This is a genomic window from Pseudomonas sp. KUIN-1 (assembly GCF_009176725.1).
Classification (GTDB): Bacteria; Pseudomonadota; Gammaproteobacteria; order Pseudomonadales; family Pseudomonadaceae; genus Aquipseudomonas; species Aquipseudomonas fragariae.
The window spans coordinates 913,560-1,143,010 of record NZ_AP020337.1; the positions used below are offsets into that span (position 1 = coordinate 913,560).

Sequence of the window (229,451 nt, forward strand, 5' to 3'; positions counted from 1 at the left end):
CGGGAAGCTCCAGCCGGTGTCTTCGTTGCGATAGACCACGACTTTCTTGCTGTCCGGGTCTTCGGTGTTGATGAAGTACACGTCGCGGGTCGGGCCGTCTGCCGGGTTTTCGGCGTTGATGACGCCGTCGGCGTCCATTCTTTTGACTTCCACGCCGGTGATCATCACGACATCATGGCGCGGCAGGACGTAGTAGAGGCTTAATGCGCCGATCCCCAGTGCAACGAATACCACAAGCCAAATCGACCTTCTCAGCCACTTCATACCAGCGTCCTCTGTTTAAAATTGCGTGACTTTGCCCTAATCCGAACATTTCGAAGCAAAACAGTTATTACAAAATTCGACAAGGCCGTTGCTGACGGCGTTGTCTCCCGGAGATTGACATGATTTGGTTCCTTGAAGGGCAATCCAGCCAGCGTGAAGTGATCATGGGCGCGCGCGATGCGCTGCCTGCGTCGGTGCAGATCATCGCTTCGCATCGCCAGCAACGTTCTGAAATCACCGGGCAGGCCGATGTGGCGCTGCAAGAGCTGGTCGATAACGACGAGCGTATCGACTGGGTGCTGCACACCGCTCGCTCGCTGGGCGTCAAGATTATTGTCGCCGGGCGTATAGGCAGCTTCTACGAAGCGCAGCGTGACCGTTTTGTCGCTGAGGGGTTGGACCTCGTTACCGGCGGAACGTCCCTGCAGACCTTCATGGATGTCGATGACAAGAGTCGTTTCACGGCGGCGGCCGAGGCGGCGGGGCTGGCGTGTATTCCGGGGATTGCCGTCAGCAATGCCGAGGAGTTGCAGGCGGCTTACGATGCGTTGGCGGTGTCTGGCGAGGTGTGCATCAAGCCGGTGGTCGGGATTTACGGCCGCGGCTTTTGGCGCTTCAAGACCGACGTTGACGACTTTCGTTGTTTCGCCAACCCGGATGCGCGTGAGACGACCTTTCAGGCGTACCTTAATGCTTATCGTCAGGCTGATGATGTTCCCGCCATGCTGCTCATGCCGTACATGCCGGGCAGTGAGTGTTCGGTAGACATGGTTTGCGAGCACGGCAAGGCGGTTGCTTTCGTCGGGCGGCGCAAGGTGGGGCTCAATCAGACTTTCGAGCGTGACAGCGAAGCTGTACAACTCGCGGTACGTGCGGCGGAGCATTTTGCCTGCGACGGGCTGATCAATGTGCAGACCCGCGACGACGCGGATGGCAAGCCGCGCTTGCTGGAGATCAACCCGCGTTATTCAGGGGGCATTGGCTACACCCGTGAAACCGGCATCAACCTGCCGGGTATTTTCGCGGCACGGCGTCTCGGCTTGAAAGAACCGGAAACACATTGGCTCGAAGATATCCGCGTCAAGGCCATCACGGTCGCTGTACGGGCCTCGGTTTGATCGTGATAATAGATTTTTGCTATCACTAATCGCTCTTATCAGGGAGGATCGGGCATGAAGCTTCTTGCGCCAGGTGCAAACACTGCTTTAGCTAACGCCCTCTGCACCTGGAACCTGGAGAGCGGTAAGTCTTCGGTTTTTGGTGAGTACGCAGCGGTCGCCTTGCTGGCGGTCAACGACAAGCGCCAGCCGATGGGCGATCCGGCGCTGCTGCATCAGGAACAAGGCTGGATGGAGTGGAGCGGCGGCCCTCAGGATGTTGGCTGCACGTTAAGGCTGGACAGGTTGCCGACAGGCAGTGATCGCGTGCTGCTGATGGTCTATGTCTATGCGGCCATGGGGCCGATCCGTGATATCGGCAGCCTGCACCTCAAAGTGGATGGCGACATCGAGCACCGCCTGGACCTGCGCGATAACGGCGAAGCGGCGATCATCATCGGCGAGTTTTACCAGCGCAATGAGCAATGGAAATTCCGCGCGCTGAGCGAAGGCTCGGCGTATGGACTGTCGGCATTCGGGCGCAACATCGGACTGGACGTGGATGATCGCCATCCTCGTCGTCCGTCTGGCGGATCCTCGGGTGGTCCTCGGCATGAGTCGGCGACCGGCACGGCGTTCGTGGTCGGCCCGGCGCACGTCATGACCTGTGCGCATGTTATCGAAGACATGGGCGTGTTCTACATCACTTCACTGGAAGGCCGTTACAAGGCCGAGCCAGTGGTCATCGACCGTCGCAATGACATCGCGCTGCTGCGCGTGCAGGGTGCGCCGCCGTTGTCTCCGGTTACATTCCGGGACGGGCAGGGCTGTGAGCCGGGTGATACCGTAGCGGTTTTGGGCTATCCACTGGCGTCCATTTCAGGTGGCGGGTTGCAGGTGACTCAGGGCGGAATCTCCGGTCTGTTCGGCCTGCACAACGATGCCAGCCTGTTTCAGTTCACGGCACCGATACAGCCGGGGTCCAGTGGCAGCCCGTTACTCGACAACGGTGGCGCGGTGATTGGCATGGTGACCTCAACCGTACCGGACGGGCAAAACATGAACTTCGCCGTGAAGTCCGCACTGTTGCTGGCCTTCCTGCAGGCGTGCCGCATCGACGCTGCGCATGCCCGCCCGGAAAGGTCGTACACCACCACAGAAATCTCGCGCACCGCTCAGTCGTCGTTATGGCTCGTTGAAGCCTCTCGCCAGTGAAGTCGGTGTTGCCTGCCTGATCCGCAGGCGTCAGGGGCTGCGGCCCCGTTAATCAGGAATTTATCGATGGACAGCAGCGCAGCTTTTTCCAACCCTACAAAGCTTCGTGCTGATCTGCTTCGTGGTCGCCTCGATGTCAGCGTCGATTCGTCGACCATCGCTCCGGATTCACTGTTCGGCTTCGCCGAGCGGCGTAATCCCAAGCGCGCGTTTCTCTTCGTGTCCCGAGTGTTGGGACGCCACATCCCTGCGCGCCCGAGCGTGATGCTGAAGAGTTTTCAGGACCTGGCGCACAAGATCCCCGCAGATCTGCCCGGCCCGGTGCTGGTCATCGGCATGGCCGAAACGGCTGTCGGACTCGGCGCCGGCGTACACCGTGCCTATAGCGCAACGCGCGCGGATGCCCTGTACATGGTCAGCACGCGCCATCCGACCGGCAGCGCACTGTTCGCCCGCTTTGAAGAAGAGCACAGCCATGCCAGCGCACACCTGATCCACCTGCCCGTTGATCCGGCGTTACGCGAGATGATGCTCGGCGCGCGTTCGCTGGTGCTGGTCGATGACGAGGCGTCGACGGGCAAGACCTTCATCAATCTGCATCAGGCGCTGGTCGATGCCGGGTTGAGCAAGCTCGAGCGGGTGGTGACCTGCGTGCTCACCGACTGGTCGGCGGGCGCGGTCAGTACCTCGATGGGCGCAGTGGCAGAACAGGTCTCGCTGCTGCAAGGCTCGTACTCCTTTGATGAAGACCTAAGCGCGCCGCTGCCGGAGATGCCGGAAGTCGGCACCGTTGCCATGGGTGACTGGCCGCTGGTCACTGCCAATGACTGGGGGCGCATGGGTGTGCTGTCGGTGGCCGATACGCTGGCACCGGGTATTACCGTCAAAAAGGGCGAACGCATTCTGGTGGTTGGCACCAGCGAATTCGTCTGGCGTCCGTTCCTGCTCGCCGAGCGTCTGGAGAAGGCCGGAGCCGACGTGCATTTCAGTTCCACCAGCCGTTCACCGATTGCACTCGGCCACGCCATCGACCATGCGCTGTCGTTCTCCGACAACTATGGCCTGGGCATCCCTAATTTCCTCTACAACGTGCGGCCGGGGCAGTTCGACCGGGTGCTGATCTGTACCGAAATGCCAAGGCAGGCCGTGCCTGCCGAGCTGATCGAAGCACTGAACGCCGAGGTCATCTGCGATGAGTAACGACCGCCCGCTGATCTTCGTCGATCTGGACGACACGCTTTTCCAGACTGCCCGCAAAACGCCGACTGACATTGAAAAACACGTTGCGACGCTGGACATCACTGGCAATGCCAACGGCTACATGACCAACGTGCAGAAGTCGTTCGCGCACTGGCTGCTGGCGCATTCCGAAGTGGTGCCGGTGACGGCGCGCAGTGTCGAGGCTTACAGCCGGGTCAAACTGCCGTTCACCTCAGGCGCGATCTGCTCCCATGGTGGCGTGATGCTTGATGTCATGGGGCGGCTGGATCATGACTGGAACGAGCAGATGAAACGGACCCTGGCCAGCTACCAGTCGCGCCTGCATGAGCTGTCGGCGACGACACTGGCGATCGGTCAGGAGCTGGGGTTTTCACTGCGCGGCTGGGTGGTCGAAGAGGCGCAGCTGTTCCATTACGTGGTGACCAAGCACAACGAGAGCGATGACCGCATCCTCGGCAAAGTGCTGGCCGAAGTGCAGGCGCGGGGCTTGCTCGACGGCATGCATATCCACGGCAACGGCAACAATCTGGCCTTCCTGCCCGAGGGGCTGGCCAAGCGTTACGCAGTCCAGGAGTGGCTGCGGCGCGACAAGGCGATCAATGGCGAACGCCCGGTGCTCGGTTTTGGCGACAGCATCACCGATCTGGGTTTCATGGACGAGTGCCACTGGTGGGCGACACCTGCCCGCAGTCAGTTGGCGAAAATGTTTGTCGGAGCAGCGCATGAGTGATCCCGTTCACGGGCTCGATACGGTCGGCAGCGGCAGTTACCTGCACGATGATGTGCATTTTCTGTTGCGCGGCGTGGCGCTGCAGACCACCAGCGTCGAGGAGAAGGAACGCCTGATTCAGACGCGACAGAAGCACTATTCGGAAATGATCAGCGAAGAGTCGGCCCCCAGCGCAGCTCACAAGGCGCTGTATGAGCGGGCGCTCGAGCAGAACGGTGCGCGCATGGCCGACGATGTACAGGCCCTGGCCCAGGCGCTCGCCCGCGAGTGCGCAGGCGCTGAAATCATTCTGGTGTCGTTCGTGCGCGCCGGTCTGCCGCTGGGTGTGCTGTTGCGGCGGGCGCTGATCGATCTGGGTCGCGAAGCGCACCACTACGGCATCAGTATCGTCCGTGATCGCGGCATTGATACGGTGGCGCTTGAAGCCATCATTCAGGCCCACGGTGCGCAGAACATCGTGTTCGTCGACGGCTGGACCGGCAAGGGCGCGATATCGGGTGAGATCCGTCGCAGTCTGGCGGGCGATACGCGCTTTCCGGATCAGCCACGGCTGGTGGTGCTGGCCGATCCGTGTGGCAGCGCCTGGCTGGCAGCGTCGGCAGAGGACTGGGTGATTCCGTCCGGCATTCTCGGCGCCACGGTGTCGGGTCTGGTGTCGCGCTCTATCTGGCCGACGGACGGCGGGCTGCACGGTTGCGTGGTGTACGAGCAGTTGCTGGACCACGACGTCACGCAGTCTTTTATTGAACAGATCGACAGCCAGCGTCGTCAAAACAGTTCTACGCTCACACTGACACCCTGGACGCTGCCTCAGCGAACCGAACTCAAGGCCGCCGCATCACAGGTGGTCGACCGTCTGGCCGAGCGCTTCAGGATCAATAACTTCAATCGCATCAAGCCGGGCATTGCCGAAGCCACCAGAGCGGTCATGCGCCGCGTGCCGGATCATGTACTGGTGCGCAACCTGGCTGACAGCGACGTGCAATTGCTGTTGCACCTGACCGAAAAAGCGGGGATTCCCGTCGAAGAAGTGGGCGATCTCCTGGGGCCCTATCGGGCCGTGACCATCATTCGGAGTCTGAGCTAATGGCCTTATTCTCGCCTTATGCGCTGGGGGCAACGCTGTACATGCCCGCGACCCGGGACGACATCGTCGATGTGGTGTTCGGTGAAAAGATTCCCGAGCTGCGTTCGCTGGTTGTCTGTCTGGAAGACGCCGTGGCACTGACCGATGTCGACACGGCACTGATCAATCTTCGTCAGGTACTCACCCGTATCCGCGATCATGGCGGTCGTCCGGCCAACGGTCCGCTGCTGTTCGTGCGTCCCAGAGACGCGGCGATGGCGCGAATTCTCAACGACTGGCCGCTGACGGCGCACGTCGACGGTTTCGTTGTTCCCAAGCTCTCGCTGAAAAGTCTGACGAGCTGGGAGCAGGCCGTCACCAACCCGGCGCTGGCGTTGATGCCTACACTGGAAACTCCGGAGGTGTTCAATCCGGCAGCAATGGTCGAGCTGGGGGAAGCCTTGAAGGCCAGCCTGTACGAGCGGATCATTGCGCTGCGCATCGGAGGCAATGACCTGATGGGCTGTCTGGGGCTGCGCCGCAATCCGGCCATGACCCTGTATTCGACGCCAATGGGGTATGTCATCCCCATGCTGGCAGGCGTCATGGGGGCGCAGGGCTTTGCGCTCACCGCACCGGTCTTCGAGCAACTGGCCACTCCGGACATTCTGCAGCATGAGCTGGCGCTGGATATTACCAATGGATTGGTCGGCAAAACGGCAATTCACCCCTCGCAGGTCAATATCATTCAGAATGCGCTACGCGTCAGTCTGGAGGACATGAACTCCGCCCGGATGATTTTGAACTCTGTGGCGCCCGCAGTGTTCAAGTACAACGATGCGATGTGTGAACCGGCTACCCACTATAAATGGGCAACCCACATCATGGAGCGCGCCAAATGGCATGGAGTGTTATCCGCACCCGCTTCGATCATGGATGCCAGCATTCGACTCGCTGAGGCAGTTAGCTAGATGATAGAACCTGACCTTCAAAACGCAGGACCCGATCTTGAGCCTGTAGGGCCCGACCTTGAAATCGAAGTGGAACAGCGCCTGCTGGCGGTCTTCGATTTCGACGGGACCATTACCCGCCATGACAGCTTTGTCCCGTTTCTCAAATTCGCCTTCGGGCAACGTGCCTTTTCGGTGCGCATGGCGCGGCTGGTGCTGCCCAGCATCGGCTACCTGGCCAAGCGCCTGACCCGTGATGAACTTAAGGGCCGTCTGATCAAGGCTTTTCTGAGCGGTGTTGAAGTGCAATGGCTGCAACAAAAGGCCGAAGCTTTCTGCCAATCGCACTGGAAGCGCCTGATGCGCCCCGCAGCGCTGGAGTCCATCGCCGCTGAAATCGAGAAGGGCGCCATTGTCACGCTTTGTTCAGCATCGCCTGCTATGGTCCTGCGACCCTTCGCTGATCGTCTGAAAGTAGAGCTGATCGGTACCAACCTGGAAGTGATCGACGGCAGGTTGACCGGTTTGATCGAAGGCAGCAACTGCCGTTGCGACTCGAAAGTTGCACGCCTGGAGAGTGTCTACGGGCCACTGACCCAGTTCCGGGTTCGCGCCTGGGGCGACACCCGGGGTGACCACGAATTGCTCGCCGCTGCTCAGGATGCGCACTGGCGTTTGTTCCATCCGACGTGGCGTCGAGGCCGCTATAAAGGCCCCGTTAACGCCAAGTTACACAATCCTGATGGCAAAGACGGGCCAACACGGTAAGGCTGTAACACTTTTATCCGAAATCCAACGTCACATGGAGCGAAAAATGGCACTCACTTTGGCAAAGAACCAGACGATCTCACTCGAGAAAACTGCTGGTACAGGCCTCAAGAAAGTCAGCATGGGACTTGGATGGGACCCTGAAAAAGCCAGTGGTTTCTTCGGAAAATTGCTCGGTGGTGGCGGTGGCGACATCGACCTTGATGCCTCGTGCATCATGCTTGACGCCGCCAAAGGGCGCCTCGATCTGGTCTGGTTTCGCCAGCTGCAATCGCTTGACGGTGCCATTCAGCATTCGGGTGACAACCGGACCGGCGAAGGCGCGGGCGACGATGAAACCATCAGCGTCGATCTGGAAAAACTGCCTGCCAACGTCAAATACCTGGTGTTCACCGTCAATTCGTTCACCGGTCAGAATTTCGAAAAAGTCGCCAATGCCTACTGCCGTATTGTCGATCTGGGCAGCCGTAATGAACTGGGCCGCTTTGATCTGTCCGAAAAAGGCCAGCACACCGGCGTTGTGATGTCCTACCTGACGCGCACGCCATCGGGCTGGAATTTCACCGCAGTAGGCCAGGTCACCAACGGTCGCACTGCTGATGATCTGGTCGAGCTGGCGATCGGGGCTATACGCGTATGACCCAACTTGTCCCGGGCGCCAACGCGCCGGTCGCTGCCGGTCCGCTGACGGTGGAAATTATTTACTCTCCGCTCGCGGACGCGGATATCGATGTGTCTGCGTTCCTGCTGACCAGTTCGGGCAAGGTCCGTGGCGATCAGGACATGTGTTTCTACGGCCAGAAAAGCGTGAACGGCGGTGCGTTGCAGCAGACGGAAGCCTCAGCCGGACGCGCGGTATTCAGTCTTGACCCGAGCCGTCTGGATTCGGTCATCGAGAAGGTTGCCCTGACGGCGACCATCTATGAGAACAAGGCCAGTTTCGGCAGCGTGTCACGCCTGGCATTGAGCATCACCGGCGGTATCGAAGCCGATATCCCGACCAGCGGCATGAAAGAAACCGCGCTGATTCTGGGCGAGTTCTACCTGCGTCAGGGTGCCTGGAAATTCCGTTGCGTGGCCCAGGGTTTTGCCGGCGGCCTTGAGCCGTTGGCGAAAAACTTCGGTGTTGAAGTCGCTGCGCCGCAGGATCAGCCTGCACCTGCACCTGCACCTGCACCTGCACCTGCACCTGCACCTGCACCTGCACCTGCACCTGCACCTGTTCCCGCGCCTGCACCGAAGTCGACCGTCAGTCTGAGCAAGATCACGCTCGACAAGACCCGTGCGTCGATCAGCCTGGAAAAATCCAGTGCCGGTTTCGGTGAGATTCGGGTCAACCTGAACTGGAACCGTCGTAACGACAGCAAGGGCGGCGGCTTCTTCTCTATGAAGAAGAGTAATGCCATCGACCTTGATGTAGGCTGCCTCTTCGAAATGCAGGACGGTCTCAAAGGCGCTGTTCAGGCGCTGGGCAACTCGTTCGGTTCGCTCAACACCGAGCCTTTCATCAAGTTGATGGGCGATGACCGTACCGGCTCGATCAGCGACGGTGAGTGGCTGCATATCAATGGCGCGCACTGGAGCAAGATCCGTCGCATTCTGGTCTACGCGTTCATCTATGAAGGTGCGCCGAACTGGAAGGAAACCGACGGGGTGGTCACCATTCACGCGCCGGGCCAGCCGCCCATCGAGGTTCGCCTCAATGAAGAGGGCGGTCGTCAGGGCATGTGTGCCATTGCCCTGCTGGAAAATGACAACGGTGCGGTCAAGGTGACGCGTCGCGTGGATTTCCACAACGGCCACAGCAACATGGATAAAGCCTACGGCTGGGGCATGCGCTGGGCTGCCGGTTCCAAGTAAACAATACCGTGGTATTTCTGGGCTGGCTGTGCCGCCTCATGGGAGATAGACATGCTGGACTGGTTGAAAACAAACGCAACAGCTGCTCGCGACAAGCTGGCTTCGGAAGTCTCGAAGTTCAAGAATCGCGAATTCATGGAGGCTGTGGTTTCCGGCTGTGCTCTGGTATCGGCCGCAGACGGTGATATCAGCTCCAGTGAAAAGCAGAAAATGGCCGGCTTCATTCAGAACTCTCAGGAACTGAAAGTTTTCGACATGAAGGACGTCATCCAGGGCTTCCAGGAAGCCTGCTCCAAGTTCGAGTTCGATTTTGAAATTGGTCGCGCCGAGGCCTTGAAAACCATCGGCAAGATCAAAAAGAAAGAAGATGCTGCCCGTTTGCTGGTGCGCGTCTGCTGTGCTATCGGTGGCGCCGATGGCAGCTTCGATGAGAAAGAGCGGGAAGTCTGCCGCACGATCTGTCGAGAGCTTGGCCTCAACCCGTCCGATTTCGACCTGTAATTTTTACCCTAAGGAACGCAGTTAAATGGAAAGCACCTCTCTAGGCTTCCCTCCACTCACGATGGCGGTTTTCGTCGGTCTGGCCGTTACGGCCATGGCTATCGACATGTTTTCCCACCGGGGAAACAAGCCAATCACCCTCGCGCAAGCCTCGGCGTGGTCGATTTTCTGGGTCGCCATTTCGCTGGCGTTTGCCGGTTTCCTGTATGTCCAGCACGGCTCTGAAGTCGCCACGCTGTTCGTGACCGGTTATGCGCTGGAAAAAGTGTTGAGCGTCGACAACCTGTTCGTGTTCATGGCCTTGTTCTCCTGGTTCAAGATTCCGGATGGCCTGCGCCACCGCGTTCTGTACTGGGGCATCATCGGCGCCATCGTCTTCCGCGGCATTTTCGTCGCCATCGGTACCGGCTTGCTGGCGCTGGGTCCATGGGTCGAAGTGGTGTTTGCGGTCATCGTTGCCTGGACAGCCATCATGATGCTCAGGGCGGGCGATGACGACGACGAAGAAGTCGACTACTCGCAACACATGGCTTATCGCTTCGCCAAGAAGCTGTTCCCGGTGTGGCCAAAACTGCACGGCAGCAACTTCTTCGTCAGTCGCTCGGTGCTGGAGCAGGAAGTCAAAAAGCCTGAAAACGCCGGTATCACGCTGGCGGCCAAAGGCGCTCTGTTCGCGACCCCGCTGTTCCTGTGTCTGGTTGTGGCGGAAATCTCCGACGTGCTGTTCGCGTTCGACTCCGTGCCTGCAATCATCGCCGTAAGCCGCGAGCCGCTGATCGTATTCTCGGCCATGCTCTTCGCGATTCTTGGTCTGCGTACCTTGTATTTCGTACTTGAAGCCCTCAAACGTTACCTGGTGCATCTGGAGAAAGCGGTTATCGCCTTGCTGTTCTTCATCGCCGTCAAACTGGGCCTGAACGCAACCAACCACCTGTTCCATCACGGTTACGAGATCAGCGCCAACACCAGCCTGCTGGTGGTAGTCGTCGTATTGATCATCGGTATCGTTGCAAGCCTGCTCTTCCCGGGCAAAGACGAATCCGCGGAAGAAAAAGCGTAAACACTGGATAAAGGAGATAAACGAATCATGGCTTTGACTCTGCAAAAAGGTGGCAACCTTTCGCTGTCGAAAACCGACCCGACCCTGACCAACGTATTGATCGGTCTGGGCTGGGATCCGCGAGCCACTGACGGACAGGATTTCGACCTGGACGCCAGCGCATTCCTGTTGGACGCCAATGGCAAGGTCCGCAGTGAAGCTGACTTCATTTTCTACAACCAGCTCAAGAGCGCCGACGGTTCTGTCGAGCACACCGGTGACAACCGTACCGGTGAAGGTGATGGTGATGACGAAGTGGTCAAGGTCGATCTGACCCGTGTGCCTGCTGACGTCGACAAGATCGCATTCGTGGTGACCATTCATGACGCAGAAAGTCGTGGCCAGAATTTTGGCCAGGTGAGCCGCTCTTTCATTCGCGTAGTGAATGAAAAGTCGGGCGCGGAAGTCGTCCGTTACGATCTTGCTGAAGATGCCTCTACCGAAACCGCAATGATCTTCGCTGAGTTGTACCGCAATAACGGCGAGTGGAAATTCCGCGCCGTTGGTAGCGGTTTCAAGGGGGCCTAAAAGCATTGGCCAACTCTTTCGGCATGAATTTCTGATTCACGCCCAACCACTTTTCTGGAAAGGATCAAGAACATGGCAGTAAGTCTGAGTAAAGGCGGCAACGTTTCCCTGTCCAAAGAGGCTCCGGGCCTGACAGAAATCACCGTAGGCCTGGGCTGGGATCCGCGTGTGACCGATGGCACCGAGTTTGACCTGGATGCTTCGATCTTCATCGTTGGCGAAAATGGCAAAGTGCTGGACGACAACAGCTTCATTTTCTACAACAACAAGAAGTCGGCTGATGGTTCGGTCGAGCACCTGGGCGATAACCGTTCCGGTGCTGGCGAAGGCGATGACGAGTCGGTAACGGTCAAGCTCACTGGCCTGGCAGCCGCAGTGAAGAAGCTGGTTTTCGCGGTCACCATCCACTCCGCCGAAGAGCGCAAGCAAAGCTTCGGCCAGGTTTCCAACGCTTACATCCGCGTTGTGAACAAGGCTGACGGCAAGGAAATCGCTCGTTACGACCTGTCGGAAGATGCATCGACCGAAACTGCGATGATCTTCGGCGAGCTGTATCGCAATGGCGAAGAGTTCAAGTTCAAAGCCATTGGCCAGGGCTTTGCCGGCGGTCTGAAGCCGTTGGCAGAAGCTCACGGCGTGGCAATCGGCTAAACCCGAGCAGCGCCCAACAAAAACCCCCGCCAGCGATGGCGGGGGTTTTTTATTGGGTGTTAGAGCGTCTCGTTCCTCAAGCTCCAGCGTGGGAGTTCAGTTCCCGACGCTCTGCGTCGCAAGAGGACGCGGAGCGTCCGGAAATGCATGCGAAGCAGAGCGCCGCACGATAGTCGGGATTTCTCCAGTCTAATAACGTAATGCTGAAGTTAACGTTCGCTTCTGCCTACGCCTGCCGGCCCTGCGGCCAGCATGCGCCCGGCCAGTCGAGAGAAGGGCAGGCTTTGCAGCCATACCGTGCCGGGGCCGGTCAGTCTGGCGAAGAATACCCCTTCACCGCCGAACAGCATCGACTTGATGCCGCCACCGACCATGCGGATATCGTAATCGACCGTCTGGGTCATGGCTGCCAGGCAGCCGGTGTCGACATCCAGCGCTTCGCCTGCCGCCAGTTCGATCTTGCGCACCGTGCCACCCATGTGCACGAACACCCAGCCGTCGCCTTCCAGCTTTTGCAGGATGAAACCTTCGCCCCCGAACAGGCCGGTGAGGATTTTCTTCTGGAACTGGATACCGATGGAGACGCCTTTGGCGCCGGCCAGGAAACTGTCTTTCTGACAGATCAGCTTGCCGCCGAAATCGCGCAGGTTGAGCGGCAGGATCGTGCCGGGGTAGGGCGCTGCAAATGCCACGCGGCCCTTGCCCGAACCCTGTTGCGAAAACACCGTGGTGAACAGGCTCTCGCCGGTCAGCATGCGTTTGCCAGCACCGAACAGCGAACCCAGCAGCCCGGACGATTGATTGCTGCCGTCGCCGAAGATGGTTTCCATCTGCACGTCGCAGGTCTTGTACATCATCGCCCCGGCTTCGGCGACGGCGCTTTCGCCTGGGTCAAGTTCCAGTTCGATGAACTGGGTTTCCGTGCCGTACAGTTTGAAGTCCACGCCATCGGTGGTCTGCGCCAGGCCATAGCCGCCCGAGGCGTTCGGATCAGGCGTAAACGAAGGGCGTCTGGCGGGTACAGAGGCCGGCGCGGGTGTCGAGGCTGTCTGCGCGGGCAGCCCCGACGGTTTGGGCTGGATCATGTCCGGCGTCGGCTCAGGGAAAGGCGTCACACCGTCCTTCTTCATGGCGCGCACCTGCGGCACCTGATAGATCGGCTGCCAGTCCGGCATGCCTTGCTTCCAGCACCACGCACCGGGCGACTCACGGGCAATCAGCCGTGCAGCATCCGCGTCCATCGGGCCGAGTTGCTTGCCCGCGTTCATTACAAACCATTGTTCCAAAGCGTCTACTCCCGAGCGAATAGTGACAGTTGGCTGTGCGCGATGGGTCAGAGGCTCAGGCGCATGGACAGGTCCACGGCTTTCACATCCTTGGTCATCGCACCGATGGAAATGTAATCGACACCCGTTTCGGCAATCACCCGCAGGGTATCGTCGTTGATGCCGCCGCTGGCTTCCAGACTGGCACGGCCCGCGGTGAGGCGCACGGCCTCGCGCATGTCATCAAGGCTCAATTCATCGAGCATGATGATGTCGGCGCCTGCGTCCAGCGCCTGCTTGAGTTCACCCAGGCTCTCCACCTCGACTTCCACAGGCTTGCCGGGTGCAATCCGGTGCGCCGCTTCCACTGCCTGGGCGATGCCGCCACAGGCTGCGATGTGGTTTTCCTTGATCAGAAACGCGTCGTACAGCCCGATGCGGTGGTTGTGACAGCCGCCGCAGGTGACTGCGTATTTCTGCGCCATGCGCAGGCCGGGCAGGGTCTTGCGGGTATCCAGCAGTTTGACCTGAGTGCCTGCGACCATGTCCGCGAAGTACTGCGCCCGCGTGGCCACTCCCGAGAGCATCTGCAGGAAATTGAGCGCGCTGCGTTCGCCGGTCAACAGCGAGCGGGCCGGGCCTTCAAGATGAAACAGGGCCTGATTCGGGCTGACTCGATCGCCATCGGTCACTTGCCAGTGCACGGCGACGCGCGGGTCCAGTTGCCGAAAGACCGCATCGACCCAGGCAGTACCGGCGATCACCGCTGCATCGCGGGAAATGATGGTGGCCTTGGCCAGTCGCTCTGCCGGAATCAATTGAGCAGTGATATCGCCGCTGCCGACATCCTCCAGCAACGCGCGACGCACATTGGCCTCGATCTCGGCGGTCAGGTCGGCAATTCGTAAATTCGGCATAGCGGGCTCCAGTAGCAAAGTCGTTCGAGTATAAGGCACCGCATCCCGCTTACCCACCTGCGCCAATGCCAGGGTGTTACCTCCGGGAACGTGCAGTTGGTCGGTTTGGCAAATTCGTTTGCGATGGAACGCGAATATCGCGGTCTATCGCTGCACATGAATGTCTTGCCGCTTCCTTTGCGAAAGTGAAAGAAAAGTCTGACTGGCGCTGATGACAAGTTTTGAAAGATAATCCGACTTGTAATTGACGCCATGGGTTTGACGTTGCGCAAGGCCAAGGGGGTCGCTTCACAGTGCGAGGGTAGCAAGCCACGTTTGTGATGGGGTTCAGGTTGTTTCCTGTCAGGGGGTGTAATGCCGAACGACGAAAAAGTAGTGCCGTTGAGCAAATCGTTCCCTTTACAGGGGGCGGGTACTCCTTTGGCCCGATTACCTGTTGTGTTGTTGCAGGTTCGCGACAAGGCTGCCCAGCAGCTCAAGGATGCATTGCAGGCGTTGTTCGATAACGCCGACGACACGCTGTTCGAAATGGCTGACCGCGCCCGCAGCAACACTGAGCAGAACATCTTTTTTGAAGCCATGCGTGACCTGCGCCTCAAGCGCAAAAGCATAGAACGGGGTTTCCTCGACAAGTTCTACGAGTCCTTCCTGGTCCTGGGTCAGTATCAGATTCAGGAACCCGTGCTTCCGGCCGCTGTGTCTTTCGACAAGCTGTCGCTGGTGCACAACGATGATCTCGAGAAGACCGTGGCCGTGGATGCCATGGTCAGCAAGGTCATGAGCCGTGACGCCCTCGCCCTGGGCCAGCTCACTGCCCGCCTGAACGTCCTCATTCCTCAAGCCATTGCCGAAGACTCCAACCCGCTGGGGCCGGCGATGCTCTGCAGATTCTTTCTGGAGGCCGGGCGCAGCCTTGGCGTCGAGATCAAGGTCAAGCTGATCATTCTCAAGCTGTTCGAGAAGTACGTCCTGGCCAATACGGACGATCTGTACAGCGAAGCCAATCAGTTGCTGATTGCCACCGGTGTATTGCCGGACATGAAAGCGTTGCCGGCCCGGCGCTCATCCGACCGGGCAGCGCCGAGAAGTCGCGTCGCCGAGATGTCCGACCCTGTCCTGAACGAAGCCGCCGACAAGCTCGACAAGGGTGTGCAGGAGGTTTTCTCGGCCTTGCAGGAACTGCTGCTGCACGTTCGCGGCAACCTCGCGCCGCGCCATGAACCCAACGCCGAAGTGCGTCCGATTTCCAGCCGGGACTTGCTGCGCCTGCTGTCTCACCTGCAGCAATATGTACCGTCGCAGGACACTGCAGACGATTTCGACCTGCGCAACCAGCTTGAACAGCTGCTGACGCGAGTCAACGTTAAAACCGGAAAATCCAGAATCGTCGGTGTCGGTGATGAGGATGTCATCAACCTGATCGCTATGCTGTTCGAGTTCATTCTCGATGACCGCAACCTGACGCCGTCATTGCGCGCTCTGATCGGGCGCCTGCAGATTCCGATGCTCAAAGTGGCGGTCATCGACAAAAGCTTCTTCAGCCGCGGCAGTCATCCTGCCCGCCGCCTGCTCAACGAAATTGCCACTGCCGCGCTGGGCTGGGGTGGTCGTGACGACTATCAGCGCGACTCGCTGTATCAGCGCGTCGAGCAGATCGTGCAGCGCCTGCTCAATGACTTTGTCGATGACCCGGCAATCTTCTCCGAATTGCTGGCGGATTTTCTGGCCTTCACCAGTGACGAACGTCGCCGCAGCGAGTTGCTCGAGCAGCGCACCCGTGATGCCGAAGAAGGCCGCGCGCGTGCCGAACTGGCCCGACAGCAGGTACAACACGAACTGAATCAGCGCCTGCTGGGCAAAACCTTGCCTGAGGTTGTTGTGCGGCTGTTGCAGGAGGCCTGGAGCAAGGTCCTGCTGCTGACCTGCCTCAAGCATGGCGAGGAGTCCAGCGAGTGGCAGGCCGGGCTGGAGACCATGGACGAGTTGATCTGGAGCGTCGAGCTGCATGATGACCCGCACGCCCTGCAGCGCCTGCTGGATCTGGTGCCGGGACTGCTCAAGTCGCTGCGTGACGGTTTGACCAGTGCCGCGTTCGACCCGTTTGCCACCAGCGATTTTTTCAGCCAGCTGGAGTCGCTGCACGTCCAGGCGTTCCAGCACTTCTCGCGCTTGCAGGAAGGCGAGGGTGGCACCGCGCAAGGCGATACTGCGCAGGCAGACGGCCAGGCCGTCGAAGGCCCGCCGATGATGGCGGTGGTTGAAGAAATCGTCCTCATCACCCCTGAAGAGCAGATGCTCAATGAGCCGGTGGTCCAGTTACCTGACGATGACGCAGGCCTGCAGATGGTCGACAAGCTGCGGGTCGGTTGCTGGGTCGAGATTCAGGAAGATGAAGAGCACAAGCTGCGTTGTAAATTGACCGCGATTGTCGAGCCGACCGGGCGTTATGTGTTCGTCAATCGTACCGGCATGAAGGTTCTGGAAAAGACCCGCACCGGCCTTGCCGTCGAATTTCGTCGCGGCGCGGTACGTATTCTCGACGACGCGCTGCTCTTCGACCGGGCCCTGGAGTCTGTCATCAGCAATCTGCGCAAGCTCAAGGGCGCCTGATCGGCGGCTGTGCCTGTCGCCAGGCACCTGTTTGACTAAGGTGCCGACGCCCCGCGTCGGCTTGCAGTCCACGCCGCTGAGCCAAGGTTCCTTGCTGTCTACAGTGTGTTTCCTACATTGCGGATCCGTACCCAAGCCCCCACATCGGCTCCTGCCACGGGCATAATCAGCGCTACTTATTTTCCCCCGTTCAAGGAGCATTCATGCAACTGGACTCCGCAAGCGGCTGGTGCGACGGCGTGCAGCATTGCCCCTCGCCCAACTTCAATGCGCGACCCGAAGGCGAGATCTCGCTGCTGGTTATCCACAACATCAGCCTGCCGCCAGCGCAGTTCAAGACCGGCAAGGTGCAGGCTTTCTTTCAAAACCAGCTCGACATCGACGAGCATCCCTACTTTGTGGGGATTGCCGATCTGCGTGTTTCAGCGCATTTTCTGATCGAACGTGATGGCGAGGTCATTCAGTTCGTCTCTTGTCTTGATCGTGCGTGGCACGCCGGTGTTTCCAGTTTTCAGGGCCGGGAGGGGTGTAATGACTTTTCTGTCGGCATCGAACTGGAGGGGACGGATGACCAGCCTTTCACCGATGCACAATACGACGCGCTGATCGACCTGACGCGACAGTTGCGTCAGGCGTTCGAGGCGATCACCCCCCAGCGTATCTGTGGTCACAGTGACGTGGCGCCGGGACGCAAGACTGATCCTGGGCCCTGTTTTGACTGGGCCAGGTTTCGAGCGGCTTTGCTGGATTGATGTGAGGGACGAACAATGAGTTTTCTGGTGCTACTGCTGGCCGTTCTTATCGAAAAGTTTTCTGCGCTGCGTCAGCGCGTTCAGCGTGACGGACCGTGGCTGAAAGAACTGGCAAAACTCGAGGCCAGCCCGCGGACCTCGACACGTCCGTGGGTAATGCTGGCGCTGCTGGTGCTTGTGCCCGTGCTGATCCTGCAACTGGCGCTGACCATCATCGGCTCGGTGGCCTATGGCTGGCTGCTTCTGCCCATTCACCTGCTGGTGTTGATCTACAGCCTTGGCCGGGTTGACCTGATTGCGGTGCTCGGGCCGTTTCGCGATGCCTGCCGACGTGGCGATGTGCAGGCGGCGGTGCATGTGGCCGAGCGCGACATGGGCGTGCAGGCGGACAACAGCGAGCAATTGCTGCAGGGTGTGCAGGGCTACCTGCTCTGGCAGGCGTTTCAGAGTTTCTTCGCCGTGATTTTCTGGTACTTCGTACTCGGCCCGGTGGCTGCGCTGGCCTACAGGCTGTTGGCACTTGCTGTCGAGCACGGCAAGACACCCGCACTGGTGGAACGCGCAGGGCAGTTGCGCCATGCGTTCGACTGGGTACCGGTCAGGTTGCTCGCCGCCAGCTTCGCATTGGTCGGCAATTTTGTGGCGGTCACCCGGGTGATGCTGCATGAGCTGCTGAACTGGAACATCAGTGCTGCACAACTGATCACGCGCGTCGGCTGCGCCGCCAGCGAGGTTCCGCCGCCGATGATGGGCGCGCAGGGCGTTACCGGCCTCGACATGCTCTGGGAGCTGCTGGTACGTGCTGCGGTGGTCTGGTACGCGGGGTTCGCCCTGTGGACCCTTCTGCTCTGATTCGATACTGGCCGCGCAGGCTCAGGCATGTGACATCAGGTGTGTGACAGGCGAGGCCAGTCGAACAGTTCGCAGGCATTGTCCGTGCTCGCCTGGGCCAGGCGCTCGGGGCTGATCTTCATCAGCCCCGCGAGGGCCTCGCAAATGTCGGGCAAATGCTGCGGGCTGTTGCGCTGATAGGGGTGCATGGCGGGCGCCATGTCCGGTGAGTCGGTTTCCAGCACCACGCTGTCCAGCGGCAGTTCGGCGATGACCCGATGCATGCGCAAAGCCTGCGGCCAGGTCGCGGCTCCGCCCAGACCCAGTTTGAACCCCAGCCTGATGTATTCGCGCGCTTCTTCGCGGCTTCCGGCAAACGCATGAATGATGCCGCTGCGCTGTGGCTTGTGGCGCTTGAGCGTCGCGATCACATCGGCATGGCTGCGTCGCACGTGCAGCAAGGCGGGCAGGTTGAAGTCGTTCGCCAGCTGCAATTGCGCGTCAAAGAGCGCCTGCTGACGCACCTTGTCCGGCTGCTCGACGTAATAATCCAGACCGATCTCACCTACCGCACACAGCTGCGGATGGCCTTGCAGGCGCGTCAGCCAGTCGCCCAGCTCGGTCAGGTGTGCAGTGCGGTGCTCATCGATGTACACCGGATGCATGCCGAACGCTGCGTGCAGGGCGGGGTTGGCCTCGGTCAGTTCCCAAAGCCGCTGCCAGTTACGCTGATACACCCCGAGCACCACCATGCGCTGCACGCCGAGCGCCAGACAGTTGTCCAGCACTTGAGCGCGGTCGGCATCGAAATCCGGAAAATCCAGGTGGGTGTGGGTATCGATCAGCGTCACCTTCACGCCTCGTGAATACGTTGCTTGAAGGCCCTGGCAATTGCATGCACGCCTGGCTGGTAGTCATCCTTCTCGATAGCCGTCAGCGCCAGTTGCAGGGCTTTGTCGGCGATCAACTGGTGTTGCTGGGCCATGGCGTTGACGGGCAGCGGCAGGAAATCCAGCAATTGAGTATCGCCGAAAGTGCCCAGATGCAATTGGGTTGATTGCAGTGCCTGGCTTTGCAGTACATCGAACACGCCTTGCAGCAGCACGTAGGACGTGGTGATCAACGCGTCCGGAAGATGTCCCTGGCGCTGTAGCATCTCGGTCATCAAACGCTGACCACACTGGCGGCTGAACGCTTCGCCGTGCTCGATGATGGTGGCTCCGGTAAACCCGTCGAGTGCGTGTTCGAAGCCGGCGGCACGCGCGCGACTGATGCTCAGTTCAGGACGTGCGCTGATCAGGGCGATGTGTCGCGGTCGGGTTTGCAGGAGGCTGTGGGTCAGTTGCTGACAGGCGTCGTGGTCGTCGCTGACCACCGAGCAGAAAAACTCGGGATTCATTTCCCGGTCGATGGCGATGATCGGCGTGCCCTTGAGCTGCAATTCGCGGTAGCTGTCGTCACCGGTCGGCAGGCAACTGGCGACCAGCAGTGCATCACAACGGCGTGCACGGAACAGCTGCAGAAGCTGCAGCTCGCTGGCGGGGTCGTCATCGGAACTGGCGATAAGGAGTTGATAACCGAGTCTACGCGCGCCTTGCTCGAGCAATTTGGCGATACGCGCATAGCTGGGGTTTTCCAGGTCGGGCAGGATAAAGCCCAGTGTCTTGCTATGACGGCTGCGCAGGCCCGCCGCTTGCGGGTTGGGCCGGAAGTCGTGCTGCTCGACCACGGCTTTGACACGCTCGACCGTTGCCGGGCTGATACGCTGTTTTTCGGCCTTGCCATTGATGACGTAACTGGCCGTAGTGACAGAAACACCTGCCAGACGTGCGATATCGCTCAGTTTCACCCCGGAATTTCCTTTTATTAGGTACGCGGCTCAGGACAATCGAGTTATTTTTTTCATGGCGCTGATCTTTACACCAGACCGTAGGAAATTCCCAAGTACTTCACGTATTTTAGGAATTGTCCCACAGTGATCGCACCGTCCGGGCTTCAATGAATCCCCAGAATCGAGTAACGTGCCGGGCAATTCTAGATTAAACGATTCAGCACGCCTGTTGTCTGCTGCAATCGAGATGAAAGTGATGTCCGATACGATGCTCGGACAGATATCACCTTCATCCCCCCTACGCTGTCGATCACATGATCGCCATTAAAACAAGAATCAGGTGGCGCCTTGGCGCTGCACAGGAGTCAAGGCAATGCTCGAACTCACTCTGGAGCAAATATCCATGGCCCAGTCGGCTGTGGATAAAACTGCCGCACTTAAGCTGATTGCCGACCACCTGGTCGCTGATGGTCTGGTTGCCGAGGGCTACCTCACCGGGCTGATGAACCGTGAGCAGCAAGGCTCGACCTTCCTCGGTCAGGGCATCGCCATCCCACACGGTACACCCGAAACCCGCGACCTGGTGTTTACCACCGGTGTGCGTCTGATGCAGTTCCCCGAAGGGGTGGACTGGGGCGACGGACAAATGGTTTACCTGGCGATTGGTATCGCTGCCAAATCCGACGAGCACTTGCGCCTGCTGCAACTGCTGACGCGCGCATTGGGTGAAGAGGATCTTGGCCAGGCACTGCGCGAAGCGAAGACCCCGGAAGACCTGCTCAAACTATTGCAGGGCGCTCCGCAGGAACTGGCGCTCGACGCACAGATGATCAGCCTCGGCGTATCGGCCGACGATTTTGAAGAACTGGTCTGGCGCGGCGCACGCCTGTTGCGCAAGGCCGACTGCGTGAGTAACGGTTTTGCCGCCGTGCTCCAGCAAGTGGAAGCCTTGTCGCTGGGTGATGGCCTTTGGTGGCTGCACAGCGAGCAAACCGTCAAGCGTCCCGGTCTGGCGTTCGTCACCCCCGACAAACCCATGCGTTATCTGGGCCAGCCGCTGACCGGACTGTTCTGCCTGGCCAGCCTCGGTGAGGCGCATCAGGCGCTGCTCGAGCGTCTGTGCCTGTTGCTGATCGAAGGCCGCGGCCACGAGTTGGGTCATGCCACCAACAGCCGCGCCGTGCTCGAAGCGCTGGGCGGCGAACTGCCAGCCGAGTGGCCGACCCGGCAGATTCAACTGGCCAACGCCCATGGCTTGCACGCTCGCCCGGCGAAGATACTGGCGCAGCTGGCCAAGGAGTTTGACGGCGAGATCCGCATGCGCGTGCTGGAAACCGGCGAGGCCGCCGTGTCGGCCAAGAGCCTGAGCAAGCTGCTCAGCCTCGGCGCCCGCCGTGGTCAGACGCTGGAATTCATTGCCGAGCCGACCATCGCCGACGACGCACTGCCAGCCCTGATCGCCGCCGTTGAGCAAGGTCTGGGCGAGGAAGTCGAACCCTTGCCCGCCGTCTCGCAGACCGAGGCTGCGCCAGCGCCTGCCACGGCTGCTGCCAAACCGCTCAGCGCTCCGCCAGCAGGCAGCGTGTTGCAGGCTGTGTCTGCTTCACCGGGGATTGCCATGGGGCCGGCCCACGTTCAAGTGCTGCAAAGCTTCGATTATCCCCAGCGGGGCGAGTCGGTGGCTGCCGAGCGCGAGCGCCTGCACAAGGCGATCGGCGAGGTGCGCAGCGATATCGAGAATCTTATTCAGCGCAGCAAGTCCAAGGCCATCCGGGAAATCTTCATCACCCACCAGGAGATGCTTGAAGACCCGGAACTGACCAGCGAAGTCGAAGCGCGCCTCAACAACGACGAAAGCGCGGCCGCGGCCTGGGCCACGGTTATCGAGACCGCTGCGGTTCAGCAGGAACAACTGCAGGACGCACTGCTGGCCGAGCGCGCCGCAGACCTGCGTGACGTCGGTCGCCGCGTGCTGGCGCAGATCTGTGGCGTCGAAACCGTTGCAGCTCCGGACGAACCCTACATTCTGGTAATGGATGAAGTCGGCCCGTCCGACGTTGCCCGTCTCGACCCGGCGCAGGTCGCCGGCATTCTTACCGCACGCGGCGGTGCCACCGCGCACAGTGCCATCGTGGCGCGTGCGCTGGGCATTCCCGCGCTGGTCGGGGCCGGTGATGAAGTGCTGCTGCTCAAGCCGGGCACCGTACTGCTGCTCGACAGCCAGCGCGGACGGCTGACCGTCGCGCCTGACGAGGCGACCCTGCAGCGCGCAGTACAGGACCGTGACGCGCGTGAGCAACGTCTCAAGGCGGCCGCCGCAGCGCGCATGGAGCCCGCTGTGACGCGCGATGGTCATGCCGTCGAAGTCTTCGCCAATATCGGCGACAGCACCGGCACACCGGCTGCCGTGGAGCAGGGCGCGGAAGGCGTCGGTCTGCTGCGCACCGAGCTGCTGTTCATGGCGCATTCCCAGGCGCCGGATGAAGCCACGCAGGAAGCTGAATACCGCCGCGTGCTGACCGATCTGGGCGGGCGTCCGCTGGTGGTGCGTACCCTGGACGTCGGTGGCGACAAGCCGCTGCCTTACTGGCCGATCGCCAAAGAGGAAAACCCGTTCCTCGGCGTCCGCGGTATCCGTCTTACCCTGCAGCGTCCTGATGTCATGGAAAGCCAGCTTCGCGCCCTGTTGCGTTCGGCAGACAGCGGCCCGCTGCGCATCATGTTCCCAATGATCGGCACGCTCGAAGAGTGGCGTCAGGCGCGGGACATGACCCAGCGCCTGCGCGAGGAAATTCCGGTCAGCGACCTGCAACTGGGGATCATGATCGAAGTGCCATCGGCTGCGCTGATCGCCCCGGTGCTGGCGAAGGAGGTGGACTTCTTCAGCATCGGCACCAATGACCTGACGCAATACACCATGGCCATCGACCGCGGCCACCCGACACTGTCGGCCCAGGCTGACGGGCTGCACCCGTCGGTGCTGCAACTGATCGACATGACCGTACGCGCAGCGCATGCCAACGGCAAATGGGTGGGCGTGTGCGGCGAACTCGCTGCAGACCCGCTGGCGGTGCCGATTCTGGTCGGCCTGGGCGTGGATGAATTGAGTGTCTCGGCGCGCAGCATTGGCGAGGTCAAGGCTTGCGTGCGTGAACTGACCCTGAGCAGCGCTCGGGAACTGGCGCAAAATGCGCTGACGGCGGGCAGCGCCGCCGAAGTCCGCGCGCTTGTGGAGGCTGTGTAATGGCGAAGATTCTTACCCTGACCATGAACCCGGCGCTGGACCTGACTGTGCAGTTGGGGCAGTTGGAGCTGGGCCAGGTCAACCGCAGCACGGCGATGCTCACTCACGCCGCGGGCAAAGGCCTGAATGTGGCGCAGGTGCTGGCTGACCTGGGCCATGACCTGACCGTTGCCGGCTTTCTCGGCGTCGACAATCAGCAAGCGTTCGAAGCGTTATTCGAGCGTCGTCAGTTCGTCGACGAGTTTGTCCGGGTGCCGGGCGAAACGCGCAGCAATATCAAGCTGGCCGAAGGCAGTGGCCGTATCACCGACCTGAACGGCCCGGGGCCGCAGGTCAGTGAAGAGGCGCAGCAGGCGCTGTTTACCCGCGTCGAACAGATCGCACAGGGTTTCGACGTGGTGGTCGTGGCGGGCAGTCTGCCGCGCGGCGTCACCCCGGAGTGGCTGCAAAAACTGCTGCTGATGCTCAAGGACCTCGGTCTGAAAGTGGCGCTGGACAGCAGTGGTCTGGCCTTGCGCGCGGGTCTGAAGGCCGGGCCCTGGCTGATCAAACCCAATACTGAAGAGCTGGCTGATGCGCTCGACGCTCCGATCATCTCCATCGCGGCGCAAGCCGAGGCGGCTGCGCGTTTGCAGGCGCAGGGCATCGAGCATGTGGTGATCTCTCAAGGCTCCGAAGGCGTGCACTGGTTCAGCCCGAGCGTGGCGCTGCATTCGCTGCCGCCCAAGGTCACCGTGGCCAGTACGGTCGGTGCGGGCGACTCGCTTTTGGCGGGCATGGTGCACGGCTTGATCAGTGGCCAAGAGCCGCACAAGACCTTGCGCACTGCCACAGCGATTGCCGCCATGGCGGTGACCCAGATCGGTTTCGGTATTACCGATGCCGCGCAACTCAAACGGCTTGAAGGCGGCGTCACTGTACGCAGCCTTTCAGAACAATAAGAGAGGATCGTCATGAAGTTAGCCATAGTTACGGCCTGCCCGAACGGCAAGGTCAGCAGCGTACTCAGCGCACGATTGCTCGAAGCGGCGGCCCTGCGCCAAGGCTGGGAAACCAGCGTCGAAATCATCGATCCCAACAAGGCCGATCAGCAGTTGTCCGCCGAGGACATCGAAGCTGCCGATCTTGTCCTGGTGGTCAATACCGGTCCTGTGGACTTGAGCCGCTTTGTCGGCAAGCGCCTGTTTCAGGATTCACCTGCGCATGCGTTGCAGGATGTCGACAGCTTTCTGCAGCGCGCCGAGCGAGAAGCGCAGGTGCATGCAGCGTCCGAAGCAGCGGCGCCTCAGGCAAGCGGTGGCAGCGGCGGGCAACCGCGCATCGTTGCAATCACGGCTTGTCCGACCGGTGTAGCCCACACGTTCATGGCGGCCGAAGCGATCCAGCAGGCTGCCAAGCGTCTGAATTACGACCTGCAAGTCGAAACCCAGGGCTCGGTAGGCGCGCGTAACCCGCTCAGCGCCAAGGCCATCGCCGATGCCGATGTGGTGCTGCTGGCGGCGGATATCGAAGTCAACACCGACCGCTTTGCCGGCAAGAAGATCTACCGTTGCGGCACCGGGATCGCGCTCAAGCAGTCCGAAGCGACTCTGAAAAAAGCCCTGGCGGAAGGGCAGGTGGAGTCCGATGAGGCCGCCGCCAAGTCACCTGCCAGACAAGAGAAGGCGGGCGTCTACAAACACCTGCTGACCGGCGTGTCGTTCATGCTGCCGATGGTCGTGGCGGGCGGGCTGTTGATCGCTCTTTCCTTCGTATTCGGTATCACCGCGTTCAAGGAGCCGGGTACGCTGGCTGCGGCACTGATGCAGATTGGCGGGGAAGCAGCGTTCAAACTGATGGTGCCGTTGCTGGCCGGGTACATCGCCTATTCGATTGCTGACCGTCCGGGGCTGGCCCCCGGCATGATCGGTGGCCTGTTGGCGAGTACGCTGGGGGCCGGGTTCATCGGCGGTATCGTCGCGGGCTTTCTGGCTGGTTACAGCGCTGCGGCGATCAACCGCTACGCACGTCTGCCGGCCAGCGTCGAGGCGCTCAAGCCGATTCTGATCATCCCGTTGCTGTCGAGCCTGTTCACCGGTCTGGTGATGATCTACGTGGTCGGCAAGCCGGTTGCTGGCATGCTCGAAGCGTTGACGCACTTCCTCGACAGCATGGGCACCACCAATGCGATCCTGTTGGGTGTGGTGCTGGGCGCAATGATGTGCGTCGACCTCGGTGGGCCGATCAACAAGGCGTCCTACGCGTTCTCGGTCGGTTTGCTGGCGTCCCAGAGCTACGCGCCGATGGCCACCGCCATGGCTGCGGGTATGGTGCCACCCATCGGTATGGGCATCGCTACGATCCTGGCTCGCCGCAAGTTCGCCCAGAGCGAGCGTGAGGCCGGCAAGGCGGCGTTCGTGCTGGGGCTGTGCTTCATTTCGGAAGGTGCCATTCCCTTTGCCGCCAAGGACCCGTTGCGGGTGATTCCGGCCAGTGTCGTGGGTGGCGCGCTGACCGGTGCGCTGTCGATGTACTTCGGCTGCAAGCTGATGGCACCGCATGGCGGCCTGTTCGTGATGCTGATCCCCAACGCCATCAACCATGCGCTGCTTTATCTGGTGGCGATCATCGCCGGTAGTGTGCTGACCGGCGTGATCTACGCGCTGATCAAGCGCCCGGAGCCCGCTGACATGGAAGTGGCGCCCGCAGCTGCCTGATGATGCAAGGCGCGGGCTGCCCCGCGCCTTCTTCCTGCTCTAGCGTTCGAGTGCCAGAGCAACCCCCTGACCACCACCGATGCACAGCGTGGCCAGGCCCTTCTTCACATCGCGCCTGATCATCTCGTGCAGCAGTGTCACCAGCACGCGGCAGCCCGACGCGCCAATCGGGTGACCAAGAGCGATAGCGCCACCGTTCACGTTGAGCTTTTGCGGATCCAGCCCCAGCTCCTTGCCGACCGACAGGGACTGTGCAGCGAAGGCTTCGTTGGCTTCGATCAGGTCCAGCTCGGCCAGCGACCAGCCAGCCTTGTCCAGGCAGCGACGTGTGGCACTGACCGGCCCGATGCCCATGATGGCCGGGTCGACACCGGCGTTGGCATACCCGGCAATGCGCGCCAGCACCGGCAGGCCCAGTTGCTCGGCTTTAGCGGCACTCATCAGCATCACGGCGGCCGCTCCGTCGTTCAGCGAAGAGGCATTGCCGGCGGTGACCGTACCGTCCTTTTTGAACGCGGGCTTGAGCTTGGCCAGCGTCTCGGCAGTGGTGCCGGCGCGGGGCTGCTCGTCTGTTGCGAAGGACAGCGGATCACCCTTGCGCTGCGGGATCAGGATCGGGGTGATCTCATCGACGAAGCGTCCGGCTTCAATCGCAGCCATCGCCTTCTGCTGAGACAAAGCGGCGAACTCATCCTGGGCTTCACGGCTGATGTCGTACTGCTGCGCGAGGTTCTCGGCAGTGATGCCCATGTGGTAATCATTGAATGCATCCCACAGGCCGTCAGTGATCATCGTATCGACCATGCTGGCGTGGCCCATGCGCAATCCGGTGCGCGCGCCCGGCAGCACGTAGTTGGACAGGCTCATGTTTTCCTGGCCACCGGCGATGATGATCTCGGCGTCGCCGCAACGAATCGCCTGGGTCGCCAGGTGCAGGGCCTTGAGGCCGGAGCCGCAGACCTTGTTCAGGGTCATGGCCGGCACCGAGAAGGGCAGGCCGGCCTTGATGGCTGCCTGCCGCGCGGGGTTCTGACCAGCGCCTGCGGTCAGCACCTGACCCATGATGACCTCATCGACCTGCGCGCCGTCCACGCCGGTGCGGGCAAGCAGTTGACGAATGACCGCTGCGCCGAGGTCGACTGCGGCGACAGAGGCCAGTGAGCCCTGAAAACTGCCCACAGCGGTACGCGTGGCGGCGACGATAACGACGTCGTGCATGGTGCTGATCCTCATTGTTATTGAGTACTCATGGTGGCACAGATAGGCAGGCAGGTTCCAACCGTGAACCGCCCGGTCACGGTTTGCCGAAAACCTTCATGTCACGTTCAAACGCCCATGCGGCGTCTGGCTCGTTGCGCCGATCCGTCGCGCACGGCCCAGCGCAGAATGGGCGCAGTATTGTTGACGCCCAGGCGGATCATCCGGCGCTTGAAGGGGCTTTGCGTGACGTCGAGCATGTCGCTGGCCCAGTCCGGCAGCAGCTCGATACCGGCGCGCATCATCAACACGCCAAAAGGCTTGGCCAGCCAGTTGGGTGCGGGCGCATCGAGCAGCAGGCGCAGCACTTCGCGGCTGCGCGCGTCACAGACCAGTTGGCCGCGTATGTCGGCCAGATAGTCAGCAATGGCCTGACGGGAGCGCGGAACGTTGCGCGCGCCGAGTCGCTCGGCGACCAGCGCCGTTTCCGCGTAGTACGCGTCCTGATCGGCGAGCGACATGTCCGGGTTGAGATAGCGCACATGCGCTGCGAGGAAGCTGCTGACTTCGGCCACATGCACCCAGGTCAGCAAATCCGGGTCGCTGGCGGCATACGGCCGGCCATCGGGCGCGGTGCCGACAATGTTCAGGTGAATGTTGCGGACCTTGTCGATCAGCCAGTTGGCATCCCGCGTAGAGCCGTAGGTGGTGCCGGACAGAAACTGCCCGGTGCGCCGCAGGCGGCCGAGCATGTCCTGACGAAAGTTGGAGTGGTCCCAGATGCCCGCCAGTGCCAGCGGGTGCAACGCCTGCAGCATCAATGCGCTGATGCCGCCGACCAGCATGCTGGTGAAATCGCCATGCACCTTCCAGCACACCGCCTGAGGGCCAAACAGACCCGGGTCGCCCTTGGGGGTCTCCAGATCCAGTTGACCCAGGGCCAGGCCGGTAAGGCTGATGACCTGGGTTTCGATGCGGGTGCGGATGAATTCCATGTCGGGCTCGGGCATCTGGGAGGGAAGTACGGCAAAGAGACTTTTGTGGTAACGGACCGTGCGACCCTTCGCTTGCTTGCGAAAGGGCCGGTACATCCGCTAAAGATGTATCACTCGAAATAAAGCTTTCGCGAACAAGTTCGCTCCTACAAGGAGAGCGTACATCCGCTGATGATGTACAGGGCTTCTGCCCGCAGGGCGTGGGAGCGAACTTGTTCGCGAAAGGGCCCTGTGCAGCCGCAGAAGTTTCTGCGTCTGACATAACGCCTTCGCGAACAAGGCGGATCGCCGCCCCGGTCGCTCCTACAAAAGCCCCGTTTCCCCTACTCATCAAGACTTCTGCGTAACGCTGAGCGCAGAGCGTGGGAACGAGAGGGAAACAATCAGCCGCGGTGACGGCCGCGGAAGTAGTTGATCAGGCCTTGGGTCGATGCATCGTCAGCCGGCTCTTCGGTGCCGCCGGTCAGACGCTGGTACACCGCCTTGCCCATTTCCTTGCCCAGCTCCACACCCCATTGGTCAAAGGCGTTGGTGCCCCAGATCACGCTCTGCACGAACACCTTGTGTTCATACATGGCCACCAGCGCGCCAAGACGACGCGGGCTGATGCGCTCGACCACCAGCGTGTTGCTCGGACGGTTGCCGGGGATGACCTTGTGCGGTGCCAGCTTCTGCACCTCTTGCTCGTCCATACCCTTCTCGCGCAGTTCTGCTTCGGCTTCTGCGCGGGTCTTGCCCATCATCAGTGCCTGGCTCTGCGACAGACAGTTGGCGTACAGCCACTGGTGATGGTCAGCAACCGGGTTGAAGCTGACGATCGGCACAATGAAGTCGGCCGGAATCATCTGCGTGCCCTGGTGCAGCAACTGGTGGTAAGCGTGCTGACCGTTGGCACCCACGCCGCCCCAGATCACCGGCCCGGTGTCGGTCGAGGTCGGCGTACCGTCCTGACGGACGCTCTTGCCGTTGGATTCCATGTCCAGTTGTTGCAAGTGCTTGGTGATGTTGCGCAGGTAGTGGTCGTACGGCAGGATCGCGTGGCTTTGTGCGCCCCAGAAATTGCCGTACCAGACGCCCAGCAAGCCCAGCAACACCGGCATGTTCTGCTCGAAAGGCGCGCTCTGGAAATGCTGGTCCATGGTGTAGGCACCGGACAGCAATTCCTTGAAGTTGGACATGCCGATGGCCAGCGCGATAGGCAGACCGATGGCCGACCACAGCGAATAGCGACCGCCGACCCAGTCCCACATCGGGAAAATGTTTTCTTCACGGATGCCGAAGGCCACGGCCGCCGCGTTGTTGCTGGACACCGCGATGAAGTGGCGATGCAGTTCGACTTCCGAGCCGCCCTGCGCCAGGTACCAGGCGCGTGCAGCCTGCGCGTTTTTCAGGGTTTCCAGCGTATTGAAGGATTTCGACGAGACGATGAACAGCGTGGTCTCGGCACGAATCTTCATCGACAGCTCATGGAACTCGCTGCCGTCGATGTTGGCCAGGTAATGGCAGCGGACACCTTTGTGCGCGTAGGCCACCAGCGCTTCGGAGACCAGCTCCGGGCCGAGGAACGAGCCGCCGATGCCGATGTTCACCACGTCGGTGATCGGTTTTTCGGTATAACCGCGCCACAGGCCGTCATGGATGCGGCCGACCAGTTCGGTCATCTGATTGAGTACGCGGTGTACGTCCGGCATCACATCGACGCCATTGACTTTCAACTTGTCGCCGACCGGGCGGCGCAGAGCGGTGTGCAGGGCAGGGCGGCCTTCGGATGAGTTGACCAGCTCGCCATCATACTGAGCCTTGATCGCGTCCTTGAGGCCCACTTCACCCGCCAGACTGACCAACAGGTCGCGGGTCTCGGTGGTGATCAGGTTTTTGGAATAATCGAGAAACAGACCGGCGCTGCTGAGGGTGAATTGGCTGAAGCGCTGCGGGTCGGTGTTGAACGCTTCGCGCATGCTGAAGTTCTGCATGGCCTGGCGGTGTTTGTTCAACGCTTGCCAGGCGGGCAGAGCGGTCACATCGGAAGGAGTGCGGTAGTACGCCATCGCTGCGGGTTTCCTTTAACTGGTTCTGTCTTTGGATATTCTTGGAGCGAGGTCGCAAGCTTTCTCACGGGCTACACATCGCAGACTACCCTTCGCGTACCTGTTTGTCTGCGCCTCGCCTTACATGACCCCGGTACTTTTTCGCACACAGGCAACCGGGGTTTTGTCTCGAACACTGCCGGTTGTGGTTCAGGCAACCTGTACCGGTATGGCATTGCCGGTGTGCCTTAGTTCATTGCCGGTGCACATCCTGTCAGCTTCTGGTCAGGTGCAGGTTGTCGATCAAGCGGGTTTTGCCCAGGAATGCCGCTGCGAGGATGACCACGTCGCGATTGTCGGCAGTCGCCGGACGCAGGCTGGTGGCATCGCGTATCTCCAGATAGTCGATGCGAAAACCGGCAGCCTCTAGTTGCTGCTTCTTGCTCGCCAGCAATGCGTCGAAATCCTGTTCGCCGGCACTGATCACGTCGGCGGTCTGGCGGATCGCCTGATACAGCGCGGGTGCCGCGGCGCGCTGAGCGTCGCTCAGATACCCGTTGCGCGAGGACAGCGCCAGGCCATCGTCGGCACGTACTGTCGGTTCGCCGATGATCTGGATCGGCATGTTCAGATCACGCACCATGGCCCGAATCACGGCCAGTTGCTGGAAGTCTTTTTCACCAAAAATCGCCAGGTCAGGCTGCACCATGTTGAACAGCTTGCTGACCACGGTCGCGACACCTTCGAAATGGCCGGGACGGCTGGCGCCACACAGGCCTTGCGACAGGTGCGGCACGCTGACCAGTGTCTGGTCGGCCATGCCGTGCGGGTACATTTCTTCCACGCTGGGCGTGAACAGCAGATTGCAGCCGGCCTGCAGGAGTTTTTCCTGATCGGCAGCCAGCGTGCGAGGGTAGGTGGCGAGGTCTTCGTTGGGGCCGAACTGCAGCGGATTGACGAAAATAGTGGCGACCACGAAATCGGCACGCTGCGCCGCCTTGGTGACCAGCGCGGCGTGGCCGCTGTGCAGGTTGCCCATCGTCGGGGTCAGCGCGATTCGCTTGCCTTCGCTGCGTGCCCGCGCAACGGCGGCGCGCAGGTCCTGTACGGTTTTTACTGTGTTCATGCCGAGAATCCGTGTTCAGTGGCCGGAAAGCTGAGGTCTTTGACGGCGGCCACGTAGGCCCGGATAGCCGACTGGATATCGGCCTGACCGGTCATGAAATTTTTCACGAACTTGGGCACGCGCCCGGTGATGGACAGGCCGAGCATGTCGTGCAGCACCAGGACCTGGCCGTCGGTGGCGCTGCCGGCACCAATGCCGATGACCGGGATCTTCACCGCCTGGGTGATTTCCTCGGCCAGTTCGCTGGGCACGCACTCCAGCAGGATCATCGCTGCGCCTGCCTGTTCCAGTGCGATGGCATCGGCGCGCATCTGCCGCGCCTGCGCCTCCAGCCGGCCCTGAACCTTGTAGCCGCCCAGCACGTTGACTGCCTGTGGGGTCAGGCCCATGTGCGCGCACACCGGAATGCCGCGCTCGGCCAGCAAACGGATCGACTCGGCCAGCCAGGCAGCGCCTTCGACCTTGATCATGTGTGCGCCCGCCTGCATCAGCGTCGCGCTGTTGATCAGGGTCTGCTCCAGCGTTGCGTTGGCCATGAACGGCAGGTCGGCAAGAATCATCGCGCCCTGGTTGCCGCGTTTCACACAGGCAACGTGGTACGCCGTTTCAGCGGTGGTAACAGGCAGGGTGCTGTCGTGACCCTGCAGGACCATGCCCAGCGAGTCGCCTATCAGCAGCACTTCGACACCCGCCTGGGAGGCCGTGTGGGCGAAGGTTGCGTCGTAGCAGGTCAGCATGGTGATCTTCTCACCCTTCTGCTTCATGGCCAGCAGCGACGTAACGGTTATGTTCGGCATGTAAAGTCCTCCATCAGGCGCTGTGAAGACGGGTGTTCAGCGCGTGAGAGTCATCCTGGAAAAGCAGGCACACCGTCGTGTCGCGGTGTTTTGCAAAGGCCTGTTTCGCGCCCGTTCGCCTGTGGTGTGGCGGCGGGAGGCCTATCTTCGTGAGGAGGGGGCGTGAAGTCAATTGAAGGTGTTACCTGTGCGTCGGAGCGGTTACACCGGCGCGGTGACAGACAGGCTTCATGCCTCGGCGGGCAGACGCTCAAGACCTGTGAACGGGCATTCATCGAGCAGACGATTCAGTGGGCGCCCGTCGGCCAGTGTCAGCCCCGGAGCCAGCTCTGCCAGCGGGTACAGCACGAATGCCCTGGCCTGCATGTGGTAATGCGGCACCTTGAGGCGTGGCTCATCGATAAGATGGTCGCCGAACAGCAGAATATCGAGGTCCAGCGTGCGTGGCCCCCAGCGTTCGTGGCGTTCACGGCCCTGGTCCAGCTCGATGGCCTGTAGCGCATCAAGCAGTGTCAGGGGCGCCAGAGCGGTGTCGACAGCCGCGACGGCATTGGTGAAGCGCGGTTGGCCGGGCAGCAGCGAGTCGCTGATATAGAAGGACGACACGCCGCTCAACTGACAATCGGGTAACTGCGCAATGGCCTTGAGGGCGCTGCGCAATTGCTCGGCAGGGTCAGCCAGATTGCTGCCCAGACCGATGTACACGCGTTCAGTGGCCAACAGCGGTTTATTCACCGCTTTGCGCCTCGCCCGTGCTGCGCTTGCGTTTGGCGCCGCTGTTACGACGCCGCTTGCGCGGGGCTGTGCCGGCCGCCTCGGGCTTGTTGCTCAGGTCGCGAATCATGTCGCGGCGTTCGCTGTCGTTGCAGTCCTGATAATCGGTCCACCACTGGCCCAGACCATCGGTCTGCTCGCCCGCTGTTTCACGCAACAGCAGGAAATCGTAGCCGGCGCGGAACCGCGAGTTGTCGAGCAGCAGGTCGGCACGCTTGCCCGAACGGCGCGGCAGGCGCTCCTGCATGTCCCAGATCTCGCGGATCGGCAGCGTGAAGCGCTTGGGGATAGCGATGCGCTGGCACTGTTCGATGATCAGTTCGTGAGCGGCTTCCTGCATGGCTGCGATCGGCGGCATGCCACGTTCCTGGGCACGCAGCACCTTGGCCGGCAGCGCAGGCCAGAGCAGGGCAGCGAACAGGAACGCCGGCGTGACCGGCTTGTTCTGCTTGATGCGCAGGTCGGTATTGATCAGCGCATTGCTGATCAGCGTATGGGTGTAGGTCGGGTTGTATTCCAGGGCCTTGGAGCTGGCCGGGAACAACGGTTCGAACAGTTCCAGGTCCACCAGCATTTCAAAGGTGGGGGCGGCATGCCCGGAGAGGAACAGTTTGAGCACTTCCTCGAACAGGCGTGCCGACGGAATGTCACGCAGCATCGGCGCCAGTGCACGGATCGGCTGAGCGCTGTGCTTCTCGATACCGAAGTCCAGCTTGGCAGCGAAACGCACGGCACGCAGCATGCGCACCGGGTCTTCCTTATAACGCTGCTCCGGATCGCCGATCAGGCGGATCAGGCGATTGCGGATGTCGTGCACGCCATTGGCGTAATCCAGGACGCGTTCGCTGACCGGGTCGTAGTAAAGCGCGTTGATCGTGAAGTCGCGACGCTGGGCGTCTTCTTCAAGCGTGCCGTATACGTTGTCACGCAGGATGCGTCCGCTTTCGTTGCGCGAGGACTGGTTGCTGTCCTCTTCTTCGTCATCCTGGGGATGATTGGCGCGGAACGTCGCCACTTCGATGATCTCGCGACCGAAGTGGATGTGCACCAGCTTGAACCGGCGGCCGATGATCCGCGCGTTGCGGAATTCGGCACGCACCTGTTCGGGCGTGGCGCTGGTGGCGACGTCGAAATCCTTGGGCGTGATGTTGAGCATCATGTCGCGTACGCAGCCACCGACCAGATAGGCCTGGTAGCCGGCGTTCTGCAGGCGCTCGACGATATTCACGGCATAGCGGCTGAACTGACTGCGTTGCAGCGAATGTTGGCTGCTGTTGAGCACTTCAGGCGTGGTGCGCGTATGTTGCTGCGGTTTGCGCAGTGGGGAACGAAATGACTGGAACAACTTCTTCAGCATGGGATGCACTGTTTGAAGGAATATTCGGCCAAAAACGTGGAATGACCGCATGATGGGCGGGGATTCTAGCATTTAGTCGAGGGATGGTGTAGGAAGCTGTCGCGGAAGGGTAAACGATGGCGCGGATCAAGGCGGGGAAGCTACTGGGGGAGCCGAAGCTCCCCCAAAGTGTGTGCTCTTTATTATTGTTTTCTGCCTGGGCTTCTTGTTTTTGTTGAGTGCCCATTCACGAGACCTGCGTCTGTGAAACCTCCCAGTCGGGAGTCAAGAGCAAACGGATTGCTTTGGTCGCTGCGTTGCAATGATCATTCGATCCAACCAGTTCAGGCGCTACCTAAGGGTAGTTTTTGTTGTTCTCGGCCTGGTTGCGGGGCAAGCCCCAAATACAACTCCTCTCCAAAAGAATCAGTTAGCTGCGCCTCCGCCGTGTTGTTCTTGTTATGCGTGAGTCGATTCGTATTGTTTTTATTGTGGGTGTCGTACTGCTTGTTGTTCTTCTTGTACTAAACATATAGCAGAAGCTGTGCCAACTTTTGCCAGGCCCCGTAAACCGGGGCTTTTCGGGCAGCAGGGCGTTTTTGCGCACACAAAAAAGCCGGGCCTGCGTTACCGTAAGACCCGGCTTTTGTTACGTGAAACGCTTGAGGTAACAGTTTGTCCCCGCCCTGCGCACCGCGTGCCAGAGCCCTGGGCCGGTTTTATGTCTCGCTGGCGACGCCCTTGCGCCGCGGGATGCCCAGACGCTGACGGCGTTCCCACAGACATTTGCGACTGACGCCCAGCTTGCGCGCCAGCTCGGTTTCAGTCATGTGATCCTGATGCTCCAGAACGAAGTGCTGAAAATAGTCTTCGAGTGACAGGTCTTCGGCGGGCTCGTTGCCCGACGAGCCGGAAGAGCCCGGTAACGGCGCCATGCCCATGTACTCGTCGTCATCCAGACCGTCGAGCTCGATGTCGATGCCCAGCAGGTCAGCGGTGATTTCCGGGTTCTCGCACAGAATCACCGAGCGTTCCACAGCGTTTTCCAGCTCGCGTACGTTACCCGGCCAGCTGTAATGGCGGATCGCTTGTTCGGCGTCGTGTGCAAATTTGAGGTCGTCGCGCCCGACCTTGCCGCTCTGGCGAACCAGGAACGCATGGGCGATTTCCAGGATGTCGTTGCCACGTTCGCGCAGCGCCGGGAGCTTCAGGGCGATGACGTGCAGACGATAGAACAGGTCTTCACGAAACTCGCCATTTTTGGCCAGCGTTTTCAGGTCCCGGTGGGTCGCGGCAATCAGGCGTACGTCGACCTTTTGCGATTGCACCGAACCGACCCGGCGAATCTCGCCTTCCTGCAATACGCGCAGCAGGCGAGCCTGGGCTTCCAGCGGCAGCTCGCCGATTTCATCGAGAAACAGCGTGCCACCGTCAGCAGCCTCGACCAGACCTGCGCGGCCTGCGCTGGCCCCGGTGAACGCGCCTTTTTCATGACCGAACAGTTCGGACTCGATCAGCGATTCGGGAATGGCCGCACAGTTGACGGAGATCATCGGCGCCTTGGCGCGGCGTGAGAGGTTGTGCAGGGCGCGGGCGACCAGTTCCTTACCGGTGCCCGATTCCCCTTGAATCAGGACGTTGGAATCAGTCGGGGCGACTTTGCGGATCTTGCTGTAAAGATCCAGCATGGGCGGGCATGAGCCGATGATGCCGATCTCGCCATTGTGGTTCTGTGCCGGGCCTTTTTCAGCGCTGCTGGTCCGGGCGGTGGCGCCGCGTTCGTCCTGAAGGTGCTTGACCGTCTGCCGATCACGCAGGATCCGCGAGACGGCCTGGAGCATTTCATCGTGATCGAAGGGTTTGGCGATGTAGTCCACCGCGCCCATCTTCATCGAATCGACTGCCGAGCGCAGGCTCGCGTAACTGGTCATGATCAGCACCGGTTTGCCCTCGCCGAGCTTGATCAGCTCGGTGCCGGGTGCGCCGGGCAAGCGCAGGTCGCTGACGATCAGATCGAACGACGGGATGCTGAAGCGTTCCTGAGCCTCTTGAACGGAGCCGGCTTCACTGACTTCATACTGGTTGCGTTCAAGCAGGCGACGCAGGGCTGAGCGGATAATCGTTTCGTCTTCGACGATCAAAATATGCGGCATTGATTCAGTTCTCTCGACGGTCTCAGTTCGCGGTGGACGTCGCGTCGACATGGCGTGGCAAGGTCACCCTGATTCGGGTTCCACGCTGCTGCTCGGGATCGGCCGGGCTGTCGATGGTGATTTGTCCATAATGCTCTTCAACGATGGAATAGACCAGCGCCAGGCCAAGTCCGGTTCCCTCGCCAGGATCCTTGGTGGTGAAGAACGGCTCGAACAATCGGTCCATGATTGCCTTTGAAATCCCACTGCCTTCGTCTTCGACGATCAAGTCCACAGTGTGCTCGGATACTTCGCTTCTGACCCTGACTGCGCTGCCTGCCGGGGAGGCGTCGCGGGCGTTGGAGAGCAGGTTGATCAACACCTGCGCCAGCCGTTGCGGATCGCCAACCGCCCAGTGCTCGGGGTTACACAGGTTGTAGAAGTGTACTTCGAAATTGCGCCGGTTCAGTGCCAGCAGACCAATAGCATCCTGAGCCACCACGGCCAGACAAACGGCTTCGTCGCTATGCTGATGAGCGCCCGCGTGAGCAAAGCTCATCAATGACTGGACGATGCGCGATACGCGTTTGGTCTGTTCGAGGATCTGGCTGCTGATTTCCTTGAGCTCGCCGTCTTCTTCACGTTCTTCGCGCAGGTTCTGGGCGAGGCAGGCAATGCCGGTGATCGGATTACCGATTTCGTGCGCCACACCGGCGGCCAGGCGGCCGATGCTTGCCAGGCGTTCCGAGTGCACCAGCTTGTCTTCGAGCATCTGCGTGTCGGTCAGGTCCTCGACCAGCACCACCAGGCCGCTGTTGCCCGGCGCCAGAGGCTCGTTGATGGCTACCTTGTGCAGATTGAGCCAGCGTGTCTGGCCGTCCAGACCGAGCTTCTGCTTGTGCAAATGCTCATCGGGCAGGCTGGTAAAACCGGTCAGCAGGCTCTTCCACGGCTCGGCAATGGTTTCCAGTCGCGAGCCGACCACACGCTGCGCGACGATGCCGGTCAATTCTTCCATGGCCCTGTTCCACATCAGGATCTCCTGATCTTCGGCCAGCGAGCAGACGCCCATCGGCAGCTCCTGTAGGGTCTGGCGGTGGTAGCGACGCAGGGCATCGAGTTCGGCGGCAAGGCCGGTGAGGCGCGAGTGGTAGTCCTCAAGCCGGCTTTCAATGAAATGTATGTCTTCGGTGACGTATTTTTCGCTGCCTGATTTGTACGGCAGAAAGGTTTCCACCATGTCCTGGGCAACGCTCGGCCCCATCAGCCCGGACAGGTTGGCCTCGATGCGGTCGCGCAGGCGACGCAGGGCATAAGGGCGGCGCTCGTCGAAGGGCAGGTAGAGATCGCGCAGCGCTTGCTCGACCTCCTTCTGCGCGGCTTTCGCGCCCAGCGGCTTGGCCAGTTGGGTGGCGAACTCCTGCGGCGACACCGCGTGCAGTTCCCGGCGTTGCGGGCGGCGCACGTTGTCGACTGCGCAGGCCTCGGCGGCCCCGGCTTCTTCAGGGCTGGCATTGGTGAACAGCGAGATCAGGGTGAACAGCAACACGTTGGCGGCGAGCGAGGCGATGGCTGCCATGTGCCAACTGGTGTCGTCCAGCACATAGATCATGTTCAGCCAGGGAATGTAGAAGCCCTGCAGGTTGCCGATCAGCGGCAACAGCATGCTGACCGCCCAGACTGAAATGCCGGCCAGCAGCCCGGCGATGAAGCCGCGTCGGTTGGCGGTCGGCCAGTACAGCACCGACAGCACGCCCGGCAGAAATTGCAGGGTTGCAACGAAGGCGACGATGCCCAGGTTGGCCAGATCCTGCTGCGCGCCGAGCATCAGGTAGAAGCCGTAACCCAGCGCGATGATCGCCACGATCAGTCCGCGTCGTGTCCACTTCAGCCAGCGGTAGATATTGCCCTCGGCGGGTGGCTGATACAGCGGCAGCACCAGGTGATTGAGTGCCATGCCGGACAACGCCAGCGTGGTGACGATGATCAGCCCGCTGGCCGCCGACAGCCCGCCGATGTAAGCGAGCAGGGCCAGGGACTTGCTGTTGGCGGCGATACCGATGCCGAGCGTGAAGTATTCCGGGCTGGTGGTGGCGCCAAGTTTCAGCCCGGCCCAGAGGATCAACGGCACTGCCAGGCTGATCAACAGCAGAAACAGCGGCAGACCCCAACTGGCGCTGACCAGCGAGCGCGGATTGAGGTTTTCCGTGAAGGTCATGTGATACATGTGCGGCATGACGATGGCCGAGGCGAAGAACACCAGCAGCAGCGTGCGCCACGGGCCTTCCTGCAAAGGCGTGTGCAGCGAGGCGAGGGCGGTCTGGTTCTGCAGCAGCCACAGTTCCAGTTGTTGCGGGCCGTCGAACACACCATACAAGGCATACAGCCCGACGCCGCCCAGGGCAATCAGCTTGATCAGCGATTCAAAGGCGATGGCGAACACCAGGCCCTCGTGTTTCTCGCGGGTCGCGATGTGCCGTGAGCCGAAGAAAATCGTGAACAGGGTGATCAGTGCGCAGAACGCCACGGCGACCCTGTCCTGCACGGGCTCGCGGGTCAGAATGCCGATGGAGTCGGCGACCGCCTGAATCTGCAAGGCCAGCAGCGGCAGCACGCCGATCAGCATAAATACGGTGGTCAGTGCACCGGCCCAAGTGCTGCGAAAACGGAACGCGAACAGATCGGCCAGTGATGACAGCTGGTAGGTGCGGGTAATTCTGAGGATCGGGTAAAGCAGCACCGGCGCGAGGAGGAAGGCCCCGGATACCCCCAGATAACTGGACAGAAAGCCGTAGCCATACTGATAGGCCAGACCGACCGTGCCATAAAACGCCCAGGCGCTGGCGTAGACGCCCAGTGACAGGGTGTAAGTCAGCGGATGACGAATGATCCAGCGCGGAATCAGGCCGTGTTCGCTGACCCAGGCTACACCGAACAGCACCAGCAGGTAGGCGGCGCTGACCAGCAGCATCTGCGTCAGACTAAAGCTCATCGGCATCTCGCTGGCTCTGCAGAATGAACGTCACCACAATCAGGATCAGCCACAACATGTAGGGCCGATACCAGGCACCGGTGGCATCGATCCACCAGTCCATGATGGCTGGAGAGAACAGATAAATGCCGACCACCAGAAGCAAAACCAACCGGTATATGTACATCTGGTCTCCCTGCGCTGGTAGATGAGGAGCGGCATGTTAACGGATGCCGGGCAACCTGCAAGTATCCTTGCGTCGCAGTTTGTGGCGACCGCTCTGGATCAGTCTATCCGGGCTTCTTCAATATTGCGCAGTCGGGGTATCAGGTCAGCGTTCCAGTGACGGATGCCCCAGGCAAGCACTTCCTGTGCAGTGCCGTCGGCCATGTGCGTATCGAGCGGTTGCCCCAATGCGCGCAAGGCCCGCAGCAGCAGCGGCGTCGCCTGATCGGCCGGCAGCGGTGGGGAGCGATAGGACTTGCCCAGCTTGTGGCCATCCGGCTGGGTGATCAACGGTACATGCAGGTAGCGCGGTTGGGGCAGGCCCAGCAGTTCCTGCAGGTACAGCTGGCGGGGGGTCGAGTCGAGCAGGTCGGCGCCGCGGACGATATCGGTGACGCCTTGCCAGGCGTCGTCAATGACCACGGCCAGTTGATAGGCATACAGCCCGTCGCGCCTGCGGATCACAAAGTCACCGCTTTCGCGGCCCAGGTGCATTTTGAAGGTGCCCTGAACCCGGTCGTCGAAACGATATTCCAGCTCCGGCACGCGAATGCGGATCGCCGCGTTGTCTGGCGAATGCCCGGCATTGCGGCAGAAACCCGGATAAATACCCTGAAAGCCTTCGAGCTGTTTGCGCGAGCAGGTGCAGGCGTAGGCCAGGCCATGATTGAACCAGCGCTGGAGGATCTCGGCGTAGGCGTCATGGCGCTCGCTTTGCCGCACCATCTGGCCGTCCCATTCAAAACCGTAGCGCTCGAGTGTCTCGAGAATCCCCGCCTGCGCGCCGGCCACTTCACGCGGCGGATCGAGATCCTCCATGCGCAACAGCCACTGCCCGCCTGCCGCGCGTGCATCGAGATAGGAGGCGAGGGCTGCGACCAGCGAGCCAAAATGCAGGTAACCACTGGGAGTCGGCGCAAAGCGCCCGATATAGGCCGGTTTTTTCATGGGCGGGATGTTACGGGTGACGGGCTTGGGCGGGCAAGTGGAACGCAGTGGGTGGTTATGCAGAGTCTTGTGCCAATGCTCCGCGTTGGCATGCAGTTCGTGACGCTCTGCGTCACACGGCGGTTCTGCGATTTCAGGTGGCTGGGGGTTCGACTCAAGTCACCTTTTCGCCCCTCGGCGACTCACTTTGAGGGACCAAAGTGAGCAAAGTCCCCGCTCCGGTTTCCGGCCCGACTTCGTCGGGTTCCTTCGCCCTGTCACTGATCCGGGGGTCGCCGCAACGCGCCATCCATGGCGCGGTGCGGCTAGCCTGGCGTCCTGCCAGGCTACCCCCGGATCAGTGGCAGGACTCAGCCGTCACTAACGTCGCACTCTGCGTCGTCAGTGCCATCGCGATCAAAGAGCGCATGGGAGTCAGTTGGGCTGTGGACAGCGATGAGCAAGGAGTGGGAGCAAGATTCGCTGTCATAGTGCTTCAACAGGCACAAAAAAAGACGCCGAAGCGTCTTTTCAGTCAAAGGCGGCCCCAGGTCATTTACCGACCTGTTTTTCCTTGATTTCTGCGAGGGTCTTGCAGTCGACGCACTGGTCTGCAGTCGGGCGAGCCTCAAGACGGCGGATGCCGATCTCTACGCCGCAGGATTCGCACCAGCCATATTCTTCGTCCTTGATCAGTTGCAGCGTCTTGTCGATCTTCTTGATCAACTTGCGTTCGCGATCGCGGGCACGAAGTTCAAGGCTGAACTCTTCTTCCTGACTGGCACGGTCTGCCGGGTCGGGGAAGTTGGCAGCTTCGTCCTTCATATGGTCTACCGTCCGGTCGACCTCTTGCATCAAGTCCTGCTTCCACTTGTTCAGGATCTTGGTGAAGTGCGCGCGCATCGGCTCGCCCATGTACTCTTCACCCTTCGTTGGCACGTAGGGCTCAAAGCCGCTGATTAGATGGTTCTGTTGCTTTTCTGGGGTGGGCATGTCTGGACCGCCTCTCACTCTTCTAATCTATTGCGCAGGATTGTTCCATCACCGACACCCGTCGGCCCTGCAGCTGCAAGCGGGCGAACTTACCAGATCAAATCGGAGTGCGCTACTCCCGGTTGTCGAGCATGACGACGCCGTCTTCTTATGGAGATGGCCATTTCGCATCTGCCCTGCATCTAAATGAACTCTAGTCGCTGCGCACCGTCGTAGCTTTCTTTTATTCAGCGTTTGGAGACCGGGCTTTTCAGTCCGCAAATGCACCGTCGGGCGGGTGGTTGGGTAGAATCATGGCGCGCCGTGATGACAATCATGTTTTAACACCCGCCCTTTAAAGGAATATCCATGAGCCAGCCTTACAGTGCGCGCAGTCGCGCCATAGAACCTTTTCATGTCATGGCGTTGCTGGCGCGTGCCAATGAATTGCAGGCGGCGGGTCATGATGTGGTTCACCTTGAAATCGGCGAGCCCGATTTCACCACTGCAGAGCCCATCATAAAGGCTGGCCAGGCGGCATTGGCAGACGGCAAGACGCGCTACACCGCCGCGCGCGGTCTGCCGCAACTGCGTGAGGCCATTTCCGGGTTTTACGCTCAGCGTTACGGCGTCGACATTGATCCTCAGCGGATTCTGGTCACGCCGGGCGGTTCAGGCGCCTTGTTGCTGACCAGCAGTCTGCTGGTCGATCCGGGCAGGCACTGGTTGCTGGCCGACCCTGGCTACCCGTGCAATCGCCACTTTTTGCGCCTGATAGAAGGCGAAGCGCAACTGGTGCCCGTCGGTCCGCAACAGCGTTATCAACTGACCCCCGAGCTGGTGGCCACGCACTGGAATCACAACAGTGTCGGCGCTCTGGTGGCGTCACCGGCCAATCCGACCGGCACCCTGTTGAGCCGCGACGAACTGGCAGCCTTGTCTCAGGCACTGAAAGTCCGCAATGGGCACTTGGTGGTGGACGAGATCTATCACGGCCTGACCTACGGTGTGGACGCCAGCAGTGTGCTGGAAGTGGATAACGACGCTTTCGTTCTCAATAGTTTTTCAAAGTATTTCGGCATGACCGGGTGGCGTCTGGGCTGGCTGGTCGCGCCACAGGATGCCGTGGCCGATCTGGAAAAGCTGGCCCAGAACCTCTACATCAGCGCGCCAAGCATGGCGCAACATGCCGCGCTTGCCTGCTTTGAGCCGCAGACACTGGCCATACTCGAGCAGCGGCGCGCCGAGTTCGGCCGCCGCCGGGACTTTCTGCTGCCAGCGCTGCGCGAACTGGGTTTCGGTATTGCCGTCGAGCCGGAAGGGGCCTTTTATTTGTATGCCGACATCTCCGCGTTTGGCGGCGATGCCTTTGCCTTTTGCCGGCACTTTCTGGAAACCGAGCACGTCGCCTTTACACCAGGCCTCGATTTCGGCCGTTTTCAGGCCGGGCACCATGTGCGCTTTGCCTACACGCAGAGCCTGCCGCGCCTTGAGCAGGCGGTCGAGCGAATCGCTCGCGGTCTGCGTAGCTGGGGTGTCTGATGCGTTTTTCTCCGCAGCTTGAACAGGGTCGTCTGCTGGTGCGTTACAAGCGCTTTCTCGCTGATATCGAAACCGATAGCGGTGAATTGCTGACCATTCACTGCCCTAACACCGGTTCGATGCTCAACTGCATGATGCCCGGCGGGCGCGTGTGGTTCAGTCGCTCGAATGACCCCAAGCGCAAACTGCCGGGCACTTGGGAAATCAGCGAAACCCCGCAGGGTCGCCTGGCCTGTATCAATACCGGACGGGCCAATACGCTGGTTGAAGAGGCGTTGCGCGCCGGGGTCATCAGCGAACTGACGGGTTTCACGGCGCTCAAGCGCGAGGTGGCTTACGGACAGGAAAAAAGTCGTGTGGACTTTCGTCTGGAGTACCCGGATGGCTATCTGTATCTGGAAGTTAAAAGTGTCACTCTGGGATTCGATGGTTCCAGCGTGGCGGCATTCCCCGATGCGGTGACCCAGCGCGGCGCGCGGCACCTGCGCGAACTGGCGACGCTGGCGCGCGAAGGCGTGCGCGCCGTGCTGTTGTATTGCGTCAATCTCACCGGTATCGACGCTGTGCGGCCGGCGCAGGAGATTGATCCTGCCTACGCGGCGGCGTTGCGTGAAGCCATTGATGCCGGTGTGCAAATTCTCGCCTACGGTGCGCAACTGACGTCGGAAGAGATTTTTATCGACCGGCGCCTGCAGGTGCACGGGCTGGATTGAGGCGTCTGGCTACAGGCGGCTCAGACTTCGTCAGGCCTCCAGATGCAGCGACACCCAGATGCCCTCGGCGTCTTCACGGCTTTTGATGACGGTCAGGGATTGACCTTCGCAAGGCCCGGCAACGCATTCGCCATTCTCGATCAGAAACAACGCCCCATGCGTCGCGCACTGGATCAGGCTTGCACTGCTGTCCAGAAATTGATCGGGTTGCCATTCCAGCGGAATGCCGCGATGCGGGCAGCGGTTCTTGTAGACAAACACCGAGCCCTGACGACGCACGGCAAACAGTGCATGTTCGCCCAGCTCGAAGCCTTTGCTGTGGGCTTCGGGCAGGTGGCTTGAAGTGCAAAGGAATATCAAGAAGCCTCCATAGGCCCATTCTTCGGGTGCCAGTTGTCGGGTCGATGCCTGATCGGACAAGTCTGGCATTTTCTTCGGATTGATGCGCTGCGTTACGTTGAAGTCATCACAGGATGCGTCGGTTCTTTCCTGTCTTTTTGTAGCCTTCGTCTTTAAGTACGCCGCTCGCACCTGTCAGCCTTGCAGCTGTATATCGTCCGCTCATGTTTTGCAGAGCGGAAACACTATGAAAGAGATGACAGCAGATGATGAGCGGCTGGCGCGTCAGGTCATCGGGCTGCTTGAGCTGTTTGCCCTCAATACAGACGACACGGAGCAGCGCATTGTCGGCATCTGTCGGCGCGCATGCACGCCTGTGGGACCGGTTGCAGCGGTCAGCGTCCAGCAACGTTTCGTGTGTCTGGCGCGCACCACGCTGGATCGCTTACAGGCTCGTCATATCAAGGTCGTCGCCGTGGTCAATTTCCCTCATGGCAGCAGCAATGTTCAGTCGGTCCTCGCCCAGGTACGTGCTGCGCTGATGGCTGGCGCGGATGAAATCGACGTCGTGTATCCCTTTCGCGCGCTGCTCGGCGGAGACCGGCAGCCCGGCCTGGCGATGATCTCGGCGTGTTCGGCCTTGTGTGCCGGGCAGGTGAGGCTTACAGCGACGCTTGAAACCGGTGACTTGCGTGACTCGCAAATGATCCTCGACGCTTGCCGCGATGCGATTGTTTCGGGCGCTGACTTCATCAAGACCAGCACCGGCAAGGCCGCCAGGCATGTCACGCCGCAGGCTGCACGGATCATGCTGGAGTCCATTGCCGACGTAGGCGGGCAAGTAGGGCTGAAGGTTGCAGGCGGGATCCGTACGTTCGAAGAGGCGCGTGTTTACATGGCACTGGTCCGCGCGCGATTTGGCCTGCAATGGATCAACGCCGGGCGCTTTCGGCTGGGCGGCTCCAGCGTGCTGGACGACTTGCTGGCAAGGCTCGGCCTGCTCGAGTCGCATGGTGGTGGCGATGGCTTTTGAATGATCGATGGCTTTGCGCCGGACAAAAAAAGACCCGGCAAAGAGCCGGGTCAAAAACCGTGATTAGCCTGATGAGGAGATAATCTGAAAGTCCGAACCAAGGTCTTTCAGGCTACCGTCCAGTCTCGCGACCGGATGTGATAATCATAACGATTCTCATTTGTAAGTCAACATTTCTTTTGGTCGCACGCGTGCCTGTGCCTGCGGGTGATTCAGGCAGGATATTCATGGATTAAACGTGACGGAGTACAGCGTAGCCTCAGTGGCGAGCGGGTTGCGCATGCGAGGGAAGAGGGGGTGAAAGCAGGGCGCTACATCGCCAGCCTGCTGTGCATTGCGCGTGCAGGCTGCAACGTTTTTGCGGTATCAGTGGGTACGGTAGCGCAGGCGCGTGCCGAAATTCACCGACATCAGAATCTCGTCAGCCGAGAGTTCAGCCGGGAAGAACACGCCTGAAATCTGTGCATGAGCGATGCTCGCACCTTCCATCGGCGTATTGCGCAGGTCCAGGCCACGAAGGTCGGCAGAGCGAAAATAGGCGTCGGTGAAGTCGATATTGGCGGTGTCCAGCGCGCGCAGGTCCAGCCCCCTGAAGTCGCCCCCCACCATGTCGATGGTGCCGGTTCGCGGTTTCTCTTGATTGAAACCTTCGACGTCATCTTTGCGCAGCAGCATATAAAGCGGTGAGTCGATCTGTTTGGGGTGGCTCATGATGGCCTCCGACATGTCATTGCGTTGGAATTGTGGCGCCAGTATATCGCCATCATTGTAAGGCCGTGAAGCGCTAACCGCTCAACGGCCATGTGTCGTTTTACAGACCCGGCAGGCGCTGACGCAGGTTGTCGATAAGGCTGTCCAGATCGCTGCTGACGTTGGTTGCAACCTTCTTGCTGCGCAGGATTTCGTCGGCGCCGAGCGGCTCGCGACTGGCCTGCTGAGCCTCGATGACTTCCAGTGTCGCGTCAGAGGGGTCGTTGTCCTGTGCCTGACGCTGCGCAAGCCAGCCAGCGATCACCGCCTGCGGTGCTTCGCAATCCAGAATCAGGAACGGGACGCCGGTGTTTTCGGCAATCTTTGCCGCCGCATCGCGCTGCTCGCGCTTGAGGTAAGTGGCATCGATTACCACCGAGAAGCCTGCGCGCAGGGTTGCGGTGGCCAGCTCATGCAGGCGTGCATAGGTTGTGCTGCTGGCTTGCGCGTCATACAGATCCTGACCCTGGCCGGCAAACAGGCGCTTGCGCTCTACGTCCGAGCGCAGGCGGATGGCGCCCAGCGATTCCACCAGACGCATCGCCACGTGGCTTTTGCCAACGGCAGAGACACCGTGGGTGATCGTCAGAAACGGTGAAGGGATGGCGCTGTAGCTCTCGGCCAGATTGGCATAGTTGCGGTACTGACGAAGCGTCGCCGCGCGCTGCAAGCCGTCGGCATCGGCCGGCTGGCTAAACAGTGCCACCTTGGCGCGGACCATTGCGCGGTAGGCCTTGTAGAAATTCAACAGCTCCAGGCCCGCGTAGTCGCCGGTGACTTCCAGGTACTGACTGATCAAACGCCGTGACAGCGACTTCAGGCCACGGTCTTCAAGGTCCATTGCCAGAAAGCCGATGTCGGCATAGACATCGGTCTTGCGGAACGGCTCGTTGAACTCGATGCAGTCGAACAGCACGACCTTGCCATCAATCACCGTCGCATTGCCCAGATGAATGTCGCCATGGCACTCACGGATGAACCCATCGGCCTTGCGGTGGGCCAGCAACGGCTTGAGTCGCGCAAAGCTCGACTCTGCCCACGCGTGCAGGGCATCAAGCTGTGCCAGGTCGGATTTTTCGCTGATCAGCGGGCGAATCTGCTCGAAATTCTGTACCACCGGGGCCATCACGCTGTCAGCCGAGCCCAGTTCGCTTTCAGCTCCGACCTGCGGCGAGGTCAGGTGAAAACCGGCAATCTGGCGCGCCAGTTCGTCGATGTGCGCAGTCGTCAATTCACCGTTGGCCTGCAGCGTGCTCAGCAGGCCATCCTGCGAGAACTGTTTCATCTTCAGCGCGTATTCGATCGCTTCACCGTCGCCGCCCAGTTGCGGCGTGTCCTCTGTGCCAGTGATTGGCAGGACTTCGATGTAGAGATCGTCGGTCAGACGCTGATTCAGGCGCAACTCTTCTTCGCAGAAGTGCTTGCGCAGGGCCAGCGTGGTGAAATCCAGAAAGCCGAAGTTCATCGGCTTTTTGAATTTGTAGGCATACGGACCCGTCAGCAGCACCCAGGAAATGTGCGTTTCGATGACCTGGAAACTCTCCACCGGATGGGGGAAGAGGGCAGGGTTCTGCAGGGCAGCAATCAAAGACTGGCTCACGGTCGATCCTTCAGGAATGTGTTCAAAATGTAAGTACACGATGCCGCCATTATGGCCGCTTGGCGCGAGGCTGCAAACCGCTGACTCGGGCGTCTGTCGATCCTCGGTAAAGTGCGTATAATCCGCGCCCATGACTCGATCCCGCACCTCTCGTTCTGCAAAAAAACAACCTCCCCGCAGCCTTAACAAGTGGCTGGGCTGGGCGTTGAAGCTCGGTATTGTCGGCCTGGTTCTGCTCGGCGGCCTGGCCATTTATCTCGATGCAATCGTCCAGGAAAAATTCTCCGGCAAGCGCTGGACCATCCCGGCCAAGGTCTATGCACGGCCGCTGGAGCTGTTCGTCGGACAGAAGCTGAGCCGCGATGACTTTCTCATCGAACTCGACGCTCTGGGCTATCGCCGCGAAAGCGTGGCGAATGGTCCCGGCGCCGCTGCGGTGAACGGCAATACCGTCGACCTCAATACGCGTGGCTTTCAGTTTTACGAAGGCACTGATGCAGCGCAGCAGGTGCGCGTGCGCTTTTCCGGTGACTATGTAGCCGACCTGTCTTCGGGCAATGGTGCCAAGCTTGCGGTGGCACGACTCGAGCCCTTGCTGATCGGCGGCCTGTACCCGAAGAATCTGGAAGACCGAATCCTGATCAAGCTGGATCAGGCGCCGCCCTATCTGCTCGACGGGCTGGTAGCGGTCGAGGACCGGGATTTCTATCACCACTTCGGCGTGTCGCCCAAGTCCATTGCCCGGGCGATCTGGGTCAATACCTCGCAGGGGCAGATGCGCCAGGGCGGCAGTACGCTGACCCAGCAGTTGGTCAAGAACTTCTACCTGACCAATGAACGCAGCCTTACCCGTAAGCTGACCGAAGCCATGATGGCCGTTCTGCTGGAGATTCATTACAGCAAGCAGGAAATCCTCGAGGCCTATCTCAACGAAGTGTTCGTCGGGCAGGACGGCCAGCGCGCCGTTCACGGTTTCGGTCTGGCCAGCCAGTATTTCTTCAGCCAGCCGCTGTCCGAGCTGAAAATCCATCAGGTGGCGATGCTGGTCGGACTGGTCAAGGGGCCTTCCTTCTACAACCCGCGGCGCAATCCGGAGCGTGCTCTGGAGCGTCGTAATCTGGTGCTCGACCTGTTTGAGCAGCAGGGCGTCGCCACTCCCGAAGTAGTCGCTGCTGCGAAAAAAATGCCACTGGGTGTGACCAAGACCGGGACCCTCGCCGACAGCTCGTTCCCGGCGTTCCTCGATCTGGTCAAGCGTCAGCTGCGCGAAGACTATCGCGACGAAGACCTGACCGAAGAAGGGCTGCGGATCTTTACCAGCTTCGATCCGATCCTGCAGATGAAGTCCCAGGCGGCCATGGACGACACGTTCAAGAAGCTCGCCGGGCGCAAGGGCTCTGATGAAGTGGAGTCGGCCATGGTCGTCACCAATCCTGAAACCGGCGAAGTGCAGGCGTTGATCGGTGGGCGTGAGGCCGGGTTCTCGGGCTTCAACCGGGCGATCGACGCGGTGCGTCCGATCGGCTCGCTGGTCAAGCCGGCTATCTACCTGACGGCACTTGAGCGGCCAAGCCAGTACACCTTGACCAGCTGGATTGCCGACGAACTGTTCCAGGTCAAAGGCGCCGATGGCCAGATATGGAAACCGCAGAACTACGATCACAAGTCACACGGCAATATCTTCCTGTATCAGGGGCTGGCGCACTCTTACAACCTGTCGACCGCCAAGCTGGGTCTTGAACTGGGCATTCCAAACGTGTTCAAGACACTGGCCAAACTGGGTGTGACGCGCGAATGGCCGACCTATCCGTCGATGCTGCTGGGTGCGGGTGGCTTGAGTCCGATGGAAGTGGCCACCATGTATCAGACCATCGCCAGCGGCGGGTTCAATACGCCGATGCGTGGTATTCGCAGCGTGCTCACCGCGGAAGGCGAGCCACTCAAGCGTTATCCGTTCCAGATTGAACAGCGCTTCGATCCGGGTGCCATATACCTGGTGCAGAATGCGATGCAGCGGGTCATGCGCGAAGGTACGGGCAAATCTGTTTACAACGTATTGCCGAGCTCGTTGAATCTGGCGGGCAAGACCGGTACCAGTAACGACTCGCGTGACAGCTGGTTTGCCGGGTTCAGTCAGGACCTGCTGGCGGTGGTGTGGATGGGGCGCGACGACAACGGCAAGACACCGTTTACCGGTGCCACCGGTGCCCTGCAGGTCTGGACCAGTTTCATGCGCAAGGCCGGCCCGCTGCCGCTGGACATGGCGATGCCGGACAACGTCGTTCAGACGTGGGTCGATGCGCAGACCGGTCAGGGGTCGGATGCAAGCTGCCCGAATGCCGTGCAGATGCCGTATATTCGCGGCAGTGAGCCCCAGCCCGGCGCGACATGCGGCGGCGCTCCGGCACCTGCCACTGAGGTGATGGACTGGGTCAAGGGTTGGTTGAACTAGGCAATCGAGGTTTTCAAGTGAATAAATGGTGGATTCCAGCTTTAACGGCACTGGCCTTGCTGAATGGCTGCGCCAGTGTGGAACGCGGCTCGATTCCGGTCGTGGATTCGAGCTCCAAGGTGTCCAATGGCGAAGGTGCGGCAGCGTCGCGTAACGGTACTTACCGGACCAACACGGCGCCTGTGCAACAGCAGCCGCAAGCCGTGCCGCAGGACTCGGGCGTCGTAGTTATGGTGCCGGGCGCGGGTGGCGCCGATGCAGGACAGAGTTACTCTGCGCCCGCCAGTCAGGCGCCGTTCAGTGTCAACACTCCGCCTGTCGATGCTGCGCCGGTCACCCAGGCCCCGGTCAGTCAGGCTCCTGCAAACAACAGCTACAGCATGCCGGCCGCTTCTGCCCCGACCGGGATCCCGTCCAGCGGTGGCGGTCTGTCGGAGGACGAGCAGCTAGACGGGCCTGTACTGGCATTGTTGACCACCGCCCAGCAACAGCAGACCAGTGGCGATCTCAATGGCGCGTCGTCCAGTCTCGAGCGTGCGCAGCGGGTTGCACCGCGCGAGCCGCAAGTGCTCTATCGTCTGGCTCAGGTGCGTCTGGCTCAGGGCGATGCGGCCCAGGCCGAGCAACTGGCACGTCGTGGTCTGACTTACGCCAACGGGCGTACCAGCCTGCAGGCCAGTCTGTGGGGATTGATCGCTCAGTCACGCGAAAAGCAGGGTGACGCGGCCGGTGCTGCCCTGGCTCGTCAAAAGGCTCGCTGATGGACGGACGTTTGCCTGAGGTTGCCGAGCAACTGTTGCTGATAGAGCGCGAGTTGCGCGTGCTGGGCTGGTGGGATACCACGCCGCCCAGCGAGCAGGCGCTCGCCAGTCAGGAACCGTTCAGCGTCGATACCCTGGAGTTCGCCCAGTGGCTGCAGTGGATTTTCCTGCCGCGGATGAAGGTCATCCTCGAGCGCGACCTGCCGTTGCCCAATGCTTCCGGCATTCTGGAAATGGCCGAGATGGTCTATGCCGGGTGCATGAGTGAAACCCGGCAGCTGCAAGCGCACCTGGCGCGGTTCGACCAGCTGATCACAGCAGCGCGCTGATCGGCGCGCTTCTAGCGGCAGTATTCGCTGATCGCCTTGTTGGTTTCTTCGATACGCGTCTTGCGGTTCTCATCCGTAAGGCGCCTTGATTCTCCTCCAACCTGCTCGCGCACTCGCGGATTGTTTTGCAACTGCGCAAGATTGGTGCGCAGGGTCTCGCAATTTTCCGCGCGCTTGGCTTCCTGAGCCTTCACCTGGCTTTTGACTTTCTGGTCAATCTCGCGTTGCTGCGCAGCCCCGTCGTCCGCAGGCATGCCCGGCGCGGCGGCAGGTGGCGGAGTCTGCACATTGATTTCCTGCACCGGCTGGCCAGTGGGGGGCTGGGCATCAAAGTGCGTCACGCCCTGGGCATCCACCCACTTGTAGATCGAAGCGGCCTGGCTGGTTGCGCTGATGGCCAGCGCGGCGGCGAGAATCATCCAATGCATGTCGGGTCCTTGAAAGTCTGTGCATGCAGAAAGCTACCATAACAGTGCATTTCAGTCCGAAACGGTGCGATTTCACTTGTCGGGTGTCAAGAAAGCGCACGGATCGCTTGACTTGAAGGGGGGGAATCACAACAATCCAAAGTTCGCTGTAGAAGGACTGCCAGAAGCAGACCCTCTCGGTAGATCATGAGGCGCACACCCGCGCCGACCTGTAACACCCGCAACGCGTTACCTCGCGCTGGGTGGGAATGTTCCGCAACACTCAGGGACCTCCCAATACTTGCTCAGTCAGTGCTGACGTAGTCGGCGACCACCGTCGCTCATGCTCTGCTGGCAGTAAACCTATTAAGACCCGTCCCGGAGTGGGCGGTATTCTGGCGTTTTAGAGGTGAACAACGTGGAGCTTTTATCTGGCGCTGAAATGGTCGTCCGCTTTTTGCGTGACGAAGGCGTTGAGCATATCTATGGGTACCCCGGTGGTGCCCTCCTGCATGTCTACGATGCCCTGTTCAAAGAACCGGCGGTGAGCCACATCCTTGTTCGCCACGAGCAGGCTGCCACGCACATGGCCGATGGCTATGCGCGGGCTACCGGCAAGGCAGGCGTGGTGCTGGTGACCTCGGGTCCTGGTGCAACCAATGCCATTACCGGTATCGCCACGGCGTACATGGACTCCATTCCGATGGTGGTCCTGTCCGGTCAGGTAGCCAGTACGCTGGTGGGCACCGATGCGTTCCAGGAGACCGACATGATCGGTATCTCCCGGCCGATCGTGAAGCACAGCTTCATGATCAAGCACCCGTCGGAAATCCCGGACGTCCTGAAAAAGGCTTTCTACCTGGCACAGTCCGGTCGTCCGGGCCCGGTGGTCGTCGATATTCCGAAGGACATGACCAACCCGGCCGAAAAATTCGAATACGTCTTCCCGAAAAAAGCCAAGCTGCGCTCCTACAGCCCGGCGGTTCGTGGCCATTCCGGTCAGATCCGCAAGGCCGTCGAGATGCTGCTGGCGGCCAAGCGTCCTATCGTCTACGCCGGTGGCGGGGTGATCATGGGCAATGCTTCGGCGCAACTGACCGAGCTGGCGCAACTGCTCGATGCACCGGTAACCAACACCCTGATGGGGCTTGGGTGCTATCCGGGCACGGATCGCCAGTTCGTCGGCATGCTCGGGATGCACGGCAGCTACACCGCCAACCTCGCGATGCACCACACCGATGTGATCCTGGCCGTCGGCGCGCGCTTCGACGACCGAGTCATCAACGGCGCCAGCAAGTTCTGCCCGAACGCCAAGATTATCCACATCGATATCGACCCGGCTTCGATCTCCAAGACCATCAAGGCCGACGTGCCTATCGTCGGTCCTGTCGAAAGCGTGCTGACCGAAATGGTTGCCACCTTGAAAGAGATCGGCGAGACACCCGACAAGGCATCCGTTGCTGCGTGGTGGAAGCAGATTGACGAGTGGCGCGGTACGGGGGATATGTTCCCGTACAACCGTGGCGATGGCACAGTCATCAAGCCGCAGGCCGTTATCGAAACGCTGTGCGAAGTCACCAAGGGCGACGCCTATGTCACCTCGGACGTCGGTCAGCATCAGATGTTCGCTGCGCAGTACTACCGCTTCAACAAGCCGAACCGCTGGATCAACTCGGGCGGCCTGGGCACCATGGGCTTTGGTTTTCCGGCAGCAATGGGCGTGAAGCTGAGTTTCCCGGACGAGCACGTGGCCTGCGTGACCGGCGAAGGCAGTATCCAGATGAACATTCAGGAGCTGTCGACCTGCCTGCAGTACGGCCTGCCGGTGAAGATCATTCTGCTCAACAACGGTGTGCTGGGCATGGTCCGCCAGTGGCAGGACATGAGCTACGGCGCGCGTCACTCGCATTCCTACATGGAGTCGCTGCCTGATTTCGTCAAGCTGGTCGAGGCCTATGGTCACGTCGGCATGCGTATCACTGACCTGAAGGATCTGAAGCCGAAGATGGAAGAAGCCTTTGCCATGACTGACCGGCTGGTGTTCATGGATATTCAGGTCGATGTGACCGAGCACGTCTATCCGATGCAAATCAAGGACGGCTCCATGCGCGATATGTGGTTGAGCAAGACGGAGCGGACATAATCATGCGCCATATCATTTCCCTGCTGCTGGAAAACGAACCGGGTGCACTGTCGCGCGTCGTTGGTCTGTTCTCCCAGCGTAACTACAACATCGAAAGCCTGACGGTTGCCCCGACCGAAGACCCGACCCTGTCGCGTCTGACGCTCACCACCGTAGGTCATGATGAGGTGATCGAGCAGATCACCAAGAACCTCAACAAGCTCATCGAAGTGGTCAAGCTGGTCGACCTGTCGGAAAGCGCTCACATCGAGCGCGAACTGATGCTGGTCAAGGTCAAGGCCACCGGCGCGCAGCGTGCGGAGATCAAGCGCACCACGGATATCTTCCGCGGGCAGATCGTCGACGTGACCGCCAGCGTCTACACCGTGCAACTGAGCGGCACGAGCGACAAACTGGACAGCTTCATTCAGGCCATCGGCACCGCCGCTATCCTGGAAACAGTACGCAGTGGCGTAACGGGCATTGCCCGTGGCGACAAAGTGCTGAGCATTTAAATCAATTAAGCAAATGGCCTGCGTGGCCAAGATAACAGGGGATTTCCATGAAAGTTTTCTACGACAAAGACTGTGACCTTTCGATCATCCAGGGCAAGAAAGTCGCCATCATCGGTTACGGTTCGCAAGGCCACGCTCAGGCGTGCAACCTGAAAGACTCCGGCGTTGATGTCACTGTCGGCCTGCGTAAAGGTTCGGCCACTGTCGCCAAGGCCGAGGCTCATGGCCTGAAAGTGACTGACGTCGCTTCTGCCGTTGCTGCCGCCGACCTGGTCATGATCCTGACCCCGGACGAGTTCCAGTCCCAGCTGTACAAGAACGAAGTCGAGCCGAACCTGAAAAAGGGCGCAACACTGGCGTTCTCCCACGGCTTCGCGATCCACTACAACCAGGTTGTGCCGCGCGCTGACCTCGACGTGATCATGATCGCGCCGAAGGCCCCGGGCCACACCGTGCGTACCGAGTTCGTCAAAGGCGGCGGTATCCCTGATCTGATCGCGGTTTATCAGGATGCTTCCGGCAACGCCAAGAACGTTGCCCTGTCCTACGCTTCGGGCGTTGGCGGCGGCCGTACCGGCATCATCGAAACCACCTTCAAGGACGAGACTGAAACCGACCTGTTCGGCGAGCAGGCTGTTCTGTGCGGCGGTACTGTCGAGCTGGTCAAGGCTGGTTTCGAAACGCTGGTCGAAGCTGGCTACGCGCCGGAAATGGCTTACTTCGAGTGCCTGCACGAACTGAAGCTGATCGTTGACCTCATGTACGAAGGCGGTATCGCCAACATGAACTACTCGATCTCCAACAACGCCGAATACGGCGAATACGTCACCGGCCCTGAAGTCATCAACGCCGAATCCCGTCAGGCCATGCGCAACGCTCTGAAGCGCATCCAGGACGGCGAGTACGCGAAGATGTTCATCAGCGAAGGCGCCACCGGCTATCCATCGATGACTGCCAAGCGTCGTAACAACGCGGCGCACGGTATCGAAATCATCGGTGAAAAACTGCGCTCGATGATGCCTTGGATCGCGGCGAACAAAATCGTCGACAAGGACAAGAACTAAGCTTTTCCGGTTCACCGCCGGACTACAGCTGGTTTACAGGAAAAGGCGCGACCCATCGGTCGCGCTTTTTCGTTCTGGGTCAGGCTCTGGTATAAAGCTGCATCGTTTGCTGGCGAACCGTCGCCGCAGATCTGTGTCGAACCTTTTCATACCGCTGCAAGGTAATCTCCATGAGCGAACGTCCTGAAGAGCCCGTCAAGGCCTCTGACGCTGAAAGTCTGCTACCTATCGATGAACACGTGGAAGAGGGCCATGACGCCGAAGGCCGGCAGGTCCGGCATCGGGGTATCTACCTGCTTCCCAACCTGTTTACCACGGCGAATCTGTTCGCGGGTTTCTACTCCATCATCAGCTCCATGAGTGCGCAAAGCGCCATGAGCGCCGGTGATTTTGCCGGGGCAAGCAAGTATTTCGCATTCGCTGCGATTGCGATCTTCGTGGCCATGGTGCTCGACGGCCTGGATGGTCGTGTGGCGCGCATGACCAACACGCAAAGCGCGTTTGGCGCCGAGTACGATTCGCTGTCCGACATGGTTGCCTTTGGTGTGGCCCCGGCGTTGCTGGCATTTGGCTGGGCGCTGGGCGACATGGGCAAGGTCGGCTGGATGGTTGCCTTCATCTATGTAGCCGGCGCCGCATTGCGTCTGGCGCGCTTCAATACGCAGGTCGGCAAGGCTGACAAGCGCTACTTCATCGGCCTGGCCAGTCCGGCAGCGGCAGGTGTAGTGGCCGGCACGGTCTGGGCATTCAGCGATTTCGGGATTCAGGGCTCCAAGCTGTCGTTTCTCGTTGCGTTGCTGGTCGCGGCCGCCGGTATGCTGATGGTCAGTAACATCAAGTACAACAGCTTCAAGGAGCTGGACTTGAAGGGCCGCGTGCCGTTCGTTGCGATTCTGGCGGTGGTCTTGGTGTTTGCTGTCGTATTCAGCGACCCGCCGCGCATTTTGCTGCTGATATTTCTCGCTTACGCTCTGTCCGGCCCCATTCAGTATCTGCTACGTCGCCGCAAGGCCTAGTCAATGATCTAATTTCCACCATACTCCGTAGTCTATTGGTGCATCAGTTCCCTGGCCTGCGGAGTCATCATGTTAATCAAACTTCCTTCTGCGTCCGACTCCAAAGAGTCGGACGTCACGCCTGAATCCATTTATCTCTCGCGACGCACATTGCTCGCCAGCTCGCTTGCAGGTCTTGCCGTCACGGCAATGCCGCGCTGGGCGGGGGCCGCAGATGCTTCGCGGTATGCCGATGTAGAGCCAGGCAAAGCGCCAGGCTGGTTCGCGGAAAAACTGCCTGCCACGAAATGGCAGGCGGTCAACGTCCAGGACGAGGCGATCACGCCGTTCAAGGACGCAACCCATTACAACAACTTCTATGAGTTCGGTACTGACAAGGGCGATCCTGCCAAGAACGCTGGCTCTCTGCAGACCGAGCCGTGGAGTGTCGTGATCGATGGTGAAGTCGCCAAGCCTGGCCGCTATGCGCTCGAAGACTTCATGAAGCCTTACCAGCTGGAAGAGCGGATCTACCGGTTGCGTTGCGTCGAAGCCTGGTCGATGGTCATCCCATGGATCGGTTTTCCGATCTCTGCGTTGCTCAAGCAGGTAGAGCCGACCTCCAAAGCCAAATACATCCGGTTCGAAACGCTGGAGGACGCCAAGTCCATGCCGGGTCAGCGCTCGGACTTTGCCCTGATCGACTGGCCTTATGTAGAAGGGCTGCGTCTGGACGAGGCGATGAACCCTCTGGCGATTCTGGCGGTGGGCATGTATGGGCGTGAGCTGCCTAACCAGAATGGCGCACCGTTACGCCTGGTGGTGCCATGGAAGTACGGTTTCAAGAGTGTGAAGTCCATCGTGCGTATCAGTCTGGTCAGTGAGCAGCCGAAGACCACCTGGCAAAGCATTGCGGCAAACGAGTATGGCTTCTATGCCAACGTCAACCCGACTGTCGATCACCCGCGCTGGACGCAAGCCCGCGAGCGCCGCTTGCCGAGCGGTCTGTTCAGCCCGAATCTGCGCGACACGAAAATGTTCAACGGCTATGAGGAAGAGGTGGGTTCCTTGTACGCCGGCATGGATTTGCGGAAGGACTATTGATGCGATATCCGTTTTTGCGTCTGGCTGTATTTCTTGCCGCTTGTATTGCGCCTGTGTGGTGGTTGTACCAGGCATGGATTTTTGCGCTCGGGCCTGATCCCGGCAAAGTCCTTGTGGAAAACTTCGGAGTGGCGACGCTGGTCATGCTGCTGATCACGCTCTCCATGACACCGTTGCAGCGCCTTACCGGTTGGTCCGGGTGGATTGTGGTGCGTCGCCAGCTGGGCCTGTGGTGCTTTGCCTATGCGTTGCTGCACCTGAGCATGTACGCACTGTTCATTCTGGGGCTGGATTGGGGGCAGTTGGGTGTCGAGCTGGTCAAGCGTCCTTATATCATCGTCGGTGCGCTGGCGTTGCTGGGGTTGCTTGCGCTGGCGCTGACTTCCAACCGTTATAGTCAGCGCCGTCTGGGAGCACGCTGGAAAAAGCTGCATAGGATCATCTACGTAATTCTGGGGCTGGGCCTGCTGCATATGTTCTGGATTGTCCGGGCTGACCTTAAAGAGTGGGCGCTGTATGCGGGGATAGGTGCATTCCTGTTACTGCTGCGCATTCCCGTGTTTGCTCGGCGAATCCCGCGTCTGGGCGGCGCTGCGAAGGCCAGATCGGTAAAAGTTCAAAATAACGGTTGACGCCCTCTGTGAGGTGTCTATAATTCGCCCCACTTCCGGCGCAGACGGAAACGAAAAAGCCTTGTAGATCAATAGTTTGCAAGGTTTTAGAGTGAAGAGTCAGCGAGGAAGGAGGTCGGGTCTGGAGTGATCGGCAGCGGTGAGAAAAAAGAGTTTGACACGCGGTTGTAACGCTGTAGAATTCGCCTCCCGCTGATGAGCAACTCAAGAGTTGGTCGCAGCGCAAGTGGTTGAAGTTGCAAAGGAAACTTTGAAAACTTCTTGAAATAACCGCTTGACAGATACAGAGGACGCTGTAGAATGCGCGCCTCGGTTGAGACGAAAGGTCTTAACCCACCGCTCTTTAACAACTGAATCAAGCAATTCGTGTGGGTGCTTGTGGTGTCAGGCTGAAGTCAACAGATTATCAGCAACCCAAGTTACTCCGCGAGAAATCAAAGATGTAACCAACGATTGCTGAGCCAAGTTTAGGGTTTTCTCAAAACCCAGTTAGATGTTTGAACTGAAGAGTTTGATCATGGCTCAGATTGAACGCTGGCGGCAGGCCTAACACATGCAAGTCGAGCGGCAGCACGGGTACTTGTACCTGGTGGCGAGCGGCGGACGGGTGAGTAATGCCTAGGAATCTGCCTGGTAGTGGGGGATAACGCTCGGAAACGGACGCTAATACCGCATACGTCCTACGGGAGAAAGCAGGGGACCTTCGGGCCTTGCGCTATCAGATGAGCCTAGGTCGGATTAGCTAGTTGGTGAGGTAATGGCTCACCAAGGCGACGATCCGTAACTGGTCTGAGAGGATGATCAGTCACACTGGAACTGAGACACGGTCCAGACTCCTACGGGAGGCAGCAGTGGGGAATATTGGACAATGGGCGAAAGCCTGATCCAGCCATGCCGCGTGTGTGAAGAAGGTCTTCGGATTGTAAAGCACTTTAAGTTGGGAGGAAGGGCAGTTACCTAATACGTGATTGTTTTGACGTTACCGACAGAATAAGCACCGGCTAACTCTGTGCCAGCAGCCGCGGTAATACAGAGGGTGCAAGCGTTAATCGGAATTACTGGGCGTAAAGCGCGCGTAGGTGGTTTGTTAAGTTGAATGTGAAATCCCCGGGCTCAACCTGGGAACTGCATCCAAAACTGGCAAGCTAGAGTATGGTAGAGGGTGGTGGAATTTCCTGTGTAGCGGTGAAATGCGTAGATATAGGAAGGAACACCAGTGGCGAAGGCGACCACCTGGACTGATACTGACACTGAGGTGCGAAAGCGTGGGGAGCAAACAGGATTAGATACCCTGGTAGTCCACGCCGTAAACGATGTCAACTAGCCGTTGGGAGCCTTGAGCTCTTAGTGGCGCAGCTAACGCATTAAGTTGACCGCCTGGGGAGTACGGCCGCAAGGTTAAAACTCAAATGAATTGACGGGGGCCCGCACAAGCGGTGGAGCATGTGGTTTAATTCGAAGCAACGCGAAGAACCTTACCAGGCCTTGACATCCAATGAACTTTCCAGAGATGGATTGGTGCCTTCGGGAACATTGAGACAGGTGCTGCATGGCTGTCGTCAGCTCGTGTCGTGAGATGTTGGGTTAAGTCCCGTAACGAGCGCAACCCTTGTCCTTAGTTACCAGCACGTCATGGTGGGCACTCTAAGGAGACTGCCGGTGACAAACCGGAGGAAGGTGGGGATGACGTCAAGTCATCATGGCCCTTACGGCCTGGGCTACACACGTGCTACAATGGTCGGTACAGAGGGTTGCCAAGCCGCGAGGTGGAGCTAATCTCACAAAACCGATCGTAGTCCGGATCGCAGTCTGCAACTCGACTGCGTGAAGTCGGAATCGCTAGTAATCGCGAATCAGAATGTCGCGGTGAATACGTTCCCGGGCCTTGTACACACCGCCCGTCACACCATGGGAGTGGGTTGCACCAGAAGTAGCTAGTCTAACCTTCGGGAGGACGGTTACCACGGTGTGATTCATGACTGGGGTGAAGTCGTAACAAGGTAGCCGTAGGGGAACCTGCGGCTGGATCACCTCCTTAATCGACGACTCAGCTGCGCCATAAGCACCCACACGAATTGCTTGATTCATTGAAGAAGACGATTAGAAGCAGCTTTAAGCTCCAAGCTGATAGCTTAACGCTAGCGGCTACAAGCTCGAAATTGGGTCTGTAGCTCAGTTGGTTAGAGCGCACCCCTGATAAGGGTGAGGTCGGCAGTTCGAATCTGCCCAGACCCACCAATTTTGTGTGGGAAACGCCTGTAGAAATACGGGGCCATAGCTCAGCTGGGAGAGCGCCTGCCTTGCACGCAGGAGGTCAGCGGTTCGATCCCGCTTGGCTCCACCACTTACTGCTTCTGTTTGAAAGCTTAGAAATGAGCATTCCATCCTGCAAGACAAGGGGTGCATGAATGTTGATTTCTAGTCTTTGATTAGATCGTTCTTTAAAAATTTGGGTATGTGATAGAAAGAAATATAGACCGGGCACCTCTTTCACTGGTGTGTGTCCGGGCTAAGGTAAAGTTTGTGAAATGCAAACTTTCGGCGAATGTCGTCTTCACAGTATAACCAGATTGCTTGGGGTTATATGGTCAAGTGAAGAAGCGCATACGGTGGATGCCTTGGCAGTCAGAGGCGATGAAAGACGTGGTAGCCTGCGAAAAGCTTCGGGGAGTCGGCAAACAGACTGTGATCCGGAGATATCTGAATGGGGGAACCCAGCCATCATAAGATGGTTATCTTGTACTGAATACATAGGTGCAAGAGGCGAACCAGGGGAACTGAAACATCTAAGTACCCTGAGGAAAAGAAATCAACCGAGATTCCCTTAGTAGTGGCGAGCGAACGGGGACCAGCCCTTAAGTTGTATTGAGATTAGCGGAACACTCTGGAAAGGGTGGCCATAGTGGGTGATAGCCCTGTACGCGAAAATCTCTTTGCAATGAAATCGAGTAGGACGGGGCACGAGAAACCTTGTCTGAATATGGGGGGACCATCCTCCAAGGCTAAATACTACTGACTGACCGATAGTGAACCAGTACCGTGAGGGAAAGGCGAAAAGAACCGCGGAGAGCGGAGTGAAATAGATCCTGAAACCGTATGCGTACAAGCAGTGGGAGCCCACTTTGTTGGGTGACTGCGTACCTTTTGTATAATGGGTCAGCGACTTATTTTCAGTGGCGAGCTTAACCGAATAGGGGAGGCGTAGCGAAAGCGAGTCTTAATAGGGCGTCTAGTCGCTGGGAATAGACCCGAAACCGGGCGATCTATCCATGGGCAGGTTGAAGGTTGGGTAACACTAACTGGAGGACCGAACCGACTACCGTTGAAAAGTTAGCGGATGACCTGTGGATCGGAGTGAAAGGCTAATCAAGCTCGGAGATAGCTGGTTCTCCTCGAAAGCTATTTAGGTAGCGCCTCATGTATCACTGTAGGGGGTAGAGCACTGTTTCGGCTAGGGGGTCATCCCGACTTACCAAACCGATGCAAACTCCGAATACCTACAAGTGCCGAGCATGGGAGACACACGGCGGGTGCTAACGTCCGTCGTGAAAAGGGAAACAACCCAGACCGTCAGCTAAGGTCCCAAAGTCATGGTTAAGTGGGAAACGATGTGGGAAGGCTTAGACAGCTAGGAGGTTGGCTTAGAAGCAGCCACCCTTTAAAGAAAGCGTAATAGCTCACTAGTCGAGTCGGCCTGCGCGGAAGATGTAACGGGGCTCAAACCATGCACCGAAGCTACGGGTATCATCTTTTGATGATGCGGTAGAGGAGCGTTCTGTAAGCCTGTGAAGGTGAGTTGAGAAGCTTGCTGGAGGTATCAGAAGTGCGAATGCTGACATGAGTAACGACAATGGGTGTGAAAAACACCCACGCCGAAAGACCAAGGTTTCCTGCGCAACGTTAATCGACGCAGGGTTAGTCGGTCCCTAAGGCGAGGCTGAAAAGCGTAGTCGATGGAAAACAGGTTAATATTCCTGTACTTCTGGTTATTGCGATGGAGGGACGGAGAAGGCTAGGCCAGCCTGGCGTTGGTTGTCCAGGTTTAAGGTGGTAGGCTGAGATCTTAGGTAAATCCGGGATCTTAAGGCCGAGAGCTGATGACGAGTGTTCTTTTAGAACACGAAGTGGTTGATGCCATGCTTCCAAGAAAAGCTTCTAAGCTTCAGGTAACCAGGAACCGTACCCCAAACCGACACAGGTGGTTGGGTAGAGAATACCAAGGCGCTTGAGAGAACTCGGGTGAAGGAACTAGGCAAAATGGCACCGTAACTTCGGGAGAAGGTGCGCCGGTGGAGGTGAAGCATTTACTGCGTAAGCCCCTGCCGGTCGAAGATACCAGGCCGCTGCGACTGTTTATTAAAAACACAGCACTCTGCAAACACGAAAGTGGACGTATAGGGTGTGACGCCTGCCCGGTGCCGGAAGGTTAATTGATGGGGTTAGCGCAAGCGAAGCTCTTGATCGAAGCCCCGGTAAACGGCGGCCGTAACTATAACGGTCCTAAGGTAGCGAAATTCCTTGTCGGGTAAGTTCCGACCTGCACGAATGGCGTAACGATGGCGGCGCTGTCTCCACCCGAGACTCAGTGAAATTGAAATCGCTGTGAAGATGCAGTGTATCCGCGGCTAGACGGAAAGACCCCGTGAACCTTTACTATAGCTTTGCACTGGACTTTGAATTTGCTTGTGTAGGATAGGTGGGAGGCTTTGAAGCGTGGACGCCAGTCTGCGTGGAGCCAACCTTGAAATACCACCCTGGCAACTTTGAGGTTCTAACTCAGGTCCGTTATCCGGATCGAGGACAGTGTATGGTGGGTAGTTTGACTGGGGCGGTCTCCTCCTAAAGAGTAACGGAGGAGTACGAAGGTGCGCTCAGACCGGTCGGAAATCGGTCGTAGAGTATAAAGGCAAAAGCGCGCTTGACTGCGAGACAGACACGTCGAGCAGGTACGAAAGTAGGTCTTAGTGATCCGGTGGTTCTGTATGGAAGGGCCATCGCTCAACGGATAAAAGGTACTCCGGGGATAACAGGCTGATACCGCCCAAGAGTTCATATCGACGGCGGTGTTTGGCACCTCGATGTCGGCTCATCACATCCTGGGGCTGAAGCCGGTCCCAAGGGTATGGCTGTTCGCCATTTAAAGTGGTACGCGAGCTGGGTTTAGAACGTCGTGAGACAGTTCGGTCCCTATCTGCCGTGGACGTTTGAGATTTGAGAGGGGCTGCTCCTAGTACGAGAGGACCGGAGTGGACGAACCTCTGGTGTTCCGGTTGTCACGCCAGTGGCATTGCCGGGTAGCTATGTTCGGAAAAGATAACCGCTGAAAGCATCTAAGCGGGAAACTTGCCTCAAGATGAGATCTCACTGGAACCTTGAGTTCCCTGAAGGGCCGTCGAAGACTACGACGTTGATAGGTTGGGTGTGTAAGCGCTGTGAGGCGTTGAGCTAACCAATACTAATTGCCCGTGAGGCTTGACCATATAACACCCAAGCAATTTGCGTCGAATGACCAGATTGCGGTGACTGTGAAGATGACACGAACCGAAAGTTTGCGTCACGAACGACACCTGAAACAGCTTGATATCACATACCCGATTTGCTGAAGCGCGCCACAAGGCACGATTCGGTACCCGAATTTCTTGACGACCATAGAGCATTGGAACCACCTGATCCCATCCCGAACTCAGTAGTGAAACGATGTATCGCCGATGGTAGTGTGGGGTTTCCCCATGTGAGAGTAGGTCATCGTCAAGATTGAATTCCAGAAACCCTCATCGCTTACGCGTTGAGGGTTTTTGTTTGTCTGGGGTTTATTGTTCGATGTGCGTTCCCTGCCTGACTCACTCCGCTGCAATGCAGCCAGAGACTCCGCGAGGTTTAGTGGAACGCCCCCATCCCTGCCAGTCTGCTGCCGGGTCGCAGGTGGAAGCTGCGCAGCACCGGCAGGCTTCCGTCTGACTGACGCGGCGCATCCCACCCCGTATCGGAGACATCCCCAAAGTCTGCATCGGTTACCGGCGTTGGCAATGTCCAGGAGTTGTGTGCCATATCCAGTCCTTCGGTGTTAACGGTCAAGCGTCCCTTGTAAGCGATGTTGTTGGACAGGTTGCCGAGAGGGATCAGCGAACCATCCGGGGCGATACCTGCCATGTTGTAGTTCACGCCATTTGCAAAAGCCGTGTTGTTGATGAAGTCCAGTGCCAGGGTATGGTGATTGGCATAGAAACCAGCGGACTTATTGTCAAAGGCAACTGAGTTACGGACGATGTGTTTCACGCCGTCAGGCACATACTTGCCACCGTATCCACCGGCTTTGATGCCATTGCCGTTACCTGCTTCAAGTTTTGTGCGCGTGCCAGGCAGGTAACCTTGCTGCCATGCCCATGAGCTTTCGATGGTGACTGGCGAGAAGGCATTGATCAGGTCAAAGCCGTCGTCGGAATTGGCCCACGCTCTGCAACCGCGGAATACATTGCCAGGATGGCCCGCCTTGATATGCGCGCCGAAGCCGTCTGCACTCTGACCTGCGCCGTTTGAGGTGTAAGGATCGTAGTTGTGGTGGGAGTCGGTATTCAGTACCAGGTTATAGCCGCCGTTCTGAATGAACAGGCCGGGTCCCATGTTGTGATGCAGATTGAGTTGCTCGAAGGTATTGTGGCTGCCGCTGTTCCAGATGCCCCATGACTCGTGGTTGAGATGGTTTTCCGGTTGTTGCGGCACGCCGGTCACCTCCAGCCCCTTCAGGTGTAGCCAGCTACCGGTAACGTTGAAGCCTTTGACGCGACAATCGTCTTTCATGGCCGAGAAATCGAAAACCGGTGTTTCGCCTGGATAGGCCCAGTAGCGTATAGGTTTGTTTTCGCTGCCGCTGTTGTTCAGGGTGATGGCATTCACGGTGTCTGTACGGGTGGCGCAGCGGTTGATGCCGGCTGTGTAGGCATAGAGGCCGCCGCGAAAGTACACCGTGTCGCCGGCTTTTGCGGCTTGCTGTGCTTGCATGATGGTACGTAACGGTGCGCCTTTGCTACCCGCCGCGTGATCATCGCCATCGGGGGCCACGTAGTAGTCAGTTGCTTGCGCTGTTGCAGCACCGACCAGCAAGACCGTCAACAGTATCGTTCTCATGGGGTCACTCCAAGCCTGCCTGGTGTAATCGTATGCGTGTTTGCTGCACCTCATTATGAATTCGATGAATAAAGAGTCTGCTCGCCTGAGGCCTGCAACAGGGCCTTCTCAATTCAAAGACAATAAAAAAGGCCGCACTCACATGCGGCCTTCTGGTTACGTCAATCAGCCCTTAAGAGGCCAGTTCCGGAACCTCTGGTTTCACATCGTCACGACGCTGAATGTATTTCCAGTCCGCTTCATCAATGTAAATACCATTGGGTCCGCTGCCGCCTTCCAGGTCGATGGCGACGTGGGCCGAGACCTGTGGCTTCACACTGGCCAGAATTGGAACGAAGCCCAGTTGCAAACTCGTTTCCAGCAGGGCTGCCTGATTCTTCTCGTCGATATCTGCGGCTTCGTCGAGGTAGTAAGGCAAACGCACCCGACCGGCCTGATCGCGATCCATCAAGTGCAACAGCAGGTACATGTTGGTCAATGCCTTGATGGTCATCGTGGTGCCGTTGGAGGCTGCGCCATCGATATCGGTGTGGATAACCGGCTGGCCATTGACCTTGGTGATTTCGAAGGCCAGCTCGAACAGGTCTTTCAAGCCCAATTGGTTGTGGTTGGCAGCCACAAGCCGCGCCAGATATTCCTTGGCTTCTTCGTTCTTGTTGTCCTGCTCTGCGCTCTGGCTCAGGTCAAAGACCGACAGCGTTTCGCCTTCTTCGTACTGCCCGGCACTGTGGATGATCTGGTCAATGTGCTTGAGCGCTTCCTTGTTAGGGGCGAGCACGATACGGAAGCTTGCCAGGTTCGAGACCTGACGCTTGTTGATCTCGCGGTTGAACAGCGCCAGTTGATGCTCAAGACTGTCGTAGTCGCTACGGATGTTGCGCAGGGTACGTGCGATATCCGTGACCGCAGCGCGACGCGCCTTGCCCAGCGTAAGCGCTTCGTCGGTACGGTGCGCATAGGCATTGATCAATAACTGCAGACGACGCTCCATGTCGTCCTCGCTGTCGAACTTGGCCACACCCTTGAGGCGAACCTGTGCATACAGCGCTTCGATCTGCCCATCGCAGCGCAACAGACCCTGCCAACTGTCCTGATAGTCGTTGAGCAGCGGCAACAGGTTATCCATGGAATCATCGATAGGGTCCATGAACGGTGTGCCGAACGGCAGGTCTGCGGGCAGCAACTGACGGCGACGTAGCGCGTCGTCCAGCGTGCGTTGCTTGGATTCCATATCGCCGATCTGACGTGCGATCAATTGCAGCTTGGCGGACAGTTGCTGCACGCGTTCGGTAAACGCGTCACTGGAGCGTTTCAGTTCATCCTGAGCGGCTTCCATCTGCGCCAGTTCTTCCAGCTTGGTGGATTCCTCTGCGCTCAAGGTCTGGCAGCGGCGGAAGTCTTCAAGCGCCTTTTGCGCATCCAGCACCTGCTGATACAGCGCTTCGGTCTGGGTCTTGCTCGCCGAACGGTCGGCAGCGACAGCCTGCTGGGTTTTCAGTTGTTTGAGTTCTTTCTCCAGTCGCTCTTTCTGATCACGCAACGCGGCACGATCGGCCAGCGCCTGCAGGGCAGGAGGCTCGATGCTCGACAGGTTGATGGTCAGCCCCGGTACTGCAAACTGATCGCCCTTGAAGCCGTCCAGAATGGTCTCAAGCGACTTGACCCACGCATCGCCATCATCCAGCGCAATGCCTTGCTCACCCAGTGGCAAGCTGAACAGTGCGCTATTGAACAGACGCATCAGACGTTCCACGTCCGGCTGGGAAAACTCTTCACGCAGACGGGCATAACTGTTGTTGTCCGCATGATCAAGCTGTTGCTTGACCGACTTGAGGCGTTTTTCCAGATCGCGCAGGCGCTCGTCCAGGTCTTCGGCGCTGAACTGCCGGGACTGGGCCAGCGCACCGGCCAGCTCATCGTGAGCGTCCTTGGCGGCGAGCAGCTGTTGCTCCAGCACCTTGACGTCATCGACCAGCGCAAAACGATTCTTCAGTACCGACAGCTCGCCGACCCAGCGCTGGATGCTGCTGATCTCGCGCTCCAGGCGCATCAGCTCCTGAGTGCTGCTGCGCTGATCGTTCTGCATCTCATCCTGCTGGGCACGGTAATGCTCAGCCTGAATGACCAGCTCTTCCTTGCGCGCACCGGAGTAATCCGACCAGGTGCCGAGCAGTGAATCGAGGATCGGTGACAGACGATGCAGCTTGCCGCGCAACACATCGCGCTGCTTGACGCCAGCGGCCAGCGCCTCGACCAGAGGGCCGGCCAGCACCAGCGAGTTGTAGTCCTGTTCCATACGCCGCACATCGCGGAAGGCTTCTTCGCAGGCGGCAATATAGTCGACGCTGCCCGAACGCAGGCTGTGCTCGAAAGCATCCAGAAACAGCTGCTTGAGTTTGGCGGCGGTGATTTCACGCATGTGCAGCAGGTTGATGAACAGCGCGCGGAAGGTCTTGAGGCTCTGCTCGCTGGTGGAGCGCAGCGGGATCAAGGTCAGGTCCAGCGGAATCGACGTGTGGCCGCCGACCAGCAGACGGCGTAGTTCGTCAGGCTTCAGCTCGTAGGCTTTCAGGCCCTGGCTTTCCAGGTTGCTGAACAGCTCTTTCTGACGCAGGCAGGTGTCGTTCTTCTGGTAATGACCCAGATCCAGCTCGCCGGCATAGGCGAAGAACTGATGACCGAAGCCGCCACCCGGACCGCGACCCACGACACCGATGACATGTGGGCCGTGGGGCAGGGAAACTTCCACCAGAATGTAGCTGGTGTCGGAGGCGAAGTAGAAGCGCCGCGACTGCTCAAGGCTGTACTTGCCGAAGCTCATGTCCGACATGCGCGCCAGAATCGGAAATTGCAGGGCGTTGATCGAGGCGCTTTTGCCGAGGTTGTTCGCGCCATACACCGACAGCGGGTTTTCCAGCGGGAACAGGCCGAGGCTGTAACCGGCAGTGTTCAACAGGGCAAAGCGGCGGATGCCATAACGTTCCTGGCTCATGTGTCCATCTCCTGTCGTTGCTCATCGGCGATTGCCCGGGCCAGCGCCTCTTCCTCGGTCTCTTCGCCGAATTCAGCCAGGTCCAGCGGGTCATCGGTTTCCAGCAGCTTCTCGTCGCTGTCGTCATCGATGAGCACAGGCGTCGGCAGGGGCAGGGCGCTATGCAGGCTGGCTGCCAGATCGCGGTCCTGTTGCACCGACAGGCACACATCGAGAAAACGGTGCATCGGCGGCAGGAAGCGGTAGATACCCACTTCCTCACTGGCAAAGCCCAACTGCGTCATGCGGCGCATGATCTTTTCTTCAAGCTCTTCAGGGGTCTGTACTTCAGCCTGGAGAAACAGGTCGCGGTACTTTTCCAGCATCGAAGGCAGTTCGTCGCGGCCCAGGCTGCCACCGTCGAGCACCGACATGGGGTCACGGCCCTGATCTGCCAGGTGTTCAACGAGGATGAAGGTGAACAGCGCCAGACGCTGGGCGGTCTTGTTGACCTGTGCGGCAGCCAGTTCAGGCACGAAGTAATAAAAGCCACGCGTGTCGCAGACCAGTTCAAAGCCCAGTGCCTTGAACAGCGTACGGTACTGGTCCTGGCAGTTGGAGAGCTGGGCGTACAGCTCCGGATCGCGGCGGCTGATGTGATAGCCCTTGAACAGCTCGCGAAAGATCGGCGCGAGCTGGGACATTTCGGATAGATCAAGATGCATGAACGGTGCTCTCGGAATGCTCGGCCTGCTCGTCTTTTGCAGCGAGCAGGGCAAAGGAGCGCAGGCTGACGCGGTGCTCCCGGGTGAAATATTCGCGACGCTCGAGGCGTTCACGGGCGAAGCGCTTGTCTCGCGACAGGCGCGAGAACCAGTAGAGCAGCTCGTCGGTTTCGCCGGTCGGCTCCTGCTCCAGCAGCCAGACCATCAGGTCAGGCATCGGCAAGGCGTCTTCGCAGCGCTCGAGCATCTCCTTGACCGTACGCGGTGCGCGTGGCGCCTGGCCCTTGCGGGTGCCGCTGGCCTTGGGGAATCTCGCGGGTTTGGGTTCAAAGCGCGCCAGCGCATACACGTAGGCCTCGACCTGACTGGCACTGCCCAGGAACGTGCTTTGCGGACGGGTGAACATCGGCATGGCAGCCTGCGGCACCGCATCCAGTCCCTTGCGGCGAATGGCAGACAGGGCCAGCGCTGCGCCGCGTGTCACCGCGTTATGGCGACGCGCTTCTTCACGCAGTGGCAGCAGCAGCTCGCGCGCATGGCGCAAGGTCAGTTGGGCGCTGGTCTGCATTTCCAGAATGCGCGCGTGGGTACGCAGCAGCATGTCGTCGTCGACCAGGTGACCGAGACGTTGTTGCTCGGTCAGCAGGCGCAGCAGGACGTTCTCGACCTTGCGCACGCCCTGTTCGAACGCGCCATCCGCGTTGACCAGCTGAATCATCGGCTCGACGTATTCGTCCCACGTCGCCAGCACTTCGGCATAACGCTGGCGCAACGGGATCTGCCGGTCGCTGGTCTTGGCCCGGTCGGCCACGGCGACCAGCGCCTGTTCGTCGTTGGCGAGCTTCTTGAGTACGTCGCGCACGCGCATGTCCAGCAGCCGCAGCTGTCTGGCCAGGTCGTTGGCGTCGCGAACCTCGAATGCGTCCTGAATGTAGCCGGCCAGTCGCTCCAGGTGGCGCAGGTAGGCCTCGATTTCCAGGCACAGGCCCAGACGGTGCTCGCGGCGCAGGTACGACAGGAAGTCATGGATCTGTGCGTTGAGCTCGAAACGGTTCGGGCTTTTCGCGACGGGCACCAGAATGTCCAGACGGATCCACACGTCCAGCAGATTGGTGATGTCTTGCGGAGTGCTGTCCTGCTGCTGAGCGCCCAATTGCAGGCGCAGCTCGCTCAGGCTCAACGTACCCTGGTCGAAATGTTCGCATAAGGGCTCAAGAAGCGCCCAATGCTCGGCAAGGGCGCGCAGAACGCGCTTGGGTTCGATCATCGTTAGGCCGACTGTTGGCAAGTGAAAAGCGGCAATTGTACTGCATCAGCCGACTGATATTTCACCTGCGGGCGATATGCTGCAGCGCAAAAAGGCGAACAACGCTAGAATTGCGCGCTTAACTTATCCACAGGTGGCTGACCCTTGCTCAACGAGTCCCGTCGCCGCGCTTATTTGACTGCCATGCAGGTGGTCAACTGGCTGCCGCGCACAGAACTGCCATTCGCCGCGCCGTCGCGTCCGCAACTGCTTGTGCCGTTGCCGCCGCCGGTCGAGGTGCAACGTGTCGCGCCTGCTGCTTCGCCAGCGGAGCACGCTGCGCCTGCCGAAACGTCGAACGTCGAGCCGATTGCCCGGCAGCCCGAGCGCCCGAGGGTCGAGGTGCCGCGCCCTTCACTGGCCAGCACGCGCACAGCGCCCCCGGCCGCCGAAGAAGCCGAGCCGGCGCCGCCCAAGGCGCCGGTGGTACCGCCACCGCGCTTTGCCCTGCAATTGTTGCGCGCCGGACGCTGCCTGTTACTGGTCGAACTGACCACCGGTCAACCGTTTCAGAGCCGTGATCCTTCCTACCTGCTGCTCAAGGACATGCTGCGCGCCGCCGGTCTGCCCGACAGCCCGCAGATCATCGGCGAGCCCGTGCGCTGGCCGTTGCTGGTCCGCGGCCAGATGGACCAGGGCCCGGAAGCGGCGCGTGATTTCGTGCAGGGCTTCGTCGGCGCGCGGCTCGAGGACGAGCCCTGCGCCTGCCTGTGGCTGATCGGTCTGCCGTCGATGAAATACGCCGGTGAAGCCGATGCCGAGTCTTACCACCGTGAACTGCAGATCGAGGGTCTGGGCACTGCCTGGGCGCTGCCAGGTCTTGAATTACTGATGGACGAGCCTGAGCGCAAGGCGGATGTCTGGAAAGCCATGCGTCGGCTGATGACGCGCTGGAAATCGATCGATGAGTGATGCCGTAACCTTCCGCCGCATGACCGAAGCCGACATGGACGCGGTGCTGAAAATCGAATACGCGGCGTTCAGTCATCCTTGGACACGCGGCATCTTTCTCGACGGGCTAAAGTCCTACGAGATCTGGCTGTTGTTCGAGGGCGCGCAGCAGGTCGGGCACGGCGTCATTCAGGTCATCATCGACGAAGCGCACCTGCTCAACATCACGGTCAAACCTGAAAACCAGGGGCGTGGTCTTGGCCTGTTGCTGCTCGACCACCTGATGAAACGCGCTTACCAGCTCAATGCACGGGAATGCTTTCTGGAGGTGCGTGACAGCAACCGTCCAGCCTATCGTCTGTATGAAAACTACGGTTTCAACGAGATAGGCCGGCGTCGCGATTACTACCCGGCGGTCGGCGGCCGTGAAGACGCAGTGGTCATGGCCTGCACGCTTTTCGAGTAGTACGGCGCTGTCAGCGCTGGGTGTTGCCGTCCAGCGGTTCGACAATGGCCAGTTCTTCTTCGTCCAGGCCGTTGCCACCGCCAATGTCATCTTCATCGACAACCGTAACGTCCAGGTCGGCCGGGACGTCTTCGCCTGGCTCGTTCGGTGAGCGAGCGCCGTCTTCATGGATCAGGGTTTCCGGAGACAGATCATCGTCAGTCGAATGATGGTCATCCGTGGAAGCCCCCGTCAGGCCTGCCTCACGCACGCGTTGATCCGGAATTTCATGTTGCAGCTCGCCTTCAGGGATAAGATCGCCGATACGGCCCGGTTCTTCCTCGTCGAAATCGAGTGTTTCCATGGAGCCCATGCGGTCTTCGTTATCGTCGATGGGTTCCGGTTCGGTGGCACCGAACGGACGGCGTGAATCATTCATGGGAAATCCTCATTTCAGGTGGTCGTAAAAAGTGGACCGGCCATGACTTTGAAGATTCCTTTTTTGTTGACCGTGACTTGAAGGATCTGACACCAGTCCAAGGCTGGGCATCATTATCGAGGCGTCAAAGCATGAACGAGCTACAAGACCTGATTGATAACAATGCACGCTGGGCCGATGCGATAAAGCAGGAAGATCCTGAGTTCTTCGCCAAACTGGCCCGCCAGCAAACCCCTGAGTTCCTGTGGATCGGTTGCTCCGATGCACGCGTGCCGGCCAACGAAATCGTCGGCATGCTGCCGGGTGATCTGTTCGTGCACCGCAACGTGGCCAACGTCGTGCTGCATACCGACCTGAATTGCCTGTCAGTGATTCAGTACGCAGTGGACGTATTGAAGGTCAAACACATTCTGGTCACAGGCCACTACGGTTGCGGTGGTGTGCGGGCGTCCATGCAGGACCGCCAGTTCGGCCTGATCGACGGCTGGTTGCGCACGATTCGTGACCTGTATTACGAAAACCGCGAGTTGCTGGCCAAGCTGCCGACCGAGGAAGAGCGCGTCGACCGCCTGTGTGAGTTGAACGTGATTCAGCAAGTGGCCAACGTCGGTCACACCAGCATTGTGCAGAACGCCTGGCACCGTGGGCAGAGCCTGTCCGTGCATGGCTGCATCTATGGCATCAAGGATGGCCGCTGGAAAAGCCTCGACGTGACCATCAGTGGTTTCGAGCAATTGCCCCCGCAGTACCGTCTGCGTCCGCAGGACTGACAGCTGCTTATCGTCAGCCAGCCTGTGGCGCAGGCTGGCTGGCGAGTTTCAACCCATCACAGCACGAAACGCTGCACCATCAGGTTCAGATCAGTCGCCAGCATCGACAGTGCGTTACTCGCGACGGTGGTCTGCTGCGCGCCCGATGCGGTCTGGCTGGACAGGTCGCGAATACTGCTCAGGTTGCGGTCCACTTCAGTCGCCACTTGGGCCTGCTGCTCTGCGGCACTGGCAATCAGCAGGTTGCGGTCGTTGATGGTGGCGGTTGACTGGATGATCACTTGCAAGGCTTCGCCGGTCGAGGCGGCCTGTTCCATTGTCAGATTGGCCTGGGTCGCCGTGTGGCGCAGCGAGCTGGCGGTTTGTTGGGTGCTTTGCTGCACGCCGCTGATCAGCCCTTCGATTTCCGCGGTGGATGCACTGGTGCGCTGCGCCAGTGAGCGGACTTCATCGGCCACCACGGCAAAGCCTCGCCCGGCTTCGCCTGCACGAGCCGCTTCGATAGCCGCGTTCAGCGCCAGCAGGTTGGTCTGATTGGCGATTGCGCGAATCACATCGAGGATGCTGCTGATGCTCTGGGTACGTTCGGCCAGCCCTTCAGCCTGATGCGACGAATCCAGCACATTCTCGGTCAACTCCTTGATCGACAGAATGGTTGCCGACAGCTTTTCCTGCCCTTGTGCCGCCGCCTGGGTCGACGCCTCTGACTCGGTCACGGTATTGCTGGCGTTGCCTGCCACTTCGATGGCCGCCTGGCTCATCTGATTGACCGCGACAGCGGCCTGCTCGATTTCAGTGTTCTGCAGCTGCAGATTGAGCGCACTGGCTTCGGCGATGCTGCCCATTTCCTGAACCGACTGCGACAACTGCGTCGCCGCTGCGTAGATCTGGTCGATCGTACTGTGCAGGTTGGTACGCATGCGCCCGAGCGTGATCAATAATTGTGCGGTCTCGTCCTTGCCGTCCGGTATCGGGTGTTCGCTCAGGTCACCATCGGCAATGGTGCTGGCGATGTGTAACGCCTGCCGCACCGGATGGATGATGCTGACGCTCAGGCGCCAGGCCAGCAACAGGGTCAGTACCAAAACCAGGCCGATGGCGCTCAGCGCGATGATCCGGGTCTGTTCATAGCTGGCACCTGCGGCCTCTACAGCGGCGGCCGCACTCTGCTTGTTCAGTTCGCGCAACAGCTGCACCTGCATGTCCATCAGGTCACCCTGCAGCGAGAGCACGGTGTTGGCCAGCGTCCTGGCCTCGTCCAGCTTGTTCTGCTCGATCAGCGCGATCTGATCCTGCAAGCCGGGCATGAAGGCCTTGTAGGCATCCTGCAACGCGACAATCGAGTCATGCTCAGTGCCCGACTGAACACGCGCCAGGTATTCCGAGAAGCCTTTCTCGACCTCGTTCCTGAGTTGTTCGACATTGATCTTGCTGTTGATAACGGCACCCGGATCGTCGGCGTTGGCGATCAGACGGGTGGTTTCGCTGCGCAGTTTGACCAGGCCGATAGCGATGGCATCGGCGGTGGCGATACTGGGCAGGGCGCCGCTCTCGACCGCCTCGCCCTGGGTGCGGATAGCCTGCATCTGCAACAGGCAGAATACGCCAAGCGCGACCATCAGCAGGGAGGTTATAGCGAAGCAGATCACCAGGCGCAGCGTGATTTTGAAGCGGCGCAAGAGTGTTGGCGTTGTGGCTTGCCGACGTAGGAAACGAGGCAGAAATCTTTTCACGGCACACAACCCCTATAAACACACGGACCTTCTCGGAGAGCCGTTTATAGGGCAATTGTGTGATGTCTTTATGACATCTACTGAATGATGGGTAGGCAGCCGACGATTCATGGCTGAGGGGTCGCAACTTCCTCCATCAGCTCATCCAGGAAGCGCTTGAGCCGGTGGTGCCGGACTTTCGCCAGCTGTGCGCCGGTATCGGTCTGAAAACCGTCAGCCAGGTGCAGCAGCTTGGTGTGGAAATGATCGACGGCGAAATTCAGGTCGTCATAGGGGCGCCGGCTGGCATGCGGGTCATACGGGTCGTAGAGCGCTTTGCCGAGCCGCCCTGATACGTAAAAGGTGCGTGCCGCACCGATCATGCCCAGCGAGTCGAGACGGTCGGCGTCCTGCAGTATTCTGGCCTCGAGGGTCAAGGGGGTGATCGCCGCCGAGAAGCTGTGCGCTTCAATGGCGTGGGCGACGGAGGCGATGCTTTGTTCATCCCAACCCATCTCGGTCAATAATTCGCTGGCCCGCGCCGCCGCCAGTCGCGATGCGCTGGCGCGAAACGGCGAGTCTTTCTCGACCGAAACGCAATCATGCAGCAGCGTCGCGGCAATCAGGACGCGGGCATCGCCGCCTTCACGGTCACGAATGGCGCAGACGTTCTTCCAGACACGCAGCAAATGCGAGACATCGTGCGAGCCGTCGATTTTCTCTGCATGAGTGTGGGGTATCAGCAGGTTGGCCAGATCCTCGAAGGGGGTGAAGCTGGCGGCGGTCATGCGGTGGTCCTCGGGCGTCTGGTCAGGCATCAGCATTACAGACAATGCCGCCCGATAAAACCCTGTCACTGATCAAGAATATGGCTGATCTGGCCGACAAGCAGCCCCGCACCCCGGGCGTTGAGGTGGTTGAAGTCCTTGTAGTACGAATGCAGGTCGCCGATCAGGCATTGCCTGTCCTTGCAGAACGCGTCATCCAGCGTGATCAGGCTGATGTGTTTCGATTGGCTGGCACGCAGGAACAGCTGGCGGGTGAAACGCTGCAACAGGTCGTGTTTGTCCATCGGCACCGACAGTTCGCTGACCCGCTTCAATGCCTGCTCATCGCTGTCCGAAGCGTCGCGCGCCAAGCGATAGTAGAGACTTTCAGGGTTGATCATTTGCTGCGGCACCTGCGCAACGATGAACACCTCGGCGCCGATACTGCGGTAGGCCTCGATCGTGTGTTCAAGGGCCTGGCTGAATACCCTGCGCGAGGTTTCCCGGCTTTTCTGCGGATCGGTGCGCGAGGTCAGGAAATACTTGCTCATCGTCCTCTCGCTGTAGTCGTCGCCGGTATACAGCGTCCAGCGCGCCACCAGCACGACCTTTTTGATCCGCTGCCGCTTCACGTAGTCGAATTCCCGATCGGCCAGCGCTTCGCAGACCCCGGCAGCGTAGTTGCCGTTGGCCACGTCCACGCCGAGCAAGGGCAGGCAGCCGCCCAGACCGATGTGCGCGAGGGTTCTGCCCTGATCCCGGGCGGCGGCGTCGAACGTCGATAACAGCGCTTCAGAATGGCTGTCGCCGAACAGCGCCATGTCCGGCGCGGCCTGATCGTCAGCGAGTCCGAACAGGCAAAAATCGACTTTGCCGCCTTTGCCGGCCAGTGGCTGGTCGCATTTGTCGCGTATCAACGGGTCGGCGAATGCCTGATGCAACTCCGGATCGACGGCGAAACGCTGGGGAAAGCCGTTATTCACATAGCCGAGCAGCCCCAGCGCGACAAAGAATGTGGAGGCGGCGCCTGCCGTGGTGAAAATCTGACCGCGATTGAAGGTGCCGGCCTTGCGAAACGGCTGCTCGACGAAACGCCAGCTCAGCCAGGCCAGCACCAGAGACACAAGGGTAAGCGCCAGCATGAACGGCAGGCCCGGCTCAGTCAGGTTGTACTGGCGGGCAAAGGCAAAGACGGGCTGATGCCACAGGTAGGCGCTGTAGCTGAGCATACCGATCGCGACGGGCACACGTGAACTCAGCGCTCTTCCAACCCAAGTCTTGCCATGGGCGAAGACGATGATCAACACCGCGCCCAGTACGGGCACCAGTGCATTAAGGCCGGGGAAGGGCGTGCTGCTGTCGAAACCGACCACGGCATAACCGATCAGCAAAAGCCCCAGTAAAGTCGCCGCCTGATCTACAACGCTCGCGCGCCCGATGCTGCGCGGCCGCCAGGCAAAGTAGAAGGCGATAAACGAGCCCGCCAGCAATTCCCAGGCGCGTGCCGGCAGCAGATAAAACGCGTTGCTGGCGTCTTGATGGGCGCCCAGTTGCGCGAGCGCCAGGCTGGCCAGGGCGACGACCATCAGCAGCACGATCAACCTCTTGCGGCCCAGGCCCCAGGCCAGCATCAAGAGCAGTGGGAAGAACAGGTAGTACTGCTCCTCCACCGCGAGCGTCCAGGTGTGCAACAGCGGTTTGAGTTCTGCCGTGGCGTCGAAATAGCCGCTTTCCAGCCAGAACAGCACGTTGGATGAAAAGGTCGGCACCGCCACCAGACTCTTGGCGAAGTATTTCAGGTCCGACGGATCGAGCGTCAACCACGCGACAGGCAGGCAGATCAGCATCACCACGAATAGCGCAGGCAGGATGCGTCGCGCGCGTCGTTCATAAAAGTTGATCAGCGAGAACCGGCCTCTGATCTTCTCCGCGAGGATGATCGAAGTGATCAGATAGCCGGAGATCACAAAAAAGATGTCGACGCCCACGAATCCGCCGCTGAACAGCGGCATGCCCGCGTGGAACAGAATGACCGGGATGACCGCGAGCGCGCGCAGGCCATCGATCTCGGGTCGATAGCCGAGTGCCGGGTTGTGAGGGATGCCCATGTGATGTGCTCATGCAGTAAGTGGCAAGAGACGGTAAATGCACGCTGCAATAGCTACCGCCAACGCGAGGCGCAGGGGTCGTGTAGTGAGAGGAAGAAGAGGCGTTGCCAGACAGAGCGTGCTGTATTTTTTTAGTTCAGGTCTTCGCTTCTGTCCAATGACTGAAGCAGGTTTATGACGACAGATCAGTCTCTTCCCACCTGAAACAGGAAAAGCCCCTTATAATGCATGGTTTTACCCCTCCTCGATGCGAGAACCATTGTGAGCTTACCGTCCTGCCCGAAATGCAATTCCGAATACACCTACGAAGACGGCAGCCTGCTGATCTGCCCGGAATGCGCCCATGAATGGTCTGCCGACGCCGCTGGCACCGATGCGTCCGACGAGGTGAAAGTCATCAAGGACTCAACGGGCAACGTGCTGCAGGACGGCGATACCATCACCGTGATCAAGGACCTGAAAGTCAAAGGCTCCTCGCTGGTGGTCAAGGTCGGCACCAAGGTCAAGAACATCCGCCTGGTCGATGGCGACCATGACATCGACTGCAAGATCGACGGCATCGGCGCGATGAAGCTGAAGTCGGAGTTCGTCCGCAAGGTTTGATTCTGCCGGGTAATGGCTTTAGCCTGAACGCCTCGCCGGTCCTTCGACTGGCGAGGCGTTCATGTTTCCGGGCGCGCCAAGGCTGTTTTTCCTGAACAGGTGAATACTGTGCCGAAAACCCCCGCCCCCTATCTGAAGCCCGATGAATGTGTCGTGCTGTTCGATGGCGTCTGCAAGCTGTGCAATGGCGTGGTGAAGTTTCTGATTCGCCATGACCCGCATCAACGTCTGCGCTTGGCCGCAGTGCAGTCGGAACAAGGTCAGGCATTGCTGAAGTGGGCCGGGCTGCCACTGGACGATTTTCATACCATCGCGGTCATCGTCAACAATCGGGTGTTCGTGCGCTCGGATGCCTTTCTGCACATCATGGGGCTGTTGCCTGCGCCGTGGCCGCTGCTCAAGGTGCTGGGGATTTTTCCACGCTTTCTGCGGGACTGGGCCTACAACCGCATCGCGCTCAACCGATATCGCCTGTTCGGGCGCTATGATCACTGCCTGTTGCCATCACCCGAGGACCGGCAGCGCTTCCTGGGTGACTGACGACCGGCGGTCATTTGTAAAGTCTGTCAGGCACGCACGGGTTGTGATCCACTCTGGCGGTCCGTAGAATTCGAGTCATCTGGCTTCACTCCCCATATCCACAATAATCCACTTTGCACACTGCGCCCGATTCAGAAGGTCGAGCGGAGCGTTTTTGCGTTGGTTTTTCAGTGGGGCGAGCCGCGGTTTTGCATACAGGTGTCAGGCGTGGTGTTCATGCGTGGCGATCGGCCTTCGGGTCGGAACATTTTCAGGGCGTTGTGATTCTTGATAACTTCACCTCCAAACGAGCAGGCAGGTAGCTGGCTTGGCGTATTCGCGCTGGCCTTGGCGGCCTTCATTTTCAATACCACCGAGTTCGTGCCGATCGGTCTGCTGAGTAACATTGGCCAGAGCTTCGAAATGACCCCGGCCCAGGTCGGGCTGATGCTCACGATCTATGCCTGGGTCGTGTCGCTGATGTCGTTGCCGATGATGCTGGCGACGCGCAACATCGAGCGCCGCAAGTTGCTGATGTTCGTGTTCGGCCTGTTCGTGGTCAGCCACGTCCTTTCCGCGATTGCCCCCAGCTTCGCGATCCTGCTGGTAAGCCGGGTCGGTATCGCGTTTGCACATGCGGTGTTCTGGTCGGTCACGGCGTCGCTGGCCGTGCGCATCGCACCGCCCGGCAAGCAGGTTCAGGCGCTGGGCCTGCTGGCAACCGGTACGTCGCTGGCGATGGTATTGGGTATTCCGCTGGGCCGCGTGCTGGGTGAAGCCCTGGGCTGGCGCACCACCTTTCTGGGCATCGCCGCTATCGCTGCGCTGGTAGTCTTCCTGCTGGTTCGCGCGCTGCCTTTGCTGCCCAGTCAGAACTCAGGCTCGTTGCGCAGCCTGCCGATCCTGTTCAAGCGCCCACGGCTGATGGCGATCTACCTGCTGACCGCCATCGTGGTGACCGCTCATTTCACCGCCTACAGCTATATCGAGCCGTTCACTCAGACCGTGTCCCTGCTCAGCGGCGAAATGACCACGATCCTGCTGCTGGTCTTTGGCGGGGCCGGGATCATGGGCTCGATCATCTTCAGCCTGTTCAGCGATCGCTTCCCCAACGGGCTGTTGATCACCGCCATTGGCACGCTGACCCTGTGCCTGCTGATGCTGTTGCCGCTCTCCGGTGATGCCGTGACGCTCGGCACGCTGACCATTATCTGGGGCATGGCGATCATGTGCTTCGGCCTGACCTTGCAGGCGCGCGTACTGTCGCTGGCACCCGATGCGACCGATGTGGCGATGGCGCTGTTCTCGGGCATCTTCAATATCGGTATCGGCGGCGGCGCGCTGCTCGGCAGCGTGGTCAGCAGCCATCTCGGGGTTGCCAATGTCGGCATCGTCGGCGGCCTGCTGGCCCTCGGGGGGCTGGGGTTGTGCTGCTATACAACGCATCACTTCGGCAAGGTGCGGCCTGCTGCCGAGATGCAGGCCGAGAGCAAATAGGGCACGCATAAAAAAGCTCGCTGACGCGCAATGCGTTCAGCGAGCTTTTTGGTCTGGCTTGCAGGTCAGGCTTTAAGACGACCCAGCCACTCCAGCGACGTTCTCCAGATACAAATCCCCAGGAAATACGCCGACATCGCCAGCCACAGCCCCATGACCAACGGGCCATTGTGCGGGTGGTTGATTATCAGCAGTGCGCTGGACAGCAACCATACGGTGGTCACCGCGATATTGAGCGGCATGAAACGGCGCACGCGGAACGGGTGCAGGAACTTCATGCGGGTCATGGTCAGCAGCGCCAGGGCGATGATGGTGATGAACGTCAGCCATGGGGCCGGTGACAGAATGTACAGGCACAGCGCAACGACGTTCCAGGCAGCGGGGAAGCCTTGAAAGTAGTTGTCCTTGCTTTTCATGTCGACGTTGCAGAAACAGAACAGCGACGAAACCAGGATGACCGAGACGCTCAGCAGCAGCGTGTAATCCGGCACCGGTATGTAGCGGTAGATGAACAATGCGGGAATGAACACGTAGGTCAGGTAGTCAATGACCAGATCCAGTACCGAGCCGTCGAAGTGCGGCAGTACCGACGTGGTGTTGACCTTGCGAGCCAGTGAGCCGTCGACTCCATCCACGATCAGGGCCGCGCCCAGCCACAACAGGCAGGCTTTGGGTTCGTTGTTGAACAAGGCAATGGTCGCCAGGAACGCAAGGACTACGCCGGTGGCGGTGAAGCCATGCGCCCCCCATGCGTTGAGTCTGGCTATGCGTTGATTGGTTATCACGGGGGCGCTCTCCAGGAAGTAATGCTTGCCAGGGTGTGCCGCAACCTGACCGGTAGCAACTATCGACCCGGCAATTGCCGATAAGTTTAGCGGTGACTATCCCTTGTTTCCCGGTTGTTTTCCAGAAAGCCACGCTCTGGGTCAGATCGCTGGTCTCTGTATTCTTCCGGTTCGACGAAACAGGTAGGCGCATCACCGTTGGCATTGAGTTGGTTGATCAGGGTCGGCTGGCCCTGTTCATTGAACAGTACCTGCCCGACACCCGCCGAGTTCCATAAGCGTTCACCGACGTTGCTGTGCTCGGGCGTGCGCGGAACAACCTTCATCAGGCGGCGCTTGGTGAACCAGTTAAGAGGTGAGCGAGGAGAGTATAACCAGCGATTCAGCCGATCAAAAGTGTCCAGCAGACGACGGGGGAATTCATTCTTAATGCCACTGCTGGTGATTTGCCAGATGTGAGGCCCGCCACTGCGTTGGCGAATCAGGATTTCGTAGACGAACGAGTAATGCACATCGCCCGACAGAATCACGTAATTGCCCGGGGTTCTGGAATGGCGAAAGATGTTCAGAATCACGTTGGCGGCACCGCGATGTGCCATCCAGTTTTCTGCATCGACCAGTAACGGATAGCCGCACCAGCTGAAGATGCGTTGTATCGCCTCGATCAACTTGACGCCGAACACGGGGGCAGGTGAGACGATAATCGCTGATTTGTGGTCGATCAGCTCCTGCTGCAGTTCGCTGAGCGCTTCCCAGTCGAGCAGGCCGGACGGGTGATTGAAGTTCGACTCGCTGCGCCAGCGCCGGGTGCGGGTATCCAGTACCACCAGTGCCGGGCTGGTGGGTAACACGTAATGCCATTGCTGAAACTTCAACAACTGATCAATCAACTGGTCCTGGGCCTGGCTGTCCAGCCAGTTGTCGTTCGACACGGCGTCGGTGCTCAGGGCATGAGCCTGCTTGACCAGACCGTTGAGCGCATCCGGGTTATTGCCCCAGCCCTGGCACAGCAGGTAGGCGAGCAGGGCGTTGCCGATGATGCGTTTGGAGAATGGATGGCCGTACGCGGTTTGCTCCCAGTTCGCCGACAGGTTCCAGTCATCGGTGATGTCGTGGTCATCGAAAATCATCATGCACGGCAGATGCGCCATCGCCCGTGCCACGCCGCTCAGGCCGGCGGCAAACGCCTCGACCAGCTGCTGTTCCCTGGCGTAGCGCTCGACTTCCCCGTCTTCCAGTTGCGGCCTGCCGGGTTCGATCAGGGTCCAGGGCGTGGGTGACCAGACCAGCAGGTACATCGCCATGACTTCCGCCAGGGTGACCAGATGGTTATCCGCTGTGCTGCTGGTGAATACCGGCTTGCTGGTGCCGCCGAAGAAGCGCTCGCGCAGTGTGTCGTTGCTTTTCAGGGCCGGCAGCAGGTCGGCACGCTGGTAATAGCTGGCCGGATGCGTGTAGAGACGAGGACTGTCATCGACGATGGCACCGTCGAGTCGCTCGTCGAACAACCCCAGCCGTTCGATCAAGACATGGATAGCGCGCAGCATCGGCCCGGCAACATCGTCGGCGTAAATCTGATCGCCGCTCATCATCAACAGCGCAGGGCGTTGCAGCGGCTCCTTGGTGTCGGCCAGCAGGCGGTCCACGCAGAGCAGACCTTCGGCTGCGCTGTGGTGCGGCTTGCGGCACGAGCCATGCAGCAGGTGATCAATGCTGCTGCGCACCACGAAGTTCGGGTAGCGGTTGCCCTCGTACAGCAGGTGCGGCGCCCACTCGGCAATACCGCCTTCGTCCTCCACCCGCAGGTCGTAATCGATCCAGGTGTCGCGGGGCAGTTCGGCTTCCAGTTGCAGGTCGATCAGGTGAATGAACGCCTGGCGCCCGACTGCAATGACCTGACATTGACTGTCGTCGAGTACGTAATCGTTGAAGCCCGCAGAGGGATCATCAGTAGCGGCATGGCGCAGGCGCACGGTAAGGCGCAACCGACGGGACCCTACCAGCCACAACACCAGGCGGCCGGCTTCCTGACGGCGCAATAACGGGCCGGCAAGGATGGACGGCAGCGAAGTGAGTTGTTCGATGGAAGAAGCGGACATCCTGGCTTATGGCTCTGGCGGGACACAGGCGGGGATGGTAACGCAACAGGCCCGGAAAGTTCTTGTTACACCACGCGAGCGCATGTTTCCGGACATTGCAGACAATGCGAAACGGTCCGCTCAGCCTTGCTCATATGAAGACTTTGTTAACCGCCTGCAGAGTGCTCTGAAAATGCCGATATACACCTATGCAGAGGGCATCAGAATTCCATAAAGTTTTATGGCGTTATGCCATATTCGCTCATGAGGGTTCCCGCTATGAAATGGTTTTACAACGCAAGGCTGTCCGCCAAGCTTTTCATGTCTTTTGCGCTGTGTGCGCTTTTCACCCTTGGGGTGGGCGTAATAGGCAGTCGCGGCATCAGTGCCTTGTCCAGCAGCCTGGATAACGTGTTTACCAACAGCCTGCTGTCGGTCACAAAATCCGGAGAGGTCACGGCCTCGGTCATTGCTCAGAACCGTGATCTCTATCGTTTATTGGCCGCCATGGCAGGCAATGCGCCGCAAAGCGTCAAGGACGATATTCTCGCGAGCATGAGCGTCAACAAGACTCAAGCTGAAAAAAGCTACGCCACCTACCGGGCTACGCCGCTTGACGATGACGAGCGCGCTGCCGGTGATCAGATGGACAGAGACTGGCCTGGCTATCAGGCACTCATCGAGCAAGCCAAAAGCGTTGCCCTGTCCGGGGATATTGCCGGGGCAAGAGCGATCATCGACGGTGATGTACGCAGCGGTTACCTGAAGGTCATGGATCAGCTGACCACCATCGTCAACTCCAATAATCGTCAGGCGGGCGAGGCCGCTGTGGCTTCTGACCAGACACAGAACTCTGCGCAACGAAACCTGTACATCGGCATCGGCTTGTCATTCTTTGCCGCGTTTGTGATGGGCCTGTTCATAAGTCGTGCCATCAGCACACCAATCAACACTGCGGTGACCAATGCCCGGCGAATTGCCAGCGGTGACCTGACCCTGCCGATTGCCAGTCAATATCACGACGAAGCCGGCATGATGCTGGTCGCTCTGAGCGATATGCAGGACAACCTGAAAAGCACGATCGGGCAAATATCCAGTGCTGCCGACCAGTTGGCCTCGGCTGCTGAAGAACTGAATGCCGTGACTGAAGAAAGCAGTCGCGGTCTGATCCGTCAGAACGATGAGATTCAGCAGGCCGCTTCGGCTGTGAACGAGATGACCGCTGCGGTCGAAGAGGTCGCGCGTAACGCCATGTCGACGTCGGAAGCGTCCCGCCAGACCAGTACCGACGCTGCCGCCGGTCGTGATCAGGCCCGCGATGCGGTGAATGCGATCAACACCGTCAGTGCCGAGATCAGCAGTTCGACCACCATGGTCGAAGAGCTTGCCGGGCGCGTCCGTGAGATCGGGCAGGTGCTGGACGTGATCCGTGGGATCGCCGAGCAGACCAACCTGCTGGCCCTCAACGCTGCCATCGAGGCCGCGCGTGCCGGCGAACAGGGGCGCGGCTTTGCTGTGGTGGCAGACGAGGTGCGGGCGCTGGCCGCTCGAACCCAGGCGTCCACTGGCGAAATCGAAACCATGATCGGCAGTGTTCAGGCCAGTGCCGATCAGGCCGTGCGGGCCATGGCCAACAGCCGCACCCTGACCAGCAACACGCAAACCCTGGCTCAGGCCACAGGGCAGTCGCTGGAGCGCATTGCGCAGAGCGTCGCCGAGATCAACGACCGCAACATGTTGATTGCGACGGCCTCCGAAGAGCAGTCCCACGTTGCGCGCGAGGTGGATCGCAACCTGGTCAACATTCAGGACCTCTCCGCCCAGACTGCCGCAGGTGCTCATCAGACCAGTGCTTCAAGCCAGGAACTGTCGCGTCTGGCCATTTCCTTCAACAATCTGGTAGGCAAGTTCAAGGTCTGACGTAAGTCTCAGGCCGTTGTGTTCGGCAGGCGCTTCTGGAAAAAGAAGCGCTTGTTGCCGGGTGGATAGTCGTCAATCTGGCCGAACTCGGTGTAACCGTGGCGGCGATAGAAATCGGGGGCCTGGAAGTCGAAAGTGTCCAGCCAGATCCCCGTGCAGCCCTTTTCAACCGCCAGATCCTCGGCCATCTGCATCAAACGCGAGCCCATGCCTTGCCCGCGGGCTTGTTCGGGAACGACCAGCAGTTCGATGAACAGCCACTCATAAAGAATGCGAGCGTGCAGCCCGCCGAGGACTTCCCGGGTTTGATCATCGCGAATGAACATCGCCACTTTCTCGGACTTGCCGTCGCCCGCCTGCTCGGCGTTGAAACGTTTCAGTGGTTCCAGAATCGCCAGACGATCCTCTTCCGTAGGGTTGGTGCTGACGTCAATGTGAATGCTCATGCGATGGCTCCCAGCCTGGGTGTGCGCCGAGATTAAAGTGGCAGGGGCGCGGCGTAAAGCAGGATCCTGCGGGGTGTCATTTCACGCGAAGCACACGCAATTACGTCCGGCGCGCTTGGCTGCGTAGAGGGCATTGTCAGCCGCGCCAATCAGGTTCTCGGCACTGGTCAGAGGCGCTGTCGCACAGGCCACGCCGAGGCTGATGGTGACCAGCGCGTTTTCGCCCAGCACCGGATGCGGCAACTTGAGCTCGGCAACCGCGCTCTGCAGGGCCCCGGCCACTTCCCTGGCCTGCACGACATCGCCGATCATCAGCACCAGCACCTCTTCGCCGCCGAACCGGAACGCCACAGCACCATGCTCATGCGCGCTTTGCTGGAGTTTCTGACAGAGCAATCTGAGGCAGGTATCCCCTTGTGGATGACCGTAGTTGTCGTTGTAGGATTTGAAGTGATCGATGTCCAGCAGGATGATGGCCACGTTCGCCGGTGCATTGCGAGCGTGTTCCCAGACTGACGCCATCACTTCGTCCTGATAGCGTCGATTGAACAGTCGGGTCAGCCCATCGGTACGCGCGAACTCCATCAATTGCACTTGAAGCAGGCGTCCGCGAAGCGCAAACAGGTAGCTCATGCGGCTTGCCCGCTCCAGAAAGTAGGAGGCCATCAGCAACAGTGCCACTGTCGAAACAAACAACACGGCATTGGCCTGCCAGATCACAAAATCGGCGAAGTCGGCAATGTAGGTGGTCACCAACTGGATGATCAGCATGCATAACATGGCGACAGCGGCATGGCGCAACGGCAATTGCTGGATCATGGTGCAGTAGACCATGATCAACAGCATGCCGAGTTGATAAAAGATTTGATAAGGGCTGTCGCTGTGAATCATGACCAGCATTGGCATGAGCGAGCACACTACCGTGGCGAATGCTGCAATCGTTTCCATCGCCCAGCGCGTAGCAACCCGTTGGGCCAGCATCAGCAGCGCGATAAACATCGGCGTAATCAGGCACAGACGGCCCACCGCGACATAGGCAAAGACATCCCGCAATATCAACCAGTCGCTGATCAGAAACAGGTTGTAGACCAGACTGCCGCCAATCCCTACCGCCGTCAGGAACTCGCGCCGCGGCAGCCGGGTTTCTTCCTGATAGCGTTGCTCAAGAACACGGCTGAAGCGTAACGAGCCAACACCTGAAGTGATCGTCTGCTCGACCTCGGCAAGGAGTTGCGCATCTTCAAGGCTGGGACGTTCAAGGGCAGAAACGAGCATGTGACACCGGGACATTAACATCGAGAGACGTAAGACATCATGAGTGATGTCTTAGTGCTATCAATGTATCTTGCTGCCATACCAAAGTCGACCGATGGTGGCTGCTGCCTCTATGGGTAAGGCTGCAACCGGCGTTCTGCATCTTTGGTCATATCGTGCAGGAGAACGGTGGGTTTCTCGTCGCAACATCAGCCGGCAGCAGGGCGAGGCAGAGGTATCTGAAAAATGACTGCTTGCACTTCAGATTCCGCATCTATAGTGGTCTTATGCTTCGACTCAAACAAGGTGGGCTGCTTTCGAAGCGGGCGCGTCGGGATGCATGAATTTATCTCGGCATAATAAATGAAGCCAAGCGAACCCAGATCGAGCTCCTATTTATGAATACACCTGAAGAATCTGTAATTATCACGGGCATCACTGGCCAGGATGGCGCGTACTTGACTCAACTTCTGCTGGAGAAAGGTTATAAGGTTTACGGCACCTATCGCCGCACCAGCTCGGTCAATTTCTGGCGTCTCGAAGAGCTTGGCGTAGCCAGTCATCCGAATCTGCACCTGGTTGAACATGACCTGACTGATTTGAGTGCCAGCATTCGCTTGTTGCAAAAAGCCGAACCTACCCAGATTTACAACCTGGCGGCGCAGAGTTTTGTCGGTGTTTCCTTCGATCAACCGATAACGACTGCCGAAATTACCGGCTTGGGGGCAGTCAACCTGCTCGAAGCGATACGCATCGTGGACCCGAAGATACGTTTTTATCAGGCATCGACTTCCGAAATGTTCGGCAAGGTGCAAGAAGTCCCGCAGGTCGAAAGCACATCGTTCTATCCGCGCAGCCCTTATGGCGTTGCCAAGCTTTATGCCCACTGGATGACGGTCAACTATCGGGAGTCTTATGGGATTTTTGGTGCCAGCGGCATTTTGTTCAACCATGAGTCTCCGCTGCGCGGCAAAGAGTTCGTCACCCGCAAGATAACGGATTCTGCCGCACGCATTTCACTGGGTATGTCGCAACTTCTGGAGTTAGGTAACCTGGACGCCAAGCGTGACTGGGGGTTTGCCAAAGAGTACGTGGAAGGCATGTGGCGCATGTTGCAAGCCGACGAGCCCGACTCATTTGTACTGGCGACCCACAGATCCGAAACGGTTCGTGACTTTGTGGCAATGGCGTTCAAGGCTGTCGACATAGATCTGGAATGGAAAGGTAGCGCGGAGAACGAGCGGGGCATCAATGTGGCGACGGGCGAGACGCTCGTTCAGGTCAATCCCAGGTTCTACCGCCCCTCTGAAGTCGAGTTGCTGATAGGCAATCCGGAAAAAGCCAAACGGGTGCTTGGTTGGGAAGCAAGCACTAACCTTGAGCAGCTCTGTCGGTTGATGGTGGACGCAGATCTGAAGCGTAATCAGCAAGGTAGATCGTTTTGAGCAACCCTTTCCAGGCTGTCCGACTCGAGCACTCAGGTGCTACTGATCACCACGGCACGTGCAACGGGGCCTGATGAATCAGGCCATTTCAGTTACCTCATCGCGCCAGTAATTCAATAGCGTTGCGAGCGTATCCTGCAGCTTGGTAGCAGGCTCCCAGTCAGTCGCCCTGCGGATAGCGGAGTTATCGCCGAACGCGCTGGGTATGTCGGACGGCCGCATTCGGTCAGGATCGTTGACCACCTCTATCGTGCTTGAGCTCAGAGCCGTGAGTTGATTGAGTATGGCCTCCATACGTATGGGCTCGCCGCGGCAAATATTCAGGCACCGAGGGTGGGCTTGTTGCGTGTCGGCCATTTTCAACAGGGCGACGTACGCATCGCACACATCACTTACATCGAGAAAGTCTCGCGCTGCTTGCAGGTTGCCGACTTTCAACTGTGGTGCCTGCCTGCCTGCTTCTATCAAGGCGATCTGACGAGCAAATGAGGCGGTTGCGAAGTCGGCTGATTGCCCGGCACCAATATGATTGAAAGGGCGTACGACGATACCTCTCTGTCCGCGACGAAAGCTCTCGTGGAAGGCCGTTTCAGCAGCGAGTTTGCTGGCGGCATACGGGTTCATAGGCCTGCATACGCTGTTCTCGTCGAGGGCAATACCCTGCTTGAATGCCTCGCCATAGACTTCCGATGAGCTCACAAACAGCACAAATGCCTGCGGAGTCTGGCGTTGCAATGCCTGCAGAAGATTCATACTTCCCATGACATTGGTTTGCCAGGTCATCAAGGGGTCCTCAAAACTAGTGGGTACGTGAGTGATTGCAGCCAAATGTACAACATGAGTGAGGTTTGATCGGGACACTGCACGCTCTAAGCCAGAGGCATCGCGAATGTCACAATGCAGCGATTCGGTAGCATGAGCGGACTCAGGAGACTCAGGACTCACCAGTGCAACCACATGATGTCCTGCCTGCTGTAGCTTTCGACACAGCATCTGCCCGACGAAACCGTTTGCACCAGTGATCAGAATGCGTTGCATCGTGTGGCCTCCTCATGGGCATGCTGCAAGTAAGTGAGTTTAGCAAGGGCGGGTCGATCCGTTTGACCTGCTGCGCATGCCCTTTGTTTCGCCTTCAAGGCGCTCTTCAGCAGGCTGGTATATTCCAGGGTTTTGCCGTTACAGCCCGCACGTGCCGGGACAACATACACCAACCCCATCTGCCACCATCAGACGAAATGCCTTAATCCCGTCTACGCTTGTGTCGATATATACGTACAACCTCACTATGGGTGCCGTCATGTTCAACACTCGCTTGAAAAAGGAATTACAGGCACAAAAGGCCGAGTTATCCATGTACCGGCAGATGCAGAAAGGGATGGATGCGCAAATGGTCTGTCTGACTCTGGACGCCAGCTACCACATCGTCCACGCCAACGACAACCTTCTCAGTACGCTTGGCTACTCGCTCGAGCAAGTGCTGGGCAAGGATCTGGACCACTTGGTGCCCACTTACGTCAAACAGCTTGATTGCTACCGCAGTCTCAAAGTGGCGGTGCAGAAGGGCGAGTCGGTCATCGACAGGTACCGTTTTCTGCATGCCGATGGCCGGCTGATATGGATTCGCGCCCTCTGGCAGCCGGTGCTGGATGAGCAGGGCAGACTGATGACGTTGCAATGCTACGGATCGGACATCACCCAGATCGTCGAGACCGCTGCCGAGAACTCTGCGTTTATTCAGGCATTGTTGCGCTCCACCGCCGTGATCGAGTTCAACCTGAGCGGCCAGGTACTGACTGCCAACGATCAGTTCCTGCGTGGCATGGGTTACAGCCTGGCGCAGATCAAGGGTAAGCATCACAGCATGTTCTGTGATCCGGCAGAAACCTCTCAGGCGTCGTACCGGGAATTCTGGGCGATGCTTAACCGTGGCGAGTTCGTGGCCGGACGCTTCAAGCGTATCGATAGCAACGGGCGTGAGGTCTGGCTGGAAGCAACCTACAACCCGGTCCACGATGCTCAGGGCAAACTCTACAAGGTGGTCAAGTTCGCCACGATGGTGACCGACCAGGTGGCGCGCGAAGAAGAGGTCAGTCAGGCCGCCAGCGTGGCGTTTGAAATCTCCCAGCAGACCGACGTCAGCGCCCAGCGCGGCGCGGATGTGGTGCAAAACACTGTCCAGACCATGCGCAAGATTTCCGAAGAAATGCAGACGGCCTCCTCGGGCATTGAAGCGTTGGGCAAACAGTCACTGCTGATCAATTCTATCGTGCAGACCATTGGTGGCATTGCCCAGCAGACCAACCTGCTGGCGCTCAACGCCGCCATCGAGGCCGCGCGTGCCGGTGAGCAGGGCCGTGGCTTTGCCGTGGTGGCTGACGAAGTCCGCCAACTGGCAGGCCGCACCAGCGCCGCAACCGAAGAAATCGTCAGCGTCGTGCAGCAAAACCAGACGCTGGCCGATGAGGCGGTACGCGGCATGGCCAACAGCCGCACTCAGGCGGAGCAGGGATTGGTGCTGGCCAACGAGGCCGGTGCAGTGATCGTCGAGATTCAGGAGGGGGCCAAGCAGGTGGTGGGCGCCGTGGGGCGGTTTGCCAATCAGTTGAAATGATCCTGCTGTGCCTCCGCTGCATGGCGCAAATGCCTAAGGCCCGTCAATGCGGGCTTTAGGCGTTTCAATGTTGACTCATGTTCAGGCGTCACACCGCAACAGCCCCCGCCTTGCCAGCCTCCACCACAAAACGCTTCAGCGTCGACAAGCTCGCCGCAGGGTCCAGCACATCCGACACCACTTGAAAGCGGGTCTGCATGTGCTGTTCGTTCAGGTCGACTGCCACGTAGCCGCGTTGACGGCTGTCGAAGAACTTCACGTGTGGGTTGAGGCCGAGAATGCTGTTGAAGGCGTCGAACGGTGGCCCGCTGGAGGTTACCGAAGTGCCGACGAATTCGGTGGCGACGATGGCTGAATCCGGATTGCCGGCGTCGGCGTGCAGGTCGGTGGTCCAGAACGAATGGATATCGCCACCCCAGAACACCGGGTTGCGGGTCTGGTGGCGTTGCAGGGAGGCCAGCACGCGCTCGCGGGTGGTCATGTAGCCGTCCCAGCCGTCGGTCCAGTGGCCCTGCGCCTGGGTCTTGAGATCGCGCTGTTCCAGTGGCGCGACCAGCAAATCCTGGGCAATGACATTCCACTGTCCGGGAGACTCGGCGAAGCTGCGGTCCAGCCAGGTTTCCTGTTCCCAACCGAGCATGGTGCGTTTCGGGTCACGCAGATCCGGGCAGTCGCTGGGCGCGACGTGACCTCGACGGCTGCCGTTGGCCTGGATGCAGGGTTGCTCGGAGCGGTACTGTCGACCGTCCAGCACGTGAAAACGTGCCAGACGCCCATAGTCGAGGTTGCGGTAGATACGCATTTCCTGTCCTTTGGGCAGGCTGCTGGCGCGCAACGGCATGTGTTCGTAAAACGCCTGGTAGGCGGCGGCCCTGCGGCGCAGAAAGCTGTCCACCGGCACGTCGGGGTCCTGGGACCACTGGGCGGCGTAGTCATTTTGCACTTCATGGTCGTCCCAGGTGGCGACGCTCGGCGCACAGGCATGCAGCGCTTGCAGGTCGGGGTCGGTCTTGTACTGCGCGTATCGGTTGCGATAGCCCGCCAGGTCCATGGGGTCAGGTGTCGCGTGGTGACGCGGGAACCGAGGGCTTTCCGAGGATACGTTCATCTCATAGATGTAGTCGCCAAGAAAGAACACCAGATCCGGGCGCTCCGCGGCCAGGTGTCGATAGGCGCTGAAGTATCCGGCTTCCCAGTGTGAACACGACACGAAGCCAAACCGCGCCGAGACCATCGCGCTTGCCAGCGGTGCAGTGCAGGCCTGACCGACAGCGCTTTGCGCCCCCAGGCTCTCGAACTGATACCAATAAGGACGCCCAGGCTGCAAGCCGCTTACTTCGACATGCACCGAATGGGCAAGGCGCGGGTGGGCGGTGGCCTGTCCTGTGCGGACTACGTGAACCATGGCCGCATCGCTGGCGATCTTCCAGCGCACCTCAACGGGTTTGTTCAGCCCGCCATCGCCCGAGGGCGTCATCACCTTGGGCGCCAGGCGTGTCCATATCACGAAGCCGTCCGGCAACGGATCGCCAGACGCCACGCCGAGCGCGAACGGGTAATCGACCCCCGCGCTGCGCGCAAACGGGCTGAGGATCGACAGTAATGTGGCACCGGCGACTCCGGTAATGATGCGTCGACGGTCCGGGTTGAAATCGGTCATGACGTGGCCTCCGATGATGCGTATTCGGAGCGCAACAGCCCGAACAGCAACATGTTCTTGAACACACCGTTTTTCAGAAATGCCTCTCTGGTACAGCCCTCATACGATAGCCCGCACTTCTCCAGGACCCTGGCGCTGGCCGGGTTGTCGCTGAAGCACTGGCCGGCGATGCGGTTGAGGTTCATGTCCGTGAAACCATGCCTCAGCAAGCCTTTAGCCGCTTCGCAGGCATAACCCCGATTTTGGTATTGGATTCCTGTCCAGTAACCCAGATGGCCGCTGCGATGCGAGATCGAAAGGCGCAGCGAGACGATCCCGGTCAACTCTCCGCTTTCCCGGATGTGAACCCCAAGGCTCACCGTCTGACCGGCGGCGTACTGGTCATGGGTCTCGGCGATGAATGCCTGCGCATGCTCAAGGGTGTAGGGGCTGGGCAGTGCAGCGGTCATGGCCGCAATGCTCGGCTCGTCGGCCAGGCGTGACAAGGTGAGTGCCTGTTCCGGCTGCAACGCGGCGAGCAGCAGACGCGAGGTTCTGATAGTGGGCAGCGGGCGACTCATCCGTATTTTCCGTCGGGTTGAATGCTCAAACGCTGGCGCGTTTTTATGGCATTTCCATGACAGCCTCAAGAATCATTTAAGTGCCATCAGATGTACAGGTAACAGCCATGTAACAGTCATGTATCGGTCTTGTAAAACCAACCGATCGGTCATGTTCGGTTGCTAGATTCTCGGCCTCTAACAAGAAAGCGAGAGGCTGGCATGAGAACGTGGGACGAACCTAAAAAGCGCAAGGCGCACATCGAACTGATCCCCATGATCGATGTGATGATGTTCCTGCTGGTCTTTTTCGTATTGGTAAGCCTGAACGTGATTCCAGCGTTGGGGATGAAAACCCAGTTGCCGAGCGCCAGCAGTTCACAGCAGCTCAAGCCGCAGAACAAATCGATCCTGACGCTGGGGCTCAACGGCGAATTACAGCTCGACGGCAAGGCGACCACGGTCGACGCTCTGGTGCCTGCCTTGAAGGCGCTGGAAAAACCCGACAGCAAAACCACGATCATCGTTAACAGTGACAAGGGCGTGGAAGTCGCCCGGCTGGTCGAGATTATGGACACCCTGCGTCTGGGTGGCTTCACGTCAGTCTCCATCGCCACGCGCAAATCCTGACCATGTATTTTCTGTTTCGTGTACGTCAGTGGCTCGGCGGCCTGCCTGCGCTGGTGGCGCTCATCGCAATCGTGATCGGTGTGCAGACCCGTCCGCTGAAAATGGAGCCGGTCTACGACGAGTCGGCCGTGGAGCTGGCGCTGATCGAGCCCGAGCCGCCTGCGCCCGAGCCCGTCGTGCAGCTCGAGGCGCCTGCGGTACAGCCTGACGAGCCGCCACCTCCGCCACCTGTAGTCGAAAGCGAAGAAGCCGAACCGGCGCCACCTCCACCGCCGCCCAAGCCCGTTCCCAAGCCAAAACCCAAGCCGGAGATCAAGCCAGAACCCCGGCCTAAGCCCTTGCCCAAACCGGCAGTGGCAAAACCCGTCGAGCCGGTTCAGGCACCCATTAAGCCGATCGCCAGCGCCCCGGTTGCGCCGCCGTCACCGCCTGCGCCACCCGCACCACCGAAGGTCGACACCCAGGGTATGGAAGGTGGCTACCTCAAGGGGCTGCGCAGTGAACTGGACGGTTACAAACAATACCCGACTGGCCGTCAGGCCTCACTGGAGCGCCCGAGCGGCGAGGTTGTGGTGTGGTTATTGGTCGACCGCCAGGGGCGAGTGCTGGACTCCGGCATTCAGACCCAGGCCTCCAGCATGCTGCTCAACCGTGCAGCCGCCAACAGTCTGCGACGCATCAAGCAGGTCAAGCCGTTTCCCGAGCAAGCCTTTGGTGGACGCAGCGAACAGCGCTTCACCGCCACCTTCAACTACAGCGTGCAATAGCACTGACAAGGAACAAAGTGATGAAGTTTTCCAGAATTCACCTTGCGTTGGTCGCCGCGGGCATGAGTCACGGCATGGTTATGGCCGACTCGAGTGGCAGTGACGTCGGCACCATTGGTGTGCAAGGCAGGGCGACGGTTGGGGGTGGCTACATGGTGCAGGAGGAGAGCATCAAGGCGCGCTCCACTGTCACCAAAGAAGCGCTCGACAAGCAGACCGCAACAGGTAACGCGATCGACAAGCTCAAGTACACACCGGGCCTGAACATCTCCAGCGAAGACGCCACGGGTCTGTCCGGCTTTCGCTTTACCATGCGCGGTCTCAACTCCGATCAGGTCGGCATGTCGGTAGACGGCATGCCGATCAACGACTCCGGCAACTACGCGCTGTACTCCAACCTGCTGGGGGACCCGGAAAACATCGATCAGATTTTCGTGACTCAAGGCTCTGCCGAAAGTGACGGCCCGCACATCGGTTCCAGCGGCGGCAACATCGGTATCGTCACCATCCGGCCCACCAAGGAAACCGGCGCATTCGTCAAGCAGGTGGCGGGCAGCAACGGCACTTACAAGACCTTCGCGCGACTCAACACCGGAGAAATCAACGGGCTGAGCAACTGGCTGTCGATGTCTCACACCGAAGGTCAGAAATGGCGCGGCGATGGCGCGGTGCGTGCCGACAAGGTGGAGTGGAACAGCTTCTTCGACATGGGCTCGGGCAATACCGCCAACCTGATCCTCAAGTACCACGAGCAGGACAACAACAGTTACAGCCAGCTCACCAAGAGTCAGTTCCAGCAGAACGGGCGCAAGTTTGACCCTTATCCTTCGACGCCTGCACTGGGCAGCAACGGCAAATTGTCCAGCTACTACGAGCTGGCGCAGAACCCGTTCCAGACGTTCACCGGCGTGCTCAATACCCAATTCAAGCTGGCCGACAATCTGTCTCTTTCAGTCATCCCGTATTATTTCTGGGGTAACGGCAGCGGCGTGAACAGTTCTTCCTATGCGCTCAATCGCGGCTCGAATCAGAACGGTGTGTTCGACCTGAGCAACCTGCCGACGGCGGCGGCTTATAACGCAGACGGGTCATCGACCACTGGCGTGTATTACCGGCCGTCGCGCACGCAGACCTGGCGTCCGGGCATCACCACCAAGTTGAACTGGGACGTCAACGACGAGCACAGCGTACAGGTCGGCTACTGGTATGAACGCGCGCGCCAGTCGCAGACTCAGCCGTTCATCCGCCTGAAGAGCAATGGCAAGCCTGAAAGCATCCAGCCGGATTCGGACTACATGGTCGATGCCAACGGCAACGAGATCCAGGGCCGTGACCGCTATACCGTGACGCCTGCACAAAAAGTCTGGGCTCAGGACACCTGGTATTTCGCCCCGGACTGGACGCTGGTCGGCGGCCTGGCCTTCATGAACGTCGAACGTGAAGGCACCAACCACGGCAGCCTGACCGAGCGGCCGGAAAAGCGCGACCAGACCTACAACAAGCTGTTGCCGAACCTCGGCCTCAAATACCAGCTGGATGAGCGCGACCAGTTGTTCTACAGCCTGTCACGCAACATGCGCGTGCCGCAGAACTACGTTCTGTATGACCCGGGCACCGGCTCCATCGACAGCAAGCCGGAAACCAGCTGGAACCACGAACTGGGCTGGCGCTACACCGAACAGGACATGACGCTGGCGGCCACACTGTTTTACCTGCAGTTCAAGGACCGTCAGGTGTCATCAAAAGACGTCAATGGCGATTTTGCCGACATCAACGCCGGTGCAGTCGACAACAGCGGTCTGGAACTGGAATGGAGTGGCCTGCTGCCGCACCATTTCAATTACTACACCTCGTACACCTACACCCGCGCCAAACAGAAAGATGACCTGACCGTGTTCAATAACGGTACCGCCATCGAACTGCCGACCAGTGGCAAGCAATTTACCAACGTGCCGAAGAACATGCTGGCCGCCAACATCGGCTACGACGACGGAAGTTATTACGGGACCTTTGGCGCCAAGCTCACCAGCAAGCTGTATGGCGACCTGACCAACGACGAAAGCATTCCGGGGCGCACCATCTTCAATCTGGGCGCAGGTATCTACCTCCCGGTGGACAAGAAAATCGTCAAGGACGCCACCTTGCGTCTGAACGTCGACAACCTGTTCGACAAGGAATACCTGGACGGCGTGTACACCACCAAAACCAACGCGGGCACTTACAGCGGTTTCCGCGATGGCGACCCGGCCTACATCGTCGGGGTCGAGCGTACCGTCACCGTTTCTCTTGAAGCCAATTTCTAATTTCATTGACCAGAGGTCCGTGCCATGGACATGAATCAGCTTCACGACATCACCTTCTATGTGATGTACGCCGCCATCGCGATAGCAATCTTTGTCGCGATTGAACGAGGCATCTACTTCGCTTACGTGCGTCGCCAGTCGCGGGCCCTGCAAACGGCACTCGGTGCTTCGGTACACAGTGAAAAGGACCTGCCGGAGACGCTGACGCGCCGGACCAGCCTGCCACTGGAAATGGTCCTGCCGGTGCTTGCGCAAAAAAATGCACAGGGCTCGCGCAGAGATCTGGATGATGTCATCGAAACCCAGTACCTGAGCACGCGCGCACCGCTGGCCCGTAGCCTCTGGCTGATCGAAACCATCACCACCGCTGCGCCACTGTTGGGCTTGTTAGGGACGATTCTGGGCATCATCGACACCTTCAAGGCCCTGGCCAGTGCCGGGGTCTCCGATCCCGGGCAGATTTCCGCCGGTATCGGTACAGCGCTGTTCGCGACCGGGCTGGGTATTGCCATTGCCTTGTTCTGCGTGGTCTTTCACAACTACTTTCAGGACAGCCTGGAACGCATCAACGACCAACTCAAGATCCTGCTGATCCGTGCTTCCAGCGGCGCACGTGTGCATGACGAGGCCGAGCATCCGGCTGTTTCGGCTCAACCGAAATACCGCACGGCCTGATCCAAATAGCGGCGCGTGCCTCTGGCATTCGCCATCTTGTCTGTGTCTGGCGATGAGGCTCGCAATGCCCTTTTACCCTTCATATCGTCGACTGTCCCTGAGCTACCGCGCCGTGATCGCAGCGTTACTGCTGGGCAGTTCGTGCGCGCAAGCAGACTTCGCCATCCCGGGTTTCGAGCTGGTACATACCGTGCCGGTCGGGTCTGACTTGCAGACGCCTGACCTGCGAGCACCCGGCGAAGTCTGGCGCGAGCTGTTTGACGGGGCTCGCGAGCGTATCGACATCGAACAGTTCTATGTCGCAGACCACGCAGGCTCGGTCATGGACAAGGTGCTTGAAAGCCTGACGGCAGCCGGGCAGCGCGGAGTGAAAATCCGGTTTCTGCTGGAAGAAAAAGGCCTGAAACTTTCCGACCCGCAGACCCTTGAGCGACTGCGCGCGATCCCCAACCTCACCTTGCGCGTACTGCCCTACGCAAAGCTCACGGGCAGCGGCATCATTCACGCCAAATTCTTGGTCGTGGATGGCCGACAGGCGTTCATCGGCAGTCAGAACTTCGATTGGCGCTCACTGGAGCACATCCACGAAACCGGCCTGCGCATTGACGAGCCGACCGTCGTGGGCCAGACGCAGGCCATATTCGATCAGGACTGGCTTGCCCAGGCTGCCATTACCGAGGGCAAACCGGTTCCGGTGCCGCGCCCGGTCGATAGCACATCGCCCAACGGCAACTACCTGATCGCCAGTCCGCAGCGCTATAACCCGCCAGGGGTCGTCGACTCCCAGGCCGAACTGCCCCGTTTGCTGGCGCAAGCCAAAAGCGAGGTTCGTGTCCAGTTGCTGGACTACGCGCCCCTGTCCTACGGGGCCGACAAAACCCGGCCTTACTATGCGGTCATCGATAATGCCCTGCGCAGCGCAGCCGCCCGCGGCGTGTCGATCAAACTCATGGTGTCCGACTGGAACACCGGCATGCCCGAAGTCGCCTACCTCAAGAGTCTGGCCCTGGTGCCCAACGTGCAGGTGCGCATCGTCACATTGCCGATGGCGGCTCAGGGTTTTATCCCCTATGCACGCGTGATCCACAGCAAGACCATGGATATTGATGATCAGGTGGCCTGGGTAGGCACCAGCAACTGGCTGGGCGGCTACCTCGACAACTCGCGCAATCTGGAAGTGGTGATGCACGACGGCTCGATGGCCAAACGCATCGGCCAACTGCACGAGCAGCTTTGGGATGGACCGTACGCCAAGCCCATCGACATCAATCGCGACTACCCGGAGCCGCATCCGGGTAAGCCTTGACAGTAAGCAGATGGGTAGCCGAAAGGGCAGGGCAGTGTTAGTGAGGGGGTTGAAATGAGCTTGATCGTCCGTGCCATGGCAGACAGTGACTGGTCTTCGCTGGCTGTTATGTTTGAACAACCGGTATTCCGTTGGTGGACGCTTCGTATGCCGCACCAGTCAATCAACGACGTAAAAAAGCTTGTCGAAAGTCGAAGTGCTTCTGGGCTGTCCCTCGTTGCCGAGTGCGATGGCATGGTTGTCGGCTGCGCCATGCTCTATCGTTTTCAGGGGCGCAGGCAGCACGTAGCTGATTTCTGGATGGGGGTTGCAGACAGTCATCATCGTCAGGGCATTGGTGACTTGTTATTGAGCGAGCTCACCGCCACTGCCTCTCGATGGATGAATTTAAAGCGCCTGGAGCTTACTGTTTTCGTCGATAACAAGCCTGCTATCGCACTGTACGAAAAGAATGGCTTTGTCATAGAGGGCACGCACAGGAAATTCGCCTATCGAGATGGCGAGTACATAGACGCTTTCAGCATGGCAGCAGTCTACTGAAGTCTTTTAAAAGACCCTCGGAATGCAGCCTGCTTGTTATCAGGTACGAAGTCGGGGCCGTGCAGCACCGGCCCAACGCGTATCACTCATGAGCGCTGACTTGCTCGATTCCATCGTTCTCTTAAGCGGCATATCCACATTTTCCAGGCCGACTTTTCAGACAAACCCTAGGCCCCTTTGTCCGCTTCAGCCACAATGACAGCCTTTACCCACCAGCCTGCTGTGGGCTGTAAAAGGATTGGTGCTACTGATGATGCTCTCTTTCAAACCATGGTTGCGGGGCCTGGCGCTGGTTTTGCCACTGGCTGCGTTGCTGACCGCGTGTGACAAGTCCGACAAATCTGACAAGCCGGTGACGCCGTCTGCGCCGCCGCACACCACGTATAGCCAGGCTGGCTGGGACGCGCTGCCTGCGGTGTCCGACGCGGATTTGCAGGCCGGTTTTGCCTCGTGGCGCAGCGCGTGTGTTCGTTTGAAAGCAGATGCAGTGTGGGGGCCGACGTGTGCGGCGGCTGCGAGTCTTGCGGCTGCGCCGGATGCTGCGCAGATTCGCACCTTTTTGCAGGAGCAGTTGCAGGTCTACAGCCTGCGCGCCGACGGGGGTAGTGCCGATGGTTTGATCACCGGCTACTACGAGCCTGTTTATCCGGGCAGCCTGACGCAGACCGCCACGGCCAATGTGCCGGTGTATGGCATTCCGGACGATCTGATCGTGGTCAATCTGGACAGTATTTACCCAGAGCTCAAAGGCAAGCGTCTGCGCGGTCGGCTTGAGGGGAGGGTGCTTAAGCCTTACGACGACGCTGCAACGATCAGCACGCAGGGCTTGAACGCGCCGGTGATTGCCTGGCTGACCGACCCGATGGATCTGCAATTCCTGCAGATTCAGGGCTCGGGGCGCGTGAGTCTGGAGGATGGCTCGCAGCTGCGTCTGGGCTATGCCGATCAGAACGGTCGTCCTTATCGCGCAATTGGTCGCTGGCTGGTAGAGCAGGGGCAGCTGAAGAAGGAGGACGTGACCATGGGCAGTATCGCGGCCTGGGCCAAGGCGCATCCGGAGCGGATCAGCGAGCTGCTGGCGAGCAATCCCAGCTACGTGTTTTTCGCCCGTAACCCCGACAGCAACGAAGGCCCGCGCGGCTCGCTGAATGTGCCGCTGACCCCGGGCTACAGCGTGGCCATCGATCGCAAGGTGATTCCGCTGGGCAGTCTGCTCTGGCTCTCGACGACGCGGCCGGATGGCAGCAGCGTGGTGCGTCCGGTCGCTGCCCAGGACACGGGCGGTGCGATTGCCGGTGAAGTACGCGCCGACCTGTTCTGGGGGACCGGCGATGAGGCGGGCAAGCTGGCTGGCGACATGAAGCAGAAAGGCAATATCTGGCTGTTGTGGCCCAAAGGCATGCCGTTGCCTCAGTCCGCAGAAACAGCTCCTGCAGCAACCCCGGCTGCTGCCAGTCACTGAAATCCCTTCACCTCGATAGCTACCGTCCTGCTCAATGGATAGGTAGCTATCTTCTTCATGCCCCCGTTTTCCTTCCAAATACGCTTGAGATAGCGAAATGCAATGGGGCGAGAGTGCTGCCAACAGCGCCGCCAGAGCTATCGGTTTGCAGGTGAAAAAAGCCGGCATTCAGGCCACTTCACAGCGTCAATTCCAGATTTAGACGTTACCCTTTGCCGAGTGCCCCGGCGGACTCGACTGGTTGCCGTCGTCATTACAACCTGCGCCGTAAAGCGTGGCCGCCACGCAGATCACCGAGCTTGCCAATGAATCGACGGAGACAGCAAGCTGCCCAACGTCGCGCTGATCGGCACGTCGTTCTCGTGCAATTCGGGTTTTGTCGGGTTTCTACAGCGCGCACTCGGCGCCCCGATTGGCAACGTTGCCAAGGACTGCGGCGAGCTCTTGGCAACGTTGCCAACCTTTACTTTGACAACCCGGCCTTCCGCCAGACGCCGCCCAAACTGCTTATATGGGAAATTCCCGAGTGGGATCTGCAGACCATTTATGGGAGGGTCGACAAGTTAGATGTACCTGTAAAATAAAGCTCGGGCATACCCTGTTCGAGACAGGGTTACGATTATCAAGTCTCAGATGGAGGAACGCCCGGCTGAAGCCGGGCGTTCTTTAAATAGTGTAACTTTTATTCAAAAGAATATTTTTTTTCGGCGATGAAAGCGGGCTCCTTCCAGTTGGGTCCTTTAGACGTGCGACCATTTGCATCTAAAGCCAGAATGCCCTCACGGAAAAGTCGGGTGTAAGTTCCCCAAAGCTCACCGGACTGAAGCGCCTCAAATTTATAAGTGGTGTACAGTCTGTCTATCCGTGGTTGGGACGTAGTTAGAGCCAGGACTGCCAATACATCTGCCACGGTTTCGTTAATGATAATGTCTCTGATGTGGGTCATTTCATTGGCCTCTCAATGCGTCAGCATGATCTTGTTTGTCACCAGCCGATTGAGCCGCTTCGGTGTAAAGAAAATCACGATTTTCGTTAATTCTATAATCCTCAAGGGCTGCCGTATGAGCGTTATTCCATACGTTACCTTGCACGCCATCAGCCACCCCCAGTGCCCTGTAACGTTCTAATTCCCTGAGCTCGTGGGTGTAAAATCTTTTATCAGTATCCGTCACGGCTAACTCGCCGCGCAAAATTTTTTCCAGACGATCAATCATTATAGTATTTGCATCTGATGAGCCGAATCGGCCTGTGTGCAGCTTAACGAGATCAATGCCGTCCTGAGTGACTGAGGCGGTTGTCCAGTCAAGGTTTTGGGTGGGGCCGCCCGCTTTTTCAGGATCGTACATTCGACCGCTATGCTCTCCTTTGGTTGTTGCCCCTTCATAGGGGCTGTTGAACACGGCATAGACCGGAGGCAAACCCGAATTTAAAGGATAAACGTAAATGGCGTCCCGAATGTCCATCTGGCCGGTGGCGGGTAAAGGCTCGGCTTTCACCTCGATAGGTTCCAGTGTAATTCCAGCGTACGCCGGAATTTCGACTGGTTGCGCCACCGTCGTCGTTGAGCTGTTTCCAGGTGCTGCGATTGGAAACGTCAAGGTGATGGGCGGGGTGTCCGAAGTGGTAAAGGTGTAGGCGTTGGCCACTGGGTCCAGTATCAGAGCCCTCACAGGCACCTTGGGAGAAAATCCGCCTTCGGCTTGTGTTGCCACGACTGAATACTTCGACTGATCGCCGTAAATTCTATAGGGCATATCGACCGTTCCACCCGTTGCCGCCACGTCATTCAAGGCGTCGGGCAGATCAGGCATCAGAACCCTGGCCGGAAGGTCCAGCATTCTTTCCGGTAACTCTCCATTGCCAAGCGAAGGGGAGTACAGCAACGTGCCGATGCCTACGGCTGTGGTAGAGCTGACAGCCGTGCCTGCGAGAGCCGTTAATATTTCGATAGCGGCTTGAATGGTAGCGTCCAGAAAGAGACCGGATCCTGCTGTAACGGAAATGACTCCTGCAACTGCACCCAACTGCGGTGTACCCGCTTCCGGGAGCCTGAGCGTCTTGCCCGCTTCTAGCGCTTGAGCTTCTGCCGTCACGCGCGCGTGCTCGTCAGCGTCACGCTGGGCCTGCGTCTCTGCCTCCATACGAGCTTGTTCAGCCGCTTCGGCAGCTACTCGGCGAGCTTCTGCTTCGGCAGCAAGAAGAGCCTGCTCATCCGCTACTCGCTTGGCTTCAGCCTCCACTGCAACTCGGGCTTGTTCAGCGGTTTCGGCAGCAAGTCGAGCGTGCTCTGCAGCTTCAACGGCAAGCCTCGTCGACTCGGCTTCTGCCGCGATACGTGCGTCCTCCCTGGCCTGCGCTGCAGCAATAGTATGGCTTAGTGATACCGACCTCTCTGTGAGCATCCTGATTTTCTCTTCAAGAATTTTTGCTCTGTAGGCTGCTGTGACTGAGGCTTCCCAGCTTTTATAAACGTCAAGGGGAGAGCCCAAGTCTCTTCTTGTTTGAAAGATATTTAAAAAATCCACAGCGTTTTTTTTAATATCTACCGCCAATACATGCCTGCCAAAGAAAGCATGAGCGCCTTCGTTACTCTTGGCTAACTCAGCAGCGCGCTGTGAAATCAGGCTGTCCACCACGTTTTTTTCAATCGTAGACTTTTCTAACTCAGAGAAGGGGTAATCTCCTACGCCGGCAGAAATTTCCGCGTCAACGTCAGCCGGAAGGAGGGGCAAAAAGTCTATGTAAGACTGATGGATGTTTTGCTGTGTTGAAGAGGCCGTCACGATAATGGATATCGTGTACTGCTCGTTTCTTATACCCCTTTTACTGAAGAATGCATCCAGCTCATGGTTTGCAGGAATAGTGCCGTCCCATCGCAGCGGTCTGGCGATTACTCCGGCTCCTGACAGCGGGCCTAATGGCCTGGGCAACGGCTGGCCAGGTGTTACGATTGTGGGTGGAAGAGTAATGACGTTTTGCGGCATGTGCTTATCCTTAAGGTTTAAATCGCCCAATAATATCTCCTTGATATTAGGTAGTATTAATAGTCACGAAGTGCGGTACATAGGTATAGGTAGTTGTTTTTTTGTTCAGGCTTTCAGGCACGCAATTGAAACGCATGCTGGTGTAGGACTGGTCAGCGGCCGCACGTAGTGTTGCCGGTTTTGTAATCCATCGCAGTGTTAAGGCGTTACTTCTGGTGCTGAATGCATTGGTCGCGGCGTACGTTGCTTTGAACCCATGGGACAGCAAGAGCCCCCCATAATCGAGCTAACCGTTCAGCCAGTTCACCCCAAACGCGGATCAACCACAAAATCCAGCTCTTTGGCCGTCGCCACAACCGCCCTGAACTCCGGGTGCTGGACGTTGAGCAGGTAGTTGGACTCGCGCGGGATGATCACGCTGGGCACTGCCAGTGCCAGGCTCTGAGCGGAGGACAGCCAGTCGTCGCCGAACGAGGCGGTTGCCGGTGGTGCAGGCTCTTCGCGCCAGTCGCGGGGCAGGGTGTCCGGGCGTGCATTGAGGATGTGCTCCTCGGCAATCTGCAGTTCAAGCATCGTGTAATGCTGAGCCACAGTGGCGTTGTTCAGGTGTACCAGCACTTCCAGCAGGGCCAGTGACTCGCTGCCCGCGCAGTACACGCAGGCGTTGCCTTTGCTGTTCCAGCGTCCGCCATAGAGCTTGGCGCCTTCGCCGTCGAAGGCCTGCGCCAGCCATTTGCGCTTGACCAGTCGATAGACCGCTATCACGCCACGACCCCGTGCTCCAGGCGGCCGATCAGGTCGAGCACTGCCTGAGCCTCCGCCGAGGTCGCGAGCATTTCCAGCGGCCTGCGAGTACCCAGCCCGTAGACCGGGTTGGCCAGCCACAGACGAGTCGCTTCGGCGTCGTTTTCGAACAGGTCCAGCGCCGCCTTGTACACCGCTGCCAGGCGGAACAGCCGATCGCTTTCCTCGGCATTGAAGCGGCGCACCTTGAGACGTCGCTGCAAGGTCGCCGGAGCGATGCCCAGATGTTCGGCCAGGGTCGAGCGGTTCAGGTCGGTGTAATGCGCCAGACGTTCGAAGACTTCATACGGCAAGCCGTCATGCAGCGCCGAGTACAGCCGCGCGCCTCGTGCGGGAATGCCCAAGTGTTGCCAGAAATCGTCCTGCCGGGGCAGGGCTGGATGATAGTCGCGTATGGGCAGAGACATGGCACACCTGTCTATCGAGTGATTGCTATTAAATCTATCAATTGATAATAGGCACGTTTCAGACGTCGCGACAGTGATTTACAGCAACGGATAGCGAATAAAACTACAGAAACTCCAAAAATCACCGACTTAAGCTATAGGTTTAGTTTGAATGTTGCTGATCTCGCGTTATAGGCTCGAAGTCAGTCGCTTCCGATGGTGCCGTCAAACGTATACGTGCTGTCCGCCGTGGTCAGCCTGATTTTCCTGCAGTGAGAACCACACGATGTCCACGCTTGCGCTATTGATATGCGATGACTCGAACATGGCGCGAAAGCAGCTGTTGCGCGCGCTACCTGAAGACTGGGATGTGTCGGTCACGCTGGCCACCCAGGGGCAGGAAGGCCTGGAAGCGATTCGTAAAGGTCAGGGCCAGGTGGTCCTGCTCGACCTGACCATGCCGGTGATGGACGGTTACCAGACGCTGACGGCGATTCGTGACGAAAACCTCGACGCCAAGGTGATTGTGGTGTCGGGCGACGTGCAGGACGAAGCCGTGCGTCGGGTCATGGAGTTGGGCGCGCTGGCGTTTCTGAAAAAACCTGCCGACCCGGACGAACTGAAAAGCACGCTGGAGCGCCTGGGCCTGCTGGGCAAGCCTGCGGCGTCACCGGTTGCACTGCCGGCCCTCAACAACAAGGGCGGGGTGATCAGCTTTCAGGATGCGTTCCGCGAAACCGTCAACGTAGCCATGGGCCGTGCAGCGGCGTTGCTGGCCAAGGTACTGGGTGTCTTTGTGCAGTTGCCGGTGCCCAACGTCAACATGCTTGAAGTTGGTGAGCTGCACATGGCGCTGGCCGATGCGCACAGCGATCAGCGCCTGACTGCGGTGTGTCAGGGCTACATCGGTGGCGGTATTGCAGGCGAGGCGCTGCTGATTTTCCACGACTCGGAAATTTCCGGTATCTCGCAGCTGATGGGCGGCGATCACTCCGACAGTTCCGACATGGAGATGCTCCTTGACCTGTCCACGATCCTGATCGGTGCCTGCCTGAGCGGGATTGCCGAACAGATCGACATCGCCTTTTCGCAGGGCCATCCACAGTTGCTGGGTGCACAGGGCGGCATCGACGAGCTTATCCGCATCAATCAGCAACGCTGGAAAAAGACCCTGGCGGTCGAAATCAGTTACAGCGTGGAAGGCCACAATCTGCATTTCGATCTGCTGATGCTGTTCACCGAAGATTCGGTCGAGCTGCTTACCAAAAAACTCGCCTACATGATGAGCTGACCCATGAGCAACGCTATTGAAATCAACGAGCTTCATTGGTTGCTGGCCGTCACGCAGAACATTGACGTAGGCATCGTGGTGCTGGACCTGAACTACCGCGTGACGGTCTGGAATACCTTCATGGAAAACCGCTCGGGTGTGGTGCCCTATGTGGCCATCGACAAGACTTTTTTCGAGATTTTCCCGGAGGTCAACGCGAAGTGGTTCAGCAAGAAAATCGATAACGTCGTGACCCTCGGCACGCCGGCGTTCACCATCTGGGAGCAGCGGCCGTATCTGGTGCGTTTCAAGAATTACCAACCGATTACCGGGCAGGAGGAGTTCATGTATCAGAACACCACACTGTTCCCGCTGCGGTCGACCACCGGTGCGATCAGCCATGTGTGTCTGGTGATCTATGACGTCACCGACGTCGCGGCCAACCGCAATCAGTTGCTGGCGGCCAACGACAAGCTGCAGCAACTGTCGGGCTCAGTGAAAAGCTGACCCGCGCCCGGGCTTGGCGATGAATGAAACCGGCACTGCGGGCTTGATCCCGCTCGTGCTAGGATCGCGATTTTTCCGCTGACGCTCAGGGACATCATGCGACCTCAAGCCACCCTCACTGTTTTGCCTGTCGAGCGCCCGTTGGTCGGGCGTGTCAGCCCGCCGGGCTCCAAGTCGATCACCAACCGTGCATTGTTGCTGGCCGGGCTGGCCAAAGGCACCAGCCGCCTGACCGGCGCGCTGAAGAGTGATGACACGCGCGTGATGTCCGAAGCCTTGCGTCTGATGGGCGTGCAGGTCGACGAGCCGGATGACAGCACCTTCGTGGTCACCAGCAGCGGGCACTGGCAGGCGCCGCAACAGGCGCTGTTCCTCGGCAATGCCGGGACTGCGACACGCTTTCTGACCGCGGCACTGGCCAACTTCGAAGGCGACTTCGTGGTGGATGGCGACGAATACATGCGCAAGCGCCCGATCGGCCCGTTGGTCGATGCCTTGCAGCGCATGGGCGTGGAGGTCAGCGCACCCAGTGGTTGCCCGCCGGTGGCCATCAAGGGCAAGGGCGGTCTTGAGGCCGGTCGTATCGAAATCGACGGCAATCTGTCCAGCCAGTATGTGTCGGCACTGCTGATGGCCGGTGCCTGTGGCAAGGGGCCTGTGGAAGTTGCCCTGACAGGCAGCGAGATCGGCGCGCGTGGTTACCTCGACCTCACGCTGGCGGCCATGCGGGCGTTCGGTGCCGAGGTTCAGGCCATCGGCGACGCCGCCTGGAAAGTCTCGGCTACCGGTTATCGCGCTACGGATTTCCACATCGAACCGGATGCCTCGGCGGCCACCTACCTTTGGGCTGCGCAGGCCCTGACCGAGGGCGCTATCGACCTGGGCGTGGCCAGCAACGCGTTCACTCAGCCTGATGCACTGGCCAGTCAGATCATCGCCAGCTTCCCGAACATGCCGGCCGTGATCGACGGCTCGCAGATGCAGGACGCGATTCCCACGCTGGCCGTACTGGCCGCGTTCAATCGTCAACCGGTGCGCTTTGTCGGCATCGCCAACCTGCGGGTCAAGGAGTGCGACCGCATCTCGGCACTGTCCAACGGCCTGTGCGCCATCGCACCCGGCCTGGCGGTCGAAGAGGGTGACGATCTGATCGTTACCGCCAACCCGACGCTGGCAGGCACTACGGTCGATGCCTTGATCGATACCCACTCCGACCATCGGATCGCCATGTGCTTTGCACTGGCGGGCCTGAAGATTGCCGGCATCCGCATTCTCGACCCTGATTGCGTCGCCAAGACCTACCCGGGGTACTGGGATGCGCTGGCTTCTCTGGGTGTGAGTGTTCAGCGCTGATAGATCAGGTTTATCGGCTCGGGAAGCCTGTAGGATTTCGAGACATCTTTAGCTGGCAGTCTACGGTTGTAGATACTATGTTTATACGTTGGGGTTGCATGCCTCGTGTGAGGTATCTACAGTATTGCTACGTTATGAGGTGTCTTTATGGAAGTGAAAATTCAGCAATGGGGCAATAGCGCTGCAATTCGTTTGCCCGCAAACGTGCTAAAGCAGATGAGCCTGTCTAGCGGCGATGTCCTTACACTTGATGCGTCTGCAGAAGTCATCACGCTCAAACCCGCTAAAGCAAAGTTGCATTATCGATTGGCTGACTTGATGGCAAAATGTGATTTGAGCGCGCCTGAACCCACAGAATTGGCCGAATGGAACGCCATGCAGCCAATTGGACGTGAGGTTTGAAACGGGTTAAATTCAACCGGTCGGATATTGTGCGACTGAACCTGAATCCAACCGCAGGCCGTGAACAACAGGGCGATTTTCGTCCAGCGTTGATTCTGACGCCTGCGGCTTATAACGCATCGGGCCTTGTAATTATTGTACCCATCACGCAGGGCGGCGACTTCGCTCGGTATGCCGGTTTCGCGGTGCCTTTAAGCGGTTCAGGTACCGAAACGCAGGGTGTCGTTCTTTGCAACCAGATTCGAACCGTTGACCTTGAGGCTCGTGGCGCAAAGCGTGTTGAGTCAGTTCCCGAGATGATAATCGACGATGTGCTGGCTCGCGTTCAAGCCCTTTTTGAATAGCAGGTTCTGCTAGTTGCCTGGCTCCTCAATCTGCTCGCAGCCGTTTTTCAAATCCCGAAAAACGGCTGCATCATCCGCGCCAGCAGCCCCTGAAAACGCAGCTTCGATTCAGTGGCCAGCACGCAAATGCATTCCCGGTCAGGGTAGGCAATGGGCTGGTGATGGATATGGCTGTCCAGATCGGCCACATCGTTGAGTCCGAACTCTCCCTGTACGTCGTAATACGCGCCCTTGAGGACCATGGTCATCTCGCCGCTTTCGTGGCTGTGCACCGGCATGCTCACGCCGGGGGCGATTTTCAGCAGCATCAGGTTGCCCTGTTCGATGCCTTCAGCGCGTACACGTTTTACGCCGGGGATCAGGGTCTTCCACTTTAATGTGCTCAGGTGTCGACCAAAATGCGCCTGCATGCAGACCGGCATCAGGTCCGGGTCCTGATTGGCCGCCGGCATCGAATGCATAGCGGGTACGAGCCCCGCTTGCTGCTCGTCAAGCCGCGCGAGCATGGCCGATCGGCCCTTGAGTGGCACCACACTGCTGGTGTGCTGCTGCATCAACACACCGCCAATGGCCTCGGCCTGCCTGAGCCGCGCCCGGCACTCGGCGCAGCGCTCCAGGTGCGCGGCAGTGACTAACGAGATGACCTGCGACAGCGCTCCTGCGGCATAGCTGACCAGCGTGGCGTCGTCCGGATGATGTTGTGGGCCCATCATGATTCCTCTATCCGCGAGCGCAATTTTTGAAACGCAAGGCGCAGGCAGGACTTCACTGTGCCAAGCGGCATACCCAAGCGTTCGGAAATCTCCCGGTGGCTGAGCGCTTCGAAATACGACATTCGCAACACTCGGGCCTGATCGGCGGGCAGGTTCTGGATGGCGATGTTGAGTTGTTGCTCCTGGCGCTGGCTGTAATCGAGTGTTCGATCTACCGGAGCCTCCAGACGCTCGAGTTGTTCCAGCGAGTTCTGCACCTGCACCCAGCCACGGTCCTTGCGCACGCTGTCGATGTAAAGATTGCGTGCGATGCGAAACAACCATGTCCCCAGGCTGGCCTTGGCCGGGTCGAACGAGTCGGCCTTGTGCCACAGTTTGAGCAGCACTTCCTGCACCAACTCTTCGGCCTGACCTTCTGGCACATTCAGCCCGGTGAGGTAGCGCAACAGGCGCGGAGCGAAGTGATCGTAAATGCGCATGAAGCTGTCGCGGTCCCTCTGGCGGGCCACGGCGGTGACTTCATCGATCCAAAGTCGGGTGATTGTCGATTCGCTGTGAGAGGGGGACAAGTGACAGAAGGTCCTGAGACTGGCAGTTATGCGCATGATCCACCTTCTGATCACCATTGTGTGGGTTTGGTTCGCGATGCAGAGGTGTTACGTAACGGGGTGGGGGGTGGATCATAGGATGTGACGAGCGGCGCATCCGTTCAGGTGCAAGAATCCTTGGACTTGGAAGGTGTGTTTAGCGAGTTGCTCGGTCATCCAGGCGAAGACCATCAGTGCGCTGAAATTCTCGCAGGTTGTGGGTGGCAACGATCAGCCCAGTAGAACGGGCCTTGCGACCATTAGCTGTCATTTCTGACAGTAGAGTGAAAAATGCTTTTTGCTTAATCTGACTTTTGGAGACCATCAACGTCAGGGAGACAATCATGGGTACTCATGTCACGCACGCTTCATTCTCGCAGGTCCGACTCGCCAGCCTATTGTTATTGGTCATCGTTTGCACGGGGCTTTTTTTCGCGCCAGAGCGATCACAGGCTGAGGTTGCAAACCTGGCGACTTGTCCGGTAGGAACTCACACCGCAACGTGGTCGCCAGGAGTGACCAATACCGCCAAGACTACCGACGTGGTGACGACAAGCAATTGGGGACCGTGTGTTTTACCTTCATTTCCCCTGGTAGTCAGCGCTTCGTCCATACAAAGTTTTCAGGCCCCTTTATCCTGTCAGTCTTTACTGCTGCAAACGTCCAATGTGGTATGGATCATCACCTGGAGCGATGGGGTGACCAGCACTTACACGTTCAATACGAGTTTCAATACTGTGAACGGTCTGATTACAGCCGTTCTGGGTGTCGGGACAATTACAGATGGCCGTTTCAAGGACGCCACTGCGTTGAGTACATTTGAGCTTGTTAATTTTCAGGCCGCGTTGAATAACAGCTGCGGCACTACGACCGGTGTCACCGGTGTCAGCGGCCTTTCAACGCTGGTCATTACCCCGTAATGACAGACGCCAGGCTCGCACGCATAAGGCCTGCTACAAACTCTTGTCTTGCAGGCCGACCCCCAACCTCATCTACCCCCCCATGCCTTAAAAAGGCTCAATCCCGGATGCCTCGACAGATGATGGGCGTTCACCGGGTGGCTGACGGGCTCAAAACATAAGAGGCGTTGCAGTTATCGTGTTGAGGTCATTGGCTTACCCAGTCTTCTACCCTCAGCCCCTCGACGCGCTGGAATTCACGCTGGTTGTTAGTGATGACAACCAAGCCTAGAGAGCGGGCGTGTCCTGCAATCATTTGATCGTACGGGCCGATCGGTGTGCCCGATCTAGCCAGTTCGGCTCTGATCATGCCGGTATGAGCCGCCGCGTCGCTGTCGTAAGGGAGCACTTCAAGACGCGCTGTGAAACCCTCTACAACGGCAAGGTTTCTTTCGGGCTCAAAGACTTTTCTGCGCCGTAGACAAGCTCCATCAATGTGATCGCGCTGATACGTAGCTGTCCGTGATGGAGGTTGAAGGCTTCACGCACCGAAGCTGGCTTGTTCTTTATAGTGAAAATGCAAATGTTGGTGTCAAGCATGTACTTGAGCATCAGAGCGATTCGCGCTGCTGTTCGGCTGGTTGTCCGCGCTCTGCCATGAAATCATCACTGACACTTTCACCATCGAACCAGCTGTTCCACATTTCACCGGCGGGGGAAATAATGCGGGTTCTGCCCACGGCTATAACATCGACACGTTTCACGTCGTCGGGCAAGGCCACCGCTTTTGGCAGTCGGACAGCCTGGCTTCGATTGCTTTTGAAGACTGTGGATTGTTCCATGAGTGATTCATCCTTGGCTGATGTTTCGGATGAATAAGAATATGTTTTTTTGGGATATGTCAACGGAATATCCCGACTCGTTCTGTAACTTGAAATGAGTCACCAGGACACTTATTCATAACCCCCGCTTCAGGTCCTTGTAACGAAGACTGAACTCCAGCGTCACTGACTCTCCCTGCCGCAAGAGCTTCAACCCAGGATGCCCCGGCAAATGATGGGCATTGACCGGGTGGCTGACCGGCTCGAAACAGAAGAAATCCAGCCCCGACGGGCAGAACACCAGAAAGTATTCGCTGCCGGTGGCCTGGCAGTGCAATTCGTAGCCCAGGTCCGGCTGGCTGATGATGCTCTGGCCATCCCAGCCGGTGAAACCGTTGTCCAGCCGTGTGTCGGGCAGCGCGTTGCCGTGCCGGAAGTCCCACTCGGCGGGCAGGTCCTGCAAGGCGCGGGGCAAACCGGCTTCGTCGCATAGCCAAACCTGCGCAGCCTTGGCCTGCAAACGAGTATGGGCGGTGCGCGGTAAGTACGGGTGCAGGCCCAGCCCGTGCCAGATGGCGCGGCTGTCCTGATGGGTGGTGCTCAGTCCAATGCTCAGCGTGCCCTCGTGCAGGGTGTAGCGCAGTTGCGCGCTGTAGGCGAAGGGTGTCTGGCTGTCGAGTTGCAGGCAGATCTGCCGAGGCGCCTGCTCGATGACCGTCCATGGCTGCTGCCACGCACTGCCATGAATCGGCAGCGGGTCGTTGGCGCTGTTTGGTTCCAGGGCCAGCCAGCCGTCTGGTGTCTCGAAACCGCCGTTGCCGATCCGGTTCGACCACGGTGCCAGCGGGTAGCAGGCCAGCCGACGGGGCGTCCCGGCCGCCAAAGCCTGTTCGTCGCTGGGGCGCAGCAGAGGTTGCCCGCTGGCCAGGACGCTCCAGTTGACGATACTGCCGCCGATGTCGGGGGCGAGTGTCAGGCGGGTCAGGCCATCTTCAAGGGTCAGTACGCTCGTGGACATGCTTCAAAGCCTTTCTGGATGATTGAGGGTCAGGCGACCGGGCGCGACGCCAGGTCAGCAGCACGATGCCGCTGACCACGATCAGCCCGCCGACCACCTGACCGCTGCTGAGCAATTGATCGAGAATCAGCCAGCCAAACAGCAGGCTGGCCACCGGCTCGATATTCATCACTGGCGCGTTGCGGGCGATGTCCAGACGCGCCATGCAGATGAACAGCAGCGAAAAGCCCAGCCCGTACAAAACCACCAGACTGGCCAGTGCGCTCCAGCCGACAGAACTCGTCGGCAGACCCACGCCGCCGGGCAGCACGCCGCTGCTGCCGGCGATGGCCGCGACGACGAACACCACGGCCATGGTCAGCATGCTGCGCACGCTGCCGCGCATGCCCGCCAGTTTGTTATCGGTAATCCACAGCGCAAAGGCGAACACCACCGCAGCGGTCGACGCGTAGGCGACGCCCTCCAGCCATTGCGGCTCGCTGCTGCCGGGGTTCGACAGGCGCTGTGGCACGTCCAGCGCCAGCGTCAGGCCAAACAGGATCAAGCCCATCAGGCCTGCTGCGCGCCGTGTCGGCCTGGCTCCCCCCAATGCCCAGGTCAGCAACGCCAGCAGGATCGGCGAGACATTGACCACCAGCAAGGCCAGGGCCACCGGAATACGTGCCACCGCCGAGTAGATGCAAAAGCTCTGAGTGGCGATCAGCAACCCCAGAAGCAGCTGCCAGCGCCAGGTGCTGGCGGGCAGACTGAGCCTTTCACGCTGCCAGAGCACCAGGCTGACCAGCACCAGCAAGGTGACGCCGGAGCGACAAAGGATGGCCAGCAGCAGGCCGGTGTCATGATCGAAGGCAATGCGCGCCGCGATGTGGTTGCCGGCAAACGAACAGGCCAGCAGGGCCAGGATCAGCACGGCAATGTGTCGCGGAAACAGGGCAGGGGCAGACATACGCAAACCAGCCTCCTTGGCTGGACAACAGAGGTGCATGCCGGAGCGCTTTCAAGCGCTCCGGCAGCCTTGCAGCTGGAGACGTCAGAGCACGACGCTCGGCAGCCACAACGAGATGGCAGGAATGTAGGTCACCAGCATCAGCACCAGGAAAAGCGCGACATAGAACGGCACCAGTGCTTTTACCGTGGCTTCGATGGTGACCTTGCCCACGGCAGCACCGACGAACAGCACCGCGCCCACCGGCGGGGTAATCAGCCCGATCCCCAGATTGACCAGCATGATCATGCCGAAGTGCACCGGATCGATACCGACACCGACGATGACCGGCAACAGAATCGGGGTCAGGATCAGAATCAGCGGCGCCATGTCCATGACCGTACCGAGCAGCAGCAACATCACGTTGATGCACATCAGGATCACGTAGCGGTTGTCCGACAGGGTCAGGAACGCTGTGGTGATCTTCATCGGGATTTCCATCAGCGTCAGGATGTAACCGAAGCTGGCGGCAAAACCGATCAGAATCATCACGATGGAAATGGTGCGTGCGGCCCGGTGCATCAGTTTGGGCAGATCGCGCCATTTGTAATCGCGGTAGATGAACATGGTGACAAAGAACGCCCAGAGCACGGCAATCGCCGCCGACTCGGTGGCCGTGAAAATCCCCGACAGAATGCCGCCGAGAATAATGACCATGGCCATCATCCCCCAGAGCGCTTCACCGGCGATTTTCAGCGCCTGACGCAGCGGCACTACTTCACCCTTGGGGTAATTGCGCTTGCGCGCGAAGATCATGCACAGGCCCATCATCACCGCGCTGAGCAGCAGGCCCGGGAGGATCCCGGCCATGAACAGCGACGCGATCGACACCGTGCCGCCTGCCGCCAGCGAATAGAGCACCGAGTTGTGGCTGGGCGGAGTCAGCAGTGCCTGCACCGAGCCGCTGACGGTCACTGCCGTCGAGAAGTCGCGAGGGTAGCCGTTGCGTTCCATCTCCGGGATCAGCACCGAGCCCACCGAGGCCGTGTCGGCCACCGAGGAACCCGAGATCGCGCCGAAGAAAGTCGAAGCCACGATATTGACCAGCGACAGCCCGCCACGCACGAAGCCCACCAGCACCGCAGCAAACGCGACCAGACGTCGCGACATGCCGCCTTCGGCCATGATCGCGCCGGCCAGCACGAAGAACGGAATCGCCAACAGCGAGAATTTGTTGACCCCGCCCGCAATCTGGATCATCAGCGCATCGGCCGGGATGTCGATCCACCAGGCGCCGATCAGGGCTGAAAGGCCCAGTGCGTAGGCCACCGGCATGCCGATCAGGATCAACGCGATAAAGCTGCCCAACAGTATAAAAGCGTCCATTTATGCGGCACCTTCGCTTTCTTCAATGACGTCGAAGCGCATCACTGCGCGATGACTCTGGTCACCCAGAAACAGTCTTTCCAGGACGAATACCAGCGTCACGAGGCCGCCAATGGGGATCGGCAGATAAGAGATGCCGACGCGCAGAAACGGCAGTTCGCCGACGAATTGATTCCAGGTGGTGGCGCACAGCTTGAAGCCCTTGAAGATCATGAACAGGGCGACGATCGCCATCAGAATCTGCACCACTACGCTGGCGACTCTGCGCACCTGCTGCGGCATGCGGTCCACGGCCATCGACACAGCCATGTGCGCACCGGCCCGGTAGCTGGCGGCAGCGCCAAAGAAGGTAAACACCACCATCAGCAGGATGGCGGTGGGTTCCGGCCAGCTGGAGCCGCTGCCGAGGATGTAGCGGGCAAAGATGCCCCAGGGAATGATCAGGGTCATGATCAACACCGACAGACCGGCAATGCCGATGCAGACCCGATAAAGCGTGTCGTTGATGCGCAATAGCGTATTTTTCATAAGGCTCACCACTGCGGCGGCGAACGAGCTGGTGCTCGTTCCCGCTGCGTAATCGGACAGGCTTATTGGGCCGCTTGGGGGTTGCTCGCCGCCAGTGCCGGATCGGTCTGGACCGCTCCGATGCGGTCGATCAGACCCTTATATTTCGCACCGTATTTGTCGCGTACCGGCTGGGTCGCGTCGTAGAAGGCTTTCTTCTGCTCGGGCGTCAGCGTGATGAACTCCACGCCAGCAGCCTTGAGCTTGGTCTCGGCATCGGCTGACGACTTGTCCCACAGCACGCGTTCTTCCATCTGCGCTTCACGTGCGAGCTTTTTCACCAGTGCCTGCTGCTCGGGGTTGAGCTTTTCCCACGTGGTTTTCGACATCACGATGGGCTCGGGCAGGATCAGGTGTTCGGTCATGGTGAAGAACTTGGCGTTCTGGTAGTGGTTATGCTGGAAATACGTCGGCGGGTTGTTTTCCGCACCGTCGATGACGCCGGTCTGCAGGGCGCTGAAGATCTCGCCGGTGGCCATGGCGATGCCGTTACCGCCCATGTCGTTAATGGTTTCGATGAACACCGGGTTGCCCTGAACGCGGATTTTCATGCCTTTGAGGTCGGAGATCTGGCGTACCGGCTTCTTGGTGTACAGGTTGCGGGTGCCGCCATCCATCCACGCCAGGGCGACCATGTTGAATTCGGAGTTGCTGATCTTGTCGAGGATTTCCTGACCGATCTGGCCATCGATGATGGTGCGCATATGCGCCTGATCACGGAACACGAACGGCAAGTTGAAGACGTTAACGTCCGGCACTACCGGGCCAACGATGCCGAGGCTGACGCGGGTCATCTGCACGGCGCCACTCTGGACCTGCTCGACGACCTCCTTCTCGGAGCCGAGCACACCGCCTGCGTACATCTTGAAACTGATCTCGCCCTTGGACTGTTCTTCGAGTTTCTTGCCCATGTTCTGCTCTGCCACGACCGGCGCATAACCAGCAGGGTGAACCTCGGCGAATTTGATTTTGACGTCTGCCTGGGCCATGCCTGACACACAGAAGGCCAGCGGAAGTGCTGCGATGAGAAGCGTGCGTTTGAAATCCATGGATATCTCCGATTTTGTTATTTTTGGTCGAGCTACGGGATTTTCGGTAGGGCGCTGTCAGCCCTGAAACGTGGGTTCCTCCAGGCCTTTGACGCCAGGTCGCAGGGCGAACACACCACCGGCCAGTGGCTGATCGCCAATATCGCCACCCGGGCGAATGGACGTCACGAACAGGGTGTCCAGGTTGGGGCCGCCAAAGGCACACATGGCTGGCTTTTTCACCGGCACGACCAGCGAGCGGTCGAGTTTGCCGGAGGGAGTGAAGCGGTGGACCAGGCCTGCGTCATTGCCACAGATCCAGTAGCAGCCGTCGGCGTCGATCGCCGCGCCGTCTGGGCGACCCAGGTGATGGTTCATGTCGACGAACAGACGGCGATTGTGTGGCGTGCCGCTGTCGGTGTCGTAATCGAACGCCCAGATCTGCTGCACGCTGGGGTGCGAGTCAGACAGGTACATGACCTTGCCGTCGGGGCTGAACGCCAGGCCATTGGGGACGATGAAATCCTTAAGCTGTGCGTCCAGTGTCTTCTGGCCGGCACTGTAGCGATACAACGCACCCACCCTCGCACCGGCGGCCATGTCCATGAACATGGTGCCCGCCCAGAACCGACCCTGTCGGTCGCAGCGGCCGTCATTGAAGCGCATGCCTGCCTGCGCGTGTTCGACGCCGGCCAGAAGCGTGCTGATCAGGCTGCCGTCTTCGCAGGGCTGCAAATGAAAGATTCCGTTCTCCATCCCCGCCACCCAGCCACCCCGGCTGTCGGCGGCGATACAGGCCAGCATTTGCGGCGCTTTCCAGCTGCGCGTGCTGTCCTGATTGAAGTCCCAGCGATGCAGCTCGCCCTTGGGAATATCCACCCAGTACAGCGCTTGATCACGCACGCTCCAGACCGGGCTTTCGCCGGTAGCGTTCTGTGCATCGACAATCAGTTCGGCATCCATGGCGGTTGGTGTCTCCAGAGTGCTGCGAGAGGAAGGCGCTGCTTATTGGTCGCCGAACGGTCCTGAAGCGACAAAGGCACCGCCCTGGTAGAGCATTGCCGGGTCATCGGCTGCCGGCAGCGGCTGGGCGTCGACCTTCTCGCGGAACACTTCCGAGCTGTCCTTCGGGGTGTAATCCAGTTTGCTGGCCAGGCGGTTGTCCCACCACACGGTCTTGTTGTCCGAAACGCCGTAGACCACGGTGTGGCCCACGTCTGGCGTGTACAGCGAGCGTTCGATCAACTGGGTCAGGTCGCCAAAGCTCAGCCAGGTGCTCATCATTCGGCGGTTTTGCGGTTCGGCAAACGAGGAGCCGATGCGGATGCTCACGGTTTCGATGCCGTAGCGATCGAAGTAGAAGCTGGCCATGTCTTCGCCGTAGGACTTGGACAGCCCATAGTAACTGTCCGGGCGGCGAGGGGAGTGCGCGTCGATGGTCTCGGTCTGCTTGTAGAAACCGATCACGTGGTTGGAACTGGCGAAGATCAAGCGTTTCACGCCGTGCCGGCGGGCCGCTTCGTAGATGTGGAACACGCCGCAGATATTGGCGCCGAGGATCTCCTCGAACGGTCGCTCGACCGACACACCGCCGAAATGCACGATCGCATCGACGCCTTCGACCAGTTGGTGTACGGCATCCTTGTTGGCCAGATCGCAGACCTGAACTTCTTCACGGTCGTCGACAGCGGGTGCCATCTCGGCAATGTCGGAAAGCCGCAGCACGTTTGCGTAAGGGCGCAGTGTTTCGCGCAATACCTTGCCCAGGCCGCCTGCCGCGCCGGTCAGCAGGAGGCGATTGAAGGGAATTTGAGTGGTATGAGCCGATGCCATGAGAGAAGTCCCGATTGTTATTTTTGTCATCTGTTGTCGTATGACTTGCCGGATTATCGGCACCGCATACGCTGATTGTCAACGCGGCCAAGGTCTAAAAACGGGCTGGGCACGCCCTTGGCCGGATACATTTGTAACAAGGCAAAACCTGCCGTCGCCGACAGGCTCTGCCACCGCTTTCACAGCAACGAAATAGGGTAGCTGACGAACACGCGATTCTCGTCGAATTCGTTGGTGCTGAAATCGCGACGCAGGCTCGAGTTGCGCCATTTGACGTTCAGGTTCTTCAGCGCACCGCTTTGTACGGTATAGGCCAGTTCGGATTCCCGGCCCCATTCCTTGCCGTCGGTGATGTTGCCGGTGTGCACATTGTCGCCGCTGATGTAGCGGTTCATCAGGGTCAGGCCTGGGACGCCCAGCGTCGCGAAGTTGTAGTCATGGCGCAGTTGCCAGGATTTCTCTTTGGCGTTGTCGTAGCTGGAGTTGTAACTGTCGTTGGCCAGCGTACCGCCACTGGTGCCGTTGACACGCATCCACGCGGTGTCGCCCGTCAGCTTCTGCAGGCCGACATAGAAGGTGCTGCCGCCATAGCGGGCCGAGAGCAGCGCGTAGGCCGTCTTGTTATCCAGGTCGCCGGCCAGTTTGTTGCCGTCTTCCTTGCCGGTGAAGTAACCCAGATTCGCGCCCAGGGTCCAGTCGCCGAGCGGCTGGCTGTGCAGCAGGTTGAAGAATTGCTGCTGGTAGATGTCCTGCAGTTCCGAGTACCAGACGCCTACCTGAGTACGCTTGTCGTTGAAGACATACTCGCCGCCGCCGAAGTTGAAGCGGTCCGAAGTGAATGCGCCTCGCCCGTTCAGCGACATGTCTTCCATGCTCGCGTCGTTGCGCGGGCTGTTGCCGCGGAATTGCCCGCCATACAGGGTCAGGCCGTCGATCTCCTTGGACGTGACCTGACCACCGCGAAACGTCTGCGGCAAGGAGCGACCGTCATCGGAGCGCAGGATCGGCAGCACTGGCATCCATTCACCGACCTTCAGTTCGGTCTTGGAAAACCGCGCCTTGCCTGCCACGCCCAGGCGCCCGAAATCATCGGCCGGCCGGCCGTCGCTGTGGATCGGCAGCAACTGAGTACCGCCCGTACCCTTGCCGCCATCGAGCTTGACCGAGTACAGGCCCAGCACGTCAACCCCGAAGCCCACTACGCCCTGGGTGAAGCCCGACTTGGCGTCGAGAATGAAGCTTTGTGTCCATTCCTCGGCCTTGCCCTGCGGCGCGGCGCTGCTGGGGTACGCAGGATTGGTGAAATTACGGTTGAAGTAGGCATTACGCAGGTTGAGCGTGGCCTTGGTGTCGTCGACGAAACCCTCGGCCATGCCGAGCATCGGGAAAATCAGCGTCATGCCGCCGACGCCCAGCAGGATGCGTGAGCGGGTAGTGTGAGATGTCATTATTGTTGTGCTCCCTTGTTTAGTGAAACCTTCCCCTTTCCTGGCCGCGCGCAAGCGGCGGCCGACACCTTCGAGGATTACGTGATGCCTGTCGCCAGGCATGGCCTCGACCTGCAGACGGCCGAGTACCGTTCGCTGTGTTTAGCGAATGGTGTGAATCGAGAAAGGTGTCTGGTAGTGAGATTGTTCAGTAAACAACGAGGTATCACCGATCCAGGCTTCGATGATTGAGCCCTTGCTGATCGAGCGGGCAGGCGCGGCGTGAGTGTTCATGATGGACAGGCCTCGGTGTTGTTTTTATTTTTGGCGTTATAGGTTGTCGTACAACTACGAGGATTATTTGCAGACCGTTGCCGCGTTGTCAACGCACCCATGGTCGAGGTTTAACGATTCACCGGTCATTTACCGCGCTCCTGAAAGCAAAATTAAATGCGAGTGAACGCTGCGGGCGGGTGTGCAGTCCACCCGATAATCCCGTTCATTTTTTGGAGACTGCCGAATGAATCGTTTCACCCAAAAAGTCATCGTCGTCACAGGTGCCGGTTCCGGAATCGGCGAAGCGACCGCCAAACGTTTTGCCGAGGAAGGCGCGAGCGTGGTGCTGGTCGGCCGCAATCACGACAAGCTGGCCAAGGTGGCCGCGCAACTGAAGGGCGAAGGGCACTTGGTCAGAGCCACGGATGTGGCCGACCCGAGCGACGTGGAAGCGCTGTTCAAGGAAGTGGCGACCCGTTTCGGGCGTCTGGATGTGCTGGTCAACAATGCCGGCATCGTCAAGTCCGGCAAAGTGACCGAGCTGGGCATAGAGGACTGGAAACAGCTGATGTCCGTGGACCTGGACGGCGTGTTCTATTGCACCCGCACCGCCATGCCGGCACTGATCGCCAGCAAAGGCAACATCATCAATGTCTCGTCGGTGTCCGGTCTGGGCGGCGACTGGGGCATGAGCTTCTATAACGCGGCCAAGGGTGCCATCACCAACTTCACCCGTTCGCTGGCCATGGATCATGGGGCTGACGGCGTGCGTGTGAATGCCGTTTGCCCCTCACTGACCCGCAGCGAGCTGACCGAAGACATGCTCGACGACAAAGCGTTGATGGCCAAATTCATGGAGCGCATCCCATTGGGGCGCCCGGGTGAAGCCGAAGACGTCGGCGACGTGATTGCCTTTTTGGCCAGCGATGACGCGCGCTTCGTGACCGGCGTCAACCTGCCGGTAGACGGTGGCCTGTCGGCGTCCAACGGGCAGCCGCCGCAGGCCTGATTGTCACGGGTGCAGAAACAATCAAGCCCGGTAAAGACCGGGCTTGATGTCAACGCTGGGTGATCAGATACGGAAGCGGCTGACCATCGTCTGCAGTTGCCCGCCCAGGCGTGCCAGTTCGACGCTGGACGCAGCGGTTTCTTCGCTGGCCGAAGCAGTCTGCTCGGACACATCGCGGACATTGATGATGCTGCGGCTGATTTCCTCAGCGACCGCGCTTTGCTCTTCAGCGGCGGCGGCAATCTGCTGGTTCATCGCCTGAATGCTGGAGACCGTTTGCGTGATGCTGCCCAGCGACGTACCTGCCTGACGGCTGAGGGTCACGCTGCTGACGGTCAGTTCGCGGCTGTTGAGCATGATGCTGGACACCTGGCGCGTACCGCTTTGCAGCGCAGCGACCAGTGTTTCGATCTCCACGGTGGACTGCTGCGTACGTTGTGCCAGGCCGCGAACTTCGTCGGCAACCACGGCAAAACCACGTCCGGCTTCACCCGCACGAGCCGCTTCGATGGCGGCGTTGAGCGCCAGCAGGTTGGTCTGTTCGGCCACCGCCTTGATGACGTCCATGACCTTGCCGATCTTGTCGCTTTCCTGCTCTAACTGAGTCATGGCATCGACCGAGCGGCCCACTTCATTGGCCAGGCGCTCGATCTGGACGATCGCTTCACCCACCACCTTGTCACCGTCACGCGCTTCGCGGTCGGCGTTGGACGCGGCCTGCGAGGCCTGTTCGGCGTTACGCGCCACTTCTGCAACCGTCGCCGACATCTCGTGCATGGCGGTGGCGACCTGATCAGTTTCGACTTTCTGGCTGTTGACGCCAGCGCTGGTCTGTTCGGTAACCGCCGACAGCTCTTCGGCGGCACTGGCGATCTGTACGACGCTGTCGCGAATACCGCCAATCAGTTCGCGCAGAGTGGTGCCCATGCGCTGGATGCCTTGCTGCAGAACGCCGAGCTCATCACTGCGTGTCACCGCCAGGGTCTGGGTCAGGTCACCGGACGCAATACGGTCGACCACTGCCAGGGTTTCGCGCAGGGGACGGGTAATCTGCCGGGTGATGATCACTGCGGCGATGATGCCCAGAATGATAGCCAGCAGGGTGCAGGTGATCTGCGTGGTACGCGCCTGTGCGCTTTCCTGATCGCGGCGATCCAGTTGCAGCTTGTACATGTCCTCGCTGATCTTGACGATATCCTGCCCTTGCGTGGTCATTTCCTTGCGCGCCTGGACAATCGTGCCCGTGGCGGCCTTGAAGTTTTGCAAAGTCGTCCGGTAGGCCATCAACGAGGTTTCCAGCTGCCTGAGCTGATCGGCCTGAGTGCCGCTGAAGGTCGCCTTGAGCGCGTCCAGATCCTTGACGGCCGCATCCAGTTTCGAAACAGCTGCCTGCTCGGTCTCGGGCGTGGCATTGGTGGTGTAGCCGCGCACTTCATAGCGTGCGAGTCTCAAGTCATCCTTGGCATCGGTGACGAGTCGGTACTGCTCGAAACGGTTGGCGTCAGCCGGGTCCATGTTTCTGACTTCAGTCACAAGCTGCTCGAACACCGCGAGGCTTTTGACCGCGTGGGTCGTCAGCTCATCACGCGCAGCGGTGCTGGCCTTGTAGCCACTGCGCATGTTGTTGAGGGACTTCTGGTAGTCAGCGATCACGATGCCCAACTGATCGAGCATTTTCAGGTTTTCGGGACTTTTGAACGAGGCCCGCAGTTTTTCCTGATACGCCTTGAAGCTGTCCAGCGAGGTCTGCACGGTTTCGGCTACCTTCTCGTCGCCGTCGGCCACCATGTATTGCAGGCGCGTCACGCGCAGTTTGGTCAACTGCGCATTGAGTGAAGTAATGTCACTCATCCAGTTACTGCGGTTGATCAGCCCGCTCATGCTGGTCCAGCCAGTCAGTGCAAGAATGGCTGTAAAAACAAGTACCAGACCGAAGCCGAGGGCCAGTTTCATATTCACGCTGATGTTTGCAAACCAGCTACTCATTGAATTCTCCAACAACTGCCATTGAAACGGTCTTATCCCTGAAAGGTATGGCATACAGGTCAGGGCGGGGTGAGGTATACAGACACTATCGGCAGGAACTGGCCAAGCTGAAATAAAAAATAAAGAAAGTTCCACGACGCCTGGAATATTTTTTTCCAGGCATATCATTTGCGCCAGCACACCGTTATAAAGCACCGCCGAAGTCATTAAAGTAGAGCGCCGAATTCCAGAGGGAACGGCACACCGTCGGCTGTGTTTGCGAGATCAAAACCCTATCCGTTGCAGGTTCATTGTGTGTGCAGGGCATGACATTTTTTGTGTCGCAACTTGCTCTGGCCTCCGAGCCTTCTTCCAGCAGTCCTGTTGAGATGCCTTGTCATGAATTTAAAGTTTCGTCATAAGATTCTGCTGGCCGCGGCCGGTGTAGTGGTGCTGGCGTTCGCCTTGTTCACTTTGTACAACGATTACCTGCAACGTAAGACGATCAACCAGAACCTCGAGTCCTCCGTGGGTCAAGCGGGTCAACTGACTGCCAGCAGCGTCCAGAACTGGCTGAGCGGGCGCATTCTGGTGCTGGAAAACCTCACCCAGAACGTAGCCTTTCAGGGGGTCAATTCCGACCTCAGCGGACTGGTATCGCAGTCTGCGCTGGTATCGACCTTTCAGTTCACCTATGTCGGTGACAGCAAAGGCACATTCACCCAGCGGCCCAATGTGGACATGCCCGCGGGCTACGACCCTCGCCAACGGCCCTGGTACAAGTCCACCGTCGACGCAGGCAAGACCATTCTCAGCGCGCCGTATCTGGCTTCTGTGGGTGGCCTGGTGGTAACGATCGCCAGCCCGGTCAAGGCGGCGGGCCAGGTCACGGGCGTCGTCGGCGGCGACCTGAGCCTCGACACGCTGGTCAAGATCATCAACTCGGTTGAATTCGGCGGGCTGGGTTACGCCTTTCTGGTCAGTGGCGACGGACAGATCATCGTCAGTCCGGACAAGGAACAGGTGATGAAAAACCTCAAGGACATCTACCCCGGACAGACCATCAGCCTGGACGCGCGCCTGCGTGAGGTGAGCCTCAATGGCCAGCAACGGCTGCTGTCATTTACCCCGATCACCGGGCTGCCCTCGGCTGACTGGTACATTGGCCTGTCGATCGACAAGGACAAGGCCTATGCGCCATTGAGCCAGTTTCGCAGCTCGGCGATGGTTGCCGTGCTGATTGCAGTGGCCGTGATTGCGTTGCTGTTGAGCCTGCTCATTCGTGCGCTGATGCGCCCGTTGACCGACATGGGGCGTGCGATGCAGGACATCGCCCAGGGCGAGGGTGATCTGACCCGGCGCCTGAGCATTCAGGGCAAGGACGAGTTCGCAGCGCTGGGTGGCTCGTTCAATCAGTTCGTGGAGCGCGTGCACGCGTCCATCGTCGAAGTGTCCTCCGCAACGCTTCAGGTGCATGACCTGTCGCAACGGGTGGTCAACTCCTCTAACTCGTCCATCGTCGGTTTCGATGAGCAGAGCGCCCGGACCAACAACGTCGCTGCAGCGATCAACGAGCTGGGCGCTGCAACCCAGGAGATTGCCCGCAACGCATCGGACGCCTCGATCCAGGCCAGTGAGGCCCGCAACCAGGCAGAAGACGGTCAGGTAGTGGTCGAGAAAACGATACATGCCATGAGCGCGCTGTCGGCCAAGATCAGTGATTCCTGCATGCAGATCGAGCAACTCAACGCCAGCACCGAAAACATCGGTCACATTCTTGATGTCATCAAAGGCATCTCGCAGCAGACCAATCTGCTGGCCCTCAACGCCGCCATCGAAGCCGCCCGCGCGGGTGAGGCCGGACGCGGTTTTGCGGTAGTTGCCGACGAGGTGCGCAACCTTGCGCATCGTACCCAGACGTCTGCCGACGAGATTCACAAGATGATTGGCGGCCTGCAGAGCGGCTCTCAGCATGCCGTACTCAACATGAATGAAAGCCAGACGTCGAGTCAGGAAAGTGTCGAAGTTGCCAATCAGGCGGGCAGTCGTCTGCGTGATGTGACACGGCGCATTGGCGATATCGATGGCATGAATCAATCCGTTGCTGCAGCGACAGAAGAGCAGACTGCCGTTGTAGAAACCCTCAATATCGATATCAATCAGATCAACACGCTTAATCAACAAGGCGTGGCCAACCTTAATGAAACGCTCAAGGACTGTGCTGCGCTTTCGCAACAAGCCGGGCGTTTGAAGCAACTGGTCGACAGTTTCAAGATCTGACCGTACATCCAGTGACAGAGGCCGGGCCACTTATACGTGGCCCGGTCTTCAAGAGTGAGGGCTTGCAAGTACCAGTGAGTGGGGGTGTCAGCAAGCCCGCTGGACCGCCCAGCGTCACTCGTCCATGAAAAAGCCTGCTCGGTGGCAGGCTTTTGGTCAGAGATCCTTTTTAACCTCTTTATCGATGTGCTTGTCAGCCTTGTGACGTTCCTTGTCGTCATGTTTAGCACCTTTGTCAACCTCGTCAGCGTCGTGCTTCACGCCCTTGTCCACTTCCTTGGCGTCATGATCGACGCCTTTATCCAGTTCACGGTTATCGTGTCGGACACCCTTTTCCAGCTCACTCTCTGCAAGGGCGACGGGCGCTACAGCACCCGTCAGGAAGAGGGCGGCAGTCATTGAGAGTACGAGTTTACGCATGCTTTGCTCCTTCATGAGAAATGCTGGCTCTTCTTGAGCCATCACTTTCGAGCATAGACCAGGCATTCAGAGTGAAAAATGCAGTTCGTCGAAAGGCCGACTCGAGTAACGATCCAGTCCCGGCCTTCAAGCAACTGCTTTAACCAGAATGCTTGCGTCGATCTGCTCAATCGATGTCACCCCGGTCAACGTCATCGCCACATGCATTTCCCTGGCAAAAATATCCAGCATATTCTCGACGCCACGCTGCCCATCGGCGCCCAGCGCATAGGCCATCGAGCGTCCGAGCAACACGCCTTTGGCACCGAGGGCGAGCATGCGCACCACATCAAGACCCGAGCGAATGCCGGAGTCGGCCAGCACTGTCAGGTCACTGCCGACCGCCTGAACAATCGGCGGCAAAGCCTTGGCGGTGGACAGCACGCCATCCAGCTGACGTCCGCCGTGGTTGGATACGACAATGCCGTCCGCGCCAAAACTCAGCGCATCTCTGGCATCCTGCGGATCGAGAATGCCCTTGATGATCATCGGGCCTTGCCAGAACTCACGAATCCACTCCAGATCCCTCCAGCTGATGGACGGGTCGAAGTTGTTCGCCAGCCAGCCCACATAATCTTCCAGGGTGGTGGCCTTGCCCAGGTATCTGGAGATATTGCCCAGATCATGGGGGCGACCGAGCAGGCCGACATTCAGTGCCCAGTCCGGCTTGGTCATGGCTTGCAGAATGCGTCGAGGCGCGGCATAAGGCCCTGACATGCCCGAGTGCGCATCACGATAACGCGCGCCGGGCGTTGGCATGTCGACGGTAAAGACCAGCGTCGTGACGCCCGCCGCCTTGGCACGCTCCAGAGCGTTTTTCATAAAGCCACGGTCTTTGAGCACGTAGAGCTGAAACCAGATCGCTTGATCGCTCTGCGACGCTACCTCTTCAATCGAACACACCGACACCGTCGACAGACAGAATGGAATCCGCTTGTTCGCCGCGGCCCTGGCTGCCTGCACTTCACCGCGGCGCGCATACATTCCGCTCAGGCCTACGGGGCTGAGGATAATCGGCATCGCCAGGGATTCGCCAAACAGTCTGGTTTCAAGACTCACGTTATCGACATTTTTCAGGACCCGCTGGCGCAAGCTGATATCGGCCAGGTCCGAACCGTTGGCACGCAGCGTGTGCTCTGCATACGCACCGCCGTCAATGTAATCAAACAGAAAACGCGGGAGTTTGCGTTTGGCCGCTGCACGGTAATCGGATGCCGAAGAAATAATCATGACGTTTTCCTGAGCGAATAAATCTACGAAGCGAGGCCGCCAAGGGGGAGCGGCAGGTTCAGATTACGGAAAAACCGACTATGATCAAAACAACTAATACAACTTGAATTCAGTCGGAAATCGAATACTCGTGAACCTTCGAACATTACGCACTTTTGTCGAAGTGGTACGTCAGGGTAGCTTCTCCCAGGCCGCTGACGTGGTGTCGCTTACCCAGTCCACCGTCAGCAAAGCCGTCAAGACCCTTGAGGACGAATTGGGCACGCCGCTGTTGAGTCGCATTGGCCACCGCAGCGAACTGACCGCCGCCGGCGAAATTGTCTACCGCCGCGCCCTGACCCTGTTGGCCGAACGCAACGATCTGCTGACCGAGCTCAACGACCTGCGTGGTTTGAAGGGCGGCGTGCTGCGCATCGGTCTGCCACCCGTCGGCAGTGGTGCGCTTTTCGCCGCCATGTTCACTCAATACCGCGCCCGCTATCCGGATATCGATATTCAGCTCACCGAACACGGCGCGAGCAAACTGCATGAGTGCCTGGCTTCGGGAGAAGTCGAGCTGGCAGCACTGTTGAAGATGAACTCGTTCAGTGAAGAGTTCGATTACCAGGATGTGCGTATCGAGCCAGTGGTGGTGGTCATGGCAGAGAACCACCCGTTGGCCAAGCGCAAACAGGTCGTCATTGAAGACCTGGCCGAAACGCCGTTTATCCTCTTCGAGGCCGGATTTGCACTGAATACCATGATTAAACTGGCCTGCGACCGCAAGGGCGTGACGCCCAAAGTGACTGCGCGCAGCGGTCAGGTCGACTTTATTGTGGATCTGGTCTCGGCAGGGCTGGGTGTCGCGTTCTTGCCGAGGATGCTGGCGCAGAAGCACTGTCACGACGGGATTCGACTGGTTGCGCTGAACGAACCGGATACCGATTGGCATATGGTGTTGGCATGGCGCAAGAACGCGCACTTGTCACCTGCGGCCGAGGCCTGGTTGGCGCTCGCCAGGGAAACCCGTCTCCCGACGACGTCCTGAAATCCCGGAGGCGTGCTTTAAGCACACGCAGGGGGGGGCTCGGAGGCATAAGAGGTGTGACAAAACAGGAAGGCCAGAAACAAGAAAGCCCGCACGAGGCGGGCTTCTTGTTGATTCACAGTGATCAGAAGAAAACTGTGAATCGGTACTTGGTGGTACACAGGCAATTGAACTGGTTATTTAAGCACCTGTATTTATTGAATATCTTCGACTGCGTGTTTTAAAGGGATACACCTGGGGATACACGGCGCTCTCTGCTGGGCTGTTTTTTTGCCTGTCCGCGCAGATGAATTGTCTCGCCATAGGCTACCGACTATTGCCGACGAACGGTGAAAGTCTTGCCGGTTTTGACATTCACCTATCTGGGCGCACTTCAAGGCAGGGTGTAACAGCCGGTGTAACAGCAGAACCGCAGTCGCCACGCTAGCCACTCCGGGACCGGGTAGTGGTCATCCATGGGGTTGGTTCTCGCAATGGTGGCGTTCGTTCGGCGCGGCGGGATATTCCTTAATTAACCTGGGCTCCCATTTCGGTAGGACAGTTACTGGAAACTACTGATATTCCGGCAGTTTGGATTTGCCGCTTACAGGCGCATCTGCCGGAGGACCTGTCGCGGATCGGCACCGGCTGATATAGCGGATATGGCGTCCTTGGTGAGCTGATCTAAGGCCTTTTCCTCGAACGCTGCGGCCATTGAGGCAGCCTTGCGCACGATCAGCACAGCCAGCTCCTGAGGGAATTCAACAGCAGACGGGGTTGGCAGATAATCGCAGTCAATAATGGACACGGCTTTATCCTCGGTTGGCGTCGGATCAGTTGCGGTCATGGGGCGGGCCCACAACGCGCTGGCATGTTATCAGCTCCGCGGGAGGCAACTATACCAATTCCGGGTTTGCCGATCGGGGCGATGGATCGAAATCTGATGGGGTAGCGCTTCACGACCCCATGGCTCAAAGGTGAGTCATGATCACAATTAAATCCCACCTGCTCCGACCTGCTGTCAGGCTGATGGAAGCCACGGTAAATATTTGAGGAACACCGAGCGACACCACTCAGCCAAGAGTAGGTGTCGCGCCCGATAGCAGCGAGTCGAGAAGCGCTTTGAGCGATATTTTCTGAAGGCACAGATCCCCGTCGTCTCCGTACTTGGCTATCGCCCACATCACCCCCTGACCCATGTCAAAGACAACGGTGCGCCTGGACATCAGCCACCCCTCGCGAGGATTTCTCCACGACCACGCATGTTGACCCCGGTACGACTCAGCCACGATTCCATCGAACGCTTTGCCGTGGTGCAATTCAAACATCGCACCCGGCGACGTGTCAGCAGCAATATCGCTCCTGCGAAAATAGCCATAACCGCTGCCGTCATGACTCGGTTGCCTAAAGTAGCTCGACCATTTCGTATAGGTAGGCATTCCCAGCTTGAAATCGCGCAGCCGCTCGTGATTAGGATCAGGTAGCGATTCGCCTATCCGGATGTGCTCCTTGAATTTCTCGCCGTTCACGATCCAGATCATTCGCTCTCCATAGAACGTCTCGCGGCTTTTCATTTCCTCGATACTCATAGGAGAGTTCTGTAGCTCAATGACCGTGCCGTCAGGCCGCTTCACATCTGCGATGTGCCTCTCGCCAGAGTGGTCAAAGGCGACGACCTCCTGCCACTCGAATGGAAACAGTGCTTTCCAGGCGCGATGCCAAGGGCCCTCGTTCTCCATCCACGGATCGCAGTGTCGATGGCCGGCGTGTGCCCAGTGCCAGCGGATGATAGGACCGCATTTCGCCTGTGCGGGCTTTCCACACAATGGACATTCGCCTTTCAGACCCGGCGCTGGCGCAGAGCGCGCTCCACTCACAAGAGCTACTTCCATTGATGGCATACCCGCCTCCCATTCGATGATGCGAGTCAATGTAGCTGAAATCCGCCTGGGTGCATTTCATTCCTGGGTATGTCCAAAACAGGAGAGGACGCTTGCTATCAGTCAGCCAGACAATATGTCGACCGGCGCCCAAGTTGCCAGTCAAAACGCCCTGGTTTTGCTGGAAACCAAAGTGGAAACCAGCGACTGGCAACCATTATTTTTTGATATCGGGCGGACGACAGGATCGTGCATTGGCGGCTGCGAACCTCAGTGCGAAGCTGGGCCTGATACGGCCCCAGAGTGCGCACCAGTCATGCGTACCGAGCTGCGTACTTAGTGTGCGCAATCTAGGGGAGTGCAACTGCTTCCCGATATTCGTTGCTAGAAAAGACCTAGTCGCATGGCAGCGTTGTAGTTGGTGAGTATTGACGGCCAGCCTGGCTCAGCGGGCGGCATGATTAATTAATGGGTACCAGGCTAGCCGGCCAAAACACTAGGTCTCGGCAGCTCCAACGTAACGGATGAGTAGCATTGCAGCAACGTTCAAGCCGACAGATGGAATGGCGGCATAAATCCGGACCGGCTGAAGGAAAGCGTTTTGACGACCCGTAGGAAAGATGCGAGCGTGGTCACTGAAAGCTCGAACGTCGAAACACAAGGGCAGTGAGATGGATCAGGACCGCGTTCATAGAGATACCCTCTACGCCGAAGTATGGTCTACGCCCATGCTTTCCCTCGCTCCAAAGTACGGAGTATCAGCGGTTTTTCTGTCACGGGTTTGTGCCCGCTTGAACGTACCTTGTCCGCCCCGAGGTTACTGGGCGAGGAAAAAATCGGGACAAAAGCCGAATATTCCACCACTCCCAAAGCCGAGGGTTGGTGACCCTACCGAGTGGAGGAAGGGGGATCAGCTACTCCGCAGTAAGGGAGCTGCGCCCGTTGATGCTGCGTTGAAAGGCCGAAGTGATAGCCGTTTGATGGTGATGGGATCGCTAGATTCGTTCACCGATGGCAGGGTAGCGGGCGACGGTTATCTCAAGCCAAAGAAACGAAATCTACCTGATCTCGTAGTTACAGAGCCTACTCTTCGCAGGGCGGCGATGATCCTTCAGAAAATAGCGACCCGTTTTCGCGACTATCAACATCGGGTTTCCGTCGCTTGTGGTCAGGCCGGGTACGCGCGCAAGGCTCTCGATGAGGAAGAGGGCCGGCTAATACGCTCGGTATTTGAAACAAGCAATTGGGCACCCGCTCGGCCAACTCTGGTATTTATCGGTGAGCTAGCAATCGGCCTGACGATCTATGAGCAAACGGCCGACAAAGAGGTCGTCTATATCGACGGTAAGTACCTGCCTGTAAGCGAGGCTAGAAAACTCAGGCCAGGACTGTGGAGCGGAACCAGAGCTGCGCGCTACCAGGTGATTACTGATCGAGCTCCAACTAAACGACTCTGTCTCAGAGCATACAGCCCTTACCCTTTAGTCGATTGGACACAAACTTGGACGGAGCAAAATGTAAGCCTCTCGAAGCAGATCGATGAAATCGTACATTCGTTGATTAGCAGCGCTACCTCCTTGGGCCCCAGACTTGCGGAAGCTCATCGAGAGGCAGATTTGGAGCGGAAACGTTGGGAGGAAGAGAGAAGAATTGCTCAGCTGGAGTATCAGCGCTCACAGGTAATCAAAACTCGGAAAGATGCGCTACACGACCTCCTGAGCATCATCGAAAAGTGGAGCGTGGATAGGAAGGTTGAAGATTTTTTCGATGACATCATCAATCGCTCAAGCGACTTGAGTGAGGAGGCTCGATCTGAGCTCCTTAATAAGGTTCAGGAAGGAAGAAACCTTATTGGTAGCGTGGACAGCGTCGATGCGCTCATGGCATGGGTATCCCCACCGCCGTTGCTGAGTGAATAACTGACGTCGGGCGTTATGCTAGGGAAGGGCGGTAAGCCACTCTATGCTGTGATTGAGTCTTTGATTCTCATAACGGTTGTAGTTGAGCAGTCAGCGTGTCGGGCGGTAGCGCGGATGCCCAACCCGGCCTTTAACAGCTCCTTTACGCGCTTGTGCAGATCGGTATCCACTGGGCGCCCCTGATACTTGCCCTCGGCCTTCGCCTTCTCGATCCCCTGCGCTTGGCGCTCGCGCCGCTGCTCGTAATCCTTACGGGCGATAGCGGCCATCATCTCCACCAGCATCGAGTTGATCGCGCCCAGCATCCGGCCGGTGAACTCATCGCCTTTCGTATCCTGCATCCCCTGGTGGCTGGTCGGCAGATCAAGCGCAACGATGCGGAGCCCCTTGGAGTCAATCGCGGCCTTGAGCTTCTGCCAGTCATCCACCGGCAGACGGGAGAGGCGGTCGATTGATTCCACCAGCAGCACGTCACCCTTGCGCGCATCCTTGAGAAGGCGAAGCAACTCCGGCCGGTCAGCGGCCGCTCCGCTGGCATTCTCCAGATACACGCTGGCGATGACCTTATTATGTTCGTTGGCGAAGTGCTCGAGCGAGGCGCGAGCCCGGCCGGCGTCCTGCTCGTCTGTCGATGCTCTGAGGTATGCGCGGATGAACATGAAGTGCTTCCCGTATCAGTTTAGATGTCTCACTAATACTGTTGCACTTTGGGTGTCATATATCAAGCGAAAAGACCTGATATAGGAAGATAAGCCCGTATCAGCTCAGGCATACCTTTGTTTACACCGCGCTGAACTTGCCCCGAGGCCCGAGCAAAGTGCCGAACGACTCGGCATAGCTCTCTCGCATCTGCTTCGTGAAAATCTCGGTCAGCTCGACAACCTCCGGCCCGACTTCTTCACCGCAATGGATCACCGCGATAAAGCGGCCCATGACGTCAGCGTTCAGCTGCGCGCGCTCACGCCATACGTGGGGAGGCGTTTCTGCCTCCATGCCCTTGAAGATCACCGGCACCAGAGCCTGGCTTAGCGCCTCGATCAACTCTGGCATATTGATATCACTGATTTTCATCGCTTGCTCCTGATGAGTTGCATAGCCGGGCCATTTCGCTGCAGGTCGCGCAACATCATCTCGTAGGCACCCTTCATGCCCCGACTTGCGCCATCGTCAGCTGCTTGTTTCAGATTCTGTGCCATGTTCTCGTCAGCGCCTCCCTGAAAGTAAAAGTTCTGTTCGATCGTTGGCATGCTTACCGACGCTGAAGAGCTGGACGCCCTGGATGTGGATGCGGCACTACCGACATACCCGCCGTCGGCATAGCCCTTGGTGTTGGCGTTCATGCGCTCCAGGAACTCACGGGCGCCGGGCTGGCTGACCACTTCCTTTTTCACGACAAACTCACCGCCGTGCACGACACCCTTCGGCTCGAACTTGCCGCCGTCGCCCGTGTAGCCGCCACCGTAAAACCCGGATTTGGATATCATCTGGCTCGATCCGGTCATGACACCCTGCCCGAGCGTAGATGCACCACCGGTCATGAATCCGAACGCCGTACTTAGGAAGCCCGCGGCTGCCTGGCGCAACTGAATGCGGATGAGGTCGGAAACCACCCCGTCGGCAAAGTCGCTGAATGATGCTTTGCCAGTCTTCACGAAGTTGATAACCGCGTCCTCCATGTTGCCGAACGCCCGTGTAAACAGCTGATTTGTCTGCCCTGCGACGTTGCGAGACTGTTCGAGGTACGTCTGCATTGCCGAACTTGCGCCCAGCACCCAGTCCTGTTCTGCGCTGTCCACGTCGGTGTAATACTGGCGCTGCATGGCCAGTCGGCTTTGCAGCGCTGCGTTCAGTGCGGCGGTTTGCTTGGCGTACAGCTCCGGGGTGATCTTGTCCTCATTGCGCTGCGCTGCGAGCGCATCCAGTTGCGACTGGTACTGCTCCTGAATGCCGAATTGCTCCTGCATCCTGGCGCGCTGCTGGTCGCCCATGCCGAGCCCGGAAAGGCTGTTGTTCAGTCCGGTCCGGTCTTTGGCGAGCTGGCTATTCAGGTTCGCCTGAAAGGAAAACAGCTTTTGGGTTTCCTCGGTGGCCAGCTTGCGCAGTTCGTTTTCTTTCTCCAGCGCCGCGTTCTGCTTCTGCTGTGCGAGGTTCAGATCGGCCATGGCCAGAACCTGCTTTTGCGCGGCAGTGAGCGTCTTTTTCTCCTTGAGCTGGGCGATCTCTGTTTCCAGTTCGACCAGTTTCTTTTGCTCGGCGCCGATGGACCTGGTTGTGCCGTCCTGTATCAGCAACTCCCGGCTTTGCTGCTGCAGGACCGCATAACGCTGCCTGGCGTCATCGAGTAGCTTCGTGCCAGCGTCCTCCTGGAAGGCCTTTGTCTTGCCGGCGTTCTTGTTGACCGTGGTGCCTTGCTCGATCTGAGACGTTCTTGCATCAACCATTTGCTGGGGAGTCAGGCGAGTCGGAGCGGTCTTTTTGACCGTAGAGCCCCCTGTAAGAAGGGCGGCACCGGTCAGGGCCTGCTGTTTCGTCTGTGGCAGCAAAAGCAGGTTTGTGCCCTTGCTCAGAGTGAGCGCTTTATCTATGACGCGCTGCATCTGGTTTATCTGCTTGTTGGCGCTGGCCTCGGCGGCCTTGGCTGCCTCTTCGTGACTCTTCTTGACCGCGGCGGTGGCGTCCTCTGCTGCCTGCTGCTGGGTGTACAAGGCGACAAGCTGGGCCTTAAGTGCGGCCTGCTGGACCTTGTCCGCCTCCTTGACCGCGCTTTCATACTTTCTCAGAAGGTCGGTTTGCTCGGCCACAATGCTGGATTGAGCGGCCTGCGCCTTGGTCAGCCCCATTTTCTGGGCCAGAAGGGCGGCTTCGGCCTTCGCGTTTGCACCGATCAGGTCGCGTGATTCAGTCAATTTTGCGATGTACTTTTCCCACTCAGCGACTTGCGCCTTCGTCTGAGAGCCTGAACCGCTCTGACTTATCGTGAGATTCCCAGTGCTTTGCGATATTGCCTTCGTGGCCGCATCGACGGTGCCCAGCTTCGTGGCCAGGTCTGCGGCCGAGGCCGTATTCGTCTGTTGCGTCGCGGCCAGCTCGGCCAGCTTACGAATGAAATCAGGGGTCGCGTTGCTGTTCGTCTGAATCCACTGCGTGACGCTGTCGAGGCTTCGCTTTCCTGATTCGACCTCGGCAATCATGCTGCGGAACTGATCGGCAAACGGCCCGAGGGTGATGCCCCGTTCTACCTTGTAGGCGTAGTCATCAAGGGCAGATGAGGCCTTGTCCAACGCTGCTGCCTGCTGGTCTGCCCAGGTGATTTTTTGCAGGCGCTGCTGCTCAGCCGACAGGGCCTTGTATGCGCTTACCGTCTCGCTAACGGTGGCGTTATGGCTGATCAGTGACTTGGATGCATCGTCAGCTCGATCGCCGACGCTCAGGAATGAGTAGGCAACCGCGCCGGTCATGGCAATCAAGCCGACAGGCCCGGTCAGAAGCCCCAATAAGCCGCGTCCGGCAGCGCTCGCGACAAGCAGCGCCTTGCTGGCGGTCGTCACTGCCGCTGTGGCTGTCTCTGAGGCTCGTATGGCGGCATTGGCGGCCAAGGTAGTCTCAGCTACCCCCGCTGCTGCTGCAGACCTCACGACGTAGGCCTGCTGAATCTCGGCAGACGCAGCGGTCGTGGTGGCTGCCAGCTGGATCTCGGCGGCCTGGATCTGTTTGATGATTTTGATTTCGTCGAGCCTCGCTACAGCCATTCTGTTGCGTGCTGCAGCTCGACCCTGTTCGGATATCTGGCTCGACAGCCTGGACACTTCCAACTCGCGCTCGGCAACCAAAGCCGCCTGCACAGACCTCATATTGTTGAGTTCAGACTCCTGGCGCATCCGGTCGGCAGCTAGTTTTTGTTCTGCGGCTACCAGCTCGGCATTTGCCCGTGCGAGCGTCGCATTTGCGTCGGCCTGCTTTGACTGCGCGCTCAGCACCGCCTGTTTCGCTGACTCTTCCTCAGCCTTGTTTGCGGTCAGCGTTGCAGCGGTAGCGCTGTACAGCGCAGCGGCCTGCTGGATAGACGCCTTGGTCGACAGTGCTAAATTGGCGATGGCCTGGCCCGTAGAGAGAACCAGTCGACCGCCGATGATGTAGGCGAGCGTTTCCGCTGCATTCGACACCCGGGAAAGCATGAGGTAGGTGGCTGACGAGTCACTGGTCAGGGCGTCCATGGACTTGGAAGCGGCAACGAATGCAGATGATATGGTTGCGCTGACACCGCTGGCCTGATCCATCTTGCCGACCAGTTGGGTGAACGAGTTGTCCAGCGCGGTAATGCTGTTGCCGATCGTCACGGCAGTCCTGGCGAAAAGCTGGTCGACGGCCTGCTGCTGTGATTGCAGCGCCTTTACAACCGCGTCCGCTGTCAGAAGCCCGGCAGCGCCGAGTGCGCGCAGTTCCCCGACGGTCTTACCCATGCCTGCGGCGATTGCTTGAGCCAATGCAGGGGCCTGCTCCATGACGCTGTTCAGTTCTTCACCGCGCAGCACGCCCGAGGCGAATGCCTGACCAAGCTGGACAAGCGCTGCACTGGCTGATGCCGCCGAAGCGCCGGAGATAGCCAGGGTCTTGCTGATGGTTCCGACAACGCCGGCAACGCCTGCTCCGGTCAGTTTCAGCTCTTTCTGATTGGTCGCGATCCGCTGATACAACTCGGCCGTGGCATTGAGCGGCTGATAGGAACTCTGAGAGATATCGAACACAGCCTTTTGTGCCGTGGCCAGCTCACCAGCACCATCGGTCACCAGCTTCATGCGGTTTGTGAGGGTGCTGTAAGCCTCGGCTGCGTCGTAAAACGCTTTCGTGCTGACTGCCGCAACAAGCGGTCCAGCCAGGCCAGCGGCGGCCGATGACAGCGAGCGCACGCGCCTTTCGAGCGCCTGAACTTGGGCACCTGCTGACGCGGAATTGCGACCGGTGTCGCTCACTGCCCTGGAAGCTCCGGACAGTACCGGCCCGCTGCGCAGGCCTGCATCGTTGAGGGCGGTCAAGGCGCGGCGAAGATCATCGACCTGCTGCTGTGCGCTACGGCTATCGACCTCAAGCGCTAAGCGGGATGTAAGGGCCATCAGAAGCTCCTGAGCGCGACGTACAGTCCCGCTATGTGTTCTTGCGTAATTAAGCCGCCCGGCGCGTTGGCGACCAGGAAGTAGTCGAAGGATGGGTTGGTTTGCCGGATGTCAGTTTTGAGGTGTTTTGAAAGCATTGGCATAGGCCGTCATGAGCTCGGTGAGCGTCATCTCATGAAGTGGATGCCAACCGACAGCGTCCACTGATAGTTCGCCATGGCTTGATGAGCTAAGCCGTGATTGCATGCAGTGTTAACTGCTCCGGATGCTCGTTTTGCTTAAGCATGCACGCCAAGCACCGGCCTGTTTTCAGTCAATGCGATGAGCAAAGCACTCGCCTGAACGTTACCCTGGTCTGCCGCTGAACGAAGACGACTCCAGGCTGCTTTGACTTCTGCACGGGTTGGTTTGGATTGGTGTCCACGCGGCTTACTGGTTGGTGACATGGATTGTTCCTCTGCTGGCTGGCTGAAGCCTTACAGAGTCGACATTAGAGCTAATATGCGCATATAACCAGTATTTTTAGGGTGCACTTAGAGTGATACATAGAACGAGACAGTAATAGACTAAAAGACCCCCGGAAAGCGGATGGTCGGTGAAATCTTGAAGGGCGTTTTTGTCGCAGTAAGTCGTCGATAGGCAAAGTGATACAGGGGTGAGTTTTCGGCTCAGCGGTTCATCCTCAGATTGAGTTTGGGCGAGGGCCGCCCTAATGGGAGAGAGTTGTTCCGCGCCACGAAACGACAGTACGTGAAATTGTGGCGCGAGATTCTGTGAGCGCAGCGGCTTGGTGGTTACCACCTTGCTTACCTCAGTGGTAGCCATTACGCCAAACGTTGACAATTGTTGACATATCGCTCGATCTCATAGCATGCCAAAGCTACGTTAGGCCTCATTCATGGGGTTGTTTTTGCAGAACGATCATTCAACCATTGGAAATAGCTGCAAAAGCCTGGATACCAAGCTGGATACCAGTGCGAACTGCTCATTTGAATCTGCACGTGAACTTCGCACCGACCTCTTGAATGTCAGGTTTTGTCAGGTTCCGCGCGCGGAAAATCGATCTTGACGGACGGTGCTGATCAGGTCTTGGGCGAAGCTGGGTCAACCTGGTGTGACGGAGAGATTTGAGCCGCCGACTCTCCGCTAACGTTGCCGCGCACGGTGTGCATGTCGCCACATTCCTTGGCGGCCTGCTCCAGCAACTTCGCTGCTTGAGCAAGATGCCCACGCTCCTCAGCATTTTCCACCATTCGCCCGAGCGCACGCAGGCGATAGGCCCGATTCGCTACTGGGACCTCGGCAATAGCTTCGCGAAAGTTTGCCCGGGTATCTTCAAACAATGCCACCCAGCGCTTAGCCAGCCCCTTGCTGGAGCGCTTGGTTGGGTCGTTAATCTCGACCTGCTGGCGGGACACAGTCACCCCGAAGTTAGTCTTTACGGCCTCTGCCACCCGTGAGGGTGTATCGAAGCAGGCCAGCGCCTGGACGATAAAGGTTTTGATTTCGGGAGTTATCGCGGCCATAGGATCGATTCTGTCTAGGTTCTGTCAAGAATTGATCGCATGGTCTCGCAGATCATTAGTCCCGCGCCATGCCCGTCTGTCACGGTTATCTGATCAGCGCATGTAGAACGGCCCAATGCCGCCAATAGACTTACGGAATCGTAGCGGAATGATAGTGAAGCGCTTGATTTCACAATGGCTGGTATGTACACGGCAAAACTGAATTCTATACGCGATATCGTGCGGCTTGTGTCTGAGGGGGAAGGAGCAGATGCGGGTGCGGGAAGCCGCGCCTTAGCAGAAGGTCAAGAGAAGAGGTCGATGCTGGTAGCACACGAGCCCGCTCAGCGGCGGGCTCTGACGAGGCTTCAGATTGAAATTACCAACTGCATCCTTTTCTGATATCCGCAAAGGCCGCTTCTGCGCCTGAGGTGTCAAAGATCGCTGTGACCGGGCTTTCGCTATATGGGGTTACGTTAACGATAAACTTGTCTGACTCCATCATTTCCTTCATAGCCTTTATCGGAGAGCCCGGATAGAAGGTCGAAGTGTTGTCAGTGGATATCTGCCAAGACCTGGTAATGGCCTTGCTTTTGCCTATGCGATAGGTAACGTCTGTGTCGTCAGTACCGATGAATGAAGACCAGTTAACGAAAAGCTCAGTCTTACCGTCGGCGCAGCGTGCAAGCATGACCACGCTTTCCACCGACCTGCCCGTGCCGCCTTCAGACCCTAAAGCCGCCGTGTAAACAGGCTTGTCGTTCAAAGGGTCGGTCTTGGTCGCGGTGTACCACTTCCCCGATCCCTCGGTTTTAGTCGGCGTTGTCTTCTCCGCGAGCCCTGCGTCATCGGCAATCTTGTCGAAGCATGCCAGTCGCTGAACGTCGCCTTTTATTGCTGAGCATGCCGCGATTGATGTATCGCTAATCGCCGCGAGCCCTGGCGTAGATGCCGTCATGGCCGAGAGGCAAATCAATCCAGTTATCGCCAAATTACGCACAGTACAACCCTCCATAGATGAAGGGTGATTCTACCTTGCCATCAATTCGTCGCGCACGCCCCTCATCAAATCTCAGACTCAACGAGCCCGTTAGCAGATGTGATGCAGATCGGTGGTGTGTTGCATGGTCGGCCCCTGGGTCTGTGATGGCCTATGTATATGTGACCGGATCGACCTGAAAACCTGCGCTGATCCATTCGCGGCGAGCATTTCGGGCCCCTACATGCGCAAGCCAGATAAGCGCTCCGTCGGCTCGCTCAGCAGAGTGATGATCATCCGCTATGGTTAGAGCTCTTCACCAAGGAGCAAGGGAACATGGACGTCATCAAAGTCAGACTCTGCGTCTACGGCCAGAACAACTCCAGGCTGGGCACGATGGATAGCGAAGGGGTCATTAGGTCGGATCGAGCGGTGATCTTCCGAGTGAGAGACTGCGCTGTCTACTCGATGCACCAAGGCTATCTCGGAAAGCTTGTAGATGGGGTGTGCCGGACGAGTAGGGGGGAATTGATATTTACCTTGCGAGACTCGTGAGCGTGGCCGCCGAATTTACCGCAAATGAGGGGGCATCTATCTGGCTGAGGGGCGCGCAGCCGGCGGAGTAGCATTTAATTCAAGGCCTGCAGGTAATTGCAGCAGCAAAGTGTGAATTGCTGCCTACACTCCGCGCGATGTAGGTCTCAGGAATTCTCCCGACCTGCGATAAAGGATCGCCCGAATGAACTCCCAAATGGACCTGAGGCCTATCATTGAGGCAGCATTTTTACCTATGAAGTGCGTATGCGATATCGCCCTGGGCGGCTCGATGACGATCCGGATACCCAACCCGGCCACCGAGGCGGAAGAGTTCACCGTGACAGGCATCGACACGACGGCACTGGTGACCATCCGCGACATCGTTGCGCTTGTGCTTGAGGTGAAATCGGAAATGAGGTTGCGGCGCTCTGCGTCTTACCTGCATCCTAAAGGACGGTAGGCATATGCAGAATGAAAAAGCCCGGCGCTAGGGCCGGGCTTCTAAGTCGCTATGTCAGCCGTAATCGCGAGTGGCGCATGCGAGAATCAATTGTCTATCATTCGCTGGACAGTGATGGATACCGGTTCCATTTTTTTGGTTTTCGCAGACATTCTAAACTTTACTACTACATCTGCTCTAACCTTGAATTTTCCGGCAAGGCTTTGGGGGTCTACACCTTCCTCCAGTACCAATTTAACACGCCGGTCAACCAGTCCTCTGATGATTGCCGCCCAGCCTTTGCTGGATGAGTCGAGGTCTGTTGCCCTGATCTCCACATCCGCATCTGGGTGCGGCTCGTCAATTTCGAATGGCTCGAACTCTACCACGTCGGGTATTTCTCTTACCGTTTCTTCCGGAATCGACAGGTTTTCATCCTCGCTCATGACCACGGTTGCGCCTTCCTCTTTCTTGGCTGGCGCAATAATCTTGACTGCGGCTTGAGCGAGCTTTTTCTTGTCAGTTGCTCCAACCTTCTCGATTACCTCCGCGAATTTCTCCGGCGACATTGCGTATGATTCCGCCCCAATAACCACAAAATTACTGTTGTTAATGTTTAGCGACACTGGAGACGGAGACGGAGGGGCTTTGTTGATGATTGCCCATGCTGCGCCAGCCGCTACAAGGGCGCCAACTACGCAGGTGACAGCCACAGCGCCTTTCAAGACCGGACTACCATTGCCAGGAAGCTTTCGATAAACATTTTTTCCCCCCTCTCGGACCTTATCCAGAAACTTATCTAGCTCTGCCTGGTTCTTAAAAACCAGCTTTATCAGCGTGTCTTCAATGAAAGAACCTTGCTGAAAGCCCTCGACCAGCAGCTCCGCAGACATAATGCCAGCGCCAGTGAGCTGAGATAGAGCCTCTGGGAGAAAGTGGACAGAAACCTTTTCCAGAGCAGCCAGAGAGTCTATTACGTCCTGAACCGTTAACGGCTGCTTATTCGTGTACTTTACAGAATGTTCGACGAGCAGCACGAAATCAGACATCTTCATCCCTTCTCATAATATTTCCATTTCTCGGCTTTGTTCGGCCATTTTTTGGTAAGACCTCGTCGCCCCAACCGGGAATCGACACCAGCAGCAGTCCGGCTCTATCGATCATATCGCTGGTTGCCAGTGGATATCAGGTAAAGCGATTCGGAGTATGGCAGCCGTGCAAGTATATGAGCGCCGTTCAGCACTCCGGCCAATACTGCGCCTCGACATAGTAAATTCACGTTTCCTTGAATCCGCACGCATATGGCATCAGCGCTGTCGATAAACTCGGTCTTGTTGAGGCGAAACATTACAACAGTGCTACCCTCGGGTACTGCTCCGATGGGCGCCACAACAAAAAATGTGAACTGGGTATAAATGGCCAAAGCCAGAACCACTATAGCGCCGACGCTCAAAACTTTTTTCATTGAAAATCCTTTTCCTAATTTCTATGTTACAAATCTCAACCGCGCAGATTACCCGACCGCTGGTCACTAGCTGGCCAGCACTCTGATCGGCTAACGGCCCGTTACTTACAGGCGGCTTCCGCCACATAGAAGGAAATTGAGCCTTGTGTCAGCGGAGCCATGCTCCCGCTAGGCTTCGATGCTTTCATTTCGGCCAGTGTTTCACCATCGCCCAGATACTTGAACGTGCCAGCCGAGCAGTTGACCAAGCGCTGAGAGTAGCCGGTGCCGCTAGGCCCCACACGTTTGGTTGTGATTTTTCGCTCATTGCCTTTGGCGTCCCGCTCCAACACAAAATACTGGGCCTTTGTGTCGGATGGCACAGGAAGCGGTGTTTCGGCGGCAAGCACCGGCATGACTGCCACTGCGAGAATTGCAAACATCCTGTTTTTCATGACTGAATCCCAAATATGCGCTAAATGCCCCGCCGCGTCAGATTGCCTGACTTCCCACTTCGGTATGGCAGGTGGCTACTTTGTCACGCGCCACGAAACGTGAGCAAGCCAAATCGTGGCGCGTATGAACGAATCAATGAGCTGTCCCTCACTGGCGTCATTCAAGAGCTTTAGCTCCAGCAGCGCCTGCAGCAGCATTGAATCAATGCAGCGTGAGGTGAGGAGTTGACTTTGGATCGAGTGGTGCGCCAGGTTCGAATAGGTCGGGTAGCTGGTCCTCTGGGCATTCCCGGATAAACTGGATCGTTGCAGCGTGGCAGGCGCGGTAGATTGGCCCGCCAGCGCCCCAGTCTTCGCCGTAGCCTGATGAGCTGTCTTCCAGTTGTGACAGGTACGCTATGCCTTGCAGGCTTGTGTCGCCGTCCTCGGCAGCCTGATGCCGGTGGACAGGATTCACGCTCAGCAGATCGCACATCCGCTCAAAGCCCAGCGCTTCAGCCAAGCCCTCGCGGTCGAAAATAAACGACTTTCCAAACCCTAACAGGATGGCTCGCCCTCCGGCGCATTCGACTTCTCGGTGTGCCAGCGCTTGCCGCTCAATGTCCGCAATGGCCTGTTTGGCGAATGGCAGGAACGGTTTGAGCTTGTTCGCCTCGCGGCGGAAGGCCCGCCGCTCAGCAGTAATGGAATCAAGCCTTTCAGACACAATACGACAGATCCGTCGAGTGGTGATGAGCTGGGTGCTGGCGCTGATACCTGGCTTTAGGGCGATGCTGCAAAGCCTCATGAGAACGCTAGATGTCATTGGTGTATCTCCATGGGCGTTTGGTCGTAAGTGACGCGCAGATCGGCACCAGCAGGGCAGTGGCGGCCGGTAGGCATGCTGCAATTGCGGCAGGCCATGACGTGGCTGATGTACTGGTCTCGGGCACGCCGCCATTCAGGCGTGGCTTCGGCGGCGTGCGTGTAGGTGCGTGCCGGTGTTGTTTGGTGGCTACCGCGCTCGATCAGCGTGAGCAGTGGTCGATCCACTGGGCTTTTCGTCAGGTTTGGTCGTGATGCGGCGGCCCGGGGCGGCAGGCCATCCAGCAGACCGGACAGGAGGCTCATTGCTGGATCTCCACGGTTTGGCTATGACTCTCATATGTGCCTGTGAAAAAAAATCGGGGGAACGGGGGAACAGTGGGAACAGCCAATGTTTCCGGGGCTTTCAGATGGGGTACATGTACCCCACCCAAAAAACGGGGGAACAGTGATAACCAGATGCGCGGAAGGTCTGGCTCTCTTATATTCAAAAACATGTTTGTGTTCCCCCTGTTCCCCATACATTCAATAAGGGGGAACGGTTCCAGGCCCTATAGATACTGGCTGTTCCCCCGTTCCCCCTGTTCCCCAAGAAAATAGGTTCCTGTGAACTCGGGCATTTGCATGCGGTGATGAAGGTGTTGTTCATGCGCTGCCACCTTCACCATCCATGACCTCTGGATCGATCACGTATAGGCGGGCCGAACCTCCACCTGGGATTCGGTATTTCTTCGTCTTGCGGCTTTCCCGGTCAGTGTCACGTCTGGCAAGCATCCCACCGGCCTCCAGCGCCTTTATCACGCGGCTCAAGCCATGTCCGTGGGCCGCTTCGACAATGGCTGACTTGTTGAACAGGTACAGGCGTTTCCCCACGGACAGCTCCCAGTAGCCTGCACGGTTGAACACTTTGGTGTCGGGTACTTGATCGTTCACGTCCGAGAAGCGGCTTGTGCCGTGCTTATCGATGAAGTCCAGAATGCCAGCCAGGATCTGTCGGTCCTCGGCATTGCCGCTGCCCACCTGATTGAGCCATTCGCCGTATAGCAATTGGCAGTCGGCCAGAGCGCTACCGGGCGTCCATGGGAGCAGGCCATAGGCAATGGCCATTTCGCCCGCCAAGGCAATCACTGCAAAGCGATCTGCCACGCGCCCAGCCTGGGCGTTGTCCTCAATGAACTGGGCTCGGGTTCTGGCGAAGTCTTCCAGCAGGCCGGGTCGGTCATCACTGGCGAGAAGATGCTCCACGAATGCGGGGCCGATGTGGCCGTGGTGCGCGCTCACTGCCACGGTGAGCAAGCGGTGGAAGTCGGCACCCTCAAGGCCATGCAGCTCGTCGAAGGCGCGGTGAGTTCGCGTACCGGCGTTCACGTCGACCATTCGCAACTCAGCGCCGGCGTGCGCCGCATTGCCGCTGATGGCCGCGTGCTCGGACAGAGAGCGCTCGCCACTCGATAGCGCCAGCAGTCGCCAGCTCAGTTTGCCGCGGGCCTCGCGGTCGCGGGTCATCGTGCCTTTCCCCTGACCGTTGGCCAGCGAGTAGGCCATTTCCTGCACCCGCTTGGGATCTGCCCGCTTTATCTCGTCCAGCGGCAGCATGGTGTCGTTGCGGCTGGAGGCCTCGATCTCCAGACCGCCCTTGGTCATGTCCCAACTGGCCGCGAATATTCCGGGGTCGCCCCACACCGACGATCCGATAAGCTGCGCCAGTGATTTGCCGCTCGAGCTGTCGCCAACCAGGTGAACACCGCCGCCCAGCACCCCCACCAGACTGAGCAGGGGGCCAGCCAGTGCACAGCCGATCGCCAGTGTCAGTACCGGATTACCTTCGCACTTGGCAGCCACCTCGGTTTTCCAGCCGTCTAGCTCGCCACGCCGACTGAACAGCACCTGAGCCTTGTTGCTGGCCTGATACCGTACCTTGGCGCTCCCCAGCGTTCGTCCGGGCAGCACAAACGCGCCTGACTCATGCCAGCCCGGGCGGCTGGTGGTGGCGAACATCTCGTCCGGGCGCTGGTCTAGCAGGTACTCCATGAACGTTCCGCGTTTCTTGAGCGCGATGATGACGCCCATGCCGAACAATGCGCGCCGGGCATCCTCGCCGCTGCCGCCGAATACTTCCATGGCGATGATCCACTCCTTGATACCGCCCTCGGTGGCCAAGCGGAGCAGACGGCCCTCGCTACCGTCGTCACTGTTGGTTGTACGGGCAACGACCGTCACCGGGGTAGAAATCCACTCGTCGGTGATAGGCCGGTCACTGGCATCATCTTCGTTCTCTTCCTCGTCGGCACCGCCACGCTTGAAGCCGTGCCAGTAGACCCCCGGGCGCAAACGCCGGCCTTTCTCGTTGATCACCCACTGTTCATGCACTGCCCAGCATGGTCGGTCTGGTGTTATGCGCCGGCCACGCTCCACCTCAAAACCGGCCAGCTCGTCGCAGATCTCGCGCTCGCGCCTTACCGCCTCTTGCAACTGCTCGGAATCAATCTCGCTCAGACCTTCTCCACGCTCAATCTGGACTGCTGCGATTTGCTGAATGATCCGAGCATGCTCCCGCCCACTCTCCAGAGCCTTACGCCGGTATTCGGAGCGATCTGCAGCGGTCAGGCGTCCCGGGAACAAGTCCTTGAACTCCAGACCGATTGAGGCGAGAACATCCTCGGATGAGCAGCCGGCAAAGCAGTGGATCAATGCCCGGCCATCGTCGGTGCTGGACACGCTCAAGGAGGGGGATTTATCCACGTGCGCCGGGCATTTCGCCATGTGACGGTTCTTGCCGGACGGCTTTACGCCATCCAGCCGTTGAAGAATCCGGCTGGCTGGGTCATCGCCCACTACGGACAGTTTTGGCCTAGGTTTCATTGCAGTTGCTCCCGCGCCGGTACTGCTGCAAAAGCCTGCATGACCTGACCGTTATTGATCGCGTGCCAGTAGGTGAGCTCGTCAATCGCTCCAACCTGACGAGCCTCTACGGCGGCGTCAGGGCTACGCATCACAACTCGCCCGCACTCGGCGTCCTCCGCAGTCAGGAAAGGCCCCAGCAGTGGCTTGGGCGTTTTCGGATGAACTACGAAGAACAGCTCGTTGGCTTTTTTCAGGCAAGCCGATCCCGTCGACGCAAGTGCATCGTTTTGAAAATTCATGCTGTTAAACCTCTATCGGGCTGACGCCTTGCAGTAGCCGCGCATGACTAAAGTTTCGTTTTATTCAGGCGTTTCCACTGTTCCATGTAAATGGCATTGTCGATAACTCCGCAGTTGAACAACGCCGTGAGGTGTCCAATCGCCTCGCCATCACGTTGACTTGCGAGTGGACAGCCAGATGCGAAGGCCTTCACCGCGATCTTGACTGCTTGTTTCACCATGCGCTCCCCAGTCCAATAAACATCAAGCCTGGATGGGTCGCTGAAATCGATGTTATGTGCGCCCAAGGCCCGATATCGAAGGCCGTACAGTGCCAGTTCGGCAAGCTGTTCGGTGTTCATACCGCAGAGCGCCGGGTGCTCGGAGTAGAGGTTCATTTAGCACCAGCCTTGCGCATAGCCTCGCTGGCTTCCAGTGCCCTGTTGCAGACCTCCGCTGTCGCGTTGCAGGAAGCATCAGAAAGAGTGCCAATAAGCCCTCCGATGCTTTCCAGCATCCACCCCACCTTGACTACTGCTTCTGGGCTAAGGCCGGAGTTTTCGTTATCCGCTGCACAAGCCAGCAGGTTGCCGATACCTGAAATGCCATACGCCAGCGAGTGCATGTAGTCATCGGTCGCACGGATCACTGCATCGAGCTGGTCGGCATTCATTTTTGGGATGGTGTCGTTTGTGGGAAGCAGGTCGACCCAGGTCATAGTTTTCATTGGTCACCCCCACAAACTACCGGAATGTCGGTAGTTAGAAGCTCGGCCCAGGTCATGGCTGTGTGCTGGGCCATGACGGCGATCACCTTGGCCACGAGCGGCGGAGTGGTCGGGTTGGCGATGACGGCAGAGGCGAGCGCCAGCAGAGTTAGAATTTCCCTGAGGTCTCTGACCAGTTCGGAATCGATAAGGGCATGAGCGGTCATTGGGCAGCTCCCCGATCGTCGCGCAGGCTGTAACGCACTGACTGAACCAGCGCTGCAGCAGTGCCAGCGAGGAGGCCAAGGGATCGAAGCTCCACGCAGGTGATAGGGTCTTCGCCGTCATTGATTGCAACGTCGAGACGAGCGCAGAGACGCTCTACGCCCAGAGCCAGGTCGGCGGCTAGCGCCAGGCCCTCACCAGCATCGCCGCCCTGAATCACTTGGATTAGGTGGTTCATATCGTCGCGCGCGCCGAACTTGATGGATTGCAGCTGTGGCAGTGCTTTATTTTTCGAGGCGATCATTGTGCAACCCCAGCATTTTCCAGAGCGCGTGCGCGGTCCATGTGGGAGTTGTAGCGGTTGAGTCTTACTGCAAGGGATGAGTTTGCGCGGAGAGCGCTCAAGGCCATGCGGCGGTGAGCAAGTGCGCGAAGTGCGGGCGGAATGAGGGTATGCATAGGTAAAGCTCCCGTATCAAGTTGAGAGCTACCACGTTCGCGACCAAACGAATGGGTGGCAGCCGTGCGTAGGTTGGTCGACCGGAGATACAGGAACCCGGCACACCCGAAGGTGTCCTGCGCACAGCCGCCATAACACGGAACTGCGGACACAAAAAAAGCGCCTGCAATCGTAATGGGGGCGCTGTTGCGCCTGTATTTTCTCGGGCGACCAAACCCGATCGCTGAATTTGCAGCGACAGGCAGACGATACCGAGCATCACGATTGCTTGCAATCTCTGTTATCGACCGCTGGTCTTTAATCGTGAAGGTCAATGTCATTTTATGAACCCTCGATCAGCAGCGCTCCAGCACTTGTATCGCAGGCGAGCGGACGCACCTTCGCGATCTGGCGAGGAGTTACCTGTGACACGGCGAGAGCAACTGCCAGGCCGATGCAGTAGAGGCAGTCGAAGGGATTCAAGCGGCACCCCGCAACTGCTTATTGCGCAGCGCTTGAACATACGCATTAAGCGCCTGCTTGCGTGTCGCATAATCTCTCCCTTGGCCGATCAGCAGCACGTCTCGGGTTTCCACCAGCATGATCAGCTCCAGCTCTGGCTGCGTCAGTTGATCCCGATTGCGGCCGGCGAACTGCCCGGTGATGACCTCATTGATCAGCCGCGCTTCGTTCATGAAGTGGTGCGGCTTCGTGGCCTTGCCTGCGGCCTCATGAGTGATCGACAGGGCGTCGCACAGGCTTCGGTAGCCCACGGCTGCTTGACGTCGAGCGACGGCCTTGGTGTTGAGTTCGCCGCGGATTAGCGCATCGATCTGCTCATCGCACCAGATCTCAAAGTCCACATCGAGCCAGCGGGCGAACTTGACCGCCAGCCGTGGGTGAATCCAGGTGCCTCCACCACGATCGGCTCGGGCACGACTGGTTTTTACATATGTGATTTTCCCAGATGTACGCTCCAAGGCGTTCAGATAGCGAACTGCGTCCGGTAGGCGAAGCCACTGAGCAGGCTCTTTGCCGAATCTGGCCGCAGCTTCCGTAGCATTGATCCAGCCGTCAGCGTTGAAGGTGACGGCCTGGCCCTCGTAATCCATCTTCAGAATTTTGGCAGTCATGCGGCGGCCCTGGGTTCGGACATCAACGTGTACAAGGCAACACCCCGATGGGTGCGCCCCCATTCATCAGTGAGGACTATCCGGGCTGTGTCTATCCGGTACCCAGCTTTGCGCAGATCGCAAATCCGGGCACCTGGGCGGCAGATGTTCAGCTCGCGCATTGCGGTGAACGTGTCAATCGACCCCAAGCGAAGACGCTGTATAAACCGTGCGTTCTGGGCGTTGATGCTGGTATTCTTTATTTGAGATATTTCGAGGCGGGCCTGTTGGTCGGCCTTTTTTTTGTCTGTCATTTATGCAGCCTCCCCGCGCAGCGCGATGCGCTGGCGAACCCATGCCTGTACTTCTGCCAGCACGAAGCCAACTGGCGAACCACGCGACTTGCTGTTGCTCAGCGGCACAGGGCGAGGGAAGGTCGGGTCGTCTTTGAGGCGTTTGTAGACGGTGGGGCGGGCGAGGCCGGTGATTGCTTCCAGATCCGGCATGCGAATCAGGGTGATCGCCGGGTCGAAGTTCTGCGCTGCGCTGGCAGATGCTTTGTGTGGAGCATGGATAGTGTGCATTTTGCGTTTCCCGATACTGATCTAGACGGGAAACAGGATGATTGCGCGACGGTGCTCTCAACAGACCAGCATGCGCGGAGACTGTACCGTTAGCGCGTATACCGTACTGTATGCGCGCAGATGGTAGTCAGTCAGGTCTTTGAGCGCACGTGCGCCGTGATCCACCCATAAAGCGTTCTCTCGGTAACTCCGTATTCTCTGTGTTTATTCCGAGCGAAGGCTGTGCGGCTGCTGAAGTTTGACCCGGTATTATCCCAACACAGCAGGGCTGCTGACCTGCTCTCGCTTGTTTCTTTATGTCGAGCATTGGCTGCGAGACTGGCTGCGAGCGAAACCTTTTTCCTCACTAAATCCTCTACCTGCTCGGGGATTCTTTTTTCATTGTCGCGCAGGAAAAACTCGATTCTTTTGCGCATTTCATGTTCCTCCTGACGCTGCTCTGCTCTACAAATAACCTCCATGATGTCTACCGCGTTGTTGGCAATGGAGCGAAGGCACACCATAGGTAGGTCTGCTTTCAGGACGGGTGGATACCACTCATCGTCCTGGTATGAAAGGATCGCTTCCCCAATGAGCACCAATGCTAAAACTGCGAAGTATTCATAGGGTTTTGCGTCAGGGAAATTCTCATCATCAAGATCGACTCCTTTTAAACTATCCTCCAGAGCCTCTAGGCGGGTAGTGTTCTCTTCATTCGGAAAATCGAACTCATCAGAAATGATGTCAGGGTTTTGATCGACCAGCGTTCCCAATCCATATTCCGTCCGGTCCTTCTCGGGGAGATGGCGGAGTATCGAGCCATTGGTTTTCACTTGGTGGGTGATCCAAGATTCTTTCTCTTTGTCAAAATATTCGTTGGTGAGCCACTCGATAGTTGAGGCGGCTACTCTGATCTCATGTTCTGATCGGTTCGCAAGTACCAGCCTAGCGCGTGCTTGCATAACGGGCAGCCGCCATATTGGCTTGAACGGAGCCTCGTCGGTAAATGCATCAAACTCTTTATCCGTTTCCATGATCAACCCCTGTCCCGTCGCCCTGTAATGAGAAGCCGGCTGGCCGTATGGGGGGGCTTATCTCCCCGTGCGGCTAAGCGGGCCAACATATTGTGTATGTCTTATCGCCTGCAATTGAATATCGTTAGATTTCAGTCGATATGTGTCTACGAGTACCTCGGAAGGCCCGGCTCAGGCCCTTTGCCCGAAGTCGCCTTGCACTATTACGCCTCCTGCAAGGCCATCAAGGTAGTTCGCATACCATTGCATCATCGCCGTGCGCTGCGGCATGTATTTCGCCTTGTTGTAGACGCCAGCCACGCCGGGCTTTTTGTGCGAAAGCTGGGCCTCGATGTGGTTTTCGTCGAAGCCGTTTTCGTTGAGCACCGTCGACGCGATGTGCCGAAACCCGTGCCCGGTCTGGCGACCCTCGTAGCCCATCCGGCGTAGCGCCATCAGGAACACGGTATCGCTACGGGGTTTCGTGCGGTCACTGCGTCCAGGGAAGAGCAGGGGATTGCCGCCGGTGTATTGCCGCAATTCTTCCAATGCCTCGATCGCCTGTGTGGAGAGGGGCACCAGATGCTCCAATCCCTTTTTCCGGCCCTTGCGATGCACTGGGACGGTCCAGACCTTTTTATCGAAGTCGAACTCTGACCACTGTGCCTCGCGCAGCTCGCTAGGGCGCACGGCGAACAGGCTCAGCAGGCGCAGGCCGAGGCGAACGTCGTGAGCGTGAGGATATGCGTCAATTGCGCGGATCAGGCCGGGGAGCTCGTCCTGTGTTACGTGGGCATAGTTCTCGGCTTTACCTGATTTGAGATACTTCTGCAGACCCTCCAGCGGATTGTGGGTAGCCCGGCCGGTAACGCGCGCCAAGTCGTACACGTCCCGACAGTAGGAACGCACCCGGCTCATCTGCTCAAGAATTCCTTGCTGCTCCATGCCGCGCAGAAACTCCATCCATTCGAGCGGAGTGATGTCCACGAACTGGCGCTTACCGAACACCGGGAAGACATGACGCTCCAGGGCGCCGATAATCCGCTTTGCTGTGCCCGCGTCCCAATTAGTCAGACGTGACGCGTACCACTCCCGCGCCAACGGCTCGAATGTCTCGCCGGCGATATCCCGATCTGCTTTCTTGCGCGCTTGCTTGGTGATGATGGGATTTTTGCCGTCGGCGGCATCAGTGCGCAGTTCGCCAGCTTTCTGCCTGGCGACAGATCCGCTCACCTCTGGATAACCGCCGAGCCCGAGCCATGACCATTTGCCGTCTGGCTTCTTGTACCGCAGCTGCCAAGACTTTTGCCCGTCAGGCTTCACGCGGAAATAAAGGCCGCTCCCGTCGAGTTCGCGATACTCCTTGGCGTCAGGCTCAAGGCCGGCCAATGCGGTATCGGAAAGGGGACGGCGTTTTATCTCGGAGCGCTTCATTTTGGCTTGTATCCCCTCGGTTCAATTATTTCTCGAGGATACACACCGGGATACACGGAGGGAAGGTATAGAGGGATACAAGGAGAGATAGTCAGAAACAAGAAAGCCCGCACTAGGCGGGCTTCTTGAGGTTGTTTAGAGACTCATGGAGACATCTGTAAACAGGTACTTGGTGGCTACACAGGGACTTGAACCCCGGACCCCAGCATTATGAATGCTATGCTCTAACCAACTGAGCTATGTAGCCAAGTGGCGCGCATTATTCTCGGAGAACGCATATGTGTCAAGCGTTGTTGTGAAAAATAATTGCGTGTGATCAACCGGTTAGGTGGCAGCCCTCGTCGGAACGTCGTTCCGGGCGCTTACCGGAACAGGGTGTCGAGCATCTCCAGGTCATCGAATTCTTCTGCCCTCTCCAGCATCTCGGCCATCTCCCTCCGCTCCCTGAGCCAGGCTTTAAGGCTTTTCGGGGTGGTCAGTGCCTGCAGTTCGTCCTGTTCCTCGTCGAGGTGCTCCCGTATGGCTTTGACCTGCCTGGCACACTTTGTGTTGGCGGTCTTGGGTTTGAGGTCTTCGTACGGGTCCATCAGGAAGCGTTCACGGATCAACATCTTGCGATCATGAATCTCGTCCTCCAGCTCTCTGAGTTGTTCGCTCAGGATCCGGTTGAAATGCTTGAGGCGCTTGTCGGAGATGCTGTCGATGTGGCTCTGGTCGATTTGCTCGATCTCCATTTGCATCTTCAGTAGCGCCAGCAAGTCATCACCCTCGTACGCTTCGTTGACCCTTTGCATGAGCGCTGTCTTGCGATCGCGCTCATCGGCATCCTGCTCGCGGTCCGGGTGCAGTGCGCTGGCCAGCTTGCGGTAGATTTCGCGCAAGGACTGGCTGCCTTCAGCCTCTTCCTGCTCACGACGCAGTTCGCTGGCCGTCGGCTTTTTCGGCTTCTGTGCGCCTTGCGCTTGCTCGGCCTGCTCTTTGAGCTTCTCTTCAATATGCCGAGTCACGTCCTCGAGGGAGTCCAGGTCGACATCGTCGTCCAGTTCCACGCCCAGATTTTCTTCCAGTGATGCTTTGAACTGCTGGTTTTGCAGGCGCTCCTCCTCGTCGTAGTCGTTGCCGGTGTATTTGAGGTAGAGCTGCTTCAGTTCTTCATCGTGTTCGCCGCCCATGAGTGACATGGTCAGGACGCAGATAATCTCGAGCACCGTATGTCTGTCTTTTTTGGCCAGGCGGAACTGATCGAAAGCCACGTCAAGCAAGCGCAGCTTGTTCATCTCGTTCGCTGCCTGCTCACGGAGCATCGGAACCAACTCTTCGATCCACAGCTTTTCGCAGGTTGCTGAAATCGCGAGCCACTGCTGCAAAAGCTTGCGCCTGGTTTCGAGCTTTTCCATCAGCGTGTTGAATTTCTTCTGACCGGCGCTCAAATGCGGCCTGGACGGTTGCGTGACGATGCGTGGCGAGGCGGGTGGGGTGGTCATGAAGACCTCCTTGATGGGGGAGCACTGCTGCGTAGTGATTGATTGTCGTTGGCCAGTTTACTTTTTCTGACCTTTTTGCGGGATGAATAAATGGCTGCCGTAAAGCACTTCTTCTTGTCTGCTGAGCGGTCCGCTTCTTGCTTGCATGTGCCTGATAGCTCGTTTGAGAAGCTTTTTGACGCCAAAAACAATGAATGGCGACACTTTGCGTACCAATCTGAGGCGATGTGTATCGCCATTGAAACAAGAACATGGCATTTTGCTGTTAGTGTTTTTCCAACAAAAGGCATCGCCTCTGTTTGTGCAGATCTGGCAGGTGTTCACCGGGAGTCGCAGGACATGAACAGTCTTTTGTCACCAGGCATGCGCCTGATGGGACATTTTGGTTTTGCTCGCAAGTTTCAGGTCTTGTTCCTGCTGTTCATGTTGCCGCTGGCGGGCAGCGCATGGGTCATCACCAAGGAATACAGCAACAAGCTCGATGTCATATCCGGGGAGCAATCCGGCGTGCGTCAACTGCTGGCCCTCGACGATCTGAACATCGAGTTGTCCGCCCAGCGCGATCATGCCGCACGCTGGAAAGCGGCCGACATTCTACGCGAGCCAACCCCGGCAGCGAAGGCGGCGATGGCCAGCGTCGATGCAGGGATACCTCGAATTGCCAACGCGCTGCAGGGCGTTCAGGCCGTATTGGTCGAAGAGAAAGCTCCTGCCGACACCATGAACCGTTTCAAGGCGCTTCAAGCTGCGGTTACCGGTCTGGACACGGCATCATTGCGCACGGTGGGCTGGTGGCCTGATGGCTACGACCGTTTCACCACGGTGCTGAATCTGGTCCAGGCGCTGCGTGAGCAGATCGCGATGGACAGCGGTTTGATTCTCGACCCCTGGCTTGAAACCTACATGCTGATGCAGCTTTCCACCCAGCAAGTGCCGGACCTGATCGAGCGTATCGGTCGTCTGTCGAGTGTGGGGCAGACGTCGGTGGCATCGGGGCAGTTCAGCCTGCAGAGCCGCCTGCAAATGCGCGACCTGCGTGGCCGCATCGATGATTCCAAGGACCAGATGCAAAAGGCCGCCGGCCTGCTGCTGTCCAAGCTTCCCGAGCAGTTGCAGCCGTGGGCCGACAAGTACGCTGCGGTGATGCAAGTGCTGGAAGCACAGCTGAAGGTCATTGACGAAGGTGTTTTCGGCGGCAGCATCAAACTCAAACCGGAAGAGTTCGAAAAGAGCATCGACACGCTGACTGGCAGTACGGCAGATTTGCGCAGGCAGTCGCTTGACGCGCTCAATGGACGCCTCGATTACTACCATGAGAACTCCAACACGGAGTTCATCCCGATGGCGGTGGTCTTCTGTGTTCTGGTGATCATGGCGATCTATCTGTTCGCCTGTCTGCAATCCTCGATTCGCAACAGCGCCAGAGGCATCACCACGCTGGCTGAATCCCTGCGTGACGGCAATCTGTGTGTGGAAGTGGCTGTGCAGGGCCGTGACGAGCTGGCTGCCATCAGCCGCGCGCTGAACGTCGCGGTAGTGCAGCTGCGTACCAGCCTGCTGGGTGTCAATCAGGAAACCGTACGTGTCGGCGATGCGGTCTTGACGCTGAATGCCCAGTCCAGCGGGACGCTCACCGAAGTCGAAGACCAGCAACAACAGATCAGCCAGATCGCCGCAGCAGCCACCGAACTGGCTGCCACTTCCCAGGGCGTGGCCAGAAGCTGTGAGCAGGCATCGGAGAGCGCCAGGCAGACGCGTCAGATTGCTCAGCAAAGCAGCCAGGACAGCCAGCGCACCACTGACAGCATCCAGCAACTCAATCAGCGGCTGACCGAAACTGCCGCTGCGCTGGGCCGCGTCAGCGAGCAGGGCCAGCAGATCCAGTCGGTGGTGGATGCCATTCGCGGCATCGCCGAACAGACCAACCTGCTGGCCCTCAACGCAGCCATCGAGGCGGCGCGCGCCGGTGAGCAAGGCCGCGGGTTCGCGGTGGTTGCCGATGAAGTGCGCAGCCTGTCCCAGCGCACCCAGGCCTCGACCGCTCAGATCGCCGGCACGGTCGACAGCTTGCGCTCCACCGTGACGCAGGCGGTCAACCTGATGGAAGCGGCCTGCGGGCAAGCCGTCAACGATGCGCAGTCGGTAACCGGCCTGGGCATCCGCCTGGGCGAAATCGCCACGGCAGTGCAGGGTGTGACCGATACGCTGGCGCAGATATCGACCGCCGTGGAAGAACAGGCAACGACCGCTGATGAAGTGAGCAGTAACATCCAGCAGGTCGATCAGGCCGCAGGACGTTTGCTGGAAGGCGCCCGTGCGGTCAATCAGGCGGCGGATACCCTGAGTCAGGGTAGTAGGGCGTTGAATGACAATACGGCGCGGTTTCGCTTGGGGTGATTGGGCAGTTTGCCGCATCAGACCGAAGAACCGGCGTGGTGAAACCCGCCGGACTATCCGTTTTTGTGGGAGGACGTGTAAAAGTTGGATCAACGGATATACATTCAATCATTTGATAACTGACGGGAGTCGACACAAGGCGTAAAATGCGCGGTTTTTGCAGGCGAAAGGTTTCTTGAGAACGCAGCTCCCCGAAAAACACAGGGCAGACGGTGCCAGCCCGCTACGGCGTCGAGGTTTATCCGACGCGTCCGGCCGCCCACGCGTCGCCATTTTGATGTGCACGTACAACGGGGCTGTGTACCTTCGTGAGCAGCTCGAATCGTTTTTTGCTCAGACCTTTCGCAATTGGGTGCTTTATGTTTCCGACGATGCATCGACTGATGACACCGTTGGCATACTTTCCGAGTACCAGGCCCGCTGGGGGCGCGAGCGGTTAGTTATTTTCAGCGGGCCTTGCAAGGGCTTTGCGGAGAACTTTGTCTCGCTGGTTCGACGCCCTGAAATAGACGCCGACTATTTTGCGTTCAGTGATCAGGATGACGTCTGGTTCAGCGACAAGCTGGAGAGAAGCGTGGGGCGCCTTGAGCTATTGAAGCCCGATAAGCCGGCGCTTTACTGCTCCAGAACCCGGCTGGTCGATGCGGACTTGAAGGTAATCGGGGTTTCTCCGCTGTTCAAAAAAGAGCCGTCTTTTAAAAACGCCCTGGTTCAGAGCCTGGCAGGTGCCAATACCATGCTGATCAACCAGGCGGCGCGAGATCTTTTGGTCAAATTGCCTGAACACGCCCCACTGATCGCCCATGACTGGCTGACCTATCTTCTTGTTACGGGGTGCGGTGGTCAGGTTTTCTATGATGCCGACCCCTGCCTCTACTATCGCCAGCACCGAGGAAACTTGATCGGGGCCAATGCGAGTACTCGAGAAAGGCTGGTACGGTTTCGCAAAATGCTTTCAGGACGATTTGCCGAGTGGAACGATGCCAACGTGTCGGTTCTGAAGGGGATGGAGTCTGTGCTTACTGAAGAAAGCAGGAGCGTACTGACGTATTTCGACACCGGTCGAAGAGAAGTTTTTTTAAAGCGCGTCTTGACTCTGCGAAAGGCCGGGATCTACCGGCAGACGGTGCAGGGCAATCTAAGTCTGATATTGGCAATATGTGTGGGGCGAGTGTAGCAGGCGATCAATTTTGCGTTGTTTACGCAAGACGCTTGATAATCATCAAACGGAAGGTATTCGTCAAAGCACCTTCAATAGAAAGTTTACGGTGCGTGGAGTCGCATGTGATTAATCGAGATAATTCATTCGATTGTCTTGGGCTCCTTTAGAAGGTCTGAAGTATGCATCAATTTTTGATGCCCTCTCGGCCTGGACTTCAAAAGGCGCCCGCCATATCAGATAATCAGACTTTTCTCGCCATGCCGTGCAGCGATCGACTAGATCATCATGATGCTCCGCACGCTTGTCAACGCGGGTGTAGCCAGCATCACCGCTGACACAGGTTTCCTCCCCATGTATCATTTCGAACTATTTGCACATGGGCCAATGTGTCTTGCATCAGACACGTTGGCCCGGATATTGGTCCAGTTTCTTTTTACCAGTTGCCTCTATAGAGATCGGAGTAAACATATTTCGGATCTGTCATTGTTGTAGTGGTGACAGAGAAAAACAGAATTGCTGATACTCCCAGTGCGGCACCGATTAAGACCCCATGCTGGCGCAGCAAATTCTTTACTGAGCCAAGGTCGCTGGTAAACGCAATTGCACAATAGAAGGCAAGGTGCAGTGCGAGGAAGAATCGTGTCTCCACTGCCGATGGAATTATGGCAATTGTCGGCAATAAACACGTCAACGCCCAAAAGACAGTTTTCACCCTTTCGCCAGTCGTTGCACGTTGCGCCGCGATAGATATGCTGATGATTAGCAGGCCAGAAAATATAATGAGGAAGTTGAAGAGGGCAAGGGTGTTCCTGTCTCTTGACTGCCCTATCGTATACACTTCGCCGTCGCGCAAATCGAGACCATTGATGATGTGTCTACCATAAATCCCTAAAAAGTCTAGCGGGTTTTGCAGAAGTAGTTTGAAATAGGTGCTCAGTTCAAACGGTTCACTACCGATGTTCTTGTCGGCAAAGAAGCGCTCACCAGCGCTGTCCATATAAAAGACGGCTGGGCCAGGCGATGCTGTATCCACCGAGGTTTCGTAACGCTGCAGCGTAATTCCCCAAAGTAATTGGCTAACGAACAATGATTGTGTTGGTGAGGTTTTCACTAATGCGGCGGGCGAAGTTATAACTAATGGGGATAGGATTTCGTGGTGTTTTAAGTTGATGGCCGTCTGTGGTATGGCTGCGATCAACGCGCCTGATAAAAAAATCAAGAGTACAGAGATCTTAGTAGGTACTGAGTGCTTGTCATAAATAATGAATACTGCGCCTAGTGCCAATAGGGCAGCAGGGAACAGATAAATGGTACGCGTGTTGTAGGCCCCATATGCAAGGAAACCTGACAGTACTAATAATGTGAAACGTTTCAAGCGAGAGGTTGTAGCAGCTGAAGAAAGCATGCAGAACGATGAGCCGACCATCATTGCCAATGCCGGTAGATCGCTCAAGGGATAGGCGATTACGCCAGGGAATAAAATTGCTACGAGCATTGGGATGATCATTCGACGCAGGAACGAAACCTGCCCACCAAATACCCTCAGATAAAACCCTGGAAGAAGAATGGCAAAGAAATAGGCGTATACCAAAGACGAGGTAATTCTAAATGGACTGTATCCAAGTACCGTAAACGTGTCAGAGAGGTATCTGGCTGGTGCGAGCAAGGCTGGGTAGAAGTATCCCCGGATGGTATGTGGAAAATTGAACAGATGTTCTACTTTGCTCAAATTCCAATAATAACCAGCGTCCCAAGGGAATGCAGCCACGCCCATGATTTTATGAAGAATCATGAAAGTCAAAGCGATCGCCATAAAGGCAGCAACTTCTTGACGCCTGACAAGTAATCCTTCTCGAACATGCTGTAAAAACGACTTGCTGTGAGTGAGTTGTTTCATGTGGCTCCGTTGTTTTTTTTATAGTGGTATCTGACGATGGCTACGATCGGCTAAATATGCGAAAGCTGGCGCTGCCAGAAAACTTCCTAATTATGCGCGAACGTAGTAAATCCAAAAGTGTTACGTACCCTTCGTCCGCCTCGCTCACGGAGGTTGGCGAGCAAGCTATCCGACCGCATTGGCTGACCAAGTCATGGTCTCTGACGGAAATGTGCACGGTACAATGGGGTGGATAATGCCTGCTTCAGCGGCAAGTTGGAAAGAAGTATTTCTCGTCTTGATTTTTCAGACTCCGGTACAGCTGCGCTCTATTGTTCCAAAATATTACTGGTAGATGCCGATCTGAAAATGATCGGTGTTTCACCGTTGTACAGTAAATCTCGTCTTATGGAGCCAAGTTGTTTCAAAACCTGACAGATCTCAATACCACGCTGGTCAATCAGGCTGCTCGTGCACGATTAGTTCGGTTGCCTAAGTGATCTCAGCTGATCGGTCATGACAGGCTGATGTGTTTTCGCAAAAATGCGTTCAGGGCGATTTGTAGAATGGAACGACGTTAACGTGACGATTAGGAGTGGGGTGCAGTTTGCTCGCTATGGGAATCGTGCTGTTTTGAGGGATGTTGATCACCGCCGTCGACAGGTTGGGGTTAAAAGGTTGTTGATTCTTCGCAGATTTCGTATCTAAAGGTAAGTAGTGCTAGGAAGTTTAAGTCTCATTCTGGACGTGGTCTGGGAAGAATTTGAAGGTATTGCAATGATCATGAGCTCAATTGTCATTAGCCTTTTATCTTGGCCGTATACGGTGCGGACTTTTTCTGACCTCTAGTTTATCGTCGTCCAGTCTGGGGTTCATATATCTATGCTCGAATCTGATTTTTCGTTGTTGTCACTTGCGCACTGGCGATCGACGATAAACATGCTCCACGTGTAACTCGGTTCTTTCCAGTTTTCGACTTTTGCGTCTCCCAAAGACATGTAGCTTCTCGGGTAATCCATGGTCTAAATCAGACTGCTAAGTCATTTTTTTTGCCAAAGGAGCTAATTCCTGTCCGATACCTAAAGGGCAGTGGAGTCGCCAGCTCCTACGCCGTCCAAGATGGGAGGAGCTGAAATCTAGATGGATGGCATGTCGGGGCTCTGTGTGGTGAGGCAGATGACTCCGTCGGACGGCCGCCCAAATTTCTTTTTTTTGCACCTGCATAAACGTATCCTGTCATGGTTATGCTTGATATTGGGCGTCATTTTGGGCTGGCGATGGCGAATCTACCTGCAATACGAGGTAGATGCCTACGAATCCTCAGGGCTCATGTCTTCGAAGTCAGCATGTGCCGGCTTGATGAGGACGCCTGTGAATAGTTGACATAGTGTTGAAGTGATGCCAGAAGCTAAACCGTCACAGACAAGTCGTGTAATATACGGAGTGTCGAAAGGAGTGCGAGTGACCGTCTTGCCGTAAGAGCAACGTGGTGTATTCGGAAGAATTTAAAGAAATTACGAGGTCATCGAGTCATGCTTAAGCGTCTCCGCCACGAGAACTCGCTTCAGAAAAAGCAATCTTCTGCTGCCATAGAGAAGCTGCAGCGAGAGCTGGTTTTAGAGCAGCAAAAACTGGCAAGAAAGGAAGCAGTGTTCACGGCGGCTTTGATCGAGCGAGATACGCATATCCATAATTTGAACCTGACCATTATGGAGCTACAAGGCTCGACCAGCTGGAAGATAACATCTCCGCTTAGAAAAATAGTTGCTGCCATTCGACGCGCGCGCGGCGGAGAGCAGGCAGCTGCGCCATTTCCTGCACATGGCTCGCTTCCGCATACCGTGGAGCCAGAAGAGACAGAGCTCATTCACTCTGAACACGTGCCAGAGCATGTCGATACGTACACGCAATGGGTCGAAGAGTTTGACACCATTGACGATATTGATCGCCTTTGCATGTATGAGGAAATGGGAGCTTGGAAAACCAAGCCGCTGCTGTCGATCATCATGCCTGTTTACAATCCGCCTATCGACATGCTGAGAGAAGCCATCGAAAGCATAAAAACCCAAGTTTATTTCAACTGGGAATTGTGCATAGCCGACGATGCGTCAACCGATCACCGTGTTCGGCTGTTTCTTGAACAGAGTGTCAAATCAGACCATCGGATAAAAGTCACCTATCGTGAACAGAATGGTCACATTTCGAAGGCCAGCAATTCTGCACTCGACGTCGCAACAGGTGAGTTCATTGTCCTGATGGATAACGATGACACGCTTCCTGAGCACGCCTTGTTCTGGGTGGCCAAAACAATCAATAACCATCCTGATGCGGCTGTAATTTATTCGGATGAAGACAAGATAGACGAGCAGGGCATCAGATCGGCTCCCTATTTTAAAACCGACTGGAACCCTTACCTCTTCCGCTCGCACAACATGATCAGCCATCTTGGCGTGTACCGGAAAGAACTCGTTGATAGAGTCGGGGGGTTTCGGATCGGTATGGAAGGATCCCAGGATTATGATCTGGCGCTTCGTTGCGTTGAGCAAGTCGAGGCTGCCCAGATCATTCATATCCCTCGCGTACTTTATCATTGGCGCATGCATGCAGGCAGCACTGCAATGTCCACCGATGAAAAGCCCTATGCACAAAATGCCGGGCAAAAGGCACTTGATGAACACCTGAAAAGATCTGGAATAGCCGGGCATGCCGAGCTACTGGATTTTGGCATGTACCGTGTTCACTACGACTTGCCTGCTGTGAAGCCTTTGGTGAGTTTGATCATTCCGACGCGGAACGCTTACGCGTTGGTGAAACAATGCATTGAGAGCATTCGTCACAAGACGCTCTATCCCAACTACGAAATCATTCTGGTTGATAACGGTTCTGATGATCCGCAGTCGCTGCAGTATTTCGAGATGCTCTCACGCCTGACGGGTGTCACCGTGCTTCGTGACGACGGTGAATTCAACTACTCCGCACTGAATAACAACGCGGTAGAGCACGCCAAGGGTGAGCTTATCGGGTTGATCAACAACGATATCGAAGTCATCAATCCTGAGTGGCTGGATGAAATGGTGTCCCTGGCGTTGCAGCCTAACGCTGGAGCTATTGGTGCACGGTTGTGGTATCCCGATGAGCGGCTACAGCATGGTGGCGTCATCATGGGACCACTCACCCTTGCCGGGCATGCTCATAAAATGCTGCCCAGAGGTCATCATGGCTATTTCGGAAGAGCATCTTTGATTCAGGGAATGTCTGCGGTGACAGCAGCGTGCCTGGTCGTGAAGAAATCAGTCTTCCAGGAAGTAGGTGGGCTCAACGCCAAGGATCTGAAGATTGCCTTCAATGATGTGGACTTGTGCCTGAAGATCATGCAGGCCGGGTATCAGAATATCTGGACCCCGAATGCAGACCTTTACCATCATGAGTCGGCGACGCGTGGCTTTGAGGATACGCCTGAAAAAATTAAGCGGTTTATTAGTGAAGTCGAGTACATGCAGAACAAGTGGCGTGCGATTATCAAGCACGACCCTTACTACAACCCTAACCTGACTATATCTGCAGAAGACTTTTCGGTAGCGTTCCCACCACGTGTTACTGATTTGGCGGGTGGCATGTAGCCTGCTAAGAGCTATGGTTGAGGCAGGTGTCGGTGGTCACCGACACCTGCCTCATACTGATCAAGCAAGACGTTTGTCCCGCGTAACCATGCAGGTTACTGGCTCTTCTCGGCCTTGGCGGCGAACGCAAGTTTTGACAGGATGAACGTCACAGGCAGAGTTAATGCAATAGCGGCCAAAGGCGCAAGTCTTTCGTCAAACTGCAGCTTTTCGACCCAGCACCAGAGTATGACCAGACTCAAGCAATACTGAATCGCGTAAATAAGCGGCAGCAGGATCACAGAACGCAGGCCCTGATGGCTCTTGAAGACAAAGAATCGATTCAGAACATAGGCCAGCAATATTCCGGTCACATAAGAAATCGTGTAACTGATTTTATAGGACAGGAACATCAACAGAATGAGATAGATTCCATAGGTCAAGGCGGTGTTGAAACCGCCTGACATCAGGAATCGAGCAAAATCCTGTTTTAAGAATTTTGAAAAAGCCCGATTCATCATGGTGCCGTTATTCAGCGTTTGCGATCAGGGATTTGAATTCTTCGTAGTTACGAATGTAGTCCCCGGCATCATAGTAATGCGATGCAAACACCAACAGTACGGCATCCTGTGAATAGCGATACTGAATACCCCAGGTCATCGGTGGCAGGTGGATGCCCTGATTCGGCTTGTCGAGAATAAACTCTTCACGATTGACACCATCATCCGCTACAACATGAACCGAGCCCTTCACTGCCACCAGAAACTGGTGACAGATACGGTGCGCGTGTTCGCCCCGCGTCTCGGCAGTCGGTACGTCGTAGACTAAGAAGTAACGTTCGGACTTGAAGGGTACCGAACGCTCGAATTCGCCCGCCGACAAACTACCGCGAATATCCGCGACTTCATTCATGGTGTGCAAGGTTACGTTCTTCACTGACGTGGTGGTTACGCCTGGCGCAGCCTTTTCCGGGCGTGTCTCGCTACTGGCGTTGACAGGCTTGGCGTCCACGTAACCAATGATCTTGGCCGGGTTACCTACGACTATAGCGTTAGGCGGTACAGAGCGGGTCACGACAGCACCTGCGCCGACCATGGCGTTGATGCCGATGGTAATGCCCGGAAGAATCGTGCAGTTAGCACCCAGTGAGGCGCCTTTTCTGATAATGGTACGCGCGAAACTCTGTGGATAGACTTTGCTGCGTGGGAACAGGTCATTGGTAAATGTGGCGTTAGGACCGATGAAGACATCGTCTTCAATGGTAATGCCGTCCCATACCTGTACACCGCATTTCAGCGTCACGCGATCGCCGATGATAACGTCGTTTTCGATGAAAACGTTATCGCACACGTTGCACTCGCTGCCCAGGCGTGCGCCTGGCAGGATATGCGCGAACGCCCATACACGCGAATCTTTCCCGATATTCTCGGACTCGCACAGCGCATGGCTGTGAACAAAGAAATCCTTAGCGCTGCTCATGTGTTTCTCCAAATCCCTCGATCCGCATCGGGATGGCCAAGGGTCTATTCTTTGTATTTTCGTAAGTGCGCCATGCATAAGAACCGACGATGCCCAATCCCAGCAGGTTCAAACAGCCGAGGAAGGTGATGGCCAGCATGATCATTGCGTAGCCGGGTACTTCAATTCTGCCTTCGAGCTTGGCGATGAGTGTGAACACACCGAACAGCGCCGCAAATGTAGAGCCGAACGCGCCGACGCGGGTCAATATACGTATAGGCATATCCGTGAAGGAGAATACGCTGTCCATCAGGTAATTGACTTTTTTACGCAGCGTCCATGCAGACGTACCGTGAACCCGTTCCTGCCGGGTATAGGTAACTACTTCGCGGCGATAGCCCATCCAGAAGATCTGCGCGATGAGAGAGCTGTGACGCTCTTCAAGAGTCAGCAGAGTATCCCGAAAAGCCTTGTTGCAGGCGAACATATCAACGCCGCCTGGCGGTATTTCAGGGATGACATAGCGACGGTAAAAGCCCCAGAAAATCTTTGAAGCAGTCCGCGTTGCCCATGGGTCCTGACGACCTTCACGTACACCAACCACAACGTCGATATCGCCGCGCATCAGTACCGTATTCATTTCCAGAACCAGTTCTGGCGGCTCTTGAAGATCTGCAGCCATTACCGCAAAACGGTCGCCAGTGCCATGCTGTAAGCCCGTGCGGATCGCCATGAATGATCCGAAGTTTCTGGACAGCAGGATCAGCTTGGACTTGAACGATTGTGCCGGTAGTTGTTCCCTGAGTAGTTCGTAACAGCGGTCAGGGCTGCCATCCACAACGAACACAACTTCCAGGTCGTGTCCGAGCTGCTTATCAAGCGCCGTCACAGCGACGAGCAAGTCGGGAAGATTGCTCTCGTTGCGATAGACGGGAATGACCAACGTCAGCAAAGTCATATCTCCTTGGAAAAGTGCGCAGTGACCGCTGCGATGACGCGTTCAACCTCGTCGTCACTCAGGCCCGGGAAGCAGGGAAGGGAGATGACGGTATCACATGTACGCTCGGTCACGTCCAGAGCGACGGACGGCGCAGATGAGTACGCTGGTTGTTTATGGTCGGCGATGGGGTAGTGAATATCCGTACTGACTGACTTCTCTTTGAGTGCCGCAGCCAGAGCCGCCCGATCTTTCGCGCGAATCACATATAGATGGGCGACGTAATCATCCGAAACCGAGGATGGAAGCTCGATATCCAGTCCCGCGAACGCTTCGTTATAGCGCTTGGCGATGGAGCGGCGCTGTTCGTTCCAGGTGTCCAGATGCGGCAATTTGATACGCAGAATTGCCGCTTGCATCTCGTCCAGGCGGCTGTTGCGGCCACCCGGGATTGCAACGCGATATTTCTGGTCCCAGCCATACTGCCGAAGCTGGCGGATACGTGAGGCCAGAGCGTCATCACCGGTAACCACTGCGCCGCCGTCACCGAGAGCGCCCAGGTTTTTAGTCGGGTAGAAGCTGAAGCAGGCGATGGTGCCAAAGCTGCCTGCTTGCTTGCCATTGCGTCGAGCGCCGTGGGATTGCGCGCAATCTTCAAGAACCGGAATGCCTGCTGCGGAAGCGATCTGAACGATCTCTTCGATGTTCGCCAGTTGACCGTACAAGTGCGTAACGATGATGGCCGCCGGCTTTTCCTTGGCAATTACAGTTTCCAGAGAGTTTTTGCAAAGGGTCAATGTTGCAGGATCGACATCTGCATAAACAGGCGTTGCGCCTACTGCGTGGATCGCTGTACTGCCATAGAAGCCGGCATTTGCCACGGCGACAACCCGGTCGCCTACAACAACGTCCAGGCCTTTGAGGGCGAGTTCCAATGCGTCCGAACCGTTAGCCACGCTGATGCAATGCTGCACACCTACGTAGGCGGCAAACTCTTCCTCGAACAGCTTCACTTCGTTACCTAAAACGTACCAGTGGCTGTCCAGCACGGCCTTCAACGGAGTCGCGAAATCAAGTCCTGCGTTAGCTTTGATGGCCGAGAAAAGCGGAATATTTTCCATTGGGGGTTCCATGATCAATGAGACGAACGGCTGATGAACTCGCATACATCAGGCATTGCGAAAATTTTAAATGAAGAGCTGACAGTGTATAGCTTCAGGTCGCACTTGTCGGCTGGAGATGGCGGCAGAATGATCCCTTCGTAACCGGTACGGAGCGCTGATTTATCCCCAATGGCTTCGGCGACATCCTGCCTTTTACCTTCAATATTGAGAGCACCCGCAATTTTACCTCCTTTTACGGCGATTATATATAGAGGTACTCCATCATGGGGTTCAATATAGCTCCAGCCTCTTATGAACAAACCGTCTGAAGTCTGGCGTATAACGTCGATGTTGCCCCTTGGAGTCGCTGGCGAAACAGGCGCTCTTAGAGAAAACTCATCACCCTCTACAAAGAGACGTTTCGGCAACTCGGGGGCCCTGATGAAAGCATCAGTTGAATGGATTGAACCGCTTGTCTCTTGTACAGCTTCAGACAAAGGTCTACCAATGGCTGACTTCTGAAGATTAGGCTGGCTTAAGGTATTTGCGCTCCAAGCAACAAGATTAGTCCACGCCATCCATACGGTAACTAAAAACAGCCACTTCATGTGGAATTGACGAGATTTTTCAGCTCGCGCTAAAGAGGCTGATGTTAGGTTGCTAGTATGCGTTGTAGTTGCGATCGCAATAATGAATGCGAGGAAAGGTATGGTGACGAAGAGATATCGACCCTGAGGCTGAGGTAGGGTGTTTTGAGAGGCAATCAGGCTAAGGATTATGATTGATGGAAATAAGCCAAGAATCATGATCAGAGGAAGCAGTTTGTCCAGTATAAGTTTTTTCTTGTCTGGCAAAGCGCAGGCGCGAGCCGTCTGGAAGATTGCAGTCAGTGTGACTAATATCAGAAGGAAAGCAGCTCCCATGTAGTAGGAATCGGGTATGTATACATTCATCCAGCCCGTGACCGAGAAATAACTCTTCGTAGCCAGGCTTAACCATGGCACGATCGTCGTCATGTCGAACAAGTGATCCGGACACCTTATATAGCATGTTCCAAAACCTTGTGCCGGGCTGAGCTTATGCATCGCGACAAATTCTAATTGGCCTGAAATCCCGGTAATTTCGCCGTACTTGATGTAGGTAATTACAAGCATAGGGGCTGAGATAAGCACAGCTATCAATGACGCAAATGGAAGGAGTTGTGTGACTTTACGCTCTCCGCTATAACGATAGGCAATGAGCATGACACCAGCAAAAACGAGGGCGGGAAGAAAGTAAAGTTTTGCCAGGAACATCAGGCCGAGTGCAATGCCGAAACAAATCGCACTGTACTTTGTCGGCCTTTTTACATACCCCATAAGACTGCTTAAAAGCAGTGCAATACTGGTGAGTCCATAGGCGTCACTATTGAAGTACGAGAATACGAAAGATACTTGAGGGATGAGGGCTATGATGAGTGCGCAAAAAGCTGCACTTTTTTCCGTCATTCCAGCTCTGTGCGCGATTCGGTACAATGCGCAGATAAATACTGCGCCGAGTATCCAGTTGAAGCACCGTGCTGAAAGATATGCCAAATCATCTGGTAGCAACCAGCTTAGTCCGTAAGAGCTGATCATTGCGCCTATCACATGAGGAAAGGGCAAGCCGTGGTACCAGAACTCTCCGGGGTGCCATGTATAACCGGAAAGGTTACCGGTAAATGGCTGTAATGGTTCCGCAGCGCTAGGTAACTCATGAAATGTCTTGAGGTATTCTAATAAAAAAAAGTGCGTTGACTCATCAGGTCCGCCGTGGAACGAGATACCAATCGACCATAGGATCAGGACGAAAAAGTAGACGACAGCTAAAATCAATTGGTAGCGGGGTTTTGATATTTCTGTGTCGTTATGATGAATAGTGTTCTCAGGCACGCAAAGCTCCTAGGCTTCTGGTTTTCCTTGTTTTTTGATTCAGTAATGTGCACCTGAAGTTGATCAATTAATGATCCTCGGAGGCCACGCCATACTAAAATCTTCATAATCCAGCGTCAGGTTCGGACTATAGGCATAGTCAGCTTGAATATCAGGCCAACGCGACTTGATGTATTCGATTTCTTTCGTGAAGCGTGCCTGTTTTTGCGGTGTGTCTTCCAGCCCACGCGTGGCGGACTCGTGATGGTAGAGCTCTGCAAAAGGCGTCCAGACGTTTACATAGCCTGCCTCTTTGACTTTCAGGCAGAAGTCCACGTCGTTGAAGGCAATTTTCAAATGCTGCTCTTCCAGACCACCGACCTGTTCAAAAGTCGATTTTCTGATAATCAGGCAGGCAGCTGTTACGGCTGATAGCTCCTGAATCAACTCCGCCCTGCAAAAATAGCCAGGTGCGCCTTTAGGCAGATTCTTGTGGGAATGACCTGCTACCCCGCCCAGGCCTGTGATAACGCCACCGTGCTGCAAGCGGTCATCTGGATACCAAAGACGCGCACCCACGGCGCCCACACCCGGTTGCAGTGCTATCGATACCATCTCGCTCAACCACTCAGGCGAGATGACCTCAATATCGTTATTGATAAGTCCGATCAGTTCGCCATTCGCAATGCGTACGGCCGCATTATTGAGTGCAGAGTAATTGAATGGACCTTCATCGCGCATGACGCGAATGTTCTCTTCCTGATCAAGCAGAGCAAAATACTCAAGCGATTCTGGCTCGTCAGAGCCGTTGTCGATCAGAATGATTTCGTAATGCGTGTACGTAGTGAGTCGCTTGATACTGTCGATGCACTGTTTGACCAGTGCATGGGCATTTCGAGTCGGGATTACCAGGCTGACCAGCGGCTGGGAAGCCGGGAGCTTGTAGTGAACACGGTACATGCCCAGAGAGGAGAGCTCGGCAACGCCGACGTCCCCTTTACGTTGCAGGTGCTCATCCAGTGCCTTGACCCCGGCCAGTGCCGCATAAGGCTTTTCGTCACCTGCCATGGCGGTGCTGCCGGCGTGTATCCGCCAATGGTAGAGCACGCGCGGGATATGAATAATCTGATTTCGCTCAAGCTTTTCTATGCAGCGCAATGCCAGGTCATAATCCTGTGCACCTTCAAAGCCGACCCGGAATTGCCCAACTTCGTTGACAAGATCTCGACGATAGGCGCCCAAGTGGCAAACCATATTCTGTGAGCGGAACAGGAATTCGTTCCAGTCTGACTTGAAGTGAGGCGAGCTGCGCGTACCGTCCGTGCTGATCTTGTCTTCATCGGAGTAGATGAGCCCCGCGTCCGGATTCTCGCGAATGGTGCGTGCCACCCAGTAGAGCGCATGCCTTGGCAGCAAGTCATCGTTATCCATCAACGCGACGAATTCGCCCGTGGCGACCTCCAAGGCCGAGTTGCTGGCCGCGGATATATGTCCGTTGTGTTCGCGGAAGACGACTTTGATCCGCTCATCCTGAGCGCTCAGAGACTTCAGGTAGTCGATCACGCCCTGATCAGTCGAGGCGTCGTCAGCCAGGCAAAGCTCCCAACGCGGATATAACTGGGCGCAGACACTTTCTACCGCTTCACGCAGTAACTCCAGCGGCGGGTTGTAGACGGGCATGATGATGGAGATAACCGGCCCGCCACCCCAACCAACGATGTCGTCGTTGATACGACTGATTTTTGCATCGTCCAGGGTGTCGTACTTCTGAACCCAGAGTACGTAATCATGCCTGTTGCCGTGCAACGCTTGCGCTGCGTCACCTTTGGCCCATCGTGCTTGAGCAATGACGCCAGCAACCCCCCGCACCTGCCATACCTGATAGGCTTTCCTGGCGGTGCTGAGCAAACCACCACCGCGTCGAATGATCATCGGTAGCGAGGTGATGTTGCTTTTCGCTCTGTAAAGCGTCCTTGTCACTTTCCTGAGTGGCGCTGTTACCAGCCAGCTATAAGAGGACTGCATAGAGATGATATTCAGATTCAGGTTATGAACATGAGTATCTTTGGCTTCCAGCTCAAGCCGATGATTCTCCAACAACGTCAGGTTTTTGCTTTCAAGCCCCGTCAGTTCACGGCGCTGGTTCTGTTTCAGAGCCAGCGTTTCCGTTTCAAGGCTTGTCAGTGCCAGGTGATGGCTTTCTTTCAAGGACAGATTTTCGGCTTCAAGCTCCCTGATCGCGGTGTGGTGAGCGTCCAGCGCTGCCAAACGCTCGCCTTCGACCTCGATTAACTTGAATCGAAGATTTTCCTGCAGAGCGAGGTTTTGAGCTTCCAGATCCTCCCGCTCTTGCTGGTGAGCTTCTTGCGCAGCCAGCCTTTCAGCTTCAAGAGTCGCCAGCACCTGGCTATGACTCTCCTGAAGTGCAGCATTCGCAGCCTCGAGTTCCTGGACGGCCAGACGATAACTTTCCTGAAGCGTCGCGTTTGCGGCATCGAGCTCCATCACTTCCAGGCGATGGCTTTCCTGAATGGACAGGTTTTCATTTTCTATGTGAGCCAATGCCTGGCGATGGCTCTCTTGCTCGGCCAGATTTGCCGCCTCGATCGCTTCCAGCGCCGAGTGTTCCTTGAGGTTCTGATCCGCCGTCGTTTCAAGTGCCTGTTTGAGCTCTTCTTCCTGTTGAAGAAGTCGTTCAGCGACCTGACCTTCTGTGAGCAAGGTGAACGATATCTGGACTTTGAATGATTTACCGGTAATCAGCATATTGAGATCGGCAGGTAACATCACGTGCGGATCATCATTGAGCGCCATGAACAACGTGCCATTGGCATCGCTGGAAAATGCTGTGATACCTGCGGCGGCAAGGGGGGCATGCGTATTATCGTGCCACGCCCACAGTTCTGAGTTCGCGCTGTAGACCTTGATGACGCTGATCGAAAATGACTGTCTGACGTTCGTTGGATCGAAACGTAACGAGGCGCACCGGGCTGAAGCGGGGACGTCGAAAATAACCGTCTGAAAACCATCATGAACACGCTGGTTTTTTGTTCGGTCCTCAGAAAATCCGCCTTCGGTATCGCCCAGATAAAGCGTTGCCATTTTAGGCGTTTCGTTTAGTTGAGAACCGGTTTTCTGGATCGTCGCATCGGGCGCCCAGTTCAGAAAGCTGGCGGCCTCACGACCGGTGACCCTTTCCTGGAAGAGGGCTTCCAGCGCGGCAAAGCGATTGAGGTCTTGATCCGTCACAGTAAGGCCGACGCTGGCCATCAATTGAATGATGAAGTCGCGCCTGCTGATCATGGTTGCTGTGGGATGGAACGGAACTGCGCTGGCAATCAGCAGCAGCAAACCACGCATCAGCAAATGCCCCAGCTCCACACCTTCGACCATTTCCCATTCGATGTCGATCAGGTGCGGCTGGCCTTTGCTATCAAGGATGATGTTCTGTGCAACGGCATCGATATAGTGGCCTGGCAGACGTTCGTCTACATGATCAAGTGCAAGATCATGGCCTTCTGATGCAAGCAGCTGTTTGAGGCTGTTTACATACAGTGAAAGATACGGTGTGAAGGTGGCCACGTCCCAGTTGTGAGTTGACGCAGCTTCATAGAATTTCAGGCTGAGCAGCGAGCCTTTGGCGTAACCATGAGCGTCCGGCAGAATGAACCGATGCGCATCTTCCGGGCTTTCCGGAACCGGATTGTCACTAAGGCGGTGGTAGCGAACCTCGATACCTTCTGGTGTCTCGACGAACACGGTCGCTTTACAATATTCGGCATTGCGCCCTGTGCTGTAGTGGTACGCAAGGGTATTACCTGGCACTACCTGTTCCGGCTTGCATGAAGCGACGACGAGGAAAGAGTTGGCGAGGTCCATACCCAGATGGTTATCAATGACAACGGGCCAGGCTCTTTCCAGGTTGAACGTCGTGTTCGCAGGCAGTTGTGGATCTTTACGAGTGTTCTGGCAGGCCAGCGCAGCCGCGTCGAAGTCTTGAGACCTGAAGCCGCTTTCAGTAATGATCGAGTTCGGAATCTTGTAATCGGGGTAGGGCGATAGAAAGTCCGACGCCATGAACCCTGCGCGGGCAATAAGCGCTTGTAGCTCTTTACGGCCAAATGTTTTCGGCTGCCGATCTACATACCGTCCTTCGATGCCATACATGGCGACGCCGACATGATCTTCCGGCGCGCCTGCAAAATATTTCAGACCCAGCTGGTTCTCGATGGCGATAAACAAATGGCCGTCGGGCTTCAGCAGTTTTCGAACGCGATTCAACATGCCGAAGGCTGGATCGGCATCTGCGCTGAACATACTGGCGTATTCAAGAACGCCGATGAGTGTTACGACGTCGAACTGCTGATCAAGCTTGAAATCATCAAAGCGTTCAGCCAGTACCGTAACGTTATCCAGATCTCTGGTTCTGCTGGAAGCAATCGCGGCGCGGCGCGGGCTACCCTCTAAAGACAGAACCGTGGCGCCTGCTTCGCCGAGGTAACGGCTGATTGCGCCGCATCCGGCACCTATTTCAAGAATCGATTTGCCTTTGATAAGGCTCTCGAAGGGGCGAAAGATATTTCCACGGCTGGAGGTCAGGTGATAAAGCTTCGGCCAATCGGTGCAATATTGCGGAAGCTCGCTTGACAGGACTGATACGTCCTTCGCCTCACGTACGATTTTCGCCAGTTCGTTCTCGGAGTTGTCGCCATCGCTATAGGCGATGCCCTGGTAATCGGAACGCACCCAGACACCTGTGTCCGCATCCAGGTTATAGCCGTATTTATCAAGCTCAAACATCAACAAGTACCGGTTCAATTTCCATGGAGGCGCCCAGGTCTATCAAGCCCAGAAGCTTCGGAGTAGGTTCTACGACGAAATGTATCGAATCATAGCGCCGGTCGTGAGGCACGATGTCTTCGCTTTGCCGAGAGGCGATACCGATGGAAATGAAGTAATCACCGGTCGCCAGCGCGTTTCTGAATTTCACTCGCGCTTTTGCCTGTTTGCCAGCGCTGCCTATCAGGCCTGCGCCCTCGCAATCCTGCATGTAAGAGTTGGTGCCGTATACGGTGACACCCTCTTTGGTCTTGATCGTAAAGCCGATAATCGGGTTGACCACAGTGCGATTGAATTGCAGGGCCAGATCAAGAACGATTTCCTCGCCTGATTCAACGCTGTTGGGAAACTCCCTACCCGATGCATTCATATGGAAGTCGAGCAGTGTTGCAGCTCCATCCCCCCAACGGTACTCATGAGGGTTGTAACCAGGCCTGCTGGCGTATACGTCTTCATCAAAACGCAGCGCTATCTTGTCGGTTTCGACTGGGGCGGTTTCCACTCGCTCTGCTTCGGCGAGGTCCAGGCTCTTGTCGGTGATAGGGCTCTTCTCACGCCCGAACAGAAGGTCCGTGTAGCGGTTGATGACCGGGCGCGATTCGCCAATCATCTCGATCCTGCTCTGTTCCAGCAAAATCGCGCGATTACAGTGGGTGACCACTTGTTCGCTGGAGTGCGTGACCAGCAGGATACTGGTGCCATTTTCTTTCAACTGCCTGAGGCGCTCAAAGCACTTGGCCTGGAATCGTGCATCGCCAACGGAAAGTGCCTCATCCACGACAAGGATTTCCGGATCGACCTGGGCCTGGACTGCAAACGCCAGGCGTACGGCCATGCCGCTCGAGTAGGACTTGACCGGCTGATCGAGGAATTCGCCAATGTCGGCAAAGCCGGCGATCGCGTCAAAGCGCTCGTCCACTTCGTCACGCGTCAGCCCAAGCACAGCTGCGTTCAGATAAACGTTTTCGCGGCCGGTAAACTCGGGGTTGAAGCCAGACCCCAGCTCCAGCAAGGCCGCTACCCGGCCACGTGTGTGAATCTCGCCGACAGTCGGGTTCAATGTTCCGCAGATGATCTGCAGCAAGGTTGACTTGCCTGAACCATTACGGCCGACGATGCCGACTGTTTCGCCTTTGGCAACATTGAAGCTGACGTCGCGTAACGCCCAGAACTCTTTGCCGTAGGTGGTAGTGGTTTCCTGCCCAGACCAGCGCTGAAGCCTTGGCACCAGCGCTTGCTTCAAGCGGTCATGAGGTTTGTCGTAGGTGTAAAAACACTTCGAGACGTTTTGTACGCTGATAACCGGTTGATCAGATGACATCAGCGAATCCTTTACGTGTTTTTTGGAAGAACCAGAACCCCATGGCAGCAATTACCGCGCCAATCACAATGGCGATACCCAGACTGTCCCAATGGGGAAGATTGCCGAACAGCAGTACGCTACGGCTCTCTTCGATAATGTAGGTAAGCGGGTTCATCTGCAGCCAAGGGCGATAGACTTCAGGAAGCGCCGCCACCGGGTAAAGAACCGGCGACAGAAACAGCAGGACAGTGGTCAGAACCGTAATGACATGGCCGACATCGCGCAAGTAAACGCCCAGGGATGCGAGAAACCAGCTGATACCCAGCGTGCCGAGAATGAGCGGCACCAGAATCAGCGGGAACAACAGCGCCGTCCAGAAAAGCGTGTGCGAGATCAGCAGTTGTGCGATCACCAGCACTATCAGGCTGATGCAACTGTGGAAAAGCGCCGAACCCAAGGTGATAACCGGCAGAATTTCCAGAGGAAACACCACCTTCTTGACGTAGTTGCTGTTACTCATCACCAAAGAAGGTGCTCTGTTGGCACACTCTGCAAACAAGCCATGCACGATCATCCCGACGAACAGCAGAATAGCGAAGCCGCCTTTGCCAGTGTCGACGCCGACCCAACGCGCGCTGAAGATTTCAGAGAACACGAAGGTATATACCGCCAGCATCAACACCGGGTTGAAGAATGACCACGCCAGGCCCATCACCGAGCCACGGTAGCGCCCGATGACTTCTCTCTTGGTCATTTGCGAGATCAATGAGCGGTTGGTCCACAGGCTGCTGACTAGCCGCAAAGGGCCCGCCGAAGGAGTTTTATGAGGGTTCATTAAGCGAACACCTCGGCGTCTTCGAATACGACGGCTTTCTGATCTTTGGCAGACAGGGAGGGCGCTTCGCCGAATGGCCAGTCGATGCCCACGGTGGCGTCGTTCCAGGCAAGGCTGCGTTCGTGCTCCGGCGCCCAGTAATCGGTGGTCTTGTAAAGGAACTCGGCGCTTTCGGACAGTACGACGAAGCCGTGAGCAAAGCCTTCCGGAATCCACAGTTGTTTTTTGTTTTCGGCGGTGAGATGCAGTCCCACCCACTTACCGAAGGTCGGGGAGCTCTTGCGCAGGTCGACCGCAACGTCAAAGACTTCTCCGACGGTGACTCGGACAAGCTTGCCCTGTGGCTGTTGAATTTGGTAATGCAAACCGCGAAGAACGCCTTTCACCGAACGCGAGTGGTTGTCCTGAACGAACGTTACAGGCCGTCCAACGACCTCTTCGAATGCCTTCTGGTTGAAGCTTTCAAAGAAAAAACCGCGATCGTCGCCGAAGGTCTTGGGCTCGAATACGATGACGTCTGGAATGGCGAGGCGTGTTGCATTCATAGGTAACGTATCTCCGGGATGCTCATCAGGGTCTGCTCATAAGGCCCTGGCTGGGGCAGGCGTGTGTTGAAAAAAGCCTGCGCCATGGAATTTGATTGCGCCATTAAAACGCGTTTCACGATATCGAGGCTCATGGGCGTCGGGTGCCCCATAGGCTGTCCACCTGGGCGGAAAATGTCTGCGCTGGATAAGGGGGTAGTTCTGTTATGACTGTGGGGCGCGGGGCATGCATCGTCTATTTGTAGTTTTCCGACGTAGGTTCCGACGATGAGCAACACAAGGTCTTCATTGCAGGACGGTTTTACGAATTGAAGCGCGTCCGGTATCTGAGCTCACGGCCGTATGGGTGACTCGAGCCTTGTCATCCTTGGTTGGGCGGTACAAGTGACCCCACCTTCCGAGGCTGGTTCCGCTCACCCCGGTTACACCGGCTTCTTTGCGCTCTTGATACCGAAAACAAAGGCCTGCACATTAACATAAGCCGCCGCCGGAGAACATTCGGTGCCCTGCGAAATTAAGCGGCTTCGGTACTGTGACCGATGCCCGGCCAAGCGGCGGCTAAAGTTCTCTGTGGCTTTGGGCGCAGATGTTGAAAACCCGTATTTTCAGAAGGTTGCGATGCCTGATCATCGGTTTAATCAGGCAGCATCGCTGTGGCTGGGCCAGAAGGGCGCGAGTGGCTATCTGGCAGTCAACGCTTGCTTAGCATTGCTGTAAGGCAGGCAATAATGAAGAAGATCTTGTCTCTCGGTCTCCTGCGGCATTGCGGTGCCTTGAACGCGAGCTTCAGGAACGACAGCCGCGTACTCACGTGTTTCCCCGCAGGATGCAGTTGGCTGTCTCCGATCAACTGGCCAATCAGCACTACCTGCCCGGCCCACCAACCGTCAGCAATCTTTTTCAGTCGACTGATGAGTGAGGCAAGCCCGGTGTTGGCGCCAACCTGATTGTTGGCGTGTTGACGGTAGTCCATGCCGGGAACCGGATCGATAAGCCATCGGAAGCCGTGACTGCGAGCAAATGCGTAACAGTACCAGTCGTGCAGGCTGACGGCCTGAGCTGCATCCCAGTGGGAAAGGAGGGATGACTTGAAGGCATCTGCAAGCCGGCGATTCATCACATAGGTGCAGCCGGGGCCCGCGGCTTCGAACAGATAATCCCACTGGACCTGAGGCTGAGCCTTGTCCAGCAGTACACGCTGACCATCCGGCCAGAATGCGGTGACATTGCTGGAATAGGCATCATGATGACCCGGCGCCAAAGCCGCTACGGCGCGCTGAAGCTTGTCCGGATGCCAGATATCATCTTGATCGGAGAACGCTACGTAATCGAATGTCGAGAAATCGACATCCCGGATCAAGCGAAAGAAGTTGCGTGACGCTCCGCCAAATTGTCCGGCAGGCGGTAGCAGGGTGATATTCGCATAACGCTGCGCGTAGTCAGCACACCATGCTTCAGTGCCGTCCGTGGAGGTATCGACACTGATGAACACGCTGACGCAGACGTTTGTCTGCTTCAGGATTGAATCAAGTTGCGCCTCTATCCACGCCATACCGTTATAGGCTGCCAATAGCACGGCTACCTTGGGAAAAACAGATGACATACTGTTCGCAGCCTTGCGGTATGGGATAGAGGTTTGCAGTCTTAGAACGAGCCCAGATCCAGCAGCTTCTGCAGATACTGGCCGTAGCCGGTCTTCTTCAGCTTCTGAGCCTGTTCACCCAACTGAGCGGCGGTGATCCAGCCGTTGGTGTAGGCGATCTCTTCCAGGCAGGCAACTTTCCAGCCCTGACGCTGCTCGATGGTGTGCACGAAATGGCTCGCTTCCAGCAGCGACTCATGAGTGCCCGTGTCCAGCCACGCAAAGCCACGACCGAGAATTTCTACGGTCAGGCTCTTCTGCTCGAGGTAAGCACGGTTTACATCCGTGATTTCCAGCTCACCGCGCTCGGAAGGCTTGATGCTCTTCGCGATTTCGACGACCTGATTGTCGTAGAAGTACAGGCCGGTGACGGCATAGCTCGACTTCGGCGCTGCAGGCTTCTCTTCGATGCTCAAGGCGCGACCGGTTTCGTCGAACTCGACAACGCCAAATCGCTCAGGATCGGAAACGTGGTAACCGAAGACGGTAGCACCGCTGGTCTGCTGGCTGGCCGAGCGCAGGTTGTCGGAGAAGTGCTGACCGTAAAAGATGTTGTCGCCCAGGATCAGGCAGCAAGGATCTTCACCGATGAACTCTTCGCCGATGATGAACGCCTGTGCCAGACCGTCAGGTGTAGGTTGTTCAGCATAAGTCAGCTGAATACCGTACTGGCTGCCATCGCCCAGCAGTTTACGGAAGCTTGGCAAGTCTTCTGGTGTCGAGATGATCAGGACTTCACGCATCCCCGCCAGCATCAGCACTGAAAGAGGGTAAAAAATCATCGGCTTGTCGTAGATAGGCAGCATCTGCTTGGATACGCCAAGGGTGAGCGGGTGCAGACGAGTGCCCGAGCCGCCGGCCAGGATGATGCCTTTACGATTAATGGTGGTCATTTGTTCAGAGTTTCCATGAGCATTCGGGCTACACCACTTTGCCAGTCAGGCAGGTGCAGAGAAAAATTGTGGCGCAGCTTTTCTGTGTTCAGACGCGAATTCAGAGGGCGTTGCGCGGGTGTAGGGTATTCGATGGTGCCGATGGGATTGATCGTTTCCACCGCCAGGGGTTCCCCGTTGGCGCGGGCGAAATCAATCACATATTGCGCGTAGGCATGCCATGACACTTCGCCGGCAGGTGCCAGGTTGTAGATGCCACACAGCTCCGGCTTCGCCAGCGTTTGAAGCAGGGCTGCAGTCGCTATGTCGGCCAGCAACTCGGCTCCTGTAGGCGCTCCAATCTGATCGGCAATCACATTGAGCGCCGGGCGATCTTTTGCAAGGCGCAGCATGGTTTTGGCAAAGTTGTTGCCGCGTGCCGCGTAAACCCAGCTGGTACGGAAGATCAGGTGCTTGCAGCCTGAGGCAGCGATAAGTTGCTCGCCTTCAAGTTTGGTCGCGCCGTAATAGTTGACCGGCGACACCGCATCGCTTTCTTTCCATGCGATGCTGCCTGAACCGTCGAATACATAATCGGTCGAGTAATGAACCAATAGCGCATCCAGTATGCGGGCCTCTTCTGCCATGACCTGACTGGCCAGGGCATTGACCGTATGCGCGAGCTCGCGCTCGGTTTCGGCTTTGTCGACAGCGGTATAGGCTGCGGCGTTGACAATAACCTGAGGTTTAACGCTGCGAATGGTATTGCGCAAACCATCCAGATCAGAAAGATCGCCAGAAAGCTCGCCATAAGCCGTCGATACGCTATGGCGGTCAAGAGCGACAACTTCACCTACTACAGCGAGTGAACGTTGCAACTCCCAACCCACTTGGCCGTTTTTGCCCAGCAGAAGAATTTTCATCATTTATCGGCGCGCGCTGTGTAGTTCTTGTCGATCCATTGCTGGTAGCTTCCGCTCTTTACATGAGCAACCCACTCGGGGTTATCGAGATACCACTGCACCGTCTTGCGGATGCCGGATTCGAAGCTTTCTTCCGGCACCCAGCCCAGCTCACGCTGAATCTTGCTGGCATCAATCGCGTAGCGCAGATCATGGCCCGGGCGGTCCTGCACATAAGTGATCAGGCTGGCATGCGGGCGATGGGCTGAGTCCGGACGCAGTTGGTCGAGCAGGGCGCAGACAGTGTTGACCACTTCGAGGTTCTGCTTCTCGTTGTGACCACCGATGTTATAGGTTTCGCCGATCTCGCCTTCGGTGACGACTTTGTACAATGCGCGGGCGTGGTCTTCTACGTAGAGCCAGTCACGAACCTGATCACCTTTGCCGTAGATAGGCAGCGGTTTGCCTTCAAGCGCATTGAGAATGATCAGCGGGATCAGCTTCTCTGGGAAATGGCACGGGCCGTAATTGTTGGAGCAGTTGGTCACCAGAGTAGGCAGGCCGTAGGTACGGCTCCAGGCGCGTACCAGGTGGTCAGAGCTGGCCTTGCTGGCCGAGTAGGGTGAGCTTGGCTGGTAAGGGGTGGTCTCGGTGAAGAGATCTTCCGGGCCTTCCAGGTCGCCATACACTTCATCGGTGGAAATATGATGAAAGCGGAAGTTGGCCTTGCGTGCTTCGTCCAGTTGGCTCCAGTAGCCACGCGCAGCTTCAAGCAGCGTATAGGTGCCGATGATGTTGGTCTGGATAAACTCCGAAGGGCCTGTGATCGAGCGATCGACATGCGATTCGGCCGCCAGGTGCATCACTGCATCGGGCTGATGTTCTTTGAACACCCGATCCACGTCATCACGGTTGCAGATATCGACATGCTCAAACGCATAGCGCTCGCTTTGATCGGCTGACTGCAGCGACTCAAGGTTGCCTGCATAGGTCAGCTTGTCGACGTTAACGACGGAATCGGTTGTGTTGGCAATGATGTGCCTGATGACCGCCGAACCGATGAAGCCAGCACCGCCTGTTACTAAGATCTTCAAAAGAGTATCTACCTTGGGTTGTGACAAGGCTCTGCCCGGTCCGTGGAAACAATCGCTGATCGGCCTTCGTCTTTCAGACATCTGCTGCGTTAAACATGAATGTTTAAATGACGTGGATGAGCGATGGTTAAAAAACGACATTTTACATATAAAAACAGACATCCCCATCAAAAATTTGAGGGTGTCGGCGATAGTGTGGAGCGCTTGAGCATGGCGGTGCATAAAAACGCGAAAGCCCCGGATAATGGGGCTTTCGCGGTGATCGGAGCGCGCTCTTGCCGAGCGCCCTCTGGGTATGCGTGATGCTTACACGTTAAACCGGAAATGCATCACATCACCGTCCTTGACGATGTATTCCTTGCCTTCCAGACGCCACTTGCCGGCTTCCTTGGCACCTGACTCACCCTTGAACTGGATGAAGTCGTCATATGCCACCACTTCGGCGCGGATGAAGCCTTTTTCGAAGTCGGTGTGGATCACGCCTGCGGCTTGTGGTGCGGTGGCACCGACGCGGACGGTCCAGGCGCGGACTTCTTCGACGCCAGCGGTGAAGTAGGTCTGCAGGTGGAGCATTTCGTAGCCAGCGCGGATCACGCGGTTCAGGCCGGGTTCTTCGAGGCCCAGGGCTTCGAGGAACATGTCTTTCTCTTCGCCGTCATCAAGCTCGGCGATTTCGGCTTCGATCTTGTTGCAGACCGGCACCAGCATTGCGCCTTCTTCTTCGGCGATGGCGCGGACCACGTCCAGCAGCGGGTTGTTCTCGAAGCCGTCTTCGGCGACGTTGGCGATGTACATGACCGGCTTGGTGGTCAGCAGGTGGAAGCCACGGATGGTGGCTTTCTCGTCGTTGCTCATGCTCTTCATCAGGCTGCGTGCAGGCTTGCCTTCGCTGAAGTGTGCAATCAACTGTTCCAGCAGGCCTTTCTGGACCACTGCGTCCTTGTCGCCGCCCTTGGCGTTGCGGGTGACCTTTTGCAGTTGCTTCTCGCAGCTGTCGAGGTCGGCGAAGATCAGTTCCAGATCGATGATCTCGATGTCGCGCTTGGGGTCGACGCTGTTGGAAACGTGAATCACGTTCTCGTCTTCAAAGCAGCGCACCACGTGGGCGATGGCGTCGGTCTCGCGGATGTTGGCGAGAAACTTGTTGCCCAGGCCTTCGCCCTTCGAAGCGCCTGCCACGAGGCCGGCGATGTCGACGAACTCCATGGTGGTCGGCAGGATGCGTTTCGGGTTGACGATGGCTGCCAGGGCCGCCAGACGCGGGTCGGGCATCGGCACGATACCGCTGTTCGGCTCGATGGTGCAGAAGGGGAAGTTCTCGGCCGCGATACCAGATTTGGTCAGGGCGTTGAACAGGGTGGACTTGCCGACGTTAGGCAGGCCGACGATGCCGCAATTGAATCCCATGGTGTTTCCCCTCGAGTGATGTCAGGCCTTCTGGCTGTGCAGGTTTTTCATCGCCCGGTTCCATTCACCGGCGAAGATATCCGGCAGCACGCCGAGGGCAAAGTCGATACTGGCGTCCAGTTTTTCCTGTTCGGCGCGTGGCGCTCGACCCAGGACAAAGCCGGATACCTTGCTGGCATCGCCCGGGTGGCCAATGCCAAGCCGCAAGCGATGGAATGTGTTCTGGTTGCCGAGCTGCGCAATGATGTCGCGCAGCCCGTTATGACCGCCATGGCCGCCGCCTACTTTGAGTTTGGCAACGCCCGGAGGCAGGTCAAGTTCGTCATGCGCCACCAGAATCGACTCCACCGGGATGCGATAAAAGCCGGCGAGTGCTGCGACAGCCTGGCCGCTGCGGTTCATGTAAGTGGTGGGAATCAGCAGACGAACATCCTGACCCTGGTGCGTGAAGCGCCCGGTCAGGCCAAAGAATTTGCGCTCGGGAACGAGGTTGACTCGTTGCGCCGCAGCAATACGCTCAACAAAAAAAGCCCCTGCGTTATGCCGGGTCTGTTCGTATTCGGCGCCTGGATTTCCCAGGCCCACGATCAGTTGTATGGCGGTCACGACAGGGGCTCTTCCTTTGGAGTTGAGGGTTGAACCGCTGACGACAGCGGCAATGTGGACGAAAACTGCTCATTTACCATGATGTAAACTCAGCGATCTCGCCCGCTTTGCCTGCTATCGCTCGCGATGTTCCCTGAGCAACTCCGACGTTACCAAGTAATGAATTACTCGGCAGCGCCTTCTTCAGCTTCACCTTCTTCTTCGTCTTTGACGATACGCGGTGCGTGGACGTTGGCGATTGCCAGGTCAGTACCGTGTGCCAAAGCGACGAACTCAACGCCTTTAGGGGCTTTCAGTTCGGACAGGTGAACGTTGTCACCTACTTCCAGCGCGCCCAGATCGACTTCGATGAACTCAGGCAGGTCTTTCGGCAGGCAGGTCACTTCCAGTTCAGTGGTAGTGTGCGAGATCTCGCCGCCTTTCTTGACCGGAGCTTCTTCGTTCAGGAAGTGGATCGGCACGATTGCGGTCAGTTTCTGGCCGGCAATAACGCGCACGAAGTCAGCGTGCATCACGTGGCCTTTGGCCGGGTGACGTTGCAGCGCCTTGATGATGACGTTTTGCTTCTTGCCACCAACGTTCAGCTCGATGATGTGGCTGTAGGCCGCATCGTTTTCCAGCAGTTTGGCAACTTCTTTGGCCAGCATGCTGATGGACTCGGGGGCTTTGTCGCCACCGTAGACGACAGCTGGAACCAGGCTAGCGAGACGACGCAGGCGGCGGCTCGCACCTTTCCCCAGGTCGGAACGCTGTTCTGCATTCAGGGTAAATTCGTTCATGTTGTATCTCCAAATTAACCACATCCACCGTTGCGTTTGCGACCAGCGCTCGGATGGTATGGGCAAAAAAGCCCCGCCCTGACCGGATGTCAGGGCGGGGCGCTTTTCGTCTGCGTGATGTCAGTTAACGGAACATCGCGCTGATCGATTCTTCGTTGCTGATGCGGCGAACCGCTTCGGCGACTACCGGGGCAATATCCAGTTGACGGATACGGCCACAGGCTTGAGCGGCGGCGGACAACGGGATGGTGTTGGTCACCACCAGTTCGTCCAGCACGGAATTTTCAATGTTTTCGATCGCCCGACCCGACAGCACAGGGTGTGTGCAGTAGGCGAAGACCTTGGCAGCACCATGCTCTTTCAGGGCCTTGGCCGCGTGGCACAGCGTGCCGGCGGTATCGACCATGTCATCGACCAGAATGCAGGTACGCCCTTCGACATCACCAATGATATGCATCACTTCGGAGTGATTGGCTTTCTCACGGCGTTTGTCGATGATACCGAGATCGACGCCCAGGGATTTGGCGACAGCACGTGCACGCACGACACCACCGATATCCGGGGAAACGATCATCAGGTTTTCGAAGCGCTGATCTTCGATGTCATCCACCAGAACGGGGGAGCCGTAGATGTTATCTACCGGAATGTCGAAGAAGCCCTGAATCTGGTCAGCATGCAGATCAACCGTGAGCACACGGTCGATTCCCACTACGGTCAGCATATCAGCGACAACTTTTGCGCTGATGGCAACACGTGCGGAGCGCGGACGGCGATCCTGGCGGGCATAACCAAAGTAGGGAATCACAGCAGTGATTCGGGACGCTGAGGAGCGACGGAAGGCATCAGCCATCACGACGAGTTCCATCAGGTTGTCGTTCGTGGGTGCGCAGGTCGGCTGAATGATAAAGACGTCTTTACCGCGGACGTTTTCATTAATCTCAGTGCTGATTTCGCCGTCGGAGAATTTTCCAACAGAAACATCACCCAGTGGGATATGCAGCTGACGTACTACACGCCGAGCGAGATCGGGGTTGGCATTCCCCGTAAAGACCATCATCTTGGACACGCGCAGTACCTAGAGGCTGAGGGTAACCTGGATGAGTATAGAAAATGGCAGGGGCGGCTGGATTCGAACCAACGCATGGCAGGATCAAAACCTGCTGCCTTACCGCTTGGCGACGCCCCTGTATTGAATCAATCGAGTGCCTGGCACTCAATTCCTGCTACAGAATTTGCAGCTTACGATGCAACATCGAGATGTTGCTTCCTTTCGCTACGAACCCCGTAAGGGTCTCTGTAAGAAGGGCCGAGACTTTATCAGCTTCAGCTTTGTTTGGGAAGGCCCCAAACACACAACTTCCAGTTCCGGTTAATTTTGCTTCGGTAAATTTACCTAGCAAATTCAAAGCGTTACGTACTTCTGGGTAACGCCTCTCTACAACCGCCTTACAGTCATTTCGACTGTTTCCCTTGGGAACGGGGCGCACTTTAATGGGCGGCGTGTCGCGTGTCAACAACGGATCTGAAAAAATTTCTGCTGTACTTACAGATACTTGCGGGACGAGCACCAAATACCAGGGTTCTTCCGGGTCCACCGGGGTGAGAATTTCGCCGACGCCCTCAGCAAAAGCGGCATGTCCACGTACGAAAACCGGTACATCGGCGCCCAGTGTCAGCCCCAGTTGCGCCAGACGATCCTCATCCCAGCCGAGCTGCCATAAATGATTCAGGGCCAGCAGGGTGGTCGCTGCATCCGAGCTGCCGCCGCCGATACCGCCACCCATGGGCAGGCGTTTTTCCAGCCAGATGTCCATGCCCAGTGTACAACCGGACTGTTGTTGCAGGGCACGGGCGGCTTTGACGATCAGGTTACTGTCATGCGGGACGCCGGGAACGTCGGTCTGCAGGTGAATCTCGCCATCTTCGCGAACGCTAAAACCCAGTTCGTCGCCGTAATCGAGAAACTGAAACAGCGTCTGCAGTTCGTGATAACCGTCAGGACGACGTCCGAGAATGTGCAGCATGAGGTTGAGTTTTGCCGGGGCAGGCAAAACCAGTTGTGGCGTGCTCATGCTCATTGCCCCAGTTTGCGAGGCTGCCAGTCCTTGATGACCAGCGTGACATCCAGATCCTGCCCGTGCAGCTTGACGCGCTCTGGCAGCCAATAGCCGTTCTGCTCGACGTAGCTGAGGTATTCCACCTGCCAGCCATCCTGTTCAAGGCTGGCCAGTCGGCTGTCGCCATCGAGTGTCACGTTGCTTTTGCTGTCCGGTGCCGGTAGACCGCGTACCCACCATACAAGGTGCGACACGGGTAGTTTCCAGCCCAGTTGATCCTGCAGCAGTGATTCTGGCGAGGTGGCTTCGTAGCGGCCCTGATTGGCGACTTCGAGCACCACGGCGCCGGGCCTGCCGGTCAGGCGTGCAGCACCACGACCGAGCGGGCCGGACAGGCGGATATCGTAGTAATCCTGGCGCTGCAGCCAGAACAGGGTGCCGCTGCCGGAGTCTTTCGGCGCGCGGATACCGACCTTGCCGTTGATCTGCCAGCCATCGAGGCTGCTCAGTTGCTGTTTGTGCTCGCGCCATTGCGCGGAGTCACCTTTGCCCTGAACGGCTTCGCGGGAGGTGAGGCCGGCGCAGCCGGTGAGCAGGGCGATGAGGCTGAATACGATTACGTGGCGCAAAAACATAACGTCAAAGGGTCTCTGATCCGGTCAAGCGTCGCAATGTGCTGCGCAGGACGGTGCTGTCGGGTTGTTGTTCAAGGGCCTTGGCCCAGACTTTTTTGGCTTCGCGCTGCTCGCCCTTGGCCCAGAGTACTTCGCCCAGGTGGGCGGCCACTTCGTGGTCGGGGAAGCGTTCGAGTGCCTGACGCAGGTAGCGCTCGGCATCGTCCAGATTGCCCAGGCGGTAGTTCACCCAGCCAAGGCTGTCGAGCACTGCCGGATCGTCGGGGCTGATCTTGTGGGCTTTTTCGATCAGGTCGCGTGCCTCGCTATAACGCGTCGTGCGATCGGAAAGGGTGTAGCCCAGCGCATTCAGCGCCATGGCGTTTTCCGGTTCGCGCTTGATGATGGTGCGCAGGTCTTTTTCCATCTGCGCCAGATCATTGCGTTTTTCAGCCAGCATGGCGCGGGTGTACAGCAGGTTGGCGTCGTCCGGGTATTGCTTGAGCGCCTGATTCAGCACCTGCCAGCCACGGTCCAGTTGATCATTGCTGGTCAGGGTTTCGGCTTCGATCAGGTACAGCTGGATTGCATAATCGGGCTCTTCGGCGCGCGCTTCGGACAGCCGTTTGGCGGCTTCGGCACCGTTACCGTTGCTGACCAGAATATCGGCCTGGCGCAATTGCGCCGCCAGGAAGTCCGGGCCGGGACCGACCTGAGCGTATTCGTTGAGCGCGCTTTGCGGGTCATCGCGCTCTTCGTGGATACGGCCCAGATTCAAATGCGCCGAATCGACATGCGCGCCACGGGCGATCAGCTCTTCCAGATAGCCCGCTGCTTCGTCCCAGGCCTTGGCTTCAAGACACACCAGGGCCAGCGAAAAGCGCAGCTCGTCGTCATCCGGATACTGCTGCAAGAGTGCGGAAAACTGCACTTTGGCGTCTTCCATGCGGTTCTGCTCGACGAGCATGCGCGCATAGGTCAGGCGCAGGCGCTTGTCGTCGGGGTATTTCTTGATGCTTTTTTCCAGCAGGGGCACCGCTTCCTTGCCTCGATTCATGCTTTGCAGCAGGCGGGCGTGCAGCAGGATCGGCGCGATTTCACCTTCTTTCGGCGGGTTGTCTTCAAGCAGTTTCAGCGATTGTTCGGAATCGCCGTTCTGCTGCAGCAACAGCGCCTTGCCGAAAATCAGCTGGCCGTTGTTCGGGTATTTGCCCAGCAGTCGGTCAAAGCTCTTGAGCAGACCATTGCGGGTATCCGGATCTGTTTCGGCCGCCGACAGGGCCAGAAAATCGAAGTGCGTGTCGCCCTGGCCTTGCAGGACTCTCTCCATGTACACAAGGGAATCGTCGTAACGCCCGGCGCGCGCCAGTTGGATGGCGGCAGCTCGTTGCGCTTCGAGATTGCCCGGCGCGTTCCTCGCCCAGATCAGTGCGGTATCCAGCGCCGATTGATCGGCACCCATGTACTCAGCGATCTGATAAGCGCGCTCCGAGACCCCCGGATCCTGAGTCTTGATCGCCTGGGTCACATAGTTGTCCAGGGCGATGTCGAAGCGGTTGCGCTGGCCAGCCAGCTCCGCACTCAACAGGCTGACCAGGGTGTCCTGAGTGAACGAACCATAGACCTGCGGCTTGGCTTCAGGCGCGGGCGGGGCGTCCTTTTGAGCGGGCACAGGCTGTGACGAGGCGGGAGTCATGGACTGACAGCCACCCAGAAAGGCGAGAGCAAGGAACAACGCGGAGGATCTATTCATATATAAGAAGGGCGGCTTACCTGCGGTGGGAGCATCATGACACAAGGCTGTTGGCAAAACCCACAGCCGTCGGAAAAACTGATGCAATGCGTGTGTTTGCAGTGTCGCGGAGCCGAAAGCACGGTCTGCGACGAGCGATTGTAGTGGGACAATAATATGTGGTGGTTGTTCTGAGCTTATCGAAGTAGGACAATTACCGGCTTCACGTCACCACCTGCGACCCTGAATGGCCTTCCTTGCACTCGGTATCAACCATAAGACCGCCTCGGTCGACGTTCGCGAGCGTGTGGCATTTACCCCGGAACAGCTGGTCGAGGCATTGCAGCAGCTCTGCCAACTGACGGAAAGCCGCGAGGCTGCGATCCTTTCTACCTGCAACCGCAGCGAGTTGTACATCGAACACGAGCACCTTGGCGCGGACAGTATTCTTGCCTGGCTGGCCAATTATCATCACCTCAGTCTTGAAGAATTGCGTGCCAGTGCTTACGTGCACGAAGATGACGCTGCCGTGCGGCACATGATGCGTGTCGCCTCGGGGCTCGATTCGCTGGTGCTTGGCGAGCCGCAGATTCTCGGCCAGATGAAGTCTGCCTACGCGGTTGCCCGCGAAGCCGGCACGGTCGGGCCGTTGCTCGGTCGTCTGTTTCAGGCGACGTTCAGCGCTGCCAAACAGGTACGTACCGACACTGCCATTGGCGAAAACCCGGTCTCTGTGGCCTTTGCTGCAGTCAGCCTGGCGAAACAGATTTTCAGTGACCTGCAACGCAGCCAGGCCTTGTTGATCGGTGCAGGCGAGACCATTACTCTGGTCGCCCGGCATCTGCATGATCTGGGCGTCAAGCGTATCGTGGTCGCCAACCGCACGCTGGAACGCGCCAGCATGCTTGCCGCCGAGTTCGGTGCGCACGCGGTGCTGCTGTCGGACATCCCGGCGGAACTGGTCAACAGCGATATCGTGATCAGCTCCACCGCCAGCCAGTTGCCGATTCTGGGCAAGGGCGCCGTGGAAAGTGCGTTGAAGCTGCGCAAGCACAAACCGATTTTCATGGTCGATATCGCCGTACCGCGGGATATTGAGCCTGAAGTCGGCGAGCTGGACGATGTTTACCTGTACAGCGTTGATGACCTGCATGAAGTGGTGGCAGAGAATCTCAAGAGCCGTCAGGGCGCGGCGCTGGCCGCCGAGCAGCTGGTCAGCGTGGGTGCCGAGGACTTCATGTCGCGCTTGCGCGAACTGGCCGCAGTCGACGTGCTGCGTGCCTATCGTCAGCAAAGCGAACGGCTGCGTGACGAAGAACTGAGCAAGGCGCAACGTATGCTGGCCAACGGCAGCAATGCCGAGGACGTACTGATCCAGCTGGCACGTGGCCTGACCAACAAACTGCTGCATGCACCCAGCGTGCAGCTCAAGAAGCTGTCTGCCGAAGGTCGCGTCGATGCGCTGGCCATGGCCCAGGAACTTTTTGCCCTCGGTGAGGGCTCGACGGATAAACCCCCGCAATGAAAGCTTCACTGCTCAATAAGCTGGATGTGCTCAGCGACCGTTTCGAGGAACTGACCGCGCTGCTCGGCGACGCGGAAGTCATCAGCGATCAGACACGCTTTCGCGCCTATTCCCGTGAATACGCTGAAGTGGAGCCAGTCGTTGCGCTCTACGCGCAGTTGCTCAGGGTGCAGGGCGACCTGGAGGGCGCACAGGCGCTGCTCAAGGACAGCGATCCGGACATGCGCGAAATGGCCGTCGAGGAAGTTCGCGAAACCAAACAGCAACTGGTCGAGCTGGAAGCGCAATTGCAGCGCATGCTGTTGCCCAAGGACCCGAACGACGGTCGTAACGTGTTTCTGGAAATCCGCGCAGGCACCGGTGGCGATGAAGCGGCGATTTTCTCCGGCGACCTGTTCCGCATGTATTCGCGTTACGCCGAGCGGCGTGGCTGGCGCGTCGAGATTCTTTCCGAAAACGAAGGCGAGCATGGCGGCTACAAGGAAGTCATTGCACGTGTCGAGGGGGAAAGCGTCTACGGCAAGCTGAAATTCGAGTCCGGTGCGCACCGTGTGCAGCGTGTTCCGGAGACCGAATCCCAGGGCCGCATCCATACCTCAGCCTGTACGGTTGCGGTGTTGCCGGAGCCTGACGAGCAGCAGGCGATCGAGATCAACCCTGCCGACCTGCGTGTCGATACCTACCGCTCTTCGGGCGCTGGTGGACAGCACGTCAATAAAACCGACTCGGCGATCCGCATCACCCACTTGCCGTCGGGTATTGTCGTCGAGTGCCAGGAAGAGCGTTCGCAGCACAAGAACAGAGCCCGGGCAATGTCCTGGCTATCTGCCAAACTGAATGATCAGCAGACCAGCGCGGCGGCCAATGCCATTGCCAGCGAGCGCAAGCTGCTGGTCGGCTCGGGCGATCGGTCCGAGCGCATACGTACGTATAACTTCCCTCAGGGGCGAGTGACGGATCACCGCGTGAACCTGACTCTGTATTCGCTGGATGAAGTTCTGGCGGGCGGGGTCGATGCAGTGATAGAGCCGCTACTCGCTGAATATCAGGCTGATCAACTTGCGGCACTGGGTGAGTAAATGACCATCATCGCAAGTGTACTCAGAAGCGCCGAGCTTCCCGATTCACCGACTGCACGGCTTGATGCCGAGCTGCTGCTGGCGGCGGCGCTGGGCAAACCACGCAGTTTTCTGCACACCTGGCCCGAACGCATCGTCAGCACCGAAGCCGCCGTGGCATTCGCCGGCTACATGGAGCGCCGCAGCAAGGGCGAGCCGGTCGCTTACATCCTCGGCCAGCAGGGCTTCTGGAAGCTTGATCTGGAAGTCGCCCCACACACGTTGATCCCGCGCCCCGAAACCGAAATGCTGGTCGAGGCGGCACTGGAACTGGTGCCTGCCTTCGCACCCGCTCAGGTGCTGGACCTCGGCACCGGCACCGGCGCAATTGCGCTGGCGCTGGCCAACGACCGCCAGCAATGGAAGGTCACCGCGGTTGACCGTGTGCCAGAGGCCGTCGCCTTGGCTGAGCGTAACCGGCAGCGCTTGCAACTGAACAACGCCGAAGTCTTTGAAAGCCACTGGTTCGGTGGCCTGCAAGGTCGACAGTTCGACCTGATCATCAGCAACCCGCCGTACATCTCTGACGCAGATCCGCATCTGTCGGCTGGCGACGTGCGTTTTGAGCCGAGCAGTGCGCTGGTGGCCGGTTCCGACGGGCTGGATGACTTGCGCACGATCATCGAACAGGCGCCTGCACATCTCAATGCGGATGGCTGGCTGCTGCTGGAGCACGGCTACGATCAGGGACCTGCGGTGCGTGAGCTGCTGATTCGCCAGGGCTTCGAGCGTATTCAGACGCGCCGTGATCTGGGCGAGCATGAGCGCATCACGTTCGGATGCAAGCTGTGCTGAGTGATCAGGAGCTGCTGCGCTACAGTCGCCAGATTCTGCTGCAACATGTTGATATCAATGGCCAGCTAAGACTCAAGCAAAGTCGTGCGCTGGTCGTGGGCGTCGGCGGGCTTGGCTCGCCGGTGGCCCTGTATCTGGCCGCCGCTGGGGTTGGTGAGCTGCATCTGGCGGATTTCGATCACGTCGACCTGACCAACCTGCAACGCCAGATCATCCACGACACTCAGAGCATCGGGCAGGCCAAGGTAGATTCGGCCATCACCCGGCTCAATGCGATCAATCCCGAGATCACCCTTGTCGCTCATCGTGCAGCGCTGGATACCGACTCACTGGATGCGGCGGTACAGGCTGTCGATCTGGTGCTCGATTGCTCGGATAATTTCGCCACTCGCGAAGCGGTCAACGCCGCCTGTGTCGCTGCCGGCAAGCCGTTGGTCAGTGGTGCGGCCATTCGGCTTGAAGGGCAGTTGTCGGTGTTCGACCCGCGTCGTGCGGACAGCCCTTGTTACCATTGTCTGTACGGGCATGGCAGCGAAGCCGAACTGACCTGCAGCGAGGCCGGTGTCATCGGGCCGCTGGTCGGTCTGGTTGGCAGCCTGCAAGCGCTGGAGGCGTTGAAACTGCTGGCCGGCTTTGGCGAACCCATGGTCGGTCGACTGTTATTGATCGACGCCTTGAGCACGCGTTTCCGTGAACTGAAGGTCAAGCGTGACCCGGCGTGCAGCGTCTGTGGTCCGGCCAGTGTGCAGCGCGAGCATGCTTGACGTGCATATGAGCCATGGCGGCGATGCACCGGTCGGAATCTTCGATTCCGGGGTCGGTGGTCTGTCGGTGCTCAATGAAATCCGCCAGCTGTTGCCCAGCGAGTCGCTGCTGTATCTGGCGGACTGCGGGCACATTCCCTACGGTGAAAAGACTCCCGAATTTATCATCGAGCGATGCCTGACGATTGCCGGGTTTTTCCGCGAGCAGGGGGCCAAGGCGCTGGTCGTCGCCTGCAACACGGCTACTGCCGCAGGTGTGTCGCATATACGTCAGCGCTACCCGGACTGGCCGATTGTCGGTATGGAGCCAGCGGTCAAACCGGCTGCCGAGGCGACCCGCAGCGGCGTTGTCGGCGTGCTGGCGACTACCGGAACGCTACAAAGCGCCCGCTTTGCGGCCTTGCTGGACCGTTTTGCCAACGATGTGCGGGTCGTGACCCAGCCGTGCCCCGGGCTGGTCGAGCTGATCGAAACCGGCGACCTGGTCAGTCCGCAAATCCGTCAATTGCTGCAGCATTATGTCGAGCCGTTGCTGGCAGCGCGCTGTGACACGATCATTTTGGGCTGTACTCATTACCCGTTTCTCAAGCCATTGCTGCGCGAAATGCTCCCCGAATCGGTCACCCTGATCGATACCGGAGCCGCAGTGGCGCGGCAACTGCAGCGTCTTTTGACGCGGTCCGGCCTGCTTGCCAGTGGTGTCGCCCGAGACACTGTGTATTGGTCTAGTGACATACCGGACAATTTCAGAAAAATCCTACCTTTTTTGTCGCAAAACGTCGGCAATGTGAGAAGCTTCCGTTTGTAAAAAAAACGTGAAAAAAGGCGCTTTTGGTGTGAACTAACGTCGCCTCCGCGGCTTCTATAAAAGCGGCTGATGAATTCCAACACTTTTCGTACAATTTAATATATTTAGGACGTTTCTCATGAAGAGACTCTTTTGCCTGGCCGTGATTGCGGCCGCTTTGGCAGGGCAAGCTTCAATCGCGCAGGCTGATGGTGTTGAGTTTTCGGTCGGTCAGACCGGCGAGTCGACCATGACTTATCGTCTGGGCGTGCAGTTTGATTGGGATAAAACCTGGCTGCAAAGCGACATCGGCCGTCTGACCGGCTACTGGGATGGCGCTTACACCTACTGGGATGGCAAGGACTACAAGGATAACCACAGCCTGTCGTTCTCCCCGGTTCTGGTCTACGAGTTCGGCAACGGCAACGTCAAGCCATACGTAGAAGCCGGTATCGGCGTCTCGGTGTTCTCCAACACCCAGGTTGAAGATCGCAAGTTCGGTTCTGCCTTCAACTTCGAAGACCGTATCGGTTTCGGTCTGCGCTTCGCGGGCGGGCATGAAGTCGGTATCCGTGCGACCCACTACTCCAACGCCGGCATCAAAGAGCCGAACGACGGTATAGAGAGCTACGCACTGCACTACAAGATGCCGTTCTGATAAAACAGCTGCCTCTCATGCCAGCGCCCCGCGTTGGCATGCATTTCGTGACGCTCCGCTCCGGACCATCCCCCCCCCCCCCCCGCAGAAGAGCCCGGGTGACGGCGCTTTCAGGCTTCTGCCCGCAGGGCGTAGGAGCGAACTTGTTCGCGAAAGGGCCGGTATATTCACCGAGAATACTTCGTCTGAACTGACGCCTTCGCGAACAAGTTCGCTCCTACGGCCTTCGGCCAGAATCAAGAACAGATTTGTGTATAACGCTTAGCACAGCGCGTGGGGACGATAGTGATGAATCAAAGATAAGCCGTCGCAATCCCTTTGCGTTCGTTCAGGCAGTCTTCCGCACCCGCTTCGAATTCACGACAGATCAACGGGCGTTTCTCGTAGATCGTGCACATCATCGTGTTGCGATCCAGCGCAGCGCACCAGCCGTCATCCAGGCGCAACATGACCTCGCCACCCCACTCATCGGTATCGATGTAACGCTCAGGCACGCCCGTGTCGGTGATCAGCATCACTTCCAGTTGGCAGCAGCAGGCTGCGCAGGTCGAACAAGTGACTGCCGGTTCGCCGTGGACCTCGGCGAGCGGAATGAGTGTAGCGTTCAGAGCGTTTCTCCCGAGTGTCTGGCGGCGCGGGCTGCCAGCCATTGCAGCAGGGGAAATATACCCGCCCAGACCAGCCCCAGCACCAGCATGCCTGGCCACACTCCGAGGGGAAGGTGGACCTGGGCCAGTTGCGAGCCGGCATAGTACGACATCGGGCCGCCAATAGCGCCCAGCACGACTGCACGCCATAGCGGCTTCGCCGTCCAGGCCAGGCAATGATTGAGCGTGGTGCCCAGCACCGCCCACAACAGCGCCAGCCACAACGGCAAGAGGTAGCCGCCCGTGCCGAAATCAAAAACGCCGAGTGTCATCAAGGTACTGTCCAGCACGATACCGATCAAGGTCACCGTCAGAATCAGCCGGCCTTCCGCTGCCCATGAGCTGATCCACAGAAAATGCACCGCCAGCACGCCCACGGCGATCAGCAGCCAGAAGCTGTTGCCGCCCAGTACGCAGGCGAACCAGCCGATCTGAAACAACAGCGCGTTGGCAATGGATTTAAGCATTGAAGCGCCCAAGCAGCGGTTCGCGCAGCGCTTCGGGCTTGGCGAGCAGCAGTTGCGCGGTGCCGATGGTCCGCTCCAGGAAGCCGCCTTCGCAGTAGCACAGGTAAAACTCCCACAGGCGCAGGAAATGCTCGTCGTAACCCAGCTCGGCGAGTTTGCCGTGGGCGTTTTTGAAGTTGTCGTGCCACAGGCGCAGGGTGCGCGCGTAGTGCAAGCCGAAATCTTCCATGTGCAGCAGGTTCATGTCGGTATCGCTGCCGACGATGTCGAGCATCTTCGCCACCGAGGGCAGGGCGCCACCGGGGAAAATGTAACGCTGGATGAAGTCCACAGTGCGCTTGGCCTGTGCGTAACGCTGTTCGCGGATGGTGATCGCCTGCAGCAGCATCATGCCGTTGCTTTTCAGCAGGTTCGCGCATTGCTTGAAGTAGGTGGGCAGAAAGCGATGGCCGACCGCTTCGATCATCTCGATGGACACCAGCTTGTCGTACTCACCGGTCAGGTCCCGGTAGTCGGTCAGCAGCAACGTCACGCGATCCTGCAGGCCCAGTTCGATCAGTCGTCGCTCGGTGTAGGCGAACTGCTCCTTGGACAGGGTCGTAGTGGTCACCTGGCAGCCGTAGTGCTGCGCCGCGTAAATAGCCATGCTGCCCCAGCCGGTGCCGATTTCCAGCAAGTGATCGGTGGGCTTCAGGGCGAGTTTCTGACAGATGCGCTCGAGCTTGTTCAACTGCGCCTGTTCCAGCGTGTCGTCTTCGCTGAGGAACTGTGCGGCTGAATACATCATGGTCGGGTCGAGAAACTGCTCGAACAGCGTGTTGCCCAGGTCGTAGTGGGCCGCGATATTTTTCTGCGAGCCTTCGCGTGTATTGCGGTTGAGCCAGTGCAACGCGTGAATCAGCGGGCGGGTCAGGCGCGCCATTCCGCCCTCCATCGCATCCAGCACATCCAGATTGCTGACAAACACCCTGATCACCGCCGTCAGGTCTGGTGTCGTCCAGTAGCCATGAATGAAGGCCTCGCCCGCACCGATGGAACCGTTACTGGCGACCATGCCCCAGGCTGCCGAATCGAGAAGGTGGATTTCAGCCTGAATCAGCGCGCCGTTCTTGCCGAACACATGGCGCTCACCCCGTTCGACAATCACCAACTGGCCGTTGCGCAGTCCGGCGAGTTGCCGCAGCACGCCTCGGCGCAGGAGGTTGGCAGTCAAACCATTAGTGCCCAGATTGGCAGAAAAACTACTGCTACTGCTTTTCATGGAGTGAGTCCTTGGATTGCGCGGCGGCAGCACGGTACTCGCCGTCAGCGGCCTGATGGGAAAAGATGGGTATGCGTTTGACCAACAGGCGCATGGCCTGCCAATAAATGGCCAGACAGGTTTTCGCGGTCATCCATGGATAAGCGATCAGATAGCGATGCAGCGTCTTGCGGTTGAGACTCTGGCGGGTCAGATTGAGCGTGGCGTCAAACATCTTCAGTTCGCCTTGCCAGTCAGCCATGTGTACACCGATCCGTTCGGCGGGCTGGCTGAAGCTCATGCGGTACTCGAGATCACGTGGCAGAAACGGTGAAACATGAAAGGCCTTGGCCACGGCGAAATGCTGATGGCCTTCGCCGGTGGCGGGCAGCACATAGCTGTAGCGCTCGCCCCACGGGGTATTGGTCACTTCACACAGAATGCCGGCCAGTGTGCCGTCAGCTTCGTGGCAGTAGAAAAAACTCACCGGGTTGAACGACAGCCCCCAACTGCGCGCCTGCGTCAGCAGGCAGACGCGGCCAGACGGGATGCGCCCCAACGCTTTGCCGACCCGCTCGCGGACCGCCTCGATGAGCGTCAGTCCTTGCCCGGTCAGCTCTGGCAGATAGTCTCGCTCACGAAACGAGAACGGCGCAAAACGCCCCCGGCCTGCCAGTGGGGAGAGCCCCAGTACGCTGTCCTGTTCATCCAGATCCAGATAGAGCAGGCCTATCCGATAGGTGAACTCATGGGCGCGCGGTGCAAACCGCCGGTGGCTGATCCAGCCACTGTAGAGGGCGCTGTTCACAGCGTTTCACCAAAGGCCTGGGCGACACGCAGGCCGCTGACCACGCCGTCTTCGTGAAAGCCATTGGCCCAGTAGGCGCCGCAGTACCAGGTGTGGTCGACACCGTTGATTTCCTCCCAGCGCGCCTGTGCAGTGATCGCATCGAGGCTGTATTGCGGATGGGCATAGCGGTAGCGGCCAAGGATTTTGGCCGGGTCGATGGCCGCAGTCTGGTTGAGGCTGACGCAGAACGTCGTGTCGCTCTCGATCCCTTGCAGAATGTTCATGTCATAGGTGACGGCGGCCGACTGCTGTTCGCCGCCGCCCAGGCGATAGTTCCAGCTCGCCCAGGCCAGTTTGCGCTTGGGCAGCAGTCGCGTGTCGGTGTGCAGCACCACATCGTTTTCGGCATAGCGCAGCGCGCCGAGAATCGACTGCTCGGCACTCGATGGCTGTGCCAGCAGGGCCAGGGCCTGATCGCTGTGACAGGCAAACACCACCTTGTCGAAACGTTCGCTGCCCATGGCGCTGTGCAGCGTCACACCTTCGCTGTCACGCTCGACACGTGTGACCGGGCAGGACAGACGAATGCGCTCGCGGAACGAGGCTGTCAGCGGTTCCACATAACTTCTGGAACCGCCTTCGATCACGCACCATTGCGGCCGATGAGTGACTGAGAGCAGGCCGTGATTCTTGAAAAAGCGCACGAAGAACTGCAGCGGGAAGCCGAGCATGTCGGCCAGCGACATCGACCAGATCGCCGCGCCCATGGGCACGATGTAATGATCGATGAAGCGCTGGCCATAACCGCCGTTCTTCAGGTACTCGCCCAGCGTGGTGTCTGCCGCGATGCGCTGGTTTTCCAGATCATCGACCGATTGACGATTGAAGCGCAGGATATCGCGCAGCATGCCCCAGAACCGCGGCGACAGCAGGTTGCTGCGCTGGGCGAACAGGCTGTTGAGGTTGTTGCCGTTATATTCCACGCCAGTACGCGGATCATGTACCGAAAAACTCATTTCCGCAGGCTGGAAGCCGACACCCAGCTGGCCTAGCAGGCGAATGAAATTGGGGTAGGTCCAGTCGTTGAAGACAATGAAACCGGTGTCGATCGCGTAGGCGCGGCCTTCGACCTGCACATCCACCGTGTGAGTATGCCCGCCGATCCAGTCCGAAGACTCGAACACGGTCACCTCATGCGCGCGGTTGAGCAGGTAGGCACTGGTCAGGCCAGAAATCCCGCTGCCAATGACTGCGATCTTCATTGCGCGTCCTTATTCGACGATTCGCTGCGCGCCATGCGTTTGCCGAGGGCCAGTCGGGCGCGTGCCGGGAGCAGGGCCAGTAAGCTCATGCTGAAGATGAACAGCGCCGGAAAGGCGATATCCAGCGGACGTTTGTTGCGCCCCAGTTTGCTGGCGATATGTTTGGCTGCCTTCTCGACAGGCCAGCGCATGGGCATGGGGAAATCATTTTTCTGCGTCAGCGGCGTGTCGACGAACCCGGGGCTGACCACTGTCACGTCGATGTTTTCGCTGGCCAGGTCCAGGCGCAGCGCTTCGAGCAGATAACGCAGGCCGGCTTTCGACGCGCCGTAGGCTTCGGCGCGGGGCAGGGCCAGGTAGGTCACCGCACTGGCCACGCCGACCAGGTGCGGCTGATGACCTTTGCGCAGCAGCGGCAACGCGTGCTCGATGCAGTAACTGCTGGCCAGCAGGTTGGTGCGTACCACGCGTTCGACCATGGCCGCTTCAAACTGTCGGGCGTCGATGTATTCGCAGGTGCCCGCGTTGAAGATGGCCGTGTCCAGGGCTCCCCATTGCCGGGCGATGTCGTCGGCAATCGCCTTGACTTGCTCGGGGTCGGTGATGTCACCGGTCACCAGCAGCACCTGCGTGGGATAAACGTTCGCAAGGTTCTGCAATGGCTCAAGCGTGCGGGCGGTCAGCGCCAGCCGGTGACCGGCGTTGAGCAGTTCTTTGGCCAGCGCCAGGCCAATGCCGCTGCTTGCTCCGGTCAACCAGATGCGTCGTGCAACAGGAGTGCTCATCCCAACCTCTTCTTCAACCAATGGATGACTCGACCCATGATGGGCAGATGTTCGTAGAGCAATGCACCGGCATCGAAATAGTCCCGGTGTCGATAAACCTTGTCGCGCCACTTCAGGTGCGAACAGCCTTCTACCCGAATCGTCCGGCCGGCGGCCAGACGCGGGTGCGAATAACTCATGGTCCAGACCAGATAGCCCTCGCCGGGGCGCACCTCGTCGAAGGCGTGGAAGTCGAAATGCAGGTCCTGGACGTTGGCGTACAGCTCGCCGAAATAGCGGCGCATGGCGGCAAGGCCATGGATATCGTGCATCGGGTCGCTGAACGACACATCTTCGCTGTACAGCTCGGCAACCTGGTCAAGGTTGTCCTTGTTCAGCGCGGCAAAACCCTCGGCGAAGCGATGCAGGAAATCAGCCATGTTCGACTCCTGCGGCCGGCTGTCGAGCCGGGAGCGCCTTGAACGCTGCCAGGGCGCGGGCGCGGCTCTTGCTCAGGTCGACGATGGGTTTCGGGTAGTCGGCAGCGCCAAACAGGTCACCGATTAACGACGGGTCGTGAATCTGCTTTTTATTCATATCCGCCAGTTCCGGCAGCCAGCGCTTGATGAACACGCCCTCGGGGTCGAAGCGTTCCGACTGCGACAGTGGATTGAAAATACGGAAGTAGGGCGCCGAGTCGGTACCAGTGGACGAGCTCCACTGCCAGCCGCCGTTGTTGGACGCCAGATCACCGTCGATCAGGTGGCGCATGAAAAAGCGCTCGCCCTCACGCCAGTCGATCAGAAGATTTTTGGTGAGAAACATCGCAACGACCATCCTTAGCCGATTGTGCATCCATCCGGTTTCCAGCAACTGGCGCATCGCTGCGTCAATGATTGGCAGCCCGGTACGCGCTTCTTGCCAGGCGCGCAGTTCTTCAGGTGCATCGCGCCACTTCAACGCCTCGGTTTCCGGGCGAAAGGCGCGATGACGCGAGACGCGCGGGTAGCCGACCAGCGTGTGTTTATAGAACTCTCGCCATAATAGCTCGTTGATCCAGGTCACGGTGCCCACGTCGCCAGTCTCGAACTCGCCCTGATTACTGGCCAGTGCCGCGTGCAGGCACTGGCGCGGCGAAATCACCCCGGCCGCCAGATAGGCCGACAACTGGCTGGTGCCGGGCTTGGCCGGAAAGTCGCGTTCGGTCTTGTAGTAGCTGATCTGCTCGTCGGCGAAGGCGTCCATGCGCCGTCTGGCTTCGGCCTCACCGGCCGGCCACAGGTCACGCAAGGCTTTCGAGGGCGTGGCAAAGCCCTTGACCTGCTCGGGAACCGCATCGCTTTTCATCGACTGTGCCGCCTGCGCTTGCGGGGTGCGCACCGGGTGCGGCATGGCCTCGTGCAGTCGGGTGTAGCAGACCTTCTTGAACTGGGTGAATACCTGAAAATAGTTGCCGGTCTTGGTCAGGATGCTGCCGGGCTTGAATAACAGCTGATCGAGGTAGCTGTTGAAGTGCACACCGGCTTTTTCCATTGCCTTCTGCACCGCCTGGTCGCGGCGGGTTTCGTTGATGCCGTATTCCTGATTGAGGTGCAGGCCCTCGACCTTGAACTGTGTGCACAGTGTTGCCAGCACTTCAGGCGCCTGATCCCAGGTGTCCGCCTCGCGGATCAGCAAAGGAACGTTCAACTCGCCCAGCGCCTTCTCGAGCTCGACCAGATTGCGCAGCCAGAAGTCTACCTTGCAGTCGGCATCGTCATGGCTGCGCCACTGCGCAGGACTGAGCAGGTAGACCGCCAGCGTCGGACCGCGCTCCATGGCGGCGGTCAGGGCAGTGTTGTCTTGAGCGCGCAGGTCGCTGCGCAGCCAGATCAGTTGCATGAGAAGTCCTTAGATAAGTCCGAGCTTGCCCAGCTCGATCTGAGCGCTGAGTACGTCGTGGGCAAGGGTCAGTCCAGATATCTCCTTGGCCTGTACGAGCAACTCGGCATTATGGATCTGCACCGTTGGTCCGCCCAGCACGACAGGGCAGGTGATATTGGCCAGCAATCGGGGCAGATGGAGCACGTTCAGCGACTTGCTGGAATACAGCACTATGCCGCGTGGCTTCAGGTATTCGGCTGCCAGCGCCAGCTCGCCGACCGGCAACGGCCAGTCGAACACCTCGACCGGGCAATCGGCGCTGCTCACCAGCCAGGCCGCCAGCCACAGGTGCGGTTCCAGCGGCAGATCGGACTGATTGACCAGCAGCAACGGGCTGCCATTGAGCTGACGATTGTTGTGGTAGATGCGTGCGCCAAACTTGCTGCGCAGCCAGGAGTAGAAAAACGTGCGCTCCAGTTGCGCGCCGAACTTGCCTTGCCAGCGCTGTTCCAGCTCGGCCAGCAGCGGCAGCAGCAACTGCTCACACAGCGTGCGCGGCGGGTACAGCGACATCGCCTGATTGAACACGTCATCGACCCGGCGTTCGGCCAGCTCGCCGATCGCGACCAGCAAGGTCTGACGCAATGCGTCCCAGTCGTTGGTCGGCGGCAGGGCGTCCTTGCGATTGTCATCGATCAGCCCCTTGACCTGACTGACGGACACACCGCGGTTAAGCCAGGTCAGAATCTTCATGACGCGCTGCACATGCTCGTCCGAATACAGCCGATGACCTTTGGCGGTGCGGTGCGGGACGATCAGCCCGTAACGACGCTCCCAGGCACGCAGGGTGACGGCGTTGACGCCTGTCTGCCGTGCAACCTCGCGGATCGGCAACCAGTCGCCCGGCACCTCTGTGTCTGTTTCATTCATGAGTCAAATCGCATTGCGCAGGCTGAGGTTTTCCGGGTGGGGCTGCATGTACACCTGCAGCGCCACATACGGGTCCGGATGTTGGCGAAAATGATGCTTGAGCAGCGTCAGCGGCACGATCAGGGGCACGATGCCCTGGTGATACTGGGCGATGACCTGCTGGATTTCCTGCTTGTCTTCACTGGTAATGGTTTGTTTCAAATAACCACACAGGTGCTGCAGGACGTTGGTGTGAGTGCTGCGCGTGGCGCACTTTTTCAAGGCTGCCATCAATTGGCTGAAGTACAGCGGCGCGATTTCGTTCGGGTCGGTGCGGCCCATGCTGCCGAGCATCTTGCCCAACGCCTTGTATTGCACCGGGTCGTTGGCCATCAGCTGGTATTTGTAGCGCGAGTGGAATTCGGTCAGGGCGCGCCGGGTGACGCCTTCTTTCAGCAACTGTTGCCAGGCCGCGTAGGCAAACACGCGGGTGACGAAGTTTTCGCGCAGCACGGCATCGTTGAGCCGGCCGTCTTCCTCGACGGGCAGATCGGGGTGACGTTCGCAAAAGGCCTGCGCATAGATCCCGCGACCGCCGCCATCGACCGGGGCGCCGTTTTCGCGGTAGACCTTGACCCGCTCCAGGCCGCATGAAGGGGATTTCTGCATGAAGATGTAGCCGCAGATATCGCCCAGCTCAGCGGCCATCTGTATGCCGTAATCCGCCAGGGCCTGGGTAACGTCCAGGTCACGATTGACCGTACCAAGCGCCTTGGGATTTTCTGCGTCGCCCACCAGCCTGATCGGCTCGCGCGGGATGCCCATGCCGATAGCGACTTCAGGACACGCCTGGACGAAATCGAAGTACTTGCTCAACGCCTGCGTACACAGATGAGATTCCTTGTGTCCGCCATTGAAGCGAACCTCGGCACCCATCAGGCAGGCACTGATGCCGAGTTTGGGTTTTTCGATTGCGGACGCCGCCATCAGTCACCTCTACAGAAGACTTGTACAGATAGTTCGTGCTGTACAACTTGTCTTCATCATAGGGGTGTAATTGTACAAGTCAAATTCTTTGTAGAGGGCGGTAAGGGCTGATTCCAGCTACTTCCAGCCCATCCGCCATGTATCTGACTGTTGCAGCACTTGCCACGGCAGTCGCTCGCTGCGCTGGGTCAGCACGGCCTGCAGCTCTATTTCCAGGACGGTGCCTTCTTCGTCCTTGAACAGCTCGGTGACCAGAAAGTGTTTTTCCCGGTTGAGCGGGGTGGCTGCTGTCCATTTCGACAGCAGCAGCTTGCGCGGGTTGATCTGATTCATTGCACGTGTTCCAGCAATCGACGCGCGGCTTCCTGCCCACTCAGCCATGCGCCTTCCACGCGTCCGGACAGGCACCAGTCGCCGCACACGTAAATGCCCAGATCGGCATCCGACAGGGCGCCCCATTCGTGAGAGCCGGCAGGCCGTGCATACAGCCAGCGGTGGGCGAGGCTGAACACTGGCGCGGGCATGGTGCAGTCGATCAACTCCGCGAAGGCGCCGTGCAACTGTTCGGTCACCTGTTCTCTGGAGGCGTCGATATTCTGCTGGCTCCACTGGCTGGTGGCGTGCAGTACCCAGGTATCGAGCGTGGCGTCGCGCCCGGGTTTGCTGCGGTTGCGGGCCAGCCAGTCCAGCGGGCTGTCCTGCACGAAGCAACCCTGCATGGGCGTCTGCAATGGGGTTTCGAAGGCCAGCGCCACAGCCCAGGTCGGGTCCATCTTCACGCCTGCCACGACGCTTGCCAGTTTCGGCGCGGCAGCCAGCAGGGCTGTGGCCTGAGGGGCCGGGGTGGCGATGATCACATGGCTGAAAGGGCCGTGGCTTTCGCCTTCGGCATCCAGCAGGTTCCAGTGTTGTTCGCCGCGAAACACTTCAGTGATCCGGCACGAGAACGACACTGGCAGATCGCCGCGCATCGCCCGGGTAATAGCGCTCATGCCAGGCGTACCCACCCAGCGCACTTGCTCATCCGGTGAAGGGCTGAGTCTGCCGCCATGAAAGTTGTAGAGCGAGGGTGTCCACTCGGCGACGTGGCCCTGGGTTTGCCACTGCTTGACTGCAGTGGCAAAGCGCCGGTCACGGGCGGTGAAATACTGTGCGCCCATGTCCAGCGAACCTGCGTCGCTGCGCTTGCTGGACATACGACCGCCGCTGCCGCGGCTCTTGTCGAAAAGGTGCACCTGATGCCCGGCGGCTGTAAGCGCCTGGGCTGCTGAGAGTCCGGCGATACCGGTACCGATGATTGCGATAGGGACAGTCATAGGGGCCTCGTTACCTTGTCTGTACAGACTACGCCGTAGTTAAAACCTGTACAATCTTCTTGTTTGGTATAACTTGCAGTGGTTTTGCAATTTAGCGATTGAGTCACACTGCCACTGGCAAGGTCGAACGGTTCAGCGACTCGGGCGAAGGCCTCGAGGCTGCGCTTCATTCTGCTGTGGCCTATGGTTCAGCTGACAGTTTCGTTTTCCGGACCAACGTCACGGACAGCGTCACTGGTAAAAATAAGACTACTCAATTGTCACCTACGCCACGCGAGGTTATCTGCCATGCACATATTGCTGACCGGTGGTACTGGTTTGATAGGACGAGCGCTCTGCCGTTTCTGGTCTGCTCAAGGCCATGAATTGACGGTATGGAGCCGAACACCCGCCGATGTCGTCGAGCTGTGCGGCCCCTCAGTGCGTGGCATTGCCAGCCTTGATGAGCTGGGCACGCAGCCGGTGGATGCAATCATCAATCTGGCAGGCGCGCCCATTGCGGATCGTCCCTGGACCCGCAAGCGCCGTCTGTTGCTGTGGGAGAGTCGCGTCGGCCTGACCGAGCAACTGCTGAAATGGCTGGGCACTCGCGCGCAAAAACCTGCGCTGATGATTTCCGGTTCCGCAGTCGGTTGGTACGGCGACAGTGGCGAGCGCGAAATCGACGAAACCTCGCTGCCTGCCAAGGAAGACTTTGCCAGCCAGCTGTGCAATGCCTGGGAAGAAACCGCGCAACGTGCCGAGGCGCTGGGTGTGCGGGTGGTGCTGATACGCACGGGGCTGGTGCTGTCCGATCGTGCCGGTTTTCTGCAGCGTCTGTTGCCCCCTTTCAAATTCGGCATGGGCGGGCCGATCGGTAACGGCAGGCAGTGGATGCCGTGGGTTCACATCCAGGATCAAATCGCCGCAATTGATTTTTTGTTAAATCTGAATGAAGCAAAGGGTGCTTATAATGTTTGCGCGCCTTCACCGGTGCGCAATCGTCAGTTTGCCAAGACCCTGGCCGGCATTCTGCACCGACCGGCGTTCATGCCCATGCCTGCGCTGGCCCTGAAGGTATTGCTGGGTGAGCTTTCGGTATTGCTGCTCGGTGGTCAGCGTGCGCGGCCGGAGCGTTTGCAGGAAGCTGGTTTTACATTCAAGTACACCGAACTCGACACCGCCCTGCAGGATTTGCTGGGTCGCCACTGAACGCTGTTGAAATGAATAGGATGTTGCATGACCGATCACGCTTTGTTGCTGGTCAATCTGGGTTCGCCTGCCTCTACTCAAGTGGCAGACGTGCGCAGCTACCTGAACCAGTTCCTGATGGATCCTTATGTGATCGACCTGCCGTGGCCAGTGCGCAGGCTGTTGGTCTCGCTGATTCTGATCAAACGGCCAGAGCAGTCCGCACACGCCTATGCGTCCATCTGGTGGGATGAAGGTTCGCCTCTGGTGGTGCTGAGCAAGCGTCTGCAGCAGGCGATGAAAAAGGAGTGGTCGCACGGGCCGGTCGAGCTGGCCATGCGTTATGGCGAGCCGTCCATCGAAACCGTGCTGACGCGCCTGGCAGAGCAGGGCTTCAAGAAGGTCACCCTGGCGCCGCTGTATCCGCAGTTCGCCGACAGCACGGTGACCACGGTCATTGAAGAAGCCAAACGTGTGGTGCGCGCCAAATCGTTGAAAATGCAGTTCTCGGTGCTGCAGCCGTTCTACGATCAGCCCGAGTACCTGAGTGCGCTGGTGGAAAGCGTGCGGCCGCATCTGGAGCAGCCTTACGACCATTTGCTGCTGAGCTTTCACGGTCTTCCCGAGCGGCACCTGCACAAGCTCGACCCGACCGGCAAGCATTGCCTGAAGGACGACTGCTGCATGACCGCCCCCGCCGAAGTGCTAGCCACCTGCTATCGCGCGCAGTGCATACATTCGGCGGCGGCATTCGCCAAACGTATGGGCATTGCTGACGGCAAATGGTCGGTGTCGTTCCAGTCACGTCTGGGGCGTGCCAAGTGGATCGAACCCTACACCGAAGCGCATCTGGACGAACTGGCGGCGAAAGGTGTGAAGAAGCTGCTGGTCATGTGTCCGGCGTTCGTGGCTGATTGCATCGAGACGCTGGAGGAGATCGGTGATCGCGGTGCCGAGCAGTTCAAGGAAGCGGGGGGAGAGGAACTGATTCTGATCCCTTGCCTGAACGACGACCCCAACTGGGCGAAAGAGTTGAACAGACTGTGCGAGCGTGCGCCGTTGATGTTGTAGTGCTGCGAACGCCAGGGTGGTGGTGATCGTTCCTACGCTCCGCGTAGGAATGCATTTCGTGACGCTCCGCGTCACAAATCTGCGCTGCACCGCACATTCAGGATCGGACGCAGAGCGTCCAGAACTGCATGCCAACGCGGAGCGTTGGCACGATGGTCAAGCCCACTCCCGGCAGGATTACGGCAACTGATCATCCAGTTGCTTGTTCTTCCAGCTGTCATTGCCCGGCAGGATCAGGTTCAGGGCGATGGCGGTCACGGCGCACAGGGCGATGCCCTTCAGGCCGAAATCGTTCGGGCCGTTGCCGGTGCCGATCAATACGCCGCCGATCCCGAATACCAGGGTGACCGAGACAATCACCAGATTGCGCGCTTCGGCCAGGTCGATCTTGTGGCGGATCAGGGTGTTCATGCCCACTGCGGCAATCGAACCGAACAGCAGACATAGAATGCCGCCCATCACCGGCACCGGAATGCTCTGCAGCAGCGCGCCGAACTTGCCGATGAACGCCAGTGTGATCGCAAAGAACGACGCCCAGATCATGATCTGCGGGTTGTAATTCTTGGTCAGCATCACCGCGCCAGTCACTTCGGCGTAAGTGGTATTGGGCGGGCCGCCGAACAGACCCGCTGCGGTGGTGGCGATGCCGTCGCCGAACAGCGTGCGGTGCAGGCCCGGCTTTTTCAGGTAATCGCGTCCGGTCACACTGCCGACTGCAATCACGCCGCCGATGTGCTCGATGGCCGGGGCCAGGGCCACCGGAACAATGAACAGTATCGCCTGCCAGTTGAATTCCGGTGCGGTGAAGTGCGGCAAGGCCAGCCAGGCGGCGTCAGCGATTTTTTTGGTATCGACCACACCAAAGTAGAACGACAGCGCGAAGCCCACCAGCACGCCGGAGATGATCGGCACCAGACGGAAAATGCCTTTGCCGAACACCGCCACGATCAGCGTGGTCAGCAGGGCGGGCATCGAAATCAGCATGGCGGTCTGATAAGGAATCAACTGCACGCCATCGCCGGACTTGCCCATCGCCATGTTGGCTGCAATCGGGGCCATGGCCAGGCCGATGGAGATGATGACCGGCCCGATCACCACGGGAGGCAGCAGGCGATCAATGAAACCGGTGCCCTTGATCTTCACCGCCAGACCGAGAAAGGTATACACAAAGCCTGCCGCCATGACGCCGCCCATGGTCGCGGCCAGACCGAACTGGCCCTTGGCGAGGATGATCGGGGTGATGAAGGCAAAGCTCGAGGCCAGAAAGACCGGCACCTGACGCCCGGTGACGATCTGGAACAGCAGCGTGCCCAGGCCTGCGGTGAACAGCGCCACGTTCGGATCGAGCCCGGTGATCAGCGGCATCAGCACCAGCGCGCCAAAGGCCACGAAGAGCATTTGCGCGCCGGATAAAATCGTGCGCCACAGTGGATCGTTGAACTCCTGCTGCGTCATCGGGTTACGCGTCCTTCTGTTTGGTGCCGAAAATCTTGTCACCGGCATCGCCCAGGCCCGGAATGATGTAGCCGTGTTCGTTTAGACGCTCGTCGACGGAAGCGGTGTAGATCATCACGTCCGGGTGCGCCTTCTCTACGGCAGCGATGCCTTCGGGCGCCGCGACCAGGACCATGGCGCGGATTTCCTTGCAGCCGGCCTTCTTCAGCAGATCGATGGTGGCGACCATCGAGCTGCCGGTGGCCAGCATCGGGTCGATGATCATTGCCAGGCGCTCGTCGATTTCCGGGACCAGTTTTTCCAGGTAGGTGTGCGCCTGCAGGGTTTCTTCGTTGCGGGCCACGCCGACCGCGCTGACCTTGGCGCCCGGAATCAGGCTGAGCACGCCGTCCAGCATGCCGATACCGGCGCGCAGAATCGGCACGACAGTGATTTTCTTGCCCGCGATCTTCTCGACTGACACCGTACCGGCCCAGCCTTGAATGTCGTAGTTTTCCAGCGTCAGGTCGGCGGTGGCTTCATAGGTCAGCAGCGCGCCGACTTCCTGAGCCAGCTCGCGGAAATTCTTGGTGCTGATGTCGGCGCGGCGCATAAGGCCGAGCTTGTGGCGGATCAGTGGGTGACGGATCTCACGAATGGGCATGGGGAAAGGCTCCAGCGGGGCAAAAATCGGTCTAGGTTAATCTATTCGGCACTGACTGTCTTAAAGCACATGCAGTATCGTTACGAAGCTTCGACGTTCGCGGCTTTTGCAAGACACTCGCAACGTTAGTCCAGAATCACTTGCTCTGGCTTGAACGGATGCGTACCTTTGCCCGCTTTTCTCAAACTGCCTTACCTGGAGAGCGTCATGTCCGCTGATCTCGAGCATATCCGTCAAGTCATGCGCGAAGCTGACTGCCTGTACACCGAGGCCGAAGTGGATGCGGCCATTGCCCGCGTCGGCGCGCAGATCAATGCCGAACTGGCCGAGCGCAATCCTGTCGTGTTCTGCGTCATGAATGGCGGCCTGATTTTCTCCGGCAAGCTGCTCACCCATCTGAACTTCCCGCTGGAAGCGTCCTACCTGCACGCGACGCGTTATCGCAACGAAACCACCGGCGGCGATCTGTTCTGGAAAGCCAAGCCGGAAGTCTCGTTCATGGACCGTGACGTGCTGATCATCGACGACATCCTCGATGAAGGCCACACCCTGGGCGCCATCATCGACTTCTGTAAACACGCCGGTGCCCGCGCTGTGCACACGGCCGTGCTGATCGACAAGGACCACGACCGCAAGGCTCGCCCGGACCTGAAAGCCGACTACGTCGGCCTGCCGTGCATCGACCGTTATATCTTCGGCTTCGGTATGGACTACAAAGGTTACTGGCGTAATGCTGCCGGTATCTATGCGGTCAAAGGGATGTAAGGCATTCTGACGGCCGCTTCTGCGAACAGGGGCGGTCGTCGATTGGCAATTATATGGAAACCCTCAATGAAGCTACTGATTCCCGGCGCCGTAGCGTTGGTGCTGTTGTCTGGTCTGGCCGTTGCCGCACCTGCTGCGCCGGTATCGGCCAGCCCCATGCACGATCAATACCTGCCGCCTGACGACCTGAGCCTGCGCGATGGTGTGCCCGAGCAGCAACAGTTGATGCGGGTCACCGAGTACACCATCGTTGCCGGTAACCAGCGGCAATCGAGTCAGCAGCCGATTCCGGTCACCTCGCCCTTGTCGCTGCGCCTCAAGGGCAAGTCGCTGAACAAGGGCGCATCCATCTCCCAGGTGCTCGTGCACTTCGATGGCGGTGATAGCAAAAGCCTTAAAAAGCCGACCTATGATGAGCCGTCGCGCACGTTGACGCTGTATTACCCGCTGTCCCAGTACCGCGTGCTGGTGGACTTGCTGCGCAACGAGAAGGTCTATTGCCAGTTCCTCAGTTATGCCAACGGACACATCTGGGCTGATCTGCACACCACCTCTGCACGTGCGCGTTGAGCGCGGCGCTCGCCGGAGGGTAAACTGCCCGCCCGTGAAAGTGTCTGCGACCTGCTGGAGCCTGTAATGCGTAAAGATAAGAAGCAGTTGATTGGCGATGAGATCGGCGATGAGCAGATCAAACTGTTCCTCGACTTCGAGCCGTATGATGCTACCTCGCCGTCGCTGCACAAGTTGATCAAGGCTTATCGTGGGCTGCGCATCAACGATTTCGAACGCTTTCTGGTGTTCTTCAAGGAAGCGGGCCATGACTTCGATGGCAAGGACGAGCACGGCAACGACTTCATCGCCCTGATCAAGGATCAGCGCAATGCTGATGAGTACATCGAACTGATCGAAAAAGCCCGTACGTAATTGCCGTTTGACTGTCGTGCCAATGCTCCGCATTGCCAGAGCTGGACGCAGAGCGTCCGGAACGGCATTCCCACGCGGAGCTCTCAGTCGTTATACACACGTCCTAGAGCGCCCGGAATAACGGGCTTCCGAGCTTCTGCCCAGAGGGCGTGGGAGCGAACTTGTTCGCGAAGACGGTGTTTTAGTCGATGCATTTTCGGCGATTATACGACCCCCTTCGCGAACAAGTTCGCTCCCACGGCCTTCGGCCAGAATCAAAAACAGACTTGCGTATAACACTGAGCGCAAAGCGTGAGGACGAACGCTGCAGTCACTTGCGTGCCTGATACGCCTTGCCGTAATGCCGCTCCAGTCGTGACTGCAACAACTCCAGCCCGATCGACATGATCCAGTACAGCACCGCCGCGGTGGTCAGCATTTCGATGTATCGATAGCTGGAGCGGCCGTAAGACTGCGCGAGAAACATCACTTCCCAGACGCCCATCACTGAAATCAGGGAAGAGTCCTTGAGCATGGAGATGAACTGGTTGGTGGTCGGCGGAATGATCGTGCGCATGGCCTGGGGCAGGGTGACGCGCCAGAAGATCTGCGTCGGGCGCAGCGCCAGGGCCAGTGCGGCTTCACGCTGCCCGACGGAGACACCGATGATACCGGCACGGAAAATCTCGCTCAGGTACGCCCCGTAGTTGAGCGACAGCGCGATCACTCCTGCCGTGATGGCTCCGGGCACGATGCCAAGTTGTGGCAGACCGAGATAGATCAACAGGATCTGGATCAGCAGCGGCGTGCCACGAAAGAACGAGGCGTAGAAGCTGGCGATGCCAAACGCCACTGCGCTGCTGGAGAGCCGTGCGAGTGCCGTGACAAAGCCAAGCACGACCGAGACCACGATCGAGCACACTGACACGAACAATGTCAGCGCCGCTCCCTGCAGAAAGCCGTTGGGGGCCATATGCAGCCCGATCAGGTTCGGCAGCTTGTCGAGGATGATCGACAGCTTCAGATCGAAGCTCAGGAAGAAGCCGGCGAACAGCACGAACATGACCAGCCAGGTCAGGTAAAGCCGCGTACGGAAGCCGAAAACTCGCTTGAGCAGGCTCTGCTCGGCCTGCTCGGGTGGGCGCTGGGGCTGAAAGGAAGTCATTTGCTGATGTCAGCACCGATCCACTTTTGCGACAGCTTGCTCAGGGTGCCGTCGCTCTTGAGTTCGGCGAAGACTTCGCGAACCTTGGCGTCCCATTCCGGATCGTCTTTTTCGATGGCCACGGAATTGGGTTCCTCATACAGCGACTCGCCCGCCAGTTTGAAGCGCTTGTCCTGATCCAGACGCGGTTTTGCGGTCACCAGATTGGTCAGTATCGCGTCCAGCCGCTTGCCAGCGCCCAGCCCAAGGTCTTGAAAGGCCACGTTGTCGTTGTCGTACGGGGCGATCTGTACGTCTTCGAACGGGTACTGCAGGGGCTTGTCTTCGGCGCCATCGATGACCAGGTTCTTGTTCAGGTAACTTTCGTAGCTGGAGGCGCTAGTCAGGCCGACTTTCTTGCCGCTCAGGTCCTTGGCCGAATGGATACGATCATCCGAGGCGTTGACCACGATCACTGCAGGCGAGGCGTAGTACTCGACCGGGAAGTTGAACACTTCGGCGCGGGCCTTGCTCGGTGTCATCGAGCAGACGCAGATGTCATAACGTCCGCTCCAGTGGCCCGCGGCGATCACGTCCCAGGACGGTGTTTCGAGGCGCAACTTGACGCCCAGTTTCTGCGCCACGGCCTTGGCGACGTCGACATCAAAGCCGTCCAGTTCATTCTTGTCATTCAGGAAAGAGAAGGGCGGGTAACTTTCCATGAGGACGTTGACCAGCTCTTTGTTTTTCTGCACGCGATCCAGCGTGGCGCCGGCCAGAACTTGCGTGGAGGCTGCCAGAGTGACCAGGCCGATGCCCAGCAGAGCGCGATAATTCACAGATATCCCCTGAAAAAGTGTTTGTAGTTTGATGAAAGGGCCGTATTAAATACGTTATACAAGACTGACTCATAATGAGTTTTTTTCATATACATATAAGCAGATCACATATGACGCAAGGCACAACTGTAATTCTCGATGGCGGCATGGGCCGTGAACTGCAGCGTCGCGGAGCCCCGTTCCGCCAGCCTGAATGGTCGGCTCTGGCATTGAGTGAAGCACCCGAAGCGGTGAGTGCGGTACACGCCGCTTATATCGAAAGTGGTGCTCAGGTCATCACCAGTAACAGCTACGCCGTCGTGCCGTTTCATATTGGTGAAGAGCGTTTTGCCCGTGAAGGTCAGGCATTGGCAGCGCTGGCCGGGCAACTGGCGCGCGAATCGGCCGATGCTTCTGGCGGACGCGCCCGGGTAGCGGGCTCCATTCCGCCGCTGTTCGGTTCCTATCGCCCTGACCTGTATCAGCCTGAACTGGCTGCCAACGTTCTGAAACCACTGGTTGCCGGGCTGTCGCCGTATGTCGACCTGTGGCTGGCCGAAACCCAGAGCTGCATTCTCGAAGCGCAGACCATCCGCGCCGGGCTGCCCAATGACAGCAAACCGTTCTGGCTGTCCTTCACCCTGCAGGATGAAGACACTGACGAGGTTCCGCGCCTGCGCTCAGGCGAGCCGGTCGCCGACGCCGCCAGTGCTGCCGCAGCAATGGGTGTCGCCACGCTGCTGTTCAACTGCAGCCAGCCAGAGGTGATCGGTGGCGCAATCGATGCGGCGCGTGAGGTGTTCACGTCGCTGAACGTCGACATTGCCATCGGCGCCTATGCCAACGCCTTCCCGCCGCAACCCAAGGACGCCACCGCCAACGACGGCCTGGATGAGCTGCGTGAAGACCTTGACCCGCAGGGCTATCAGCAGTGGGCGGCAGACTGGGTCAAGCGCGGCGCCACGCACATTGGCGGCTGCTGCGGGATTGGCCCCGAGCACATTGCCGTACTGTCCAGAAGCCTCTGACCGGCACCTGCAATAAACGCAATAAAAAGCCCCGTGGCTGGTAAAGGCTCACGGGGCTTTTTGTTACAGCACAGCAGCGACCGGATCAGGCGAAGCTGTGTTCCTGGCTGCTTTTCTCGACCAGTTCCAGCGCCTCGTCGTTCTGCGCGCTGATACGCTCGTAGAGCGGCGCATCGGTTTCGAGGATCTTCTCCCGGGCCGGGAAAATCTCTTCGAGCTTGGTCGCCCATTCCGTGCGGGTTTTCTCCGGGAAGCAGCGCTCGAGCAGCTCCAGCATGATCGACACAGTCACCGAAGCGCCTGGCGAAGCGCCGAGCAGTGCGGCCAGCGAGCCATCCTGTGCAGACACCAGCTCGGTGCCGAATTGCAGGACGCCGCCTTTTTTCGCATCTTTCTTGATGATCTGCACGCGCTGACCGGCGATTTCGAGACGCCAGTCTTCGGCTTTCGCTTCCGGGTAGAAGCGGCGCAGCGATTCCAGGCGTTGCTCCATCGACTGCATCACTTCGCTGACCAGGTACTTGGTCAGGTCCATGTTGTCGCGCGCCACCGCCAGCATCGGTTTGATGTTGGCCACGCGTACCGAGAGCGGCAGGTCGAGGTACGAGCCGTGTTTCAGGAACTTGGTGGTGAAACCGGCATAAGGTCCGAACAGCAGGGATTTCTTGCCATCGACCACGCGGGTGTCCAGGTGCGGCACCGACATCGGCGGCGAGCCCACGGCGGCCTGGCTGTAGACCTTGGCCTGGTGGTGCTTGACCACTTCCGGGTTGTCGCAACGCAGCCACTGGCCGCTGACCGGGAAGCCGCCAAAGCCCTTGCTTTCTTCGATGCCCGACAACTGCAGCAGTGGCAGTGCTGCGCCACCGGCACCGAGGAACACGAATTTGGCATCTATCTCGCGCGTGCCACCGCCATTCACGTCCTTGACGCTGACGGTCCAGCCGGCGCCGTTGCGGGTCAGGTTGGTCACACGGCTGCGGTACTTGATCTGCGTGCCTGGAGCGCTGGTGAGGTGGCCAAGCAGTTGATTGGTCAGCGCGCCAAAATTGACGTCGGTGCCGTTCATCATGCGCGTTGCGGCAATTTTTTCGTCCGCAGGCCGGCCAGGCATCATCAATGGCATCCACTCGGCCAGTTTTGCCTTGTCCTCGGTGTATTCCATCGAGGAGAAGGCGTGATGCTTGCTCATGGCTGCAAAACGGGTCTTGAGGAACGAGACGCCTTTTTCGCCCTGTACGAAGCTCAGGTGCGGAACCGGGTTGATGAATGAGCGGGCTGTACCGAAGGTGCCCTTGCGTGCCAGGTAGGCCCAGAACTGTTTCGAGACTTCGAACTGGGTGTTGATGTGCACCGCTTTCTTGATGTCGATGGAGCCATCAGCCGCAGGCGGCGTGTAGTTCAGCTCGCACAGACCGGCGTGGCCGGTGCCGGCGTTGTTCCACGGGTTGGAACTCTCCGCAGCACCGGAATCCATCAGCTCAACGACTTCCAGCGTGATGCCGGGGTCGAGCTCTTTTAGCAATACCGCCAGAGTGGCACTCATGATGCCCGCTCCGACCAGTACTACATCGACTGCTTCGTTATGCGCCATTAACGCGTCTCCAAAATCTGCAGCACCAAATTGACGGCATACGATCCTGAGGCTGGTTGCCAGGTGTTCGCGGGCTGGATCAACTCTCTACCCTCGCTTGCCTGGCCAGGATCGCCTGACCGATTCTTCGCAATTTTTCGCATCCAAAGCGCAGGTCCCGGTCAGGCCCGGTCATGGTTCATCAATGCTTCATGAACGCATTTCCAGGCCCGCGAGGCCATTCGACCATCGTCAGGGAGCCCCTTGTGCAACGGGCTCCTGTCGATGGCGTCAGGCTCCGGTCATGGAGGCGCGGCTGCGGTCAGTCCTGTTCAAGAGAGCCGGTTCAGACGCTGATGGTGCATTTACAAACGCGTACCTATTCATTTGCTCGCCACACTCTTGTGAAGTAGTGAAACCCGTTTTTCACGTCCTTTTGGGAACGCGAACCAAACCTCGAAATGGCTGCGATGACAGCGCTGGCAGGTCAGGCGCATAGAGAGTGAGGCGCTGGCCGGCGAGAAAGGTTCGATACGATTCGAGCATTCTTCACCTTTCATCGAGCACACTCGTGCGCAAATGACCTGTGTGGGCGGCTCTCTGTGGGCATTACGAAGGCGCTAATACGGCGATTAGCAGTGCTGCGAGGCCCGATCAGGAGACGTCCTTATAATCGGGGGGAGATTATAGCGATGAAATGGCAGGAATTGATCGCTTTAAATGACTTTTATTCGCTCCCCGGTCAGGCGGTGAGCAACTGGCCGCGCGGTGAGCGTTCGCTACGCTGCGTCACGCGGGCGCTGGCGGGCAGGGGCTGATTCAGCCAGCTGAGCCGTTGTTCGGTCACTTCGACCCATTCCACGCCGGTCGGGCGTTGCGCGCAGTGTTTGAACGCACGGCAGACGCCTGCCTGATCGATACGCGCGTAGTGGCGATGCTGTGGGCGTGCAGTGAACAGAGACCGGAACAGATTCATGGCGCAGCTCCTGTGACTTTAATGAGCGTCTGGGCGATGGAGGCGAGTCTGCCGCTTGGATGTGACGCCCTGATTACACCGTGCTGGATGAATCTTGCCCTGCGTTGCTGCGTGAACCCCGATGCGTGTCGAATGTCCGAGGCTTAACGGTCAGTGGCCTCTGGTTAGCGGCTGTTACAGGCCGCTATACTGCGGCACATTCAGTGTCTGGCCCATGGAGAAATGAGCATGCTGCGTCGCATTTTGTTCGGTTTGCTTGCTGTAAGCAGTTTGACCCTGGTGGGCTGTGCCCACAGTCCGCAACAACTCAGCCCCACGCCCAAGCTCAACGCGCAGCTGGCGGCCGTAGGGCGTGGTCAGCCTGTGGTGGTGCGTGTCGTCGACGGCCGTCCTGGGCCGACGCTGGGTACGCGCGGTGGCATGTACCCGGAAACCAGCGCAATCAGCGTCAACGGTGCCGATATCGTTCCCAAGCTTCAGGCTCAGGCTGAAGCGGCCGTGCGCCTGCTGGGCTTTACGCCAACCCAGAGCGGCAACGCTCCACGACTGACCGTGACCCTGGCAGACTTGAAGTACCAGTCGCCGAAGGAAGGTCTGTACGTGACTGAAGCCACCATCAGCTCGACGTTCCGCGCTGACGTGCGCAATAACGGTCGCACCTACAGTGGTCGTTACGCCGCATCGCTGGACCAGCGTTTCGGTATGGCGCCGAACCAGGAAACCAACACCAAGCTGGTGAGCGACGTGTTGAGCGATGCGCTGACTCGCGTCTTCCAGGACCCGACCATCGGTTCGACCCTGTCGCAGTAAGCCTCTAACCGTCGCGATAAAAAAAGCCCGGCCCTTGTTGAAGGGGCCGGGCTTTTTGCTGTTCAGGGTTTGCTATCAGGCTGCCTGCTGGTAGAAGTCCAGGAAACTCAACCCCGTGTCCTGATCCATATCCGGCAAATCATGATGAACATGCCCGCCCAGTGCGCAGTAGACCAGCCAGTGGCGGTCCTGAACATTGAAGGCCAGGCCATCGATCAACTCCTGCTGCTCATCGCTTGGGGCAATGAGATAAAGGCGATCCTGATTTTTTGCATGCAGCATGACAAGCTCCAAAGAGAGGGAAGTCCGTTTCTCGAGGAGCCACACAATGCAGGCGAAGTATGACGCTGGGGTGACAGCGGCAAAGAATTGTCATGCAGGATGTTTCGGGGGGCGTATGACCACGCGGAGCCTGAGCAGGTGCGTGCTCTCCCGTACACCTATCGTTCCTCACGCTGACCCGCCCACGACCGGACGCAAAGCGCCCGCAACGGCGTACCCACGCGGAGCATGGGTACGGTAGGCATTCTGGCGCAGGTCTTAAAGCGCCAGCCCTGCCTTGACGCGGTACTGGTTGCGCACCGGTGTCGCGTATTGCTGAATCATGTAGGGGCGGTGCTCGATCGGCGTGCCTGCCAGACGACTTTCCCACTCCTCCCTGGCACGTTCGAGTTCATCGGCCGGGAACAGGGCTTCAGCCTTCGGCACTTCAAGCGCCGGATCGGCATCGCTCCACTGCGCGTACGCCAGGTAATGCACCGGGAACAGCCGATAGCCGCCGAGAATCTGCCGGTCCATCTCGATGGCCAGTTGCTTGGTGTCCTCGAAGTGCTCGGTGATCGGCGGTGCAAAGTTCACATGCACACGGCCTTTATAGCCGGTGATCCCCAGGGCAATGCTCACGTCGTCTTCGCCCGGCGTCTTGGTGTAGGCGCCGGTTGTCGCACGAATGTACAGCTCGCGGGCCTTGGCGCTGTCGCACGGATCATACTCATAGCTGATCGACACCGGGATCAGGTTCAGCGAACGAATCACGTCGCCAAACGGCTCATCCTTGCGGCTCATGTGGAACATCTTGAGGATCGCTGACTCGGTACGGTCGTCACCGTCCTTGGCGCGGCCCTCGGCCTGAGCGATCCAGATCGACTGGCAGTCCTGGGTGATCGAGTGATTGATGTACGCCGACAGCAATTGATAAGCCGCCATCTTCTCGCGCCGCCCGGTGATCGAGCGATGCACGATGAAGCTCTTGTTCAGGCGCATCAGGTCGCTGACGAATGGCTTTTGCAGCAGGTTGTCGCCGATTGCGATGCGCGGAGTGGGCAGGCCTGCGTGGTACACGGCATAGTTGACGAACGCCGGGTCCATGACGATATCGCGATGGTTGGCCAGAAACAGGTAGGCGCAACCGGACTTCAGCTGTTCGACGCCGGTGTAGGTGACCCCGTCGGTGGCGCGTTCGATGGTGTGGTCGACATAATATTCAACCTTGTCCTGCAGCGTGGCGACCGAGTCGATGCCGGCAAATTCGCGGCGCAGCTTGCGTGCCAGGGTTGGCTGCAGCAGCCAGCCGAATGCGCCCGCCAGGCGGGGAAAGCGGAACCGGGTCAGAATGGCGAGAAAGGCTTTGTCGCTCAGCAGACGTGCCAATACGGCGGGGACTTCTGCATCGTTGTAAGGTCGGATGGCATCAAATTCGCCCATCATGCTCTCTTGTTTGAATCGAATAGGGTAAAAAGAAGACGGATTTGTTAAAACTGCCTTCTGAAGAATGGGTCAATTATACGCATAACTGATCCCGGAGACCGTGATGCAGGAATTACAGAGTTACGACTGCCCTTATTGCGGCGAACCTGTCGAAGCCGTACTGGATATTTCCGGCGGCGATCAACAGTACATTGAAGACTGTCCGGTCTGTTGCCGCCCGATCGTTTTCGACCTGCAGACCGACGGCGAAGACTGGAATCTGGATGTTCGCAGCGAGAACGAGTGATGCAGAAGATCTACGAGCCCGAGAACCTGATGGAGGCCGAGTTGCTGCTGGCAATGCTTGCCAGCGAAGGCATCAACGCGCATCTGGCCGGTCGTGATCTGCTTGGGGCGATGGGCGAGCTGCCGGGGCTGGGCCTCCTGGCCCTCAAGGTCGAAGATGCGCAGGTCGCTCGCGCACGAGCGTTGATCACTGCGTACAATAGCGCCTCGCCCCTGTCTGGCGATGAGCCGGACGACTTCCCCGATGTACTGGTGTGCTGAGCACCTTCAAACGAGTCTGATTAGCCCCCATGTGTGGACGCTACGCCCTGTTTCGCTGGACCCCTGCCTTTGCCGCCTTGCCCGGTTTTCCTGCCGATCAGCAGGCGCAATGGAATATTTCGCCAGCCGACTGGGTGTTGATCATGCGTGCCGCCGACAACGCGGAGGGCATCGAGCTGGTGCGCGCGCGCTGGGGCCTGACGCCGGCCTGGCTCACTGACCTGTCGAAAACGCCTGCCCATGCCCGCGCTGAAACGGTGGCCGAGCAGCCGATGTTTCGCGATGCCTTCACCCATCGCCGCTGTCTGCTCCCCGCCAACGGCTTTTACGAATGGCGCGGCACGGTGCGCAAACGCCCGTTCTGGCTGACGCCGGGGGAGGGCGCCGCGCTGTTTTTCGCCGCGATCTGGGAAGCCTATCCGGTGCAGGGGCATACGTACCTGAGCGTCGCAGTGGTTACCCAGGCCGCGGCAACCCAGCGCCGGCCATTGATTCTGGACGCCAAGGGCCAGAAAGACTGGCTGGCCGCCGACACGCCGCTGCCGACCCTGCAAGCGTTGCTGGCTGCCCCGCAGACGGCGCTGCGCGAGCGGCCACTGGCCAATCTGGTCAATGATCCCAAGCTCAATGCCCCTGAGTGCCTTACGCCTCTGAGCTAGTCGGGCCAGGCAAAAAACGCCGAATCGGACAAATCCGATATCCGCACTGAAGTACATCTGATACAAACTGGACACACCTGCGGGAACCATCAGCCCCTGTGCAAAGACCAAGATGCCAGCTGGCCGGTATCTGGCGCAGAGGTCTGCCCCGGGAATGACCGTTTCATACACTAGGAGATACACCATGCGTCCTTCATTTGCCTTCTGTGCCTTGAGCGCTGCGTTGCTGCTCGGCGGGTGTCAGGCAGTCAATACCACGAGTGGCGACTCGGTCGGTGTGGAGCGCAAACAGTACATGTTCAGCATGCTCTCGACGGATGAAGTCAACAAAATGTACGCCCAGTCCTACCAGCAGACCGTTGGCGAGGCGACCAGCAAAGGGGTACTGGACACCACCAGCGCAAATGCCAGGCGGGTCCATGCAATCGCCGATCGACTGATTGCCCAGGCGCCCAAATTGCGACCTGATTCGGCCCAGTGGCAGTGGGAAGTCAACCTGATCAAGAGCGACGAGCTGAACGCCAACTGTGGTCCTGGCGGCAAGATCATTGTCTACAGTGGCCTGATCGACACCCTCAAACTGACCGACGATGAAATCGCTGCAGTCATGGGCCACGAGATCGCCCATGCGTTGCGCGAGCACGGGCGTGAAGCGATGTCCAAGGCGTACGGTGTTTCGATGGCCAAGCAGGGCGCAGGCGCCTTGCTGGGATTGGGTCAGGACAGCCTGGCGTTGGCAGATACCGTGGTCAACTACAGCCTGACGCTGCCCAACAGCCGCAGTAACGAGAACGAAGCTGATCTGCTCGGTCTGGAACTGGCCGCACGCGCCGGTTACAACCCTAATGCAGCGATCACCCTGTGGCAGAAAATGACCCAGAACTCCGGCGGTTCGCAGCCTGAGTTCATGAGCACTCACCCGGCCTCGGAAAGTCGCATCGCCTCGTTGCAGGCTGCGATACCGAAAGTCATGCCGCTGTACCAGAAAGCCGCTAAATCCTGAGTGGATGAGTCGCCCGTAGCGTTGCGAGTGTTTTCGCAACGCTACGGGCCGGCATTACACCCAGCCGCTGACCTGCATTGCCTTGTAAACCGCCACCAGCGCCAGCACGAAGAACGCGCAGGCAGCCAGTCGGCGGATCAGGGTCAGCGGCAGCTTCTCGGCGGCGAAATTGCCCGCCAGCACCACCGGCACGTTGGCCAGCAGCATGCCCACCGTGGTGCCCAGAATGACCAGCCACAGATAGGAATACTGCGCCGCCAGCATCACCGTGGCGATCTGCGTCTTGTCACCGATTTCGGCGATGAAGAACGTGATCAGCGTGGTCATGAACGGGCCGAACTTGCGTGCCGTGCTGGCTTCGTCGTCGTCCATCTTGTCCGGAACCAGTGTCCACAGCGCCGTGGCGGTAAAGCTGGCGGCGAGGATCCAGTGCAGCACTGCGTCTGACAGATAACTGCTGAACCACGCACCCACTGCGCCGGCGGCTGCATGGTTGGCGAGGGTTGCGGCAACGATGCCGGCAATGATCGGCCATGGCTTGCGAAAGCGCGCGGCGAGAACGAGCGCGAGCAACTGCGTCTTGTCACCGATTTCGGCGAGCGCGACTACTGCGGTGGGGATTAAGAATGATTCCAGCATCAGGCTTCCTGAGGGGCGGGTCGACACGGCTATGACACGTACGACCTCCCCGCCCCGGGTAAGGTGTTCGTGTCATAGGTCTTGTCAAACCACCGATCCGTCTGAGCGGATTCCGGGTCGCACGTACCATGGTCTGAGGACCAAGTATGTTGATACGTGCCGGACGAGCATGGCGCTCGTGGGAGACTACTCCCCTAGGACGGAGCGGATTCTGCCTCCGCGAAAACGTTTCGGCAAGTGCTTATTTCAGGGGCGTTTGGCGCTGTAGATTTTGAAACCGTTACCCTGAGCCCTGACTTCGCACTGCCCGACATGCTCCTCGATCAGCGGCTGATAACGCAGGAAGTTATTCGCGACCAGGCGCAGTTCGCCACCTGATTTAAGATGTTGGCGTGCTTTTCTCAGCAGGTTTTCCGTTGCCATGTAATCGGTATGAACCCCGACGTGGAACGGCGGATTGCTCAGAATCGTGTTCAAGCCCATCGGGGCTGCGTCTATGCCGTCACCGGTCAGCACCTGGGCTTGCAGGCCATTGGCGGCAAGGGTCAGGCGCGAACTGGCGGTGGCGAAGGCATCGACATCGAGCATGATGACTTCGTTATGCGGGTAACGACGCTTGATCGCCGCGCCCAGCACTCCGGCGCCGCAACCGAAATCGAGCAGGTTGCCGCTGGGCAGCTTGTCAATGTTTTCCAGCAACAAGGCTGAACCACGGTCGAGCCGGCCATGGCTGAACACACCGGGCAGGCTGACGACGGTGAGCGGGCCGTCCTGCAATTCGATCTGGTAGGGCCTGGCGAGGCTTTCCAGGCTGACGGCTTGCGGTGCGTGCTCGACGGTGACCTGCCACAGTTGGCAGTGGCGGGCGCTGTCCAGCTTGCGCGCGCGGCCGAACGGGCTCAGTTGCTTGGCAGCCGCTTCGATGCCACCACGTTTCTCGCCGACCAGAAACAGCTCGCGTCCGGCCAGTCGCGAGGCCAGTGCATTGAGCAGGTAGTCGGTCAGATCACGTGCCTTGGGCAGGAACAGCACGGCGGCTTCGAAGCCAGTCTGTGGCGTCTCGACGCCGAAATCCACGCGCCCTTCAAAACGCGCATCCAGGGCCGTCTGATCACCGGCGTGCCAGCACCAACCACGTGCATCCGGCAGTTTTCCGAGCAGGTCATCGGCGGGCAGTCCGACCAACAACAGCGAGCCCTGAAACAGCTCGGCCTGACGGAGTAACACTTCACTGCGCGGGTCCATGGAATGGCTCCTGAAAAAGCGCGCAGTCTAACAGGATATGGGCCAGGAGGACGCAGAGCGTCCGGAACAGCATGCGACGCAGAGCGCCGCACGATAGTTGCGATGATCGTTCCTCACGCTCCAGCGTGGGAATTCAGTTCGCGACGCTCTGCGTCGTCACGAGGACGCGGAGCGTCCGGAAAGGCATGCGACGCAGAACGTCGCACGATAGTTAGAGCACGCCCAGCGCCGCGCCAATGCTGGCATCTGTTGCGAAGACATCAGACAGCGTAATCTGCCGGGTCACACGTCAACCCTCCAGGAGATCCCACATGTACTGGGCAGAATTTCTTACCGTTGCGCTGATTCACTTGCTGGCGGTTGCCAGCCCCGGTCCGGATTTCGCGGTGGTGGTGCGTGAAAGCGTCACTCATGGGCGCAAGGCAGGGACCTGGGCGGCGTTGGGCGTCGGCTCGGCGATCTTTCTGCATGTGGGCTATTCGCTGCTGGGGATCGGGATTATCGTCTCCCAGTCCATCGTGCTGTTCAACGCGCTGAAATGGGCAGCCGCGGCCTATCTGCTGTACATCGGCATCAAGGCGTTGCGCGCCAAGCCGGCCGCTGCAACGGGGGATACCGCCATCAAGGCCCCTCCCGGCGAGCGCACGGCACGCGGTGCCTACATCAGCGGTTTCGTCACCAATGGCCTGAATCCCAAGGCAACGCTGTTCTTCCTCTCGCTGTTCACCGTGGTGATCAATCCGCACACGCCACTGCTGGTGCAGGGCGGTTACGGCGTGTACCTCGCAGTGGCGACGGCGGCGTGGTTCTGTCTGGTGGCGCGACTGTTCAGCCAGGCCCGGGTGCGCGCAGGATTCGCGCGCATGGGGCACTGGTTCGACCGGGCCATGGGCGGCGTGCTGATCGCGCTGGGCATCAAGCTGGCGCTGACCGAAGTGCGCTGAAACCTGAGTTCAGTACGCCGCTTACCGAGCACATGCAGCAGTCCGGACGCCCCTTGCAGACAGCGCGGGGCGTCTCGAAAAATCATCCCTTTTACTGATTTCACTGGCAGCCCGAGGCCCTAGAGTGCATATTTTCAGCACGCTTATGGACTTTGAAAAAGGGCTTCATATGTTACAGACTCGCGTTCTTCCGCCCGCCGATGGCGCGTATCAGTGCCCTCTGTTGATCAAGCGCCTGCTGTTGTCGGGCGGTCGTTATGAAAAGACGCGCGAAATCATCTACCGTGATTCGGTCCGCTACACCTACGCGACCCTCAACGAACGCATATGCCGCCTCGCCAACGTACTGACAGCGGCGGGCGTGAAGGCTGGCGATACCGTGGCGGTTATGGACTGGGACAGCCACCGCTACCTGGAATGCATGTTCGCCATCCCGATGATTGGCGCGGTCATCCACACCGTCAATGTGCGACTTTCTCCCGAGCAGATCGCCTACACCATCAACCACGCCGACGACCGTCTGGTGCTGGTGAATAGCGAGTTCACGGGACTCTATCAGGCGATGTCCGGACACCTGAGCACGGTCGAGAAGACCCTGTTGCTGACGGATTTGCCAGACAAGACTGCCGAGCTGCCCAACCTAGTGGGCGAGTACGAGACCCTGCTGGCGGCGGCCAGCCCCGAATACGTGTTCGAGGATTTCGACGAAAACTCGGTCGCCACCACGTTCTACACCACCGGCACCACTGGCAACCCCAAAGGGGTGTATTTCACCCACCGCCAACTGGTGCTGCACACCATGGGCGTGGCGACCATCATGGGCTGTATCGACAGCACCCGGCTGCTGGGCACCGATGACGTCTACATGCCCATCACGCCGATGTTTCACGTGCACGCCTGGGGCATTCCCTATGCGGCAACCATGCTCGGTCTGAAACAGGTGTATCCGGGCCGCTACGATCCCGAGTTGCTGGTGGAGCTCTGGCGCAGGGAGAACGTCACCTTTTCCCATTGCGTGCCGACCATCTTGCAAATGCTGCTCAACGCCAAGTCTGCCCAGAACGTCGATTTCGGTGGCTGGAAGATCATCATTGGCGGCAGCTCCCTGACCCGCAGCCTGTATCAGGCCGCCAAATCCCGCGGCATCCAGCTCACTGCCGCCTACGGCATGTCCGAAACCGGACCACTCATATCCGTAGCGCACATCAACGAAGAGTTGAAAGCCGGCAGTGAAGACGAGCGCATCACCTACCGGATCAAGGCCGGCGTGCCGGGAATGCTGGTGGAAGCCGCCATCATCGATCAACAGGGCAACTTCCTCCCGGCCGACGGCGAAACCCAGGGAGAGCTGGTGTTGCGTGCGCCCTGGCTGACCGGAAGCTACTTTCGCGAGCCCGAAAAAGGCGCCGAGCTGTGGGCGGGCGGCTGGCTGCACACCGGTGATGTGGCGACGCTGGACGGCATGGGCTTCATCGACATTCGCGACCGCATCAAGGACGTGATCAAGACCGGTGGCGAATGGGTTTCCTCGCTGGAACTCGAGGACTTGTGCAGCCGCCATCCGGCAGTACGCGAAGTGGCAGTGGTCGGCATCGCCGATCCGCAATGGGGAGAACGGCCATTTGCCTTGCTGGTGATTCGCGATGGGCACCAGCTCGACGCCAAGGGTTTGAAGGAGCACCTCAAGCCGTTTGTCGAGCAAGGTCACATCAATAAGTGGGCGATTCCCAGCCAGATCGCGCTTGTTACCGAAATTCCCAAGACCAGCGTCGGCAAGCTGGACAAGAAACGCATGCGCCTGGACATCGTGGAGTGGCAAAGCAGCAACAGTGCCTTTCTCTCGACCCTCTGACACCTCGGGCGTGCCGTATCCGTTGGCGACGGCACGTGTCTGCGCTGCAGGTCCTGCTCTGTGACTTGCCAAATTTGCAAATTACGCCATCCTCCCCGCCACATGTTTTTTGGCGGCTTCCCGGAAACGGTCGGTCCAGAGGCGTTGGTCGTGCAAATCACACTTTAGAGGGATCTAGCGTCAGAGCGTGCTGGCTATAGTCAGCACCGGGAATGGCAAGAACGGACCTGGCGCGTGTGTTGATTCGATGACTGATTCGTTTCTGGATTTCCCCACCGCCATAACAATAAAACACAAGGAGTAGCGTCGATGACAAGCACATCCCCCTTCTGGCGTAGGGCCAGGCTGCCTTTGGCCGTCAGCCTTGCCTCGTCGCTCGCCGGCCCGGCCTTTGCCGTGACCTTCAATGTCGGCGAGATCGAAGGCAGTTTCGACTCGTCGCTGTCAGTGGGGGCGAGCTGGTCGACGGCCAATCCCAACAAGAACCTGATCGGCGCCAACAACGGCGGGCGTGGTCTGTCGCAGACGTCCGATGACGGTCACTTGAACTTCAAGCGTGGGGAGACGTTTTCGAAGATCTTCAAGGGCATTCATGATCTGGAACTGAAGTACGGCGATACCGGTGTGTTCCTGCGCGGCAAATACTGGTACGACTTCGAACTCAAGGATGAAAACCGCGAGTTCAAGGACATCAGCGACTCGGGCCGCAAGGAGGGCGCCAAGTCGTCCGGGTTCCAGCTGCTCGACGCCTTCGTCTATCACAACTATTCGATTGCCGATCAGCCGGGCGCGGTGCGCTTCGGCAAGCAGGTCATCAGTTGGGGGGAAAGTACCTTCATTCAGGGCGGCATCAACAGCGTCAACCCGGTCGATGTTTCGGCCTTCCGGCGACCCGGTTCGGAAATCAAGGAAGGCCTGATTCCGGTCAACATGTTCTACCTGTCCCAGAGCCTGACCGACAACCTGTCTGCCGAAGGTTTCTACCAGCTGGAATGGGACCAGACGGTCGTCGACAACTGCGGCACTTTCTTTTCGCAACCCGATGTGATTGCCGATGGCTGCAACAACAACCTCGCGGTCTTGCGCAGCCGCAGCGGCCTGAACAGCTCGCTGACGGCGGCCGGTCTGCCAGCTGGCGCGCGCGGTGCGGTGTTCAATTCGCTGTCGCAGCAGGGCGTGGTGTTCGGCAACCCGGATGAGGGCGCGGTGGTGCGCCGAGGCCCTGACCGCGATGCGCGCGACAGCGGCCAGTTCGGTTTTGCCTTGCGTTACAACTTCGAACCGCTGGACACCGAGTTCGGCGCGTACATGATGAATTACCACAGCCGTGCACCGATTTTCAGCGGGCGCGGCGGCTCGGCTGCTTCGTTCAGCCCGCAAGGGCTGGTCGGTTCGCTGGTGCGCAACGGCATTCCTGCCAGCACTGCCGCCGCGCTGGCCCCCAGCCTGCTGCCGGTGGTGGTGGCGGGTAACTCCAGTTACTACGTCGAATACCCCGAAGACATTCGTCTGTACGGCCTGAGCTTCTCGACCACGCTGCCCACCGGCACGGCCTGGAGCGGCGAGATCAGCTACCGCCCCAACGCGCCGATTCAGGTCAATACCACCGACATCCTCTATTCGGGCATTTCGCCGCTCAATCCCAACGTGTCGCTGCTCAGCGGGCAGCCGAATACGGATCAAGCCGGTTATCGCCGCAAAGAAATCACCCAGATGCAGACCACATTTACCCAGTTCTTCGATCAGGTCATGGGCGCCGAGCGTCTGACGGTGGTCGGTGAAGTGGGCTGGACGCACGTGGGCGGGCTCGAAAGCACCTCCAAAATCCGTTACGGCCGCGATCCGGTGTACGGCCCCGGGCCGCTGCCTGGCGGTCAATGCGCAACGTTGAACGCCGGCACGCTGACCGGTGCCGAGCAGAACAACCTGACCCGCTATTGCGAAGACGACGGCTTTACCACGGCCAACTCCTGGGGTTACCGCGCCCGCGCTATCTGGGATTACAACAGCGTGTTCGCCGGGGTCAACCTCAAGCCGAGCGTGGCCTGGTCGCATGACGTCAAAGGCTATTCACCCGGCCCAGGCGGCAACTTCGAAGAGGGGCGCAAGGCGGTCAGCCTGGGGCTCGATGCCGAGTACCAGAACACCTACACCGCGAACCTTTCCTACACCAACTTCTTTGATGGCAAGTACACCACGGTCGATGACCGGGACTTCGTGGCGCTGAGCTTCGGCATGAACTTCTAAGAACATGGTTTTCAGGATGACGATGAACATGAAAATAACAAAAAATCTGTTGCAGGTCGGGGTTCTGTGTATGTCGCTGCTGGCGACGGGTGTGATGGCGGCGGTGTCCGAGTCCGAAGCGGCAAAGCTGGGCACCTCGCTGACGCCGATGGGCGCGGAAAAGGCCGGTAATGCGGCCAACACCATCCCGGCCTGGAGCCCGATGCCGAAAAACGCCGGGGCGGTGGACAGCAAGGGTTTTCTTGCCAACCCGTACGCCAGTGAAAAACCGCTGTTCATCATCACCGCGGCCAACGTCGAGCAGTACAAGGACAAGCTGGCGCCGGGCCAATACGCGATGTTCAAGCGCTACCCGGACAGCTACCGGATTCCGGTCTACCCGACCCATCGCGGTGCCACCGTGCCGGATGACGTGTTCGCCGCGATCAAAAAAAACGCCACCACCAGCAAGCTGGTCGGTGGCGGCAGTGGCCTGGAAAACTTCGATACGGCCATTCCGTTCCCGATCCCGGCCAGTGGCGTCGAGGTCATCTGGAACCACATCACCCGCTACCGCGGCGGCAGCGTCAAGCGTCTGGTCACCCAGGCCACGCCACAGCCCAACGGCTCTTACAGCCTGGTGTATTTCTCCGATCAGTTCGTGTTTCGCGACAAGATGAGGGATTTCGACCCGAAAAATCCGGGCAACGTGCTGTTCTACTTCAAGCAGGAAGTCACCGCTCCGGCGCGTCTGGCCGGTGGCGTGTTGCTGGTGCATGAAACCCTGGACCAAGTGGCCGAACCACGCTCGGCGTGGCTGTACAACGCCGGTCAGCGCCGCGTGCGTCGTGCGCCGCAGGTGTCCTACGACGGCCCCGGTACTGCCTCCGACGGCCTGCGCACTTCCGACAACCTTGACATGTACAACGGCGCGCCGGATCGCTATGACTGGAAACTGATCGGCAAGCAGGAAATGTACATCGCCGCCAACAGCCACAAGCTGGACGATCCGACGCTCAAGTACGCCGACATCATCAAGGCCGGCCATATCAACCAGGACCTGACCCGCTACGAGCTGCGCCGCGTCTGGCACGTGACCGCCACCCTCAAGGAAGGGCAGCGTCATATCTATGCCAAGCGTGACTTCTTCATCGATGAAGACACCTGGCAGGCCGCCGTCATCGACCATTACGACGGGCGTGGTCAGCTGTGGCGCGTGGCCGAGGCGCACTCGGAAAACTACTACGACAAGCAAGTACCGTGGTACGCGGTAGAGACGCTGTACGACCTGCAATCGGGTCGCTACGTGGCGTTGGGCATGAAAAACGAAGAGAAGAAGGCCTACGAGTTCGGCTTCACGGCCGGCACCAGCGACTTCACCCCCAACGCGCTGCGTCAGGAAGGGGTTCGTTGATACCTGACCGATACACGCTGTAGCGCCGCGCCTGCCTTGTGCGCCTGAAGAGCCCCTTGATCGGGGCCTTTTCAGTTGTGGGAAGTGGCCTTATAAGCTGTAGGAATTTTGTTACAGTCTTTTCGGTGATGGCCTTTCAAAAGTAGCGATTTACCCGCTAGTCTCCGAACACCGCGATGCCGAAACAACGATTCCTACACGAGCCGGCCATGACTGATCTGTCCCGAATGCAAGGGTTTGCAGACGGCGCGATTCCTGCGTTGGAAGGGCGGTTTTTCCGTCCACCTCTGCCTGAGGGTTATGTTCCCCGTGCGCGCCTGTGTCAGCGTCTCGATGCCGGGCTTGGCGGCCGACTGCTGCTGGTCTGCGCCCCGGCCGGGTTCGGCAAGAGTTCGCTGGCTGTCGAGTTCTGTCAGGGGTTGCCGGACAACTGGCAAAACGTATGGCTGGGTCTGAGCGCGCGGGACAGCGACCCGGGTCGTTTTCTCGAGCGTTTGCTGGCCAGCCTTCAACAGTTCTTCCCGCAACTGGGTACTCAGGCGATGGCTTTGCTGAAGATGCGCCAGCGCCACCAGCCGTTTGCCTTCGAGGAGTGGCTCGACGGCCTGCTCGACGAGTTGGCCATGCACCTGATGCTGAGCAAGCCGCTGTTGCTGGTGCTCGATGACTATCATCTGGCCCAGGGGCCGGTACTCGATCGCTGCCTGCAGTTCCTTCTCAACCATCTACCGGCCGGGCTGGTGGTCATGGTGACCAGCCGGCAGCGCCCGGACTGGCATCTGGCACGCTTGCGTCTGACGCGGCAGTTGCTGGAAATCAACGAACAGGACCTGCGCCTCACGCACGCCGAATCCATGGCAGTGCTGGAGCGGCACAGCGGATCGCTCGACAGCGAGGCGTTGCAAAGCCTGATTCAGCGCAGCGAAGGCTGGGTCGCCGGGCTGCGCTTCTGGTTGCTGGCGGCGTCCGAAGCCGGTGATGAAAGCGCCTTGCCCCAGACGCTGCGCGGCAGTGAGGTGCTGATTCGCGAGTACCTGCTGGAAGAAGTGATCGACTGCCTGCCGGCCGATGTTCAGGCGTTTCTCTACGACACCGCCTGCTTGGAGCGTTTTTGCGCCGAGCTGTGCGACGCCGCGCGGGATGGTCACGACAGCGCCGGGATGCTGGGTTATCTGCAGGCGCATCAGGTCTTTCTGGTACCGCTGGACGAGCAGGGCCACTGGTTTCGCTATCACCATCTGTTTTCCGATCTGTTGCGCGCTCGGCAGGCGGCCGGTGCACCACCGACCCGCCTGCACCTGAATGCCTGCCGCTGGTTCAGCGCTCAGGGCCAACTGGATGAAGCCGTGGAGCAGGCGTTGCGCGCCGGGCATCTGGATGTGGCCGCCAATCTGGTGCAGAACCTCTCCGAAGAACAGCTGCTGGCCGAACAGAATGTCGGCATGTTGCTGCGCTGGAAGATGGACTTGCCGGACGACCTGCTGACCAGCACGCCACGCCTGATCGTGCTCTACGCCTGGGCGCTGGGGCTGGCCTGCCAGCTGGATGCCGCCGAAGAGCTGGCCAATCAACTGAGCCGCTTTCTGCCGGCGCCCTCGGCAACCGCTCAGAAATCCATGCTCGCCCAATGGCTGGCGCTCAGCGGCATCATCGCCCGTGGCCGCGGAGACAGTGAAAAGACTCAACATTATTGCACCGAAGCCCTGCTGAGCCTGCCGGAAAAACGCTATGGCCAGCGGCTGGTGTGCCTGTCGACACTGGCCAACCTCGCGGTCGCCAGCGGTGATCTGTGGCGCGCCCGCGTGTTGAATCGCGATGCGCTGGAGCTGGCGCAGCGGGTCGCCAATCCGTTGTTCGAGGCGCTGGCGCATTACGACCGCGCCAGAGTTCTGCAGGCGCGTGGCGAAATTCTTCGCGCGCTCGAGGAAGTGCGGCAGGGGCAGCAACGCCTCAAAGGCTTGTCCACCGTTCGGCTCTACGCGGTCCGCGCGCGCCTGATGCTGTATGAAGGCTACCTGCTGACCCTGCGTCTGCAGATGGACGAAGGGCGGGTGTTATTGCTGGCCGGTCTGGCCGAGGCGCGCGCCTGTCGCGACATCAGTGTGCTGATCGGTCATTGCGTGATCGCCACCATGGAAGGCTGTGCCGGGCGGTTTGCCGAAGCCTTCGCCGAACTCGCCGAGGCCGAACGGCTGATGCACATCTGGGACGTGCCGCCGATCTACTACCTAGCGATGATTACCTTGGTCAAATGCGAGCTGTGGCTGTTGCAGGGGCGCATGGACCTTGCCGAAGCGTGGCTGCTGCGCCTGACGCAGACCTACAACGGCGGTCTCGGTGCTGCGGCCCCCGAGTGCCATCCGCAACTGCCGCAACACATTGAGTTGCAGCGTGCCGTACTCGAACGACAGCAGGGTGACGGCGTTGCCTGCGAGCAG

General features: G+C 58.4%; 204 protein-coding genes, 4 tRNA genes, 3 rRNA genes, 8 pseudogenes and 1 riboswitch (2 of these 220 cut by a window edge). Of the genes and pseudogenes, 91 read left to right on the forward strand and 128 right to left on the reverse strand.

What is annotated here, in order from left to right; all coding sequences use genetic code 11:
- A protein-coding gene (locus KUIN1_RS04385; protein WP_010415546.1) for a DUF1523 family protein crosses the window boundary here: on the reverse strand, positions 1–264 show its start. It extends 282 nt beyond the left edge of the window; only the first 264 of its 546 coding nucleotides appear in the window; its start codon is at positions 262–264; its stop codon lies beyond the left edge, outside the window.
- 119 nt (positions 265–383) lie between these two features.
- On the opposite strand from KUIN1_RS04385, the gene KUIN1_RS04390 reads away from it, so the two are divergent.
- The 13 genes and pseudogenes from KUIN1_RS04390 (at position 384) to KUIN1_RS04450 (ending at position 11,950) form a co-directional block, all read left to right on the forward strand.
- Positions 384–1,382, forward strand: coding sequence for an ATP-grasp domain-containing protein (locus tag KUIN1_RS04390; RefSeq protein WP_024652519.1), 999 nt, complete (start codon positions 384–386; stop codon positions 1,380–1,382).
- A gap of 54 nt (positions 1,383–1,436) precedes the next feature.
- Positions 1,437–2,576 (forward strand): trypsin-like peptidase domain-containing protein, encoded by a 1,140-nt coding sequence (locus tag KUIN1_RS04395; RefSeq protein ID WP_024652520.1) that lies wholly within the window; start codon positions 1,437–1,439, stop codon positions 2,574–2,576.
- A 66-nt stretch (positions 2,577–2,642) separates the two neighbouring features.
- Complete coding sequence (locus KUIN1_RS04400; protein ID WP_024652521.1) at positions 2,643–3,776, forward strand: phosphoribosyltransferase domain-containing protein; 1,134 nt, start codon at positions 2,643–2,645, stop codon at positions 3,774–3,776.
- Positions 3,769–4,527, forward strand: coding sequence for a trehalose-phosphatase (locus KUIN1_RS04405; RefSeq protein ID WP_032654576.1), 759 nt, complete (start codon positions 3,769–3,771; stop codon positions 4,525–4,527). The genes KUIN1_RS04400 and KUIN1_RS04405 overlap by 8 nt, the downstream gene beginning before the upstream one ends.
- Positions 4,520–5,614, forward strand: coding sequence for a cysteine protease StiP family protein (locus KUIN1_RS04410; protein WP_024652523.1), 1,095 nt, complete (start codon positions 4,520–4,522; stop codon positions 5,612–5,614). The genes KUIN1_RS04405 and KUIN1_RS04410 overlap by 8 nt, the downstream gene beginning before the upstream one ends.
- Positions 5,614–6,564, forward strand: coding sequence for an HpcH/HpaI aldolase/citrate lyase family protein (locus tag KUIN1_RS04415; protein ID WP_152091850.1), 951 nt, complete (start codon positions 5,614–5,616; stop codon positions 6,562–6,564). The genes KUIN1_RS04410 and KUIN1_RS04415 overlap by 1 nt, the downstream gene beginning before the upstream one ends.
- The gene (locus KUIN1_RS04420) at positions 6,565–7,311 is read left to right on the forward strand and encodes an HAD family hydrolase (protein WP_129398777.1); all 747 of its coding nucleotides are present in this window, start codon (positions 6,565–6,567) and stop codon (positions 7,309–7,311) included.
- A 46-nt stretch (positions 7,312–7,357) separates the two neighbouring features.
- Positions 7,358–7,951, forward strand: coding sequence for a TerD family protein (locus KUIN1_RS04425; RefSeq protein WP_152091851.1), 594 nt, complete (start codon positions 7,358–7,360; stop codon positions 7,949–7,951).
- On the forward strand, positions 7,948–9,171 hold the full coding sequence (locus KUIN1_RS04430; protein WP_152091852.1) for a TerD family protein: 1,224 nt from the start codon (positions 7,948–7,950) through the stop codon (positions 9,169–9,171). Before KUIN1_RS04425 ends, KUIN1_RS04430 begins: the two co-directional genes overlap by 4 nt.
- A gap of 51 nt (positions 9,172–9,222) precedes the next feature.
- Positions 9,223–9,672 (forward strand): tellurite resistance TerB family protein, encoded by a 450-nt coding sequence (locus KUIN1_RS04435; protein WP_003371299.1) that lies wholly within the window; start codon positions 9,223–9,225, stop codon positions 9,670–9,672.
- Between the two features lie 25 nt (positions 9,673–9,697).
- Entirely contained in the window at positions 9,698–10,732 is a 1,035-nt protein-coding gene (locus tag KUIN1_RS04440) for a TerC/Alx family metal homeostasis membrane protein (protein WP_024643081.1), read from the forward strand.
- Positions 10,733–10,759: 27 nt separating this feature from the next.
- A pseudogene (locus KUIN1_RS04445) lies at positions 10,760–11,334 on the forward strand (TerD family protein).
- A gap of 37 nt (positions 11,335–11,371) precedes the next feature.
- On the forward strand, positions 11,372–11,950 hold the full coding sequence (locus tag KUIN1_RS04450; protein WP_003317757.1) for a TerD family protein: 579 nt from the start codon (positions 11,372–11,374) through the stop codon (positions 11,948–11,950).
- 209 nt (positions 11,951–12,159) lie between these two features.
- Here the strand turns inward: KUIN1_RS04450 and KUIN1_RS04455 are convergent, their stop codons facing one another.
- Both KUIN1_RS04455 and nadC read right to left on the reverse strand, forming a co-directional pair.
- Positions 12,160–13,236: a TIGR00266 family protein gene (locus tag KUIN1_RS04455; protein ID WP_060408950.1), complete on the reverse strand. Its 1,077-nt coding sequence runs from the start codon at positions 13,234–13,236 to the stop codon at positions 12,160–12,162.
- Between the two features lie 47 nt (positions 13,237–13,283).
- Positions 13,284–14,132 (reverse strand): carboxylating nicotinate-nucleotide diphosphorylase, encoded by an 849-nt coding sequence (nadC, locus tag KUIN1_RS04460; RefSeq protein WP_024641527.1) that lies wholly within the window; start codon positions 14,130–14,132, stop codon positions 13,284–13,286.
- A 354-nt stretch (positions 14,133–14,486) separates the two neighbouring features.
- On the opposite strand from nadC, the gene KUIN1_RS04465 reads away from it, so the two are divergent.
- The 3 genes from KUIN1_RS04465 (at position 14,487) to ampE (ending at position 18,346) form a co-directional block, all read left to right on the forward strand.
- On the forward strand, positions 14,487–16,742 hold the full coding sequence (locus KUIN1_RS04465; protein WP_032654562.1) for a DUF1631 domain-containing protein: 2,256 nt from the start codon (positions 14,487–14,489) through the stop codon (positions 16,740–16,742).
- Positions 16,743–16,945: 203 nt separating this feature from the next.
- A complete protein-coding gene (gene ampD / locus KUIN1_RS04470) occupies positions 16,946–17,494 on the forward strand; it encodes a 1,6-anhydro-N-acetylmuramyl-L-alanine amidase AmpD (protein WP_060400839.1) in 549 nt (182 codons plus the stop codon).
- Positions 17,495–17,509: 15 nt separating this feature from the next.
- Positions 17,510–18,346: a regulatory signaling modulator protein AmpE gene (gene ampE / locus KUIN1_RS04475; protein WP_152091853.1), complete on the forward strand. Its 837-nt coding sequence runs from the start codon at positions 17,510–17,512 to the stop codon at positions 18,344–18,346.
- Between the two features lie 35 nt (positions 18,347–18,381).
- Here ampE and KUIN1_RS04480 read toward each other — a convergent pair whose 3' ends face one another.
- On the reverse strand, positions 18,382–19,182 hold the full coding sequence (locus KUIN1_RS04480; protein WP_024641530.1) for a TatD family hydrolase: 801 nt from the start codon (positions 19,180–19,182) through the stop codon (positions 18,382–18,384).
- Positions 19,179–20,174 (reverse strand): catabolite repressor/activator, encoded by a 996-nt coding sequence (cra, locus tag KUIN1_RS04485; protein WP_024641531.1) that lies wholly within the window; start codon positions 20,172–20,174, stop codon positions 19,179–19,181. The genes KUIN1_RS04480 and cra overlap by 4 nt, the downstream gene beginning before the upstream one ends.
- Positions 20,175–20,529: 355 nt before the next feature.
- On the opposite strand from cra, the gene ptsP reads away from it, so the two are divergent.
- Genes ptsP through KUIN1_RS04500 form a run of 3 tightly spaced genes read left to right on the forward strand, consistent with a single transcriptional unit; the run spans position 20,530 to position 26,096 of the window.
- Positions 20,530–23,400: a phosphoenolpyruvate--protein phosphotransferase gene (gene ptsP, locus KUIN1_RS04490; protein ID WP_003406609.1), complete on the forward strand. Its 2,871-nt coding sequence runs from the start codon at positions 20,530–20,532 to the stop codon at positions 23,398–23,400.
- Positions 23,400–24,341: a 1-phosphofructokinase gene (gene pfkB / locus KUIN1_RS04495; protein WP_003406610.1), complete on the forward strand. Its 942-nt coding sequence runs from the start codon at positions 23,400–23,402 to the stop codon at positions 24,339–24,341. The genes ptsP and pfkB overlap by 1 nt, the downstream gene beginning before the upstream one ends.
- A gap of 12 nt (positions 24,342–24,353) precedes the next feature.
- Positions 24,354–26,096: a PTS fructose-like transporter subunit IIB gene (locus KUIN1_RS04500; protein ID WP_032654551.1), complete on the forward strand. Its 1,743-nt coding sequence runs from the start codon at positions 24,354–24,356 to the stop codon at positions 26,094–26,096.
- A gap of 39 nt (positions 26,097–26,135) precedes the next feature.
- On the opposite strand, the gene KUIN1_RS04505 is transcribed toward KUIN1_RS04500, so the two are convergent.
- The 12 genes from KUIN1_RS04505 to dksA all read right to left on the reverse strand — a co-directional run bounded on the left by KUIN1_RS04505 (position 26,136) and on the right by dksA (position 41,596).
- The gene (locus KUIN1_RS04505; RefSeq protein ID WP_003406614.1) at positions 26,136–27,314 is read right to left on the reverse strand and encodes an acetyl-CoA C-acetyltransferase; all 1,179 of its coding nucleotides are present in this window, start codon (positions 27,312–27,314) and stop codon (positions 26,136–26,138) included.
- Between the two features lie 107 nt (positions 27,315–27,421).
- A complete protein-coding gene (locus KUIN1_RS04510) occupies positions 27,422–28,288 on the reverse strand; it encodes an oxygenase MpaB family protein (protein ID WP_024651889.1) in 867 nt (288 codons plus the stop codon).
- A 383-nt stretch (positions 28,289–28,671) separates the two neighbouring features.
- Positions 28,672–30,336 (reverse strand): glucose-6-phosphate isomerase, encoded by a 1,665-nt coding sequence (gene pgi, locus KUIN1_RS04515; RefSeq protein ID WP_004409985.1) that lies wholly within the window; start codon positions 30,334–30,336, stop codon positions 28,672–28,674.
- A gap of 253 nt (positions 30,337–30,589) precedes the next feature.
- Positions 30,590–31,441: a pantoate--beta-alanine ligase gene (panC, locus tag KUIN1_RS04520; RefSeq protein ID WP_024639806.1), complete on the reverse strand. Its 852-nt coding sequence runs from the start codon at positions 31,439–31,441 to the stop codon at positions 30,590–30,592.
- Positions 31,438–32,238 carry a 3-methyl-2-oxobutanoate hydroxymethyltransferase gene (panB, locus tag KUIN1_RS04525; protein ID WP_024660963.1) on the reverse strand — a complete coding sequence of 267 codons (801 nt, stop codon included), beginning with the start codon at positions 32,236–32,238 and terminating at the stop codon, positions 31,438–31,440. Before panB ends, panC begins: the two co-directional genes overlap by 4 nt.
- A gap of 228 nt (positions 32,239–32,466) precedes the next feature.
- Positions 32,467–32,973 carry a 2-amino-4-hydroxy-6-hydroxymethyldihydropteridine diphosphokinase gene (folK, locus tag KUIN1_RS04530; protein ID WP_116886788.1) on the reverse strand — a complete coding sequence of 169 codons (507 nt, stop codon included), beginning with the start codon at positions 32,971–32,973 and terminating at the stop codon, positions 32,467–32,469.
- Complete coding sequence (locus KUIN1_RS04535; RefSeq protein WP_024641214.1) at positions 32,966–34,369, reverse strand: polynucleotide adenylyltransferase PcnB; 1,404 nt, start codon at positions 34,367–34,369, stop codon at positions 32,966–32,968. Before KUIN1_RS04535 ends, folK begins: the two co-directional genes overlap by 8 nt.
- A gap of 698 nt (positions 34,370–35,067) precedes the next feature.
- Entirely contained in the window at positions 35,068–36,501 is a 1,434-nt protein-coding gene (locus tag KUIN1_RS04540) for a sigma-54-dependent transcriptional regulator (RefSeq protein ID WP_024639810.1), read from the reverse strand.
- Between the two features lie 22 nt (positions 36,502–36,523).
- Positions 36,524–39,478, reverse strand: coding sequence for a sensor histidine kinase (locus KUIN1_RS04545; protein ID WP_152091854.1), 2,955 nt, complete (start codon positions 39,476–39,478; stop codon positions 36,524–36,526).
- Positions 39,462–39,638: a hypothetical protein gene (locus KUIN1_RS04550; protein WP_002552060.1), complete on the reverse strand. Its 177-nt coding sequence runs from the start codon at positions 39,636–39,638 to the stop codon at positions 39,462–39,464. The genes KUIN1_RS04545 and KUIN1_RS04550 overlap by 17 nt, the downstream gene beginning before the upstream one ends.
- Positions 39,639–39,736: 98 nt before the next feature.
- The gene (gene gluQRS, locus KUIN1_RS04555; protein WP_024639812.1) at positions 39,737–40,624 is read right to left on the reverse strand and encodes a tRNA glutamyl-Q(34) synthetase GluQRS; all 888 of its coding nucleotides are present in this window, start codon (positions 40,622–40,624) and stop codon (positions 39,737–39,739) included.
- Between the two features lie 531 nt (positions 40,625–41,155).
- The gene (gene dksA, locus KUIN1_RS04565; protein ID WP_003406657.1) at positions 41,156–41,596 is read right to left on the reverse strand and encodes an RNA polymerase-binding protein DksA; all 441 of its coding nucleotides are present in this window, start codon (positions 41,594–41,596) and stop codon (positions 41,156–41,158) included.
- A 348-nt stretch (positions 41,597–41,944) separates the two neighbouring features.
- Here dksA and KUIN1_RS04570 point away from each other — a divergent pair, with 348 nt between their 5' ends.
- Both KUIN1_RS04570 and sfsA read left to right on the forward strand, forming a co-directional pair.
- Positions 41,945–43,117: a pyridoxal phosphate-dependent aminotransferase gene (locus tag KUIN1_RS04570; protein WP_054092001.1), complete on the forward strand. Its 1,173-nt coding sequence runs from the start codon at positions 41,945–41,947 to the stop codon at positions 43,115–43,117.
- Positions 43,117–43,830: a DNA/RNA nuclease SfsA gene (sfsA, locus tag KUIN1_RS04575; RefSeq protein WP_003406665.1), complete on the forward strand. Its 714-nt coding sequence runs from the start codon at positions 43,117–43,119 to the stop codon at positions 43,828–43,830. The genes KUIN1_RS04570 and sfsA overlap by 1 nt, the downstream gene beginning before the upstream one ends.
- Before the next feature lie 30 nt (positions 43,831–43,860).
- Here sfsA and KUIN1_RS04580 read toward each other — a convergent pair whose 3' ends face one another.
- Positions 43,861–44,190: a Rieske (2Fe-2S) protein gene (locus KUIN1_RS04580; RefSeq protein ID WP_162488879.1), complete on the reverse strand. Its 330-nt coding sequence runs from the start codon at positions 44,188–44,190 to the stop codon at positions 43,861–43,863.
- Positions 44,191–44,416: 226 nt separating this feature from the next.
- On the opposite strand from KUIN1_RS04580, the gene deoC reads away from it, so the two are divergent.
- Entirely contained in the window at positions 44,417–45,202 is a 786-nt protein-coding gene (gene deoC / locus KUIN1_RS04585; RefSeq protein WP_024641069.1) for a deoxyribose-phosphate aldolase, read from the forward strand.
- Between the two features lie 366 nt (positions 45,203–45,568).
- On the opposite strand, the gene KUIN1_RS04590 is transcribed toward deoC, so the two are convergent.
- Both KUIN1_RS04590 and KUIN1_RS04595 read right to left on the reverse strand, forming a co-directional pair.
- Positions 45,569–45,913 carry a pentapeptide repeat-containing protein gene (locus KUIN1_RS04590; RefSeq protein WP_003371360.1) on the reverse strand — a complete coding sequence of 115 codons (345 nt, stop codon included), beginning with the start codon at positions 45,911–45,913 and terminating at the stop codon, positions 45,569–45,571.
- A 100-nt stretch (positions 45,914–46,013) separates the two neighbouring features.
- Complete coding sequence (locus KUIN1_RS04595) at positions 46,014–47,552, reverse strand: bifunctional aminoglycoside phosphotransferase/ATP-binding protein (RefSeq protein ID WP_003406690.1); 1,539 nt, start codon at positions 47,550–47,552, stop codon at positions 46,014–46,016.
- A gap of 130 nt (positions 47,553–47,682) precedes the next feature.
- Between KUIN1_RS04595 and mrcB the strand changes: the two genes are divergently transcribed.
- Genes mrcB through KUIN1_RS04610 form a run of 3 tightly spaced genes read left to right on the forward strand, consistent with a single transcriptional unit; the run spans position 47,683 to position 51,094 of the window.
- Positions 47,683–50,004 (forward strand): penicillin-binding protein 1B, encoded by a 2,322-nt coding sequence (gene mrcB / locus KUIN1_RS04600; RefSeq protein ID WP_116886789.1) that lies wholly within the window; start codon positions 47,683–47,685, stop codon positions 50,002–50,004.
- A gap of 17 nt (positions 50,005–50,021) precedes the next feature.
- Positions 50,022–50,765 (forward strand): tetratricopeptide repeat protein, encoded by a 744-nt coding sequence (locus KUIN1_RS04605; protein ID WP_050427267.1) that lies wholly within the window; start codon positions 50,022–50,024, stop codon positions 50,763–50,765.
- The gene (locus KUIN1_RS04610) at positions 50,765–51,094 is read left to right on the forward strand and encodes a YqcC family protein (protein ID WP_003406693.1); all 330 of its coding nucleotides are present in this window, start codon (positions 50,765–50,767) and stop codon (positions 51,092–51,094) included. Before KUIN1_RS04605 ends, KUIN1_RS04610 begins: the two co-directional genes overlap by 1 nt.
- Before the next feature lie 11 nt (positions 51,095–51,105).
- On the opposite strand, the gene KUIN1_RS04615 is transcribed toward KUIN1_RS04610, so the two are convergent.
- Positions 51,106–51,522 (reverse strand): DUF4124 domain-containing protein, encoded by a 417-nt coding sequence (locus tag KUIN1_RS04615; protein ID WP_003406694.1) that lies wholly within the window; start codon positions 51,520–51,522, stop codon positions 51,106–51,108.
- Positions 51,523–51,919: 397 nt separating this feature from the next.
- On the opposite strand from KUIN1_RS04615, the gene KUIN1_RS04620 reads away from it, so the two are divergent.
- The 11 genes from KUIN1_RS04620 (at position 51,920) to rrf (ending at position 63,687) form a co-directional block, all read left to right on the forward strand.
- Positions 51,920–53,644 (forward strand): acetolactate synthase 3 large subunit, encoded by a 1,725-nt coding sequence (locus tag KUIN1_RS04620; protein ID WP_116886791.1) that lies wholly within the window; start codon positions 51,920–51,922, stop codon positions 53,642–53,644.
- Between the two features lie 2 nt (positions 53,645–53,646).
- Positions 53,647–54,138, forward strand: a complete 492-nt coding sequence (ilvN, locus tag KUIN1_RS04625) for an acetolactate synthase small subunit (RefSeq protein WP_002552075.1) — start codon at positions 53,647–53,649, stop codon at positions 54,136–54,138.
- Positions 54,139–54,185: 47 nt separating this feature from the next.
- A complete protein-coding gene (gene ilvC / locus KUIN1_RS04630; RefSeq protein ID WP_002552076.1) occupies positions 54,186–55,202 on the forward strand; it encodes a ketol-acid reductoisomerase in 1,017 nt (338 codons plus the stop codon).
- Between the two features lie 170 nt (positions 55,203–55,372).
- On the forward strand, positions 55,373–56,218 hold the full coding sequence (gene pssA / locus KUIN1_RS04635; protein WP_003406703.1) for a CDP-diacylglycerol--serine O-phosphatidyltransferase: 846 nt from the start codon (positions 55,373–55,375) through the stop codon (positions 56,216–56,218).
- A 69-nt stretch (positions 56,219–56,287) separates the two neighbouring features.
- Positions 56,288–57,301: a protein-methionine-sulfoxide reductase catalytic subunit MsrP gene (msrP, locus tag KUIN1_RS04640; RefSeq protein WP_103714208.1), complete on the forward strand. Its 1,014-nt coding sequence runs from the start codon at positions 56,288–56,290 to the stop codon at positions 57,299–57,301.
- The gene (msrQ, locus tag KUIN1_RS04645; RefSeq protein WP_057457682.1) at positions 57,301–57,933 is read left to right on the forward strand and encodes a protein-methionine-sulfoxide reductase heme-binding subunit MsrQ; all 633 of its coding nucleotides are present in this window, start codon (positions 57,301–57,303) and stop codon (positions 57,931–57,933) included. The genes msrP and msrQ overlap by 1 nt, the downstream gene beginning before the upstream one ends.
- Before the next feature lie 499 nt (positions 57,934–58,432).
- Positions 58,433–59,971, forward strand: a 16S ribosomal RNA gene (locus KUIN1_RS04655).
- Positions 59,972–60,094: 123 nt separating this feature from the next.
- A tRNA-Ile gene (locus KUIN1_RS04660) sits at positions 60,095–60,171 on the forward strand.
- A gap of 30 nt (positions 60,172–60,201) precedes the next feature.
- Positions 60,202–60,277: transfer RNA gene (locus tag KUIN1_RS04665), tRNA-Ala, on the forward strand.
- 242 nt (positions 60,278–60,519) lie between these two features.
- Positions 60,520–63,413: ribosomal RNA gene (locus KUIN1_RS04670) — 23S ribosomal RNA — on the forward strand.
- Positions 63,414–63,571: 158 nt separating this feature from the next.
- A 5S ribosomal RNA gene (gene rrf, locus KUIN1_RS04675) occupies positions 63,572–63,687 on the forward strand.
- Together the 16S, 23S and 5S rRNA genes with 2 tRNA genes alongside form the textbook arrangement of a ribosomal RNA operon.
- A gap of 123 nt (positions 63,688–63,810) precedes the next feature.
- Here rrf and KUIN1_RS04680 read toward each other — a convergent pair.
- The 4 genes from KUIN1_RS04680 to mksB all read right to left on the reverse strand — a co-directional run bounded on the left by KUIN1_RS04680 (position 63,811) and on the right by mksB (position 70,021).
- Positions 63,811–65,058: a right-handed parallel beta-helix repeat-containing protein gene (locus tag KUIN1_RS04680; RefSeq protein WP_116886586.1), complete on the reverse strand. Its 1,248-nt coding sequence runs from the start codon at positions 65,056–65,058 to the stop codon at positions 63,811–63,813.
- Positions 65,059–65,230: 172 nt separating this feature from the next.
- On the reverse strand, positions 65,231–68,050 hold the full coding sequence (gene mksF / locus KUIN1_RS04685; protein ID WP_011266671.1) for an Mks condensin complex protein MksF: 2,820 nt from the start codon (positions 68,048–68,050) through the stop codon (positions 65,231–65,233).
- Complete coding sequence (gene mksE / locus KUIN1_RS04690; RefSeq protein ID WP_003319438.1) at positions 68,047–68,754, reverse strand: Mks condensin complex protein MksE; 708 nt, start codon at positions 68,752–68,754, stop codon at positions 68,047–68,049. Before mksE ends, mksF begins: the two co-directional genes overlap by 4 nt.
- A complete protein-coding gene (gene mksB, locus KUIN1_RS04695; protein ID WP_003404706.1) occupies positions 68,744–70,021 on the reverse strand; it encodes an Mks condensin complex protein MksB in 1,278 nt (425 codons plus the stop codon). Before mksB ends, mksE begins: the two co-directional genes overlap by 11 nt.
- 144 nt (positions 70,022–70,165) lie before the next feature.
- On the opposite strand from mksB, the gene KUIN1_RS04700 reads away from it, so the two are divergent.
- Together KUIN1_RS04700 and rimI are read left to right on the forward strand one after the other, a co-directional pair.
- Positions 70,166–70,972, forward strand: a complete 807-nt coding sequence (locus KUIN1_RS04700; protein ID WP_024640209.1) for a hypothetical protein — start codon at positions 70,166–70,168, stop codon at positions 70,970–70,972.
- Positions 70,965–71,417 (forward strand): ribosomal protein S18-alanine N-acetyltransferase, encoded by a 453-nt coding sequence (gene rimI / locus KUIN1_RS04705; protein ID WP_103715113.1) that lies wholly within the window; start codon positions 70,965–70,967, stop codon positions 71,415–71,417. Before KUIN1_RS04700 ends, rimI begins: the two co-directional genes overlap by 8 nt.
- A gap of 10 nt (positions 71,418–71,427) precedes the next feature.
- Here rimI and KUIN1_RS04710 read toward each other — a convergent pair whose 3' ends face one another.
- A complete protein-coding gene (locus KUIN1_RS04710; protein ID WP_003404712.1) occupies positions 71,428–71,835 on the reverse strand; it encodes a hypothetical protein in 408 nt (135 codons plus the stop codon).
- Between the two features lie 131 nt (positions 71,836–71,966).
- On the opposite strand from KUIN1_RS04710, the gene can reads away from it, so the two are divergent.
- Positions 71,967–72,605 carry a carbonate dehydratase gene (gene can, locus KUIN1_RS04715; protein ID WP_003345939.1) on the forward strand — a complete coding sequence of 213 codons (639 nt, stop codon included), beginning with the start codon at positions 71,967–71,969 and terminating at the stop codon, positions 72,603–72,605.
- Between the two features lie 56 nt (positions 72,606–72,661).
- Here can and KUIN1_RS28485 read toward each other — a convergent pair whose 3' ends face one another.
- The 4 genes and pseudogenes from KUIN1_RS28485 to KUIN1_RS04730 form a co-directional block, all read right to left on the reverse strand.
- A complete protein-coding gene (locus tag KUIN1_RS28485) occupies positions 72,662–73,525 on the reverse strand; it encodes a methyl-accepting chemotaxis protein (protein WP_370661176.1) in 864 nt (287 codons plus the stop codon).
- A pseudogene (locus KUIN1_RS28490) lies at positions 73,520–74,338 on the reverse strand (MCP four helix bundle domain-containing protein); the annotation flags it as partial. The gene KUIN1_RS28485 and the pseudogene KUIN1_RS28490, both read right to left, overlap by 6 nt.
- A gap of 107 nt (positions 74,339–74,445) precedes the next feature.
- Positions 74,446–75,105 (reverse strand): HD domain-containing protein, encoded by a 660-nt coding sequence (locus KUIN1_RS04725; RefSeq protein WP_152091856.1) that lies wholly within the window; start codon positions 75,103–75,105, stop codon positions 74,446–74,448.
- A gap of 65 nt (positions 75,106–75,170) precedes the next feature.
- On the reverse strand, positions 75,171–77,192 hold the full coding sequence (locus tag KUIN1_RS04730) for an acyltransferase family protein (RefSeq protein WP_103715107.1): 2,022 nt from the start codon (positions 77,190–77,192) through the stop codon (positions 75,171–75,173).
- A gap of 258 nt (positions 77,193–77,450) precedes the next feature.
- Here KUIN1_RS04730 and KUIN1_RS04735 point away from each other — a divergent pair, with 258 nt between their 5' ends.
- The 3 genes from KUIN1_RS04735 to KUIN1_RS04745 all read left to right on the forward strand — a co-directional run bounded on the left by KUIN1_RS04735 (position 77,451) and on the right by KUIN1_RS04745 (position 79,811).
- Positions 77,451–77,795: a zinc ribbon domain-containing protein YjdM gene (locus KUIN1_RS04735; protein WP_032607348.1), complete on the forward strand. Its 345-nt coding sequence runs from the start codon at positions 77,451–77,453 to the stop codon at positions 77,793–77,795.
- A 108-nt stretch (positions 77,796–77,903) separates the two neighbouring features.
- Complete coding sequence (locus KUIN1_RS04740; RefSeq protein WP_003404728.1) at positions 77,904–78,335, forward strand: thiol-disulfide oxidoreductase DCC family protein; 432 nt, start codon at positions 77,904–77,906, stop codon at positions 78,333–78,335.
- 267 nt (positions 78,336–78,602) lie between these two features.
- Complete coding sequence (locus KUIN1_RS04745; RefSeq protein ID WP_003404729.1) at positions 78,603–79,811, forward strand: sugar transporter; 1,209 nt, start codon at positions 78,603–78,605, stop codon at positions 79,809–79,811.
- Between the two features lie 65 nt (positions 79,812–79,876).
- On the opposite strand, the gene pcsA is transcribed toward KUIN1_RS04745, so the two are convergent.
- Both pcsA and KUIN1_RS04755 read right to left on the reverse strand, forming a co-directional pair.
- Positions 79,877–80,596: a phosphatidylcholine synthase gene (gene pcsA, locus KUIN1_RS04750; protein WP_011266677.1), complete on the reverse strand. Its 720-nt coding sequence runs from the start codon at positions 80,594–80,596 to the stop codon at positions 79,877–79,879.
- Positions 80,597–80,682: 86 nt separating this feature from the next.
- Positions 80,683–82,695: an alkaline phosphatase D family protein gene (locus KUIN1_RS04755; protein ID WP_116886585.1), complete on the reverse strand. Its 2,013-nt coding sequence runs from the start codon at positions 82,693–82,695 to the stop codon at positions 80,683–80,685.
- A 258-nt stretch (positions 82,696–82,953) separates the two neighbouring features.
- Between KUIN1_RS04755 and KUIN1_RS04760 the strand changes: the two genes are divergently transcribed.
- Entirely contained in the window at positions 82,954–84,594 is a 1,641-nt protein-coding gene (locus KUIN1_RS04760) for a methyl-accepting chemotaxis protein (RefSeq protein WP_024640896.1), read from the forward strand.
- Positions 84,595–84,602: 8 nt separating this feature from the next.
- Here KUIN1_RS04760 and KUIN1_RS04765 read toward each other — a convergent pair whose 3' ends face one another.
- Together KUIN1_RS04765 and KUIN1_RS04770 are read right to left on the reverse strand one after the other, a co-directional pair.
- A complete protein-coding gene (locus KUIN1_RS04765) occupies positions 84,603–85,040 on the reverse strand; it encodes a GNAT family N-acetyltransferase (protein WP_003404734.1) in 438 nt (145 codons plus the stop codon).
- A gap of 81 nt (positions 85,041–85,121) precedes the next feature.
- Positions 85,122–86,315 carry a GGDEF domain-containing protein gene (locus KUIN1_RS04770; RefSeq protein WP_011266680.1) on the reverse strand — a complete coding sequence of 398 codons (1,194 nt, stop codon included), beginning with the start codon at positions 86,313–86,315 and terminating at the stop codon, positions 85,122–85,124.
- 377 nt (positions 86,316–86,692) lie between these two features.
- Here KUIN1_RS04770 and gmd point away from each other — a divergent pair, with 377 nt between their 5' ends.
- The gene (gene gmd, locus KUIN1_RS04775) at positions 86,693–87,739 is read left to right on the forward strand and encodes a GDP-mannose 4,6-dehydratase (RefSeq protein WP_003404737.1); all 1,047 of its coding nucleotides are present in this window, start codon (positions 86,693–86,695) and stop codon (positions 87,737–87,739) included.
- Between the two features lie 78 nt (positions 87,740–87,817).
- Here the strand turns inward: gmd and KUIN1_RS04780 are convergent, their stop codons facing one another.
- Positions 87,818–88,777, reverse strand: a complete 960-nt coding sequence (locus KUIN1_RS04780) for a GDP-mannose 4,6-dehydratase (RefSeq protein WP_103715101.1) — start codon at positions 88,775–88,777, stop codon at positions 87,818–87,820.
- Positions 88,778–89,126: 349 nt separating this feature from the next.
- Here KUIN1_RS04780 and KUIN1_RS28495 point away from each other — a divergent pair.
- A pseudogene (locus KUIN1_RS28495) lies at positions 89,127–89,765 on the forward strand (PAS domain-containing protein); the annotation flags it as partial.
- A 150-nt stretch (positions 89,766–89,915) separates the two neighbouring features.
- Positions 89,916–90,350 (forward strand): annotated as a pseudogene (locus KUIN1_RS28500) (methyl-accepting chemotaxis protein); the annotation flags it as partial.
- 88 nt (positions 90,351–90,438) lie between these two features.
- On the opposite strand, the gene KUIN1_RS04790 reads toward KUIN1_RS28500, so the two are convergent.
- Together KUIN1_RS04790 and KUIN1_RS04795 are read right to left on the reverse strand one after the other, a co-directional pair.
- Positions 90,439–92,010, reverse strand: a complete 1,572-nt coding sequence (locus KUIN1_RS04790; protein ID WP_011266682.1) for an alkaline phosphatase D family protein — start codon at positions 92,008–92,010, stop codon at positions 90,439–90,441.
- On the reverse strand, positions 92,007–92,570 hold the full coding sequence (locus KUIN1_RS04795) for a GNAT family N-acetyltransferase (protein WP_011266683.1): 564 nt from the start codon (positions 92,568–92,570) through the stop codon (positions 92,007–92,009). The genes KUIN1_RS04790 and KUIN1_RS04795 overlap by 4 nt, the downstream gene beginning before the upstream one ends.
- A 201-nt stretch (positions 92,571–92,771) precedes the next feature.
- Here KUIN1_RS04795 and KUIN1_RS04800 point away from each other — a divergent pair, with 201 nt between their 5' ends.
- The 8 genes and pseudogenes from KUIN1_RS04800 to KUIN1_RS04835 form a co-directional block, all read left to right on the forward strand.
- Positions 92,772–93,179 (forward strand): ExbD/TolR family protein, encoded by a 408-nt coding sequence (locus tag KUIN1_RS04800; RefSeq protein WP_003345964.1) that lies wholly within the window; start codon positions 92,772–92,774, stop codon positions 93,177–93,179.
- Positions 93,180–93,181: 2 nt separating this feature from the next.
- Positions 93,182–93,946 carry an energy transducer TonB family protein gene (locus KUIN1_RS04805; RefSeq protein WP_011266684.1) on the forward strand — a complete coding sequence of 255 codons (765 nt, stop codon included), beginning with the start codon at positions 93,182–93,184 and terminating at the stop codon, positions 93,944–93,946.
- A 20-nt stretch (positions 93,947–93,966) separates the two neighbouring features.
- On the forward strand, positions 93,967–96,249 hold the full coding sequence (locus KUIN1_RS04810; protein ID WP_003404752.1) for a TonB-dependent receptor: 2,283 nt from the start codon (positions 93,967–93,969) through the stop codon (positions 96,247–96,249).
- Positions 96,250–96,273: 24 nt separating this feature from the next.
- Positions 96,274–96,924, forward strand: coding sequence for a MotA/TolQ/ExbB proton channel family protein (locus tag KUIN1_RS04815; RefSeq protein WP_003404753.1), 651 nt, complete (start codon positions 96,274–96,276; stop codon positions 96,922–96,924).
- Positions 96,925–96,988: 64 nt separating this feature from the next.
- Positions 96,989–98,230 carry a phospholipase D-like domain-containing protein gene (locus KUIN1_RS04820; protein ID WP_011266685.1) on the forward strand — a complete coding sequence of 414 codons (1,242 nt, stop codon included), beginning with the start codon at positions 96,989–96,991 and terminating at the stop codon, positions 98,228–98,230.
- Between the two features lie 54 nt (positions 98,231–98,284).
- Complete coding sequence (locus tag KUIN1_RS04825; protein ID WP_011266686.1) at positions 98,285–98,770, forward strand: GNAT family N-acetyltransferase; 486 nt, start codon at positions 98,285–98,287, stop codon at positions 98,768–98,770.
- A 250-nt stretch (positions 98,771–99,020) separates the two neighbouring features.
- Positions 99,021–100,232 (forward strand): murein transglycosylase A, encoded by a 1,212-nt coding sequence (gene mltA, locus KUIN1_RS04830; RefSeq protein WP_011266687.1) that lies wholly within the window; start codon positions 99,021–99,023, stop codon positions 100,230–100,232.
- Positions 100,233–100,323: 91 nt separating this feature from the next.
- Positions 100,324–100,816, forward strand: a pseudogene (locus KUIN1_RS04835) (alginate O-acetyltransferase AlgX-related protein); the annotation flags it as partial.
- Between the two features lie 363 nt (positions 100,817–101,179).
- On the opposite strand, the gene KUIN1_RS04845 reads toward KUIN1_RS04835, so the two are convergent.
- From KUIN1_RS04845 to parS, 3 genes are all read right to left on the reverse strand, one after another.
- Entirely contained in the window at positions 101,180–103,216 is a 2,037-nt protein-coding gene (locus KUIN1_RS04845; protein ID WP_152091857.1) for an S-type pyocin domain-containing protein, read from the reverse strand.
- 303 nt (positions 103,217–103,519) lie between these two features.
- On the reverse strand, positions 103,520–103,981 hold the full coding sequence (locus KUIN1_RS04850) for an RES family NAD+ phosphorylase (protein WP_152091858.1): 462 nt from the start codon (positions 103,979–103,981) through the stop codon (positions 103,520–103,522).
- Complete coding sequence (parS, locus tag KUIN1_RS04855; protein ID WP_011266691.1) at positions 103,978–104,427, reverse strand: type II RES/Xre toxin-antitoxin system antitoxin; 450 nt, start codon at positions 104,425–104,427, stop codon at positions 103,978–103,980. Before parS ends, KUIN1_RS04850 begins: the two co-directional genes overlap by 4 nt.
- Positions 104,428–104,692: 265 nt before the next feature.
- Here parS and KUIN1_RS04860 point away from each other — a divergent pair, with 265 nt between their 5' ends.
- The 5 genes from KUIN1_RS04860 to KUIN1_RS04880 all read left to right on the forward strand — a co-directional run bounded on the left by KUIN1_RS04860 (position 104,693) and on the right by KUIN1_RS04880 (position 108,282).
- Positions 104,693–105,697 carry a response regulator gene (locus tag KUIN1_RS04860; protein WP_011266692.1) on the forward strand — a complete coding sequence of 335 codons (1,005 nt, stop codon included), beginning with the start codon at positions 104,693–104,695 and terminating at the stop codon, positions 105,695–105,697.
- Positions 105,698–105,700: 3 nt separating this feature from the next.
- Positions 105,701–106,183, forward strand: a complete 483-nt coding sequence (locus tag KUIN1_RS04865; RefSeq protein WP_003404789.1) for a PAS domain-containing protein — start codon at positions 105,701–105,703, stop codon at positions 106,181–106,183.
- A 96-nt stretch (positions 106,184–106,279) separates the two neighbouring features.
- Positions 106,280–107,536, forward strand: coding sequence for a 3-phosphoshikimate 1-carboxyvinyltransferase (gene aroA / locus KUIN1_RS04870; RefSeq protein ID WP_011266693.1), 1,257 nt, complete (start codon positions 106,280–106,282; stop codon positions 107,534–107,536).
- A gap of 147 nt (positions 107,537–107,683) precedes the next feature.
- Positions 107,684–107,938, forward strand: a complete 255-nt coding sequence (locus tag KUIN1_RS04875; protein WP_003404793.1) for an AbrB/MazE/SpoVT family DNA-binding domain-containing protein — start codon at positions 107,684–107,686, stop codon at positions 107,936–107,938.
- The gene (locus tag KUIN1_RS04880) at positions 107,935–108,282 is read left to right on the forward strand and encodes a type II toxin-antitoxin system ChpB family toxin (protein ID WP_011266694.1); all 348 of its coding nucleotides are present in this window, start codon (positions 107,935–107,937) and stop codon (positions 108,280–108,282) included. The genes KUIN1_RS04875 and KUIN1_RS04880 overlap by 4 nt, the downstream gene beginning before the upstream one ends.
- A gap of 47 nt (positions 108,283–108,329) precedes the next feature.
- Here the strand turns inward: KUIN1_RS04880 and KUIN1_RS04885 are convergent, their stop codons facing one another.
- From KUIN1_RS04885 to KUIN1_RS04895, 3 genes are all read right to left on the reverse strand, one after another.
- Positions 108,330–108,992 carry a ChrR family anti-sigma-E factor gene (locus KUIN1_RS04885; RefSeq protein ID WP_011266695.1) on the reverse strand — a complete coding sequence of 221 codons (663 nt, stop codon included), beginning with the start codon at positions 108,990–108,992 and terminating at the stop codon, positions 108,330–108,332.
- Positions 108,992–109,504, reverse strand: coding sequence for a sigma-70 family RNA polymerase sigma factor (locus KUIN1_RS04890; protein WP_003345995.1), 513 nt, complete (start codon positions 109,502–109,504; stop codon positions 108,992–108,994). Before KUIN1_RS04890 ends, KUIN1_RS04885 begins: the two co-directional genes overlap by 1 nt.
- A 235-nt stretch (positions 109,505–109,739) precedes the next feature.
- Complete coding sequence (locus KUIN1_RS04895; protein ID WP_024652563.1) at positions 109,740–109,928, reverse strand: hypothetical protein; 189 nt, start codon at positions 109,926–109,928, stop codon at positions 109,740–109,742.
- Here KUIN1_RS04895 and KUIN1_RS04900 point away from each other — a divergent pair.
- Complete coding sequence (locus KUIN1_RS04900; protein WP_011266696.1) at positions 109,927–110,502, forward strand: hypothetical protein; 576 nt, start codon at positions 109,927–109,929, stop codon at positions 110,500–110,502. The two genes, KUIN1_RS04895 and KUIN1_RS04900, sit on opposite strands and share 2 nt — an antisense overlap.
- Positions 110,503–110,689: 187 nt before the next feature.
- Here the strand turns inward: KUIN1_RS04900 and vapC are convergent.
- The 11 genes and pseudogenes from vapC to KUIN1_RS28240 form a co-directional block, all read right to left on the reverse strand.
- A pseudogene (vapC, locus tag KUIN1_RS04905) lies at positions 110,690–111,093 on the reverse strand (type II toxin-antitoxin system tRNA(fMet)-specific endonuclease VapC).
- A complete protein-coding gene (gene vapB, locus KUIN1_RS04910) occupies positions 111,093–111,323 on the reverse strand; it encodes a type II toxin-antitoxin system VapB family antitoxin (RefSeq protein WP_011266698.1) in 231 nt (76 codons plus the stop codon). The pseudogene vapC and the gene vapB overlap by 1 nt, the downstream one beginning before the upstream one ends.
- Positions 111,324–111,438: 115 nt before the next feature.
- Positions 111,439–112,320: an aldose 1-epimerase gene (locus KUIN1_RS04915; RefSeq protein WP_152091859.1), complete on the reverse strand. Its 882-nt coding sequence runs from the start codon at positions 112,318–112,320 to the stop codon at positions 111,439–111,441.
- Complete coding sequence (locus KUIN1_RS04920) at positions 112,295–113,266, reverse strand: EamA family transporter (RefSeq protein WP_096126468.1); 972 nt, start codon at positions 113,264–113,266, stop codon at positions 112,295–112,297. The genes KUIN1_RS04915 and KUIN1_RS04920 overlap by 26 nt, the downstream gene beginning before the upstream one ends.
- A gap of 84 nt (positions 113,267–113,350) precedes the next feature.
- Entirely contained in the window at positions 113,351–114,631 is a 1,281-nt protein-coding gene (locus KUIN1_RS04925; protein WP_003404808.1) for a TRAP transporter large permease, read from the reverse strand.
- Positions 114,632–115,159, reverse strand: a complete 528-nt coding sequence (locus tag KUIN1_RS04930; RefSeq protein WP_003404809.1) for a TRAP transporter small permease — start codon at positions 115,157–115,159, stop codon at positions 114,632–114,634.
- A gap of 62 nt (positions 115,160–115,221) precedes the next feature.
- Positions 115,222–116,247 (reverse strand): TRAP transporter substrate-binding protein, encoded by a 1,026-nt coding sequence (locus tag KUIN1_RS04935; RefSeq protein ID WP_103378278.1) that lies wholly within the window; start codon positions 116,245–116,247, stop codon positions 115,222–115,224.
- Between the two features lie 57 nt (positions 116,248–116,304).
- The gene (locus tag KUIN1_RS04940) at positions 116,305–117,189 is read right to left on the reverse strand and encodes a glucurono-1,5-lactonase (RefSeq protein WP_024643183.1); all 885 of its coding nucleotides are present in this window, start codon (positions 117,187–117,189) and stop codon (positions 116,305–116,307) included.
- A gap of 42 nt (positions 117,190–117,231) precedes the next feature.
- Positions 117,232–118,059 (reverse strand): NAD-dependent epimerase/dehydratase family protein, encoded by an 828-nt coding sequence (locus tag KUIN1_RS04945; protein ID WP_103754093.1) that lies wholly within the window; start codon positions 118,057–118,059, stop codon positions 117,232–117,234.
- A gap of 179 nt (positions 118,060–118,238) precedes the next feature.
- Complete coding sequence (locus tag KUIN1_RS04950; RefSeq protein ID WP_024652568.1) at positions 118,239–119,507, reverse strand: OprD family porin; 1,269 nt, start codon at positions 119,505–119,507, stop codon at positions 118,239–118,241.
- A 141-nt stretch (positions 119,508–119,648) separates the two neighbouring features.
- Complete coding sequence (locus KUIN1_RS28240) at positions 119,649–119,780, reverse strand: hypothetical protein (protein ID WP_258041299.1); 132 nt, start codon at positions 119,778–119,780, stop codon at positions 119,649–119,651.
- Between the two features lie 226 nt (positions 119,781–120,006).
- Between KUIN1_RS28240 and KUIN1_RS04960 the strand changes: the two genes are divergently transcribed.
- Positions 120,007–120,771 carry an SDR family NAD(P)-dependent oxidoreductase gene (locus KUIN1_RS04960; protein ID WP_024652569.1) on the forward strand — a complete coding sequence of 255 codons (765 nt, stop codon included), beginning with the start codon at positions 120,007–120,009 and terminating at the stop codon, positions 120,769–120,771.
- A 63-nt stretch (positions 120,772–120,834) separates the two neighbouring features.
- Here the strand turns inward: KUIN1_RS04960 and KUIN1_RS28505 are convergent, their stop codons facing one another.
- Together KUIN1_RS28505 and KUIN1_RS28510 are read right to left on the reverse strand one after the other, a co-directional pair.
- A complete protein-coding gene (locus KUIN1_RS28505; RefSeq protein ID WP_442963289.1) occupies positions 120,835–121,698 on the reverse strand; it encodes a methyl-accepting chemotaxis protein in 864 nt (287 codons plus the stop codon).
- 39 nt (positions 121,699–121,737) lie between these two features.
- Positions 121,738–122,964: pseudogene (locus KUIN1_RS28510) on the reverse strand (methyl-accepting chemotaxis protein); the annotation flags it as partial.
- 171 nt (positions 122,965–123,135) lie between these two features.
- Here KUIN1_RS28510 and KUIN1_RS04970 point away from each other — a divergent pair.
- On the forward strand, positions 123,136–125,016 hold the full coding sequence (locus KUIN1_RS04970) for a methyl-accepting chemotaxis protein (protein WP_024652571.1): 1,881 nt from the start codon (positions 123,136–123,138) through the stop codon (positions 125,014–125,016).
- A gap of 156 nt (positions 125,017–125,172) precedes the next feature.
- Here the strand turns inward: KUIN1_RS04970 and KUIN1_RS04975 are convergent, their stop codons facing one another.
- Together KUIN1_RS04975 and lldD are read right to left on the reverse strand one after the other, a co-directional pair.
- The gene (locus tag KUIN1_RS04975) at positions 125,173–125,436 is read right to left on the reverse strand and encodes a hypothetical protein (RefSeq protein WP_024640176.1); all 264 of its coding nucleotides are present in this window, start codon (positions 125,434–125,436) and stop codon (positions 125,173–125,175) included.
- A gap of 126 nt (positions 125,437–125,562) precedes the next feature.
- Positions 125,563–126,705, reverse strand: a complete 1,143-nt coding sequence (gene lldD, locus KUIN1_RS04980; protein WP_024652572.1) for an FMN-dependent L-lactate dehydrogenase LldD — start codon at positions 126,703–126,705, stop codon at positions 125,563–125,565.
- A gap of 130 nt (positions 126,706–126,835) precedes the next feature.
- Here lldD and KUIN1_RS04985 point away from each other — a divergent pair, with 130 nt between their 5' ends.
- Positions 126,836–127,732 (forward strand): LysR family transcriptional regulator, encoded by an 897-nt coding sequence (locus KUIN1_RS04985; protein WP_024652573.1) that lies wholly within the window; start codon positions 126,836–126,838, stop codon positions 127,730–127,732.
- A 583-nt stretch (positions 127,733–128,315) separates the two neighbouring features.
- Here KUIN1_RS04985 and KUIN1_RS04990 read toward each other — a convergent pair.
- Both KUIN1_RS04990 and KUIN1_RS04995 read right to left on the reverse strand, forming a co-directional pair.
- Positions 128,316–128,519, reverse strand: coding sequence for a hypothetical protein (locus KUIN1_RS04990; RefSeq protein ID WP_152092429.1), 204 nt, complete (start codon positions 128,517–128,519; stop codon positions 128,316–128,318).
- Between the two features lie 265 nt (positions 128,520–128,784).
- Positions 128,785–129,642, reverse strand: a complete 858-nt coding sequence (locus tag KUIN1_RS04995; protein ID WP_232060014.1) for a competence protein CoiA — start codon at positions 129,640–129,642, stop codon at positions 128,785–128,787.
- A 929-nt stretch (positions 129,643–130,571) separates the two neighbouring features.
- Here KUIN1_RS04995 and KUIN1_RS05000 point away from each other — a divergent pair.
- Positions 130,572–131,510 carry a hypothetical protein gene (locus tag KUIN1_RS05000; protein WP_152092431.1) on the forward strand — a complete coding sequence of 313 codons (939 nt, stop codon included), beginning with the start codon at positions 130,572–130,574 and terminating at the stop codon, positions 131,508–131,510.
- 41 nt (positions 131,511–131,551) lie between these two features.
- On the opposite strand, the gene KUIN1_RS05005 is transcribed toward KUIN1_RS05000, so the two are convergent.
- The 5 genes from KUIN1_RS05005 to KUIN1_RS05025 form a co-directional block, all read right to left on the reverse strand.
- Positions 131,552–132,169 (reverse strand): recombinase family protein, encoded by a 618-nt coding sequence (locus tag KUIN1_RS05005; protein ID WP_152091860.1) that lies wholly within the window; start codon positions 132,167–132,169, stop codon positions 131,552–131,554.
- Positions 132,170–132,290: 121 nt separating this feature from the next.
- Complete coding sequence (locus KUIN1_RS05010) at positions 132,291–132,581, reverse strand: hypothetical protein (protein WP_092194755.1); 291 nt, start codon at positions 132,579–132,581, stop codon at positions 132,291–132,293.
- Positions 132,578–136,621, reverse strand: a complete 4,044-nt coding sequence (locus KUIN1_RS05015; RefSeq protein WP_152091861.1) for a phage tail tape measure protein — start codon at positions 136,619–136,621, stop codon at positions 132,578–132,580. Before KUIN1_RS05015 ends, KUIN1_RS05010 begins: the two co-directional genes overlap by 4 nt.
- A gap of 1,082 nt (positions 136,622–137,703) precedes the next feature.
- Complete coding sequence (locus KUIN1_RS05020; RefSeq protein WP_152091862.1) at positions 137,704–138,147, reverse strand: DUF2280 domain-containing protein; 444 nt, start codon at positions 138,145–138,147, stop codon at positions 137,704–137,706.
- A gap of 358 nt (positions 138,148–138,505) precedes the next feature.
- Entirely contained in the window at positions 138,506–139,126 is a 621-nt protein-coding gene (locus KUIN1_RS05025; RefSeq protein WP_232060015.1) for a type VI secretion system-associated protein TagO, read from the reverse strand.
- 315 nt (positions 139,127–139,441) lie between these two features.
- On the opposite strand from KUIN1_RS05025, the gene KUIN1_RS27915 reads away from it, so the two are divergent.
- Together KUIN1_RS27915 and KUIN1_RS05035 are read left to right on the forward strand one after the other, a co-directional pair.
- A complete protein-coding gene (locus KUIN1_RS27915) occupies positions 139,442–139,660 on the forward strand; it encodes a hypothetical protein (RefSeq protein WP_152091864.1) in 219 nt (72 codons plus the stop codon).
- A gap of 184 nt (positions 139,661–139,844) precedes the next feature.
- The gene (locus KUIN1_RS05035; RefSeq protein ID WP_024652579.1) at positions 139,845–140,102 is read left to right on the forward strand and encodes a DUF1652 domain-containing protein; all 258 of its coding nucleotides are present in this window, start codon (positions 139,845–139,847) and stop codon (positions 140,100–140,102) included.
- Between the two features lie 86 nt (positions 140,103–140,188).
- Here KUIN1_RS05035 and KUIN1_RS05040 read toward each other — a convergent pair whose 3' ends face one another.
- The 18 genes from KUIN1_RS05040 to KUIN1_RS05130 all read right to left on the reverse strand — a co-directional run bounded on the left by KUIN1_RS05040 (position 140,189) and on the right by KUIN1_RS05130 (position 152,882).
- Positions 140,189–141,130, reverse strand: a complete 942-nt coding sequence (locus tag KUIN1_RS05040) for a hypothetical protein (protein ID WP_152091865.1) — start codon at positions 141,128–141,130, stop codon at positions 140,189–140,191.
- A gap of 104 nt (positions 141,131–141,234) precedes the next feature.
- Positions 141,235–141,546 carry a hypothetical protein gene (locus tag KUIN1_RS05045; protein WP_024652581.1) on the reverse strand — a complete coding sequence of 104 codons (312 nt, stop codon included), beginning with the start codon at positions 141,544–141,546 and terminating at the stop codon, positions 141,235–141,237.
- Positions 141,547–141,647: 101 nt separating this feature from the next.
- Positions 141,648–141,980 (reverse strand): hypothetical protein, encoded by a 333-nt coding sequence (locus tag KUIN1_RS05050; RefSeq protein ID WP_152091866.1) that lies wholly within the window; start codon positions 141,978–141,980, stop codon positions 141,648–141,650.
- 202 nt (positions 141,981–142,182) lie between these two features.
- Positions 142,183–142,785, reverse strand: coding sequence for a hypothetical protein (locus KUIN1_RS05055; RefSeq protein WP_152091867.1), 603 nt, complete (start codon positions 142,783–142,785; stop codon positions 142,183–142,185).
- Positions 142,782–143,090 carry a hypothetical protein gene (locus KUIN1_RS05060; protein ID WP_152091868.1) on the reverse strand — a complete coding sequence of 103 codons (309 nt, stop codon included), beginning with the start codon at positions 143,088–143,090 and terminating at the stop codon, positions 142,782–142,784. The genes KUIN1_RS05055 and KUIN1_RS05060 overlap by 4 nt, the downstream gene beginning before the upstream one ends.
- 339 nt (positions 143,091–143,429) lie before the next feature.
- Positions 143,430–145,646 carry a DUF927 domain-containing protein gene (locus KUIN1_RS05065; RefSeq protein WP_152091869.1) on the reverse strand — a complete coding sequence of 739 codons (2,217 nt, stop codon included), beginning with the start codon at positions 145,644–145,646 and terminating at the stop codon, positions 143,430–143,432.
- A complete protein-coding gene (locus KUIN1_RS05070) occupies positions 145,643–145,927 on the reverse strand; it encodes a hypothetical protein (protein ID WP_152091870.1) in 285 nt (94 codons plus the stop codon). The genes KUIN1_RS05065 and KUIN1_RS05070 overlap by 4 nt, the downstream gene beginning before the upstream one ends.
- 47 nt (positions 145,928–145,974) lie before the next feature.
- Positions 145,975–146,304: a hypothetical protein gene (locus KUIN1_RS05075; protein ID WP_152091871.1), complete on the reverse strand. Its 330-nt coding sequence runs from the start codon at positions 146,302–146,304 to the stop codon at positions 145,975–145,977.
- A complete protein-coding gene (locus KUIN1_RS05080) occupies positions 146,301–146,633 on the reverse strand; it encodes a hypothetical protein (protein ID WP_152091872.1) in 333 nt (110 codons plus the stop codon). Before KUIN1_RS05080 ends, KUIN1_RS05075 begins: the two co-directional genes overlap by 4 nt.
- Positions 146,630–146,839, reverse strand: a complete 210-nt coding sequence (locus KUIN1_RS05085) for a hypothetical protein (RefSeq protein ID WP_152091873.1) — start codon at positions 146,837–146,839, stop codon at positions 146,630–146,632. Before KUIN1_RS05085 ends, KUIN1_RS05080 begins: the two co-directional genes overlap by 4 nt.
- Positions 146,836–147,141 (reverse strand): hypothetical protein, encoded by a 306-nt coding sequence (locus KUIN1_RS05090; protein WP_152091874.1) that lies wholly within the window; start codon positions 147,139–147,141, stop codon positions 146,836–146,838. Before KUIN1_RS05090 ends, KUIN1_RS05085 begins: the two co-directional genes overlap by 4 nt.
- A 614-nt stretch (positions 147,142–147,755) precedes the next feature.
- On the reverse strand, positions 147,756–148,409 hold the full coding sequence (locus KUIN1_RS05100; RefSeq protein WP_152091876.1) for a KilA-N domain-containing protein: 654 nt from the start codon (positions 148,407–148,409) through the stop codon (positions 147,756–147,758).
- On the reverse strand, positions 148,406–148,702 hold the full coding sequence (locus KUIN1_RS05105; protein WP_152091877.1) for a helix-turn-helix domain-containing protein: 297 nt from the start codon (positions 148,700–148,702) through the stop codon (positions 148,406–148,408). Before KUIN1_RS05105 ends, KUIN1_RS05100 begins: the two co-directional genes overlap by 4 nt.
- Positions 148,703–148,972: a helix-turn-helix transcriptional regulator gene (locus KUIN1_RS05110; RefSeq protein ID WP_152091878.1), complete on the reverse strand. Its 270-nt coding sequence runs from the start codon at positions 148,970–148,972 to the stop codon at positions 148,703–148,705.
- A 131-nt stretch (positions 148,973–149,103) separates the two neighbouring features.
- Positions 149,104–149,985 carry a hypothetical protein gene (locus tag KUIN1_RS05115; protein WP_152091879.1) on the reverse strand — a complete coding sequence of 294 codons (882 nt, stop codon included), beginning with the start codon at positions 149,983–149,985 and terminating at the stop codon, positions 149,104–149,106.
- Positions 149,986–150,156: 171 nt separating this feature from the next.
- Positions 150,157–151,398 (reverse strand): tyrosine-type recombinase/integrase, encoded by a 1,242-nt coding sequence (locus KUIN1_RS05120; protein ID WP_152091880.1) that lies wholly within the window; start codon positions 151,396–151,398, stop codon positions 150,157–150,159.
- 170 nt (positions 151,399–151,568) lie between these two features.
- Positions 151,569–151,645, reverse strand: a tRNA-Met gene (locus tag KUIN1_RS05125).
- A 115-nt stretch (positions 151,646–151,760) separates the two neighbouring features.
- A complete protein-coding gene (locus KUIN1_RS05130; protein WP_024652599.1) occupies positions 151,761–152,882 on the reverse strand; it encodes a J domain-containing protein in 1,122 nt (373 codons plus the stop codon).
- Between the two features lie 1,371 nt (positions 152,883–154,253).
- On the opposite strand from KUIN1_RS05130, the gene KUIN1_RS28515 reads away from it, so the two are divergent.
- Positions 154,254–155,279 (forward strand): methyl-accepting chemotaxis protein, encoded by a 1,026-nt coding sequence (locus KUIN1_RS28515; RefSeq protein ID WP_373605093.1) that lies wholly within the window; start codon positions 154,254–154,256, stop codon positions 155,277–155,279.
- Positions 155,280–155,556: 277 nt separating this feature from the next.
- Entirely contained in the window at positions 155,557–156,456 is a 900-nt protein-coding gene (locus KUIN1_RS05140) for a glycosyltransferase family 2 protein (RefSeq protein ID WP_024652601.1), read from the forward strand.
- A gap of 224 nt (positions 156,457–156,680) precedes the next feature.
- Here the strand turns inward: KUIN1_RS05140 and KUIN1_RS28520 are convergent.
- Positions 156,681–156,804: pseudogene (locus KUIN1_RS28520) on the reverse strand (IS5/IS1182 family transposase); the annotation flags it as partial.
- A 70-nt stretch (positions 156,805–156,874) separates the two neighbouring features.
- A complete protein-coding gene (locus KUIN1_RS05145; RefSeq protein WP_058823269.1) occupies positions 156,875–158,338 on the reverse strand; it encodes a hypothetical protein in 1,464 nt (487 codons plus the stop codon).
- Between the two features lie 1,511 nt (positions 158,339–159,849).
- Between KUIN1_RS05145 and KUIN1_RS05150 the strand changes: the two genes are divergently transcribed.
- Positions 159,850–161,937 carry a glycosyltransferase family 2 protein gene (locus KUIN1_RS05150; protein ID WP_024652603.1) on the forward strand — a complete coding sequence of 696 codons (2,088 nt, stop codon included), beginning with the start codon at positions 159,850–159,852 and terminating at the stop codon, positions 161,935–161,937.
- Between the two features lie 95 nt (positions 161,938–162,032).
- On the opposite strand, the gene KUIN1_RS05155 is transcribed toward KUIN1_RS05150, so the two are convergent.
- The 21 genes from KUIN1_RS05155 to KUIN1_RS05260 form a co-directional block, all read right to left on the reverse strand.
- A complete protein-coding gene (locus tag KUIN1_RS05155) occupies positions 162,033–162,437 on the reverse strand; it encodes a GtrA family protein (protein WP_024652604.1) in 405 nt (134 codons plus the stop codon).
- Positions 162,438–162,444: 7 nt separating this feature from the next.
- Positions 162,445–163,395: a WxcM-like domain-containing protein gene (locus KUIN1_RS28245; RefSeq protein ID WP_024652605.1), complete on the reverse strand. Its 951-nt coding sequence runs from the start codon at positions 163,393–163,395 to the stop codon at positions 162,445–162,447.
- Positions 163,382–164,332, reverse strand: a complete 951-nt coding sequence (locus tag KUIN1_RS05165) for a glycosyltransferase family 2 protein (RefSeq protein WP_024652606.1) — start codon at positions 164,330–164,332, stop codon at positions 163,382–163,384. Before KUIN1_RS05165 ends, KUIN1_RS28245 begins: the two co-directional genes overlap by 14 nt.
- Positions 164,329–165,432, reverse strand: a complete 1,104-nt coding sequence (locus KUIN1_RS05170; RefSeq protein WP_024652607.1) for a DegT/DnrJ/EryC1/StrS family aminotransferase — start codon at positions 165,430–165,432, stop codon at positions 164,329–164,331. The genes KUIN1_RS05165 and KUIN1_RS05170 overlap by 4 nt, the downstream gene beginning before the upstream one ends.
- A 14-nt stretch (positions 165,433–165,446) precedes the next feature.
- Entirely contained in the window at positions 165,447–167,324 is a 1,878-nt protein-coding gene (locus KUIN1_RS05175) for a glycosyltransferase family 39 protein (RefSeq protein ID WP_024652608.1), read from the reverse strand.
- A gap of 63 nt (positions 167,325–167,387) precedes the next feature.
- On the reverse strand, positions 167,388–172,103 hold the full coding sequence (locus KUIN1_RS05180) for a glycosyltransferase (protein WP_024652609.1): 4,716 nt from the start codon (positions 172,101–172,103) through the stop codon (positions 167,388–167,390).
- Complete coding sequence (locus KUIN1_RS05185; protein ID WP_024652610.1) at positions 172,096–173,463, reverse strand: ABC transporter ATP-binding protein; 1,368 nt, start codon at positions 173,461–173,463, stop codon at positions 172,096–172,098. Before KUIN1_RS05185 ends, KUIN1_RS05180 begins: the two co-directional genes overlap by 8 nt.
- Positions 173,453–174,280 (reverse strand): ABC transporter permease, encoded by an 828-nt coding sequence (locus tag KUIN1_RS05190; RefSeq protein WP_003404908.1) that lies wholly within the window; start codon positions 174,278–174,280, stop codon positions 173,453–173,455. Before KUIN1_RS05190 ends, KUIN1_RS05185 begins: the two co-directional genes overlap by 11 nt.
- Positions 174,280–174,825, reverse strand: a complete 546-nt coding sequence (gene rfbC / locus KUIN1_RS05195) for a dTDP-4-dehydrorhamnose 3,5-epimerase (RefSeq protein WP_024652611.1) — start codon at positions 174,823–174,825, stop codon at positions 174,280–174,282. Before rfbC ends, KUIN1_RS05190 begins: the two co-directional genes overlap by 1 nt.
- A 691-nt stretch (positions 174,826–175,516) precedes the next feature.
- The gene (locus KUIN1_RS05205; RefSeq protein ID WP_103754091.1) at positions 175,517–176,428 is read right to left on the reverse strand and encodes a glycosyltransferase family 2 protein; all 912 of its coding nucleotides are present in this window, start codon (positions 176,426–176,428) and stop codon (positions 175,517–175,519) included.
- Positions 176,429–176,469: 41 nt separating this feature from the next.
- Positions 176,470–177,360: a glucose-1-phosphate thymidylyltransferase RfbA gene (gene rfbA, locus KUIN1_RS05210; RefSeq protein ID WP_044309888.1), complete on the reverse strand. Its 891-nt coding sequence runs from the start codon at positions 177,358–177,360 to the stop codon at positions 176,470–176,472.
- The gene (gene rfbD / locus KUIN1_RS05215) at positions 177,357–178,262 is read right to left on the reverse strand and encodes a dTDP-4-dehydrorhamnose reductase (protein WP_103754090.1); all 906 of its coding nucleotides are present in this window, start codon (positions 178,260–178,262) and stop codon (positions 177,357–177,359) included. Before rfbD ends, rfbA begins: the two co-directional genes overlap by 4 nt.
- Entirely contained in the window at positions 178,262–179,335 is a 1,074-nt protein-coding gene (rfbB, locus tag KUIN1_RS05220; protein WP_024640160.1) for a dTDP-glucose 4,6-dehydratase, read from the reverse strand. The genes rfbD and rfbB overlap by 1 nt, the downstream gene beginning before the upstream one ends.
- Before the next feature lie 306 nt (positions 179,336–179,641).
- Positions 179,642–180,742: a redox-regulated ATPase YchF gene (gene ychF / locus KUIN1_RS05225; RefSeq protein ID WP_003404927.1), complete on the reverse strand. Its 1,101-nt coding sequence runs from the start codon at positions 180,740–180,742 to the stop codon at positions 179,642–179,644.
- Between the two features lie 21 nt (positions 180,743–180,763).
- A complete protein-coding gene (gene pth, locus KUIN1_RS05230) occupies positions 180,764–181,348 on the reverse strand; it encodes an aminoacyl-tRNA hydrolase (RefSeq protein WP_003317127.1) in 585 nt (194 codons plus the stop codon).
- Positions 181,349–181,512: 164 nt separating this feature from the next.
- Positions 181,513–182,127 (reverse strand): 50S ribosomal protein L25/general stress protein Ctc, encoded by a 615-nt coding sequence (locus KUIN1_RS05235; RefSeq protein WP_003317126.1) that lies wholly within the window; start codon positions 182,125–182,127, stop codon positions 181,513–181,515.
- 124 nt (positions 182,128–182,251) lie between these two features.
- Positions 182,252–183,193 (reverse strand): ribose-phosphate pyrophosphokinase, encoded by a 942-nt coding sequence (locus KUIN1_RS05240; protein WP_003317125.1) that lies wholly within the window; start codon positions 183,191–183,193, stop codon positions 182,252–182,254.
- A 45-nt stretch (positions 183,194–183,238) separates the two neighbouring features.
- Positions 183,239–183,313 (reverse strand) — tRNA-Gln (locus KUIN1_RS05245).
- A 37-nt stretch (positions 183,314–183,350) separates the two neighbouring features.
- Positions 183,351–184,199, reverse strand: coding sequence for a 4-(cytidine 5'-diphospho)-2-C-methyl-D-erythritol kinase (ispE, locus tag KUIN1_RS05250; RefSeq protein ID WP_011266731.1), 849 nt, complete (start codon positions 184,197–184,199; stop codon positions 183,351–183,353).
- A gap of 2 nt (positions 184,200–184,201) precedes the next feature.
- A complete protein-coding gene (gene lolB, locus KUIN1_RS05255) occupies positions 184,202–184,819 on the reverse strand; it encodes a lipoprotein insertase outer membrane protein LolB (RefSeq protein WP_024640159.1) in 618 nt (205 codons plus the stop codon).
- A gap of 4 nt (positions 184,820–184,823) precedes the next feature.
- Positions 184,824–186,551, reverse strand: coding sequence for a tetratricopeptide repeat protein (locus tag KUIN1_RS05260; RefSeq protein WP_079998079.1), 1,728 nt, complete (start codon positions 186,549–186,551; stop codon positions 184,824–184,826).
- A gap of 226 nt (positions 186,552–186,777) precedes the next feature.
- Between KUIN1_RS05260 and hemA the strand changes: the two genes are divergently transcribed.
- The 6 genes from hemA (at position 186,778) to KUIN1_RS05290 (ending at position 192,177) form a co-directional block, all read left to right on the forward strand.
- Positions 186,778–188,055, forward strand: a complete 1,278-nt coding sequence (hemA, locus tag KUIN1_RS05265) for a glutamyl-tRNA reductase (protein WP_003404937.1) — start codon at positions 186,778–186,780, stop codon at positions 188,053–188,055.
- Positions 188,052–189,134 (forward strand): peptide chain release factor 1, encoded by a 1,083-nt coding sequence (prfA, locus tag KUIN1_RS05270; RefSeq protein ID WP_010430223.1) that lies wholly within the window; start codon positions 188,052–188,054, stop codon positions 189,132–189,134. The genes hemA and prfA overlap by 4 nt, the downstream gene beginning before the upstream one ends.
- Positions 189,135–189,968: a peptide chain release factor N(5)-glutamine methyltransferase gene (gene prmC, locus KUIN1_RS05275; RefSeq protein WP_103754088.1), complete on the forward strand. Its 834-nt coding sequence runs from the start codon at positions 189,135–189,137 to the stop codon at positions 189,966–189,968. It begins immediately after the preceding gene.
- Positions 189,962–190,732 carry a molybdopterin-synthase adenylyltransferase MoeB gene (locus KUIN1_RS05280; RefSeq protein WP_162492729.1) on the forward strand — a complete coding sequence of 257 codons (771 nt, stop codon included), beginning with the start codon at positions 189,962–189,964 and terminating at the stop codon, positions 190,730–190,732. Before prmC ends, KUIN1_RS05280 begins: the two co-directional genes overlap by 7 nt.
- Entirely contained in the window at positions 190,725–191,540 is an 816-nt protein-coding gene (gene murI, locus KUIN1_RS05285) for a glutamate racemase (protein ID WP_003404950.1), read from the forward strand. The genes KUIN1_RS05280 and murI overlap by 8 nt, the downstream gene beginning before the upstream one ends.
- 118 nt (positions 191,541–191,658) lie before the next feature.
- A complete protein-coding gene (locus KUIN1_RS05290) occupies positions 191,659–192,177 on the forward strand; it encodes an acyloxyacyl hydrolase (RefSeq protein WP_002552154.1) in 519 nt (172 codons plus the stop codon).
- A gap of 293 nt (positions 192,178–192,470) precedes the next feature.
- Here KUIN1_RS05290 and KUIN1_RS05295 read toward each other — a convergent pair whose 3' ends face one another.
- The 12 genes from KUIN1_RS05295 to KUIN1_RS05350 all read right to left on the reverse strand — a co-directional run bounded on the left by KUIN1_RS05295 (position 192,471) and on the right by KUIN1_RS05350 (position 202,422).
- Positions 192,471–192,827, reverse strand: a complete 357-nt coding sequence (locus KUIN1_RS05295) for a YkgJ family cysteine cluster protein (RefSeq protein WP_046722219.1) — start codon at positions 192,825–192,827, stop codon at positions 192,471–192,473.
- Positions 192,782–193,291 carry a DUF2878 domain-containing protein gene (locus KUIN1_RS05300; protein WP_024641569.1) on the reverse strand — a complete coding sequence of 170 codons (510 nt, stop codon included), beginning with the start codon at positions 193,289–193,291 and terminating at the stop codon, positions 192,782–192,784. Before KUIN1_RS05300 ends, KUIN1_RS05295 begins: the two co-directional genes overlap by 46 nt.
- Positions 193,284–194,552 carry an SAM-dependent methyltransferase gene (locus tag KUIN1_RS05305; RefSeq protein WP_024652616.1) on the reverse strand — a complete coding sequence of 423 codons (1,269 nt, stop codon included), beginning with the start codon at positions 194,550–194,552 and terminating at the stop codon, positions 193,284–193,286. The genes KUIN1_RS05300 and KUIN1_RS05305 overlap by 8 nt, the downstream gene beginning before the upstream one ends.
- Positions 194,539–195,339: a DUF1365 domain-containing protein gene (locus KUIN1_RS05310; protein ID WP_004406949.1), complete on the reverse strand. Its 801-nt coding sequence runs from the start codon at positions 195,337–195,339 to the stop codon at positions 194,539–194,541. The genes KUIN1_RS05305 and KUIN1_RS05310 overlap by 14 nt, the downstream gene beginning before the upstream one ends.
- Positions 195,336–196,583 carry an NAD(P)/FAD-dependent oxidoreductase gene (locus tag KUIN1_RS05315; protein ID WP_024641570.1) on the reverse strand — a complete coding sequence of 416 codons (1,248 nt, stop codon included), beginning with the start codon at positions 196,581–196,583 and terminating at the stop codon, positions 195,336–195,338. Before KUIN1_RS05315 ends, KUIN1_RS05310 begins: the two co-directional genes overlap by 4 nt.
- Positions 196,580–197,368: an SDR family NAD(P)-dependent oxidoreductase gene (locus KUIN1_RS05320; protein WP_004406947.1), complete on the reverse strand. Its 789-nt coding sequence runs from the start codon at positions 197,366–197,368 to the stop codon at positions 196,580–196,582. Before KUIN1_RS05320 ends, KUIN1_RS05315 begins: the two co-directional genes overlap by 4 nt.
- The gene (locus KUIN1_RS05325; RefSeq protein ID WP_024641571.1) at positions 197,365–197,787 is read right to left on the reverse strand and encodes a nuclear transport factor 2 family protein; all 423 of its coding nucleotides are present in this window, start codon (positions 197,785–197,787) and stop codon (positions 197,365–197,367) included. Before KUIN1_RS05325 ends, KUIN1_RS05320 begins: the two co-directional genes overlap by 4 nt.
- Positions 197,780–199,228: a deoxyribodipyrimidine photo-lyase gene (gene phrB / locus KUIN1_RS05330; protein WP_004406945.1), complete on the reverse strand. Its 1,449-nt coding sequence runs from the start codon at positions 199,226–199,228 to the stop codon at positions 197,780–197,782. Before phrB ends, KUIN1_RS05325 begins: the two co-directional genes overlap by 8 nt.
- 9 nt (positions 199,229–199,237) lie before the next feature.
- The gene (locus KUIN1_RS05335) at positions 199,238–200,140 is read right to left on the reverse strand and encodes a MerR family transcriptional regulator (protein ID WP_032656230.1); all 903 of its coding nucleotides are present in this window, start codon (positions 200,138–200,140) and stop codon (positions 199,238–199,240) included.
- 3 nt (positions 200,141–200,143) lie between these two features.
- The gene (locus KUIN1_RS05340) at positions 200,144–201,106 is read right to left on the reverse strand and encodes a YbgA family protein (RefSeq protein WP_024640149.1); all 963 of its coding nucleotides are present in this window, start codon (positions 201,104–201,106) and stop codon (positions 200,144–200,146) included.
- 117 nt (positions 201,107–201,223) lie between these two features.
- Positions 201,224–201,439, reverse strand: a complete 216-nt coding sequence (locus KUIN1_RS05345) for a TIGR02450 family Trp-rich protein (protein WP_004406940.1) — start codon at positions 201,437–201,439, stop codon at positions 201,224–201,226.
- Positions 201,436–202,422, reverse strand: a complete 987-nt coding sequence (locus tag KUIN1_RS05350) for an NAD(P)/FAD-dependent oxidoreductase (RefSeq protein WP_011266745.1) — start codon at positions 202,420–202,422, stop codon at positions 201,436–201,438. The genes KUIN1_RS05345 and KUIN1_RS05350 overlap by 4 nt, the downstream gene beginning before the upstream one ends.
- A gap of 288 nt (positions 202,423–202,710) precedes the next feature.
- On the opposite strand from KUIN1_RS05350, the gene KUIN1_RS05355 reads away from it, so the two are divergent.
- Positions 202,711–203,613: a TIGR01777 family oxidoreductase gene (locus KUIN1_RS05355; RefSeq protein ID WP_116886579.1), complete on the forward strand. Its 903-nt coding sequence runs from the start codon at positions 202,711–202,713 to the stop codon at positions 203,611–203,613.
- 27 nt (positions 203,614–203,640) lie between these two features.
- Positions 203,641–204,663, forward strand: a complete 1,023-nt coding sequence (gene hemH, locus KUIN1_RS05360) for a ferrochelatase (protein WP_116886578.1) — start codon at positions 203,641–203,643, stop codon at positions 204,661–204,663.
- Positions 204,664–204,840: 177 nt separating this feature from the next.
- Here the strand turns inward: hemH and KUIN1_RS05370 are convergent, their stop codons facing one another.
- Entirely contained in the window at positions 204,841–206,118 is a 1,278-nt protein-coding gene (locus KUIN1_RS05370; protein WP_011266747.1) for a uracil-xanthine permease family protein, read from the reverse strand.
- Positions 206,119–206,122: 4 nt separating this feature from the next.
- Entirely contained in the window at positions 206,123–206,761 is a 639-nt protein-coding gene (gene upp, locus KUIN1_RS05375; protein WP_024642275.1) for a uracil phosphoribosyltransferase, read from the reverse strand.
- Between the two features lie 207 nt (positions 206,762–206,968).
- Between upp and KUIN1_RS05380 the strand changes: the two genes are divergently transcribed.
- The 3 genes from KUIN1_RS05380 (at position 206,969) to KUIN1_RS05390 (ending at position 208,450) form a co-directional block, all read left to right on the forward strand.
- Positions 206,969–207,526 (forward strand): hypoxanthine-guanine phosphoribosyltransferase, encoded by a 558-nt coding sequence (locus KUIN1_RS05380; protein ID WP_003318214.1) that lies wholly within the window; start codon positions 206,969–206,971, stop codon positions 207,524–207,526.
- A gap of 66 nt (positions 207,527–207,592) precedes the next feature.
- Positions 207,593–208,096: a hypothetical protein gene (locus KUIN1_RS05385; protein ID WP_004406917.1), complete on the forward strand. Its 504-nt coding sequence runs from the start codon at positions 207,593–207,595 to the stop codon at positions 208,094–208,096.
- Positions 208,097–208,162: 66 nt separating this feature from the next.
- A complete protein-coding gene (locus KUIN1_RS05390; RefSeq protein ID WP_003379227.1) occupies positions 208,163–208,450 on the forward strand; it encodes a PA4642 family protein in 288 nt (95 codons plus the stop codon).
- Between the two features lie 310 nt (positions 208,451–208,760).
- Here the strand turns inward: KUIN1_RS05390 and KUIN1_RS05395 are convergent, their stop codons facing one another.
- Both KUIN1_RS05395 and KUIN1_RS05400 read right to left on the reverse strand, forming a co-directional pair.
- Positions 208,761–209,594 (reverse strand): amino acid ABC transporter permease, encoded by an 834-nt coding sequence (locus tag KUIN1_RS05395; RefSeq protein ID WP_024640145.1) that lies wholly within the window; start codon positions 209,592–209,594, stop codon positions 208,761–208,763.
- Positions 209,591–210,412, reverse strand: coding sequence for an ABC transporter substrate-binding protein (locus KUIN1_RS05400; protein ID WP_004406910.1), 822 nt, complete (start codon positions 210,410–210,412; stop codon positions 209,591–209,593). The genes KUIN1_RS05395 and KUIN1_RS05400 overlap by 4 nt, the downstream gene beginning before the upstream one ends.
- Before the next feature lie 110 nt (positions 210,413–210,522).
- Here KUIN1_RS05400 and KUIN1_RS05405 point away from each other — a divergent pair, with 110 nt between their 5' ends.
- Positions 210,523–211,419, forward strand: coding sequence for a homocysteine S-methyltransferase family protein (locus tag KUIN1_RS05405; RefSeq protein WP_162886021.1), 897 nt, complete (start codon positions 210,523–210,525; stop codon positions 211,417–211,419).
- Positions 211,420–211,504: 85 nt separating this feature from the next.
- Here the strand turns inward: KUIN1_RS05405 and mqo are convergent, their stop codons facing one another.
- Positions 211,505–213,013: a malate dehydrogenase (quinone) gene (mqo, locus tag KUIN1_RS05410; protein ID WP_116866290.1), complete on the reverse strand. Its 1,509-nt coding sequence runs from the start codon at positions 213,011–213,013 to the stop codon at positions 211,505–211,507.
- 721 nt (positions 213,014–213,734) lie between these two features.
- On the reverse strand, positions 213,735–213,968 hold the full coding sequence (locus KUIN1_RS05415) for a hypothetical protein (protein ID WP_004406900.1): 234 nt from the start codon (positions 213,966–213,968) through the stop codon (positions 213,735–213,737).
- Between the two features lie 228 nt (positions 213,969–214,196).
- Between KUIN1_RS05415 and KUIN1_RS05420 the strand changes: the two genes are divergently transcribed.
- Complete coding sequence (locus tag KUIN1_RS05420) at positions 214,197–214,778, forward strand: YajG family lipoprotein (RefSeq protein ID WP_152091881.1); 582 nt, start codon at positions 214,197–214,199, stop codon at positions 214,776–214,778.
- 75 nt (positions 214,779–214,853) lie between these two features.
- On the opposite strand, the gene KUIN1_RS05425 is transcribed toward KUIN1_RS05420, so the two are convergent.
- Together KUIN1_RS05425 and KUIN1_RS05430 are read right to left on the reverse strand one after the other, a co-directional pair.
- Positions 214,854–215,060 carry a hypothetical protein gene (locus KUIN1_RS05425; protein WP_116831172.1) on the reverse strand — a complete coding sequence of 69 codons (207 nt, stop codon included), beginning with the start codon at positions 215,058–215,060 and terminating at the stop codon, positions 214,854–214,856.
- 258 nt (positions 215,061–215,318) lie between these two features.
- Positions 215,319–216,485 (reverse strand): 1-acyl-sn-glycerol-3-phosphate acyltransferase, encoded by a 1,167-nt coding sequence (locus tag KUIN1_RS05430; protein ID WP_003421706.1) that lies wholly within the window; start codon positions 216,483–216,485, stop codon positions 215,319–215,321.
- Positions 216,486–216,588: 103 nt separating this feature from the next.
- Here KUIN1_RS05430 and KUIN1_RS05435 point away from each other — a divergent pair, with 103 nt between their 5' ends.
- The 4 genes from KUIN1_RS05435 to KUIN1_RS05450 all read left to right on the forward strand — a co-directional run bounded on the left by KUIN1_RS05435 (position 216,589) and on the right by KUIN1_RS05450 (position 218,693).
- Positions 216,589–216,771, forward strand: coding sequence for a CPXCG motif-containing cysteine-rich protein (locus KUIN1_RS05435; RefSeq protein ID WP_004406898.1), 183 nt, complete (start codon positions 216,589–216,591; stop codon positions 216,769–216,771).
- A complete protein-coding gene (locus tag KUIN1_RS05440; protein WP_003318203.1) occupies positions 216,771–217,031 on the forward strand; it encodes a putative signal transducing protein in 261 nt (86 codons plus the stop codon). Before KUIN1_RS05435 ends, KUIN1_RS05440 begins: the two co-directional genes overlap by 1 nt.
- A 29-nt stretch (positions 217,032–217,060) precedes the next feature.
- A complete protein-coding gene (locus KUIN1_RS05445; protein WP_004406897.1) occupies positions 217,061–217,690 on the forward strand; it encodes an SOS response-associated peptidase in 630 nt (209 codons plus the stop codon).
- A gap of 184 nt (positions 217,691–217,874) precedes the next feature.
- Positions 217,875–218,693 (forward strand): M48 family metallopeptidase, encoded by an 819-nt coding sequence (locus KUIN1_RS05450; protein WP_004406896.1) that lies wholly within the window; start codon positions 217,875–217,877, stop codon positions 218,691–218,693.
- A gap of 54 nt (positions 218,694–218,747) precedes the next feature.
- Here KUIN1_RS05450 and KUIN1_RS05455 read toward each other — a convergent pair whose 3' ends face one another.
- Complete coding sequence (locus KUIN1_RS05455; RefSeq protein ID WP_024641248.1) at positions 218,748–219,332, reverse strand: TMEM165/GDT1 family protein; 585 nt, start codon at positions 219,330–219,332, stop codon at positions 218,748–218,750.
- Positions 219,333–219,401: 69 nt separating this feature from the next.
- Positions 219,402–219,540: riboswitch (yybP-ykoY riboswitch) on the reverse strand.
- A gap of 38 nt (positions 219,541–219,578) precedes the next feature.
- Positions 219,579–220,577, reverse strand: coding sequence for a class I SAM-dependent methyltransferase (locus KUIN1_RS05460; RefSeq protein ID WP_004406894.1), 999 nt, complete (start codon positions 220,575–220,577; stop codon positions 219,579–219,581).
- A gap of 311 nt (positions 220,578–220,888) precedes the next feature.
- On the opposite strand from KUIN1_RS05460, the gene KUIN1_RS05470 reads away from it, so the two are divergent.
- The 5 genes from KUIN1_RS05470 to KUIN1_RS05490 all read left to right on the forward strand — a co-directional run.
- The gene (locus tag KUIN1_RS05470) at positions 220,889–221,521 is read left to right on the forward strand and encodes a LysE family translocator (RefSeq protein ID WP_024660939.1); all 633 of its coding nucleotides are present in this window, start codon (positions 220,889–220,891) and stop codon (positions 221,519–221,521) included.
- Positions 221,522–221,690: 169 nt separating this feature from the next.
- Positions 221,691–223,373, forward strand: coding sequence for a fatty acid--CoA ligase (locus tag KUIN1_RS05475; RefSeq protein WP_004406891.1), 1,683 nt, complete (start codon positions 221,691–221,693; stop codon positions 223,371–223,373).
- Between the two features lie 309 nt (positions 223,374–223,682).
- Positions 223,683–225,620, forward strand: coding sequence for a DUF1302 domain-containing protein (locus KUIN1_RS05480; protein WP_004406890.1), 1,938 nt, complete (start codon positions 223,683–223,685; stop codon positions 225,618–225,620).
- Positions 225,621–225,648: 28 nt separating this feature from the next.
- Entirely contained in the window at positions 225,649–227,013 is a 1,365-nt protein-coding gene (locus KUIN1_RS05485) for a DUF1329 domain-containing protein (RefSeq protein WP_024652680.1), read from the forward strand.
- A 209-nt stretch (positions 227,014–227,222) separates the two neighbouring features.
- Positions 227,223–229,451, forward strand: the 5' portion of a protein-coding gene (locus tag KUIN1_RS05490; RefSeq protein WP_162886019.1) for a LuxR C-terminal-related transcriptional regulator. The gene runs 501 nt beyond the window's last position; 2,229 of the gene's 2,730 nt are visible here — the first part of the coding sequence; the start codon lies at positions 227,223–227,225; its stop codon lies off the right edge, out of view.

Excerpts from the sequence above, each read along its gene's own strand:
- KUIN1_RS04390 (WP_024652519.1), top strand. The coding sequence starts at position 384 with ATGATTTGGTTCCTTGAAGGGCAATCCAGCCAGCGTGAAGTGATCATG.
- KUIN1_RS04395 (WP_024652520.1), top strand. The coding sequence starts at position 1,437 with ATGAAGCTTCTTGCGCCAGGTGCAAACACTGCTTTAGCTAACGCCCTC.
- KUIN1_RS04400 (WP_024652521.1), top strand. The coding sequence starts at position 2,643 with ATGGACAGCAGCGCAGCTTTTTCCAACCCTACAAAGCTTCGTGCTGAT.
- KUIN1_RS04405 (WP_032654576.1), top strand. The coding sequence starts at position 3,769 with ATGAGTAACGACCGCCCGCTGATCTTCGTCGATCTGGACGACACGCTT.
- KUIN1_RS04410 (WP_024652523.1), top strand. The coding sequence starts at position 4,520 with ATGAGTGATCCCGTTCACGGGCTCGATACGGTCGGCAGCGGCAGTTAC.
- KUIN1_RS04415 (WP_152091850.1), top strand. The coding sequence starts at position 5,614 with ATGGCCTTATTCTCGCCTTATGCGCTGGGGGCAACGCTGTACATGCCC.
- KUIN1_RS04420 (WP_129398777.1), top strand. The coding sequence starts at position 6,565 with ATGATAGAACCTGACCTTCAAAACGCAGGACCCGATCTTGAGCCTGTA.
- KUIN1_RS04425 (WP_152091851.1), top strand. The coding sequence starts at position 7,358 with ATGGCACTCACTTTGGCAAAGAACCAGACGATCTCACTCGAGAAAACT.
- KUIN1_RS04430 (WP_152091852.1), top strand. The coding sequence starts at position 7,948 with ATGACCCAACTTGTCCCGGGCGCCAACGCGCCGGTCGCTGCCGGTCCG.
- KUIN1_RS04435 (WP_003371299.1), top strand. The coding sequence starts at position 9,223 with ATGCTGGACTGGTTGAAAACAAACGCAACAGCTGCTCGCGACAAGCTG.
- KUIN1_RS04440 (WP_024643081.1), top strand. The coding sequence starts at position 9,698 with ATGGAAAGCACCTCTCTAGGCTTCCCTCCACTCACGATGGCGGTTTTC.
- KUIN1_RS04450 (WP_003317757.1), top strand. The coding sequence starts at position 11,372 with ATGGCAGTAAGTCTGAGTAAAGGCGGCAACGTTTCCCTGTCCAAAGAG.
- nadC (WP_024641527.1), bottom strand. The coding sequence starts at position 14,132 with ATGCCGAATTTACGAATTGCCGACCTGACCGCCGAGATCGAGGCCAAT.
- KUIN1_RS04465 (WP_032654562.1), top strand. The coding sequence starts at position 14,487 with ATGCCGAACGACGAAAAAGTAGTGCCGTTGAGCAAATCGTTCCCTTTA.
- ampD (WP_060400839.1), top strand. The coding sequence starts at position 16,946 with ATGCAACTGGACTCCGCAAGCGGCTGGTGCGACGGCGTGCAGCATTGC.
- ampE (WP_152091853.1), top strand. The coding sequence starts at position 17,510 with ATGAGTTTTCTGGTGCTACTGCTGGCCGTTCTTATCGAAAAGTTTTCT.
- ptsP (WP_003406609.1), top strand. The coding sequence starts at position 20,530 with ATGCTCGAACTCACTCTGGAGCAAATATCCATGGCCCAGTCGGCTGTG.
- pfkB (WP_003406610.1), top strand. The coding sequence starts at position 23,400 with ATGGCGAAGATTCTTACCCTGACCATGAACCCGGCGCTGGACCTGACT.
- KUIN1_RS04500 (WP_032654551.1), top strand. The coding sequence starts at position 24,354 with ATGAAGTTAGCCATAGTTACGGCCTGCCCGAACGGCAAGGTCAGCAGC.
- KUIN1_RS04505 (WP_003406614.1), bottom strand. The coding sequence starts at position 27,314 with ATGCACGACGTCGTTATCGTCGCCGCCACGCGTACCGCTGTGGGCAGT.
- KUIN1_RS04510 (WP_024651889.1), bottom strand. The coding sequence starts at position 28,288 with ATGGAATTCATCCGCACCCGCATCGAAACCCAGGTCATCAGCCTTACC.
- pgi (WP_004409985.1), bottom strand. The coding sequence starts at position 30,336 with ATGGCGTACTACCGCACTCCTTCCGATGTGACCGCTCTGCCCGCCTGG.
- panC (WP_024639806.1), bottom strand. The coding sequence starts at position 31,441 with ATGAACACAGTAAAAACCGTACAGGACCTGCGCGCCGCCGTTGCGCGG.
- panB (WP_024660963.1), bottom strand. The coding sequence starts at position 32,238 with ATGCCGAACATAACCGTTACGTCGCTGCTGGCCATGAAGCAGAAGGGT.
- KUIN1_RS04535 (WP_024641214.1), bottom strand. The coding sequence starts at position 34,369 with ATGCTGAAGAAGTTGTTCCAGTCATTTCGTTCCCCACTGCGCAAACCG.
- KUIN1_RS04540 (WP_024639810.1), bottom strand. The coding sequence starts at position 36,501 with ATGCCGCATATTTTGATCGTCGAAGACGAAACGATTATCCGCTCAGCC.
- KUIN1_RS04545 (WP_152091854.1), bottom strand. The coding sequence starts at position 39,478 with ATGCCGATGAGCTTTAGTCTGACGCAGATGCTGCTGGTCAGCGCCGCC.
- KUIN1_RS04550 (WP_002552060.1), bottom strand. The coding sequence starts at position 39,638 with ATGTACATATACCGGTTGGTTTTGCTTCTGGTGGTCGGCATTTATCTG.
- gluQRS (WP_024639812.1), bottom strand. The coding sequence starts at position 40,624 with ATGAAAAAACCGGCCTATATCGGGCGCTTTGCGCCGACTCCCAGTGGT.
- dksA (WP_003406657.1), bottom strand. The coding sequence starts at position 41,596 with ATGCCCACCCCAGAAAAGCAACAGAACCATCTAATCAGCGGCTTTGAG.
- KUIN1_RS04570 (WP_054092001.1), top strand. The coding sequence starts at position 41,945 with ATGAGCCAGCCTTACAGTGCGCGCAGTCGCGCCATAGAACCTTTTCAT.
- sfsA (WP_003406665.1), top strand. The coding sequence starts at position 43,117 with ATGCGTTTTTCTCCGCAGCTTGAACAGGGTCGTCTGCTGGTGCGTTAC.
- deoC (WP_024641069.1), top strand. The coding sequence starts at position 44,417 with ATGAAAGAGATGACAGCAGATGATGAGCGGCTGGCGCGTCAGGTCATC.
- KUIN1_RS04590 (WP_003371360.1), bottom strand. The coding sequence starts at position 45,913 with ATGAGCCACCCCAAACAGATCGACTCACCGCTTTATATGCTGCTGCGC.
- mrcB (WP_116886789.1), top strand. The coding sequence starts at position 47,683 with ATGACTCGATCCCGCACCTCTCGTTCTGCAAAAAAACAACCTCCCCGC.
- KUIN1_RS04610 (WP_003406693.1), top strand. The coding sequence starts at position 50,765 with ATGGACGGACGTTTGCCTGAGGTTGCCGAGCAACTGTTGCTGATAGAG.
- KUIN1_RS04615 (WP_003406694.1), bottom strand. The coding sequence starts at position 51,522 with ATGCATTGGATGATTCTCGCCGCCGCGCTGGCCATCAGCGCAACCAGC.
- ilvN (WP_002552075.1), top strand. The coding sequence starts at position 53,647 with ATGCGCCATATCATTTCCCTGCTGCTGGAAAACGAACCGGGTGCACTG.
- ilvC (WP_002552076.1), top strand. The coding sequence starts at position 54,186 with ATGAAAGTTTTCTACGACAAAGACTGTGACCTTTCGATCATCCAGGGC.
- pssA (WP_003406703.1), top strand. The coding sequence starts at position 55,373 with ATGAGCGAACGTCCTGAAGAGCCCGTCAAGGCCTCTGACGCTGAAAGT.
- msrP (WP_103714208.1), top strand. The coding sequence starts at position 56,288 with ATGTTAATCAAACTTCCTTCTGCGTCCGACTCCAAAGAGTCGGACGTC.
- msrQ (WP_057457682.1), top strand. The coding sequence starts at position 57,301 with ATGCGATATCCGTTTTTGCGTCTGGCTGTATTTCTTGCCGCTTGTATT.
- KUIN1_RS04680 (WP_116886586.1), bottom strand. The coding sequence starts at position 65,058 with ATGAGAACGATACTGTTGACGGTCTTGCTGGTCGGTGCTGCAACAGCG.
- mksF (WP_011266671.1), bottom strand. The coding sequence starts at position 68,050 with ATGAGCCAGGAACGTTATGGCATCCGCCGCTTTGCCCTGTTGAACACT.
- mksE (WP_003319438.1), bottom strand. The coding sequence starts at position 68,754 with ATGCATCTTGATCTATCCGAAATGTCCCAGCTCGCGCCGATCTTTCGC.
- mksB (WP_003404706.1), bottom strand. The coding sequence starts at position 70,021 with ATGATCGAACCCAAGCGCGTTCTGCGCGCCCTTGCCGAGCATTGGGCG.
- rimI (WP_103715113.1), top strand. The coding sequence starts at position 70,965 with ATGAGTGATGCCGTAACCTTCCGCCGCATGACCGAAGCCGACATGGAC.
- KUIN1_RS04710 (WP_003404712.1), bottom strand. The coding sequence starts at position 71,835 with ATGAATGATTCACGCCGTCCGTTCGGTGCCACCGAACCGGAACCCATC.
- can (WP_003345939.1), top strand. The coding sequence starts at position 71,967 with ATGAACGAGCTACAAGACCTGATTGATAACAATGCACGCTGGGCCGAT.
- KUIN1_RS28485 (WP_370661176.1), bottom strand. The coding sequence starts at position 73,525 with ATGCGTACCAACCTGCACAGTACGATCGACCAGATCTACGCAGCGGCG.
- KUIN1_RS04725 (WP_152091856.1), bottom strand. The coding sequence starts at position 75,105 with ATGACCGCCGCCAGCTTCACCCCCTTCGAGGATCTGGCCAACCTGCTG.
- KUIN1_RS04730 (WP_103715107.1), bottom strand. The coding sequence starts at position 77,192 with ATGGGCATCCCTCACAACCCGGCACTCGGCTATCGACCCGAGATCGAT.
- KUIN1_RS04755 (WP_116886585.1), bottom strand. The coding sequence starts at position 82,695 with ATGTCCGCTTCTTCCATCGAACAACTCACTTCGCTGCCGTCCATCCTT.
- KUIN1_RS04760 (WP_024640896.1), top strand. The coding sequence starts at position 82,954 with ATGAAATGGTTTTACAACGCAAGGCTGTCCGCCAAGCTTTTCATGTCT.
- KUIN1_RS04765 (WP_003404734.1), bottom strand. The coding sequence starts at position 85,040 with ATGAGCATTCACATTGACGTCAGCACCAACCCTACGGAAGAGGATCGT.
- KUIN1_RS04770 (WP_011266680.1), bottom strand. The coding sequence starts at position 86,315 with ATGCTCGTTTCTGCCCTTGAACGTCCCAGCCTTGAAGATGCGCAACTC.
- gmd (WP_003404737.1), top strand. The coding sequence starts at position 86,693 with ATGAATACACCTGAAGAATCTGTAATTATCACGGGCATCACTGGCCAG.
- KUIN1_RS04780 (WP_103715101.1), bottom strand. The coding sequence starts at position 88,777 with ATGCAACGCATTCTGATCACTGGTGCAAACGGTTTCGTCGGGCAGATG.
- KUIN1_RS04790 (WP_011266682.1), bottom strand. The coding sequence starts at position 92,010 with ATGACCGATTTCAACCCGGACCGTCGACGCATCATTACCGGAGTCGCC.
- KUIN1_RS04795 (WP_011266683.1), bottom strand. The coding sequence starts at position 92,570 with ATGAGTCGCCCGCTGCCCACTATCAGAACCTCGCGTCTGCTGCTCGCC.
- KUIN1_RS04800 (WP_003345964.1), top strand. The coding sequence starts at position 92,772 with ATGAGAACGTGGGACGAACCTAAAAAGCGCAAGGCGCACATCGAACTG.
- KUIN1_RS04805 (WP_011266684.1), top strand. The coding sequence starts at position 93,182 with ATGTATTTTCTGTTTCGTGTACGTCAGTGGCTCGGCGGCCTGCCTGCG.
- KUIN1_RS04810 (WP_003404752.1), top strand. The coding sequence starts at position 93,967 with ATGAAGTTTTCCAGAATTCACCTTGCGTTGGTCGCCGCGGGCATGAGT.
- KUIN1_RS04815 (WP_003404753.1), top strand. The coding sequence starts at position 96,274 with ATGGACATGAATCAGCTTCACGACATCACCTTCTATGTGATGTACGCC.
- KUIN1_RS04820 (WP_011266685.1), top strand. The coding sequence starts at position 96,989 with ATGCCCTTTTACCCTTCATATCGTCGACTGTCCCTGAGCTACCGCGCC.
- KUIN1_RS04825 (WP_011266686.1), top strand. The coding sequence starts at position 98,285 with ATGAGCTTGATCGTCCGTGCCATGGCAGACAGTGACTGGTCTTCGCTG.
- mltA (WP_011266687.1), top strand. The coding sequence starts at position 99,021 with ATGATGCTCTCTTTCAAACCATGGTTGCGGGGCCTGGCGCTGGTTTTG.
- KUIN1_RS04845 (WP_152091857.1), bottom strand. The coding sequence starts at position 103,216 with ATGCCGCAAAACGTCATTACTCTTCCACCCACAATCGTAACACCTGGC.
- parS (WP_011266691.1), bottom strand. The coding sequence starts at position 104,427 with ATGTCTCTGCCCATACGCGACTATCATCCAGCCCTGCCCCGGCAGGAC.
- KUIN1_RS04860 (WP_011266692.1), top strand. The coding sequence starts at position 104,693 with ATGTCCACGCTTGCGCTATTGATATGCGATGACTCGAACATGGCGCGA.
- KUIN1_RS04865 (WP_003404789.1), top strand. The coding sequence starts at position 105,701 with ATGAGCAACGCTATTGAAATCAACGAGCTTCATTGGTTGCTGGCCGTC.
- aroA (WP_011266693.1), top strand. The coding sequence starts at position 106,280 with ATGCGACCTCAAGCCACCCTCACTGTTTTGCCTGTCGAGCGCCCGTTG.
- KUIN1_RS04875 (WP_003404793.1), top strand. The coding sequence starts at position 107,684 with ATGGAAGTGAAAATTCAGCAATGGGGCAATAGCGCTGCAATTCGTTTG.
- KUIN1_RS04885 (WP_011266695.1), bottom strand. The coding sequence starts at position 108,992 with ATGGGCCCACAACATCATCCGGACGACGCCACGCTGGTCAGCTATGCC.
- KUIN1_RS04900 (WP_011266696.1), top strand. The coding sequence starts at position 109,927 with ATGGGTACTCATGTCACGCACGCTTCATTCTCGCAGGTCCGACTCGCC.
- KUIN1_RS04895 (WP_024652563.1), bottom strand. The coding sequence starts at position 109,928 with ATGATTGTCTCCCTGACGTTGATGGTCTCCAAAAGTCAGATTAAGCAA.
- vapB (WP_011266698.1), bottom strand. The coding sequence starts at position 111,323 with ATGGAACAATCCACAGTCTTCAAAAGCAATCGAAGCCAGGCTGTCCGA.
- KUIN1_RS04915 (WP_152091859.1), bottom strand. The coding sequence starts at position 112,320 with ATGTCCACGAGCGTACTGACCCTTGAAGATGGCCTGACCCGCCTGACA.
- KUIN1_RS04920 (WP_096126468.1), bottom strand. The coding sequence starts at position 113,266 with ATGTCTGCCCCTGCCCTGTTTCCGCGACACATTGCCGTGCTGATCCTG.
- KUIN1_RS04925 (WP_003404808.1), bottom strand. The coding sequence starts at position 114,631 with ATGGACGCTTTTATACTGTTGGGCAGCTTTATCGCGTTGATCCTGATC.
- KUIN1_RS04930 (WP_003404809.1), bottom strand. The coding sequence starts at position 115,159 with ATGAAAAATACGCTATTGCGCATCAACGACACGCTTTATCGGGTCTGC.
- KUIN1_RS04935 (WP_103378278.1), bottom strand. The coding sequence starts at position 116,247 with ATGGATTTCAAACGCACGCTTCTCATCGCAGCACTTCCGCTGGCCTTC.
- KUIN1_RS04940 (WP_024643183.1), bottom strand. The coding sequence starts at position 117,189 with ATGGATGCCGAACTGATTGTCGATGCACAGAACGCTACCGGCGAAAGC.
- KUIN1_RS04945 (WP_103754093.1), bottom strand. The coding sequence starts at position 118,059 with ATGGCATCGGCTCATACCACTCAAATTCCCTTCAATCGCCTCCTGCTG.
- KUIN1_RS04950 (WP_024652568.1), bottom strand. The coding sequence starts at position 119,507 with ATGACATCTCACACTACCCGCTCACGCATCCTGCTGGGCGTCGGCGGC.
- KUIN1_RS28240 (WP_258041299.1), bottom strand. The coding sequence starts at position 119,780 with ATGAACACTCACGCCGCGCCTGCCCGCTCGATCAGCAAGGGCTCAATC.
- KUIN1_RS04960 (WP_024652569.1), top strand. The coding sequence starts at position 120,007 with ATGAATCGTTTCACCCAAAAAGTCATCGTCGTCACAGGTGCCGGTTCC.
- KUIN1_RS28505 (WP_442963289.1), bottom strand. The coding sequence starts at position 121,698 with ATGGGCACCACTCTGCGCGAACTGATTGGCGGTATTCGCGACAGCGTC.
- KUIN1_RS04970 (WP_024652571.1), top strand. The coding sequence starts at position 123,136 with ATGAATTTAAAGTTTCGTCATAAGATTCTGCTGGCCGCGGCCGGTGTA.
- KUIN1_RS04975 (WP_024640176.1), bottom strand. The coding sequence starts at position 125,436 with ATGCGTAAACTCGTACTCTCAATGACTGCCGCCCTCTTCCTGACGGGT.
- lldD (WP_024652572.1), bottom strand. The coding sequence starts at position 126,705 with ATGATTATTTCTTCGGCATCCGATTACCGTGCAGCGGCCAAACGCAAA.
- KUIN1_RS05000 (WP_152092431.1), top strand. The coding sequence starts at position 130,572 with ATGGTGATGGGATCGCTAGATTCGTTCACCGATGGCAGGGTAGCGGGC.
- KUIN1_RS05005 (WP_152091860.1), bottom strand. The coding sequence starts at position 132,169 with ATGTTCATCCGCGCATACCTCAGAGCATCGACAGACGAGCAGGACGCC.
- KUIN1_RS05010 (WP_092194755.1), bottom strand. The coding sequence starts at position 132,581 with ATGAAAATCAGTGATATCAATATGCCAGAGTTGATCGAGGCGCTAAGC.
- KUIN1_RS05015 (WP_152091861.1), bottom strand. The coding sequence starts at position 136,621 with ATGGCCCTTACATCCCGCTTAGCGCTTGAGGTCGATAGCCGTAGCGCA.
- KUIN1_RS05020 (WP_152091862.1), bottom strand. The coding sequence starts at position 138,147 with ATGGCCGCGATAACTCCCGAAATCAAAACCTTTATCGTCCAGGCGCTG.
- KUIN1_RS27915 (WP_152091864.1), top strand. The coding sequence starts at position 139,442 with ATGGACGTCATCAAAGTCAGACTCTGCGTCTACGGCCAGAACAACTCC.
- KUIN1_RS05035 (WP_024652579.1), top strand. The coding sequence starts at position 139,845 with ATGAACTCCCAAATGGACCTGAGGCCTATCATTGAGGCAGCATTTTTA.
- KUIN1_RS05040 (WP_152091865.1), bottom strand. The coding sequence starts at position 141,130 with ATGTCTGATTTCGTGCTGCTCGTCGAACATTCTGTAAAGTACACGAAT.
- KUIN1_RS05045 (WP_024652581.1), bottom strand. The coding sequence starts at position 141,546 with ATGAAAAAAGTTTTGAGCGTCGGCGCTATAGTGGTTCTGGCTTTGGCC.
- KUIN1_RS05050 (WP_152091866.1), bottom strand. The coding sequence starts at position 141,980 with ATGAAAAACAGGATGTTTGCAATTCTCGCAGTGGCAGTCATGCCGGTG.
- KUIN1_RS05055 (WP_152091867.1), bottom strand. The coding sequence starts at position 142,785 with ATGACATCTAGCGTTCTCATGAGGCTTTGCAGCATCGCCCTAAAGCCA.
- KUIN1_RS05060 (WP_152091868.1), bottom strand. The coding sequence starts at position 143,090 with ATGAGCCTCCTGTCCGGTCTGCTGGATGGCCTGCCGCCCCGGGCCGCC.
- KUIN1_RS05065 (WP_152091869.1), bottom strand. The coding sequence starts at position 145,646 with ATGAAACCTAGGCCAAAACTGTCCGTAGTGGGCGATGACCCAGCCAGC.
- KUIN1_RS05070 (WP_152091870.1), bottom strand. The coding sequence starts at position 145,927 with ATGAATTTTCAAAACGATGCACTTGCGTCGACGGGATCGGCTTGCCTG.
- KUIN1_RS05075 (WP_152091871.1), bottom strand. The coding sequence starts at position 146,304 with ATGAACCTCTACTCCGAGCACCCGGCGCTCTGCGGTATGAACACCGAA.
- KUIN1_RS05080 (WP_152091872.1), bottom strand. The coding sequence starts at position 146,633 with ATGAAAACTATGACCTGGGTCGACCTGCTTCCCACAAACGACACCATC.
- KUIN1_RS05085 (WP_152091873.1), bottom strand. The coding sequence starts at position 146,839 with ATGACCGCTCATGCCCTTATCGATTCCGAACTGGTCAGAGACCTCAGG.
- KUIN1_RS05090 (WP_152091874.1), bottom strand. The coding sequence starts at position 147,141 with ATGATCGCCTCGAAAAATAAAGCACTGCCACAGCTGCAATCCATCAAG.
- KUIN1_RS05100 (WP_152091876.1), bottom strand. The coding sequence starts at position 148,409 with ATGACTGCCAAAATTCTGAAGATGGATTACGAGGGCCAGGCCGTCACC.
- KUIN1_RS05105 (WP_152091877.1), bottom strand. The coding sequence starts at position 148,702 with ATGACAGACAAAAAAAAGGCCGACCAACAGGCCCGCCTCGAAATATCT.
- KUIN1_RS05110 (WP_152091878.1), bottom strand. The coding sequence starts at position 148,972 with ATGCACACTATCCATGCTCCACACAAAGCATCTGCCAGCGCAGCGCAG.
- KUIN1_RS05115 (WP_152091879.1), bottom strand. The coding sequence starts at position 149,985 with ATGGAAACGGATAAAGAGTTTGATGCATTTACCGACGAGGCTCCGTTC.
- KUIN1_RS05120 (WP_152091880.1), bottom strand. The coding sequence starts at position 151,398 with ATGAAGCGCTCCGAGATAAAACGCCGTCCCCTTTCCGATACCGCATTG.
- KUIN1_RS05130 (WP_024652599.1), bottom strand. The coding sequence starts at position 152,882 with ATGACCACCCCACCCGCCTCGCCACGCATCGTCACGCAACCGTCCAGG.
- KUIN1_RS28515 (WP_373605093.1), top strand. The coding sequence starts at position 154,254 with ATGGCGATCTATCTGTTCGCCTGTCTGCAATCCTCGATTCGCAACAGC.
- KUIN1_RS05140 (WP_024652601.1), top strand. The coding sequence starts at position 155,557 with ATGTGCACGTACAACGGGGCTGTGTACCTTCGTGAGCAGCTCGAATCG.
- KUIN1_RS05145 (WP_058823269.1), bottom strand. The coding sequence starts at position 158,338 with ATGAAACAACTCACTCACAGCAAGTCGTTTTTACAGCATGTTCGAGAA.
- KUIN1_RS05150 (WP_024652603.1), top strand. The coding sequence starts at position 159,850 with ATGCTTAAGCGTCTCCGCCACGAGAACTCGCTTCAGAAAAAGCAATCT.
- KUIN1_RS05155 (WP_024652604.1), bottom strand. The coding sequence starts at position 162,437 with ATGATGAATCGGGCTTTTTCAAAATTCTTAAAACAGGATTTTGCTCGA.
- KUIN1_RS28245 (WP_024652605.1), bottom strand. The coding sequence starts at position 163,395 with ATGAGCAGCGCTAAGGATTTCTTTGTTCACAGCCATGCGCTGTGCGAG.
- KUIN1_RS05165 (WP_024652606.1), bottom strand. The coding sequence starts at position 164,332 with ATGACTTTGCTGACGTTGGTCATTCCCGTCTATCGCAACGAGAGCAAT.
- KUIN1_RS05170 (WP_024652607.1), bottom strand. The coding sequence starts at position 165,432 with ATGGAAAATATTCCGCTTTTCTCGGCCATCAAAGCTAACGCAGGACTT.
- KUIN1_RS05180 (WP_024652609.1), bottom strand. The coding sequence starts at position 172,103 with ATGTTTGAGCTTGATAAATACGGCTATAACCTGGATGCGGACACAGGT.
- KUIN1_RS05185 (WP_024652610.1), bottom strand. The coding sequence starts at position 173,463 with ATGTCATCTGATCAACCGGTTATCAGCGTACAAAACGTCTCGAAGTGT.
- KUIN1_RS05190 (WP_003404908.1), bottom strand. The coding sequence starts at position 174,280 with ATGAACCCTCATAAAACTCCTTCGGCGGGCCCTTTGCGGCTAGTCAGC.
- rfbC (WP_024652611.1), bottom strand. The coding sequence starts at position 174,825 with ATGAATGCAACACGCCTCGCCATTCCAGACGTCATCGTATTCGAGCCC.
- KUIN1_RS05205 (WP_103754091.1), bottom strand. The coding sequence starts at position 176,428 with ATGTCATCTGTTTTTCCCAAGGTAGCCGTGCTATTGGCAGCCTATAAC.
- rfbA (WP_044309888.1), bottom strand. The coding sequence starts at position 177,360 with ATGACCACCATTAATCGTAAAGGCATCATCCTGGCCGGCGGCTCGGGC.
- rfbD (WP_103754090.1), bottom strand. The coding sequence starts at position 178,262 with ATGAAAATTCTTCTGCTGGGCAAAAACGGCCAAGTGGGTTGGGAGTTG.
- ychF (WP_003404927.1), bottom strand. The coding sequence starts at position 180,742 with ATGGGATTCAATTGCGGCATCGTCGGCCTGCCTAACGTCGGCAAGTCC.
- KUIN1_RS05235 (WP_003317126.1), bottom strand. The coding sequence starts at position 182,127 with ATGAACGAATTTACCCTGAATGCAGAACAGCGTTCCGACCTGGGGAAA.
- ispE (WP_011266731.1), bottom strand. The coding sequence starts at position 184,199 with ATGAGCACGCCACAACTGGTTTTGCCTGCCCCGGCAAAACTCAACCTC.
- lolB (WP_024640159.1), bottom strand. The coding sequence starts at position 184,819 with ATGTTTTTGCGCCACGTAATCGTATTCAGCCTCATCGCCCTGCTCACC.
- KUIN1_RS05260 (WP_079998079.1), bottom strand. The coding sequence starts at position 186,551 with ATGAATAGATCCTCCGCGTTGTTCCTTGCTCTCGCCTTTCTGGGTGGC.
- hemA (WP_003404937.1), top strand. The coding sequence starts at position 186,778 with ATGGCCTTCCTTGCACTCGGTATCAACCATAAGACCGCCTCGGTCGAC.
- prfA (WP_010430223.1), top strand. The coding sequence starts at position 188,052 with ATGAAAGCTTCACTGCTCAATAAGCTGGATGTGCTCAGCGACCGTTTC.
- prmC (WP_103754088.1), top strand. The coding sequence starts at position 189,135 with ATGACCATCATCGCAAGTGTACTCAGAAGCGCCGAGCTTCCCGATTCA.
- murI (WP_003404950.1), top strand. The coding sequence starts at position 190,725 with ATGCTTGACGTGCATATGAGCCATGGCGGCGATGCACCGGTCGGAATC.
- KUIN1_RS05290 (WP_002552154.1), top strand. The coding sequence starts at position 191,659 with ATGAAGAGACTCTTTTGCCTGGCCGTGATTGCGGCCGCTTTGGCAGGG.
- KUIN1_RS05295 (WP_046722219.1), bottom strand. The coding sequence starts at position 192,827 with ATGGCTGGCAGCCCGCGCCGCCAGACACTCGGGAGAAACGCTCTGAAC.
- KUIN1_RS05300 (WP_024641569.1), bottom strand. The coding sequence starts at position 193,291 with ATGCTTAAATCCATTGCCAACGCGCTGTTGTTTCAGATCGGCTGGTTC.
- KUIN1_RS05305 (WP_024652616.1), bottom strand. The coding sequence starts at position 194,552 with ATGAAAAGCAGTAGCAGTAGTTTTTCTGCCAATCTGGGCACTAATGGT.
- KUIN1_RS05315 (WP_024641570.1), bottom strand. The coding sequence starts at position 196,583 with ATGAAGATCGCAGTCATTGGCAGCGGGATTTCTGGCCTGACCAGTGCC.
- KUIN1_RS05320 (WP_004406947.1), bottom strand. The coding sequence starts at position 197,368 with ATGAGCACTCCTGTTGCACGACGCATCTGGTTGACCGGAGCAAGCAGC.
- KUIN1_RS05325 (WP_024641571.1), bottom strand. The coding sequence starts at position 197,787 with ATGGCTGATTTCCTGCATCGCTTCGCCGAGGGTTTTGCCGCGCTGAAC.
- phrB (WP_004406945.1), bottom strand. The coding sequence starts at position 199,228 with ATGCAACTGATCTGGCTGCGCAGCGACCTGCGCGCTCAAGACAACACT.
- KUIN1_RS05335 (WP_032656230.1), bottom strand. The coding sequence starts at position 200,140 with ATGAATGAAACAGACACAGAGGTGCCGGGCGACTGGTTGCCGATCCGC.
- KUIN1_RS05340 (WP_024640149.1), bottom strand. The coding sequence starts at position 201,106 with ATGGCGGCGTCCGCAATCGAAAAACCCAAACTCGGCATCAGTGCCTGC.
- KUIN1_RS05345 (WP_004406940.1), bottom strand. The coding sequence starts at position 201,439 with ATGAATCAGATCAACCCGCGCAAGCTGCTGCTGTCGAAATGGACAGCA.
- KUIN1_RS05350 (WP_011266745.1), bottom strand. The coding sequence starts at position 202,422 with ATGACTGTCCCTATCGCAATCATCGGTACCGGTATCGCCGGACTCTCA.
- KUIN1_RS05355 (WP_116886579.1), top strand. The coding sequence starts at position 202,711 with ATGCACATATTGCTGACCGGTGGTACTGGTTTGATAGGACGAGCGCTC.
- hemH (WP_116886578.1), top strand. The coding sequence starts at position 203,641 with ATGACCGATCACGCTTTGTTGCTGGTCAATCTGGGTTCGCCTGCCTCT.
- KUIN1_RS05370 (WP_011266747.1), bottom strand. The coding sequence starts at position 206,118 with ATGACGCAGCAGGAGTTCAACGATCCACTGTGGCGCACGATTTTATCC.
- upp (WP_024642275.1), bottom strand. The coding sequence starts at position 206,761 with ATGCCCATTCGTGAGATCCGTCACCCACTGATCCGCCACAAGCTCGGC.
- KUIN1_RS05380 (WP_003318214.1), top strand. The coding sequence starts at position 206,969 with ATGTCCGCTGATCTCGAGCATATCCGTCAAGTCATGCGCGAAGCTGAC.
- KUIN1_RS05385 (WP_004406917.1), top strand. The coding sequence starts at position 207,593 with ATGAAGCTACTGATTCCCGGCGCCGTAGCGTTGGTGCTGTTGTCTGGT.
- KUIN1_RS05390 (WP_003379227.1), top strand. The coding sequence starts at position 208,163 with ATGCGTAAAGATAAGAAGCAGTTGATTGGCGATGAGATCGGCGATGAG.
- KUIN1_RS05395 (WP_024640145.1), bottom strand. The coding sequence starts at position 209,594 with ATGACTTCCTTTCAGCCCCAGCGCCCACCCGAGCAGGCCGAGCAGAGC.
- KUIN1_RS05405 (WP_162886021.1), top strand. The coding sequence starts at position 210,523 with ATGACGCAAGGCACAACTGTAATTCTCGATGGCGGCATGGGCCGTGAA.
- mqo (WP_116866290.1), bottom strand. The coding sequence starts at position 213,013 with ATGGCGCATAACGAAGCAGTCGATGTAGTACTGGTCGGAGCGGGCATC.
- KUIN1_RS05415 (WP_004406900.1), bottom strand. The coding sequence starts at position 213,968 with ATGAATCTGTTCCGGTCTCTGTTCACTGCACGCCCACAGCATCGCCAC.
- KUIN1_RS05420 (WP_152091881.1), top strand. The coding sequence starts at position 214,197 with ATGCTGCGTCGCATTTTGTTCGGTTTGCTTGCTGTAAGCAGTTTGACC.
- KUIN1_RS05425 (WP_116831172.1), bottom strand. The coding sequence starts at position 215,060 with ATGCTGCATGCAAAAAATCAGGATCGCCTTTATCTCATTGCCCCAAGC.
- KUIN1_RS05430 (WP_003421706.1), bottom strand. The coding sequence starts at position 216,485 with ATGATGGGCGAATTTGATGCCATCCGACCTTACAACGATGCAGAAGTC.
- KUIN1_RS05435 (WP_004406898.1), top strand. The coding sequence starts at position 216,589 with ATGCAGGAATTACAGAGTTACGACTGCCCTTATTGCGGCGAACCTGTC.
- KUIN1_RS05440 (WP_003318203.1), top strand. The coding sequence starts at position 216,771 with ATGCAGAAGATCTACGAGCCCGAGAACCTGATGGAGGCCGAGTTGCTG.
- KUIN1_RS05445 (WP_004406897.1), top strand. The coding sequence starts at position 217,061 with ATGTGTGGACGCTACGCCCTGTTTCGCTGGACCCCTGCCTTTGCCGCC.
- KUIN1_RS05450 (WP_004406896.1), top strand. The coding sequence starts at position 217,875 with ATGCGTCCTTCATTTGCCTTCTGTGCCTTGAGCGCTGCGTTGCTGCTC.
- KUIN1_RS05455 (WP_024641248.1), bottom strand. The coding sequence starts at position 219,332 with ATGCTGGAATCATTCTTAATCCCCACCGCAGTAGTCGCGCTCGCCGAA.
- KUIN1_RS05460 (WP_004406894.1), bottom strand. The coding sequence starts at position 220,577 with ATGGACCCGCGCAGTGAAGTGTTACTCCGTCAGGCCGAGCTGTTTCAG.
- KUIN1_RS05470 (WP_024660939.1), top strand. The coding sequence starts at position 220,889 with ATGTACTGGGCAGAATTTCTTACCGTTGCGCTGATTCACTTGCTGGCG.
- KUIN1_RS05475 (WP_004406891.1), top strand. The coding sequence starts at position 221,691 with ATGTTACAGACTCGCGTTCTTCCGCCCGCCGATGGCGCGTATCAGTGC.
- KUIN1_RS05480 (WP_004406890.1), top strand. The coding sequence starts at position 223,683 with ATGACAAGCACATCCCCCTTCTGGCGTAGGGCCAGGCTGCCTTTGGCC.
- KUIN1_RS05485 (WP_024652680.1), top strand. The coding sequence starts at position 225,649 with ATGAAAATAACAAAAAATCTGTTGCAGGTCGGGGTTCTGTGTATGTCG.